210 protein-coding genes and 2 pseudogenes (2 of these 212 only partly in view) are annotated in these 227,133 nt (G+C 70.1%); 84 read left to right on the forward strand and 128 right to left on the reverse strand.

Annotation, left to right across the window (positions count from 1 at the left end):
* The 6 genes in view from HNR40_RS26410 to rph are tightly spaced (at most 47 nt apart) and all read right to left on the reverse strand, a layout consistent with a single transcriptional unit that may run on beyond the window.
* Window positions 1-731: the 5' portion of a toxin glutamine deamidase domain-containing protein gene (locus HNR40_RS26410; RefSeq protein WP_184965827.1), read on the reverse strand. Its footprint begins 34 nt before the window's first position; the window shows 731 of its 765 coding nt (coding positions 1-731); it begins with the start codon at window positions 729-731; its stop codon lies beyond the left edge, outside the window.
* A gap of 33 nt (window positions 732-764) precedes the next feature.
* On the reverse strand, window positions 765-2,183 hold the full coding sequence (locus HNR40_RS26415; RefSeq protein ID WP_184965829.1) for an arylsulfatase: 1,419 nt from the start codon (window positions 2,181-2,183) through the stop codon (window positions 765-767).
* Window positions 2,170-3,147, reverse strand: a complete 978-nt coding sequence (locus tag HNR40_RS57370; RefSeq protein WP_184965831.1) for a LacI family DNA-binding transcriptional regulator — start codon at window positions 3,145-3,147, stop codon at window positions 2,170-2,172. Before HNR40_RS57370 ends, HNR40_RS26415 begins: the two co-directional genes overlap by 14 nt.
* A 47-nt stretch (window positions 3,148-3,194) precedes the next feature.
* On the reverse strand, window positions 3,195-4,835 hold the full coding sequence (locus HNR40_RS26425) for a molybdopterin-dependent oxidoreductase (RefSeq protein ID WP_312896517.1): 1,641 nt from the start codon (window positions 4,833-4,835) through the stop codon (window positions 3,195-3,197).
* Between the two features lie 35 nt (window positions 4,836-4,870).
* Window positions 4,871-5,467 (reverse strand): RdgB/HAM1 family non-canonical purine NTP pyrophosphatase, encoded by a 597-nt coding sequence (gene rdgB, locus HNR40_RS26430; RefSeq protein ID WP_184965834.1) that lies wholly within the window; start codon window positions 5,465-5,467, stop codon window positions 4,871-4,873.
* A complete protein-coding gene (gene rph / locus HNR40_RS26435) occupies window positions 5,464-6,183 on the reverse strand; it encodes a ribonuclease PH (protein WP_184965835.1) in 720 nt (239 codons plus the stop codon). The genes rdgB and rph overlap by 4 nt, the downstream gene beginning before the upstream one ends.
* 110 nt (window positions 6,184-6,293) lie before the next feature.
* Here rph and HNR40_RS26440 point away from each other — a divergent pair, with 110 nt between their 5' ends.
* Window positions 6,294-7,490, forward strand: coding sequence for an MFS transporter (locus tag HNR40_RS26440; protein WP_184965836.1), 1,197 nt, complete (start codon window positions 6,294-6,296; stop codon window positions 7,488-7,490).
* Here HNR40_RS26440 and HNR40_RS26445 read toward each other — a convergent pair.
* The 3 genes from HNR40_RS26445 to HNR40_RS26455 are packed head-to-tail and all read right to left on the reverse strand — an operon-like array spanning window position 7,475 to window position 9,892.
* Window positions 7,475-8,227: an MBL fold metallo-hydrolase gene (locus tag HNR40_RS26445; protein ID WP_184965837.1), complete on the reverse strand. Its 753-nt coding sequence runs from the start codon at window positions 8,225-8,227 to the stop codon at window positions 7,475-7,477. The two genes, HNR40_RS26440 and HNR40_RS26445, sit on opposite strands and share 16 nt — an antisense overlap.
* Window positions 8,224-9,048, reverse strand: coding sequence for a glutamate racemase (gene murI / locus HNR40_RS26450; protein ID WP_184965838.1), 825 nt, complete (start codon window positions 9,046-9,048; stop codon window positions 8,224-8,226). Before murI ends, HNR40_RS26445 begins: the two co-directional genes overlap by 4 nt.
* 55 nt (window positions 9,049-9,103) lie before the next feature.
* Window positions 9,104-9,892: a thioesterase family protein gene (locus HNR40_RS26455; protein ID WP_184965839.1), complete on the reverse strand. Its 789-nt coding sequence runs from the start codon at window positions 9,890-9,892 to the stop codon at window positions 9,104-9,106.
* A gap of 113 nt (window positions 9,893-10,005) precedes the next feature.
* Between HNR40_RS26455 and HNR40_RS26460 the strand changes: the two genes are divergently transcribed.
* Both HNR40_RS26460 and HNR40_RS26465 read left to right on the forward strand, forming a co-directional pair.
* A complete protein-coding gene (locus HNR40_RS26460) occupies window positions 10,006-10,329 on the forward strand; it encodes a hypothetical protein (RefSeq protein ID WP_184965840.1) in 324 nt (107 codons plus the stop codon).
* A gap of 83 nt (window positions 10,330-10,412) precedes the next feature.
* Window positions 10,413-12,254 carry a DUF3352 domain-containing protein gene (locus HNR40_RS26465; RefSeq protein WP_184966357.1) on the forward strand — a complete coding sequence of 614 codons (1,842 nt, stop codon included), beginning with the start codon at window positions 10,413-10,415 and terminating at the stop codon, window positions 12,252-12,254.
* Window positions 12,255-12,757: 503 nt separating this feature from the next.
* On the opposite strand, the gene HNR40_RS26470 is transcribed toward HNR40_RS26465, so the two are convergent.
* The 5 genes from HNR40_RS26470 to clpS all read right to left on the reverse strand — a co-directional run bounded on the left by HNR40_RS26470 (window position 12,758) and on the right by clpS (window position 15,420).
* A complete protein-coding gene (locus tag HNR40_RS26470; RefSeq protein WP_184965842.1) occupies window positions 12,758-13,705 on the reverse strand; it encodes a PLP-dependent cysteine synthase family protein in 948 nt (315 codons plus the stop codon).
* A gap of 54 nt (window positions 13,706-13,759) precedes the next feature.
* Window positions 13,760-14,038 (reverse strand): MoaD/ThiS family protein, encoded by a 279-nt coding sequence (locus HNR40_RS26475; protein ID WP_157249969.1) that lies wholly within the window; start codon window positions 14,036-14,038, stop codon window positions 13,760-13,762.
* Between the two features lie 144 nt (window positions 14,039-14,182).
* Window positions 14,183-14,584 (reverse strand): M67 family metallopeptidase, encoded by a 402-nt coding sequence (locus HNR40_RS26480; protein ID WP_184965844.1) that lies wholly within the window; start codon window positions 14,582-14,584, stop codon window positions 14,183-14,185.
* Window positions 14,585-14,594: 10 nt separating this feature from the next.
* Window positions 14,595-15,116, reverse strand: a complete 522-nt coding sequence (locus HNR40_RS26485; RefSeq protein ID WP_184965846.1) for a DUF2017 domain-containing protein — start codon at window positions 15,114-15,116, stop codon at window positions 14,595-14,597.
* 10 nt (window positions 15,117-15,126) lie between these two features.
* Entirely contained in the window at window positions 15,127-15,420 is a 294-nt protein-coding gene (gene clpS, locus HNR40_RS26490) for an ATP-dependent Clp protease adapter ClpS (RefSeq protein ID WP_184965848.1), read from the reverse strand.
* Window positions 15,421-15,511: 91 nt separating this feature from the next.
* Here clpS and HNR40_RS26495 point away from each other — a divergent pair, with 91 nt between their 5' ends.
* From HNR40_RS26495 to HNR40_RS26505, 3 genes are all read left to right on the forward strand, one after another.
* Window positions 15,512-16,756: a nicotinate phosphoribosyltransferase gene (locus HNR40_RS26495; protein WP_246509488.1), complete on the forward strand. Its 1,245-nt coding sequence runs from the start codon at window positions 15,512-15,514 to the stop codon at window positions 16,754-16,756.
* A gap of 15 nt (window positions 16,757-16,771) precedes the next feature.
* Window positions 16,772-17,344 (forward strand): isochorismatase family protein, encoded by a 573-nt coding sequence (locus HNR40_RS26500; RefSeq protein ID WP_184965852.1) that lies wholly within the window; start codon window positions 16,772-16,774, stop codon window positions 17,342-17,344.
* Between the two features lie 106 nt (window positions 17,345-17,450).
* Window positions 17,451-17,984 carry a hypothetical protein gene (locus HNR40_RS26505; RefSeq protein WP_184965854.1) on the forward strand — a complete coding sequence of 178 codons (534 nt, stop codon included), beginning with the start codon at window positions 17,451-17,453 and terminating at the stop codon, window positions 17,982-17,984.
* 53 nt (window positions 17,985-18,037) lie between these two features.
* On the opposite strand, the gene HNR40_RS26510 is transcribed toward HNR40_RS26505, so the two are convergent.
* The 3 genes from HNR40_RS26510 to HNR40_RS26520 all read right to left on the reverse strand — a co-directional run bounded on the left by HNR40_RS26510 (window position 18,038) and on the right by HNR40_RS26520 (window position 22,207).
* Entirely contained in the window at window positions 18,038-19,786 is a 1,749-nt protein-coding gene (locus HNR40_RS26510) for a DEAD/DEAH box helicase (protein WP_312896518.1), read from the reverse strand.
* Between the two features lie 134 nt (window positions 19,787-19,920).
* Window positions 19,921-20,649 carry a hypothetical protein gene (locus tag HNR40_RS26515; RefSeq protein ID WP_184965856.1) on the reverse strand — a complete coding sequence of 243 codons (729 nt, stop codon included), beginning with the start codon at window positions 20,647-20,649 and terminating at the stop codon, window positions 19,921-19,923.
* Between the two features lie 172 nt (window positions 20,650-20,821).
* Window positions 20,822-22,207: an MFS transporter gene (locus tag HNR40_RS26520; protein WP_184965857.1), complete on the reverse strand. Its 1,386-nt coding sequence runs from the start codon at window positions 22,205-22,207 to the stop codon at window positions 20,822-20,824.
* 79 nt (window positions 22,208-22,286) lie between these two features.
* On the opposite strand from HNR40_RS26520, the gene HNR40_RS26525 reads away from it, so the two are divergent.
* Window positions 22,287-22,583, forward strand: coding sequence for a hypothetical protein (locus HNR40_RS26525; protein WP_184965858.1), 297 nt, complete (start codon window positions 22,287-22,289; stop codon window positions 22,581-22,583).
* Window positions 22,584-22,588: 5 nt separating this feature from the next.
* On the opposite strand, the gene HNR40_RS26530 is transcribed toward HNR40_RS26525, so the two are convergent.
* From HNR40_RS26530 to HNR40_RS26540, 3 genes are all read right to left on the reverse strand, one after another.
* Complete coding sequence (locus HNR40_RS26530) at window positions 22,589-23,488, reverse strand: zinc metalloprotease (protein WP_184965859.1); 900 nt, start codon at window positions 23,486-23,488, stop codon at window positions 22,589-22,591.
* Between the two features lie 79 nt (window positions 23,489-23,567).
* A complete protein-coding gene (locus HNR40_RS56520; RefSeq protein ID WP_184965860.1) occupies window positions 23,568-23,825 on the reverse strand; it encodes a DUF3039 domain-containing protein in 258 nt (85 codons plus the stop codon).
* On the reverse strand, window positions 23,822-24,322 hold the full coding sequence (locus HNR40_RS26540; protein WP_184965861.1) for a hypothetical protein: 501 nt from the start codon (window positions 24,320-24,322) through the stop codon (window positions 23,822-23,824). The genes HNR40_RS56520 and HNR40_RS26540 overlap by 4 nt, the downstream gene beginning before the upstream one ends.
* Before the next feature lie 63 nt (window positions 24,323-24,385).
* Here HNR40_RS26540 and HNR40_RS26545 point away from each other — a divergent pair, with 63 nt between their 5' ends.
* Entirely contained in the window at window positions 24,386-25,813 is a 1,428-nt protein-coding gene (locus HNR40_RS26545; RefSeq protein ID WP_246509489.1) for a cellulase family glycosylhydrolase, read from the forward strand.
* A gap of 85 nt (window positions 25,814-25,898) precedes the next feature.
* Here HNR40_RS26545 and HNR40_RS26550 read toward each other — a convergent pair whose 3' ends face one another.
* Complete coding sequence (locus HNR40_RS26550; RefSeq protein ID WP_184965862.1) at window positions 25,899-27,494, reverse strand: MFS transporter; 1,596 nt, start codon at window positions 27,492-27,494, stop codon at window positions 25,899-25,901.
* Window positions 27,495-27,641: 147 nt separating this feature from the next.
* On the opposite strand from HNR40_RS26550, the gene HNR40_RS26555 reads away from it, so the two are divergent.
* Window positions 27,642-28,256, forward strand: coding sequence for a TetR family transcriptional regulator (locus HNR40_RS26555; protein WP_184965863.1), 615 nt, complete (start codon window positions 27,642-27,644; stop codon window positions 28,254-28,256).
* Here HNR40_RS26555 and HNR40_RS26560 read toward each other — a convergent pair.
* Window positions 28,253-28,831: a YqgE/AlgH family protein gene (locus HNR40_RS26560; RefSeq protein ID WP_184965865.1), complete on the reverse strand. Its 579-nt coding sequence runs from the start codon at window positions 28,829-28,831 to the stop codon at window positions 28,253-28,255. The genes HNR40_RS26555 and HNR40_RS26560 overlap by 4 nt on opposite strands.
* A 112-nt stretch (window positions 28,832-28,943) precedes the next feature.
* On the opposite strand from HNR40_RS26560, the gene HNR40_RS26565 reads away from it, so the two are divergent.
* Window positions 28,944-29,654 (forward strand): hypothetical protein, encoded by a 711-nt coding sequence (locus HNR40_RS26565; RefSeq protein WP_184965866.1) that lies wholly within the window; start codon window positions 28,944-28,946, stop codon window positions 29,652-29,654.
* 51 nt (window positions 29,655-29,705) lie between these two features.
* Here the strand turns inward: HNR40_RS26565 and HNR40_RS26570 are convergent, their stop codons facing one another.
* The gene (locus tag HNR40_RS26570) at window positions 29,706-30,314 is read right to left on the reverse strand and encodes a TetR/AcrR family transcriptional regulator (protein WP_184965868.1); all 609 of its coding nucleotides are present in this window, start codon (window positions 30,312-30,314) and stop codon (window positions 29,706-29,708) included.
* 67 nt (window positions 30,315-30,381) lie between these two features.
* Between HNR40_RS26570 and HNR40_RS26575 the strand changes: the two genes are divergently transcribed.
* Both HNR40_RS26575 and HNR40_RS26580 read left to right on the forward strand, forming a co-directional pair.
* Window positions 30,382-31,755 carry an MFS transporter gene (locus HNR40_RS26575; RefSeq protein ID WP_221340837.1) on the forward strand — a complete coding sequence of 458 codons (1,374 nt, stop codon included), beginning with the start codon at window positions 30,382-30,384 and terminating at the stop codon, window positions 31,753-31,755.
* An 88-nt stretch (window positions 31,756-31,843) separates the two neighbouring features.
* The gene (locus HNR40_RS26580; protein ID WP_184965870.1) at window positions 31,844-32,260 is read left to right on the forward strand and encodes a hypothetical protein; all 417 of its coding nucleotides are present in this window, start codon (window positions 31,844-31,846) and stop codon (window positions 32,258-32,260) included.
* 169 nt (window positions 32,261-32,429) lie between these two features.
* Here HNR40_RS26580 and HNR40_RS26585 read toward each other — a convergent pair whose 3' ends face one another.
* Window positions 32,430-33,839, reverse strand: a complete 1,410-nt coding sequence (locus tag HNR40_RS26585) for an NAD-dependent malic enzyme (protein WP_184965872.1) — start codon at window positions 33,837-33,839, stop codon at window positions 32,430-32,432.
* A gap of 186 nt (window positions 33,840-34,025) precedes the next feature.
* On the opposite strand from HNR40_RS26585, the gene HNR40_RS26590 reads away from it, so the two are divergent.
* Window positions 34,026-35,168 carry a phosphatidylinositol-specific phospholipase C1-like protein gene (locus tag HNR40_RS26590; RefSeq protein WP_246509490.1) on the forward strand — a complete coding sequence of 381 codons (1,143 nt, stop codon included), beginning with the start codon at window positions 34,026-34,028 and terminating at the stop codon, window positions 35,166-35,168.
* On the opposite strand, the gene HNR40_RS26595 is transcribed toward HNR40_RS26590, so the two are convergent.
* Genes HNR40_RS26595 through HNR40_RS26605 form a run of 3 tightly spaced genes read right to left on the reverse strand, consistent with a single transcriptional unit; the run spans window position 35,143 to window position 37,268 of the window.
* Entirely contained in the window at window positions 35,143-35,772 is a 630-nt protein-coding gene (locus HNR40_RS26595; RefSeq protein ID WP_184965874.1) for a cytidylate kinase-like family protein, read from the reverse strand. The genes HNR40_RS26590 and HNR40_RS26595 overlap by 26 nt on opposite strands.
* Window positions 35,773-35,788: 16 nt before the next feature.
* Window positions 35,789-36,733 (reverse strand): tetratricopeptide repeat protein, encoded by a 945-nt coding sequence (locus tag HNR40_RS26600; protein ID WP_184965876.1) that lies wholly within the window; start codon window positions 36,731-36,733, stop codon window positions 35,789-35,791.
* Window positions 36,717-37,268 carry a MarR family winged helix-turn-helix transcriptional regulator gene (locus tag HNR40_RS26605; RefSeq protein WP_184965878.1) on the reverse strand — a complete coding sequence of 184 codons (552 nt, stop codon included), beginning with the start codon at window positions 37,266-37,268 and terminating at the stop codon, window positions 36,717-36,719. Before HNR40_RS26605 ends, HNR40_RS26600 begins: the two co-directional genes overlap by 17 nt.
* A gap of 223 nt (window positions 37,269-37,491) precedes the next feature.
* Here HNR40_RS26605 and HNR40_RS26610 point away from each other — a divergent pair, with 223 nt between their 5' ends.
* The 4 genes from HNR40_RS26610 (at window position 37,492) to HNR40_RS26625 (ending at window position 39,942) form a co-directional block, all read left to right on the forward strand.
* Entirely contained in the window at window positions 37,492-38,802 is a 1,311-nt protein-coding gene (locus HNR40_RS26610; RefSeq protein ID WP_184965880.1) for a hypothetical protein, read from the forward strand.
* A 28-nt stretch (window positions 38,803-38,830) separates the two neighbouring features.
* Window positions 38,831-39,481, forward strand: coding sequence for a DUF4230 domain-containing protein (locus HNR40_RS26615; RefSeq protein ID WP_184965883.1), 651 nt, complete (start codon window positions 38,831-38,833; stop codon window positions 39,479-39,481).
* 145 nt (window positions 39,482-39,626) lie between these two features.
* Window positions 39,627-39,770 (forward strand): hypothetical protein, encoded by a 144-nt coding sequence (locus tag HNR40_RS26620; protein WP_184965885.1) that lies wholly within the window; start codon window positions 39,627-39,629, stop codon window positions 39,768-39,770.
* 34 nt (window positions 39,771-39,804) lie between these two features.
* Complete coding sequence (locus tag HNR40_RS26625) at window positions 39,805-39,942, forward strand: hypothetical protein (RefSeq protein WP_184965887.1); 138 nt, start codon at window positions 39,805-39,807, stop codon at window positions 39,940-39,942.
* Between the two features lie 214 nt (window positions 39,943-40,156).
* Here HNR40_RS26625 and HNR40_RS26630 read toward each other — a convergent pair whose 3' ends face one another.
* On the reverse strand, window positions 40,157-41,338 hold the full coding sequence (locus tag HNR40_RS26630; RefSeq protein WP_184965889.1) for an acetyl-CoA C-acetyltransferase: 1,182 nt from the start codon (window positions 41,336-41,338) through the stop codon (window positions 40,157-40,159).
* A gap of 84 nt (window positions 41,339-41,422) precedes the next feature.
* Here HNR40_RS26630 and mce point away from each other — a divergent pair, with 84 nt between their 5' ends.
* The 3 genes from mce to HNR40_RS26645 all read left to right on the forward strand — a co-directional run bounded on the left by mce (window position 41,423) and on the right by HNR40_RS26645 (window position 44,523).
* Complete coding sequence (mce, locus tag HNR40_RS26635; RefSeq protein WP_184965891.1) at window positions 41,423-41,845, forward strand: methylmalonyl-CoA epimerase; 423 nt, start codon at window positions 41,423-41,425, stop codon at window positions 41,843-41,845.
* A 192-nt stretch (window positions 41,846-42,037) separates the two neighbouring features.
* Entirely contained in the window at window positions 42,038-43,333 is a 1,296-nt protein-coding gene (locus tag HNR40_RS26640) for a DivIVA domain-containing protein (protein ID WP_184965893.1), read from the forward strand.
* Window positions 43,334-43,440: 107 nt separating this feature from the next.
* Window positions 43,441-44,523, forward strand: coding sequence for an AI-2E family transporter (locus HNR40_RS26645; protein WP_246509491.1), 1,083 nt, complete (start codon window positions 43,441-43,443; stop codon window positions 44,521-44,523).
* Here the strand turns inward: HNR40_RS26645 and HNR40_RS26650 are convergent.
* From HNR40_RS26650 to HNR40_RS26670, 5 genes are read right to left on the reverse strand one after another with little or no spacing between them, the layout of a single operon-like run.
* Window positions 44,483-45,277 carry an alpha/beta fold hydrolase gene (locus HNR40_RS26650; protein ID WP_184965895.1) on the reverse strand — a complete coding sequence of 265 codons (795 nt, stop codon included), beginning with the start codon at window positions 45,275-45,277 and terminating at the stop codon, window positions 44,483-44,485. The two genes, HNR40_RS26645 and HNR40_RS26650, sit on opposite strands and share 41 nt — an antisense overlap.
* A gap of 23 nt (window positions 45,278-45,300) precedes the next feature.
* Window positions 45,301-46,059 (reverse strand): SDR family NAD(P)-dependent oxidoreductase, encoded by a 759-nt coding sequence (locus HNR40_RS26655; protein WP_184965897.1) that lies wholly within the window; start codon window positions 46,057-46,059, stop codon window positions 45,301-45,303.
* A gap of 43 nt (window positions 46,060-46,102) precedes the next feature.
* A complete protein-coding gene (locus HNR40_RS26660) occupies window positions 46,103-46,816 on the reverse strand; it encodes an alpha/beta hydrolase (protein WP_184965899.1) in 714 nt (237 codons plus the stop codon).
* 26 nt (window positions 46,817-46,842) lie between these two features.
* Complete coding sequence (locus HNR40_RS26665) at window positions 46,843-47,133, reverse strand: Rv1322 family protein (protein WP_184965901.1); 291 nt, start codon at window positions 47,131-47,133, stop codon at window positions 46,843-46,845.
* Window positions 47,130-48,578, reverse strand: a complete 1,449-nt coding sequence (locus tag HNR40_RS26670; protein ID WP_184965903.1) for a 3-hydroxyacyl-CoA dehydrogenase family protein — start codon at window positions 48,576-48,578, stop codon at window positions 47,130-47,132. The genes HNR40_RS26665 and HNR40_RS26670 overlap by 4 nt, the downstream gene beginning before the upstream one ends.
* Before the next feature lie 37 nt (window positions 48,579-48,615).
* Here HNR40_RS26670 and nucS point away from each other — a divergent pair, with 37 nt between their 5' ends.
* The 12 genes from nucS to HNR40_RS26730 all read left to right on the forward strand — a co-directional run bounded on the left by nucS (window position 48,616) and on the right by HNR40_RS26730 (window position 63,526).
* Window positions 48,616-49,278, forward strand: a complete 663-nt coding sequence (gene nucS / locus HNR40_RS26675) for an endonuclease NucS (RefSeq protein WP_184965905.1) — start codon at window positions 48,616-48,618, stop codon at window positions 49,276-49,278.
* A gap of 388 nt (window positions 49,279-49,666) precedes the next feature.
* Window positions 49,667-51,322: a hypothetical protein gene (locus HNR40_RS26680; RefSeq protein WP_221340838.1), complete on the forward strand. Its 1,656-nt coding sequence runs from the start codon at window positions 49,667-49,669 to the stop codon at window positions 51,320-51,322.
* A gap of 16 nt (window positions 51,323-51,338) precedes the next feature.
* On the forward strand, window positions 51,339-54,788 hold the full coding sequence (locus tag HNR40_RS26685) for a hypothetical protein (protein WP_184965910.1): 3,450 nt from the start codon (window positions 51,339-51,341) through the stop codon (window positions 54,786-54,788).
* Between the two features lie 66 nt (window positions 54,789-54,854).
* Window positions 54,855-56,153: a carotenoid oxygenase family protein gene (locus HNR40_RS26690; RefSeq protein WP_184965912.1), complete on the forward strand. Its 1,299-nt coding sequence runs from the start codon at window positions 54,855-54,857 to the stop codon at window positions 56,151-56,153.
* Between the two features lie 5 nt (window positions 56,154-56,158).
* Entirely contained in the window at window positions 56,159-56,725 is a 567-nt protein-coding gene (locus HNR40_RS26695) for a GNAT family N-acetyltransferase (protein ID WP_184965914.1), read from the forward strand.
* A gap of 66 nt (window positions 56,726-56,791) precedes the next feature.
* A complete protein-coding gene (locus tag HNR40_RS26700) occupies window positions 56,792-57,613 on the forward strand; it encodes an ABC transporter ATP-binding protein (protein ID WP_184965916.1) in 822 nt (273 codons plus the stop codon).
* Window positions 57,610-58,392, forward strand: coding sequence for an ABC transporter permease (locus HNR40_RS26705; protein WP_184965918.1), 783 nt, complete (start codon window positions 57,610-57,612; stop codon window positions 58,390-58,392). The genes HNR40_RS26700 and HNR40_RS26705 overlap by 4 nt, the downstream gene beginning before the upstream one ends.
* Complete coding sequence (locus HNR40_RS57375) at window positions 58,350-59,534, forward strand: sensor histidine kinase (protein ID WP_184965920.1); 1,185 nt, start codon at window positions 58,350-58,352, stop codon at window positions 59,532-59,534. The genes HNR40_RS26705 and HNR40_RS57375 overlap by 43 nt, the downstream gene beginning before the upstream one ends.
* Window positions 59,531-60,148: a response regulator gene (locus HNR40_RS26715; RefSeq protein WP_184965922.1), complete on the forward strand. Its 618-nt coding sequence runs from the start codon at window positions 59,531-59,533 to the stop codon at window positions 60,146-60,148. Before HNR40_RS57375 ends, HNR40_RS26715 begins: the two co-directional genes overlap by 4 nt.
* A gap of 30 nt (window positions 60,149-60,178) precedes the next feature.
* Entirely contained in the window at window positions 60,179-61,651 is a 1,473-nt protein-coding gene (locus HNR40_RS26720; RefSeq protein WP_184965924.1) for an aldehyde dehydrogenase family protein, read from the forward strand.
* Window positions 61,652-61,795: 144 nt separating this feature from the next.
* A complete protein-coding gene (locus tag HNR40_RS26725; RefSeq protein WP_246509492.1) occupies window positions 61,796-62,338 on the forward strand; it encodes a TetR/AcrR family transcriptional regulator in 543 nt (180 codons plus the stop codon).
* Between the two features lie 264 nt (window positions 62,339-62,602).
* Window positions 62,603-63,526: a polysaccharide deacetylase family protein gene (locus HNR40_RS26730; protein WP_184965926.1), complete on the forward strand. Its 924-nt coding sequence runs from the start codon at window positions 62,603-62,605 to the stop codon at window positions 63,524-63,526.
* 6 nt (window positions 63,527-63,532) lie between these two features.
* Here HNR40_RS26730 and HNR40_RS26735 read toward each other — a convergent pair whose 3' ends face one another.
* The 4 genes from HNR40_RS26735 to HNR40_RS26750 all read right to left on the reverse strand — a co-directional run bounded on the left by HNR40_RS26735 (window position 63,533) and on the right by HNR40_RS26750 (window position 67,079).
* Window positions 63,533-63,850 carry an STAS domain-containing protein gene (locus HNR40_RS26735; protein ID WP_184965928.1) on the reverse strand — a complete coding sequence of 106 codons (318 nt, stop codon included), beginning with the start codon at window positions 63,848-63,850 and terminating at the stop codon, window positions 63,533-63,535.
* A gap of 89 nt (window positions 63,851-63,939) precedes the next feature.
* Window positions 63,940-65,097 (reverse strand): sensor histidine kinase, encoded by a 1,158-nt coding sequence (locus HNR40_RS26740; protein WP_184965930.1) that lies wholly within the window; start codon window positions 65,095-65,097, stop codon window positions 63,940-63,942.
* Window positions 65,098-66,207: an ABC transporter permease gene (locus HNR40_RS26745; RefSeq protein WP_184965932.1), complete on the reverse strand. Its 1,110-nt coding sequence runs from the start codon at window positions 66,205-66,207 to the stop codon at window positions 65,098-65,100.
* Window positions 66,204-67,079: an ABC transporter ATP-binding protein gene (locus HNR40_RS26750; RefSeq protein WP_184965934.1), complete on the reverse strand. Its 876-nt coding sequence runs from the start codon at window positions 67,077-67,079 to the stop codon at window positions 66,204-66,206. The genes HNR40_RS26745 and HNR40_RS26750 overlap by 4 nt, the downstream gene beginning before the upstream one ends.
* Window positions 67,080-67,375: 296 nt before the next feature.
* Between HNR40_RS26750 and HNR40_RS26755 the strand changes: the two genes are divergently transcribed.
* Window positions 67,376-69,223, forward strand: a complete 1,848-nt coding sequence (locus HNR40_RS26755) for a hypothetical protein (RefSeq protein ID WP_184965936.1) — start codon at window positions 67,376-67,378, stop codon at window positions 69,221-69,223.
* A gap of 12 nt (window positions 69,224-69,235) precedes the next feature.
* Window positions 69,236-69,826: a cob(I)yrinic acid a,c-diamide adenosyltransferase gene (locus tag HNR40_RS26760; RefSeq protein WP_184965938.1), complete on the forward strand. Its 591-nt coding sequence runs from the start codon at window positions 69,236-69,238 to the stop codon at window positions 69,824-69,826.
* Here HNR40_RS26760 and HNR40_RS26765 read toward each other — a convergent pair.
* The 19 genes from HNR40_RS26765 to rpmE all read right to left on the reverse strand — a co-directional run bounded on the left by HNR40_RS26765 (window position 69,823) and on the right by rpmE (window position 86,036).
* Complete coding sequence (locus HNR40_RS26765) at window positions 69,823-70,167, reverse strand: DUF2550 domain-containing protein (protein ID WP_312896533.1); 345 nt, start codon at window positions 70,165-70,167, stop codon at window positions 69,823-69,825. The two genes, HNR40_RS26760 and HNR40_RS26765, sit on opposite strands and share 4 nt — an antisense overlap.
* A 46-nt stretch (window positions 70,168-70,213) precedes the next feature.
* The gene (locus HNR40_RS26770; RefSeq protein WP_184965942.1) at window positions 70,214-70,615 is read right to left on the reverse strand and encodes a F0F1 ATP synthase subunit epsilon; all 402 of its coding nucleotides are present in this window, start codon (window positions 70,613-70,615) and stop codon (window positions 70,214-70,216) included.
* A 66-nt stretch (window positions 70,616-70,681) separates the two neighbouring features.
* Window positions 70,682-72,127 (reverse strand): F0F1 ATP synthase subunit beta, encoded by a 1,446-nt coding sequence (gene atpD / locus HNR40_RS26775; protein ID WP_184965944.1) that lies wholly within the window; start codon window positions 72,125-72,127, stop codon window positions 70,682-70,684.
* 1 nt (window position 72,128) lies between these two features.
* Window positions 72,129-73,031, reverse strand: a complete 903-nt coding sequence (locus HNR40_RS26780) for a F0F1 ATP synthase subunit gamma (protein ID WP_184965946.1) — start codon at window positions 73,029-73,031, stop codon at window positions 72,129-72,131.
* Between the two features lie 3 nt (window positions 73,032-73,034).
* Complete coding sequence (gene atpA / locus HNR40_RS26785; RefSeq protein ID WP_184965948.1) at window positions 73,035-74,684, reverse strand: F0F1 ATP synthase subunit alpha; 1,650 nt, start codon at window positions 74,682-74,684, stop codon at window positions 73,035-73,037.
* A gap of 24 nt (window positions 74,685-74,708) precedes the next feature.
* Window positions 74,709-75,518 carry a F0F1 ATP synthase subunit delta gene (locus HNR40_RS26790; protein WP_184965950.1) on the reverse strand — a complete coding sequence of 270 codons (810 nt, stop codon included), beginning with the start codon at window positions 75,516-75,518 and terminating at the stop codon, window positions 74,709-74,711.
* Between the two features lie 37 nt (window positions 75,519-75,555).
* The gene (locus HNR40_RS26795; RefSeq protein ID WP_184965952.1) at window positions 75,556-76,101 is read right to left on the reverse strand and encodes a F0F1 ATP synthase subunit B; all 546 of its coding nucleotides are present in this window, start codon (window positions 76,099-76,101) and stop codon (window positions 75,556-75,558) included.
* Window positions 76,102-76,135: 34 nt separating this feature from the next.
* On the reverse strand, window positions 76,136-76,366 hold the full coding sequence (atpE, locus tag HNR40_RS26800) for an ATP synthase F0 subunit C (RefSeq protein WP_132595523.1): 231 nt from the start codon (window positions 76,364-76,366) through the stop codon (window positions 76,136-76,138).
* A gap of 72 nt (window positions 76,367-76,438) precedes the next feature.
* Window positions 76,439-77,239: a F0F1 ATP synthase subunit A gene (atpB, locus tag HNR40_RS26805; protein WP_184965954.1), complete on the reverse strand. Its 801-nt coding sequence runs from the start codon at window positions 77,237-77,239 to the stop codon at window positions 76,439-76,441.
* A gap of 67 nt (window positions 77,240-77,306) precedes the next feature.
* Window positions 77,307-77,525: an AtpZ/AtpI family protein gene (locus HNR40_RS26810; protein WP_184965956.1), complete on the reverse strand. Its 219-nt coding sequence runs from the start codon at window positions 77,523-77,525 to the stop codon at window positions 77,307-77,309.
* Window positions 77,526-77,590: 65 nt separating this feature from the next.
* The gene (locus HNR40_RS26815) at window positions 77,591-78,013 is read right to left on the reverse strand and encodes a Cg1360 family ATP-synthase-associated protein (protein ID WP_184965958.1); all 423 of its coding nucleotides are present in this window, start codon (window positions 78,011-78,013) and stop codon (window positions 77,591-77,593) included.
* Between the two features lie 131 nt (window positions 78,014-78,144).
* On the reverse strand, window positions 78,145-79,407 hold the full coding sequence (locus HNR40_RS26820; RefSeq protein WP_184965960.1) for a glycosyltransferase family 4 protein: 1,263 nt from the start codon (window positions 79,405-79,407) through the stop codon (window positions 78,145-78,147).
* Window positions 79,408-79,465: 58 nt separating this feature from the next.
* Complete coding sequence (gene glyA / locus HNR40_RS26825) at window positions 79,466-80,722, reverse strand: serine hydroxymethyltransferase (RefSeq protein WP_184965962.1); 1,257 nt, start codon at window positions 80,720-80,722, stop codon at window positions 79,466-79,468.
* A gap of 67 nt (window positions 80,723-80,789) precedes the next feature.
* Entirely contained in the window at window positions 80,790-81,164 is a 375-nt protein-coding gene (locus tag HNR40_RS26830) for a hypothetical protein (protein ID WP_184965964.1), read from the reverse strand.
* The gene (locus HNR40_RS56525; RefSeq protein WP_184965966.1) at window positions 81,164-83,047 is read right to left on the reverse strand and encodes a hypothetical protein; all 1,884 of its coding nucleotides are present in this window, start codon (window positions 83,045-83,047) and stop codon (window positions 81,164-81,166) included. Before HNR40_RS56525 ends, HNR40_RS26830 begins: the two co-directional genes overlap by 1 nt.
* An 80-nt stretch (window positions 83,048-83,127) precedes the next feature.
* A complete protein-coding gene (locus HNR40_RS26840; protein WP_184965968.1) occupies window positions 83,128-83,775 on the reverse strand; it encodes an L-threonylcarbamoyladenylate synthase in 648 nt (215 codons plus the stop codon).
* 49 nt (window positions 83,776-83,824) lie between these two features.
* Window positions 83,825-84,679 carry a peptide chain release factor N(5)-glutamine methyltransferase gene (prmC, locus tag HNR40_RS26845; RefSeq protein WP_184965970.1) on the reverse strand — a complete coding sequence of 285 codons (855 nt, stop codon included), beginning with the start codon at window positions 84,677-84,679 and terminating at the stop codon, window positions 83,825-83,827.
* A complete protein-coding gene (gene prfA / locus HNR40_RS26850) occupies window positions 84,676-85,728 on the reverse strand; it encodes a peptide chain release factor 1 (protein WP_184965971.1) in 1,053 nt (350 codons plus the stop codon). Before prfA ends, prmC begins: the two co-directional genes overlap by 4 nt.
* Window positions 85,729-85,817: 89 nt before the next feature.
* Window positions 85,818-86,036, reverse strand: coding sequence for a 50S ribosomal protein L31 (rpmE, locus tag HNR40_RS26855; RefSeq protein WP_184965973.1), 219 nt, complete (start codon window positions 86,034-86,036; stop codon window positions 85,818-85,820).
* 253 nt (window positions 86,037-86,289) lie between these two features.
* Between rpmE and HNR40_RS26860 the strand changes: the two genes are divergently transcribed.
* Window positions 86,290-87,363, forward strand: a complete 1,074-nt coding sequence (locus tag HNR40_RS26860; protein ID WP_184965975.1) for a hypothetical protein — start codon at window positions 86,290-86,292, stop codon at window positions 87,361-87,363.
* A 47-nt stretch (window positions 87,364-87,410) separates the two neighbouring features.
* Here the strand turns inward: HNR40_RS26860 and HNR40_RS26865 are convergent, their stop codons facing one another.
* The 5 genes from HNR40_RS26865 to thrC form a co-directional block, all read right to left on the reverse strand.
* Window positions 87,411-88,046, reverse strand: coding sequence for a response regulator (locus tag HNR40_RS26865; RefSeq protein WP_184965977.1), 636 nt, complete (start codon window positions 88,044-88,046; stop codon window positions 87,411-87,413).
* Window positions 88,047-88,056: 10 nt separating this feature from the next.
* Window positions 88,057-89,325 carry a sensor histidine kinase gene (locus HNR40_RS26870; RefSeq protein ID WP_312896520.1) on the reverse strand — a complete coding sequence of 423 codons (1,269 nt, stop codon included), beginning with the start codon at window positions 89,323-89,325 and terminating at the stop codon, window positions 88,057-88,059.
* 281 nt (window positions 89,326-89,606) lie between these two features.
* Complete coding sequence (rho, locus tag HNR40_RS26875) at window positions 89,607-91,718, reverse strand: transcription termination factor Rho (RefSeq protein WP_184965979.1); 2,112 nt, start codon at window positions 91,716-91,718, stop codon at window positions 89,607-89,609.
* A 457-nt stretch (window positions 91,719-92,175) separates the two neighbouring features.
* The gene (gene thrB, locus HNR40_RS26880) at window positions 92,176-93,096 is read right to left on the reverse strand and encodes a homoserine kinase (protein WP_184965981.1); all 921 of its coding nucleotides are present in this window, start codon (window positions 93,094-93,096) and stop codon (window positions 92,176-92,178) included.
* A gap of 26 nt (window positions 93,097-93,122) precedes the next feature.
* Entirely contained in the window at window positions 93,123-94,181 is a 1,059-nt protein-coding gene (gene thrC, locus HNR40_RS26885; RefSeq protein ID WP_184965983.1) for a threonine synthase, read from the reverse strand.
* Between the two features lie 146 nt (window positions 94,182-94,327).
* Between thrC and HNR40_RS26890 the strand changes: the two genes are divergently transcribed.
* Window positions 94,328-95,848 carry a glycosyltransferase family 2 protein gene (locus HNR40_RS26890; RefSeq protein ID WP_184965985.1) on the forward strand — a complete coding sequence of 507 codons (1,521 nt, stop codon included), beginning with the start codon at window positions 94,328-94,330 and terminating at the stop codon, window positions 95,846-95,848.
* Between the two features lie 106 nt (window positions 95,849-95,954).
* Here the strand turns inward: HNR40_RS26890 and HNR40_RS26895 are convergent, their stop codons facing one another.
* Together HNR40_RS26895 and HNR40_RS26900 are read right to left on the reverse strand one after the other, a co-directional pair.
* Complete coding sequence (locus HNR40_RS26895) at window positions 95,955-97,592, reverse strand: glycosyltransferase family 2 protein (protein ID WP_184965987.1); 1,638 nt, start codon at window positions 97,590-97,592, stop codon at window positions 95,955-95,957.
* Window positions 97,589-98,746, reverse strand: coding sequence for a glycosyltransferase family 2 protein (locus tag HNR40_RS26900; protein ID WP_184965989.1), 1,158 nt, complete (start codon window positions 98,744-98,746; stop codon window positions 97,589-97,591). Before HNR40_RS26900 ends, HNR40_RS26895 begins: the two co-directional genes overlap by 4 nt.
* 228 nt (window positions 98,747-98,974) lie before the next feature.
* On the opposite strand from HNR40_RS26900, the gene HNR40_RS26905 reads away from it, so the two are divergent.
* Genes HNR40_RS26905 through HNR40_RS26920 form a run of 4 tightly spaced genes read left to right on the forward strand, consistent with a single transcriptional unit; the run spans window position 98,975 to window position 104,542 of the window.
* Window positions 98,975-99,397 (forward strand): hypothetical protein, encoded by a 423-nt coding sequence (locus HNR40_RS26905; RefSeq protein WP_184965991.1) that lies wholly within the window; start codon window positions 98,975-98,977, stop codon window positions 99,395-99,397.
* A complete protein-coding gene (locus tag HNR40_RS26910) occupies window positions 99,394-100,893 on the forward strand; it encodes a glycosyltransferase family 2 protein (RefSeq protein WP_184965993.1) in 1,500 nt (499 codons plus the stop codon). The genes HNR40_RS26905 and HNR40_RS26910 overlap by 4 nt, the downstream gene beginning before the upstream one ends.
* Before the next feature lie 32 nt (window positions 100,894-100,925).
* Window positions 100,926-102,845 (forward strand): glycosyltransferase, encoded by a 1,920-nt coding sequence (locus tag HNR40_RS26915; protein ID WP_184965995.1) that lies wholly within the window; start codon window positions 100,926-100,928, stop codon window positions 102,843-102,845.
* Between the two features lie 11 nt (window positions 102,846-102,856).
* Window positions 102,857-104,542, forward strand: a complete 1,686-nt coding sequence (locus tag HNR40_RS26920; protein ID WP_184965996.1) for a glycosyltransferase family 2 protein — start codon at window positions 102,857-102,859, stop codon at window positions 104,540-104,542.
* Window positions 104,543-104,546: 4 nt separating this feature from the next.
* Here HNR40_RS26920 and HNR40_RS26925 read toward each other — a convergent pair whose 3' ends face one another.
* Together HNR40_RS26925 and HNR40_RS26930 are read right to left on the reverse strand one after the other, a co-directional pair.
* Complete coding sequence (locus HNR40_RS26925) at window positions 104,547-105,176, reverse strand: response regulator (protein ID WP_184965998.1); 630 nt, start codon at window positions 105,174-105,176, stop codon at window positions 104,547-104,549.
* Entirely contained in the window at window positions 105,173-106,339 is a 1,167-nt protein-coding gene (locus tag HNR40_RS26930; protein WP_184966000.1) for a sensor histidine kinase, read from the reverse strand. The genes HNR40_RS26925 and HNR40_RS26930 overlap by 4 nt, the downstream gene beginning before the upstream one ends.
* An 87-nt stretch (window positions 106,340-106,426) precedes the next feature.
* Between HNR40_RS26930 and HNR40_RS26935 the strand changes: the two genes are divergently transcribed.
* From HNR40_RS26935 to HNR40_RS26950, 5 genes and pseudogenes are all read left to right on the forward strand, one after another.
* Window positions 106,427-107,398, forward strand: a complete 972-nt coding sequence (locus tag HNR40_RS26935; RefSeq protein ID WP_184966002.1) for a hypothetical protein — start codon at window positions 106,427-106,429, stop codon at window positions 107,396-107,398.
* Between the two features lie 36 nt (window positions 107,399-107,434).
* A pseudogene (locus HNR40_RS57890) lies at window positions 107,435-107,620 on the forward strand (FHA domain-containing protein); the annotation flags it as partial.
* Window positions 107,621-108,136: 516 nt separating this feature from the next.
* On the forward strand, window positions 108,137-110,089 hold the full coding sequence (locus HNR40_RS26940; protein WP_376773513.1) for an ATP-binding cassette domain-containing protein: 1,953 nt from the start codon (window positions 108,137-108,139) through the stop codon (window positions 110,087-110,089).
* A gap of 61 nt (window positions 110,090-110,150) precedes the next feature.
* Window positions 110,151-110,633 (forward strand): cation:proton antiporter regulatory subunit, encoded by a 483-nt coding sequence (locus HNR40_RS26945; protein ID WP_184966006.1) that lies wholly within the window; start codon window positions 110,151-110,153, stop codon window positions 110,631-110,633.
* Between the two features lie 8 nt (window positions 110,634-110,641).
* On the forward strand, window positions 110,642-111,799 hold the full coding sequence (locus HNR40_RS26950) for a cation:proton antiporter (protein WP_184966008.1): 1,158 nt from the start codon (window positions 110,642-110,644) through the stop codon (window positions 111,797-111,799).
* 16 nt (window positions 111,800-111,815) lie between these two features.
* On the opposite strand, the gene HNR40_RS26955 is transcribed toward HNR40_RS26950, so the two are convergent.
* The 4 genes from HNR40_RS26955 to HNR40_RS26970 all read right to left on the reverse strand — a co-directional run bounded on the left by HNR40_RS26955 (window position 111,816) and on the right by HNR40_RS26970 (window position 117,110).
* Window positions 111,816-113,096, reverse strand: coding sequence for a homoserine dehydrogenase (locus HNR40_RS26955; RefSeq protein WP_184966010.1), 1,281 nt, complete (start codon window positions 113,094-113,096; stop codon window positions 111,816-111,818).
* Window positions 113,093-114,475, reverse strand: a complete 1,383-nt coding sequence (gene lysA, locus HNR40_RS26960; RefSeq protein ID WP_184966012.1) for a diaminopimelate decarboxylase — start codon at window positions 114,473-114,475, stop codon at window positions 113,093-113,095. Before lysA ends, HNR40_RS26955 begins: the two co-directional genes overlap by 4 nt.
* 116 nt (window positions 114,476-114,591) lie before the next feature.
* On the reverse strand, window positions 114,592-115,269 hold the full coding sequence (locus HNR40_RS26965) for an anticodon-binding protein (RefSeq protein WP_184966013.1): 678 nt from the start codon (window positions 115,267-115,269) through the stop codon (window positions 114,592-114,594).
* On the reverse strand, window positions 115,269-117,110 hold the full coding sequence (locus HNR40_RS26970) for a hypothetical protein (RefSeq protein ID WP_184966015.1): 1,842 nt from the start codon (window positions 117,108-117,110) through the stop codon (window positions 115,269-115,271). The genes HNR40_RS26965 and HNR40_RS26970 overlap by 1 nt, the downstream gene beginning before the upstream one ends.
* Window positions 117,111-117,229: 119 nt before the next feature.
* On the opposite strand from HNR40_RS26970, the gene HNR40_RS26975 reads away from it, so the two are divergent.
* From HNR40_RS26975 to HNR40_RS26985, 3 genes are all read left to right on the forward strand, one after another.
* Window positions 117,230-118,864 carry an asparagine synthetase B family protein gene (locus tag HNR40_RS26975; protein ID WP_376773511.1) on the forward strand — a complete coding sequence of 545 codons (1,635 nt, stop codon included), beginning with the start codon at window positions 117,230-117,232 and terminating at the stop codon, window positions 118,862-118,864.
* Window positions 118,865-119,124: 260 nt separating this feature from the next.
* Window positions 119,125-120,816: a maltose alpha-D-glucosyltransferase gene (treS, locus tag HNR40_RS26980; RefSeq protein ID WP_184966019.1), complete on the forward strand. Its 1,692-nt coding sequence runs from the start codon at window positions 119,125-119,127 to the stop codon at window positions 120,814-120,816.
* Window positions 120,817-120,846: 30 nt separating this feature from the next.
* A complete protein-coding gene (locus HNR40_RS26985; RefSeq protein WP_184966021.1) occupies window positions 120,847-121,053 on the forward strand; it encodes a hypothetical protein in 207 nt (68 codons plus the stop codon).
* A gap of 3 nt (window positions 121,054-121,056) precedes the next feature.
* On the opposite strand, the gene HNR40_RS26990 is transcribed toward HNR40_RS26985, so the two are convergent.
* The 3 genes from HNR40_RS26990 to HNR40_RS27000 are packed head-to-tail and all read right to left on the reverse strand — an operon-like array spanning window position 121,057 to window position 124,552.
* Window positions 121,057-123,327, reverse strand: coding sequence for an ABC transporter permease (locus HNR40_RS26990; protein WP_184966023.1), 2,271 nt, complete (start codon window positions 123,325-123,327; stop codon window positions 121,057-121,059).
* Window positions 123,324-124,049, reverse strand: coding sequence for an ABC transporter ATP-binding protein (locus HNR40_RS26995; protein ID WP_184966025.1), 726 nt, complete (start codon window positions 124,047-124,049; stop codon window positions 123,324-123,326). The genes HNR40_RS26990 and HNR40_RS26995 overlap by 4 nt, the downstream gene beginning before the upstream one ends.
* Window positions 124,046-124,552 carry a PadR family transcriptional regulator gene (locus HNR40_RS27000; RefSeq protein ID WP_184966027.1) on the reverse strand — a complete coding sequence of 169 codons (507 nt, stop codon included), beginning with the start codon at window positions 124,550-124,552 and terminating at the stop codon, window positions 124,046-124,048. The genes HNR40_RS26995 and HNR40_RS27000 overlap by 4 nt, the downstream gene beginning before the upstream one ends.
* 126 nt (window positions 124,553-124,678) lie before the next feature.
* Here HNR40_RS27000 and HNR40_RS27005 point away from each other — a divergent pair, with 126 nt between their 5' ends.
* From HNR40_RS27005 to HNR40_RS27025, 5 genes are all read left to right on the forward strand, one after another.
* Window positions 124,679-125,917 carry an ABC transporter substrate-binding protein gene (locus tag HNR40_RS27005; protein ID WP_312896521.1) on the forward strand — a complete coding sequence of 413 codons (1,239 nt, stop codon included), beginning with the start codon at window positions 124,679-124,681 and terminating at the stop codon, window positions 125,915-125,917.
* An 8-nt stretch (window positions 125,918-125,925) separates the two neighbouring features.
* Window positions 125,926-127,245, forward strand: a complete 1,320-nt coding sequence (locus HNR40_RS27010; RefSeq protein WP_184966029.1) for an ABC transporter substrate-binding protein — start codon at window positions 125,926-125,928, stop codon at window positions 127,243-127,245.
* A 12-nt stretch (window positions 127,246-127,257) separates the two neighbouring features.
* Window positions 127,258-128,622, forward strand: coding sequence for an ABC transporter permease (locus HNR40_RS27015; RefSeq protein WP_184966031.1), 1,365 nt, complete (start codon window positions 127,258-127,260; stop codon window positions 128,620-128,622).
* Complete coding sequence (locus HNR40_RS27020) at window positions 128,622-129,521, forward strand: carbohydrate ABC transporter permease (protein WP_184966032.1); 900 nt, start codon at window positions 128,622-128,624, stop codon at window positions 129,519-129,521. Before HNR40_RS27015 ends, HNR40_RS27020 begins: the two co-directional genes overlap by 1 nt.
* 559 nt (window positions 129,522-130,080) lie before the next feature.
* On the forward strand, window positions 130,081-130,758 hold the full coding sequence (locus tag HNR40_RS27025; protein ID WP_184966034.1) for a uracil-DNA glycosylase: 678 nt from the start codon (window positions 130,081-130,083) through the stop codon (window positions 130,756-130,758).
* Here the strand turns inward: HNR40_RS27025 and HNR40_RS27030 are convergent.
* Window positions 130,755-131,183 carry a DoxX family protein gene (locus tag HNR40_RS27030; protein ID WP_184966036.1) on the reverse strand — a complete coding sequence of 143 codons (429 nt, stop codon included), beginning with the start codon at window positions 131,181-131,183 and terminating at the stop codon, window positions 130,755-130,757. The two genes, HNR40_RS27025 and HNR40_RS27030, sit on opposite strands and share 4 nt — an antisense overlap.
* A gap of 128 nt (window positions 131,184-131,311) precedes the next feature.
* Here HNR40_RS27030 and HNR40_RS27035 point away from each other — a divergent pair, with 128 nt between their 5' ends.
* The 4 genes from HNR40_RS27035 to HNR40_RS27050 all read left to right on the forward strand — a co-directional run bounded on the left by HNR40_RS27035 (window position 131,312) and on the right by HNR40_RS27050 (window position 134,085).
* Window positions 131,312-132,463, forward strand: coding sequence for a sensor histidine kinase (locus HNR40_RS27035; RefSeq protein ID WP_184966038.1), 1,152 nt, complete (start codon window positions 131,312-131,314; stop codon window positions 132,461-132,463).
* On the forward strand, window positions 132,460-133,080 hold the full coding sequence (locus tag HNR40_RS27040) for a response regulator (protein ID WP_184966040.1): 621 nt from the start codon (window positions 132,460-132,462) through the stop codon (window positions 133,078-133,080). Before HNR40_RS27035 ends, HNR40_RS27040 begins: the two co-directional genes overlap by 4 nt.
* A 17-nt stretch (window positions 133,081-133,097) precedes the next feature.
* Window positions 133,098-133,418: a hypothetical protein gene (locus tag HNR40_RS27045; RefSeq protein ID WP_184966041.1), complete on the forward strand. Its 321-nt coding sequence runs from the start codon at window positions 133,098-133,100 to the stop codon at window positions 133,416-133,418.
* 376 nt (window positions 133,419-133,794) lie between these two features.
* The gene (locus tag HNR40_RS27050) at window positions 133,795-134,085 is read left to right on the forward strand and encodes an MTH1187 family thiamine-binding protein (RefSeq protein WP_184966375.1); all 291 of its coding nucleotides are present in this window, start codon (window positions 133,795-133,797) and stop codon (window positions 134,083-134,085) included.
* Window positions 134,086-134,290: 205 nt separating this feature from the next.
* On the opposite strand, the gene HNR40_RS27055 is transcribed toward HNR40_RS27050, so the two are convergent.
* A complete protein-coding gene (locus tag HNR40_RS27055; protein WP_184966042.1) occupies window positions 134,291-134,452 on the reverse strand; it encodes a hypothetical protein in 162 nt (53 codons plus the stop codon).
* Between the two features lie 603 nt (window positions 134,453-135,055).
* Here HNR40_RS27055 and HNR40_RS27060 point away from each other — a divergent pair.
* Window positions 135,056-136,657 (forward strand): FAD-dependent monooxygenase, encoded by a 1,602-nt coding sequence (locus tag HNR40_RS27060; protein ID WP_184966043.1) that lies wholly within the window; start codon window positions 135,056-135,058, stop codon window positions 136,655-136,657.
* Window positions 136,658-137,022: 365 nt separating this feature from the next.
* On the opposite strand, the gene HNR40_RS27065 is transcribed toward HNR40_RS27060, so the two are convergent.
* From HNR40_RS27065 to glgX, 9 genes are all read right to left on the reverse strand, one after another.
* Window positions 137,023-137,796: an SAM-dependent methyltransferase gene (locus tag HNR40_RS27065; protein ID WP_184966044.1), complete on the reverse strand. Its 774-nt coding sequence runs from the start codon at window positions 137,794-137,796 to the stop codon at window positions 137,023-137,025.
* Between the two features lie 874 nt (window positions 137,797-138,670).
* Window positions 138,671-139,594 carry a hypothetical protein gene (locus tag HNR40_RS27070; RefSeq protein ID WP_184966045.1) on the reverse strand — a complete coding sequence of 308 codons (924 nt, stop codon included), beginning with the start codon at window positions 139,592-139,594 and terminating at the stop codon, window positions 138,671-138,673.
* Window positions 139,595-140,073: 479 nt separating this feature from the next.
* Complete coding sequence (locus HNR40_RS27075; RefSeq protein ID WP_184966046.1) at window positions 140,074-141,780, reverse strand: ABC transporter family substrate-binding protein; 1,707 nt, start codon at window positions 141,778-141,780, stop codon at window positions 140,074-140,076.
* A complete protein-coding gene (locus tag HNR40_RS27080; protein ID WP_184966048.1) occupies window positions 141,777-143,846 on the reverse strand; it encodes an ABC transporter ATP-binding protein in 2,070 nt (689 codons plus the stop codon). The genes HNR40_RS27075 and HNR40_RS27080 overlap by 4 nt, the downstream gene beginning before the upstream one ends.
* Window positions 143,843-144,688, reverse strand: coding sequence for an ABC transporter permease (locus tag HNR40_RS27085; protein WP_184966050.1), 846 nt, complete (start codon window positions 144,686-144,688; stop codon window positions 143,843-143,845). Before HNR40_RS27085 ends, HNR40_RS27080 begins: the two co-directional genes overlap by 4 nt.
* 3 nt (window positions 144,689-144,691) lie before the next feature.
* Window positions 144,692-145,669 carry an ABC transporter permease gene (locus tag HNR40_RS27090; RefSeq protein ID WP_184966052.1) on the reverse strand — a complete coding sequence of 326 codons (978 nt, stop codon included), beginning with the start codon at window positions 145,667-145,669 and terminating at the stop codon, window positions 144,692-144,694.
* Between the two features lie 168 nt (window positions 145,670-145,837).
* A complete protein-coding gene (treZ, locus tag HNR40_RS27095) occupies window positions 145,838-147,550 on the reverse strand; it encodes a malto-oligosyltrehalose trehalohydrolase (protein ID WP_184966054.1) in 1,713 nt (570 codons plus the stop codon).
* An 88-nt stretch (window positions 147,551-147,638) separates the two neighbouring features.
* The gene (gene treY, locus HNR40_RS27100; protein WP_184966055.1) at window positions 147,639-149,825 is read right to left on the reverse strand and encodes a malto-oligosyltrehalose synthase; all 2,187 of its coding nucleotides are present in this window, start codon (window positions 149,823-149,825) and stop codon (window positions 147,639-147,641) included.
* Window positions 149,818-151,911, reverse strand: a complete 2,094-nt coding sequence (glgX, locus tag HNR40_RS27105) for a glycogen debranching protein GlgX (RefSeq protein WP_184966056.1) — start codon at window positions 151,909-151,911, stop codon at window positions 149,818-149,820. The genes treY and glgX overlap by 8 nt, the downstream gene beginning before the upstream one ends.
* A gap of 144 nt (window positions 151,912-152,055) precedes the next feature.
* On the opposite strand from glgX, the gene mscL reads away from it, so the two are divergent.
* A complete protein-coding gene (gene mscL, locus HNR40_RS27110) occupies window positions 152,056-152,472 on the forward strand; it encodes a large conductance mechanosensitive channel protein MscL (RefSeq protein ID WP_184966057.1) in 417 nt (138 codons plus the stop codon).
* A gap of 93 nt (window positions 152,473-152,565) precedes the next feature.
* Window positions 152,566-153,153 (forward strand): hypothetical protein, encoded by a 588-nt coding sequence (locus tag HNR40_RS27115; protein ID WP_312896522.1) that lies wholly within the window; start codon window positions 152,566-152,568, stop codon window positions 153,151-153,153.
* On the opposite strand, the gene HNR40_RS27120 is transcribed toward HNR40_RS27115, so the two are convergent.
* Entirely contained in the window at window positions 153,150-154,064 is a 915-nt protein-coding gene (locus HNR40_RS27120) for a threonine ammonia-lyase (RefSeq protein ID WP_184966380.1), read from the reverse strand. The two genes, HNR40_RS27115 and HNR40_RS27120, sit on opposite strands and share 4 nt — an antisense overlap.
* A gap of 14 nt (window positions 154,065-154,078) precedes the next feature.
* Complete coding sequence (locus HNR40_RS27125; protein WP_184966058.1) at window positions 154,079-157,246, reverse strand: NACHT domain-containing protein; 3,168 nt, start codon at window positions 157,244-157,246, stop codon at window positions 154,079-154,081.
* Between the two features lie 20 nt (window positions 157,247-157,266).
* Here HNR40_RS27125 and pip point away from each other — a divergent pair, with 20 nt between their 5' ends.
* Complete coding sequence (pip, locus tag HNR40_RS27130; protein WP_184966059.1) at window positions 157,267-158,223, forward strand: prolyl aminopeptidase; 957 nt, start codon at window positions 157,267-157,269, stop codon at window positions 158,221-158,223.
* On the opposite strand, the gene HNR40_RS27135 is transcribed toward pip, so the two are convergent.
* Together HNR40_RS27135 and HNR40_RS27140 are read right to left on the reverse strand one after the other, a co-directional pair.
* Window positions 158,220-158,801 (reverse strand): phosphatase PAP2 family protein, encoded by a 582-nt coding sequence (locus tag HNR40_RS27135; RefSeq protein ID WP_184966061.1) that lies wholly within the window; start codon window positions 158,799-158,801, stop codon window positions 158,220-158,222. The two genes, pip and HNR40_RS27135, sit on opposite strands and share 4 nt — an antisense overlap.
* A 76-nt stretch (window positions 158,802-158,877) precedes the next feature.
* The gene (locus tag HNR40_RS27140; RefSeq protein WP_184966063.1) at window positions 158,878-159,186 is read right to left on the reverse strand and encodes a hypothetical protein; all 309 of its coding nucleotides are present in this window, start codon (window positions 159,184-159,186) and stop codon (window positions 158,878-158,880) included.
* A 78-nt stretch (window positions 159,187-159,264) separates the two neighbouring features.
* Between HNR40_RS27140 and HNR40_RS27145 the strand changes: the two genes are divergently transcribed.
* Window positions 159,265-160,059, forward strand: coding sequence for a universal stress protein (locus tag HNR40_RS27145; protein ID WP_312896523.1), 795 nt, complete (start codon window positions 159,265-159,267; stop codon window positions 160,057-160,059).
* On the opposite strand, the gene HNR40_RS27150 is transcribed toward HNR40_RS27145, so the two are convergent.
* The gene (locus HNR40_RS27150) at window positions 160,052-161,167 is read right to left on the reverse strand and encodes a glycosyltransferase (protein WP_312896524.1); all 1,116 of its coding nucleotides are present in this window, start codon (window positions 161,165-161,167) and stop codon (window positions 160,052-160,054) included. The genes HNR40_RS27145 and HNR40_RS27150 overlap by 8 nt on opposite strands.
* The gene (locus tag HNR40_RS27155; protein ID WP_184966065.1) at window positions 161,164-162,102 is read right to left on the reverse strand and encodes a glucosyl-3-phosphoglycerate synthase; all 939 of its coding nucleotides are present in this window, start codon (window positions 162,100-162,102) and stop codon (window positions 161,164-161,166) included. Before HNR40_RS27155 ends, HNR40_RS27150 begins: the two co-directional genes overlap by 4 nt.
* A gap of 105 nt (window positions 162,103-162,207) precedes the next feature.
* Between HNR40_RS27155 and HNR40_RS27160 the strand changes: the two genes are divergently transcribed.
* Window positions 162,208-163,158 (forward strand): Gfo/Idh/MocA family protein, encoded by a 951-nt coding sequence (locus HNR40_RS27160; RefSeq protein ID WP_312896534.1) that lies wholly within the window; start codon window positions 162,208-162,210, stop codon window positions 163,156-163,158.
* A complete protein-coding gene (locus HNR40_RS27165) occupies window positions 163,151-164,251 on the forward strand; it encodes a zinc-binding dehydrogenase (RefSeq protein WP_184966067.1) in 1,101 nt (366 codons plus the stop codon). Before HNR40_RS27160 ends, HNR40_RS27165 begins: the two co-directional genes overlap by 8 nt.
* A gap of 9 nt (window positions 164,252-164,260) precedes the next feature.
* Here the strand turns inward: HNR40_RS27165 and HNR40_RS57895 are convergent.
* The 3 genes and pseudogenes from HNR40_RS57895 to HNR40_RS27180 form a co-directional block, all read right to left on the reverse strand.
* Window positions 164,261-165,436, reverse strand: a pseudogene (locus tag HNR40_RS57895) (MGH1-like glycoside hydrolase domain-containing protein); the annotation flags it as partial.
* Window positions 165,433-166,218, reverse strand: coding sequence for a sugar phosphate isomerase/epimerase family protein (locus tag HNR40_RS27175; protein WP_184966069.1), 786 nt, complete (start codon window positions 166,216-166,218; stop codon window positions 165,433-165,435). The pseudogene HNR40_RS57895 and the gene HNR40_RS27175, both read right to left, overlap by 4 nt.
* Window positions 166,215-167,249, reverse strand: a complete 1,035-nt coding sequence (locus HNR40_RS27180; protein ID WP_184966071.1) for a zinc-dependent alcohol dehydrogenase — start codon at window positions 167,247-167,249, stop codon at window positions 166,215-166,217. Before HNR40_RS27180 ends, HNR40_RS27175 begins: the two co-directional genes overlap by 4 nt.
* Window positions 167,250-167,362: 113 nt before the next feature.
* Between HNR40_RS27180 and HNR40_RS27185 the strand changes: the two genes are divergently transcribed.
* From HNR40_RS27185 to HNR40_RS27205, 5 genes are all read left to right on the forward strand, one after another.
* Window positions 167,363-168,250 (forward strand): sugar phosphate isomerase/epimerase family protein, encoded by an 888-nt coding sequence (locus tag HNR40_RS27185; protein WP_184966073.1) that lies wholly within the window; start codon window positions 167,363-167,365, stop codon window positions 168,248-168,250.
* A gap of 87 nt (window positions 168,251-168,337) precedes the next feature.
* Complete coding sequence (locus tag HNR40_RS27190; RefSeq protein WP_184966075.1) at window positions 168,338-169,711, forward strand: ABC transporter substrate-binding protein; 1,374 nt, start codon at window positions 168,338-168,340, stop codon at window positions 169,709-169,711.
* The gene (locus HNR40_RS27195; protein WP_184966077.1) at window positions 169,708-170,616 is read left to right on the forward strand and encodes a carbohydrate ABC transporter permease; all 909 of its coding nucleotides are present in this window, start codon (window positions 169,708-169,710) and stop codon (window positions 170,614-170,616) included. The genes HNR40_RS27190 and HNR40_RS27195 overlap by 4 nt, the downstream gene beginning before the upstream one ends.
* Window positions 170,603-171,448, forward strand: a complete 846-nt coding sequence (locus HNR40_RS27200) for a carbohydrate ABC transporter permease (protein ID WP_184966079.1) — start codon at window positions 170,603-170,605, stop codon at window positions 171,446-171,448. Before HNR40_RS27195 ends, HNR40_RS27200 begins: the two co-directional genes overlap by 14 nt.
* Window positions 171,449-171,451: 3 nt before the next feature.
* On the forward strand, window positions 171,452-172,612 hold the full coding sequence (locus HNR40_RS27205; RefSeq protein ID WP_184966081.1) for an ROK family transcriptional regulator: 1,161 nt from the start codon (window positions 171,452-171,454) through the stop codon (window positions 172,610-172,612).
* Here the strand turns inward: HNR40_RS27205 and HNR40_RS27210 are convergent.
* Window positions 172,609-173,370 carry a helical backbone metal receptor gene (locus HNR40_RS27210; protein ID WP_184966388.1) on the reverse strand — a complete coding sequence of 254 codons (762 nt, stop codon included), beginning with the start codon at window positions 173,368-173,370 and terminating at the stop codon, window positions 172,609-172,611. The genes HNR40_RS27205 and HNR40_RS27210 overlap by 4 nt on opposite strands.
* Window positions 173,371-173,510: 140 nt before the next feature.
* Here HNR40_RS27210 and HNR40_RS27215 point away from each other — a divergent pair, with 140 nt between their 5' ends.
* The gene (locus tag HNR40_RS27215) at window positions 173,511-174,302 is read left to right on the forward strand and encodes an SAM-dependent methyltransferase (RefSeq protein ID WP_184966083.1); all 792 of its coding nucleotides are present in this window, start codon (window positions 173,511-173,513) and stop codon (window positions 174,300-174,302) included.
* A 3-nt stretch (window positions 174,303-174,305) separates the two neighbouring features.
* On the opposite strand, the gene tpx is transcribed toward HNR40_RS27215, so the two are convergent.
* The 5 genes from tpx to HNR40_RS27240 form a co-directional block, all read right to left on the reverse strand.
* Window positions 174,306-174,806: a thiol peroxidase gene (gene tpx, locus HNR40_RS27220; protein ID WP_184966085.1), complete on the reverse strand. Its 501-nt coding sequence runs from the start codon at window positions 174,804-174,806 to the stop codon at window positions 174,306-174,308.
* A gap of 36 nt (window positions 174,807-174,842) precedes the next feature.
* A complete protein-coding gene (locus HNR40_RS27225; RefSeq protein WP_184966087.1) occupies window positions 174,843-176,576 on the reverse strand; it encodes a pyruvate dehydrogenase in 1,734 nt (577 codons plus the stop codon).
* A gap of 30 nt (window positions 176,577-176,606) precedes the next feature.
* Window positions 176,607-179,786, reverse strand: a complete 3,180-nt coding sequence (icmF, locus tag HNR40_RS27230; protein ID WP_184966089.1) for a fused isobutyryl-CoA mutase/GTPase IcmF — start codon at window positions 179,784-179,786, stop codon at window positions 176,607-176,609.
* 86 nt (window positions 179,787-179,872) lie between these two features.
* Window positions 179,873-180,712: a CHAP domain-containing protein gene (locus HNR40_RS27235; protein ID WP_312896535.1), complete on the reverse strand. Its 840-nt coding sequence runs from the start codon at window positions 180,710-180,712 to the stop codon at window positions 179,873-179,875.
* A gap of 124 nt (window positions 180,713-180,836) precedes the next feature.
* Complete coding sequence (locus HNR40_RS27240; RefSeq protein WP_184966093.1) at window positions 180,837-181,607, reverse strand: PP2C family protein-serine/threonine phosphatase; 771 nt, start codon at window positions 181,605-181,607, stop codon at window positions 180,837-180,839.
* A gap of 76 nt (window positions 181,608-181,683) precedes the next feature.
* Between HNR40_RS27240 and HNR40_RS27245 the strand changes: the two genes are divergently transcribed.
* The 3 genes from HNR40_RS27245 to HNR40_RS27255 all read left to right on the forward strand — a co-directional run bounded on the left by HNR40_RS27245 (window position 181,684) and on the right by HNR40_RS27255 (window position 186,412).
* Window positions 181,684-183,438, forward strand: a complete 1,755-nt coding sequence (locus tag HNR40_RS27245; protein ID WP_184966095.1) for an HsdM family class I SAM-dependent methyltransferase — start codon at window positions 181,684-181,686, stop codon at window positions 183,436-183,438.
* Between the two features lie 45 nt (window positions 183,439-183,483).
* Window positions 183,484-184,380: a serine/threonine-protein kinase gene (locus HNR40_RS27250; RefSeq protein ID WP_184966097.1), complete on the forward strand. Its 897-nt coding sequence runs from the start codon at window positions 183,484-183,486 to the stop codon at window positions 184,378-184,380.
* 724 nt (window positions 184,381-185,104) lie between these two features.
* Complete coding sequence (locus HNR40_RS27255; RefSeq protein ID WP_221340844.1) at window positions 185,105-186,412, forward strand: MFS transporter; 1,308 nt, start codon at window positions 185,105-185,107, stop codon at window positions 186,410-186,412.
* Window positions 186,413-186,893: 481 nt separating this feature from the next.
* Here HNR40_RS27255 and HNR40_RS27260 read toward each other — a convergent pair whose 3' ends face one another.
* Window positions 186,894-187,553, reverse strand: a complete 660-nt coding sequence (locus HNR40_RS27260; protein WP_184966101.1) for a LuxR C-terminal-related transcriptional regulator — start codon at window positions 187,551-187,553, stop codon at window positions 186,894-186,896.
* Between the two features lie 481 nt (window positions 187,554-188,034).
* Between HNR40_RS27260 and HNR40_RS27265 the strand changes: the two genes are divergently transcribed.
* The 8 genes from HNR40_RS27265 (at window position 188,035) to HNR40_RS27300 (ending at window position 197,048) form a co-directional block, all read left to right on the forward strand.
* Entirely contained in the window at window positions 188,035-188,268 is a 234-nt protein-coding gene (locus tag HNR40_RS27265) for a hypothetical protein (RefSeq protein ID WP_184966103.1), read from the forward strand.
* Window positions 188,265-189,014 (forward strand): ABC transporter ATP-binding protein, encoded by a 750-nt coding sequence (locus HNR40_RS27270; protein ID WP_184966105.1) that lies wholly within the window; start codon window positions 188,265-188,267, stop codon window positions 189,012-189,014. The genes HNR40_RS27265 and HNR40_RS27270 overlap by 4 nt, the downstream gene beginning before the upstream one ends.
* Window positions 189,011-191,470 (forward strand): FtsX-like permease family protein, encoded by a 2,460-nt coding sequence (locus HNR40_RS27275; protein ID WP_184966107.1) that lies wholly within the window; start codon window positions 189,011-189,013, stop codon window positions 191,468-191,470. Before HNR40_RS27270 ends, HNR40_RS27275 begins: the two co-directional genes overlap by 4 nt.
* A 184-nt stretch (window positions 191,471-191,654) precedes the next feature.
* Window positions 191,655-192,944, forward strand: coding sequence for an ABC transporter substrate-binding protein (locus tag HNR40_RS27280; protein ID WP_184966109.1), 1,290 nt, complete (start codon window positions 191,655-191,657; stop codon window positions 192,942-192,944).
* Window positions 192,941-193,870: a carbohydrate ABC transporter permease gene (locus HNR40_RS27285; RefSeq protein WP_184966112.1), complete on the forward strand. Its 930-nt coding sequence runs from the start codon at window positions 192,941-192,943 to the stop codon at window positions 193,868-193,870. Before HNR40_RS27280 ends, HNR40_RS27285 begins: the two co-directional genes overlap by 4 nt.
* Window positions 193,870-194,673 carry a carbohydrate ABC transporter permease gene (locus HNR40_RS27290; protein ID WP_184966114.1) on the forward strand — a complete coding sequence of 268 codons (804 nt, stop codon included), beginning with the start codon at window positions 193,870-193,872 and terminating at the stop codon, window positions 194,671-194,673. The genes HNR40_RS27285 and HNR40_RS27290 overlap by 1 nt, the downstream gene beginning before the upstream one ends.
* On the forward strand, window positions 194,670-196,040 hold the full coding sequence (locus HNR40_RS27295; protein WP_184966116.1) for a GH1 family beta-glucosidase: 1,371 nt from the start codon (window positions 194,670-194,672) through the stop codon (window positions 196,038-196,040). Before HNR40_RS27290 ends, HNR40_RS27295 begins: the two co-directional genes overlap by 4 nt.
* A 12-nt stretch (window positions 196,041-196,052) precedes the next feature.
* The gene (locus tag HNR40_RS27300) at window positions 196,053-197,048 is read left to right on the forward strand and encodes a LacI family DNA-binding transcriptional regulator (protein ID WP_184966390.1); all 996 of its coding nucleotides are present in this window, start codon (window positions 196,053-196,055) and stop codon (window positions 197,046-197,048) included.
* On the opposite strand, the gene HNR40_RS27305 is transcribed toward HNR40_RS27300, so the two are convergent.
* From HNR40_RS27305 to HNR40_RS27350, 10 genes are all read right to left on the reverse strand, one after another.
* A complete protein-coding gene (locus tag HNR40_RS27305; RefSeq protein ID WP_184966117.1) occupies window positions 197,045-197,578 on the reverse strand; it encodes a carboxymuconolactone decarboxylase family protein in 534 nt (177 codons plus the stop codon). The two genes, HNR40_RS27300 and HNR40_RS27305, sit on opposite strands and share 4 nt — an antisense overlap.
* 11 nt (window positions 197,579-197,589) lie before the next feature.
* Entirely contained in the window at window positions 197,590-199,095 is a 1,506-nt protein-coding gene (locus tag HNR40_RS27310) for a glycoside hydrolase family 13 protein (protein ID WP_184966119.1), read from the reverse strand.
* Window positions 199,096-199,099: 4 nt separating this feature from the next.
* Complete coding sequence (locus tag HNR40_RS27315; protein WP_184966121.1) at window positions 199,100-199,960, reverse strand: carbohydrate ABC transporter permease; 861 nt, start codon at window positions 199,958-199,960, stop codon at window positions 199,100-199,102.
* Window positions 199,957-200,880, reverse strand: a complete 924-nt coding sequence (locus tag HNR40_RS27320) for a carbohydrate ABC transporter permease (protein WP_184966123.1) — start codon at window positions 200,878-200,880, stop codon at window positions 199,957-199,959. Before HNR40_RS27320 ends, HNR40_RS27315 begins: the two co-directional genes overlap by 4 nt.
* Window positions 200,880-202,232 carry an extracellular solute-binding protein gene (locus tag HNR40_RS27325; RefSeq protein WP_184966125.1) on the reverse strand — a complete coding sequence of 451 codons (1,353 nt, stop codon included), beginning with the start codon at window positions 202,230-202,232 and terminating at the stop codon, window positions 200,880-200,882. The genes HNR40_RS27320 and HNR40_RS27325 overlap by 1 nt, the downstream gene beginning before the upstream one ends.
* A 99-nt stretch (window positions 202,233-202,331) precedes the next feature.
* Entirely contained in the window at window positions 202,332-203,315 is a 984-nt protein-coding gene (locus HNR40_RS27330) for a LacI family DNA-binding transcriptional regulator (RefSeq protein WP_184966127.1), read from the reverse strand.
* 31 nt (window positions 203,316-203,346) lie between these two features.
* A complete protein-coding gene (locus tag HNR40_RS57380; protein ID WP_184966129.1) occupies window positions 203,347-204,216 on the reverse strand; it encodes a GNAT family N-acetyltransferase in 870 nt (289 codons plus the stop codon).
* A 75-nt stretch (window positions 204,217-204,291) separates the two neighbouring features.
* Window positions 204,292-204,522 (reverse strand): DUF6343 family protein, encoded by a 231-nt coding sequence (locus HNR40_RS27340; RefSeq protein WP_184966132.1) that lies wholly within the window; start codon window positions 204,520-204,522, stop codon window positions 204,292-204,294.
* Window positions 204,523-204,535: 13 nt separating this feature from the next.
* Entirely contained in the window at window positions 204,536-205,228 is a 693-nt protein-coding gene (locus tag HNR40_RS27345; protein WP_184966134.1) for a maleylpyruvate isomerase family mycothiol-dependent enzyme, read from the reverse strand.
* A gap of 88 nt (window positions 205,229-205,316) precedes the next feature.
* Window positions 205,317-206,042, reverse strand: coding sequence for a hypothetical protein (locus HNR40_RS27350; protein ID WP_184966136.1), 726 nt, complete (start codon window positions 206,040-206,042; stop codon window positions 205,317-205,319).
* Window positions 206,043-206,217: 175 nt separating this feature from the next.
* On the opposite strand from HNR40_RS27350, the gene HNR40_RS27355 reads away from it, so the two are divergent.
* Window positions 206,218-207,129: a sugar kinase gene (locus HNR40_RS27355; protein WP_184966138.1), complete on the forward strand. Its 912-nt coding sequence runs from the start codon at window positions 206,218-206,220 to the stop codon at window positions 207,127-207,129.
* An 11-nt stretch (window positions 207,130-207,140) separates the two neighbouring features.
* Here HNR40_RS27355 and HNR40_RS27360 read toward each other — a convergent pair whose 3' ends face one another.
* Window positions 207,141-207,401 (reverse strand): type B 50S ribosomal protein L31, encoded by a 261-nt coding sequence (locus tag HNR40_RS27360; RefSeq protein ID WP_184966392.1) that lies wholly within the window; start codon window positions 207,399-207,401, stop codon window positions 207,141-207,143.
* A 28-nt stretch (window positions 207,402-207,429) separates the two neighbouring features.
* Window positions 207,430-208,140: an SDR family NAD(P)-dependent oxidoreductase gene (locus HNR40_RS27365; protein WP_184966140.1), complete on the reverse strand. Its 711-nt coding sequence runs from the start codon at window positions 208,138-208,140 to the stop codon at window positions 207,430-207,432.
* Between the two features lie 97 nt (window positions 208,141-208,237).
* On the opposite strand from HNR40_RS27365, the gene HNR40_RS27370 reads away from it, so the two are divergent.
* Both HNR40_RS27370 and recQ read left to right on the forward strand, forming a co-directional pair.
* On the forward strand, window positions 208,238-209,383 hold the full coding sequence (locus tag HNR40_RS27370; protein ID WP_184966142.1) for an MFS transporter: 1,146 nt from the start codon (window positions 208,238-208,240) through the stop codon (window positions 209,381-209,383).
* Window positions 209,384-209,487: 104 nt separating this feature from the next.
* Window positions 209,488-211,296, forward strand: coding sequence for a DNA helicase RecQ (recQ, locus tag HNR40_RS27375; protein WP_184966144.1), 1,809 nt, complete (start codon window positions 209,488-209,490; stop codon window positions 211,294-211,296).
* Window positions 211,297-211,367: 71 nt separating this feature from the next.
* Here recQ and HNR40_RS27380 read toward each other — a convergent pair whose 3' ends face one another.
* The 17 genes from HNR40_RS27380 to HNR40_RS27460 form a co-directional block, all read right to left on the reverse strand.
* A complete protein-coding gene (locus HNR40_RS27380) occupies window positions 211,368-212,117 on the reverse strand; it encodes an SRPBCC domain-containing protein (RefSeq protein WP_184966146.1) in 750 nt (249 codons plus the stop codon).
* On the reverse strand, window positions 212,110-212,694 hold the full coding sequence (locus tag HNR40_RS27385) for an ArsR/SmtB family transcription factor (protein WP_184966148.1): 585 nt from the start codon (window positions 212,692-212,694) through the stop codon (window positions 212,110-212,112). The genes HNR40_RS27380 and HNR40_RS27385 overlap by 8 nt, the downstream gene beginning before the upstream one ends.
* A 31-nt stretch (window positions 212,695-212,725) precedes the next feature.
* Entirely contained in the window at window positions 212,726-213,268 is a 543-nt protein-coding gene (locus HNR40_RS27390; protein WP_184966150.1) for a TIGR03086 family metal-binding protein, read from the reverse strand.
* Between the two features lie 30 nt (window positions 213,269-213,298).
* Entirely contained in the window at window positions 213,299-213,727 is a 429-nt protein-coding gene (locus HNR40_RS27395) for an NUDIX hydrolase (protein ID WP_184966152.1), read from the reverse strand.
* A gap of 4 nt (window positions 213,728-213,731) precedes the next feature.
* Entirely contained in the window at window positions 213,732-214,538 is an 807-nt protein-coding gene (locus HNR40_RS27400) for an alpha/beta hydrolase (protein WP_184966154.1), read from the reverse strand.
* A gap of 45 nt (window positions 214,539-214,583) precedes the next feature.
* Complete coding sequence (locus HNR40_RS27405; RefSeq protein WP_184966156.1) at window positions 214,584-215,822, reverse strand: condensation domain-containing protein; 1,239 nt, start codon at window positions 215,820-215,822, stop codon at window positions 214,584-214,586.
* Window positions 215,823-215,832: 10 nt separating this feature from the next.
* Window positions 215,833-216,528 (reverse strand): helix-turn-helix domain-containing protein, encoded by a 696-nt coding sequence (locus tag HNR40_RS27410; RefSeq protein ID WP_312896525.1) that lies wholly within the window; start codon window positions 216,526-216,528, stop codon window positions 215,833-215,835.
* Window positions 216,529-216,713: 185 nt separating this feature from the next.
* Window positions 216,714-219,440: a glycoside hydrolase family 2 TIM barrel-domain containing protein gene (locus HNR40_RS27415; protein ID WP_184966157.1), complete on the reverse strand. Its 2,727-nt coding sequence runs from the start codon at window positions 219,438-219,440 to the stop codon at window positions 216,714-216,716.
* Window positions 219,441-219,463: 23 nt separating this feature from the next.
* On the reverse strand, window positions 219,464-219,976 hold the full coding sequence (locus HNR40_RS27420) for an OsmC family protein (protein ID WP_184966159.1): 513 nt from the start codon (window positions 219,974-219,976) through the stop codon (window positions 219,464-219,466).
* The gene (locus tag HNR40_RS27425; protein WP_184966161.1) at window positions 219,973-220,590 is read right to left on the reverse strand and encodes a VOC family protein; all 618 of its coding nucleotides are present in this window, start codon (window positions 220,588-220,590) and stop codon (window positions 219,973-219,975) included. The genes HNR40_RS27420 and HNR40_RS27425 overlap by 4 nt, the downstream gene beginning before the upstream one ends.
* A complete protein-coding gene (locus tag HNR40_RS55010) occupies window positions 220,587-221,138 on the reverse strand; it encodes an alkylhydroperoxidase domain protein (protein WP_184966163.1) in 552 nt (183 codons plus the stop codon). Before HNR40_RS55010 ends, HNR40_RS27425 begins: the two co-directional genes overlap by 4 nt.
* A complete protein-coding gene (locus HNR40_RS55015) occupies window positions 221,135-221,704 on the reverse strand; it encodes a CMD domain protein (RefSeq protein WP_184966165.1) in 570 nt (189 codons plus the stop codon). The genes HNR40_RS55010 and HNR40_RS55015 overlap by 4 nt, the downstream gene beginning before the upstream one ends.
* A complete protein-coding gene (locus HNR40_RS27440; protein ID WP_184966167.1) occupies window positions 221,701-222,675 on the reverse strand; it encodes a putative FMN-dependent luciferase-like monooxygenase in 975 nt (324 codons plus the stop codon). Before HNR40_RS27440 ends, HNR40_RS55015 begins: the two co-directional genes overlap by 4 nt.
* The gene (locus HNR40_RS27445; protein ID WP_184966169.1) at window positions 222,672-224,189 is read right to left on the reverse strand and encodes a dipeptide ABC transporter ATP-binding protein; all 1,518 of its coding nucleotides are present in this window, start codon (window positions 224,187-224,189) and stop codon (window positions 222,672-222,674) included. The genes HNR40_RS27440 and HNR40_RS27445 overlap by 4 nt, the downstream gene beginning before the upstream one ends.
* Window positions 224,186-224,953 carry an ABC transporter permease gene (locus HNR40_RS27450; RefSeq protein WP_184966171.1) on the reverse strand — a complete coding sequence of 256 codons (768 nt, stop codon included), beginning with the start codon at window positions 224,951-224,953 and terminating at the stop codon, window positions 224,186-224,188. Before HNR40_RS27450 ends, HNR40_RS27445 begins: the two co-directional genes overlap by 4 nt.
* A complete protein-coding gene (locus HNR40_RS27455; RefSeq protein ID WP_246509496.1) occupies window positions 224,950-225,837 on the reverse strand; it encodes an ABC transporter permease in 888 nt (295 codons plus the stop codon). The genes HNR40_RS27450 and HNR40_RS27455 overlap by 4 nt, the downstream gene beginning before the upstream one ends.
* 26 nt (window positions 225,838-225,863) lie before the next feature.
* On the reverse strand, window positions 225,864-227,133 hold the 3' portion of the coding sequence (locus tag HNR40_RS27460; RefSeq protein ID WP_184966173.1) for a TIGR04028 family ABC transporter substrate-binding protein. It continues 356 nt past the right edge of the window; the window shows 1,270 of its 1,626 coding nt (coding positions 357-1,626); its start codon lies off the right edge, out of view — the gene reads right to left on this strand; its stop codon occupies window positions 225,864-225,866.

The raw sequence follows: 227,133 nt of genomic DNA on the forward strand, positions 1-227,133 counted from the left end.
CAGAACACGCCCGTCACCGTCGTGTACGGCGGCTCGACCGCCATGTGACCGCGCTGCGCGTCCACCCAGATCACCTCTCCCGACATGTTGACCGCGTTCCACGCGTGGGCGCCGCCGCCCGGCCAGCGCACCACCAGCACCGCCGCCGCCCCGTGCCCGGCCTCCACCAGCCGCCGGGCGATCGGCGGGTAGGCGTGCCGCCCCTGTCCCGCGCACTCGAACCGCTGACCGACCCAGCGCTCCATCCTGGCGATGCCGCCGTCCTCGCCGGTCAGCAGCGGACGGCCGACGCGGTCGTACTCAGGCAGCCGGGGCGCGGCCGCCGCCGGCTCGCCGTGCCAGGTGGACAGCACCGCCAGCGCGCAGTCCACCGCGTTGCCGGCCCGGAACGGGTCGTCCGCCGGCCCCTCCCCGTTGATCAGCCGGATCCAGGTGCCGCGCGGATCGGGGAACCGGCTGCCGGACGGCACCGCCCGGATCAGGTCCTGCTCGACCTGCGGGTCGGGATGCGCCAGCCCACCCGGCAGCCCGTACGGCCGGCACTCCGCCAGCCGGGGCGGCCGGTCGGGCAGGTCGAACCAGTCTTCCCCGGTGAAGTCGTCGACGCCGCCGGGCAGGGCCGAGTCGGCGGCCAGCTCGTAGTCGCGCCAGCGCACGCCGTCGGCGACCAGCGGGTTGTAGTGCCCGCCTGGAAGGCTCCACCGGTTGCCGGGCTTTCGGTCGCGGAACACGACGCCCGATCGTAGAGGCCCGGTCGCGCTGAGTCAGCGAGTTGCCCGATTCTCTCGGACCCAGCTCGCGGGCAGCACCGCGCCGACCGGGCGCCCGGCGACGAGTTCGCCGTCCCGGACGAAGCCCTCGGGACGGCCGCGCAGCCGTTCCACCAGCATGGCCCGCCACGGCCCGCCGACCGGCAGCTCGCGCAGCTCGTCCGGGTCATCGGCCAGGTCGAACAGCTGCTCGCGCCCGTCACCGCTGCGCCAGACGTACTTCCACCGCCCGTCGGTCAGCCAGTGCACGCTCCCGGCCCGCGCGGAGATCACATGCTCCCCGTGCAGGACGGGGCGCGGCGGCCCGGCGACCGCGTCGCGCCCCTCCACTCCGGCCGGAACCGGCAGCCCGGCGGCGGTGAGCAGGGTCGGCATGACGTCGCGCAGCTCCACCACCCGCGTGTCCACTCCCGGCGCGATGCCGGGACCGCCCAGGATGAACGGGATGCGCGCCGAACCCTCGTAGGGCAGCGACTTGCGGTAGAGGTGGTGGTCGCCCATCAGCTCCCCGTGGTCGGAGGTGAACAGCACGATCGTGTTGTCGGCCCCCTCCTCGGCGAGCACTTCGAGGATGCGGTTGACCTGCTGGTCGATGTGCGACATGTGCCCGTAGTAGCCGGCTCTGGCCCGCTGGTGCCGTACGACCGGCAGTTCCAGGTACGGCGAAGCCGGATCATACGGATTGCCGCTGTCGCCCCACATGTCCCGGGCCCACTCCCCCACCGGGACCGGCGGCATCTCGCGCTCCAGATACTGCTCGAACGCCCAGGCCGGCGGATCGTACGGCGGATGCGGCCGATGGAAGCTGGTGAACAGGAAGAACGGCCGCGAACGGTCCCGGGTCCGCAGGAAGTCCACGGTCCGCTGGGTGACCCAGTTCGTCGGGTGCTGCCACTCGGGCTTGTCCCACGGCCTGGCCACGATGCTGTTGCAGTCGACGCCGTGCTCGGCGTAGTCCGCGTCGGCCCGGCCGGTGGCCGCGCGCAGCCAGGGCACGTAGTCGTCGATGTCGGCCAGGTCGGCGGCGTGCCGGCGGGCGTGGTGCAGGTAGCCGTCGTGGAGTTCGACGCTTTCGAAGCCGAGCGTGTGGCGCTCGGGGTGGACGTGCATCTTGCCGATGGCGTGGGTGCGGTAGCCGTGCTCGGTGAAGGCTCCGGCCATGGTGGTCTCGTAGTCCCAGGGCACGCCGTCGGCGTACCCGACGCGGCCGTGGGTGGTGGCGCGCTGGCCGGTCATGAGGGAGGCGCGGGCCGGGACGCAGGTGGGGTTGGCGGAGTAGGCCCTGGTGAAGCGGCGGGCGCCGGAGGCCCAGCGGTCGATGAAGGGCGTCTCGACGACGGGGTGGCCGTCGATCGACAGGCAGTCGCCCCGCCACTGGTCGGTGAAGATCACCAGGATGTCAGGCTGTGCCACGGTGGACGAGACTCCAGTTCTGGAACAGGACCCGGCCGGGGCCGGGATCACTCAGGCGGTCGAAGAGCAGGTCGGCGGCGGGGGTGAAGTCCATGCGGTCGGGTTCGACGAACGTCACCCGGGTGGCCGGTTCGTGCACGCCGCCGACGGCGACGATGGCCACGTCGTCGGGCACGCGCAGGCCGAGGCTGCGCGCCGCCCAGCAGGCGGCGACCCCGGCGGAGTCGCTCAGCGCGAAGACGGCGGTGGGCCGGTCGGGCCGGTCGAGGAGCGCGAGCGCGGCGTCGTGCCCGCGTTCCCAGGAATTGTCCGTGTACGGCATGAGCCACTCCTCGGGCAGCTCCCCCAGCACATTCTGATAGGCCTCGAAACGCACCGCCCGGTAGTCGTCCTGCCCCTCGCCCGGCCAGCGGCGCAGGCAGGCGATGCGCCGGTGCCCGGCCCCGACCAGGTATCTCATGGCCTCCTCGCAGGCCTGCAGCTCGTTGCTGCGGACCACGTCGAAGCCGTCGGGTTCGATCCCGTTGCCGAACACCAGCAGCGCCAGCCCCATCCCGACGAGCGGTTCGAGCCTGGCCTGGTCGAAGCCGCGCCGGTGCCACAGATCGATCGCGGCCCCGTCGGCGACGTGCCGGCGCAGGTAGCCCTCCCAGTCGCCCTGGACGAACATCGCGGTCGCGTACCCGTGGCGCTCGGCCACCGCCGCCAGGTCGCGGGCCAGGGCTGCGGCGAAGGGCGAGCCCGGCCGCCGAGGCACCACGTACACCTGCTCGGTCCGCCCCCGCCGCAGCCCCCGGGCGGCGAAACTGGCCGAGTAGCCGAGCTCCGCAGCGGCGGCGAGCACCCGCTCACGGGTCTCCGGCCGGGCGCGGCCGTCGTCGCGTTTGTTCAGCACATAGGAGACGGTCGCCACCGAGACACCGGCCAGGCGCGCGACGTCACGGACGGTCGGTTTGGGCGGCACACGCCATTGTTAAACGTTTAACGCCATGCCGTCAACGGCACGTCCGCTCAGCCCACCCGCACGGAGATCGTGTGCCACCCGCTCGCGCCGTCCGGCGCCACCGGCGCCTTCTCCTCGGTCTGCGTACGGCCCGCCGCGTCCGTGGCCCGCACCTGGATCGTGTGCTCGCCCGGCGTGGCCTGCCAGTCGAGCGCCCACTGCCGCCAGGTGTCGGCGGTCGGCGCCTGCGCCAGCCGCGCCTGCTGCCACGCGCCGCCGTCCACCCGCACCTCGACGGCGTCCACCCCGGTGTGCTGCGCCCACGCCACCCCCGCGATCGTGGTACGGCCCGCCGCCACCTTGGCCCCGTCCCCCGGCAGGTCGATGCGCGACTGCGTCTTGATGGGCCCCTTGGCCGACCAGCCGCGCGGCGTCCAGTAGGCCTCGTCCCGGTCGAAGCGGGTGACCTTGATGTCGACCACCCACTTGGTGGCCGAGACGTACCCGTACAGTCCGGGCACGACCTGCCGCACCGGGAAGCCGTGGGTGAGCGGGAGCGGCTCGCCGTTCATGCCGACGGCCAGCAGCGCGTTTCTGCCGTCCATGACCACGTCCACCGGAGTTCCGCAGGTCCAGCCGTCGTCGGAGGTGGACAGCAGCATGTCGGCGTCGCGCTGGACGCCCGCCTCGCGCAGGACGGCGGCCAGCGGCACGCCGAGCCAGCGGGCGTTGCCGGCCAGGTCGCCGCCGACCTCGTTGGACACGCAGGTGAGCGTGACGTCGGCCTCGGTGAGGGGACGTTTGAGCAGGTCGGCGTAGGTCAGCTCGATGGGGCGGTCGACCATGCCGTGGATGCGCAGCCGCCACTCCTTGGGGTCGATCCTGGGCAGGATCAGCGCGGTATCGACCCTATAGAAGTCCCGATTTTTCGTGACAAAGGGGGTGAGGCCGTTGAGCCGGAAGTCCACGCCCTGCGGGAGCGGCGCGGCGGGCGTGGCGGCCTTCGGCAAGGTGACACCGCCGCGGGCGGCGTCGATCGCCTCGGACCCGGACCAGGCCCGGCCCAGAAAGGTCGAGGCCCCCGCGACCACCACACCACCGGCCGCCCCGACCAGCAACCGCCGCCGATCAAAGACACTGTCAGCCCCATGAACCGTAGGCCACTCAGACGGCCCATCCCCAGCCGGTCCGTCCCCATCCGACCCGTCCCCGGCCGGTCCGCTACCGGTCGCTCCGGGGCGGGCCGGCTCCTGAGCGACCGCCGGGGCCGTTCCGTACGCCCGCCGTACCAGAAAGCCGAGCACCCAGATCCCCACCCCGAGCCCGGCGACGGTCGGCAGCACGTCGGCCGGACCGGCGTCAGGACGGGTCAGCGCCGCCCACACCCCGATGACGGCGAAGGCGGCCAGCCCCGCCCGGCCGTACCCGATCCGCCGGGTCGCCAGCACGCCGAGACCCGCGGCGGCCGCCGCGAGCAGCACGAGCACCCCCGCGACCAGGACGGTCTTGTCGTTCTCGCCGAACGTCGCGATGGCCCAGTCCTTGACCGGAGCGGGCGACAGGTCCACGACCGCGTCGCCCACGGCCACCACGGGAAAGGCCTCGGGCCGCACGACGGCCGCGACCAGCTGGGCCACGCCCAGCGCCACGGCCCCGGCGACGAGCCCGGCCAACGCTCCCGCCCACGCGGGAACCACACTTTTACGCACACCCCGACGCTACGCCAGTGGAGGGGTGGAGGATCTTACGCCCTGGTTACGAGGAGTTCGCGGACGATCGGGTCGAGGGCGCGGAAGGCGCGGCCCCGGTGGCTGATGGCGTCCTTCTCCTCGGGCGAGAGCTCGGCCGCGGTACGGCTGCCGCCATCAGGCACGAAGATCGGGTCGTAGCCGAACCCGTGGGACCCGCGGCGCTCGCGGATCAGCCGGCCGGGCAGCGTGCCCTCGACCGCCCGCGTCTCCCCGGTGGGCAGCGCGAGCGCGGCGGTGCAGGCGAAGTGCGCGGTCAGCAGCGCGTCGGGCACGTCGCCCACCTGGGCGAGCAGCAGGTCGATGTTGGCCTCGTCGGCGCCGTGGCGGCCCGCCCAGCGGGCGGAGAAGACGCCGGGCATGCCGTTGAGCACGTCGACGCAGAGCCCGGAGTCGTCGGCGACCGCGGGCAGCCCCGAGCCCTGGGCGACCGCGACGGCCTTGAGCAGGGCGTTCTCCTCGAAGGTGACGCCGGTCTCCACGACGTCCTCGATCTCGGGGAACTCCTCCAGCCCGACGATGTCGAAGCCGGCGAGGATGCGCCGCAGCTCGGCGATCTTGCCCTTGTTGCGGGTGGCCAGAATGATCTTCACGCGCGCAGTGCCTCCTGCTGGTGGAGCGTCAGCTCCTCGCAGCCGGTGACGGCCAGGTCGAGGAGCTGGTTGAGCGCGTCACGGTCGAAGGGCGCGCCCTCGGCGGTGCCCTGCACCTCGACGAAGCTGCCCTCACCGGTCATGACGACGTTCATGTCGGTCTCGGCGGCGACGTCCTCGGTGTAGCAGAGGTCGAGCATCGGCACCGTGCCCACCACGCCCACGGAGACCGCGGCGACCGAGCCGACCAGCGGGTCTCCCGGACACATCTTGCGCTTGCGCATCCACGCGACCGCGTCGGCCAGCGCGACGTACGCGCCGGTGATGGCGGCGGTGCGGGTGCCGCCGTCGGCCTGCAGCACGTCGCAGTCGATCAGCACCGAGTTCTCGCCCAGCGCCTTGTAGTCGACACAGGCGCGCAGCGAGCGGCCGATCAGGCGGGAGATCTCATGGGTGCGCCCGCCGATCTTGCCGCGGACCGACTCGCGGTCGTTGCGCGTGTTGGTCGCGCGCGGCAGCATCGCGTACTCGGCGGTGACCCAGCCCTGACCGCTGCCGCGCCGCCAGCGCGGCACGCTGTCCTGGACGGAGGCGGCGCACAGGACCCTGGTGCCGCCGAACTCCACCAGCACGGAGCCCTCCGCGTGGGTGAGCCAATCGCGGGTGATGGTGATCGGGCGGAGCTGGTCGGGAGTGCGGCCATCCTGTCGAGACATGCAGATCACCCTATCTCCGCGGGCGTATACCCTTGACCGCCCCCGGCCTAGACATAGATCCTTACCCAATGACAACGGGGGTGTTACGAAACCCGGACTTCCTCCGATTCATGGGCTCACATCTGGCCAACGAGTTCGGAGCCAACATCGCACGGGTGGCCCTCCCCCTGGTCGCCGTGCTGTCGCTGCACGCGTCACCGCTCGAGGTGGGCGCGCTCGCAGCGCTGCAGTCCACCGCTTTCCTCATCATCGGTCTGCCCGCGGGGGTGTGGGTGGACCGCATGCGCAAGCGCAGGGTGATGATGCTCGCCGACGCGGGCCGCTTCTTGTTACTGAGCAGTATTCCGCTGACCGCCGCGCTGGGCGTGCTGAGCATGCCCGTCCTCTACACCGTCGCCCTGCTCGCCGGTCTGGCCCAGGTCTTCAACGACGTCGCCGACCCGACGTACCTGCCCGCGCTGGTCGGCAAGGAAGAGCTCACCGACGGCAACGCCAAGCTGGAGGTCGTGCGCAACGGGGGCGCGCTGGCCGGTCCGAGCCTGGGGGGCGCGCTGGTGCAGCTGCTGGGGGCTCCGCGCACCATGCTGGCCACCGCGCTGGGCGCCCTGGCCTCGGTCGTCTTCCTGGGCACGATCAAGAAACCGGATTCGGCACCCGTACGATCGGAACGTTCCCGGCTCCTGCCGGACATCGCCGTCGGCATGCGGGCCGTATGGGGTGACCAGGTGCTGCGCGCGTTCCTCGCCGCGACCGCAGCGACCAACATCTGCGTGAGCGCCGTGCTCAGCCTGTCGGTGTTGTTCCTGGCCACGGTGGTGCGACTGCCGCCCGGGTTCATCGGCGTGCTGCTCATGTCGGGCGCGATGGGGGGCCTGCTCGGCGGCGTGCTCGGCTCCTGGCTGTTCAAGAGGTACGGCCAGGCCAGGGTCACCTGGCTGGCCCTCGCCGTCAGCTCGCCCTTCGGCCTGCTGCTGCCCATGACCCAGGCCGACTGGCGCGTCTCCTTCTTCGCGCTGACCTCGATCGCCCTGTCCTTCGGCGGCATCCTCTACAACATCGGCGTGATCACCTACCGGCAGACGGTCATGCCGGAGAACGTGCTCGGCCGCGTCAACGCCACGGTCAGGTTCATCGTCTGGGGCACGATGCCGGTCGGCGCGCTGCTCGGCGGCATCGTGGCCCATGAGATCGGCGTGCGCGAGGCGCTGTGGGTGTTCATGGCGGGGCGGCTGGTCTCGTTCGCGCCCCTGCTGTTCTCCCGGCTGCCGCGCATGCGGGACTTCGTGAAGGTTCAGGCCAGCTCGTAGACCGCCCCGCTGCGGGCCAGCTCGATCGGGCCGTCGAACCCGCCGGCCGTGGCCTCGTCGAGCACTCGCAGCCGGTCGTGCCACGGCACGAGATGGGTCAGCACGAGCCTTCCCACTCCCGCCTTCGCCGCGTGCTCGGCGGCCTGGCGTCCGGTCAGGTGCAGGCCTCTCGGCAGGTCGGGGCCCTCCAGGAAGGAGGCTTCGCACAGGAGCAGGTCGGTGCCGTCGGCCAGCCGTACCAGTTCCTCCGACTCGCCCGTGTCGCCGGAGTAGGCGACGCTGCGCCCGCCGTGGGCGGCGCGGAAGCCGTACGTCTCGACAGGATGGTTGACGCGCCCGGCCGTCACCGTGAACGGCCCGATCTCGAAGCTGCCCGGGGCCAGCGCGACGAAGTCGAAGGCGGTCTCCAGGCCCGGCTCCTCGGGCATCCCGTAGGCGGCGGCCAGCCGCCGCGAAGCGTCTCTCGGCGCGTAGACGGGCACTTTCGGGTACGGCGCGGCCGGCCCATAGGTGCGTGCCACGTGATATCCGCACAGGTCGAGACAGTGGTCGGCGTGCAGATGGGTGAGGCAGATGGCGTCGACGTCATAGAGGTCGATGTGTCGTTGGAGCGCTCCCAGCGCTCCACTGCCGAAGTCGAGCAGCAACCTGAACCCCTCGGCCTCCAGCAGGTAGCAGGAAGCGGGGCTGTCCGGGCCCGGGAAACTGCCCGAGCATCCGACGATGGTCACCTTCATGTGGGCCTCCCATAAGAGGTACTACCCCCCACGGGTGCGAGGTCGACCGCGTCGATCTCCGGCCCCAGGAAGCGCCGCCCGAGCTGGGCGAACAGGGTCGAGTCGCCGGTGGCGAGGAATCGGTGCCGGGGGGTGGCGCCGTTCCCGGCCGCCAGGCCGCGGTCGTGCAGGATCCGGTAGACGTCCTTGGCCGTCTCGTCGGCGCTGGAGACCAGCGTGACGCCGTCACCGGCGACGTAGGAGATCGCGCCGGTCAGGAGCGGATAATGGGTGCAGCCCAGGATCAGCGTGTCGCATCCGTCGTCCTGGACGGGCGCCAGGTAGCCGCGGAGCACCTCGATGAGCTCGTCGCTCATCGTCTCGCCGCGTTCGACGTACTCGACCAGGCGTGGGGCGGCCACTCCGGTCAGGCGCATGTCGGGCGCGGCGGTGAAGGCGTCGTTGTAGGCCATCGACTCGATGGTCGCTCGGGTGGCGATCACGCCGACGCGGCCGTTGCGGGTGGCCCGCACGGCCCGGCGGGTGGCCGGCTGGATCACCTCGACGACCGGGACGTCGTAACGCTCGCGAGCGTCGCGCAGCACGGCGGCACTGGCGCTGTTGCAGGCGATCACGAGCATCTTGACGCCGGTCTCGACGAGGTGGTCCATCACCTCCAGGGCGTACTTGCGCAGCTCCGCGATGCGTTTGGGACCATACGGCTGGTTGGCCGTGTCGGCGACGTAGGTGACGGACTCATGAGGCAGCTGGTCGATGATCGCCCTGGCGACCGTCAGGCCGCCCACCCCGCTGTCGAAGATCCCGATGCTCGCGTCTGGCACGCATTCGAGGGTAGGCGACCTGCCCCGACTTCACCTCGTAAGAATGCTCACATTGTCACCCGCGTCCCACCCTGGCGAGTTGCCTCGACTGGGCCACCAGGCGGCCGGCCGAGTCCCAGACCTCGACCTCCTCGTCGAACCAGCCGTCGGAGATGAGGCGGCCGCTGCCCACCACCGTCAGCCAGCCGGGGGCGGGGACGGCGCGAAGATGCCAGGTCAGGTCCACGGTGGGCGCCCAGCCGCGGTGCCCGGCCGAGAAGACCACGGGCGGCAGCACGTCCACGGCCAGCGCCAGCACGTACGCGTCGGGGTCCTGCTCCTCCGCCATCCGGAAGTAGGCGCGCGACTCGGGGCGGCCGCTCGGCTCGCCGGTCAGCCAGCCGATCGTGGGCGGGTCGAAGCGCAGGTCGAGCTGGGCGTTGAGGGTCATGCCCGACTCGGGCTTGGGGTCGGGCAGCTTCCTGCAGTCCTCGATCGGGGGCAGCGCGGGCGGCTTCTCGCTGAAGCCGGGGTCGGCGCCCGACAGCGTGGCCGTGGTGATCAGGGCCTCGATCTGCGTGACATCGTTCTGGATCAGCCGCGCGCGGGCGAATCCCACGGTACGGCCGGCCTTCAGCGGCTCGACCAGCACCCGGGCCGGCCCCGGCGCCGGAGCCTTGTGGAACTGCGCCGAGGTGCTCACCGGATGTTCGAACGGCGAGGCGTCCACCGCGGCCCGCAGGATCACCGCCATCAGGTAGCCGCCGTTGAGCGGTCCCCCGATCGCGTAGCCGGGGTCGAGGCAGACGTCGTAGGTCTGGTCGTCGACCCTGATCGCCTGGGTCGCCTCGTCGAACTTGGTCATCCCGTTGCCACCTCAAGTCCGGAACTAAATTCTAGTAAACCCATACTCTAGGGCATCCCGCCTATCAGCGCGCCTACCTGCGTAAACGTGATTCCGGTGCGATGGTCGCGCGCATGGCACTCACCGAGCTCATGGGGCAGTCGGTCTGGGATTCCCAGGGCATCTGGGTCGGACACGTCGTGGACGTACGTGTGGTCAGGAACAAGGGCGGCCTCCAGGAGAGCCACACGGTTTACGGGCTGGTGGTCTCGGCCATCCGCGGGCCGGTCTTCTTCGGGCTGACCCGCGATCGCGAGGGGCGGTTCGGGTGGGTGTCCGAGGCGGTGGCCAAGGTCGTCTACACGGGGTGCACGTTCGTGCCGTGGGAGGCCGTCGAGGACTACGGGGACGGTGAGGTGATCCTCAAGACCGTCAAGAAGGAGCTTTCACGGGTGTAACACGATTTAGCCCATTGCAAGCCATCCGCTAGAGACATCCGATAACTTCCGTGTGGTCAAAAATCCACATTGTGAGTTGAGTGATGTCTGCGAATAATCCCCCGAGTGGCCAGGATCCGGATCGGACGACGGCATACCGCTGGAACGAGGAGCAGCAGCCGTACCCGCCGCAGCAGCCCTACCAGCAGCAGCCCCAGTACGGCCAGCAGCAGCCCTACGGTCAGCAGGCCGCTTACGGGCAGCAGCAGCCGTCCCAAGGCCAGCCCAACTACGGTCAGCCTGCCTACGGCCAGCCTTCATATGACCAGCCTGCGTACAACCAGCCTTCGTACGACCAGCAGCAACAGTACGGCCAGCAGCCTTATGGCCAGCAGCCCTACAACCAGCAGCAACAGCAGTACGGCGGCCAGCCCCAGCAGGGCGGCTGGCAGCAGGAGGGCCCCGAAGGATTCGGCCCCACGGAGCCGCCGGTCAAGCAGGGCGGCGGCAACCGCAAGGGCTGGATCATCGCCGGCATCGCGGCACTGGCCGTCATCCTGTTCGGCGGCGGCACGGTCTACGCGCTGAGCGCTCTGGGCGGCGGTGGCACGCAGCCGCACGAGGTGCTGCCGGCCGAGTCCCTCGCGTACATGCGCCTGGACCTCGACCCCGCCGCCAACCAGAAGGTGGCGTTGTTCCAGCTGGCCAGGAAGTTCACCGTCACGAAGGACTCCTTCCAGGGCGAGGACCCGCGCCAGGCGCTGTTCGACGCGGCCAAGAAGGACGACGAGCGACTGTCCAAGCTGGACTTCGCCAAGGACATCGACCCCTGGCTCGGCAGCCGGATCGGCGTCGGCGTCCTGCCGCCCGCCGGCGGTACGAAGGAGCCCGGCTTCGCCGTCGCCGTCCAGGTCAAGGACGAGGCGCAGGCCAAGACCGGCATCGCCAAGCTGATGGGCGAGGAGAAGTACGGCCTGGCCTTCCGCGACGACTACGCCATCCTCACCCAGAAGCAGGCCGACGCCGACAAGTACGCCACCGGCTCGACCAGCCTCGCCGACAACAGCGACTTCAGCGGCGACCTGGACGCCGTGGGCGAGCAGGGCGTTCTGTCCTTCTGGGGTCACGTGGGCAAGATCGCCGAGCTGGCCAAGCCCGACATGTCGCCCGAGGAGACGAAGGCGTTCGAGCAGGTCAAGAACGCCCGCTTCGCCGGCGCCGTCCGCTTCGACGCCGCCTACGCCGAACTCGCCGGCATCGTCAGAGGCGCCGACGGCCTGGTGAGCAGCGACCCCGAGTCGGCCAACCTCGCCACGCTGCCCGCCAGCACCGCGGGCGCGTTCTCCATCTCCGGCCTCGACCAGCTCATCACCAAGAAGTGGGCCGAGATCGAACAGTCCATGTCCTCCACACCCGGCGGCGCCCAGATGAAGCAGTTCGTGGAGCAGGCCAAGACCCAGTACGGCCTGGCCCTGCCCGACGACCTGGCCACCATCCTGGGCAAGAACCTGACGTTCGCGGTGGACGGCGACGGCCTGGACACCCAGCAGTACAAGGCCGGCGTCCGCATCGTGACGGACCCCGCCAAGGCCCAAGCCATCGTGGACAAGGTGGAAAAGGCGATCACCGCCCAGGGCCAGCCCGCCCCCCAGATCGCCAAGGTCCCCGGCGACGGCACCTTCACCCTGGCCACCACGGACGAGTACGCCAAGAAACTCGCCGAAGAAGGCACCCTGGGCGACAGCGAAACCTTCAAAACCGCCATCCCCGACGCCAGCGCCACCAGCTACGCGATCTTCGTAGACCTCGACAAGATCGAAAACCTCTACCTGAAGACCTTGCAAGGCGAAGACAAGAAGAACATGCAGGTCCTGCGAGCAGTGGGCCTGAGCGGCAAACAAACCACCACCGAGGCCACCTTCTCCCTCCGCCTCCTGTTCAACTAACAGCTACACCCCAGAAGGGGCAGCCCCCACCCGGGATGCTGCCCCTTCTTCACACCCACCCCCAGACCCGCGGATCGCCACCCCCCGAAGCACCAGCAGCCCGGACCCGACCCGACCCGCAGAGCCGCACCCCAACGCTTGTCAGCGCCGGTACGGCGAGACGACCCACGGCGCAACCCGGCGCAGCGCGCGCCACCCCACGCTTGTCGGCGCCGGTGCGGCGGGATGGTGTGCGGAGCAGCCCGGCGCAACACGTACGGCGGCAAGGTGGGAAGCACGGCCCCGGTCAAGGGTGGCTTGTGGCGGCGGGGACCACGTGCGACGTGAGAAGCGCCCGACGATCGGCGGCGACCCGCGTCGGCGGGAGGCGCCCACGTGGCCCGCCGTAACTCCTAAAGGCCTTGGACCTTGAGACCTTGAACTTCAAAGACCTTGAACTTCAAAGCCTTCAAGCCTCCCAAAGCCTCAAGAGCGTTCAAAAGCACTCCGAGACGCGGAGCAGATCACGCCCACAGCTGCCCGTCGAGGCGTTCCTCGGCCTCGTCGAGGGTGCCCTCGTACGCGCCGGTGGACAGGTACTTCCACCCGCCATCAGCCACCACGAACACCACGTCAGCCCGCTCCCCCGCCTTGACCGCCTTCCCGGCGACCCCGAGCGCCGCATGCAAAGCCGCCCCGGTAGACACCCCGGCGAAAATGCCCTCCGACGCCAGCAACTCCCGGGTACGCCGCAAGGCATCCCCCGACCCCACGGAAAACCGGGTCGTCAGCACGGACTCGTCATAAAGCTCAGGAATGAACCCCTCGTCCACATTCCGCAGCCCATAAACCAGCTCCCCATAACGAGGCTCAGCGGCGACGATCTGCACCCCGGGCACCCGCTCCCGCAGGAACCGCCCCACCCCCATCAACGTCCCGGTGGTCCCCAGCCCGGCGACGAAGTGCGTCACCGTGGGAAGATCAGCGAGGATCTCCGGCCCCGTCGACTCATAGTGGGAGCGCCAGTTGGCCGGGTTCCCGTACTGGTACAGCATCACCCAGTCGGGATGCTCGGCCGACAGCCCCTTGGCCACCCGGACGGCCTCGTTCGAGCCGCCGGCCGCGGGTGAGGAGATGATCTCCGCGCCCCACATCCGGAGCAGCTGCCGGCGCTCGTCCGAGGTGTTCTCCGGCATGACGCAGATCAGCCGGTACCCCTTCAGCTTCGCCGACATCGCCAGCGAAATGCCGGTGTTGCCGCTGGTCGGCTCCAGGATCGTGCAGCCGGGGGTGAGCAGGCCGTCCTTCTCCGCCTGTTCGATCATCCACAGCGCGGGACGGTCCTTGATGGAGCCGGTGGGGTTGCGGTCCTCGAGTTTGGCCCACACGCGCACCTCGGCGGAGGGCGAGAGCCGGGGCAGCCCGACGAGCGGCGTGCGGCCGACGGAGTCGATCAAAGATTCAAAGCGCATCGTGTACGGCTTCCGCCTCGGGCGCGGCCCCGGGAAGGGCCGGCGCTAAGGGATCTAGCTGGCGCCGCCGGCGACGGCGGGCAGGACGGTCACCGTGTCACCGTCGGACACGGGCGTGCCGAGACCGCCGAGGAAACGTACGTCCTCGTCGTTCAGGTAGACGTTCACGAACCGGCGCAGGGCGCCCTGGTCGACCAGGCGGTCCTTGATGCCGGGGTGCCGGGACTCCAGGTTGGCGATCAGCTCGTCGAGCGTGGCACCCTCGGCGTCGACGGCCTTGGCGCCGTCGGTGTAGTTGCGCAGGATGGTTGGGATGCGTACCTCAATGGCCATCGCTGATCAGGTCTCCTCATGTCGGGATGTGTCGGGGTGAGCGGGGGACCGTTCAGCGACAGTCGTAGACAACGACAGAGGGCGTGTGCGCGAAGAGGAAGTTCTGGACATGACGCACCCGGGCGGCGGTGGGGGCGGCGGTCCTCATGGGATAAACCTTACCTCTTCTTCGCTGATCTCCCCGTCGAGGATGCGGTAGGAGCGGAATTCGGTCTCGTCCTCTTCCCGGGTTGAGACGAGCACGTAATGGGCGTTCGGCTCGGCGGCGTAGCTCACGTCGGTGCGTGAGGGGTAGGCCTCGGTGGCGGTGTGGGAGTGGTAGATCACGACGGGTTCCTCGTCGTTGTCGTCCATCTCCCGCCAGACGCGCAGCTGCTCCAGTGAGTCGAAACGGTAGAAGGTGGGCGAGCGCTCGGCGTTCTCCATGGGGATGAACCGCTCGGGTACCCCATTTCGCCCCGCGATGACCCCACACGCCTCGTCGGGGTGGTCGGCCCGCGCGTGGGCCACGATCCTGTCCACCAGTTCCTGCGAGATCGTCAGCATGGGCCGGAAACTACCAGAGTGCGCGCACGAGGCTGTCCTGCAGGTAGGTCAGCCAGTCGTAGGTGACGTAGGCCGGGTAGCGCGGGTCGTCCTCGGACATCATCGCGATCTCGTCGTGCACCTCTTCGGTGACCTCCAGCCGCGTGCCCAGCGCCAGCCGTACGTCGTTGAGCGAGCGCAACCACGCCTGCGCCTGCTCGGGCGTGAGCTCGCTGCGGCCGGGCTTGGCCGTGTCCAGCATCGTCTGCGCGTCGGCGCGCTTGCCCTCGCGCAGCGTCGCCTCGGTGTAGCGGCGGAAGTCGGCCGAGTCCTCGTCGTCCTCGTAGGCGCTCGGGAACAGCCGCTTCAGCACCGGGTCCGACGGCGCCTGCGCGGCGCCGATGCCGAGCGCGCGCTCCAGCGGGTCGTCGCTGGTGAGCCCCGGCTCGACCAGCCCGAGCACCTGGGAGACCAGCGACTTGAGTATCGAGACCTCGGCGGGCTCGAACTCGGCGATCACGCCGTCCTTGTGCGAGCTGAAGCCAGAGCTCACAGGTTCCGCCTCACTTCGCCGAGTCCGGCTGGAGCGTCGCCCACAGGCCGTAGGAGTGAAGAATCTGCACATCGCGTTCCATTTCTTCACGCGTGCCGCTGGAGACGACGGCCTTGCCCTTGTGGTGGACGTCCTTCATGAGCTTCTCGGCTTTTTCCTTCGAGTAGCCGAAGACGGTCTGGAAGACATAGGTCACGTACGACATCAGGTTGACCGGGTCATTCCAGACGATCGTCACCCATGGCAGATCGGGCCGAACGTCCGTTGACGGACGCTCGACGGCGATTGGAGCGGTGCTACCCACATCCCCGAGTCTGCCCTATCTGGGCCGTAGTCTTCGAGTCGTGACTATGACCATGAGCACTGCGTTGCTCACAGATCACTATGAGCTGACAATGTTGCAGGCCGCGCTACGCAGCGGCGCCGCCCATCGACGGGCCGTGTTCGAGGTCTTCGCCCGTCACCTGCCGGGCGGGCGCCGCTACGGTGTCGTCGCGGGCATCGGACGGGTGCTGGAGGAGCTGGAACGCTTCCGTTTCGGCGAGGAAGAACTGGCCTACCTGCGCGACAAGCGGGTGGTGGACGAGTCGACTCTGGCGTTTCTCGCCGATTACCGATTTTCCGGGAGCGTGTGCGGTTACCGCGAAGGCGACCTGTACTTTCCGGCCTCGCCCATTCTCGTGGTCGAGGGCACGTTCGCGGAAGCCGTACTCCTCGAGACCCTGATCCTTTCGATTCTCAACCACGACTGCGCGATCGCCTCGGCCGCCTCGCGGATGGCCAACGCGGCCGGGGGCCGGCCGCTCATCGAGATGGGCTCGCGCCGCACGCACGAGCGGTCCGCCGTCGCCGCCGCCCGCGCCGCCTATCTCGCCGGGTTCACCGCGACCTCCAACCTCATGGCCGGCCACGCCTACGGCGTCCCCACAGCCGGTACGGCCGCGCACGCGTTCATCCTCCTGCACGACTCGGAGAAGTCCGCCTTCGAGGCCCAGATCGCCTCCTTCGGCGCCTCGACCACGCTGCTGGTGGACACCTACGACGTGCCCGAGGCGGTCAAGACCGCGGTCGAGCTGGCCGGCAGCGACCTGGGCGCGGTCCGGATCGACTCCGGCGACCTGGCCGCCGCCGCGCAGGAGGTACGCGAGCAGCTCGACGCCCTGGGCGCCTTCAAGACCCGCATCCTGGTCACCTCCGACCTCGACGAGTACGCGATCGCCGCCCTGGCCGCGGCCCCCGTGGACGCCTACGGCGTGGGCACCTCGCTGGTGACCGGGTCGGGGGTGCCGACGGCGGCGCTGGTGTACAAGCTCGTGGCCAGGGAGACCGCGACCGGCAAGCTGGAGCCGGTGGCCAAGCGCTCGGTGGGCAAGCCGTCGCGGGGCGGCCGCAAGCACGCGTACCGGCTGCTCGACGAGACCGGCCACTTCGAGACCGAACTGGTGACCACCTCGCCCGGGGGCGTGGTGCCGGAGGGCGGCGTCCCGCTGCTGCACCCGCTGGTCGAGGACGGCACGGTCGTGGGCGGCGAGCCCCTGGAGGCCGCTCGCGCCCGCCATCGCGAAGCCATCGCCCGCCTGCCCCAGGACGCCCTCCACCTCGGGCGGGGCTATGCGGCCATCCCCACGGAATTCGCCTGAAGTATCGTTCTTGGTATGAGCACGGCGCTGATCATCGTCGATGTGCAGAACGACTTCTGCGAGGGCGGCAGCCTTGCCGTGGCAGGCGGCTCGGAGGTCGCGGCGGCCATCACCCGCCACGTGACCGACCACGGCTACGCGCACGTGGTGGCCACCCGCGACTACCACGTCGACCCCGGCGAGCACTTCTCCCTGACGCCCGACTACGTGAGCTCCTGGCCCGCGCACTGCGTGGCCGGCACCCCGGGCGCCGACTTCCACCCCGCCTTCGACGTGGCGGCGGTGGAGGAGGTCTTCAGCAAGGGGGCGCACGAGGCGGCCTACAGCGGCTTCGAGGGCGCCTCCGGCGACGGCGTCTCGCTGGCCGACTGGCTCAACGCCCACGGCGTGCACCAGGTGGACGTGGTCGGCATCGCCACCGACCACTGCGTGCGCGCCACGGCGCTGGACGCGGTCAAGCACGGGCTCGCGGTGACCGTGCTGCTCGACCTGACGGCCGGGGTGGCCCGCCACACCACGGACAAGGCCCTCGCCGACCTCGCCGAAGCGGGCGCCAATCTGCAGGGCGCGCCGACGGTCCGTAGCTAGAGACTACGCAGAGTACTGGTCATGTGATATTCAAGACGGCGACACCCCTCTGTCCGCGAACTAATACGGAGAGTCACATCTCTCCTTCACCGTCTTGGGGTCTTTCATGCTCGCCATCTCCCTGGGCCTGGCATGGCTGGTGCTCGCGCCGCTCAGCCTCTGGGTGCTCTTCCGCGGCCGCAACCTCGCCAAGGTCGGCGCGGTGGTCACGCTCGTGCTTCTGGAGTCGGGTACGGTCGCCCTGGCCGACACCCTCGACCCGGAGCCGGTCGTGGTCTCCCACACCATGCCGCGCCCGGCGGCGTGCGCCGAGAGCGCCCCGGTCCCCTCGACCGCCCGGGTGGTCGGCCGCCGCAGCCTGGAGCTGACCTGGCCGGCCTCGGCGACCGAGTGCGACACGGCGAAGGTGCTGATGCGCCCCAAGGGCCACCGGCTGCGCGTGTGGATCCGCGAGGGCCCGCTGTCCGGCCGCCACCCCGGCGTCACCACCGTCCCGGTGCGCGTCGCCGGCGGCGCGGCCTCCCTCCGGATCCCCCTGCCCAAGCCCGGGGCCTACAAGGCCGTGGACGGCCGCACCGACCACCGCATCCCCGCCCCGGCCACGCACTCAGCACAACCCGCATCCCCAGACCGCCCGTAGACGCGCAGGCCGTATCCCCCGGGCGCGCGCTCACGCGCTGCCCGGAGAGGTGGTCAGCGGCGTTGGGTGGCCCAGGCGCGGATCTTGTCGATGCGTTCCTGGATCTGCTCGGCCGTGGCCTGGGCGATGGGCGGGCCGCCGCAGGCGCGGCGCAGGTCGTTGTGGATGACGCCGTGCGGCTGGCCGGTGCGGTGGTTCCAGGCGCCGACGAGGCCGTTGAGCTCGCGGCGCAGCTCGGCCATCTGCTCGTGCGGCGCCAGCGCGGGCGCGGCCGTCTCGGCCTTCTTGGTCTTGGCTGCCTGCTGGTCGGACTGGCGCTTGCGCAGCAGGGTCGCGACCTGGTCGGGTTCGAGCAGGCCGGGCAGGCCGATGAAGTCTTCCTCCTCGGCCGAGCCGACCTCGGCGCCGGTGCCGAACTCACCGCCGTCGAACAGCACGCGGTCGAAGGTGGCCGACGTCTCCATGGTCTCGAACGGCAGCTCGTCGCCCAGGACGTCGGGGTTGTCCTTCTTGCGGTTGGCGTCCTGCAGGAGGGAGTCGTCGAGACCGTCCTCAGGGGGGCGCTTGTTGAGGATGTGGTCGCGTTCGACCTCCATCTCGTTGGCCAGGCCCATGAGGGTCGGCACCGAAGGCAGGAAGACCGAGGCCATCTCGCCGCGTTTGCGGGCCCGCACGAAGCGGCCCACGGCCTGGGCGAAGAAGAGCGGGGTCGAGGTGGAGGTGGCGTAGACGCCGACGCACAGGCGCGGGATGTCGACGCCTTCCGAGACCATGCGGACGGCGATGAGCCAGCGGTCCTCCGACACGGCGAACTGCTTGATCTTCTTGGAGGCGCCCGGGTCATCGGAGAGCACGACGGTGGCGCCCTCGCCGCTGATGTTGCGCAGGTGGCGGGCGTAGGCGCGGGCGGCCTCGTGGTCGGTGGCGATGACCAGGCCGCCGGCGTCGGGCACGCCGCGGCGTACCTCGGTGAGGCGGCGGTCGGCGGCCTGCATCACCTGGCGGATCCAGTCGCCCTTGGGGTCGAGCGCGGCCCGCCAGGCCTGGGAGAGCTGGTCCTTGGTGAGCGGGGTGCCGAGGGTGGCGGCGATCTCGTCGCCGGCGCGGGTGCGCCACTTCATCTCGCCGGAGTAGGCGAGGAAGATCACCGGGCGGACGACGCCGTCGTCGAGGGCGGGGCCGTAGCCGTAGGAGTAGTCGGAGACGCTGCGCTTGAAGCCCTCGGCGTCCTCGGCGTATTCGACGAAGGGGATGGGGCTGTCGTCGGATCGGAACGGGGTGCCGGTGAGCTGGAGGCGGCGGGTGGCGGGTTCGAACGCCTCGCGGATGCCGTCGCCCCACGACTTGGCGTCGCCGGCGTGGTGCACCTCGTCGAAGATGATCAGCGTCTTGCGCGCCTCGGTGCGGGCGCGGTGGAGCGCCGGGTGCATGGCGACCTGGGCGTAGGTGACCGCGACGCCGATGTAGTCGCGTGAGGTGGCGCCCTGGCTGTTCTTGAACTCGGGGTCGATGTTGATGCCGACCTTGCCCGCGGCGTCGGCCCACTGGCGCTTGAGGTGCTCGGTGGGCGTGACGATGGTGATCGCCCTGATCACGCCGTTGGCCAGGAGCTCGCTGGCGATGCGCAGGGCGTAGGTCGTCTTGCCCGCGCCCGGCGTCGCCACCGTGAGGAAGTCACGGGGTTCGCGCCTGAAGTAGAGGTCGAAAGCCTCCTGCTGCCAGGCCCTCAGCTTGGGGGCGGTGCCCCATGCTGCCCTGTCGGGATAGGAGGGTGACAGATGGGATGCGGCGAACGTGCTCACCGCATCACCCCTGGGGTTCGTGTGCTTCGCTCTCTCACAGTGACCCAAGAGTAATCGGGCCCACCGACAAGACGTGCCGTGGAACCTGGATCCTGGCCAACCTCATCCTTGCGTGCTATTGGGCGTCACGCGGCTTATCGCACGCTCGCCATCACCGTGTCGAGGGCCTCGATTGAGGCGGTATCCGCAGGTTGGAGCAGCCCGACCAGCAGAACGGAGCGCCCGGGCCGGGTGAGAAGAGTCACCCTCAGGTACGCGGGACGGTTGACCACATCTCGATATTCGGCCCGGAGCGCCCGCGTGTATCCCTGAGGCAGGGCCCGGTCGTCGACGATGTCGACCTTGTCGCCTTTGAGGAGCAGCCGCGAGTAGAGCTGCGCTGTGTCGGCGACCATCGTCCGCGCCCCCTGCGAAGAGTGCGGTACGGCCCGCGCCATCACCACCCCCCGCTCCGACCGGGCCACCGAGGTGAACCCGGTCACCGGCGCCACCACCCCCTCCTGCCATCCCTGCGGCAACGTCAACGTCACCTGGGCGACGGCGTCCACGAGCCGCCCCTGGACCGGCGGCGGGGTCGCCATCCTGAACACGACCACGACCAGCGCGCCGACCAGCCCCGCGGCCACGAGGAGCGCCAGCACGGCCCCGGCGCGCCTGCGCCAGCGCCAGCGGCGGACCGGGCTGGGCGTGGCGGGCCTGCCGTAGTAGCGGGCGGAAGGGGGCAGCGACTCCCACGGCGGCGGCTCGACGTCGCGGCCCGCCGTACGCCTGAGTGGGGGGTTCCACGGCTCGTCGGGGTCGTCGGGCAGCGGAGGGGTGCCGCGCGGTGAACCGGGCGGCCAGACGCGGTGATCGTCCTCCATCGCACCTCCTCGTCCCGCTGTCCTATCACTCCTCCCGCCGACGATTCCGGCGATCCGCGATCGCTGGGACGAGAGGGGAAAGTTAGACGATTGAGGGGTACGGCGGGGCGCGAGTCGCCGGCGGGGGCACGATCAGTGCCTACCCGGCAACGCGCCCGCTCACTCCGCGCGATCAGGTCGCGGTACGGGCCGAAAGGAGTGTCGCGGCCAGTGCGATGGCGGCCATGAGGCAGGAGATGACGATGAAGCCGGTCGCGATCTGTGAAGGCGCGTGGCCGATCATGTTCACCAGGGCGCCGCCCACGCCGATGGTCAGGGCGGAGCCGAGCATGTCGGTGACCGAGAGGGCGGCGGAGTTGGCGCCCTGCTCGTTGAGCGGCGACTGCTTGAGCGCGGTGACGCTGACCGTGGTCATGCCGAGGCCCATGCCGAAGCCGGCGATGATCCAGGCGGGCACCGCGACCCACCCGGTGATGCCGGGCAGGACGGACAGCATGGTGAGGAGCACGCCGATCATCACGCAGAAGGCGCCCAGCCGGATGCGCTTGTGGGGCAGGGCTTCGCGGCGGCTCTGCAGGTAGGAGCCGGTCGACCAGCCGAGGGCGCCGGTGGTGAGCGCGATGCCGGCGGTGGTGGCGTCGAAGTCCTTGACCTCCTGCAGCGCGAGCGGGATGTAGGCGTTGACGCCGAAGAAGGCGGCCGAGAAGAACCCGCGCATCATGACCGTGGTGGGCAGTCCCCGGCCGAAGCGCAGCGCGTGCGGCGGCAGCAGCCGGTACAGGCCGTAGCCGAGCGCGGCCAGCCCGACCACGCCGATCAGGCCGGTGACGACCGTGTGCGTCTGGATGCCGTAGAGCAGCGCGCCGGCGCCCACGGCGGCGCAGGTGGCAGCCAGCGCCATCAGGCCCGGCCGGGAGCGCGGGCCGGTCGAGGGGACGGCCTCCTCGGTGGGCTTCTTGTTCAGGGCGGGCACGAGCATGACCAGCGCGGGCACCACGAGCGGGATGATGCCGTAGAAGACCCACTCCCAGCCGAACCGGTCGCCGACGAAGCCCGCGATGGCCGGTCCGACCATGGCGGGCACGACCCAGGCCGCGGACAGCCCGGCGAAGACCCTGGGACGCACCTCGGCGGGATACACCCGGGCGATCATCACGAACAGCGCCACGATCGTGGTCCCCGCCCCGAGCCCCTGTACGGCCCGCGCCACGATGAACATCTCCTTGCTGAACGCCGCCCCGGCCAGCCCCATCCCGGCGACGAACAGCACCACGCCCACCAGGAACGGCATGGTGTAGCCGCGCCGGTCCGACCAGAGCCCCGACACCACGTTGGCGAACAGGCTGGCGATGAGGAAGGCGGAGAAGCTGATGCCGTACAGCGCCTCGGCGTGCAGGTCCTTGGAGACCTGGGGCATGACGACGCCGACGGACATGCCTTCGAAGGCGATGAGGGTGGCGACGAGGAGGATGCCGAAGGTGGCCGTGCGGTAGGCGGGCCCGAAGATACGGGGTGGGTCGACTGGAGCGTCCAGAGTCTTCGGTGCTGTCACCCCCATATCCTAGATGTCGCCATTTTTCACTTCAAAGTAACCCCGGCGTTGCGGCCACAACCCGGTAGCCAGGGAGGATGGCGTCATGCGATCTTCCACCAAGCCCGAGCGGGCCGAGCCCGGCACTCTGCTGGGCGGCGGCTCGCTGCTCGCCGGTCTCGCCGGCCTGGCCAGCGGCCCCGTCTGGGCCCTCGCCCCCGGCGGCTGGATGGCCGCCGGCTACGCGCCCAACCCGTTCAGCCTGATCGCCGGCCTGGTCGGCCTTCTGTTCGGCCTCGGCGGGCTGCTCACGGGGCTGGCGACCTGGCGCACCGGCGGCAGCCGCGCGGGCGCGCTGCTGGCCACCGCCGGCCTGGCCGTGTCCCTGCTGTCGTTCGTGTAGACCGGTCAGGTCTCCGTGCCGCGGTAGGCCGCCCACATCTCGTGCATCCTGACCGCCTGACCCTGCGTGAACTCCTTCATGCACCGGTCGTAGGAGTAGTCCATGAAGTTGCGGATCGGGTCGGTCCCGCCCAGCGGGCAGGTGTCCTTGACGCCCGGGCAGCCCTCGGTCGGCAGCGCCTCGGGCGGCGTGTCGTCCACGCCGTCGCCGGGCTCCTCGCAGCCGTTCTCGAAGGTGTGGAAGAGCCCGAGCCAGTGGCCGATCTCGTGCACGCCGGTGAAGCCCAGGTCGAAGTTGCGCAGGGCGCCGCCGGGCAGGCTGCGCCAGTCGACGACGACGCCGTCCAGGCGCGGGCCCGAGGCGTACCAGAAGGGGTAGGTCGAGAAGCCGAGCACGAGTTCGCTGAGCTGGCCGATGTAGAGGTTGAGCGTCTGCACGCCGCCCTTGCGCAGGTGGCCCTTCATCGCCGCCTCGTGGCCCAGCGGGTCGCCGAACCAGGAGGTGTTGCGGGTGAGCGTGATCCCGTCCAGGCGGAAGCGGACGCCGGTGTCGACGCCGCCGAATTGCCCGCCGTACGCGGAGTTGAGCGCGGTGATCTGCGAGCGCACGGCCTCGTCGGGCGCCCGCCGGCGGCCGTCGGTGAGCACGTGCACCCAGGTCGAGATCGTGATCGAGGTCGGCGGCTTGGTGTCGCCGAGCCGCTCGCCGAGTTCGGCGAGCACCTCGCGCACCTGCCGCGGATCGGGCTCGCGCACGTGCGGAGCGCGCACGTCGGGCGGGCGCTCCGCGCTCAGCCTGGGTACGGCGGGCCGTTCGCAGGACGCGGCGGCAGCAGCAGAGTGGTCGATCGGTGGCACGGCCGCGAGCAGGCACACCAACAGAACGGCGGTCGCACGCCGGGCCATGCAGTCCCCCGATACGGCATGAGCAGGTCAGGACATCCCGACCGTAGCCCTACCGGGGGCGATCACCCGTGATCAACACTCACTGCTTGTCGTCGCCGTCACCGCCGCCGGCCGGCAGCCCCTCGTAGATCTCCTTGCACTCCGGGCAGACCGGATACTTCTTCGGGTCCCGGCTGGGCACCCACACCTTGCCGCACAGGGCACGGATCGGCGTGCCCGTCACCATGGCTTCGGTGATCTTGCGCTTGTCGGCATAGTGCGCGAACCGCTCGTGGTCCCCGTCGCCGTGCGAGGTCTGCGGCGTGGTTTTCTGCTCAGGGAGGATCTTCGTGCTCACCCCATCGAGTTTATGCCCGCGGGCGAGTGCCCATCCGGTTGGAGTGCCCGTTCGGCACGCCGCCGCGGCAGCGCGGCCAGCCCGGCGATCCACCCCAGCGCGATCCCCCAGAGCAGCCCGGCCACCAGCCCGCCCCCCAGATACCCCGCGTACGCGCCCAGCCCGGCCTCGGCCGAGATCGCGGACACCGCGGCCCGCAGCAGCCCCGCCAGCGCCACGCCCAGCACGAACACACCCCAGGTGGCCCAGAATCCGCGCCGCGTGCTGGCCACCACGGCGACCAGGACGAGCGCCGCGCCGACGTCGGTGAGGAGGAAGAGCCAGGGCGTCTCGCCGACCGGCGTCACTCGCAGCCCCGGCAGCCCGTACGGCAGGCCCACGGCGGACGGCACGGCCAGATACCCCACCCGCGTCACCAGCCAGGTCCCGAACAGGCCGAAGAACAACGCGAGCAACGCGGTGACGATCGCCGGAAGGCTATTGCGACCAAAGCTCATGTTCGGCAGGCTAGCCGCCACCAAGATTGTGGCGGAAGACCCCAGACGCGGGGAACCTCTCAGATGCCGGAGTTCGATCAGATGAAGCGTGCGCGGTGGATCGCGGGTGCCGTGGTGGCCTTGGTCGTGGCCGGAGGCGGCGTCGCCGCAGCGGCCAGAGAGGCGCCACAGCCCGCGCGGAGGTATGTGACCGACGACGCGGGACGGGCGCTGATCCTGCACGGGTTCAACACCGCCAGCAGCGCCAAGAGCACGCCGGACGGCCTGCCGGAGCTGACCGAGGCGGACGTGGAGCGCGAGTATCAGGACATGGGGACGAACTTCGTCCGCTTCCTGTTGCAGTGGCGTGCCGTGGAGCCCTCCCCCGGCACCTATGACACGAAATATCTGGACAAGGTGGCTGAGCGCATCGGCTGGTACCGCAAGCGCGGCTACCACGTCATGCTCGACATGCACCAGGACCTGTGGGGCAACGGCATCACCCCCTCCAAGGTCGCCGGGAACGGCGCGCCCCAGTGGGCCACGTTCATGGACGGCCTGCCGGTCGCCACCAAGCTGCCCACCTGGGAGATGTACTACCTGGAGCCCGGCGTCATCCGCGCCTTCGACCACTTCTGGAACACCACGGGCGAGCACCCCGAGCTCATGGACCGCTACGCCAAGGCCTGGAAGGCCGTCGCCGACCGCTTCAAGGACGACCCCGCCGTCATCGGCTACGACCTCATGAACGAGCCGTGGGGCGGATCGGTGCAGGCCGCGGCGTTCGAGACCGGCCCGCTCGCCACCCTCTACCGCAGGTCCATCGCCGAGATCCGCAGCGTCGACCCCGACAGCTGGATCTTCCTCGAACCCCAGGCGGTCGGGGTCAACTGGGGCCTGCCGTCGGCGCTGCCCGCCTTCGACGACCCCCGCTCGGGGCCGGCGCGCATCGCGTTCGCGCCGCACCTCTACCCGCTCCCGCTGGACCTGGGCGACGATTACACCGCCGGGTCCAAGGAGTGGGTCGACCGCACGCTCGGCTGGTGGCGCGACAACATCCTGCGCACGGCCGAGCGGATGAAGGCGCCGATCGTGCTGGGCGAGTTCGGACTGGACATGACCAGGCCCGGCGCCACCGACCTGGTCGAGCGCATCCTCGACGTGACCGACGAGACCGCCATGGGCCGCGCCTACTGGTCGCGCGACGACGGCCCGTGGGGGCCCTACGACAAGGGCAAGGCGGGTCCGCTGGTGGAGGCGTACGCGCGGCCGTACCCGAGGGCGGTGGGCGGCGTGCCGCTGCGGGTCGTCTACGACGAGAAGGCGGTGAAGCTGACCATCACCTTCGACGCCAACGAGACCGGCGCCACCGAGGTCTACCTGCCGGGCAAGAGCTTCCCGAACGGCGGCAAGGCCTCCATGGGCGAGGCCACCTGGGATGCCGCCAAGCGCGTGCTGACCGTCAAGACCAAGACCTCCGGCCGCCTCGACCTGGTCATCACCCCCAGATAGCGGTACGGCTCCCGCCGGGGCGGGAGCCGTACGCCATCAAAAGGGGTTGGTCAGCCGATGGGTATCGACATCACCGAGGGAGTGGTCAGCCGATGTGGACCGGCTCGCCCTCGATCTTGCGGCCGGAGCGTACGAACAGCGCGAGACCGGCGGTGATCACCGCGACGATCGTGCTGACCGTGAACGCGGTGTGCATGCCGTCCATGAAGGCCAGGTGCACGGCGTTGGTCAGCGCGTCGATGACCTGCTGCTCGAAGCCCTGGGTGGCCTGCGGCGGGACGGTGCCGAACGCGGCGGCCTTCTCCAGGCCCTCCAGTTCCGCCGGCTTGAGCGCGGCGGCCGCTGGGCCGAGGTAGCCGGGCAGCTTGTCGGAGATGGTGCCGGCCATGACCGCGCCGAGGATCGCCGTGCCCAGCGCGCCGCCGACCTGCATGGCCGACTGCTGGATGCCGCCGGCCGCGCCGGACAGCTCCAGCGGGGCGTTGCCCACGATGATCTCGGTGGCGCCGACGAAGACCGGCGACAGGCCGAAGGCCAGCAGCAGGAACGGCAGGCCGCTCTCGACGAACGAGGCGTCCATGCTCAGCTGCGACATCAGGAACATCGCCGAGGCGGTGATCAGCAGGCCGACGGCCATGGTGATCTTCGGGCCGAGCTTGCCGATCGCCATGGCCGCCAGCGGCGAGGCGACGATCATGCCGGCGCTCATCGGCAGCATGCGCAGACCCGCCTCAAGCGGCGTCAGGCCGTGCACGCCCTGGAAGAAGAAGCCCAGGAAGAACATGGCGCCGAACATCGCGAAGGCCACCATCATCATCAGCACGGTGCCGATGGAGATGGACGGGTTCTTGAACAGCGACAGCGGGACCAGCGGCTGCTTGGCCCGGCTCTGCCAGAAGATGAACCCGGCGGCGAACACGACGAAGACCGCGGCGAAGATGAGCGTCTTCGCGTCGGTCCAGCCCCACTCGGGAGCCTTGATGATCGCCCAGACGAGCGAGAACATCATGCCGGACAGCAGCACCACACCCGGCCAGTCGATCCTGGACAGGCTCGCGGCGCGGCTCTCCTTGATGATCACGAAGCCCATGATCAGCGCGACGATGCCGACCGGCACGTTGATGTAGAAGACCGACTGCCAGCTGACGTTCTCCACCAGCAGGCCACCCAGGATCGGGCCGGCCGCGCTGGACAGACCGATGATCGCGCCCCACGCGCCCATGGCCTGGTTCAGCCGCTCCTTGGGGAAGGCCGAGCGCAGCAGCGCGAGCGCGGCCGGCTGCAGCAGCGCGCCGAACAGACCCTGGAGCACCCGGAAAATGATCAGCGCGGTGACCGAGCCGCTCAGCGCGATGGCCGCCGAGGTGATCGCGAATCCCGCGACACCGAGCAGGAACACCCGCTTGTGACCGTAGATGTCACCCAGCTTGCCCGCGGTGATCAGGAAGACCGCCAGCGCGAGCAGATAGCCGTTGGTCACCCACTGCATGTCCGAGAGCGTCGCGCCGAGCTCGGCGCCCATGACCGGAGCCGCGATACCCATGACGGTGCCGTCGAGCATCACCATGATGACGCCCAGACACACCGCGAGCAGCGTCAGCCACGGATTCCCCCCGATAGCCGATTGAGCCCCGCCCGGGGGCGACGGTGCCTCCACCGTCGCCTTCGCGTGAGCCGCCATTCGAGTCCCCCTACGCTAGCCACCCCACATCGGGGCATAAGTAACCTAAGACTCAGGTAACTTATGTCATACGATGACAGATGACAAACGGGTTTTAATCGGCAGACGATGACTTATGTCATAGTGTGACAGGAAGGTTTCGAGGGAGTGACGGCTGTGGGACTGCGCGAACGCAAGAAGGAGAAGACGCGCCTCGCGCTTCTCGACGCGGCGCTCGATCTGTTCCTCGAACAAGGGTACGACGCCACCACCGTCGAGCAGATAGCGGGGGTCGTCGACGTCTCCCCCCGGACGTTCTTCCGCTACTTCTCCAGCAAGGAATCCATCCCGCTGTGGTTCCACGAGCAGGGGGAGGAGACGATGACGGAGACCCTCGACAGCCGGCCGGCCGACGAACCGGCGTTCACCTCGATGACGCACGCCTTGCGTGCGGTGATTCACGACATGCAGGGGTCAACGCCCGAAGACACCGAGCGGTTCCTCAAACTACGCAAACTCTTCGAGACCAACCCAGCCCTCGTCGGCAAGTCCGTCGCCCGCGGCACCGCGGCCGAACTGCGCCTCACCGAGATCATCGCCCGCCGCCGCGGCGCCGACCCGGCCGACCAGCTCTCCCACCTCATCGTCGCCTGGGCCATGGCCACCATGCGGGTCGGCTTCGAGTGCCCCTACGAGCCCACGAACATCCGGGCCATCGTCGAGCGCATGGAGCAGACCCTGGCGATCGCCGAGAACTCCCTGAAGCCCGGCTGGGACACCTAGTTCAGCGACGGGTCGTCCGGGCAGGTCGCCACGAACGCCAGCTCGCCCGGCTGCCGCCTGAGCACCCGCCGCCACAACGTGCCGGGATCGTCATGGAAGGTGTCGCCGGCCTCGGAGTCGACGACGTACCAGTGACCCTCGGCGATCTCCGTCTCCAGCTGGCCCGCGCTCCAGCCCGCGTAGCCGGCGAAGATCCGCATCTGCGCGATCTCGCCCTGCAGGATCTCCGGCGGCGCGTCCAGATCCACCGTGCCGAGGCGGGAAACCGCCGGCGTGCCCGCGTGCAGGCGCCGCCAGCCCAGAGGCTCCTCCCCGCTCGGCACCGCCGCCAGCGCCAGCGCGCTGTCCGTCTGCACCGGACCGCCCTCGAACAACACCGAAGGCCCGGTCACGAGCGGGTCCCAGACGGGTAGCACCTGCGTCACCGAGACGTCGCTCGGCCGGTTCAGCACCACGCCGAGTGTGCCGCCGTCGAGGTCGTGTTCCAGGATCAGCACGACGCTACGCCGGAAGTTCGGGTCGTCGAGCAGCGGAGTCGCCACCAACAACCCGCCCACGTAGATCGCCTCCGCCATACCTCCATCATGAGGGAGGAGTAGGCCATCCCGCTGCCCCGGGTTACTGATGTTACGCAGTGCTATCAAACGGGCACTGTAGGTAGCAAAGATCACCATGCTGGGGGAAGCTATGACCATTGGCACCCGCCTCACTCTGGCAGCACTGGCGGCCCCTCTGGGCGCATTGCTCCTCAACTCCGCGGCCTTCGCGGCCGAACGCCCGTCGCCCGACGCGCCCTTCACCGTGGACGTCAGCAGGCCGAACTGCGAGAACAGGACCGTCGAGGTACGGCTACGCAGCGTCACCGACTACCAGACCGACTTCCAGATCACCCGCGACGACGACACCGTCGACACCGGCACCCTCGAAGCCCGCCGCACCTACTCCAAGCGCATCAAGCTCGGCCAGCAGCGCCGCGTCGAGATCGAGACCTTTTACACCACCCAGGACTCGCGCGACAAGCTCGTCTCCCGCGACCAGATCAGCAACGACTGCGGCGGCAACCACCGCCGCGCCTGGGACCGGGGCCGCGAGTGGGACGACGACGACTGCGACCGGGGCGACGACTGCTGGGACGGGGGCGACGACGAGTGCGACCGGGGCGAGGACTGCTGGGACGACGACGACTGCGATCGCGGTGAGCCCTGCTGGGACGACGACGAGGACGACTGCCGCCGGGGCGACTGCGACGACGACGAGCTCCCCTTCACCGGGCCGCCCGCCGACCTGATGGGCAAGCTCGCCACCGCCGGCGGACTCGTCCTGACGGGCGGCATCGTCTGGTGGTACGGCTCGCTCTGGCCCCGGCAGAACTACCGGCGCCCAGGCTCAACCCTTTAACCCAGGCTCAACCCTCCAGCCCGGAGTCAGCTCTCCAGCGGAGCCGAACGCTCACGTGAACGCCCCCGCCCGCGCGCCCGCCAGCGCGCGGGCGGCGGCGTGCTCGGCGACCTTCTCGTCGACCGGCTCCCTGGTGACCAGCAGGCGGTAGTACAGCGGCGCGGAGACCGCCCTGATCACCTCCATCCCGTCGGTGCCCTCGGGCAGTTCGCCGCGGGCCACGGCGCGGTCCACCACCGGGGCCCAGGCGCGGATGCGGCGCAGGTAGAAGTCGTTCAGGGCCGCGGCCGCCGCCTCGTTGCCGGTCGCGGCGGCGATGACGGCCTGGAAGGTCGCGCCCAGGCGGGGGTCGGTGACCGCGCCCAGGACGTTCAGCGCGTTGGCCAGCAGGTCGCCCTCGATCCCGCCGGTGTCGGCGTGCGGGGCCGAGGACTCGGCCAGCTCGGCCATCAGGTCGGTGACCAGGCCCGCGGGATCGCCCCAGCGACGGTAGACCGTGGTCTTGCCCACGCCCGCCTTGGCCGCCACCCGGTCCATGTTCAGGCCGTGGAAACCACACTCCACCAGCTCGTCCTGGGTCGCCTCCAGGACGGCGGCGCGGGTGCGCGCGGTGCGCCCGCCGGGGCGTACCGTTCCGGCCAAACGGGACTGCTGTTCCATTAATGCTCCTCTGTGTGTTACCTTCGTGTCCATCTTAACGGAACGAAGGACCCATTAAGGGGCTGAGATGACCGTACTCGCGGAGCGGACGCACACGTCCGCCCGGATGACCGCCCGGCAGAAGCTGATCCTCGTGCTGCTGCTCGGCTCCCAGTTCATGCTGGCCGTCGACTTCTCCATCCTGAACGTGGCGCTGCCCGTGATCGGCTCGGGACTCGGGTTCGCGCTGGCGGACCTGCAGTGGGTGGCGACCACGTTCGCGCTGGCGGCGGCCGGATTCACTCTGTTGTTCGGGCGCATCGCCGACCTGTTCGGCCGGCGGCGGCTCTTCCTGGCCGGGATGGCGCTGCTCGGCTTGTCCTCGCTGGCCGGCGGGCTGGCCACCTCGCCGGGCATGTTGCTGGCCGCCCGGGTGGCGCAGGGACTGGCCACCGCGATCGTCACGCCCGCCGGGCTCTCGCTGCTGACCACCTCCTTCCGCGAGGGGCCGCTGCGCGAGCGGGCGCTCGGGCTGAACGGCGCGCTGATGTCGGCCGGGTTCACCTCGGGCGCGATCCTCGGCGGGCTGCTGACCGACCTGCTCAGCTGGCGATGGGCGTTCTTCATCAACGTGCCCGTGGCGCTGGCCGTCCTCCTCGCCGCCCCCGCCGTCCTGGCGGAGAGCCGTCAGGAGGAGCGGCCCAAGATGGACCTCCCCGGCGCGATCACCGTGACCGGCGGCCTCCTGGCCCTGGTGTACGGGCTGACCAGGGCCGGCGAGCACGGCTTCGCCGACCCGCTCGGGCTGGGCTCGCTGGCCGCCGGGCTGGTGCTGCTGGTGGTGTTCTGGTTCGTCGAGCGGCGCGCGGCGTACCCGCTGGTGCCGGTGTCGATCCTCGCCCGGCCCACCGTCACCTGGGGCAACCTGGCCGGGCTGCTCGCCTTCGCCACCGAGACCTCGCTGGTGTTCCTGCTCACGCTCTACCTGCAGAAGGTGCTCGGCTACTCGGCGCTGGCGACCGGGCTGGCGTTCGGGGTGCTCGGCATCGGCACCGTCATCGGCGGCGTGATCGCGCCCAGGGTGCTGTCCAGGGTCGGCAACCGGGGCGCGCTGCTGGCCGGGTTCGCGGTGCAGGGCGTGGCCACCGCCTCGCTCGGGCTGCTCGGCGCCTCGCAGGGCTGGATCTGGCTGCTGCTCGTCGCCACCTTCATCGGCGGCATCGGCAACATGGTGGCCATCGTCGGCTTCATGGTGACCGCCACCTCCGGCCTGCCCGACTCCGAGCAGGGCCTGGCCACCGGCCTGGCCACGATGACCCAGCAGGTCGGCATCACGATGGGCATCCCGGTGATGAGCGCCGTCGCCACCGCCGCGATGGGCACGGTCCTGCAGGGGGTGACGGTCGCGGTGCTGGTCCACGCCGCCCTGGCCCTGGCCGCCACCCTCATCCGCCGAGTCTGACGGAACGCGGCGGAACACCGGGTCACGAGCCGGAACGCCCTAGAAGCGACGGCGGGCACCGGAGCCCGCCCAGCCTATGGAGCACAACATGCGCACTGGACGCCGACTGGCCGCCTTCTTCGCGGCCGGCGCCCTTTCCCTGGCCGCCCTCTCGGGGGCGGCCAACGCCGCGCCCGACAGCGCGCTGCTGGTCATCAGCAAGGTCACCAACGTCAAGTGCCTGGTCACCGTCAAGGGCCACGCCCATGTCGGCGCGACCGAGCGGGACAACCTGGCCATCCGCCTGTTCGGCGAGGACCTGTTCGGCGATGACGAGCTGGTCAGGGAGGGCCCCTTCTCGACCGCGCTCAACGGCGACTACTCGGCCGTGTTCACCGTCGCCTGCAAGGACCTCGACGAGGACCCGGTGGAGCCGGACGAGATCTTCGCCGTCGCCCAGGTCTTCGACCCGTCGACGGGGGTCACGAAGAAGATCCGGTCGAACACGGTGACGGGCATCTTCTAGACGGCGCGTCGTCACGGCGGCCCGCCACGCACGCTGGACGACCGTCTCCCTGGACGGGGGCCGGCCCCGTGCGGCGGGTGGGGCCGGGACGGCTTGCCGTAACGGATGGAACCGCCAGAGCCGGGCCCGCACGGGATGGAGAGCTCCCGTGCGGGCCCCACCAAATGGATCAGGCCTCGGTGAAGCCGCGGGCGCGGCCGCCGGCGGACTCGCGGACTGCCGCCGCGACGGCGGTGGCAACGTCGGGGTGGAACACGCTCGGGACGATGTAGTTGGGCCCCAGCTCCTCCGGCGTCACCACCGCGGCCAGCGCGCCCGCGGCGGCCAGCAGCATCTCCTGCGTCACCCCGCCCGCCTGCGCGTCGAGCAGGCCGCGGAAGACGCCGGGGAAGGCGAGCACGTTGTTGATCTGGTTGGGGTAGTCGGAGCGGCCGGTGGCCACGACCGCCGCGTGCTCGCGGGCGTCGTCGGGCTGGACCTCGGGCTCCGGGTTGGCCAGCGCGAAGACCACCGCGTCGTCGGCCATGGTGGCGATGTCGTCGCCGTTGAGGATGCCGGGCGCCGAGACGCCGACGAAGACGTCCGCGCCCTTCACCGCGCCGCGCAGGTCGCCGGAGTAGCCCTCGGCGTTGGTGTGCTCGGCGATCCAGCGCAGCGACTCGTCGAGGTCGTCGCGGCCCTTGTGGACCGCGCCGAGGTAGTCGCAGACGATGACGTTGCGGGCGCCCGCGGCGAGCAGCAGCCGCAGTACGGCGTTGCCGGCCGCACCGGCCCCCGCCATGGTGATCCTGACCTGGCCGATCTCCTTGCGGACCACGCGCAGGGCGTTGGTGAGCGCGGCGAGCACGCAGATGGCGGTGCCGTGCTGGTCGTCGTGGAAGACGGGGATGTCGAGCAGCTCGCGCAGGCGGCGCTCGATCTCGAAGCAGCGGGGCGCGGAGATGTCCTCCAGGTTGATGCCGCCGAAGCCGGGAGCGATGACCTGCACAGTGCGGACGATCTCGTCGACGTCCTGCGTGTCCAGGCAGATGGGCCAGGCGTCGATGCCGGCGAAGCGTTTGAACAGCGCCGCCTTGCCCTCCATGACCGGCAGCGCGGCCTCGGGACCGATGTTGCCCAGGCCGAGCACGGCCGAGCCGTCGGTGACCACCGCGACGGTGTTGCGCTTGATGGTCAGGCGGCGCGCGTCCTCCTTGTTGCGCGCGATGGCCATCGAGACGCGGGCCACACCGGGGGTGTAGGCCATCGACAGCTCGTCGCGGTTGCGCAGCGGCACCTTCGACTTCATCTCGATCTTGCCGCCGAGGTGCATGAGGAAGGTCCGGTCGGAGACCTTGTGGATGACCACGTCCTCGATGGCCTCGAGCTGGTCGACGATGGCCTGCGCGTGGTCGGTGTCGCGCGCGGCGCAGGTCACGTCGATGCGGAGCTTGTCGTGGCCCGCGGTGTTGACGTCGAGGGCGGTGACCACCCCGCCCGCGGTCTCTACGGCGTGGGTGAGCGCGCTGACGGCCTTGCCGCCGGCGGGCACCTCCAGCCGCACGGTGATGGAGTACGACACACTCGGAACGGTCGCCACGTCATCGCTCCTTCAGGGCCTGACCAAGAGTGCCTTCCATGGTGCCACTTCTCGCGAGTGGACGATCCCACGGCGGATGTTTTCCGATATTTCCTCTAAAGATCAGGAAATATCGGAAAACACAGCAACGGAGTGTTCATCCACTCCCCCAAGGGTCGTCTCGTAACCCCTGCACGAGGAGCACCATTGCGCACCCCCGCCCTGCTGGCCGCCACCGCGCTGGCCCTGCTGACCACAGCGGCGCCCGCGACGGCGGCCGGGAACGAACTCCGCATCAACCACGTCCAGACCATGGCGACGCACAACAGCTACCACCTGGAGCTGACCGACGAGGAGAAGGACGTCCAGCGCAGGACCGACCGCAACTGGTGGAATCTGCAGTACTCGCACACCGCGATCCCCAACCAGTTCGCCGCCCAGCACGTACGCGGCATCGAGCTGGACGTCTTCCCCGACCCCAAGGGCGGCCTCTACGGCAGCCCGCTGGTGCGCCGCGACGCCGGCCTGCCCCCGCTGACCGACCCCGACCTGGCCAAGCCCGGCTTCAAGGTCCTGCACTGGGGCGACCACGACTACGCCTCCAACTGCACGTCGCTGGTCAAGTGCCTGCGCCAGGTCAAGCAGTGGTCCGACGCCAACCCGGGCCACGTGCCGATCACCATCCTGACCGAGCTCAAGCGCACCGACCCCGCCAAGGAGGCGATGGGCGGCGCCAAGAGCCCGCCGTGGGACACGGCCCTGCTGGACGCCCTCGACGCGGAGATCCGCTCGGTCTTCCCCGGCGAACGGCTCATCACGCCCGACAGCGTCCGCAGGGCCGGCCGCACGCTCGAGGAGTCCGTCCTGAAGTACGGCTGGCCGCGCCTGGACCGCTCGCGCGGCAAGGTCATGTTCTTCATGGACAACCAGGACCCCGCCCTGCAGGCCCACTACCTGTCAGGACGGCCGAGCCTGGAGGGCCGGGTGCTGTTCACCAACTCCCGCCCCGGCCGCCCCGACGCCGCCTTCATCGGCTGGAACGACCCGCTCGGCGCCAACGTCGCCCAGATCCAGGAGTTCGTGAAGAAGGGCTACTACGTGCGCACCCGCTCGGACGTGCCCTTCACCGAAGCCCGCTCCGGCGACACCACGCGGCTGAGGTCCGCCCTGGAAAGCGGCGCCCAGATGGTCAGCACCGACTTCCCCGTCATCGGCCTGTCGGCGCGCAACGGCTCCGAGTACGTGGGCGAACTGCCCGGCGGCGCCACGGCCCGATGCAACCCGGTCAGCGCCCCGAGGGGCTGCCGCGACCACCGGCTGGACGTCAGTCCAGGGCCTCGGCAGCAGTGACGATCACCTCTACGCAGACCGGCACCGGGATCAGCGTGCTGTCCACGGCCAGCTGGTATTGGCAGGGCTCGGCCGGATCCACCCGGTAGAAGTGCCGCACGTAAGCGGTGCGGGCCCGGTCGTTGTCCTCGATCGTGTGACGCGCCTCCTTCTCGGAGACCTCCGAGAGGGTGGCCGTCTGCGCGATCCGGCGTTTCAGCGGGGCGTCCAGCCGTACGTGCAGGGCGCCGGGGTAGTCGGCCAGCACCACGGCTCCGGCCCGGCCCAGGAAGACGCCGCCGGTCTGGTTGGCCGTCTGCTTCATCGTCCGCTCGGTCCTGCGCACGAACTCCTCAGGAGCCAGGGGCAGGACGCCGGGCACGTACATGTCCACGCCGCCGAACGTGACCGTCGGCAGCCGCATCGCACCGGACAACAGCCGGCCGAGGCCGTGCTCCGCCCGGTCGTCGTGAGCCAGCGCCTCCTCCAGCGAGCAGCCCAGCTCCTGGGCCACGGCGCTGGGGATGGCGCGGTCGACGAAGGGCACACCAAGCCGTTCGGCCACGGCCGGACCGATCAGGTGCCCGGCCGTGCCGTACGTCGCCGAAATCGTGACGACCCGCATATCTCCAGGTTAGACGTCAGAAGAGGGCATTAGCCAGGGCCCGGCGCGCCTTGGCCAGCGACGGGTCCTCAGCGGGCAGCGCGTCGAACAATCCGAGCAGGTGCCGGCGCGCCTTCTCCCGGTCGTCACCCGAGGTGCGCTTGACCACGGCCACCAGCCGCGCGAACGCCTCGTCCACCGATCCGGCCAGCATCTCCAGGTCGGCCGAGAGCAGCTGAGCGTCGACGTCGGCCGGGTCCTGGGCGCGGCGCCGCACCTCGTCGGGGTCGGCCGTCATCGTGCGCTTGATCAGCCCCACCCCGGCCAGGCCCATCCTGGCGTCCTCGTCGCCCGGCACCCGGGCCAGCAACCGCTGGTAGGCCGCCTCGGCCTCGTCGAGGTCGCCCTTGTCGATCGCCTGCTCGGCGGCGAGCAGGTCGGGGTCGGCGGGCGGCTCGGCCTGAGCCTGCGGCTCCTGCTCGTCGCCCTCCTGGAGCTGCGGGCGGGCGTCGGGGTTGGCCTCGTAGAACTGCTCGACCGCGCCCATCAGCTCATCCAGCCAGCGCTGGATCTCCGCCTCGGGCAGCACCTGCTGGAAGCCGGTCACCGCCTGGCCCTGGAAGATCGCCAGCACCGTCGGCACCGCCTGCACGCGCAGCGCCTGCGCGATCTGCGGGCTGGCGTCGACGTTCACCTTCGCGAGTACGGCCCGGCCGCCCATCCCGGCGACCACCTTTTCCAGCGCGGGGCTGAGCTGGGCGCTGCCCGGCGCCCGGGGCGACCACAGGTCGAGGATGACCGGCACCGTCATCGAACGGTCGATGACCTCGGTCGTGAACGTCGCCTCGGTGACGTCGGCCACCGACGCCGACGCGGCCTGGGGACCCGCGGCCTCCCGCCTGGCCTGCGCCTCCAGTGCCTGCTTACGCGCGCCCAAGTCCACCGCTCCGTAGAGCGACCCGGGCCTAGAGAAGTCCGCCATGCTCCTCATCTTGCCGCATGGAGGACGCGCGGAAGTCACCAGCCGCCACCCTGAGAGTGCGCAGCTGGTCGAACATCTGCTTCAGCTCGGCCTCGCCGTACATCTCCATGCCGAACTCGGCGGTCATGAGGTCGGCGGTCGCGCGGCGGACGGCCTCGCGGCCGGCGTCGGTGATCTCGGCGAGCACCCCCCGGCCGTCACGCGGGTTGGGCAGGCGGGTGACCAGGCCGGACCGCTCCAGCCTGTCGACCGTGTTGGTGACGCTCGTGGGGTGGACCATGAGGCGTTCGCCGATTTTCGACAGCGGGAGCGCGCCGGTTCTGCTGAAGGTCAACAACACCAATGCCTCGTACCTCGCGAAGGTCAAGTCGTAAGGCTTAAGGAGCGAGTCAAGTTGCGACAGCAGGATCTGATGCGCTCTCATGATCGAAGTAACGGCGGCCATGGCGGAAGAGGGCCCGAAGTGAACACGCCAGGTCTCGGCGGCGCGTTCGATGGGATCGAACGGCAGGTTGAGCGACTTCGGCTGTGGCACAGCGCTACGTTAGCGCTGGTTCGTCTGATTACGTAGCGCAGCCGGACGCACAAGCTTGACCAAGAACGCCGCCTTCAATCATCACGCTCAGTTATGGTTCTCGCACGGAAGGTGACGCGGAGCGCAAAGTTCGGAAGAAGCCGTGGGGACGGCCCGGACACCTCAGCTTCGCGGCGCCAAGGGGCACGGGGGGTGCTTTTGATGTACGTCAACGGGGTTTTCTGTGCGTGAGCACGCGGGTGTCACTCGCGAGGAGCTGAAGCACAGCGCGGCGGTCACCGTCGCGGTCCTGCTCGCTCTGGGCCTGATGGCGGCATGGAGCGTGCTCATCCCCGGCGTCGACGCCTGGGAGAACATCGTGGCCGCCGTGATCGGCTCGCTCCGGCTCACCGGCCCGGTGGCTGCGGCTTTCGCCGCCTGGGTGGCGCTGCGCAAGCGGCGCGCGCTGCGGGGCCGCTCTCTGTCGACCTGGCGTGCGCTGAAGGCGCCGCTGGCCATCCTGGTGGTCGTAACGGGCTCGTTCGCCGCCACCGTGCTCGTGCTCGCGATCAAGACGGTGCTGACCGAGCAGGCGGGCCGGCTGAGCCTGTCCGGGCTCGGCATGGGCATGGCCGGGCTGGCGCTCTACTCCGTCGTCGGGTGGGTCGCCGGGTGGCTGCTGCCCTACCCCTTCATGCCGCCGGTGGCCGGGATCGCCTGCTACGGGGTGTTCACCTGGCTGGCCGAGGGGCGTCCGTGGGCCGACCGGCTGGCGCCGGGCACGGGCGAGCCGTACGACCTGTTCCAGGGGCTCAGCGGGGCCGCCTTCCTCGACCAGACGTTGTGGCTGATCGGGATCACCGCCGCGCTGCTGCTCGGCTGGGCGGCCGTGGTGACGCGGCAGGCCCTGGTGCTGGCGTGCGCGCTGCTGGCCGTGATGGCGGCCGGTACGGGCGTGGCGCGGCTGCTGACCGACCCCAAGCCCGCCGCCGCCCAGGCGATCGCCTACAGCTGCCAGGACTGGCCGATCACCGTCTGTGTCCACCCGGGCATGCGCGGCGGGCTGACCGAGCTCGGCGCCACCTTCACCAAGATCGCCTCCCGCCTGTCCGGCACGCCCGCCGCCTTCACCCGGGTGGAGCAGCGCCCGCTCGGCGAGCCGCTGAAGTCCGCCTCGGGGCTGGCCGCCATCCACGTGCCCGACCTGTCGGCCGGGTTCGCCGACGAGGCCGCCTACGCCTACATCGAGTCACTGGCGGCCAAGTGCACCGACTCCCCCTCCGACGGCTACCGCGACATCGTCATGGCGTGGCTGCGCGGCGAGCCGCTGCCGGGCGGGCCGCTGCCCGAGCACCAGTACGCGGCGGCGTGGTTCTCCGGGCTGAGCGAGCCGCAGCGCCGCGAGTGGCTGCGCATGTTCTACAACGAGTTCCAGTCGTGCAGGCTGTCGGGCACCCACTTCGGCGGTGGACCCATGGCCAGTGCCGTACCGGCCTCGCCAACGCCGATATATCCGGTGTATCCGACAGGAATGTCACCCCAGAGCTGGCAATGATGATCGTCGTGCGGGTAGTACTGCCCGCATGACGACATCTCCCCTGACGCGACGTCGCAGGTGGCGCCATATCGCCGGGCTCCTCGTACTCGCCGCCCTGCTCATCGTCGGCGGGCGCCTGGCCTGGGCCTGGTGGAACCCCCTTGGCGAGCAGACCATAGACCGCAGCCAGCCCGTCCTCCTGCAGTCCATCCACGACCTGAGCCGCTTCGAGGCGGCCACCGGCACCTTCCAGGTCGTCGTCGACCTGGAGAAGGACGCCAACTTCCTGCCCGACGCCATCAAGGGCAGCCGCACCCTGTTCGTCGGCTCCGGCGGCGTCGACGCCTACGTGGACTTCTCCGGCCTCGCCAAGGACGCCGTCACCGTCTCCGAGGACCGCACCCAGGTCACCCTGCGCCTGCCCCGGGCCCAGCTCGAGAAGCCCAACATCGACAACAACCGCTCCTACGTCTTCGCCCAGCAGCGCGGCCTGCTCGACCGGGTCGAGGACTTCCTGTCGGCCAGCCCCACCGACCAGCGCGAGCTGTACGTCCTGGCCGAGAAGAAGATCGCCGAGGCGGCCACCGCCAGCGACCTGCGCGCCCGCGCCGACACCAACACCAAGGTCATGCTCCAGGGACTGCTGAAGTCACTGGGCTTCTCCAAGGTCACCGTCAAGTTCTCGGACGAGCCCTAGGGACGCCCAGGACCCCGTCTAGGTACCCCCGGACCCGCCTAAGGCACACAGATAAGGCATCCGCCCGATGTGGCGGGGTGGGCCTTAGGAGGAGTCTTAAGAGTGCAAGGAAACAACAGCACCAAGACACCGGGAGTCACCCGAAATGAACGCCGAGCTTGAGTACGCGCTCATGAAGAACCACGCCGAGGAGCTGCGCCGCGTAGCCGCCGAGCACCGCAGGGCCGTGGAGGCGAGCAAGGGCCGCAAGGGCCGTCGCTCGGTCTTCGCCAGGCTTCTCTCCCACTAAGACCTTCCCCCCTTACGACTCCAGGAGGCTTCCGATGAACGCTGAACTCGAGTACACCGTGATGAAGAACCACGCCGAGGAGCTTCGCAAGGCCGCCGCCGAGCACCGGCGGGCCCGCGAGGCGCGTAAGACCGGGCGTCGCTCGGTGTTCGCCAAGTTCCTGTCCTCATGACCACCGCACGATGGCCCGGCCGCCACCTCCCTCGCGGCCGGGCCAAACTGCCTCCCTAGCCGCACCCACCGCCCCGGCCGCATGGCGAGATACCCGCCAAGCGGCCTTTTTGCGCGCCCACCGACCCTTCCGTGCCCCGAGGGTGCTTCATACATCTTCAGGGCTTTTCGGGGTCTCTGGAAGTTTTGTGCGCCTAGAGGGCTTTCGGGTGGGTCTAGGGGACGCGGATGATCAGGGCGTCGCCCTGGCCGCCGCCGCCGCACAGCCCGGCCGCGCCCAACCCGCCACCGCGCCGCTTCAGCTCGTGGGCCAGCGCCAGCACGATGCGCGCCCCCGAGGCCCCGATCGGGTGGCCGACCGCGATGCCGCCGCCGTTGACGTTCACCTTGTCCATCGGGATGCCGAGCTCCTTCACCGACTGCAGCACCACGCTGGCGAACGCCTCGTTGATCTCCACCAGGTCCAGGTCGGCGGCGCTCAGCCCCTGCTTCGACAGCGCGTGCTTGATCGCGTTGGCCGGCTGCGACTGCAGCGAGGCGTCCGGGCCGGCCACGTTGCCGTGCCTGCCGATCTCGGCCAGCCAGGGCAGCCCCAGTTCCTCGGCCTTGGCCTTCGACATCACCACGACCGCGCACGCGCCGTCGGAGATCTGAGAGGCCGAGCCCGCGGTGATCGTGCCGTCGGCCGCGAAGGCCGGCCGGAGCTTGGCCAGCGCCTCCGGCGTGGTGTCACCGCGTACGCCCTCGTCGTCCTTGACCACGACCGGCTCGCCGCGCCGCTGGGGGATCTCCACCGGGACGATCTCGTCGTCGAACAGGCCGTTCTTGATGCCGGCCGCGGCGAGCTGGTGGGACCTGGCCGAGAAGGCGTCCTGCTCCTCGCGGCCGATGCCGAGGCGGGTGTTGTGCCGCTCGGTCGACTCGCCCATGGCCACCTGGTCGAAGGCGCAGAACAGGCCGTCGTGGGCCATCGAGTCGACGATGCCGGCGGGGCCGTACTTGACGCCCTTGCGCAGGCCGGGCAGCAGGTGCGGCGCGTTGGACATCGACTCCATGCCGCCGGCCACCACGATGTCGAACTCGCCGGCCCTGATGAGCTGGTCGGCCAGGGCGATGGCGTCCAGGCCCGACAGGCAGACCTTGTTGACGGTCAGCGAGGGCACGGTCATGGGGATGCCCGCCTTGACCGCGGCCTGGCGCGACGGAATCTGGCCGGCGCCCGCTTGGAGCACCTGGCCCATGATCACATACTGGACCTGGTCGGGGCTCACCCCGGAACGCTCCAGGGCAGCCTTGATGACGACGCCGCCAAGCTCAACGGCGGACAAACCGGACAATGAGCCGAGCAGCTTGCCGATCGGCGTGCGCGCTCCGGCGACGATGACGGAACCAGACATGTCAGGGGCCTCCTGTGCACACGAGGGGTCGTTTGACACCATACCCACGGGTACCTGGATGACCGCCATGGAGGTAGGCCACACATGTTCATGCGTATCGACCACATCGGGATCGCCTGCAACGACCTGGAGGAGAAGATCGCGCTCTTCTCCGGCCTGTTCGAACTGACCGTCGTCGCCAGGGAGGTCAACGAGGAGCAGGGCGTCAAGGAGGCGATGCTGCACATAGCGGACGGCGAGGGCGGCGGCTCCTACATCCAGCTCCTGGAGCCGCTCGACGCGGACTCCCCCGTGGGCAAATTCCTGGCCAGACGCGGCGAGGGCGTCCACCACGTCGCTTTCGGCGTGCCCGACGTGGCCGGAGCGATGGAGCAGATCGGGGCCAAGGGCGTCAGGCTGCTCGACAAACACCCCCGTCACGGCTCGATGGGATCTTCGATCGCGTTTCTGCACCCCAAGGACGTGGGAGGAATGTTGACGGAGCTTGTCCAAGCGGCCAGGCCCTAGGAAATGCAAAAAACGTTCATATGTAACTAGTCACGCAGATAGTTGGACGGGGCCTCCAAGGCGGCACCAGCGGAGTACGCTGGCTTTCCACCGGACATGGAGCCTGCCGTGAGGCACAGGCTCCTGGCTCGGATGCCCCGAACCCCCCGTCCGGCCGATGTAGCCGTCTCGACAACCCAGGATCGAGCCTCCATGCAGTCCGACATCGACGCCCAGCTCAACAATTTCTTCGAGGACGCCCCAGCTCGCGAATTCGACGTGGTGCTGCGTGGCTATGACCGCCACCAGGTCCACGACCACCTGAAGCAGCTCGACGGTGAGTTGCGTCAGTCCCGCGAGCAGCTCGCCAACATTCAGCGCGACCTCTCCGACTCCCAGCGCCAGCTGCAGGAGCAGGAGCGCCCCACCTATTCCGGTCTCGGCGCCCGCATCGAGCAGTTGCTGCGCCTGGCCGAGGAGCAGGCCACCGAGCTCGTGCAGGCCGCGCGCTCCGAGGCCAACGAGGTCAAGGCCGCGGCCAAGGTGGAGGCAGCGGACGTACGCGCCGCCGCCGAGGCCGAAGCCGCCGAGAAGCGCGCGCAGGCCACGCGTGAGACCGACGACATGCGCACCAGCGCCGAGCGGGACGCCGAGGAGATCCGCGGCACCGCCCGTCGGGAGTCCGACGAACTGACCGCCACGACCGAGCGTGAGGCCGCCAAGCTGCGCGCCACCGCCGATCACGAGGTGGCGGAGAAGCGCGCCGACGCCGAGCGCGAGATCGCCAAGCTCCGCACGACCACCGAGCGCGAGGTGGCCCAGCTCCGCGCATCGACCAAGCGCGAGCGTGACGAGGTCCTGACCACCGCCAAGCGCCAGGCCGACGAGATGCGCGCCCAGGCTCAGCGGGTGCTGGAGGAGTCCGAGGCCAAGCGGGCCCAGGACGAGGCGGAGTTCGAGATCCAGCTCGCCTCCCGCCGCGAGGAGGCCGAGCGCCAGGAGGCCGAGCGCCACTCCACCGCGCAGGCCAACACGCAGAAGCTGGTCGCCGAGGCCGAGCAGCGCGCGGCCACGGCGGAGTCGCGCGCGACCAAGGCCACCCAGCAGGCCGAGCAGACCCGCCGCGAGGCTGACATCCACGCCAAGCAGCTGGTCGCCAACGCCCGCAAGAGCTCCGAGCAGATCGTCTCCGACAGCAAGTCCAGCGCCGAGACGATCGTCTCGGAGGCCAAGTCGGAGGCCGAGCGCATCCGCTCCTCGATGCAGCGCCAGGTCGACGAGCTGACGCGCCAGCGCGACAGCATCACCAGCCACCTCGCCCAGCTGCGCCAGCTGCTCGGCGGCGCGGCGCTGCCCGGCATGGAGCCGGAGCCCGCGGTGGCCGCGGCACCGGCCAAGCCGGCGATCGCAGCGTCCGCCAATGACAAGCCGGCGCCCACGCCGGCCGCTGCCGCACCCGCCAAGACGGAGGCCAAGGCGGACGACGACAGCGAGTGGTGGCAGGAGTAAGGCCCGCCCTCGGGGGGTTTGACTGACGGCTGAAAGGGGCCTGGCGACCACATGGTCGCTAGGCTCTCTTTTTGTTGCCTCCGCCCCATTTGTCCCAGGAGCCCCCATTGTCAGCTGAGGTCGAGACTCCGGCCGAAGAGAACCCCCAGTACGGCATGCCGGGCAAGCCACTGGCCAGAGGGCCGTTCTTGTTCGGACTGATCGGCGGGCTCGGCGTGCTGACCGCGATCGCGATCGGCCAGATGGTCGTGCGCTCGCTGAGCGTCATCATCCTCATCACGGTCGCGATGTTCCTGGCGGTGGGACTCAACCCGGCCGTGGAGGCGCTCCAGCGGCGCCGCCTGTCCAGGCGGGCGGCGATCGGGATCGTCTTCGCCGGCGTCATCGTGGCGTTCGCGCTGTTCGGCGTGGCGATCGTACCGCCGGTCAGCCAGCAGCTGGCCGACTTCGTCAGCGCGGTGCCCGGCTACTTCACCGAGCTCGGCAACAACCCCACGCTGCGCGCACTGGAGCAGGACTACCAGATCCTGTCGCAGCTGCGCTCATTCTTCACCGGCTCGATGGCGACCACGCTGGCCAGCGGCATCATGGGCGCGGGGCTCGTGGTGGTGGACGGCCTGTTCACCACCGTGACGCTGCTCGTGCTGATGCTCTACTTCCTCGGCTCCCTGCACACGATCAAGGTCTACCTGCTCACGCTCGTGCCGTCCTCACGGCGCGAGCGCACCGGCGCGATCACCGAGGAGATCCTGAGCGGCATCGGCGGCTACGTCGCAGGGAACGTGCTCATCTCGGTCATCGCGGGCGTGCTGAGCTGGATCTTCCTGACCATCGCCGGCGTGCCGTACGCGCTGGCGCTCGCTCTCATCGTCGCGCTCACCGACCTCATCCCGCTCGTCGGCGCGACGATCGGCGCGGTGCTCGTGACCGGCGTGGCCCTGCTCGGCTCGGTCCCGGCGGGCATCGCCTGCGCCATCTTCTTCGTGATCTACCAGCAGGTCGAGAACTACTTCATCTACCCCCGCGTGATGAAACGCTCGGTCGACGTGACCCCCGCGGTCACGGTGATCGCCGCGCTGTTCGGCGGCGCGCTGCTCGGGATCGTCGGCGCGCTGCTGGCCATCCCCGTCGCCGCCGCCATCTCGCTGATCATCCGGGAGATCGTCCTGCCCCACCAGGCCCGGAGCTGACGAAGTCGGCCACCGCGGCGTTGAAGGCCTCGGGCTGCTCGACCGCGCTCAGGTGCCCGGCCTTCTTGATGATCTCCAACCGCCCATCAGGTACGGCCCGCGTCATCGCCTCGGCGTCGGCCACCGGCGAGAGCTCGTCCTCCTCGCCCACGATCGCCAGCAGCGGCACCTTCAGCCCGCTCAGCGTGTCGAAGGAATCGGGCCTGGCGGCCATCGCCCGCTGCGCCCAGGCCACGGCCGCCGGCGGCGCCGCCTGCACCAGCCCGCGTACGCGCCCGAACACCATGGCCCGGCGCTCGCGCGTGGTCCGCCCGATGAGCGCGGGCAGCACCTCCTCGACCAGCACGCCGGGGCCCTCGTCGAGCACCCGCAGGGCGATCCGCTCGCGGTTGTCGCGGGCCTGCTCGGGGTCGGGCGAGGCCTTGGTGTCGGCCAGGATGACGCCGAGCAGCCGGTCGGGGTGCCGCCGGCAGAAGGCCATCGTGACGTAGCCGCCCATGGACAGGCCGCCCACGACGGCGCGTTCGATGCCTTCGACGTCGAGCATCGCGGCGACGTCGTCGGCCATGGCGTCGACCGACGGCTCGTCGTCACCGAGCCGCGATCCGCCGAATCCCCGCAGATCTGGCGTGATCACCCTGCACGAGGAGGCCAGCCCTTCGCGTTGGGCCAGCCACATCGCCGAGGAGAGGGGGAAGGCGTGGAGCAGGACGACCGGGACACCGTTCCCGGCTGATCTCGTGTAGAGCTGCACGGACTCACGGTAGTCCGCTTCGTTCAGGTTGTCGTCAGACCGCCGTCGATGGACAGGACTTGGCCTGTCATATAGGCAGAAGCCGGACTGGCCAGAAATACGGCGGGGTGTGCCATCTCCTCGGCGGTGCCCCAGCGGCCCATCGGCACCGACGCGATGGTCGAACGACTGGCCGCCTCGTCCTGCCAGAGGTTGCGGTTGAGGTCGGTGGCCGTCCAGCCGGGGCACAGCGCGTTGACCCGGACGCCCGCGCGGGCCCATTCGATGGCCAGGGACTTGGTGAGGGCGATCAGCCCGGCCTTGGCGGCGGCGTAGGGCGCGAGGAAGGGCGCGCCCCTGGCGGCCGCGGAGCCGACGTTGACGACCGAGCCGGAGCCGCGCTCCAGCAGGTGCGGCGCGATCGTGTGGCAGACGGCCACGGCCGAGTCGAGGTTGAGCCGCATGAGCTTGTCCCAGCCGGACAGACGCAGGTCCTTGAACTCCACCAGGAAGTTGGAGCCTCCGGCGTTGTTGACCACGATGTCGACGTGCCCGAGTGCCTCGATCGAGGCGTGCACGGCAGCGGCGGCGGCCTCCCTGGCGGTCAGGTCCGCGGGGACGACGAACGCGCTCCTGCCGAGCTCGGAGATCTCCTTGGCCACCTCGCCCAGCGATTCGGCCGAGCGGGAGACCAGGGCCACGTCCGCGCCCGCCCGCGCGTAGGCGAGCGCGATGGCCCTGCCGATGCCCCGGGATGCTCCGGTGACCAGTGCCTTCTTGCCGGTCAGATCGAACGCGTCCACGCCCGCCTCCTCGCTCCACAGAACATCGTTCTACAGGGCGAGCTTAGCCTTCCGGCACCTCGGTGGGCAGCGGGTGGCGTTCCGGATTCACCCGCTTGACGATCTCGTTCAGGGCGATGCGCACGTACGGCTCGCCCACCCACAGATGCTTGGCCCCCTCGACCGCCACCACATCGGCCTGGGGCACGCGGGCGAAGCGCCTGCGCGCCTCCTCCGGCCGCAGGTAGTCGTCGAACTCCGGCACCAGCACCGTCATCGGCCGGCCGAACTCCGCCCACGCGTCGAGGTCGGCGTCCACGGCCCTGTGCAGCGGCGGCGACATGAGGATCGCGCCCTCCACCAGCGGGTCGCGCGCCCACTTCAGCGCCAGCTCGGTGCCGAAGGACCAGCCGACCACCCACACACGCGGCAGGTCGTGGTACTCGGCGTACTCCAGCGCCGCCGCAACGTCGTAGCGCTCGCCCTCGCCGCCGTCGAAGGCGCCCTCGGAGGTGCCGCGCTCGGAGGAGGTGCCGCGGGTGTTGAAGCGCAGCACCGCCAGGTCGGCCAGCGCGGGCAGGCGGTTGGCCGCCTTCTTGTAGACGTGGCTGTCCATGAAGCCGCCGTGGGTGGGCAGCGGGTGCAGGGTGACGAGCGTCGCGACCGGGTCGCGGCCCTCGGGCTGGGCCAGCTCGCCGACCAGGGTCAGTCCGTCACCGGTGTGCAACTCGATCGGCTCACGCCGGGCGGGCAGCACGCTCGCCGCGCGGATCTCCACATCGTTCCTTTCACTAATCGTCCCTTTCAGTAACGGCTACGGCCGGGACCGCGGTCCAGTCTCTTGCGCCAGCAGGCCGTGTGCCAGTGCCGCCGCTCCTCGTCGCCGCCGGTCCAGTTGGGCCAGCTCACCAGGTGCGGCTGGCCCGCCTTGATCTCCTGGTCGCAGCCCGGACAGCGGTAGTCCTTGGCGGCTCCGGCGCCGCTGAGCATGCGTACCTTCCACTCCCCGTCCGGCCACTCCTCCACCCGGTCGGTGGTCGAGGGGAAGGCGTTGGGGCGTGTCGACTCCTTGCGGCGGGCGCGGCGGGGGCTCATGGGCGCGGGAACGTCTGCAGGCCCGCGGTGACGAGCTGGTCGAGCAGGGGCGCGGGCGCGTAGGACGGCTCGCGGTACTCGGCGTAGAGGGCGCGCAGTCCGTCGCGCACCTGCCGCGGTCCGATGCTCTCGATCATCTCGAACGGCCCGGCCGGATAACCGCAGCCCAGCCGCATGGCGTCGTCGATGTCGCCGATCGAGGCGTAGCCGGACTCGTGCATCCTGACCGCGTCGTTGAGGTAGGGGAAGAGCAGCGCCTCGACCACGAACCCCGCCCGGTCCTTGCAGGGCACCGGGGCCAGGCCGAGCACGGTCATCAGGCCGCAGGCCGCGGTGGCCGCCGCCGGGGAGGTGAGCACGGTGGAGACGACTTCCGCGACGCTCTGGCCCACGAGGTGGACGCCCACCACGCGGGAGGGGTCGGCATGCCGTACGGCGTGCTCGATCACGGGACGCTCACCGAGCCGCAGCACGACGTCGGGCGTGTCGGACTCGCCGAAGCCCGCGGCGGCCAGCCGCGCGGCGAGCTCTTCCGCGCCCTCGCCGCGGACCAGGACCTTGGTCGCGGATGCCTTGTCCGGCTCGTCGGGAGCCGGCTCCTCGCCGTGGAAGCCGCGACCGCTTTTGCGGCCGAGGAGCCCGGCGGTGACCAGTTCGCGCAGGACGGGCGCGGGCGCGTGGCGCGGGGAGCGCGTCTCGTCGAAGAGCACCCCCATGACCTCGTAGGAGGTGTCGAGCCCGATGAGGTCGAGCAGCGCGAACGGGCCCATCGGCAGCCCGACGCCCTTCCGCATCGCCGTGTCGACGTCGTCGCGCGCCGCGACGCCGCGCTCCAGCAGCATCGCGGCCTGGTTGAGGTACGGCAGGAGCAGCCTGTTGACCACGAACCCGGCCCGGTCGCCGACCACCACCGGCGTCTTGCCGAGAGCCCGGGACAGCTCCGCGATCCGCTCCGGCAGCCCTTCGTCCGTCATGACCGTGCCGACGACTTCGACCAGCTTCATGACCGGCGCCGGGTTGAAGAAGTGCATGCCGATCACCCGGCCCGGCCGCCCGGTGGCGGCGGCGACGGCGGTCACCGACAGCGACGAGGTGTTGGTGGCCAGCACCGTGTCCGGCTTGCAGATCCGGTCGAGGTCGGCGAACAACGCGATCTTGTACTCGAGGATCTCGGGGATCGCCTCCACCACCAGGTCGGCGTCGGCGAGATCCTCGCGCGCGGTGGTGAGCGTGATCCGTCCGAGGATCGCCGCCCGCTCCTCGGCGCTCAGCCGCCCCTTGTCCAGGGCACGGCCGGTGGACCTCTCCAGGTGCCCACGCCCGCGCGCGAGCGCCTCGGGATCGGCCTCGACGCCGATCACCCGTATCCCCGCACGCGCGAACACCTCGGCGATCCCCGCACCCATCGTGCCGAGACCGACCACTCCCACCTTTTCAAACGCCATGCCCCCCAGTTTTCCAGAGCCGGTAGGGTGGGCCGTCATGCGGCTGGTCATCGCGCGATGCAGCGTGGATTACATAGGACGGCTCACGGCTCACCTGCCGATGGCGCCGAGGCTGATCATGATCAAGGCGGACAACAGCGTGAGCATCCACGCCGACGACCGCGCCTTCAAGCCGCTCAACTGGATGAATCCGCCCTGCAAGCTCAAAGAGGACGGCGACACCTGGACCGTCACCCACGGCAAGACGGGCGAGAAGCTGGTCCTGACGATGGAGGAGATCCTCCACGACTTCTCCCACGAACTGGGCGTGGACCCCGGCCTGATCAAGGACGGGGTGGAGGCGCACCTGCAGGAGCTCCTGGCCGAGCACATCACGACGCTGGGCGACGGGTATTCGCTGATCCGCCGGGAGTACATGACGGCGATCGGGCCGGTGGACATCCTGTGCCGTGACTCCTCCGGCGCGACGGTCGCCGTGGAGATCAAGCGGCGCGGCGAGATCGACGGGGTGGAGCAGCTGACCCGCTACCTCGAACTCCTGAACCGCGACCCGCTGCTGTCGCCGGTGCGCGGCGTGTTCGCCGCCCAGGAGATCAAGCCCCAGGCCCGGGTGCTGGCGACGGACCGCGGCATCAACTGCGTCACCCTGGACTACGACGCCCTGCGCGGCATCGAACCCGAGAACCCCACCCTCTTCTAGCCCCGTAAGCGGCGTCGGCGCACTCGGGTCCCCTGGTTGGAGCGCCAGGATCCGGCCCGAGTGTTGCCGGGCGCGACGAAATACCCGATCCGGTCAATGCGAACGCCATCAACCAGGATCATTTCTTTTGCCAGCTCCCCGGCGACCGAGAAACGGCGTGTCGCCGTTTGGCTGAGCGCGGGCCAGGATATATGGCCGCGAAACTTTCCAAGAGACGAAGCCGCACCGCACGTGTACTGATCTGAGCAGAGGGTATCCGACCTACTACGCGGAGTTCGCGCAACCGGATGCCAACAGAAATCAGCGCGTGCAGATCAAGGGCGACTACGCCCCCCGCGCACGAAAGAATTTGCGGCGGCATCTCTTTTCAGATGCAAGGAAATGTTTCATGAGCGCTCAGGATTCCAATCTCTCGTCGACCGGATTCGACTATGTCGTCGCGGTGACACAGGACAGCATCAACAGCACCCTGGCCGAATACCTCTACGCCGGACTGCCGGAGGCCATCCTGTGTTACGTATATCAGGGCGACCAGCCGGTGCCGATCGACTTCGCCACCTTCGTGGCCGGGGCGGAAAACACGGATCCTTTCACCGTGCCCGACGGCACGCCGTCGTCCGACGCGAGAGTGCAGAATCTCGACAACGCCAATTTCGCGTTCGCCGTAAAGGCGAAGCTCGGCCTTCCGCCCGGCATCGATCCTTCGTCGCTGCCGCCGATCGTCGTGCTGAAGCCGGGGCAGTCGAACGTGACGTACACGCTGATGTTCGCGGAGTTCGTCGCGACCGAGCTTCTCTACGGCCCGCACGATTCGATGACCTGGTTCAACCAGGCGCAGCCGTCCGGCACGAGCTGGACCTTCTCCGGCGCCGTCGACCTGGACTTCCGGGACACCTCCTTCACGAGCCTGCCCCCGGACGCGCAGAGCCGGCTCAAGGGCATCGGCGACCCCGACATGTTCGGCGTTCAGCAGCTCTACTACGACCTGAACAGCTCCGACCTGGAGCAGGGCTTCCAGTTCGACAACCAGCCGTCGAACAGCGTGCTCAACGCGTTCATGACGAGCGACTTCATCGACACCTACTGGAAGGCGCTCGGTGGCGGCGAGGTGCTCGGCTACACCGCGAAGCAGGTGACGGACACCTCGCCGTCCTCGATCGCGGTGACGGACGTGAACTTCTTCACCCCGGACGCCGTCGGCACGGAGAACGCGCCGCTCACGCTGAACTACCTGTGCGCCACCAACTACGACCAGCTGCCGGACACCACGCACGCCGGGTTCGGCTGGAACTGGATCGAGCCCGGCGAGGTGTCCCAGTACGACGGCGTGGCGGCCCTGAACAGGAACACGTTCGCCAACTATCTCATCAACTTCTACAACGGTAATCAAACGCTGTCCGAATACATCTCATGCAACTGCTTGACCGGGGACGTGACCCTCGTCTGCGATTCTCCCAACGTCACCTACAATTTCAATCTCTTCTACAGCAATCCGACGATAACTTTTCCGGCGTCCGGGTCGACCATCATCTCCGTCGCATTCGGCAGCACCGCTTCCGACGAGTGCGGAGGTCCGGTGCTCGGCGGGAAGATGGAACTCAACAGCACCTACGACTTCTCGGTGAGCGTCCAGGAAAACTTGATGATCATCAGCCAGCACCTCGTCATCTACACCTACATAAGACACGCGGGGAGCGGCGCCGGCGGCAATATCGTCGACAAAGCCATCACGGACGTCTATTCGATGGGCGTGGACGACACCGGCAGCATCGTGGTCTCTCCGCCGGATTCGAACGTGGTCGACAACTCGCAGACGCCAGGGCAGAACGGCTTCCTGAACTGGTTCACGGGAGTCAACCAGCTGCTCGATTACACGAAGCAATACACGCAGGGTTGCTACGCGACCGCCATGACGGATATTCCGGCGTCATTCGTGGAGAACTTCGTCTTTCCCGGCGGATCAACGTTCTCATTCAGCGACGCCGCGTTCTCCGACAACCAGGACCTCGTCTCGCACATCACCTACGCCGACCCGTCGCAGTGAAAGCACCGGAAACACCATGAAGATCTCTTTCGACTCCGAGCTGATGGAGAACCACAAGGCCGCCGTGGTCATGGCCCCCGACCAGGCCTTCGAGGTGCTCCAGTCGCAGGACGGCGACGCGCTCTTCTTCTCGATCGGAACCGACGACGTCTGCTACCTCACCCGCGAGGTGACCGAGACCCCGACCGGCTGGAACAGGATCGACCTCAGCAGCGGCCTGTCGGCGCGGAACGGCGGCGCGCCGGTGACGGCCAAGGCGTTCGCCGTCACCCAGAACGCCCAGACGCTCGCCATCGACCTCGCGCTCGCGGTGACCGTCAGCGGCGCGGACGTCCTGTATCTCTCGCTCGGCAACGCGAACACGGACGCGGCCTGGGCGGACGGTGTCACCTGGACGGCCGTCCCGTTCGACGCGGGAACCGCGCCCGACCCGCTCACCATCGCCGACGTGAGCATCATGAACCTCCCCGCGACCGAGGGTCCGGGCACCGTCGAGGACATCTTCGTCGACGTCCTGCGCCGGCCGGGCGACTCACTGGAGCTGCTCGACCGCTACTACATCACGCCCGGCGACTCGCCCCAGTGGAACCCGCACGAGCTCGCCGCCGACTTCGCCGCGAACAGCGTCGTGAACTGCCTCGGGCAGCGGGAGAACGACCCGATTCCCGGCATCTACACCTTCGGCATGATCAGCAGTGAGCCCCAACTGCTCTTCACACCGCAGTACAACTACTTCGCCCCCGAGAACGCGCCCGACCCCGCCCGGCTGACGCCACCGGCGGGGACCAGCACGATCGCGGCGGCGCTCAACGGCTCCGGCGTGACCAACCTGTTCGTGTCCGCCGCGGACGGCCTGTACGTGTTCACGCCGGACAACCAGCACGACAAGGCCACACCGGTCCAGATCGTGACCGGGAGCCTCCTGGCCGGCGCCGACACCCTCGCCGCGGCGACCGACGCCGAAGGCACAGCGGTCTGGGCTCTCGGCCCGCAGGGCGCCCTGTGCTACGTGCGCTGCGCCGCGGGCAGCGAGGCGGACCCGGCCGCGTGGTCGGCGCCGGTGCCGCTGCTGCCTTCGGCGGAGCGGTTCGCGTTCTTCCTGAACCTCGGCGCCGGCAACAACGTCCTGTTCGCCGACCTGGACGGCCAGGACCTCGTCCAGCTCACCCAGGATCCCGTCACCACCGACTGGCTCCAGCGCTCCATCCTGCTGCCCGCCACCGATCCGGACGACGTGATCACGTACAACACCTTCACCACGCACGTCACCGTCACCGACGACGACGGTCTCGCGGCGCCGTACACCAATGTGGCGGTGACCGCGACCAGCCCGGTGAGCGTCTACCTGGACGACGTCTACCACCTGCTCTCACCGACGGTGCCGGTGAACACGGCCACCGACGCGACCGGGGTGCTGACCGTCGTCCAGGAGACCCAGTCGCTGGCCGCCGTCTGCTTCCGCGTCGTCCTGACCGGCACGCCGGCCGTCGTGGCCGACGTCAACCCCATGAGCAACGCCATCGCGACGCTGAACGGCGTGCAGACAGGTGACGACCTGCGGGCCGTCGTGGTCACGAACGCGGACGGGTCACAGGCGCCGCTCGTGCCCTCCGGCGTCTCCACGGCGGACAGCGACAGCGCCGCCAAGGCCCTCGCGCAGTTCATGACCATCAACTCCGGGCTGCCGCAGGACGGCTCCCGGCAACAGCCCGACGACTCGGCCACCCGCGAGGGCGCCGCGCCGAGGGTGTGGGGCTTGTCGTTCACCGGCGGCGGCCTCACCTACCACGAGGGATACGAAGCCCGGGTGGGCGGGGCCATCGCGGCGGCCATGGGTGACTTCTTCTCCTGGCTCGAGGACTGCTTCGACGACGTCACGAGCTTCGTCGTGCAGGAGGCCGAGGGCATCTACCACCTCTTCGCGACCATCGCCGGCGAGGTCTACGACGTGTTGCTCGACTGCGTCGCCGCGGTGGCGCACGCCGTGGAGTTCGTCCTCAAGAAGATCGAGGTGTTCTTCGAGGACCTGATCAAGTGGCTGGGCTTCCTGTTCGTCTGGTCGGACATCGTCCGCACGCACAACGTGCTGAAGAACATCTTCACGCAGTACGTTGCGAAGAGCATCGACGGGCTCAGCGACGCCAGAACCCAGTTGCAGCACGCGTTCACCGATGTGCAGAGGTACGTCGACGCGTGGGCCGATCTGCCCGGCAACGTTCCACCGAGCCTGAGCGGCACCACCCGCGGCAGTGTCGTGGCGTCCAGCCCGCCGGTGCCCGGCCAGAACAGCCCGCAGAGCAACTGGGGGCTGCACCAGCTGAAGAGCAACGCGTCCAACGGCACCACGACCGCCCAGCCCAACCAGGGGGTCACGGGTGACGTGCCGGCCACGCTCCAGCCGCTGGTGGACGCCCTGAGCCGGGAGGAGGAGATCTTCCAGCAGGCACTCGCCAGCTTCAAGAGCAACATCATCGACAAGATCGACCAGATCTCGTACTCCCAGATCGTCACGGAAGTGATCGCGATCATCACCGACGCGTTCTTGGAGAGCGTCGAGAACGTCCTGCTCGCGGCGGTCGACGTGCTGGCCGACCTCGTCGACGGCGTCATGGACATCCTCGAAGCGACCATCGAGATCCCCGTCCTGTCGTGGCTCTACAAGGAGGTCTCCGGCAACGACCTGAGCCTGCTGGACGCGGCCTGCCTGGTGGCCGCCATCCCGGTCACGATCGGCTACAAGCTCATCGCCGACGAGGCGCCGTTCCCTGACGACGCCACCACGACCGCGCTGATCGACGCGCCGGACTTCGCGACCATCCAGCGGATCTGCACCCCCGCGGACGTCCGCGCCGCCAGGGGAGCCGCGAAGGACTCGACCAGCGACATCCTGGCGCTCACCGGGGGCGTCTGCGCCATGGCCGGAGCGGTGGCGGTGAGCGTGCTCCAGCCGCTGGCCACGAAGGCCCGGCAGTTCAAGGTGGTCACGCAGGCCTTCCCGGTCCTCAACAGCCTGGCGTGCGTGTCGTACTGGGTCTACGTGGCCCCCGACGTCATGGGCCAGATCCAGGACCTGAAGGACCAGAAGTGGTGGGCCATCACCAACCAGGCCCTCACCGATCTCATGATCGTGAAGTCGCTCGTGGATCTGGGCGTCGGGCTGACCGCGCAGGACTCGGGCGCGAGCAAGGTATGGAGCCCGGCGTCTCCCTGGGTGGACTTCGCCGAGAACATCATGTGGGAGGTGCCGACCATCGGCGCGAGCGTCGATGCGGAGAACCAGAACACGATCGGCGTTCTGAACGGCTGGGCCGGGACCTGTTTCGACGGCAGCGGCGTCCTGTCGCCGTTGCTGGCGGACGACGAGGAACCCGTCACCTGGGGCGCCGCGGTCGCCGCCGCGACCCTGTTCAACCTCGCCTACGGCTCGATGTCCTGCGCGGCCGGATCCCTGGCGGCCAAATCCTGATATTCCATCATTGACAGGTCATACATGAAGCTTCTATGTTCGACCTATCACGATAGGAGTATCGGCATGGAAAAGGCCTACCTGACCGGCAATCTGGCTCCCGTTCCCGACGAGATCGACGCCTACGATCTTCCGGTGGAGGGCGCGCTGCCTCCCGAGCTCACCGGACGCTACTTCCGCAACGGCCCCAACCCCCGCCCGGGCGAGGACCCCGGGCACTGGTTCGGCGGGCACGGGATGCTCCACGGCATCCGCCTGCGCGACGGCCGGGCCGAGTGGTACCGGAACCGGTGGGTGAAGACCAAGGCGTTCACCGACGGGGCCGATCTGGTCGGCGAGAAGGGCGTCGATCTGGCCGCCACCCAGGCCAACACCAGCGTGATCAGGCACGACGGCCGCATCTTCGCGCTGATCGAGGTCGGCCTGCCGTACGAGATGACGCCTGAGCTCGACACGGTCGGGCCGGTCGACTTCCAGGGGAAGCTGGCGACGGCGATGACCGCGCACCCCAAGCAGGACCCGATCACCGGCGAGCTGCACTTCTTCGGCTACGGGTTCTTCCCGCCCTTCCTGACCTACCACCGGCTGTCGGCGGGGGGTGAGCTGGTGGAGACGAAGGAGATCGAGGTTCCGGGCGCGACGATGATGCACGACTTCGCGATCACCGAGAACTACCTGGTCTGGCTGGACCTTCCGGTCACCTTCGACCTGGAGCGCGGCGCGGGGATGCCCTACGCCTTCGACGAGGGATACGGCGCGCGGATCGGGCTGACGCCGCGGGCCGGCGGGGTGACCCGGTGGTTCGACGTGGACCCGTGCTACGCCTTCCACGTCGGCAACGCCTGGGAGGACGCCGAGGGCCGCGTGGTGCTCACCGCAGCCCGCTACACCCCCAAGGTCTTCGCCGACCTGTGGGAGCACATCAGCGGCCGGGCCGACGCCGCCCGCCACGCCGCGGGCACGGTCAGCGCCTCCCTCTACAGCTGGACGCTCGACCCGGCCACGGGCAAGGTGTCCGAGGAGCCGCTGGACGACCGCGACGTCGAGTTCCCGACGCTGAACGAGCAGCGGCTCGGCCTCGGCAGCCGCTACCTCTACACGGTCGGCGACCGCCAGATCGTCAAGTACGACCACCAGAGCGGCGCCGCCTCCGCCCTCGCGACCGGCGGCGCGACCGGCGAGGCGGTGTTCGTCCCGGCCGAGGGCGCGCGGGCCGAGGACAAGGGCTGGCTGCTGTCGATCGTCACCTCGGGCGAGGCCTCGCGCCTGCTCGTGGCCGACGCGCGCGACCTTTCGGAGGTAGCGTCGGTACGGCTGCCGCGACGGGTCCCCGCCGGCTTCCACGGATCCTGGCTGGAGGACTGAACCGCATGGAGATCGTGACCGCCGACAAGGCGAACGACCTGGAGGAGATCGGCGAGGTGCTCGGACGGGCGTTCGCCGACGACCCGGTGATGGAGTGGATGATGCCGGTGGTCGCGAGCCGGCCGAGGATGTTCGCCGCGCTGGGCCGCTACATGCACGACGTGGTGGAGGTGGCCCGCGACGGGAGCGGCGCGGTGGCCGGGGCGGCGCTCTGGGACCCGCCCGGCTTCGAACCCGACATGGAGACCGGCGGGCCCGCGCTGCTGGAGGTGATGGGCGACCGGGTCACGTACGGCATGCGGTTGGAGGAGGTGTTCGCCGAACACCGCCCGAAGGAGCCGCACTGGTACCTCGCCCAGATCGGCACCGACCCGGCGCTCCAGGGCACCGGCGTGGGCGGGGCGCTGCTGCGCTCCGGGCTGGCCAGGTGCGCGGGACTGCCGGTCTACCTGGAGAGCAGCAAGGAGACGAACATCCCGATCTACGAGCGGTTCGGCTTCGCCGTGACCAGCGAGATCAAGCTGCCCGACGGCCCGGCGGTATGGGGAATGCTGCGCCCGGCCGTCCTCTGAACGGAGGACAACGGGGTCGGTCGGCCGGAGGTGGTGGAGGCCCGCCGAAATCCGGACCCTGAAGGCATGGACACCGCAGTGCACGTCCGCGGACTCGCCAAGCGCTACGGCGCGTTAGAGGCGGTCCGCGGCATCGATCTGGACATCCACCGGGGCGAGACCTTCGCCCTTCTCGGCCCGAACGGCGCGGGCAAGTCGACCACCATAGAAATCCTCGAAGGGCTCAGGAAGCGCGACGGCGGCGAGGTCAGCGTGCTGGGCGCCGACCCGCACCGGCCGACCCGCGCCTGGCGGGCCCGCGTGGGCATCGTCCCCCAGACGGCCGGTGACGTGGCCGAGGTCTCGGTACGCGAGATCGTCACCCACTTCGCCCGCTTCTACCCGGCCCCGGCCGACCCCGACGAGGTCATCGACCGGGTGGGGCTGGCCGAGAAGGCGAAGGCCCGCGTGGCCAAGCTCTCCGGCGGCCAGCGCCGCCGCCTGGACGTGGCACTGGGCCTGATCGGCAACCCCGAGCTGCTCTTCCTGGACGAGCCGACCACCGGCTTCGACCCGGAGGCCCGCCGCCGCTTCTGGGAGCTGATCAGGAGCCTGGAGGCCACCACGATCCTGCTCACCACGCACTACCTCGACGAGGCCGAGGAACTGGCCGACCGGGTGGCGGTGATCGCGGGCGGGCGGATCGTGGCCGAGGGCACCCCGCGTACCCTCGGCGGGCGGGCGAGCGACGAGGCCACGGTCACGTGGGCGGACGGCCAGGAGCGTACGGACACGCCGACCAAGACGATCGCCGAGCTCATGACCCGCTACGACGGCGAGATCCCCGAGTTGCGCGTCACCCGGCCCACGCTGGAGGACGTCTACCTGCGTCTGGTGGAGGAGTCATGATCACGCTGTCCAGGGCCGCCTTCGAGCTCAAGATCTTCTTCCGTGCCCGCGACCAGGTCGTCTTCACCTTCTCCTTCCCGATCGTGTTGCTGGTGCTGTTCAGCGCGATCTTCGCCGGGACCCTGGAGGGGACGGCCGTCACGGTCTCGCAGCTCTACGCGGCGGCGCTGATCAGCGCGGGCATCCTCAGCGTGAGCTTCCAGAACCTCGCCATCAGCATCGCGGTCGAGCGCGAGGAGGGCGGGCTCAAGCGGCTGGCGGGCACGCCGATGCCCAAGAGCGCGTACTTCGCCGGCAAGGTCCTGAGCGTCCTGGTGATCGCGGCCATCGAGGTGGCGCTGCTGCTGGCCGTGGCGGTGTTCCTGTACGACCTGGAGCTGCCCGCCGACCTGGCCGGCTGGTTGACCTTCTCCTGGGTGCTGGTCCTGGGACTGGCGTCCGGCAGCCTGCTGGGCATCGCGGCCAGCAGCCTGCCCAGCTCGGCCAAGTCCGCGGCGGCGGTGATCACGCTGCCGTTCGTGGTGCTGCAGTTCATCTCCGGGATCTACATCCCCTTCACCGAGCTGCCGCCGTGGCTCATCAACGTCGCCTCGGTCTTCCCGCTGCGGTGGGTGGCCCAGGGGTTCCGTTCGGTGTTCATCGGCGACGGCGGGGTGGCGCTGGAGATGGCCAGGTCGTATGAATTGGGCAAGGTCGCCCTGGTGCTGGGCGCGTGGACGGTCGGAGGCCTGGCGCTGTGCCTGATGACGTTCCGGTGGAAGAGCCGCCGCGACGGCTGAGCTCCGCGGGCCCCAACGTCTGGGAGAGCCTGCGCGGCTGGGAGTTGCTGCTCGTCGTCACCACGCTGATCCCGGTGGTGTTCGCGCTGGTGGGCGACTTCACGGCCAGGGAGAAGGCGATCGTGGCCGGATGCCTGCTGGCCACGATCCCGGTCTACGTGTTCGTCGGCCGGCCGGGCATCATCGCGGAGGACCGGCGCAGGAGCCTGCTCTACGTGGTGCTGCTGGTCGTGCTGTTCACCCCGGCCGCGCTGACGATCCCGGCGATCTCGTTCTCGCTGTTCGGGCTCTGCTCCATGTGCTACCTGGCGCTGCCCGCCAAGCAGGCGACCATCGCCAGCATCGTGTTGTGGACGGGGCCGGCGATCACGGTGGCCGACCGGGAAGATCCGCTGGGGTCGGCCTTCAACCTGATCGTGGTCATGACGGTGGTGGTGTTCTTCTCCGGGACCATGGGCCTGTGGATCGAGCGGATCACCAAGCAGAGCAAGGAGCGGGCGGCGCTGATCGAGGAACTTGAGGCGAGCCGGGCCGAGGTGGCCAGGCTCTCGGCCGAGCGCGGGGCGCAGGCCGAACGCGAGCGCCTGGCCGGGGAGATCCACGACACGCTGGCCCAGGGGTTCACCAGCATCATCATGCTCGTGCGGGCGGCGCAGCGGCAGCCGGATCCGGCCCGGCACCTGGCGCTGGCCGTACGGACGGCGCAGGAGAACCTGGCCGAGGCGCGCGCGTTCCTCTCGGTGCTCGCGCCCGCGCCGCTCGACGACGCCTCGCTCGTCGAGGCGCTGCGGCGGATCACCGAGCGGATGGGCGACGAGACCGGAGTCGGCGTGCGCTTCGAGGCGTGCGGCGCGGCGCGTCCGCTGGCCACCCGCACCGACGTGGTGCTCATCCGTGCGCTGCAGGAAGGGCTGGCCAACGTGCGCAAGCACGCCGCCGCGCGGGCCGTGCGCGTGGGTCTGGAGTACGGCGAGCGGCAGGTGCGCCTGAGCGTGGCCGACGACGGAAGGGGATTCGGGGTGGAGAGCGGCGGCTTCGGCCTGCGCACCATGCGCGGCAGGGTCGAGCAGGCGGGCGGCACGCTGACGCTCACCAGCACGCCGGGCGCGGGGACGACGCTGACCGTGGAGGTGCCGGCGTGATCAAGCTGCTCATCGTGGACGACCATCCGGTGGTCAGGGAGGGCCTGCGCGGCATGCTGGACGGAGACCCCGGCCTCGACGTGGTCGGCGCGGCGTCATCGGGCGACGAAGCGGTCGTGCGGGCCCGCGAACTGGCCCCTGACGTGGTGCTCATGGACCTGCGCATGCCCGGCGGCGACGGCGTGAGCGCGACCGGCCGCATCCTGGCGGACTGCCCGGGGATCCGGGTGATCGTGCTGACGACGTACGAGAGTGACCAGGACATCGTGCGCGCGGTCGAGGCCGGCGCGGCGGGCTACCTGCTGAAGGACACCAGCGCCGAGGACCTGCTCGCGGCCGTGTACGCGGCGGCAAGGGGCGAGACGGTGCTGTCGCCGTCGGTGGCGACCAAGCTGGTGACGCGGATGCGCGCCCCGGCGGCGCAGGCGCTGACGCCGCGTGAGGCGGAGGTGCTGGCGCTGGTGGCGCGCGGGCTGACCAACGCCGAGGTGGGCCGCCGGTTGTTCATCAGCGAGACCACGGTGAAGACGCACCTGCTGCGGATCTTCGGCAAGCTCGGCGTCTCCGACCGCACCGCGGCGGTCACGACGGCCATGGAGCGCGGTCTGTTGTAAGCGTTGATTTACCGGCTTATCGTGGCGGCCATGACGACGCTGACGTTCGACTCCCTGAACCCCGCGACCGGCACGGTCGTGGGCAGCCATCCCAAGCAGGGCCCGGAGGCGGTGCACGCCGCCGTGGGCCGCGCGGAGGAGGCGGCCGCCTGGTGGGCGGGCCTGGGCGCGGCCGAGCGGCGCCGCCGGCTGCTCGACTACAAGGCCGTCATCACGCAGAACCTCAGGCAGCTTGCCACGCTCGTGCACGAGGAGACCGGCAAGCCGGTGGGCGACGCCACGCTGGAGATCGTGCTGGCGATCACCCACATCGACTGGGCGGCGCGCAACGCGGCCAAGGTGCTCGGCCGCCGCCGGGTCTCCCCCGGCATGGTCGGCCTGAACCTGGCCGCCACGCTGGAGTACCTGCCGCTGGGCGTCGTCGGCGTGATCGGCCCCTGGAACTACCCGGTCTTCACGCCGATGGGCTCGATCGCGTACGCGCTCGCGGCCGGCAACGCGGTCGTCTTCAAGCCCAGCGAGCTCACCCCCGGCGTCGGGGTACGGCTGGCCGAGCTCTTCGCCGAGTCGGTGCCCGAGCATCCGGTCCTCCAGACGGTGACCGGCCTGGGCGAGACCGGCGCGGCCCTGGCGGGCGACCCGAGGGTTAAGAAGATCGCGTTCACCGGCTCGACCGCGACCGCCAAGCGGGTCATGGCGGCCTGCGCGCAGAACCTCACGCCGATGGTGGCCGAGTGCGGCGGCAAGGACGCGTTCATCGTGGACGCCGACGCCGACCTGAAGGCGGCGGCCGACGCGTGCCTGTGGGGCGCGCTGTCCAACGCCGGCCAGACCTGCGTGGGCGTGGAGCGGGTCTACGTGGTGGACGCGGTGTACGCGCCGTTCATGCGGGAGCTGGCCGAGCGGGCGAAGACGGTCAAGGCGGGCCAGGACTATGGCCCGATCACGATGCCGGGGCAGCTGGACATCATCCGCCGCCACATCGACGAAGCCACCAAGTCCGGAAAAGTCGTGACTGGTGGGCCGGAGTCGGTCCGCGCGCCGTTCGTGGACCCGGTCATCGTCGAGGACGTGCCCGAGGACTCCCCCGCCGTGCGCGAGGAGACCTTCGGGCCGACCATCACCGTGCGGCGCACCCGTGACGCGCGGGAGGCGCTGGAACTGGCCAACGCCTCGGCGTACGGGCTGGCGGGAACGATCTTCTCCGGGAACACCCGCCGGGCCATGGAACTGGCCAGGCTGATGCGCAGCGGAATGACCGCGATCAACTCAGTCATCTCCTTCGCGGGCGTTCCCGCGCTACCCTTCGGTGGGGTCGGTGACTCGGGGTTCGGCCGTATCCACGGCGCCGACGGGCTGCGCGAGTTCGCCAGGCCCAAGGCCATCTCCCGGCAACGCTTTGCGATGCCCGGGATGAACCTTACGTCCTTCTCCCGGGGCGCCGATGAGCTTGAGCGGCTGATCAGGCTTGTCACGTTCTTGCACGGACGACGTAAGAGGTGATCTGCGCGCTCTTTCCGAATACAGATCATCCGTCCATAATTATGTGCTCTGGGGGCCACGATCATGTTGGACGGGTGGAATGTGAACCGGTCTTACCGGGGAATGTCGGCTGAGCAAAGGCTGGCAGACAGACGCGAGCGGCTCATGACAGCTGCGTACACGCTCTACGCTAAGCCGGGCTTCTCGGCTACCACGATCGAAAGGCTGTGTTCTGAGGCGCGGATCTCCAACCGGGCGTTCTACGAATGTTTCGGCGGGCGCGAGGAACTCCTTCAGGCCCTGCACGAACGATGTGTCGAGGAAAGCCTCGCCGTCGTCGCCAAAGCGTTGCAGGATGCGCCTCAGACTCTCGACGGGAGAATCGGCGCGGGAGTGCGCGCCTATATGGAATTCGCCACGGCCGACTGGCGCCGTGCCCGCATCATGCACCTGGAGGTGCGCAGGTCGGGGGATGTGCTGGCGGCGTCCCGGCAGCGCGCCGTGTCCTCCTTCGCCAGGCTCGTGGAGGAGGCCTCCGCCGAATTCCCGCAGGCGGCGAAGATCGATCGGCATCTGCTGGCGCTCGGCGTGATTGGAGCGCTGCAAGAACTTCTCATCGAATGGATCCTCGCCGAGGAGCCGACGGAACTCGAGGAGCTGATCCAGGTCGCTGTTCACATCTGTGGACGGGCACTCGGTGCGTCGTGAGCATTTGATGACAGACCGTGATTCTATGGCGGAGTGCGCCGGGGGATAATCATGCCGCTAATCGGCATCTGGGTAGCTTTGGGAACGACGGCGTGCGGCAACGTCACGGCACAACCATTGCCCGAGAGGCTTGGTTTGTCCGCACCCGTCAGCCCTCCGCCCGGCGAAACACCTAGACGAAAGTCGCCCTCCCCCGGCGACCGGAGTTCCTGGTGCGCGGAGAAGAGCTGCCGTCTGCGCGAAGGAGAACGCCCGCCCCAGTTCGTGGTGATCTCCTTCGACGGGGCCGGGGTGGACGGCCAGGACTGGTTCCCGGTCTTCCGCAGGACCGCCGAGCGCACTCAGGCCAGGCTGACGTTCTTCCTGTCGGGCGTCTACCTGCTGCCCGCCGACCGGCGCGAGCAGTACCGGCCGCCCGGCCGCCCGCGCGGCAGCTCCGACATCGGCTTCCAGCGCCCCGCCAGGATCGCCGACCAGGCGGCCGAGCTCACCGCCGCCTGGAACGCCGGCCACGAGATCGGCACCCACTTCAACGGCCACTTCTGCGGGCCGAGCGGCGTCTCGTCGTGGTCGGCCGCCGACTGGCGCAGCGAGATCGAGCAGTTCTACGGCTTCGTCGAGCACTGGCGGCGCAACTCCGGCCGCACCGACCTGCCCGACCTGCCCTTCCGCATCCGCGAGGCGGTCTCCGGCGGCCGTACGCCCTGCCTGCAGGGCGATCGCGACGCGATGTTCACCGCCTTCAAGAAGTACGGCTGGCGCTACGACGCCTCCGGCACCGGCGAGGTCCGCTGGCCGCGCAAGCGCTCGGGGCTGTGGCAGTTCCCGCTGCCCAGCATCCCGCTGCCCGGCAGCGGGACGCGCGTGCTCGGCATGGACTACAACTTCTTCACCGTGCACAGCGGCGCCAGGACCGGCGAACGCCACAACTGGCGGCGCTGGCAGCGCCAGACCACCGAGGCCTACACCGGCGCGGTACGGCGTTCGCTGCGCGGCGACCGCGCCCCGGTCTTCATCGGCAACCACTTCGAGACGTGGAACGGCGGCATCTACATGCGGGCGCTGATCACGCTCATGAAGGAGGTCTGCACACGGAACGCCGTCAGGTGCGTCTCCTTCGAGCAACTGGCCGACTGGCTGGACGCCCAGACCCCCGCGACGCTGGCCCGGCTCCGAGCCGAGGTGTAGAGAGCGTCAGGCGACGGCGGCGGCGGGCACTTCCACGCGCAGGACCCGGTTCAGCCGGGTCACCGCCAGCACCCGCATGATCCGGGGCGGCACCCGGCGCAGGACCAGGCGGCGTTCCGCGGCCAGCGCGCGCCGATGCGTGCCCACGAGCACGCCGAGGCCGGTGGCGTCGATCATCTCCAGCTTGGAGAGATCCAGGATGAGATCGCCCGTGCCCGAGTCCACCGCGTCGTGCAACCGCTGGCGCAGTCCCGCCGAGGTCCCGGCGTCCAGCCGGGAGCCGATCCGCACCACCTGAGCCCCAGGCTTCCCCTGGACGCGCATGCCACCTCCTCAACTCACGCTCCGCGATGATCGTCACGCAACGTCGCCACACCCCGACAAACGGGCACTAGTAAGAAGGAACTACCCGCTTAGCGAGGCACTACCGCTTTCAGCGTGAATTCCCCATCACCATTCGGCAACGCCGTCAGCTTCCCGCCCACGGCGGCCAGCCGCTCGTTCAGGCCGCTCAGCCCGCTGCCGAGGTCGACCGCGCGCCTGCGGGCCACGCCGTCGTTGCGCACCTCCAGCGACGCGTCGTCGCCGGTGAAACGCAGGGTGATGACGCAGAACGCGGCCGTGGAGTGCTTGAGCACGTTGGTCACCGCCTCACGCACCACGTACGCGAAGACCTGGGCCACGTCGGCGGGCACCTCCCGGTAGGGCAGGTTCAGCTCGCACCGCACGCCGGCCGCCTCCAGCACGCTCCTGACGCTCAGCAGTTCCGCGGGCAGATCCAGCTCCCGGTAGCCGCGCACCGCCTCACGCAGCTCGCGCAGCGCCTTCCTGGTCAGGTCGCGGACCTCGGCCATCTCCGCCTTGGCCGCGCCCACGTCGGCGTCGGCCAGCCGTACGGCCAGCTCCGACTTGACCGCGAGCGCGGAGAGCTGATGCCCGACGAGGTCGTGCAGGTCGCGGGCGAAGCGCAGCCGCTCCTCCGCGACCGCGAGCCGCGACTGGGCCTCCTTGGCCTCGTGCGCCTTGGCGGCCAGCAGCCAGATCCACACCCACATCCGGTTGGCCAGCGGGGTCAGCAGGCAGATGAGCAGGTAGGTGAAGGCGGCCACGGTGATCCCCACCAGCACCGGCGTGTCCTCGGGGACGAAGACCGCCCGCCCGGCCACCGTCCAGAAGGCCGCCAGCGCGGTGACGACCACCCAGCTGCCGAAGATCTGCAGGAACATGGTCCGCCGCCGGACCCCCACCACCGCCACCGACAACCACGCCATCGGGACGAAACCCCAGCCGACCACGTCGGCGCCGCTGAGCGCGCACGCGGCGAAGGCCAGGACGCCGGAGACCACGACGTCCCTGACCGGATAGCGGCGCTCGAAGACGGCCTTGCTGATGCGCAGGTAGAACCAGCTGAACGCGACCGCCATGAGCAGCGCGGGCCCGATCTGCCACGGCTCCGTCCGGCCGGTCCCCATCGTGGCGGCGGAGTTGAGCAGAATGACCAGCCACATGGCGCCCAGTGTCGAGTTCAACACCAGGCGCGTCATGCGGCGGGCCCGCGTCAGCTCATCCATCTACTTCGCGCGCAGCACGTCGCCGAGCTTGACCTTCGCCCCGGTACGCAGCACCGCCCGCTCGTAGACCTTGGCGCCGACGGAGAGCATGCCGAGCACCGCGGCGACCATCAGCACGGCCGCCAGGGAGACCTCCCACAGGGGCACGTCGGCGGCGGCCAGGCGCACCGGCATGACGATCGAGGAGAAGGGCGGGATGATCGAGATGATCTGCGCCAGCGTGCCGGTCGGCTGGTTGGCCGCGAAGAAGCCGACGAGGTAGGTGACCATGATGAGCATGGTCATCGGGGTCAGTGTGTTGCCGACCTCCTCCTGCCGGGAGACCAGGGAGGCCAGGGAGGCGGCCAGCGTGGCGTAGAAGGCGTACCCCAGGATGAACCACACCAGCACCCACGTCACGATCATCGGCATCCCGGGCGGGAAGTCCATGGCCAGACCGGAGGCGAACGCGGCGATGAGACCCGCGGCCAGTGTCACGACCAGGTTAATGACGCCGATCACGCCCAGTCCGACGATCTTGCCGCCGAGCAGCTGCCAGGGCCGCAGCGAGGCGAACAGGATCTCCACGATCCTGCTGCCCTTCTCCTCGACCACGCCCATGGCCACCATCATGGCCTGTCCGATGACCAGCATGAACAGCAGGATGACCAGCACGGTCGCGATGCCCGCGCGGGCTTCCTGGTAGCGGGTGTCGGCGCCCACCGACTCCATGGCCAGCGGCGGGATGTTCACCCCGGCCGCGCCGAGCCGCGCCTCGCGGTTGACGCTCTGCAGCAGGACGCCGAGCTCGGTCTCGATCTCACCGTCGGTCTGCACCTTGGTGCCGTCCACGAGCACCGCGTCGAGGTCGCCGTCGAGCAGCGCCTTCTTGGCCGCCGCCGCGTCGGGGAAGGAGCGCCACTCGAACTCGATGTCGGGGGCCGCCGCCTTGAGCGGAAGCTGCTGGGAGTTGACCGTGCCCAGCGTGTAGGAGTCGGGGCCGCCCATGAGCTTGGGCGCGAAGGCGAGCCCGGCCATGATGACCACGGTGACGATGAGGCCGATGACGAAGGCCTTGGTGCGCAGCTGTGTCGAGATCTCCCGACGCGCCACCAGGAGCAGGGAGTTCATGCCACGGCCTCCTTGAAGATCTCGGTGAGGGTGGGGTGCTCGACCCCGAAGTGCTCGACGTGTCCCGCCTTGATGGCGCGGTGGAGGATCTCCTGGTCCTCGCCGGCCTCGACGAGCAGCACGTGCCGGTCACCGTTGACGGTGAGCCGCCCCGGCAGGCCGTCGGCCCAGCCGGGCTGGGCGTCGCGCACGACGACGCGCAGCGTGCTGCTCTCGGCCGCGCGCAGCTCCTCGACGGTGCCGCTGGCCACCATGCGCCCGGCCGAGACGATGCCGACCGCGTCGCACAGCCGCTCGACCAGTTCGAGCTGGTGGCTGGAGAAGATCACCGGCACGCCGCCCCTGCACCGCTCCTGCAGCACCCCGGCCAGCGCGTCGACCGCGATCGGGTCGAGGCCGGAGAACGGCTCGTCGAGCACGAGCACCTCGGGGTCGTGCACCAGGGCCACGGCCAGCTGCACGCGCTGCTGGTTGCCCAGGGAGAGCGCCTCGACCGCGTCCGCGCGCCGCTCGGTGAGCGAGAGCCGCTCCAGCAGCTCGTCGGTGGCCCGGCGGGCCTTGGGCTGGCTCAGCCCGTGCAGACGGCCGAAGTACTCGACCTGCTCGCCGACCCGCATCTTCTGGTAGAGCCCGCGCTCCTCGGGCATGTACCCGAAGCGCCGCCGGTCGGCGGCGCCGAGCGGGCGGCCCTGCCAGGCGACCTCGCCGGCGTCGGGCCTGAGCACCCCCATGACGATCCGCATGGTGGTGGTCTTTCCGGCGCCGTTGGCGCCGACGAACCCGAACATCTCGCCGGGCCGTACGGCGAAGGCCACCCCGTCCAGGGCTACCTTGTCCGCGTACCGCTTGCGCAGCTCCCTTATCTCCAGCATGCGTCCATGGTGCTGCCTGCGCGGTTCATCCAGGTAGTCGTGGAAATCACTGGCTGGAAATGCGGGGTGAGTGCGCATCAGATGACATTTGTCATCCCGCGGAGCGTGTGGCGGGTCCCGCTCCGGCGGCGTCCTGCTCGAACCACTGCGCCGCCATTTGGACCCCCTTTGTCTGGAGCTCCCGGCTGTGGCAGTCTCCGCTGTTGGCGACCAGGCGGTGGTCGGGGGCGCGGTACGCCCTCGACCACGCCGGCGCGCCTGTACGACATCGACCAACCCCTGCCGAGGCCAGCCACATGACCGCCAGTTTCCACCCGGACGGCTTCCCGCTCCGTTTCACCCACCCCGACCTGCCCGGCCACCCGTTCCTCCTTCAGGAGGAGAGCGACCGCTGGCACACGCCCGCCCACCGCTGGGGCAGCGGCTTCGCGATCACCTCACGGGGCTCGGGCCGCTGGAACGCCGCCTCCGGCGCCCACGAGCCCGTCCCCGGCCTCACGCTGACGATCGCCAGAACCACCGGCGGGAACGCCCTCACCGAGACCTACACCTGGCTCAACACCGGCGACTCCGCGCTCACCCTCGGCTCGCTGGCCGTCTCCCTGCCGATCAGGGACGTCTACGACGACGCCGAGGACGCGCTCACCCGCGCCTGCCACGCCCACGTCTGGACCGGCGGCGCCTGGTCCTGGCTGCTCGCCCAGCCGATGAGCGGCGAGGGCCCGGTCCTGGGCACGATCGTGCGCGAGGGCGCGCTGTGGGCCTACTCGGTCGAGTCCAGGAACATCGGCTCCGGCTCGAACGTCCGCGGCCACATCCTGCTCCACGTCACCGACCACGCCAGGAACCCGGCCGCGTTCGGCGGGCAGCCGGAGATCGTGCTGGAGCCCGGCCGGGCCTATGTGCTGCGGCTGGAGACGGGCTTCCACGACAGCGTCGAGGCGTTCCTGACCGCGACCCGGCCGCCGGTGGCCATCGACCGGCTGGTCGCCGAGACCGGGCAGACGTTGCGCGTGGGCGATCGGGAGATCACCTCGCACGAGCACGGGGAGCTGCACGTCGAACTGCCGGGCGGCAGCCGTACCTCTGTGTTGTTCCACACACCGCGGCGCGAGCTGGTCGAGCGGCGGGTCGCCCGCGTCCTGGCCGACCACCGGCCCCTGCACCTCGACGTGCCGGAACGCCACGCCTTCGTCCCCTACGACAACGCCACCGGCCTCACCCAGCCCGCCAACGGCTGGGGCGACTGGACCGACGGCGCCGAGCGGCTGGCCATGCCCACGCTGCTCCAGCAGGCCAGGCTGCGCGGCTGGGGCGACGCGAGCGCGATCGACGAGGCGCTGCACGGCTGGTCCGCCTTCGCCCGCAAATGGCTGGTGGAGGAGGACGGCACCGTCCGCCGCGGCAGCCACTTCCCCGAGCGTCAGCCGCGCCTGTACAACTTCCCCTGGCTGGCCCACTTCTTCGCCGACCAGTTCAAGCTGTACGGCGAGGCCGCCGACCTCGACCTGGCAGCCCGCGTCATCGAACGCGCCTACACCCTGGGCGCCATCGACCACCTGCTGCTCGGCTTCCCCGAGGTGATCCTCCAGGTGGCCGGTCAGCTCGACGAGAACGACCAGCCGGGCCGCGCCGCCGGACTGCGCGACTCACTGACCAAGCACGCCGCCCACTTCGCCCGGCTCGGCCACGCCCTGCCCAGCCACGAGGTCAACTACGAGCAGTCGATGGTGGCGCCGCTGGTGTCCCTGCTGGCCGCCGACGGCGGCCATCCCGAAGCGCTGGAGCGGGCGCTGCGCTGGCTGCGCGCCTTCGGCGGCCCCCAGCCCCACGTACGGCTGCGCGACATCGGCATCCGGCACTGGGACGGCTTCTGGTTCGGCCGCGACCGGCTCTACGGCGACGTCTTCCCGCACTACTGGAGCGTGCTGACCGCGGTCGCCCTGTCCCAGGTGGGCGAGAGGGAGAGCGCCCAGGCCATCTTCCGCGCCAACCTGGTCAACTACACCGCCGACGCGTCGGCCACCTGCGCCTTCGTGATGCCGAGCTGTGTGGAGGGGCTGCCCGCGCACCGGCCGGACCCGCTCGCCAACGACCAGGACTGGGCGCTCACGCTGTGGCTCCGCAGTACACATGAAGAGTGAGATCCTGGGTCCATGACCCGAGCAGACAAGGACAAACCCGTCGTCCTCTCCAAGATCTACACCCGCACCGGGGACGACGGGACGACCGCGCTCGCCGACATGAGCCGCGCCCCCAAGACCGACCCGCGCCTGGCCGCCTACGCCGACGCGGAGGAGGCCAACGCGGCGATCGGCCTGGCCCTGGCGTTCGGCACGCTGGCGCCGGAGATCGCGCGGGTGCTGGGCCGTGTCCAGAACGAGCTCTTCGACCTGGGCGCCGACCTGGCGACGCCGGTGGTGGCCGAGCCGGAGTTCCCGCCGCTGCGGGTCGAGGCGTCCTACGTCGAGTGGCTGGAAGCCCAGTGCGACGCCTTCAACGCCCAGCTGAAGCCGCTGCGCAGCTTCATCCTGCCCGGCGGCGACCCGGCCACCGCCCAGCTCCACGTGGCCCGCGTGACGGTCCGCAGGGCCGAACGCACGACCTGGGCCGCCCTTGAGACGCACGACGACATCAACCCGCTGACCGCCACGTATCTGAACCGCCTGTCGGACCTGTTGTTCATCCTGTGCAGGATCGCCCACGACGGCTCCGAGATCCTCTGGAAGCCGGGCGGCACCCGCTAGGCGACGTCGAGGTAGGCGCTGGGCGGAGCCGACTCCAGCCACGCCAGGAAGCCCGTCAGCGCGTCCGCGCTCATCGCCAGCGACACCGGGCCGCAGTCGATGGCATAGAGGTCGTCGTCGAGCGGGCGACGGTCGGAAACGACGAGGCCGCGCCTCGCGATCGCGTGGCGCGGCCTCAGTCGCACTCCGATGAGCGGGATCCAGTGGAGCTCCCCGTCGGCGTAGCGGGCTACCCCGCTGCGCCAGGAGCCGGACCCCTGTCGCAGCCGACAGGGCACACTCCCGCGCGTGCGCGCGAGCACCAGCCCGCGCAACACGATCAGGGCGGCGAACAGCAGCACACCGATCAATACCGTCAGCGCTGCCGCCATCGCCGCCCCCAAATGATCAGACGTCCTCGCCGGCCGCCTTCAGCCGAGCCCGCGCACGCTTGGCCTCGACTGCCGCGTCGGCATCCTCCTGGTTGCTCTCGATCGAGGCCTGAGCCCGCTCAAGAGCGTCGCGCGCAGCCGCGACGTCGACCTCGGAACCGAGCTCGGCCACCTCGGCGAGCACGGAGACCTCGTCGTCGGCCACGGAGATGAAACCCCCGTGGACCGCGGCGACCAGATCGCCCTCGCCCTCCCGCTTCACGCGCAGCACGCCGCCCTCGACGAGGACGCCGAGAACGGGTGCGTGTTGCGGCATAATACCGATCTCGCCGTCCACGGTCTTGGCAATCACCATGTCGGCCTCGCCCGACCAGATCTCACGCTCTGGCGAGACAACCCCTACGCGTAGCTTGGCCACGTTAGGTTCCCTTCCGGTCTCAAGATGCCGGTATCAGCGCTTGCTGACACCGGCATCGTCGGGCGATCAGCGCTCGAGTTCCTTGGCCTTCGCCACGGCCTGCTCGATGCCACCGACCATGAAGAACGCCTGCTCGGGCAGGTGGTCATACTCGCCGGCGCACAGCCCCTTGAAGGAGGCGATGGTCTCGTCCAGCGGCACGTTCTCACCCGGCTGACCGGTGAACGCCTCGGCGGCGTACATCGGGTGCGACAGGAAGCGCTCGATGCGGCGGGCCCGGTTGACGGTGACCTTGTCCTCTTCGGACAGCTCGTCGATACCGAGGATCGCGATGATGTCCTGCAGTTCCTTGTACTTCTGCAGGATGCGCTTCGTCTCCTGGGCCACCGCGTAGTGCTCGGCGCCCACGATCTGCGGGTCGAGGATGCGGGAGCTGGAGTCGAGGGGGTCCACCGCGGGGTAGATGCCCTTCTCCGAGATCGGCCGCGACAGAACGGTCTGCGCGTCCAGGTGCGCGAACGCGTTGTGCGGAGCCGGGTCGGTGATGTCGTCAGCGGGCACGTAGATCGCCTGCATGGAGGTGATCGAGTGACCGCGCGTCGAGGTGATGCGCTCCTGGAGCACACCCATCTCGTCGGCCAGCGTGGGCTGGTAGCCCACCGCGGACGGCATGCGGCCGAGCAGCGTGGAGACCTCGGAACCGGCCTGCGTGAAGCGGAAGATGTTGTCGATGAACAGAAGCACGTCCTGCTTCTGCACGTCGCGGAAGTACTCCGCCATCGTCAGCGCCGACAGGGCCACGCGCAGACGGGTGCCCGGGGGCTCGTCCATCTGGCCGAAGACGAGCGCGGTGTCCTTGAGGACGTCCGCCTCCTCCATCTCCAGCCAGAGGTCGTTGCCCTCACGGGTACGCTCGCCGACGCCCGCGAAGCAGGAGGTGCCACCGAAGTTACGCGCGACCCGGCGGATCATCTCCTGGATCAGAACGGTCTTGCCGACACCGGCGCCGCCGAACAGGCCGATCTTGCCGCCCTGCACGTACGGGGTCAGCAGGTCGATGACCTTGATGCCGGTGACCAGCATCTCGGTGCGCGACTCCAGCTGGTCGAACGCCGGGCTGGGGCGGTGGATGCCCCACTTCTCGGTGATCTTCAGGGAGGAGGTCGGCACGTCGAGGGACTCGCCGAGCGCGTTCCACACGTGACCCTTGACGACGTCGCCGACGGGCACCGAGATCGGCTCGCCGGAGTCGGTGACGGCGGAGCCGCGCACCAGGCCGTCGGTGGGCTGCATGGAGATCGCGCGGACCAGGTTGTCACCCAGGTGCTGGGCGACCTCCAGGGTCAGCGTCTTGGTCTCGCCACCCAGCGTGACCTCGACGTTCAGCGCGTTGTAGATCTCGGGCATCGCCTCGACGGGGAACTCCACGTCGACGACGGGACCGTTGACACGAGCCACACGGCCGATTCCATTGGCCGTGGTCTCCACAGAATCCACAGTCTCTGCAGTCATTTCACTCTTTCCCCGCTGCGGCGTCGGCCAGCGCGTTGGCGCCACCGACGATCTCGCTGATTTCCTGGGTGATCTCGGCCTGGCGAGCCTGGTTCATTCGCTGGGTCAGAACCCGCATCAGCTCGTTGGCGTTGTCCGTCGCGGACTTCATCGCGCGCCTGCGCGCGGCCTCCTCGGAGGCCGCCGACTGCAGCAGCGCGGTGAAGATGCGGGACTCGACGTAGCGCGGCAGCAACGACTCCAGCACGTCGCCCGCCGTGGGCTCGAACTCGAAGTACGGCGGGATCGTGTCCGTCGCCGAGGCCTCGGTCTCCTCGATCTCAAGCGGCAGGATGCGCTTGACCACCACGTTCTGGGTGAGCATCGAGACGAACTCGGTCGAGACGATGTGGATCTCGTCGATCCCGTTGTCGTCCTTGAACGAGTCGATCAGCTCGCCCGCGATGGTCTTGGCGTCGGCGTAGGAGGGCTTCCTGGAGAAGCCGACCCACTGGCCGCCCATCGAACGTGCGCGGAAGGAGTGCCAGGTGACACCCTTGCGGCCGGTCACGAACGGGATGACCTCAAGCCCGCGGCCGGCCAGCAGCCCGCGCAGGGCCTCGGCTTCGCGCAGGACGTTGGCGTTGAAGCCGCCGCAGAACCCGCTGTCGCTGGTGACGATGAGGACGCCCGCCTTGGCGGGGTTCTCCTTCGCCACCGTCAGGGGATGGTCGACGCTCGACGCGTTGCTGACGACGCCGGTGACGGCGCGAGTGATCTCACGCTCGTACGGCAGCGCCGCGTGCATCCGCTGCTGAGCCCGCACGATCCGGGAGGAAGCGATGAGCTCCTGGGCGCGCGTGATCTTGGCGGTCGAGGTGACCGACTTGATCCGCCGCCGCAGCAGCCTTAGCTGGGCACCCATGGCCTACTTCGTCTCCGCCGGCCGGACGACCTTCTTGATCTTCTCCTGGCCGACCTCGTCCGCGTCCAGTGGCGCGACGGGCTCGTCCTTGATCAGAAGCTCACCCGAGGAGGTGGTGAAGCCCTTCTTGAACTCCGTCACGCTGTCCTTGAGGGCGGTGACGGTGTCGTCCGACAGCTCGCGGGTCTCCCGGATGCTGTCGAAGATGCCCTTGTGCGCGCTCTGGATGTAGTCGAGGAACTCCGTCTCGAAGCGGCGGATGTCCTCGACCGGCACCTCGTCGAGCTCACCGGTGGTGCCGGCCCACACCGACACGACCTCGCGCTCCAGCGAGAACGGGCTGTACTGGGGCTGCTTGAGCAGCTCGACCAGGCGCAGACCACGCTCGAGCTGAGCCTTGGAGGCGGCGTCGAGGTCGGAGGCGAACGCGGCGAACGCCTCCAGGTCGCGGTACTGCGACAGGGCCAGACGGAGCGTGCCGGCGACCTTGCGCATCGCCTTGGCCTGCGCGGAACCACCGACTCGGGAGACGGAGATACCGACGTTGATGGCCGGGCGGACACCGGCGTTGAACAGGTCCGTCTCAAGGAAGACCTGGCCGTCGGTGATGGAGATGACGTTGGTCGGGATGAACGCCGAGACGTCGTTGCCCTTGGTCTCGATGATCGGCAGACCGGTCATCGAGCCGCCGCCCATGTCGTCGGAGAGCTTGGCGCAGCGCTCCAGCAGGCGGGAGTGGAGGTAGAAGACGTCGCCGGGGAAGGCCTCACGGCCCGGCGGGCGACGCAGCAGGAGGGAGACCGCGCGGTAGGCGTCGGCCTGCTTGGTCAGGTCGTCGAAGACGATCAGGACGTGCTTGCCCTGGTACATCCAGTGCTGCCCGATGGCAGAGCCGGTGTAGGGGGCGAGGTACTTGTAGCCGGCGGCGTCGGACGCGGGAGCGGCCACGATGGTCGTGTACTCCAGCGCGCCCGCCTCCTCCAGGCGAGCCCTGACCTGCGCGATCGTCGAGCCCTTCTGGCCGATCGCGACGTAGACGCAGCGCACCTGCTTCTTCGGGTCGCCCGAGAGCCAGTTGTCGCGCTGGTTGAGGATGGTGTCCACGGCGATCGCGGTCTTGCCCGTGCCACGGTCGCCGATGATCAGCTGACGCTGGCCACGGCCGATCGCGGTCATGGCGTCGATCGCCTTGATGCCGGTGGCGAGGGACTCCTTCACCGGCTGGCGCTGGACGACACTGGGCGCCTGGAGCTCAAGGGCGCGAAGGCCCTCGGACTCGATGTGGCCCTTGCCGTCGAGCGGGTTGCCCAGGGGGTCGACCACGCGGCCGAGGAAGTTGTCGCCGACGGGCACGGACAGGACCTCGCCCGTCCGGCGGACCGTCTGACCTTCTTCGATCTTGCTGAAGTCGCCCAGGATAACGACACCGATCTCGCGGGTGTCGAGGTTCAGTGCCAGACCGCGCGTGCCGTCCTCGAACTCGAGCAGTTCGTTCGCCATCGCCGAGGGAAGGCCGGAGACGTGGGCGATGCCGTCGCCACAGTCGACGACGGTCCCGATCTCCTCGCGCGCGGCGCCTTCCGGTTCGTACGCCTGGACGAAGCGCTCAAGCGCGTCCCGGATCTCGTCCGGCCGGATCGTAAGCTCCGCCATCTCTACTCTGTCTCCCTATTCGCCTTAGCCGGCCAGCCGGCGGCGGACTTCTTCGATTCGTCCCACAATGGTGGTGTCGATGATCTCGTCGCCGATGCGGACCGAGAATCCACCGAGCACACGCGGATCCACCTCGACGTTCAGGTGCACGTCGCGGCCGTAGGAGCCGCGCAGCCACGCCGTCAGGCGCTGCTTCTGCTCCTCACTGAGCGCGACGGCGCTGCGCACCACCGCGACGAGGCGCTGACGCTGCTGAGCGACCAGCTGCCCGAACTCCTCGAGGCCACCCTCCAGATTACGTCCTCGCGGGTGCAAGGCCAGCTGCGTGAACAGACGCAGCGTGGACGGTGCGACCTTGCCGCCGAGCAGGTCCCGCAGCAGTTGCTGCTTGCCTTCGGCGGGCGCGGACGGATCGGTGAGCGCGCGGCGCAGTTCGGGGTTGGCTGCGACGATGCGGCCGAAGCGGAAGAGCTCGTCCTCCACGTCGTCCAGCTTGCCCTGGCCCTCGGCCTCGGCGGCAGCGGCGACCACGCCGAGCCGTTCCAGCACGTCGGTCAGGTCCCCGGCCCGCGACCACCTGGCCGCGACAGCGGCCTCGACGGTGCCGAGGGTCGCGTCGCCGACCTTGCCCTGGAGCAGGCTGCGAAGGGTCTCCGCCTTCTGCCCCGCGGGCCTGGCCGGGTCGGACAGGGCGCGGCGCAGGCCGTGCTCGCGGTCGAGCAGGTCGGCCACCGCGAACAGTTCGTCGGAGAGCGCGCCGAGGTCGGCGCTGCCGGCCGCGGCGTTGAAGCGCTCCTCGACCTCAGCCAGCGAGGTCCTGCTCAGACCTCTCATGTCTCGCTCCGCTCAGTGCGTCGGATTCGCTCCGGCATCAGCGCACCGCCGCGGTGTTCTCGAGCTCGTCGAGGAACCGGTCGACGGTACGGCGCTGCCGGACCTCGTCCTCAAGGGACTCGCCGACAATGCGGCTGGCCAGGTCGGTCGACAGGCGGCCGATCTCGTTGCGGAGCGAGGCGAACGCCGCCTGGCGGTCGGCCTCGATCTGCGCGTGCGCCGCCTCGATGAGACGACGGGCCTCGGCCTGCGCCTCCTCGCGGAGCTCAGCCTTGATCTGCGCGGCCTGCTCACGAGCTTCCTCGCGCAGACGAGCCGCCTCATGCCGGGCCTCGGCCAGCCGGTCGCGGTACTGCTGCTGCAGTGCCTGCGCCTCGGCCTGAGCCTCCTCCGCCCTCTTGATGCCGCCTTCGATGGCGTCGGTCCGCTCGGCCAGAGTCTTCTGGATGCGCGGGACGAGCACCTTGATGAGGAAGAAGGCGACAACGGCGAACGCGAAGATACCGACGACGAGCTCGTACGTGTGCGGCAGGAGGGGGTTGTACCCCTCCTCCGCAGCGAGGAGCGTAGCTGCCTTAGTCATGGGTGCAGCCTTTCGTCAGAGGGTCTTCTGCTAACTAGATGGCCTGGAAGATGAACGGCGCGACCAGACCGATCAGGGCCAGGGCCTCGGTGAGGACGAAGCCGAGGAGCATGTTCTGGCGGATCAGGCCGTACGCCTCCGGCTGGCGGGCAATGGCCTGCACACCCTGACCGAAGATGATGCCGACGCCGATGCCGGGGCCGATGGCGGCGAGACCGTAACCGATGGCGGTGACGTTGCCGGAGACCTCAGCGAGAACGCTCATTGCTGTTTTCCTTTACTGGACGGCCGGTGAAGCGGAGTCTCACCGGTCACGGACTGTTCCGGTATGTGGTTCTCAGTGCTCCGCGTGCAGCGCGCCGCCGATGTACATCGCGGCCAGCATCGCGAAGAGGAATGCCTGCAGGAACTGGATGAACATCTCGAAGCCGGTGAAGACGATGGTCATCACCACACCGAGCACGCCGATCGGGGCGCCCAGCGGGGTCAGCTTCTCGAACAGGAACCAGAAGCCCACCATGCTGAAGAAGGCCAGCAGCATGTGACCGGCGAACATGTTGGCGAACAGTCGCACCGCGTGCGTAAAGGGCGCGATGATCATGTTCGAGAGAAACTCGATCGGGGCCAGCAGGAAGTAGATCGGCTTGGGAAGTCCCGGGGGGAACATCATGTTCTTGAAGTAGCCGATGGCGCCCTGGTGCTTGACGCCGAGGTACACCTTGAGGATGTAGATCGTGACCGCGAGCACGACAGGGAAGGCGATGTGCGAGGCGACGGGGAACTGGATGAAGGGCACGACGCCCATCAGGTTCCAGACCAGCACCAGGAAGAACATGGTCAGGAGCAGGCCCATCCAGCGGTCGGCGTCCTTGCCCAGGAAGGGCCGGGCGACCTGGTCGCGCACGAACATGTAGCCGTACTCGGCGACGTTCTGGACACCCCGGGGCACGATCTTCGGCTTCGCGAAGGCCGCCCAGCAGAAGCCGAGCACGATGACCGAGCTGAGGATCGCGAGGAGGACCGGCTTGGTGAACCAGGCGACCCCGGGGATGATCGGCTCAAAGACGAACAGTGACTCGGGCGTCGGCGCCCCGAACTCGCCAGGAGTGTCGGCGGCCAGGACCGTCAGCGCATTCACGCGGCGTCCCCTTCAACGTCGTAGTGGATCACAAGGGTTTCCTCAGCGAAGCGATCGCCAGGTGGGGTCAGCGACCGTACTTCCGGTAGACCAGGTAGACGGCGAGAGCGACCCCCACGACAACGCCTATGGGGAAGAGCGCGGACGTGCCGAGCCACCGGTCCAGCAACCAGCCCGCACCGCCGTAGATCGCCATCCCGGAGAGAAGGTAGCTGGGAATCGACCACGCGGCGTTGGCGAAGTCCTGGCCGTCGTCTTCGGGCCGGCGCTTCTTCTCTTCGCTCATCGCGCGCCCGACGATAGCAGGCAAGCGGAGGACTAGTCATATCGGACCCCGCCCCTTTACCTTGCTCATGAGTCGCCCTGGCCCGGGACTTTGGCGTCGGGGTCCACGTAAAGCATCTTCGTCTTCACGAAGGCCCTGACTTCCGCCGCGGTCCACACGATGGTGCAGATCACGACGCTCCAGGCGAAGGCCCGCGGGTTCCACACGGTGGTGTCACCGAACGTGGAGAGCATGACCATGATGACGACGACTTTGACGAGGTAGCTGACCATGGCGGCGGCGGCCATCATCTGCGGGGAGATTCTGGCGGCGTAGGAGACGACCACCACGCTGATGCTGAAGAAGACACCGACCAGCGCGAGCCCCACCAGGGCTCCGATGACTCCCTTACCCCCCGCGAGGAAGAAGGCCACGATGGCGGCAACGGCGCCCACGACCAGCGTGGGCAGCGCGGCGCTTTTGAGTACGCGCACGTCGTTGGCCTGCATCGGTGCTCCCGTAGCGAGTTATCAAGCGAGCGTTTGCTACCCCCAGAGCCGGTGCGTCTGGGGGGCCTTGCTCGTGAAAGATATCACAAGCTCATGGAAGACCGCTTTTACCTGCCGTTTCTAGTTCGCGATCATGAACCGCCGGGGAACGCCTGGACCGTGTTGCGCTCCTGGTTGGGCGCCGGGCGGCGTACCTGCTGGGTGACCTCGTCGAACGGCTGGATGACGGGCATCGGGCCGGTCGGCGGGCCGTCGTCGTCATCGTCGGAGCCGCCGCGCGGGGCGGCGTGCGCGCCGCCGCGGCCGCGGAACCGGGGCAGCGCCATCATGACCAGCACGCCGAGTGCGAGCAGAATCACAATCGGGAAGAGCAGGATCGGCACTCCGAAGACCGACATCGTGACCAGGCCGAAGGCGAACAGGATCGTCCACGCGTACATGATCAGGACCGTCCGGCGCTGCGAGTGGCCGATGTCGAGCAGCCGGTGGTGCAGGTGACCGCGGTCGGGCGCGAACGGGGACAAGCCCAGTGACGTGCGTCTGACCACGGCGGTTATCAGGTCGGTCAGCGGCAGGACCAGCACGGCCACCGGCAGCAGCAGCGGCACCAGCGTGCCGAACTTGTTGATGCCGTCGAAGGAGAACGGGTCGAGCGGGGTCACCGTGATCAGCGAGCCGGCCAGCACCAGGCCCAGCAGCATCGCGCCGGTGTCGCCCATGAAGATTTTGGCCGGGTGGAAGTTGTGCGGCAGGAAGCCGAGGCACATGCCGATGAGGATCGCGGTGATCGCGGCCGTGGTGTTGATGCGGTTCTGCTCGATGGCCTGGTCGAGGAAGATCGAGTACATCCAGGTGGCCGCCGCGGCGATGCCGACGATGCCGGCCGCCAGGCCGTCGAGCCCGTCGACGAAGTTCACCGCGTTGATGGCGACGACCACGATCAGGATCGTCAGCACCGTGCTCAGGTTGTAGTCGAGAACGTACGCGCCGCCCCAGCTGTCGGGCAGCGGGATCGAGGTCAGCCGCATCTCGAAGAAGACCATGACGCCCGCCGCCGCGATCTGGCCGCCCAGCTTGATGAAGGGGTCCATGCCCCACCAGTCGTCCAGGAAGCCGGTCAGCGTGATCAGGCCGCCCGCGACGATCAGCGCCAGCGTGGTCTGGTCCTGCGACAGGACGTAGCCGGTGCGGTTGAGGTTGCCCGCCACCAGCAGGCCGGCGACCATGCCGAAGTACATGGCGAGACCCCCCAGGCGCGGGGTCGGCGTGGTGTGCACGTCGCGCTCGCGAACCTCGGGCATCGCTCCGATGCGTATGGCGAAGCGACGGACCAGCGGCACGAGTAGAAACGTCACCGCCGCCGCGACCAACGCCATGAAGAGGTATTCGCGCACGGGCATCAGTTTCCCTGATCCTCCGGCCTACTGTGACCGGAAAACGACACAGAACAGCTTATAATTCGCTGAGATAAGGCTGATGTATGACCAGCAGCTCCGAAACCCGTCTCCGCACTTCAGCGACAGTGTCCGGATATCTCACCGCCTGCGCCACGAGTGTTGCCACCTCTTTCAGCTCCTCGGGTCCCATGCCCTGCGTGGTGACGCACGGCGTGCCGACCCTGACTCCAGACGTGACGGCAGGTGGTTCGGGATCATACGGGATCACGTTGCGGTTCAGGGTGATCGCGGCCGCCGCGCACCGGCGTTCCGCCTCCGCCCCGGTGACGCCCAGCGCCCGCAGGTCGATCAGCGCCAGGTGACTGTCCGTTCCGCCGGACACCGGGCGCATGCCCTCCTCGGCGAGCGTGTCGCACAGCGCCCGCGCGTTGGCGACCACCTGCCTGGCGTAGTCGGCGAACTCCGGCCGCAGCGCCTCGCCGAACGCCACCGCCTTCGCCGCGACGGCGTGCATCAGCGGCCCGCCCTGCACGAACGGGAAGACCGCCCGGTCCACCCGCGCGGCGACCTCGCGCGTGCAGAGGATCCCGCCGCCGCGCGGGCCGCGCAGCGCCTTGTGCGTGGTGAAGGTGACCACGTCCGCGTACGGCACCGCGCTCGGGATCACACCCCCCGCCATCAGCCCGATCGTGTGCGCCACGTCGGCCAGCAGCCAGGCCCCGACCTCGTCGGCGATGTCGCGGAAAATCGAGAAGTTGACCAGGCGCGGATAGGCGGTGGCGCCGCAGACGATCACCTTTGGCCGGTGGCGCAGGGCCAGCGCCCTGACTTCGTCGTAGTCGATGAGTTCGGTGTCGCGACGCACGCCGTACGCGATCACGTCGAACCATTTTCCGGAGAAGTTCACCTTCGAGCCATGCGTGAGGTGGCCGCCGTGCGGCAGCGCCATGGCCAGCATCGTGTCGCCCGGCTGGAGCAGCGCGGCGTAGGCGGCCAGGTTCGCCGAGGCGCCCGAGTGCGGCTGGACGTTGGCGTGCTCCGCCCCGAACAACTCCTTGGCCCGCGAGATCGCCAGCCGCTCCGCCCGGTCCACGACTTCGCAGCCGCCGTAGTAGCGGCGTCCCGGGTAGCCCTCCGCGTACTTGTTCGTGAGGGTCGAACCCAGGGCGGCGAGCACCGCGGGCGAGGTGAAGTTCTCGCTCGCGATCAGCTGGATCCCGCCGCGCACCCGGTCGAGCTCGTCGAGCAACACCTGGGCGATCTCGGGATCCCGCTGCTGCAGCAGGCCGAAGTCTGGCCCGTAGTAGGGCATTTTCTCAATGTACGCCCGTTTTCCTCACCCGACGCAGGTCCCCCTGGCACCACGCCCCGGATCGCCGTCAGGAGAAGGCATGCGGCGCCCCGGCCGAGCTGGGCACCCAGCGCGGCGTGTCGGCGGCCTCGTCGCTGATCGCGGTCAGCACCGCCTGCCGATAGAGGCCCAGCCGGGTCCGCCACTCGGCAAGATCCTCCACGTAACGGCTCCCCACCGGGGCGTCCCACGTCTGCGGGCTCCTGGCGAGCTGGTAGGCCTTGTCCAGAGAGGTCGTCAGCGACTCCAGCAGCGGCATGACGGCCTGCCAGGCGGTTACCAGGCGCTGGTACTCAGGATTGAACTCCCAGGCCCTCGGCTGGCCGTCCAGGGCGCCGGAGGCGGTGGCGGGCGGGGTCTCGCCGGGCTGGCGGGGCTGGGGGGCGGGCGGGTCAACGTACATCAGCGACTCCTCTCGCCCGGCTCCACCGCACCCGGCGGGCCGTCAGGCCGAATGTCCTCAGGCACCCACTCCCCCTTGCCCCATTCCCCCTTGGGCACCTCCACACTCGGCATGTCCATCGGCTGGACGTCGCGCACGTTGTCCATCAGCGTCTTGAGCGCCGCCGGGTCGAGCGGGTCGGCGTCCACGGACACCACGTCACTGCCGTCATCAGCCCACTGCTGCGGGCCCGCACTGCCTCCCGCCGCCGGACTGCTGTATTCAGTTCCGGTACGGTCGCCCGCCGGGGTGCTGTACCCGGTCCCGGTACGGTCGCCCGCCGGCGCCGTCTGACCACGGTCACCGGAGGTCTCCGGGGTGCCTGTGCCGGTGCCTGTGTCGCCTCGCCCGTTGGAAGTGGCCGGGTTGGCGGGGTCGGCCTTGTTGCCCGGTGCGGTGTCGTTCGCGTCGGTCTTCGCGCAGTTCCCCTGATCCCCGGAGACGTCCGAGGGCTGGTTGCCGACGGGCTGGGCAGGGTTGCCGGAAGTGTCGGAGGGCTGGTTGCCGACGGGCTGGGACGGCGTGGTCTGGTTGCCGTAGGCGTCCCCGGTCGTGGGATTGCCGTCCGGCTGGGACGGCGTGGATTGGTTGCCGTAGGCGTCGGACGTCACGGGCGGGTTGGCCGCGGGAGTGTCGGGGGTCGTGGGCGGGTAGCTGACCGGTTGGGCAGGAGTGCCGGAGGTGGCGGTCGGGCTGCCCGAGGTGTCCTGGGTCGTGGTGGGGTTGCCGGGGTCGAGGGAGCCCGGTGGGCCGTCGGGTTTGATGTCCTGCGGCGCCCACTGGCCGTTGCCCATCTCCCCCTTGGGCACCTCCACACCGGGCATGTCCATCGGCTGGACGTCCCTGATGTTCTCGATCAGCGCCTTCAGGGCGGCTGGGTCGATCGGCTTGGCGTCCGCGGAGACCACGTCGCTGCCGTCGTTCGCCCAGGTGCTGAGGCCACCGGCGTCGACCGTCTTCCCGCCGGGCTGGATCTGGCCGGGAGTGGTGTCGCCGGAGAGCGTGGGAGTGTCCTGGGGCTGGATGTCCTCGATGTTCCTGATCAGCTCCTCCAACTCCTCGGCCGTGGGCGGATCGAGCGGAACCTGGAGGACCTTCACCCCGTCCACCTCGACGACCTGCGGCTTGGTCGGGTCGAGGGGAGGTTCGGCGCCCCGATCGCGCCTGCTGTCACGTTCGTCATCCTTGGGCTCGTCGCCCTTGACCGGGTCGTCCTTCTTGTCGTTCTTGTTCTCGTCGGAGGCGGTGACGTCGTCGCTCTTGGGATCCGGCTTGTCGTCACCCTTCGGATCCGGCTTGTCCTCAGTCTTGACGTCGGGCTTGTCGTCGGTCTTCACATCGGGCTTGTCGTCGGTCTTCACGTCCGGCTTGTCGTCGGTCTTCACGTCCGGCTTGTCGTCGGTCTTCACGTCCGGCTTGTCGTCCGTCTTCACGTCCGGCTTGGGATCGTCCGCCCTGGGGTTGTCGTAGCGCGAGCGGTCGTCACCGCGCTCTTCCTTCGGCTCGTCCTCGGAACCGGTGGCAGGCTTGGGGTCGTGCTTGGGCTCGGTCTTGCCCTCGTCGTTCCCGCCCAGCACACGTACCGGGTCCTTGCCCGCGTCCGCCCCCCGAGGCGCGTCCTCACGCTTCTCCAGCACGGTCAGCCGGGTGTTGACGTCCTTGGACATCGTGTCGATGGCGTCGGCGACCTGCCCCGGCCGGTGCATGGCCCGGGTGGCCAGCCCGGCCCCGCTCATCACCTGGGCGACCCGGCCCTCGATCGTGCGCAGCTCCCCCGCCGCCTGCTTCACCTCAGCCAGCAGGTCACGCACCAGCTTCGGGTCCATGCCGTCGAACTTGCCCATGGGCGAGCCACCTCCGGGCACCACGGTAGGCCGCCCGTGCCCCCTGTGACTCGCGTGATAAACAGCGGGTATCGCTGGGATCAGCCTTCGGTGGCGACATACCCGACAATTCCCCGCAACTTCTCCACCGGGATCGCCCCGGCCCGCAGCAGCCGCGGCACCGCGGTGGTCAGGTCGAGGATGGTCGATGGCGTGTTGTCGTTGGTCGGTCCGGCGTCCAGGTAGACGGCCACGGACTCGCCGAGCTGGTCCTCCGCCTCCTCCGCGGTGGTGGCGGCGGGCGAGCCCGAGCGGTTGGCGCTGGAGACGGCCATCGGGCCGGTCTCCTTCAGCAGGTCGAGGGCGATCGGGTGCAGCGGCATGCGCAGCGCCACCGTGCCCTTCGTGTCGCCGAGGTCCCACGACAGCGCCCGGTTGGCCTTGCAGACGATCGTCAGCGGACCGGGCCAGAAGGCGTCGATGAGGTCCTGGCCGTAGGGGCCGAGGTCCTCGACCAGGGCGTTGGCCGCGCGTACGGTGCCGACCAGCACGGGCGGCGGCATCTCGCGGCCACGGCCTTTGGCCTCCAGCAGCGCGGTGACGGCGCTCTGGGTGAAGGCGTCGGCGCCGATGCCGTAGACGGTGTCGGTGGGCAGCACCACGAGTTCGCCCCTGCGCACCGCGTTGGCGGCCTCGGTCAGGCCTTCGGCCTTCTGGTCGGCGTCCGAGCAGTCAAATCGTCGTCCCACGGCGCTGTCGGCCTCTCTGCGTTCTGAATGGGCGGGGCTCGCCCGCATCCTAGTCCTGGGCCAGCCTGGCGGTGACGTACCTGTCTCGCCGGGTGAGATCCTGGCGCAGGCGTACGTCCCGCCAGCCATTGTCCTCGGGGAAGGTCAGGTAGACCGACCGGCCCTGCTGGTCGGCGTGCTCGACGGCGACCCAGCCGCCGGGCCGCAGCAGCCGGAACGCGGTCCGCTCCACCGCCCTGACCTCGTCAAGCCCGTCGTCGCCCGTGCCGTAGAGCGCCCGGGAGGGGTCGTAGTCGCGCACCTCGGGGTCGCGCGGGATCGCGCCGGGCGGAATGTAGGGCGGGTTGGAGATCACCATGTCGACGGTGCCGTTGAGCTCGGGCAGCGCCTCGGCGAGGTCGTCGGGGTGCAGGTGGACGCGGCCCTGGCCGTGCTCGGCGATGTTGCGCTTGGCCCACGTGTACGCACCGGGGTCGACCTCGACCGCGTGGACCTCGGCCAGCGAGACCTCCTGGGCGATGGACAGGGCGATCGCGCCCGATCCGGTGCCGAGGTCGACGACGAGCGGCTGGGTGACGTCCATGGCGCGCAGGGTCTCGATGGCCCATCCGGCCATGACCTCGGTCTCCGGCCGCGGGACGAAGACGCCGGGGCCGACCTCAAGCTCCAGGTAGCGGAAGTAGGCGTGGCCGGTGATGTGCTGAAGGGGCTCGCGCGCCTCGCGCCTGGCGATGCCCTCCCAGAACAGGGCGTCGAAGTCGCCGTCCTTGACCGTGTGCAGCTCGCTTCTGCGCACGCCGTGGACGAACGCCGCGATCTCCTCCGCGTCGGTGCGCGGCGACGGCACACCGGCCTCGGCCAGCCGGGCCGTTGCGTGTGCGATCTCGTCCAGCAGAAATGTCATGAGTGTTGTGCGAGCTTCTCCGCCGTTTCGGCGTCGATCAGGGCCTGGGTGACGGCGTTGAGCTCGCCGTCGAGGACCTGGTCGAGGTTATACGCCTTGAAGCCGACGCGGTGGTCGGAGATGCGGTTCTCCGGGTAGTTGTAGGTGCGGATGCGCTCGGAGCGGTCGACGGTGCGGACCTGCGACTTGCGCTCGGCCTGCGCGGCGGCGTCGGCCTCCTCCTGGGCGATGGCCAGCAGGCGGGCGCGCAGGATGCGCAGCGCCGACTCCTTGTTCTGCAGCTGGCTCTTCTCGTTCTGGCAGGAGACGACCACGCCCGTGGGCACGTGGGTGATGCGCACCGCGGAGTCGGTGGTGTTGACGCTCTGGCCGCCGGGCCCGCTGGAGCGGTAGACGTCGATGCGCAGGTCGTTGGGGTCGATCTGGACGTCGACCTCCTCCGCCTCCGGGTAGATGAGCACGCCGGCGGCGCTGGTGTGGATCCGGCCCTGCGACTCGGTGGCGGGCACCCGCTGGACTCGGTGGACGCCGCCCTCGTACTTGAGCCTGGACCACACGCCCTCGTCGCCCTTGGCCCGGATGCCGACGGTGACGTCCTTGTAGCCGCCGAGGTCGGAGTGCTGGGCCTCGATGACCTCGGTCTTCCAGCCCAGGCGCTCGGCGTAGCGCAGGTACATCCGCAGCAGGTCGCCGGCGAACAGCGCCGACTCCTCCCCGCCCTCGCCCGCCTTGATCTCCATGATGATGTCCTTGTCATCATTGGGATCGCGCGGGATGAGCAGGTGGCGGAGCTTCTCCTCCAGCTGCGGGATGCGGGCCGCGAGCTCCTCGGCCTCGGTCGCGAACGCCTCGTCCTCGCCGGCGAGCTCCTTGGCGGCGCTGAGGTCGTCGCGCACGCCCTCCAGCTCGCGGTAGGTGCCGACGATCGGGGTCAGGTGGCGGTAACGCTTGCCGAGCGTGCGGGCCTTGGACTGGTCAGCGTGCACGGCGGGATCGGCGAGCTGCGTCTCCAGCTCCGCGTACTCCTTGAGCAACTCGTCCAGATTCACCGTGGGTCCTTATGTCGTCCGTGCCGGCCGTACCACCAAGAACGCCGACCCGGCGCACCTGTGAGTGCGTCGGGCCGGCGTCAGGGGAGCTACTTGCTCTGGGCCTTCTTGCCGAAGCGCTGCTCGAAGCGCGCCACCCGGCCACCGGTGTCCAGGATCTTCTGCTTGCCCGTGTAGAACGGGTGGCAGGCCGAGCACACGTCGGCGTGGATGACGCCGTTCTTCGCGGTGCTGCGGGTCGTGAAGGAGTTGCCGCACGTGCAGGTCACCTGCGTCACGTGGTACTCCGGGTGGATGTCGCTCTTCATGTGAGTCCTTTCGGGGTGCGGTCGCCGGGTCGCCTCAGCTGCTCTGCGCGCGGTCGCACACTGGATGTGGTGCGCGCGGCGGGAACCGGTACCGCTTCGGTTCAGCTACCAGTGTGCCAGACGTTGCAACCAACCCAGGCCACCAGGCATTCCCCGGATCTTGATGCCGAACTCACTCCTGTCACACTAGGCTCCCGCGCATCAATCATTAGTTTTCCTCCCATAAAGGACATCAAAAGAGATGATGAGAAAGGTGCGGTTGCTCCTCGCGACCGCCACGGGGGCCGCCGTTCTCCTCGGAGGCGCCGGAATCACGGCCACGGCTGCCGGAGCCTCCACCTCCCTGACCGCCCGCACCGCGGCAGGGGACATCACGGGCGTCTCCGCCGGCAACACCTACGTGCCGAGCGACGGAACCGTCCAGGCCGGCATCAACTTCACGGTCAAGGACCCGCTGGGCACCGACCCGAGCACGACGGTCCCGGCCAGCGTGACCGCCGAGATCTCGCCGCCCGGCAAGGCCGCCCGTTCGGTGAACGTCTCCTACAGCCAGCCGTCCAAGGGGAGCGACGGCAAGCTGCCCACCTCGGCGGCCGGCACGGGATCGTTCAACATCTCCAGCGACGACCCGGCCGGCGACTGGTCGCTGACGTTCAAGGTCAGCCGCGGCGGATCGGTCAGCACCGACTCCTTCACCGTCAACGTGACGGGCAAGAAGGCGAGCATCAGCGCCTCGGTGTCGCCCGACCCCGTCAACCTCAAGAAGGGCCGCGAGGTCCAGGTCGACGTCAGCGCCAGGGTCAAGGACGCCGGCTCGGTCAGCGCCCGCCTCGTCAGCGACGACACCAGCGAGTACTACGACCTCGGCACCCTCAGCCAGGACGGCTACGGCGTCTACACCGGCAGCACGTACTTCAGCGACGACACCGAGCCCGGCGCGTGGACCCTGGAGGTGACCGCCACCCGGGGCAACGAGACGTTCAAGGGCCAGGTGGCCTTCACCGTCAACGAGCCCGAGGGCGGCGTCTCCAAGAAGGCCAAGTCCAAGGTCACCCTCTCCGTGCAGAAGAAGGGCACGAAGATCAAGGTGTACGGCAAGGCCACCCGCGCCGGCAAGGCGTACAAGGGCAAGATGCTGGCCGTCTACTACAAGGCCAAGGGCGCCAAGGGCAAGTACAAGCGCATCGCGTGGGTGAAGACGGACTCCGCCGGCAAGTACAGCACCAAGGTCACGATCAAGAAGGACGGCTACGTCAAGGTGCGGCTCTCGGGCACCAGCAAGACCAGGAGCGCCTGGTCCCCGCAGAAGTTCGTGAACATCAAGTAGTAGCCCGCGTCTGACCCCGGCCCGCGCCCTCTAAGGCGCGGGCCGTTTCAGCGCCCGAGGTAGGCCAGCACCGCCAGCACCCGGCGATGGTCGTCGGGCGCCTGGCCGAGCGAGAGCTTGCCGAAGATGCCGGAGATGTGCTTCTCCACGGCCCCTTCCTTGACCGAGAGCCGGGCCGCGATGGCGGTGTTGGAGCGTCCCTCCGCCATGAGCGCCAGGACCTCGCGCTCGCGCGGCGACAGCGTGTCCATCGCGGTGCCCCTGCGCTGCCTGCCCAGCAGTTGCAGCACCACCTCGGGGTCGATGACCGTGCCGCCCTCCGCGACCTGCCGCACCACCGCCAGGAACTCGGCCACGTCGGAGATCCGCTCCTTCAGCAGGTAGCCCACGCCGGGGCCGATGAGCTCGGCCGCGTAGCGCTCCTCGACGTACTGCGACAGCACCAGGATCGGGAAGTCCGGCCGCCGCGCCCGCACGTCGAGGGCGGCGCGCAGTCCCTCGTCGGTGTTGCTCGGCGGCATGCGCACGTCCACGATCGCCAGGTCGGGCAGGTGGCGTTCGACCGCGCCGATCAGCGAAGGCCCGTCGCCCACCGCTTCGGCCGTCTCGATGCCGCCGTCGGCCAGCAGGCGGGCCAGGCCCTCACGCAGCAGCACCGAGTCCTCGGCGATCACCACTCGCATGCGCCCATGACTACCACTCACACGGCAGTTCCGCGCGCACCAGCGTGGGACCGCCCACCGGACTGCTCAGCACGAGCACGCCGTCGATGGTCGCCGCCCGGTCGGCCAGCCCCGCCAGGCCGCCGCCGTGGCGCATGGTCGCGCCGCCGACGCCGTTGTCCCAGACCTCGACGGTGACCATCTGGCCGGCGCGTACCACCCGCACCGACGCCTCCGTGGCCACCGCGTGCTTGGACATGTTGGCCAGCGACTCGGCCACGATGTAGTAGGCGATGCTCTCCACCGCCGCAGGAGGCCGCTCGCCGACGTCCACGACCGCGTCGACCCCGATCGGCGCCCGCGCGGCAAGAGCCGACAGGGCGGCGTCCAGCCCCCGGTCGGTGAGGATCGCCGGATGGATGCCGCGCGCCAGGTCGCGCAGCTCGGCGATCGCGGCCCTGGTGCCCGTGTGGGCCTGCGCGATCAGCTCCTTGGCCTGCTCCGGGTCGTCGTCCAGCTTGGTGCGCGCCCGTCCCAGGTCCATGGCGACCGACAGCAGCAGCAGTTGCGCCCCGTCGTGCAGGTCGCGCTCGATCCGGCGCCGCTCCGCCTCGGCCGCGTCGATGCCCCTGGCCCGGCTGGCCCGCAGCCGCTCCTCCTCGCCGCCGCCCAGCAGCGCCGCCGCGAGCGTCCCGTGCAGCAGACTCAGCCCGCGCACCGCGTACGCCAGCACGACCACCATCACGAACCCCGCCAGAACGGCCAGCGCCCGCTCCAATGGCGTGTTCACCACAAAGGCGGCACCGATCATCAGCGCTTCCCGGAAAGGCGCGAGAATCAACGCGACGGACATGCTCCCGAGCACCATCAGGACGACGAACTCCAGCAGGCTCAGCGGCGCGAGCAGGATCAGATACCCCAGATCCCGCCAGGTGGCCGGATCCCGGAACAGCCACTTGAGATGGTTCATGACGCCCCGCTCGGGCCGCCGCCGATAGGGATCCCGGATCCGCACCCCGAACGCCAGCCACAGCAGCCGCCGCTCCAGCATCGCCGCCCCACGCCAGGCGACCACCGTCACCAGCAACAACGGGAACCCGACCCAGACCACCATCATGACCAGAGAGATCGTGCTCCCGAACGCCACGACCAAGAACCAGGTCAACCCGAAGAACAGACTCACCAGCAGATACGGCACCGCCCGCCAGGTACGCGGATCGACCACGACCCCGACCGGCCCCATGGGCCCCCACGGCACCCGCTCACGCAACGGCACCCGCTCACGCAACCCCACATCCACGGTTCCAGCGTGCCCGCGACGACGACATCCGTGAATGCCGTTGGCGCCCGCTTCAAGGTGGGGTTAACCCCCCTATCGACCGAAACCCCGGGGCCGGGACCATGGCGCTGGCCAACGTGCCTTGTGGCGGCGGGGGTGGGAGTGCGGCGTCGGCCGCACGGTTGCGGCGGCGCGCCGACGACGGCGGGCGGTGGTCTTGGCGGCTGCGCCGTCACGACAAAAGCACCGAAAGCAAAAGGGCGGCGGGAAAGATCCCCGCCGCCCTCAAACAAGACCGCGAGCTAGTCGCGGTCGTTGCTCACGGTGGTCTTCTGGACCTGGAGGAGGAACTCCGCGTTGGACTTCGTCTCCTTCATCTTCTCCAGAAGCAGCTCCAGCGCCTGCTGCATGTCGAGCGCGTGGAGCACCCGGCGCAGCTTCCAGACGATCTGCAGTTCGTCCTTGGCCATCAGGATCTCTTCCTTACGGGTGCTGGACGCGTCGACGTCCACCGCGGGGAAGATGCGCTTGTCGGCCAGGGAGCGGCTGAGCTTGAGCTCCATGTTGCCGGTGCCCTTGAACTCCTCGAAGATGACCTCGTCCATCTTGGACCCGGTCTCGACCAGGGCCGTGGCGAGGATCGTCAGCGAGCCGCCGTTCTCGATGTTGCGGGCGGCGCCGAAGAAGCGCTTGGGCGGGTAGAGCGCGGTGGAGTCGACACCACCGGACAGGATGCGGCCCGACGCGGGGGCGGCCAGGTTGTAGGCACGGCCGAGACGGGTGATCGAGTCCAGCAGCACGACCACGTCGTGGCCCAGCTCCACCAGGCGCTTGGCGCGCTCGATGGCGAGCTCGGCGACGGTGGTGTGGTCCTCGGCGGGACGGTCGAAGGTGGAGTGGATGACCTCACCCTTGACCGAGCGCTGCATGTCGGTGACTTCTTCGGGACGCTCGTCCACGAGCACGACCATGAGGTGGCACTCGGGGTTGTTGCGGGTGATCGAGTTGGCGATCGCCTGCAGCACCATCGTCTTACCGGCCTTCGGCGGCGAGACGATGAGGCCGCGCTGGCCCTTGCCGATCGGCGAGACCAGGTCGATGATCCTGGTCGTCATGATGTTCGGCTCGGTCTCCAGGCGCAGGCGGTCCTGCGGGTAGAGCGGCGTCAGCTTGTTGAAGTCCGGACGGCTGCGCGCCTGCTCCGGGTCCATGCCGTTGACGGTGTCGAGGCGGACCAGGGCGTTGAACTTCTCGCGCCGCTCGCCGTCGCGCGGCTGCCGGACGGCGCCGGTGACGACGTCGCCCTTGCGCAGGCCGTTGCGGCGGATCTGGGCCAGCGACACGTAGACGTCGTTGGAGCCCGGCAGATAGCCGCTCGTCCGCACGAAGGCGTAGTTGTCGAGGATGTCCAGGATGCCGGCGATCGGGATGAGCACGTCGTCGTCGCCGATGACCGGCTCGTTGCTGTCGAAGCGGTCGCGGCCACGGCCACGGTTGCGCTCACGGAAGCGGCCACGCCGTCCGCGCCCGCGCTCGTCGTCGTCCGCTCCGCCGCGCGGGTCGCCACCGCGGGGGTCGCCGCCACGCTGGTCTCCGCCACGGGGGTCGCCGCCGCGGGGGTCATTGCCGCGGGGCTCGTTGCCGCGCTGGTCGTTGCCGCGCTGGTCACCGCGGTTGCCCGCGTCCACCGCGCGCTGGTCGGCACGGCCGCCTTCGCCACGGTCGTTCCCCGCACGCTCGCCACGGTCGCCGCCGCGCTCGCCACGGTCACCGCGGTCGGAGCTGCGGTCCCCACGGTCGCCACGGTCGCCCACGCGGTCGCCGCGGTCACGGCGCTCGCCGCGGGTGCGGCGCTCACGGCGGCTCTCCCGGTCGCCGCGGTCACCGCGGTCGCCACGGGAGTCCACCTGGGAGTCGCTCTGTACGGCCTCGGCGGCCGGCTGCTGCTGCTCCACCACGGCGGGAGCAGCGGCCACGACCGGCTCGACGGGTGCGGCGGCGGCCACCGGCTCGGGGGCCGTGACCACCGGCTCTGCTACGGGTGCGCTGGTCTCCTCGGTGCTCTTGGCCCGGGAACGTTCCCTCCTCGCGCGGGTGGGCCGCTCGGCGGCGGGCGCCTCGGCCACGGCCGCCGGAGCCTCCGCGACGGGCGGAGCCGCCGGGGCGCTGTCACCGGAACCGCCACCCTGCTTCTCCTGGATGGCCGCGATCAGCTGGCTCTTCCGCATGCGTCCGGTCCCGCTGATGCCGAGCTCGGCAGCGATCTTCTGCAGCTCGGGCAGCACCTTGGCGGACAGGCCGGTGCCGGAGCGACGCGCACGCGGCTTGGCCGCGGCACGAGTGGGGGTGTCGCCGGACGCGGGCTGCGCAGACGCGCCCGATGCGTCGGAGAGGAGTTCGGTGGTGTCGCTCAACTAAAAGGTCCTTCCCAGGGGTCGGGCGCCGGCTTTGCTGTACCGGGCGTCCCGGAGGTGCTGTCGATCCGGCGGGACAGACCGGGTCGGGATGCACGCTGCGATCTTCGGCCGCCGCGCAGGTCGGCCGCCACGATTGGGGAGGGGTTCGTCCAGGCCGCCACAGGACGGTGGCGCATGGAGGACACCCCCCAGATTGCTGTCGCCAGCCAGATGTCGAGGTGATTCGAACGCGCAGATCCCCATAGTCGTCGTCTCGTGGTGAACCAACCGGGTGTAGGTCCATGGGAGACGCCGGGTTCCGGGGAGACAGCCGCGCTGCCCACGCCTCGCGACGTGCAGCATGAAGCAGCGATGTGTGGCTGACAAGCACGCACCCACCAAGGGGGCATCTGGTGCGGCTATCAGCCTAACATCACCAGCGCACACGGCTATTCCCTGAAGGTCTAAAGAGGCATCAGCGTGTCTCGGGGAACTGAACGTTCGCACCATCCGGGTCGACGTCCATTAGCTGGATGTGCCAGTCATTACCCACTTCTGGCGCGATCAAATCCTGCGTATCCGGTGTGGAAAACGCAAGAACCGTGGGGCCCGCTCCCGAAACGACCGCGGGCACGCCCACCGCACGCAGACGTTCTACCAGATCCGCGCTGTCGCGCATCGCAGGCGCGCGGTATTTCTGGTGGAGACGATCTTCCGTGGCGGCGAGCAGCAGCTCACTCTCCGGACGCAGGGTGAGCGCGGCGATCAGCAGCGCGGCCCGGCCGGCGTTGAAGGAAGCGTCCTTGTGGGGCACGTCCTTCGGGAGCAGCCCTCGAGCGGTCTCCGTGGACACCCGTGCCGATGGGACGAGCACGACCGGACGGATTCTCGCATCGGGGGTGACTTTCACCATATGCGGTGACCCCCCATGGTCGGTCCACGAAATCGTGAGATTTCCGGCCAAACATGGGGCGACGTTGTCCGGGTGCCCCTCCATCTCCGTGGCCAGGGCGAACACCTCGTCGTCCGACAGCGTCCGCGCGCCCTCAGGCGATGTTCGCTGAGAGCCGAGAGCGCGCGCGGCGAGGATGCCCGCGCAGATGGCCGCCGACGACGATCCCAGCCCCCGCGCGTGCGGGATGCGGTTACGGCAGAGCAGCCGGATGCCGGAGGGCTGCTCCATACCCATCCGGTCGAACGTCTTGCGCATCGCCTTGACGACCAGATGGCCCTCGCCGAGGTCGAGCTCGCCCTCCCCCTGGCCTTCCACGGTGACCTGGACCTGGTCTCCGGTGAGTTCTGCCTCGACCTCGTCGTACATGCCGAGCGCGAGGCCGAGCGTGTCGAAGCCGGGACCGAGGTTCGCGGAGGTCGCGGGCACGCGAACAGTGATCAATGTGTTGTTTCCCTCAGATCGCGTGGTCAGGCGAGGTTGAGCGCGCCCGCAGCGGCGTGGACGTCGATCGGGATCGTCACCGGGGCCGGAGCGCCGGAGATGGCCCAGTCGGGGTCCTTCAGTCCGTTGCCGGTGACCGTGCAGACGATGCGCTGGCCGGGCTCGACCAGGCCGTTGGCGTGGGCCTGCAGGAGCCCCGCCACGCTCGCCGCCGAGGCCAGCTCGACGAAGACGCCCTCTTCCTGGGCCAGCAGCTTGTACGCGGCCGCGATCTGGCGGTCGGTCACCGACTGGATGACGCCGCCGGAGTCGTCCCTGGCCGCCTCGGCGAGCTGCCAGGAGGCCGGGTTGCCGATGCGGATGGCCGTGGCGATCGTGTGGGGACGGGCCACCGGCGCGCCGTTGACGATCGGGGCCGCGCCGCTGGCCTGGAAACCGAACATGCGCGGGCGCCGCGTGGAGACGCCGTCCTTCGCGTATTCCTGGTAGCCCATCCAGTACGCCGAGATGTTGCCCGCGTTGCCCACCGGGATGCAGTGGATGTCGGGCGCGTCGCCGAGCGTGTCGACGATCTCGAAGGCGGCGGTCTTCTGGCCCTGGAGGCGGAAGGGGTTGACGGAGTTGACCAGCGCGATGGGGTACTCGGACGACAGCTTGCGGGTCATCTCCAGGCAGTCGTCGAAGGAGCCCTCGACCTGCAGCAGCGTCGCCCCGTGGACGAGCGCCTGGGCCAGCTTGCCCATCGCGATCTTGCCGCGCGGCACGAGCACGGCGCAGGTGAGCCCGGCGCGCACCGCGTAGGCGGCGGCCGAGGCGGAGGTGTTGCCGGTGGAGGCGCAGATGACCGCCTTCGCGCCCTCTTCGACGGCCTTGCTGATGGCCATCGTCATGCCGCGGTCCTTGAAGCTGCCCGTCGGGTTGGCGCCCTCGACCTTGAGGTAGACGTCGCAGCCGGTCAGCGCGGAAACCCGGTGCGCGGGCACCAGCGGCGTGCCGCCCTCCAGCAGCGTGACGACGGGCGTCGTCGTGGTGACCGGAAGACGCTCTCGGTACTCCTCGATGAGGCCACGCCACGACCTAGCCATGATGACTCCCTACCTGCGGTGTTGGGCACCGAGTGTACGGGCTTCCGGCTCGGGACGAGGAGCCGAGTCCACAGCGTGGACACCACGCCTTTTCAGGAAATATTCAGCAACCCCGGCTAAGGTTTCCGGCCAGGGGGTCATCGACTATGAACGCGCGTCCTGCTGTGCGGCAGAACGACTTTTCACCGCTCACACCGCCGGAGCTGGGCGCCTGGTCGCCGTCGCTGTCGGTGAGCGTCGTGATTCCGGCCCATGGCGGGCCGTACCTGGAGTTCGCGCTGGCGGCGCTGGCCGCGCAGACCTATCCGGACCACCTCATGGAGGTCCTGGTCGTCGACGACGGCAGCCGTCCGGCGATCGAGCTGCCGGAGATCCGGCCGTTCAACACCCGGATCGTGCGGGTCACGGATGGATGGGGCATCTCCAACGCGGTCAACACCGGCGCGCTGGCCGCCGACGGCGAGATCATCCAGCGCCTCGACGCCGACATGGTGCCCTGCCGCGAGCACATCGAGGCGCTCGCCCGCTGGCACCACGTCACCGACTATCTGGTCACGATCGGCATGAAGCGGTTCGTCGAGCCGCTGCCGCTCAAGGCCGAGCAGATCTACCGGGCGGGACACCTGGAAGAGCTGTTCGACCTGGACGCCGCCGTGGCCAGTTCCACCGAGGCGACGATCGCCAAGACCGACGGGCTGCGCAAGAGCCGCAATCCCTACCACGTGTGCACAGGGCCGACACTCGCCCTTCCCAGGGAGATCTTCCACGCCGTTGGCGGTCTCGACCCGAACGTGCACCGTGGCGGCGACACCGAGTTCGCCTACCGGCTGGCGATGCACGGCGTCGTGTTCATCCCGGACGAGGCGGCCAAGGCCGTGCATCTCGGGCTTCCGGCGCAGCGGGTGGACAAGGACCGCGTCGTGCGGGCCGTCGAACCGGCCTTCTCGCACCGGATCCCGCTCCGCCGCGACCTGCGCAAGGATCGGGGCCGGCGGTGGCTGGTGCCGTACGTGGAGATCGTCTTCGAGGTGGCTGACACCCCCGTCGGCGTCGTACGGCAGGCCGTGGCCGCCGCCCTCGACGGCAAGCTGCAGGACGTCGTCGTGACGCTGGTGGCGCCCTGGTCGACGCTGCGCGACGAGCGCCGGTCGGTGCTGAACGACCCGAGCTTCGACCTGCGCATGATGCGCGACCTGTTCGCCTACGACGACCGCATCCGCCTCATCGACGAGGCCGCGCCGACGCCCGCGCCCATCCCGTTCCGCTACCGGGGGCCGGTGGACGTGCCGCTGCACCGGGCGACGCTGGAGCGGATGATCGAGACGGTGCAGAAGGACCTCGACGGGGTGCTCGTGGTCGACGTGGGCGCCGGGCGCAGTGCGCGGCTCGAACGCACGTCGGCGCTGGCTCGGGCGGTGTTGCTGGCGGGCGTCTCGGACGACCTGGACGCCGTGATCGAGCAGACCCATGGTGTACGGCACGCCGACCCGGCCCGCTACTGGCCCCCGCCACCCCTGCCAGAAGCCCCACCCACCGCCGCCGCCACCCCAAAGCCCACAAGTGCGCCCAAGCCCGTCCAGATCCCGGCGGTTCCGGCGGTTCCGGCGGTTCCGGCCGAGGAGAAGACCCTCCTGAACCGCCTCAAGTCCGCCCTCCGCCCCAACTAACCAACCCGCCAGACCTTCCTTTCCGGCTCCGGCTTTACCGCTTGGGGTCCGCAACACCCCCTCTGCGGTTTCGCCCCAAGGCTCTTGGGTTCCCCGGATGCCCTGGTCAGGGCGGGTCAGGGTTGGGGGTGTCGGGCTTTTTGGTCCAGGCGCGTTTCAGGGTGGCGGCGAGGAGCACGCGGAGGCTGCGCTGTCTGCGGTTGGCTGCCGTGAGCTGGCGGCGCAACCCGCCCACCTCGCGCCGGAGCTCCACCGCGCTCTTACGCCACGTGCCCGCCTCCTCACGCCACTTGACCGTCTGGGCCCGGAGGCGTTCGACCTCCTTGGCCAGCCGGGCGGCCTCCGACTGGGCTTCGACGCGGGTGCGCAATGCACTGCGGCGGCCCAGGGGTTCGGCGGGGGTCTGGGTGAAGCCGTAGCTCTCGCCTTCCACCCAGGTCACGCCGGACACGTCGTCCACGGCGTCGTCGAGGTCCTCTCCCGGCCCGGCCACGAGGGCGGCCCTGGCGAAGGCGGAGGCGCGTTCCAGCCGAGCGCCGACCAGGCCGGCGGGCGACTCGCTGAGCAGCACGTTGACCAGGCCCAGGCCCTCCCCCGCGGCCAAATCCAGCATGCGGGCCAGGCCGTCCTCGGCGGGCGCCCATCCGGCGGGCAGGCGCAGGATCCAGGGCACCGCGGGGTCGCAGGCGTCCGTGACGGCCAGCCGTACCCTCGGCTCGTGCAGGTAGTGGCCGTGGACCAGCACCAGGTCGAGGGCGGGGTCGCGCAGCGGCGCGCGGCGGTCGCGGTCGAGGGTGTCCCAGGGACCGACGAGGACCACGCGGATGTCGGGGACGGTTCCGGCGAGCACCGCGTCCACGGTCGTGCGGACGGTCTCGTATCCGGCGGTGCCGTCCACGACTACGGCGACGTACGGGACCTTCCACGCCCGGCCGGGGTGGGCGCGCAGCCAGCGGTAGGTGGGGATGCGGTCGGCGACGAAGGCGTGGCTGACCCGGTCGATGGGCGCCTTGTCGCGCATGCGCATGGTGGGGCCGAGGTGGTACGCGCGGGCCAGGGGTTCGGGGACGAACACGGCGCCTGCCTGTGCCAGCCGGTAGCCCATCTCGGTGTCCTGGCCGAGTACCAGGTCCTCGTCCATGGGCCCGGCGGCGGCGACGAGGCGGGCGTTGACCGAGGTGGCGCCGCCGACGTGCAGGCTGAAGGGGCGCTGGGGGTTGTCGGTGAGCCCGCGGGTGCGCTCGACGAGGTCGACGATCCAGGCGTGCGGGCGGGCGGGTTCGAAGGCCTTCTCGAGGTCGTCGGGCAGGTCGGCGGGGACCTTGGCCTCGGTGAACCTGATGTAGCCGGTGACCGCCAGGTAGGGGGCGCGGTGGTGCCAGCGCATGTGCGCCTCGATGGCGCCGGGGGTGAGCAGCACGTCGGAGTCGAGCCAGTGGATGACGTCGCCGGTGGCCAGGGCCAGCCCGGTGTTGCGGGCGGCGGCGCGGCCGGGTCGCGGGCAGAGCGCGAGCGTGGTGTCGTCCGGGCGTTCTGGTGGCAGGCGCAGCGGCGGGTCGCTGCCGTTGTCGACGACGATGACCTCGGTGAGCCTGGCCGGGTAGGTCTGCCTGGCCAGGGCCTGCAGGACGAGGTCGAGTTCGTGCTGCCCGCCGTACGCGGGGATGACCACGCTGACCTTGAGTGAAGGCGTCCACTGCGCGGGCGGCGCGAGCACCCGGTAGTCGTTGCCCCGAACCCTCATGCCGCTTCCATGAGCCTGCTCGGGCGGAAGCCGCGCCACTGGTTGGCGGCCACCTTGAGGAAGTGCGACAGGGGCAGCTGCCAGGTGTGCTCGTCGCTGAGGGTACGGCGCAGCACGTACCCGAGCCCGTGGGTGCGGTAGATGCGTGCGCCCTGGGCCTGGGCGGCCTTGAGGAAGGCCTTGTCCACCGCCCGAGGCAAGGCAGGAAATCCCCCTAAAGACCGAAATTTCGCCGCAGCGAGGAGAATCGTGCCCCCCGCGACGTGATCCGCCCACACCTCGCTCGGGTACGCCGCCCCGCTGGCGAACGTGGTGCGCCGGATCGTGGTGTTGAGCGGTTCGAGGTAGAAGAACTCGCCGGTGGCGCCCACGATGTCGGCGCCCGTGGCCCGCATGGCCAGCAGCAGGTCCGACAGGTGCTCGGGACCGTACCAATCGTCGTCGTCCCACTTGACGAGGTAGTCGCCACTGGCACGGGCCGCGGCCAGGTTCAGCACCTCGCCGAACGGCGCCTGCGACACCACGCACGACACCGGCAGCGGGGCGGACTCGACGGCCGCGCGCACCGCCTCGTACGGCACGCCGTGCAGCCCGATCACCGCCTCGACCTCGACGTGCCGCTGCCGTGCCATCTGCGCGAGCGCCTCGGCCACCAGGTGCGGCCGCTTGGTGGACATGACCACGCTGACCTTGGGCCGCGCCGCGGAGGCGACCTCACCGGCGAAACTCGACGGAAACTCCCCCGGAGTCGCGGCCAGCCGGGCCGCCACGCGGCGCAGCCGTACGCTGTGCTCCTCGCGGCGCAGGTCGGCCACGCAGCGCAGGCCCCCGGCGGGCTCGCCGCCCAGCCACTCGCGGTCGGCGAGCAGCTCGGCCAGCGGCGCCGGCACCCAGGCGGGCGCCTCGGCGGCGGTCAGCGGCACCCCGGCGGCGGCCAGCCGGACGATCTCCCCGAGCGGCACGGGCCCGCCGGGCCAGTCGACCTCCAGGCCGCGTAACGGCCGCAGGGCGGGCAGGTCGAGGCGGCCTGGCAGGGCGGCGGGCAGCCCTTCTCCTTCCGCGGTCCAGCCGTGTCCGGCCCAGCGCAGGCGGGCCATTCCCTTCTCCGGCGTGCGCCGGAAGCCACAGGGGGTGCCACAAGGGGTGACGGTCATGAACGTGGCGCTCCTCGACGGCGGGGTTCGGAGACGGCGCCTACCTTACGCCGCTTTTACCGCCCGGCAGGAGGGAGGTCCCCCATTCGTTACGGCACCTGCCGCAGGTCACGCGGCGACGGCTCCCAGATTCTGTTCAGGAACTTATGGCACGTTAACTCGTACCTGTTTATTAGGGTGTCAATATCCCCTGGTGCCTCTCAAGTCGTGACAAGGATAGATATGCGGATGCTCTCGACTCGCCGGACAGCGGCGACGGCCGCGATTCTGGGAGTTCTCGCCCTTGCCGCGCTCCTGGTCACCGGCGTCTTCACGCTCGCGGCGGCGGCCGTGGCCGCGGCGCTTCTCGTCTCGCTGGCCGCCCTCGCCTTCCTGGTGCTGACCGTGCGCCGCCTCGACGGCAAGGCCCAGCGCATCGACCAGCGGGTGAAGAAGAACGAGAGTTCGCACGCCGCCAACGCCGCCGCGCTCAAGCGCATCGAGAAGCGGCTGGAGGAGCTGTCGGCGGCGATGGAGGACAGCGCGGCCCGGCGTACCGAGGACCTCAGCGCGATCCTCGTCTCCCTCGGCGAGGACCGCGTCAACACCATGACCCACGCCCGCGAGGTGGAGCGGCTACGCGAAGAGGTGCGGGCGCTGGGCTCGGCATGAGGCGGATCAGGCACAACGACTACGGGGCCCTGGAGCCGCCGGCCATCGGGAGCTGGCGGCCGGACAAGCGCGTCACCGTCGTCATCCCCGCCTACAACGACCAGGACGGGCTCGACCGCACGCTGACCGCGCTGGCCAAGCAGAGCTACCCGGCCGAGCTGACCGAGGTGGTCGTCGCCGACGACGGCAGCACGCCGCCCCTGTCGGCGCCGGGCGCGCGGGTGGTGCGGGTGAGCGAGGGCTGGGGCCGCGGCGCCGCCCGCCAGGCCGGCGCCGCCGCCGCGACCGGTGACGTGGTGCACTGGCTCGACGCGGACATGATCCTGGACGAGGAGCACCTGGAAGCGCACATGCGCTGGCACCACCTGCTCGACCACGCGGTCGTGATCGGCGACACCAGGTTCGTGAACGAGCTCGGCGAAGAGGGCACCCGCACCGAGTACACCACCAAGACCCTCGAATCCACCCGCATGCTGCGCGACGCGGGCACCAGCGCCTACCTGCTGCACACCGGCGCCTCCAGCTCCGTCTCCGCAGACCTGCTGCGCGCGGTGGGCGGTGTGGACGTGACGCTCAACATGGCCGAGGACACCGAGCTCGGCTACCGGCTGGCCCAGGCCGGCGCCGTCTTCATCCCCGACCCCGCGGCCAAGGGCTGGCACGTCGGGCCGTCCACCGTGATGTTGCGGGCCAAGGAGGTGCACCGGCACAACTGGTCCTTCCTGGGCGACCTCATCCCCGATCTGCGCTGGCTGCGCGGCCATCCCCGCAGGCGGTGGCGGGTGCCGTACGTGCACGTCGTGACCGAGGCCGACGGCTACGAGCGCACCCGCGCCACCGTGGACGCCGCACTGGCCGGGACGCTCGCCGACACCGCCGTCACCATCACCGGCCCCTGGGACGTGCTCACCGCCGACCGGCACGCCGCCCTCGACGACCCGCACCTCGACCTGCGCCTCCTGCGCAACCTCTACGCCTCGGAGCCGCGCGTCGCGTTCGCGCCGGCCGCGCCCGCCTCCGTGGCGCCCGCGCCGTTCCTGCTGCGCGTCCCCGCCGGATGGGCGCCGGGCGCCGACACCATCGCCCAGCTCGTACGGCAGGCCGAACAGGAATCCCTGGGCCTGGTCTGCGCCGCCCTCACCGAGACCGGGGCCGGGGTCGTCGCCGCCCGGCTGGAGCGCACCGCCGCCTTCGCCCGCGCCGCCCGCCACCAGGGCCCGGCCGACGACCTGGTCGACGAGATGTTCGGCACGCTGTGGGTGAGCGGCACCGAGTTCGGCTTCGTCACCGGCGACGACGTCGAGCCGCCCGCCGGTGACCCGGCCAAGTGGCGGGCGCTGGCGACCAAGCGCGCCACCGAGGTCAAGGAGCTGGAGGCGGAGGTGGCCAGGCTGCGGGCCGAGGTGGACAACCTCTCGCAGCCGCCTCCCGAGCAGCCAGAACCCGCCGCCGGCCCGCTCGCCGCCCTGCTCAAGCACCTGAGGAAGACCGGATGACCACGCCTGCGGGTCGCCTCATGGAGGTTGCCATGATCTCTTCTCTCATCGCGGACATGCCGCAGGCGTGGGTCTTCGCCGTCGGCATCGACGAGGACGTCAAGGGCGTCGACCTCGACCGCGACATCCTGGAGCCGCCCAGCGGCAAGGAGCGCGCGCCCGAGGTGCTGGTGCTCGCCCGCACCCCCGCCGACCTGCGCCGGGTCGCCACCCTGCACAAGCTCCTTCCCGACACGCGCCGCGTGGTCGTGGCCGTGCTGGACGCGCCGCCCTCGCATCCGGCGCCGGTCCCGACCCCCACTCCGGCCAATCGGTGGCGCTCGCTCAGCGATCTGCGGGTCTACCAGCCCAAGGAGCGCGTCTGGGTGGTGGACGCGAAGTTCTCGGCGCCCACGCCGGCCGGCCGTACCGTTGCGGCGACCGCGCGGGCCTTCGCCGGGCACCGCCTCGACGTGATCGCGGCCCCCGCGGCGGCGATCGCCGGGGTCGGCGCGGCGGCGTGGCGGCCCGGCGACCCGAACGCCACCCCCACCGAGGTCGGCGGCCCGGTCCCGGAACGTGTCGGCGCGCCCGGCAGCGACCTGGTCCTGCGCACGCTCGACGACCCCGACGTGAACCCCGGCTCCGCCGACTCGCCCTGGGAGGCCGACTCCCCGTGGGAGGGCGACCAGACGCCGGTCGAGCGGCCCACGCTGCGCGCGGCCAGCTGGGAGCACCTGGGCCGGCCGGGCGGCGCCGAACTGCCGCTGGCCGACCCCGACGTGCTCGCCGAGCCGTCGATGATCCCGCCCGTCGACGAGCGGATGGTGAACCCGCAGGGCTTCGTGACCACCCCCTCGCGCGGCATGGCGGCGCTGACCGAGCGCGAGGGCCGCTGGTCGATCGTCCTGGACGACAGGGTGGTCACCTCCTTCGCCGAGTCCGGCGGCGTCACCGACTCCGACGTGGCCAGGCTCCGGCAGATCAGAGGCGTCGAGGTCGACTGGCAGCACGCCCACAGCGGGCCGCTCACCGCGGTCCGCGTGCTGGCCGGGCTGGCCACGGCAGGGGTGCCGCTGGTGTCGCCGTCCGTGCCTCGCTGGGCCGGGGCGCTGGGCGAGCCGCTGGTGCGGCTGATCGAGTCGGGCCCCGACCTCACCGACCAGCTTCGCCGGGAGGAGCACAGCATCCGGCTGCGCCGTACCGCGCTGCGCACCCACGGCGTGGCCGCCCGCTGGGAACAGCTCGGCGCGCCCGCGCCGGTGCCGCCGCTGACCTCCGTGCTGCTGGCCACGCGCCGGGCGGACATGGTCGGGTTCGCGCTCGACCAGATCGCCAGGCAGCGCGACGCGCAGCTTGAGGTGATCCTGGCCCTGCACGGCGTGCCCGCGGGCCACCCCGACGTGGCCGCCGCGATCGCCGCCTTCGACGGCCAGGTCACCGTGTACGAGGCGGCCGCCGACCAGATCTTCGGCGAAGTGCTGAACGAGGCGGCGGCCAGGGCCTCCGGCTCGTTCCTGCTGAAGATGGACGACGACGACTGGTACGGCCCGGACTTCCTGTCGGACCTGCTGCTGGCCCACTCCTACTCGGGGGCGCAGGTGGTCGGCACCGTGCCCGAGTTCGTCTACCTGTCCTCGATCGACGTCACCGTGCACCGCAAGCAGATCACCGAGCAGATCACCAGCTTCGTGGCGGGCGGCACGATCCTGGTCGAGCGCTCCGCCTTCCAGGCCGTCGGCGGGTTCCGTCCGCTGCGCCGTTCCGTGGACACGCAGTTCCAGGAGGCGCTGCAGGCGGCCGGCGGGCAGATCTACCGCACCCACGGGCTCGGCTACATCCTCCACCGCGGCCTGGCCGCCAACCACACCTGGCAGGAGCCGATCGGCACCTTCCTGCAACGCAATCGCCACCAGTGGCGCGGCTTCCGGCCGTGCGCGCTGATGGAACTGGAAGGGAGCGCCCGGATATGAGCAGGCCGGGGATGAGCGTAGCGCGTATCCGGCGCAACGACTACGGGGTCCTGACCCCGCCCGCGCTGGGCGCCTGGACGCCCGAGCTGACCGTCACCGTCGTCATCCCCGCCCACGACCGGCAGGAGACGCTCGACCTCACGCTCGCCGCGCTGGCCGCCCAGAGCTACCCGGCCGACCTGCTCGACGTGATCGTCGTGGACGACGGCAGCGCGCCGCCGCTGCGCCTGCCCGACCTGTGCCCCGCCGCCACGCGGCTCCTGCCCAGCGCCCCCGGCGGCTGGGGGCGCGCCTGGGCCCTGCAGACCGGCATCGACGCCGCCTCCGGTGAGGTCGTGCTCGTCCTGGACGCCGACATGGTGCCGCACCGCGGGCACGTCGAGGCGCAGCTGCGCTGGCACCACCTCGCGCCCTACCTCGTCGTGCTCGGCTGGATCGACTTCACCGCCGACGCCGTCCTGCCCGCCCCCGCCGAGGTACGCGAGGCGCTCGAAGCGGGCAACGAGGAAAAGTTGTTCCACCTGTCGCCGCTCCGCCACGACTGGGCCGAGAAGATCATCGAGGAGCACGACGGCCTGCGCACCGCGCCCAACGCGCTCGCCGCCCGCGTCCACGTCGGCGCCACCGCCTCCTACCCGGCCGCGCTCCTGCGCCGGATCGGCGGGCTCGACACCTCGCTGGTGCTCGCCGAGGACACCGAGCTGGGCTACCGGCTGGCGCAGGCGGGCGCCGTGTTCGTGCCCGACCCCGACGCGCGGGCCTGGCATCTCGGGCTGCCCACCGCCATGCGGGACTGGGCGGCGCTCAAGCGCTACAACGACCCGTTCGTGGCCGACCGGGTGCCGAACCGCCGCTATCTGCGGGTGAACCAGGGCCGCCGGTGGCTCGTCCCCTATGTGGACTGCGTGGTGGAAGGCGAGCACGCCTACGAGGACGTCCGCGCCACCGTGGACGGCCTGCTCGCCGCCTCCCTGCCCGACGTGCGCGTCACCGTCACCGGTCCGTGGCGGGACCTGGGCAGCGGCCGCCGCCACCCCCTGCGCGACCCCGACCTGGACCTCCGCCTGATCCACGCCACGTTCGAGCACGATCCCCGGGTACGGCTGACGCCCCCTTCAGCCCCACCGCCCGGAGCCGTGGCTCCCTATCGGCTGAGGGTTCCGCCCGGGTGGATGCCCGGTCACGACACCCTGCAGCGGCTGACCGAGCACCTCGACGAGCATGACCTGGGCGCGCTCTGCGTCGCGCTGGCCGAGGAGGGTGACGGCGTCGTCGTCGCCCGCCTCGAACGCACCGCCGCCCTGGCCAGAGCCGCCCTGCTGACCAGGCCGGACGAGCACCTGGACGACGTGATCCACGAGGTGTTCGGCGTGGAGTGGGTGGACGGCGAGTCGTGGGGGTTCGTCCGCCGTCCCAAGGTCTACCCGCCGCGCCGCCGTCCCCTGACCGAACTGGAGCAGCAGGCGCTCCAGCACGAGAAGGAGATCACCCGGCTGCGCCGCAGGGCCGCCGCGCTGCAGGCGGAGATGTCGCAACTTCGCAGGGAGGCCGGCAAGGCGGAGCGCGACGCCGTCCGGTGGCGCGACAAGGCCGAGGCGTGGCGCCAGGAGGCCGTCCGCCTGACCAGGGCCAAGGAACGTACCGTGCTGAAGCGCGCGGTGCGCCGGGTCCGCGACCTGACCTTTCCCGACCAGTAGCCGCTCAGGCGTGGCCGTTCTCCCAGGCCCACGCGGCGATCCCGACCCGGTTGCGCACGCCGAGCTTGCGCTGGACGTTGGCCACGTGCGTCTTGGCCGTGCCCGCCGAGATGAACAGCTCGGCTCCGATCTCCGGGTTCGAGCGGCCCTGCGCCACCAGCCGGACGATCTCGAGTTCGCGGTCGCTCAGCGTCTCGCCCGCCACCCCGGTACGGCCCTGCGCGGGCGTCAGGTGGCGCAGCAGCCGTACGGTCACAGACGGGCTGATCAGCGCGTCGCCCGCCGCCGCCGCCCGGATCCCTTCGGCCAGCAGCCCCGCCCCGGCGTGCTTGAGCAGGAAGCCGCAGGCGCCGGAGCGCAGCGCCGTGTGCACGTACTCGTCGAGGTCGTAGGTGGTCACGACGATCACGCGGATCGTGTCGGACAGCCGCCTGGTCAGCTCAAGGCCGTCCATGCGCGGCATCCGGATGTCGGCCACCACCACGTCGGGAGCCAGCTCGGCGGCCAGCTCCAGCGCGGCGACGCCGTCCGGCGCCTCGCCCACCACCTCCAGGTCGGGCTGGGCGTCGATGATGGTGCGAAAGCTCCGCCGCACCGCCGGCTGATCGTCGGCGACCAGCACCCGGATCGTCATGACCGTCCTCCCGGAAAAGCGACCGAAGATCCTCCCGGGAAGGCGACCTTCACCAGCCACCCGCCCTCTCCCGAACGGCCCGCGCCGAACGTCCCGCCCAGCGCCTCCACCCGCTCGGCCAGCCCGGCCAGCCCCACCCCAGGCCGTACGGACCCGGGCAGGCGCGGCTGGGCGGGCGCGCTGGCGTGGTCGGCGACCGTGAGCACGGTCGCGCCCGCCTCGTCCACCACCCGGATCGCCACGCTCGACCCGGCGGGCGCGTGCTTGCGCACGTTGGTGAGGGCCTCGGCGACGATGCGGTAGACCGTGGTGGCCACCTCGCGCGAGACCGACCTGGGTGGTGCGAGCTCCAGCTCCGTCTCCGGGTATCCGGCCTCGGCGAAGCGGCGTACCAGGCCGGGCAGGTCGTCCAGGCCGGGCAGCGGCTCGGCGGAGACCGGCTCGCCCTCCAGCTCACGCAGCATCCGGACGGTCCGGTCCATGGAGGCCAGCGCCCGGGTCCCGTCCTCCTCGATCGCCCGCAGCGTCACTGCCGCCTCCTGCGGCGAGCTCTCCAGCAGGATCTGTGCCGCCTGCGCCTGCAGGACCATGGCGCTGACGTCGTGGGCCACGAAGTCGTGCAGGTCGCGGGCGAGCTGCATCCGCTGGGAGCGCCTGGCCTCGCGCACCGCGCGCTCGCGGCGGCCGTCCAGCACCCGCAGGTACGCGCCCAGGCCGACCGCGCCGGCCGTACCGAATGACCAGAACAGCCCGAACGCGACCGACTCCACCACCGACTTCACCGGCACGACCTGCAGCGCCAGCAGCGCCTCCGCCACCGCGGCCACCGCCACGGCGGGAACCCCGCGCGGCAGGGGCGACCAGCGGACGGTCATCGTGATAAGCGTGAGGACGGCCAGCGTGTGGAAGTAGGTGGCCGGTCCGGCCGCGCCGACCGGGTCCGTCAGCCACACCAGCGTGCACGCCGCGCCGACGGCGCCCACGAGCGCGGTGAGCGGCGCGAGCAGCGGCCGCGTCCCGGGCGACCACGCGACGGCCGCGCTCGCCGCGGCGACCGCGAGCAGCGCGGGGACCGAGATCAACGGCTCCGGGAACGGCGACTTGAGCGAGACCAGCCAGACGGCGCACCAGAGCACGACCGCGCAGGCCAGCACCCGTTTCATGACCGCCACTTTATCCAGGAGGGAACGTGGGCGAATCTGCCGATCGGCAGATGTCCGCGCGCCGGTCCCGGCCCAGGCTGGGGAACCATGAAACGACGACTGATCCTCTCCGGCGCGCTGATCTGGAGCGCGATCTACGGCGCGCTCGGCTACTTCTGGTGGTCGGGCGGCGGCGGCTTCCCCTTCGGCGACCCCAACGCCTTCGTCGGGATGAGCCTCTTCGAGGGCGTGACGGCGGGCGCGATGGCACCGGTCATCGCCCTCGCCTGTACAGCCGGCGTCGTGCTCGCGGCGTCGGCCCTCTGGTGGCCGAGGAATCCCGCCCCGGCGGTCGCGGCGTATGGCTGGGTGGCCGGGGCGATCCTGCTGTTCGTGCTGCCCGACGTCCGGCTGCTGCAGAACATGGCCTACTCCCTGCGCGGCTACTTCGGCCTGGTCGACTGGCCCGTGCTCAACCAGCTCGTGTGCGTCGCGGGCGGAGCGCTGTGGATCGGCGTCGCGCTGGGCTCCGCGCGGGGCGGCGCCGCGTCGTGGCCGTGGCGGCGGATCGGGCTCTGGGCGACGATCGTGGCGGTGCTGTCGCCGCTGCCGTACGGCGTGCAGCGGGCGGCCTGGGCGGCGGGCATCCCGCTGTGGGTCGACCAGCGCTTCGTCGACGACCTCGCGGCAGACGCCGTCGCCAAGGGCGTGAGCGGGCTGGGGAGCTACTCGCTTCCGCTGCTCTGCCTGGGCGGGGCGCTGCTCACGCTCGGGCTGGCGCAGCGGTGGGGGCGCGTCTTCCCGCACTGGGTGCCGGTGCTCGGCGGGCGCGCGGTGCCCGAGGCGATGGCGGTGGCGCCCGCGTCGCTGGTGTCCGTGGCTCTCACCGTGACCGGGGTGAGCTCGTGGCGCGGCCTGCTGTCCGGCGACATGGACTGGTCGGTCGGCGGCGTGGGCCTGTTCTTCCTGCCGTGGGGGCTGTCGCTGGGCGTGGCCACCGTGGCGTACCACTACACGCGAGGTCACGTCACTGCAACGCCGTTCACCCTGGCCCGCCCCCAGCCTGATATGCGGCCATAATTACGGGACAGCCGGGGGTTTGCGGGGTGCGGAGAGATGACGGCGTTACTCGTGCGAGGTCCGGCGGGCTTCATCCGGCTTGTGCCGGGGCAGCGGCTGCTCGTGGGGCGCGAGGGCGACATCGCGATCGCCGACGCCCGCGTCTCCCGCCACCACGCCGAGGTCGTCTACGAGTCGGGCCGCTGGATCCTGCGCGACCTCGGCAGCCGCAACGGCACGTTCATCGGGCAGAACCGCATCTCGACCGTCCACGTGGCCGTCCCCTGCACGGTACGGCTCGGCGGCGCAGAACACGGCCCCCGCCTCGACCTAGAACCCGAACCCACACCCCCAGGCACTCACCCAACAGCCCCGCAACCCCAGCGCCCAGGCACCCACCACACCGGCCACCAGGTAACCGGGCACCCAGCCCCTCCAACCCCGGGACACCCCAACACGGGGCAGCCAAGCCCAGGCCACCCTGGCGCGGGGCATCCCAGGCCGTGGCACCCCAACCCGTGGCACCCCAACCCGGGGCAGCCCGATGCGGGGCACCCGAACCCCGGGCACCCAAGCCCAGGGCACGCGAACCCCGGACATCCCAACCCGGGGCACCCCAACCCCGGGCACCCGAGCCCAGGGCAGCCAAGCGCGGGGCGTTCCGGTGCGGGGGATTCCGGGGGTGGGCAGGGGTGGGGCGGGGTTTCGGAAGGGGTGACGCAGCTTGGGCGGCCGGCCGTGCGGGCGCGGCCGAGTGAGGTGCCCGAGCGGGTCCTCCCCCTGACCGACGTCCTGCGGATCGGCCGGGCCGCCGACAACGACCTGGCGCTGCCCGACGACCTGCTGATCTCCCGCCACCACGCCGAGATCCACCGCTCCCCCAACGGCCCGTACGTCAGGGACCTGCGCAGCCGCAACGGCACCCACGTCAACGGCCACCGCGTCACCGACGCCTACGTCCAGCCGGGCGACCTGGTCTCGGTGGGCCACTACCAGCTGGTCGTGCACCGCGACCACGTGGCGGTCCACGCCGACACCGGCGCCGTGTCCCTGCGGGCCGAGGAGCTGACGGTCAAGGCGGGCTCCGCCGTACTGCTGGACAGGGTGAGTCTGCAACTGGACGCGTGCAGTCTGCTCGCGGTCGTGGGCCCGTCGGGCGCGGGCAAGTCGACGCTGCTGGGCGCGCTCACCGGCGCGCGGCCCGCCACGCACGGCCGGATGTTGTACGAGAACCGCGACCTGTATGCCCACTACGACGACCTGCGTCACCGCATCGGCCTGGTCCCGCAGGACGACATCCTGCACAAGGAGCTGACGGTCGAGCGGGCGCTGGGGTACGCGGCGGCGCTGCGCTTCCCCCAGGACGTGACACGGGCCGAGCGCCGGGCCCGCATCGACGAGGTGATCGACCAGCTCGACCTGGCCGAACGCCGCAAGCTGCGCATCGACCGGCTCTCCGGTGGCCAGCGCAAGCGCACCAGCGTGGCGCTGGAGCTGCTGACGAAGCCGTCGCTGCTGTTCCTGGACGAGCCGACCTCCGGGCTGGATCCGAGCCTGGACAAGGAGGTCATGAACACGTTGCGGGAGCTGGCCGACGACGGCAGGACCGTGGTGGTGGTCACGCACAGCGTGCTGCACCTGAACGTCTGCGACCGGGTGCTCGTGCTCTGCCGAGGCGGCAAGGTCGGATATTTCGGCCCGCCGGGTGAGTTGCTGGGATTTTTCGGGGCGACGGAGTATTCGGAGGTCTTCAAGAAGGTCAGCGACGAGGCCGACCTGTGGGCCGACCGCTTCCGCCGTTCCGCCTACTACACGCGCTACTGCGGCGGCGGCTCCGGCCAGGGCCTCGACGGCCATACCGTCACCCCGCCACCGGCGCCGCCCAAGCAGAGCATGGGACGGCAGTTCGCGATCCTGTCGCGGCGGATGTTCTCGGTGATCCGCTCCGACAAGCTGGCCGCGCTGTCGATGATCGGCCTGCCGATCATCCTGGCGCTGATGACCCGGGTCGTGGAGGGCTCCGCGGGCCTGGCGCCGCCCGGCGGCAAGATCGGGCGCAGCGAGGAGGCCGGAACCCTCCTGATCATCCTGGTGTTCGGGGCCGCGCTGATGGGCCTGATCGGCGCGATCCGGGAGATCGTCAAGGAAGGCCCCATCTACCGCCGCGAACGTTCGGTCGGCCTGTCACCGGTGGCGTACCTGCTGTCGAAGGCCGCCGTCCTCGGCGCGATCAACGTGGTGCAGGCGACGTTGTTCGTCACGCTGGCCATGATCGGCCGCAAGCCTCCGGCCGATCCGCTGATCTTCGGCTCCGGCAGCGTGGAGATCATCGTCGTGGTCTCCGCGGTGGCGTTCACCTGCAGCCTGCTGGCCTTGCTGGTCAGCGCCCTGGTCAGCACCAACGAGCAGGCCATGCTGATCATGGTGGTGCTGGTGATGGCCCAGTTCGTCTTCATCGGCAAGCTGATCGAGGTCGTGGGTCGTACCGGCCTGGAGCAGCTCACCTGGCTCATCCCCACCCGCTGGGGCTACGCGGCCGCCGCGGCCACCACCAACCTGCAGAAGATCGACATCGCCAAGCCCAAGGACGCCCTCTGGGACCACGACCCGGCGGGCTGGCTGCGCTCGATGGCCGTGCTGCTCCTCATGTCGGCGGTCCTGGCCCTGGCCACCCGCCTCGCCCTGCGCCGCTACGAGGCCAAGTCCCGCTGAACCCCAAGGTCATCCCCGGCCAATAGTATGAAGTTCAACAAAAGCAATGAAAGGGCACGCAATGGACGTCGAGCAGACGGCCCTGCCGGGGATCGGACTGCGGCACGAGTTCACCACCCAGTCCGGAAGGCGGATCGGCATCGTCTCGCACCGCAGCGGCCGCCGGGACCTGGTGATCTACGACAAGAGCGACCCGGACCAGGCGTGCGAGGCGGTCAAGCTCAACGACGAAGAGGCCGACGCCCTGTGCGAGCTGCTCGGCGCGCCGCGCATCGTGCAGCGGCTCAACGAGCTGCACCGGCAGGTCGAGGGCCTGGTCAGCGTGCAGTTGCCGATCAGCGAAGGCGGGCCGTACGCGGGCCGTCCCATGGGCGACACCCAGATGCGGAGCCGTACCGGATCGTCCATCGTGGCCGTCGCGCGCGACGGCGGGGTGGTGGCGAGTCCCGGTCCGGACTTCGTGTTCGCCGCCGGTGACGTGGTCGTGGTGGTGGGCACGCCCGAGGGCACCTCGGCCGCCGCCGACATCCTGGCCGCGGGGTAGGCCCGCGGGTGCACGCAGGGATCCTTCTTCTCGAACTCGGTGCTGTCATCCTCGGTCTCGGCGTGCTCGGCGCGCTGGCCCTGCGCGGCGGCATCTCCCCCATCCCCCTCTACCTGATCGCGGGCCTGGCCTTCGGCACCGGCGGCATCCTGCCGCTGGCCACCAGCGAGGAGTTCATCCAGGTCGGCGCCGAGCTCGGCGTCATCATGCTGCTGCTCACGCTGGGCCTGGAGTACAACGCCGACGAACTGGTCACCAGCCTGCGCGGCAACCTGCGCGGCGGCCTCGTGGACCTGGTGCTCAACGCCGCGCCCGGCGCGATCGCCGCTCTGCTGCTCGGCTGGGGCCCGGTCGCCGCCGTCGCGATGGCCGGCGTCACCTATGCCACCTCCTCCGGCATCACCGCGAAGGTCCTGTCCGACCTGGGCTGGATCGGCAACCGGGAGACACCCGTCGTCCTGTCGCTCCTGGTCTTCGAGGACCTCACGATGGCCCTCTACCTGCCCATCCTCACCGCGCTGCTGGCCGGCGCGAGCCTGCTGAGCGGGGCGGTGACGGTCGCGATCGCGCTGGCGACCGTGAGCGTCGTGCTCGTCTTCGCCCTCCGGTACGGCAAGCTCATCGAACGCTTCGTGGCCAGCCCCAACTCCGAGGTCCTTCTCCTGAAGGTCGTCGGCCTGGCCCTCCTGGTCGCCGGGATCGCCCAGCAGCTCCAGGTGTCGGCGGCGGTCGGCGCGTTCCTGGTGGGCATCGCGCTGTCGGGAGAGCTGGCCGAGGGCGCGCGGGCGCTGCTGGAGCCGCTGCGCGACCTGTTCGCCGCGGTGTTCTTCGTCTTCTTCGGCCTGCAGACCGACCCGGCGGCGATCCTCCCGGTGGCCGGGCTGGCCGCGGTGCTCGCCCTGGTCAGCATGGTCACCAAGCTCATGACGGGCGCCTACGCCGCCCGCCGCGCGGGCATCGCCAAGGCCGGTCAGGCGCGGGCGGGCATCGCGCTGATCCCGAGGGGCGAGTTCAACATCGTCATCGCCGGGCTCGCGGTGGCCGCCGGGGTCCATCCGGACCTCGGGCCGCTGGCCGCCGCGTACGTGCTCATCCTGGCGGCCTTCGGCCCGCTGGCGGCCAAGGCGGTGCAGCCGCTGATCACCGCGATCGCCCGGCGCACCTGATCATGTGGGGAGGGGGCTACTCGTCGCCCTCCACGCGCATCACGCTGGCCACCGCGCGGACGATGTCGAGCTTGCGCAGCCCCTCCATCGTGGCGGTGAGCGCGGCGTCGGTGGCGCGGTGGCTGACGATCACCAGCTGGGCGTCGTCGCCGTGCCCCTCCTGCCGGACCGTCTGGATGGAGACGTCGTGGCGGGCGAACTCCTCCGCCACCCTGGCCAGCACGCCCGGCTTGTCCGCGACGTCCAGCGCCACGTGGCAGCGGGTCACGGTCTCGCCCATCGGGTGCACGCTCAGCGAGGCGTACGTGGACTCCTCCGGCCCGCGCGCCCCGGCCAGCCGGTTTCTGGCCACGGCCACCAGGTCGCCCAGGACCGCGGACGCGGTGGGCGCGCCACCGGCGCCGGCGCCGTAGAACATGAGCTGCCCGGCCGACTCCGCCTCCACGAACACCGCGTTGTACGCCTCGCGCACGCCGGCCAGCGGGTGGGTGCGGGGGATCATCGCCGGGTGGACGCGTACGCCGACGCTCTGGCCGTCGTCGGAACGGGCGCAGATGGCCAGGAGCTTGATGACGTACCCCATGGCCTTGGCCGAGGCGACGTCGGTCGCGGTGATCTCGGTGATGCCCTCGCGGTGCACCTGCTCGGCGGTCACCCGGCTGTGGAAGGCCAGCCCGGCGAGGATCGCGGCCTTGGCCGCGGCGTCGAAGCCCTCGACGTCGGCGGTGGGGTCGGCCTCCGCGTAGCCGAGCGCCTGCGCCTCCTCCAGCGCGTCGTTGAACGAGGCGCCCGAGGAGTCCATCTTGTCGAGGATGTAGTTGGTGGTGCCGTTGACGATGCCGAGCACCCGGTTGACGTGGTCGCCGGCCAGCGACTCGCGCAGCGGCCGCAGCAGCGGGATGGCCCCGGCCACGCTCGCCTCGAAGTAGAGGTCCCCGCCGCCGGCGCGGGCCGCCTCGTGGAGGGTCGAACCGTCCTCGGCCAGCAGCGCCTTGTTCGCCGTCACGACCGACTTGCCCTTGGACAGGGCCGCGACGATCAGCGAGCGCGCGGGCTCGATGCCGCCGATGACCTCGACCACGATGTCGACGTCTTCGCGGGTGACGAGGGCCTCGGCGTCGGTGGTGAGCAGCGCGGGGTCGACGTCCACCTCGCGTTTACGCCCCAGCCTGCGTACGGCGACGCCCGCCAGCTCCAGCGGCGCCCCGATCCTGGCCGCCAGGTCGTCGGCCTGCTCGGCCATGAGCCTGATGACCTGCGAGCCGACGACGCCGCATCCCAGCAGCGCGACCTTCACAGTTGCCCCCTCAGCAGATCGTCCTCGGTCTCGCCCCGCACGATCACCCGGGAGGCGCCGTCGGCGACGGCGACCACGGCGGGTCTGGGCAGATAGTTGTAGTTGCTGGCCAGCGACCGGCAGTAGGCGCCGGTGGCGGCCACCGCGATGAGGTCGCCCGGCGCGAGGTCGGCCGGGAGGTAGAAGTCCCTGATGACGATGTCGCCGCTCTCGCAGTGCTTGCCGACCAGGCGGCTGAGCATGGGCGCCGCGGTGCTCTCGCGGTTGGCCAGCACCGCGGTGTACTCGGCGCCGTAGAGCGCGGTGCGCACGTTGTCGCTCATGCCGCCGTCGATGCTGACGTAGGTGCGGATGCCCTCGACGTCCTTGACGGTGCCGACCTCGTAGAGGGTGATGCCGCCGGGGCCGACGACGGTGCGTCCCGGCTCGACGGTGAGCTTGGGCACGGGCAGCCCGGCGCCGGCGCAGACCTTGGCGACGATCTCACGCAGGCCGTCGGCCAGCTCCTTGATGTCGGGGGCCTCGTCGCCTTCGACGTAGGCGATGCCGTAGCCGCCGCCGAGGTCGAGCTCGGGCAGCACGACGTCGTGCTCGTCCTTGATCCGCACGAGCAGGTCGGCCAGGCGGCGGGCGGCCACCTCGAAGCCGGCGGTGTCGACGATCTGCGAGCCGATGTGGGAGTGCAGGCCCACGAGTTCGAGCTGGGGCAGCGCGAGGATGCGGCGGACCGCCTCGGCGGCGGCGCCGGTATTGAGCGACAGGCCGAACTTCTGGTCGTCGTGGGCGGTCGCGATGAACTCGTGCGTGTGCGCCTCGACGCCGGTCGTCACCCGGATCATGACCTTGGGCCGCTTGCCGAGCTCGTCGGCGAGGTAGCCGACCCTGGCGATCTCCTCGTAGGAGTCGACGACGATGTGCCCGACGCCGACCTCCAGGGCCCTGGTCAGCTCGGCGACCGACTTGTTGTTGCCGTGGAGCGTGATGCGCTCGGGCGGGAAGCCGACGCTGAGCGCGACGGCCAGCTCACCGCCGCTGGCCACGTCGAGGCCGAGCCCCTCGTCCTGCAGCCACCGGACGATCTCCCTGCACAGGAACGCCTTCCCGGCGTAGTGCACGTCGGAGCCGGCGAAGGCGGTGGCGTAGTCGCGCATGCGCGAGCGCACGTCGGCCTCGTCGAAGACGTAGAGCGGAGTGCCGTGCTCGGCGGCGAGGTCCCGCACGTCCATGCCGCCGACCGTGAGGGCGCCCTCGGTCCTGCTCGACGTTCGCGGCCAGATCGCGGGATTGATCCGGTTGAGGTCGGCGGGCGCCAGCGGCGGGCGCTCGTGGGGCAGCATCTCGGCGTGCCGGTCCCCTGCGGGATGGGCGAATCGACTCACCCAAAAGAGGCTATCGGAATGCGGGATCGCGCCGGACACCGTGCCCACCTATCGAGACACGATGTGCAGGAAATTGTAGAGTTTTTACACGTTTTCACGCCTTATGGCGTGAAATTTCAGATTCTGTCAGGTCCGGGAAGGACTTCCTGTACGGCCAGCGCCAGCCGCACCCGAGCGGTGTGCACCTCGGAGGCCGGTTCGTCCCCGACGGGCAGCGGCGCCGCCTGCTCGTAGGCGTCGTGGTAGGCCAGCGCCAGCCGTACCAGAAAGGCCGCCCACCCCGGCTCCGCACTGACCTGGCGGCCGGGCAACTCGGCCAGCACCCGCAACACCGCACGATCCCGCACCCCCGACAACCCCGACAACCCCGCAGCCTCGAACCCACCGGCCACCCTGAGACCGCCGGGCACCCCGAGCGCGCCGGACACCCCCAAACCGCCGGTCCCCTCACCAGCGCCGGGCACCCCGAGGGCGGGGGCCTCTCGCGTCACGGACACCGCCCTTGCCCGCGCATATCTCACCACAAATCCGGGGTTGTCCCAGGTCAGCGGCGCCTCCGGCCAGCCCTGGTCCGGCACGGCGAACACGTCGGCCAGCACGTCGGCGGGCTCGGGCAGGACGATCCGCAGCAGCCCGTTCGGCAAAGCAACCGCCCCGGGCACGGACGCGGCCAGCTCGCCCGGATCCACCCGGCGGCGCAGCGCGGCGGCCGACAGGTAGACCGCCTCCCGCGTCCAGTCGCCCTCGGGCGTGGGCGGCTCGCCGAGAAGCTCCGCGAGCTGCCCCGGTGTCATCAGATGAGCGCGTGGGGCTCGGCGGAGCCGTACTCGATGAGCTGGGCGGCGCCCAGCAGCCAGCGGTCCTCGTCGCGCACGCGCACGTAGCCGAACCGGTCGGCGGAGAAGACCTTCACCCCGTCGGTACGGCACTGCCGCATGAGCACCTCGTCCCAGCCCTCGGTCAGGTCGGGGAAGCCCAGCTCGCGCAGCGCGTTGCGGCGGGCCAGCAGCGTCGCCCCGGCGATCTCCGGCGTGTAGGTGTATTCGGCGTCCGGCTGCTTCAGCAGCGTGGCCTGGGCGTTGCGCAGATGGGCGTAGAAGGCGGCCTTGCCCACGATGTCCGCGGTGCCGAACAGGAAGGCGCGGCTCAGGTCGGACAGATAGTGCATGCCGTAGACGTCGCGCGGGTCCATGACCGCGACCAGGTCGGCCTCGCACAGGTCGAGCCCGTGGTTGAGCATGCCGCCCGTGGACAGCGCCGGGTCGAGGTCGCGGAAGACGACCTCGGCGTCCTTGATCACGTCGCGGGCGCGCTCCCCCGCGCCGGGCGGGCCGAACAGGATGAGCTGCGTGACCCCGCTCTGCCGGGCGACCTGGGCGAGCGCGTGCTCCAGCAGCGCCGCGTCGGGCACCGGCAGGATCACCGAGACGTTCAGCGTCGCGCGGGCGCTGGGGAGGCCGATGCGCTCCAGCAGTTCGTCGACCCGCTCGGTCATCGTGCCGCCCGAATAGGCGCGGCGCAGCGCGGCGTGCGCGCGGCGGGAATCGGGCTCCGGGCCGATCGAGGTGCCGCAGGCGGCGATCTCCGACAGCCGCCACGGCGGCGTTCCCGGCGGTACGTCCACCGCGGCCGGCCAGCGGTAGGACGTCAGCACGTCCGGATACGACAGGTGCGGCGGCAGCAGCTGCTCCAGCGTGAGCACCCGGTCGACCCGACCGCCCGACAGCGGCAGCGGGTTGTGCACCCTCGGCTGCACGCCGAACTGCAGCCTCGGCCAGCCGCCGGCCGCCTCGACGCTGAAGCGGTGCTCGAACAGGGCCGCGGCAGCGGCGTAGTCGGCGGGGTCGCCCTGGGTGTGCCAGAAGACCGTGCGGATGCCCCGCTCGGCACACCAGGCCAGCAGCGCGCGCAGGCCGTCGCCCGGCTCGCCGGTGATCTCCTCGGCCCAGGGGCCGCCGGTGACCGACTCGACCACGAGCAGGTGGGGCACCTCCAGCGGCAGCACCCGGGCGAAGTCGCGCGGGGTGAAGCCGGTCGTCTGCCGCCACTCGTAGCGCAGCAGCGCCTCGGCGTGCGGGTCGGCGATGACGGCGGCGGTCAGGTGGGGGCGTGTGTTGGGTCCGGTCGGGATCCTGAACGGCTTCAGCCGGAACGAGGCGCCCTCTATCGTCCTGGTCGCCGCGGTGGCCTGGAAGGCGGCGCCGGGCCGCTCGGCCTTCTGCTCGGCGGCGGCGACCGGCTTGCGCTTGGGCGCGACCGGGCGCGGGGCGGCCTTGGCGGCGCCCTTGATGCCCTTGGCCAGCCGCACCGGGTTGGACTTGCCGGACTTCAGCGCGTCACCGAGCCGGTTCCAGCGGGCGACCTTGATGGAGGACAACTTCCACTGCGCCACCTCGGCCTGATAGCGCTGCTCGGCCAGCTCCTTGCGCAGCCGTTCCGCGTCGGAGCGCTCGTCGTCGAGCCGGTCTTCCAGCTCCGACACCTGCGCGGCCAGCGCCTTGGCCTCCTGCGCGCTCTGCTCGGCGGCGGCGAGCTTCGCCTGGGCCGTGTCCAGCAGGCGCGCCAGCTCCGCCGCGTGCTCGGCCTGGGCGACCGCGTCCCTCAGCGCCTTGCGCGTGCTTTCCAGCTCCGTCATCGGCCTTCCTCCAGCAGGCCAACGACAAAGTGGCCGTATCCATTGGCTCGCTCGCTGCGCTCGCTCACGAGGCCAAAGGATACCCTTCAACCGGTAAGCGGCAGGAAGGGATGGATCCGGTGCAGTTCAATGTGCGGCCCTACGTCTGCGGAGCCCTCGGCCGGATCGACCCCGCCGTCGCGGCGAAGCTGGCCGCCGCCGGCCCACGCTGCCGCCCCGCGCTCCAGACCGCCAGCGCGGCGCTGTTCAGCACCGCTCCGCTGCCGCCCTACCACCGCTCAGAGGGCGAGTTCGCCTTCTCCTGGGGCGAGCGCAAGCCGCCCGCCGCGGCCTCGTGGATGTCGGTCGCCGAGACCTACGAGACGCCCGGTCTCATCGGCGCGGGCGAGCGGGTCACGCTGCACGCGGGCGCGCTCGGGCTGGTCGACGTCTATTACGTACGGCTCGGCGACGCCGTCTACTTCTCCTCCCTGATCGCCCCCCTGCTCTCGCTGGTCCCGGTCGAGATCGACTGGGACGCGTGGGCCTCGATCCTGCAGGTGACCTTCCCGCTCGGCGAGGCGACGCCGTACCAGCAGATCAGGCGGCTGCCCGGCTCCAGCGCGCTGGTGTTCACCGGCGAGCGGCTGGCCACCGAGCGGCGGCTGCCGCGCTGGCTGCGGCGCGAGCCGTACGAGGCCTGGGTGGGCGCGGACGAGATCCTGGAGATCCTGCACGAGGTCTACAAGGACTACGAGGGCCGGCGGCTGCTGGTCCCGGTCAGCGGCGGCTACGACTCGCGGCTGCTGGCCAGCGTGGCCGTGGCGCGCGGCTTCGACGTGGAGTCCTGGACGACCAGCCCGGACGACGGCACCGACACCGACATCTCCTTCGCCCGGTCGATCACCCGCGAGCTGGGCATCCCGCACCGCGTGGTCACCCAGGATCCCGGCGCCTATCCGGCCGACGCGCTGGAGGTCGCGCGCAGGCTCGAATATCTGACGCCGCACCACGCCTGGTACGCGCCGTTCGCCAAGGAGGTGCACGGCGCCGGCCGCATCCTGGTCGACGGCCTGGCCGGCGGGCCGCTGCTGAAGAACTTCATGGTCAGCGGGGCGGCGCTGGAGGCCACCTCGCAGGCCGAGCGCTCGGCGGCGGTGCTGAGCTCGCTGTCCTTGGGCGCGCCTTCGCGGCCGTTCCTGTCGGAGGCCGCTGCCGCCTGGATGGCGCAGACCGTGGGCGAGCAGTTCGCCGAGTCCACCTCGATGCTCCACGGGCACCGGGCGGAGCTGCCGCTGTCGGTGCTGCACACGAGGACGGTGCGGGGCATCGCGCGTTCGGCGGTGAACCTGGTGGGGCCGGAGGCCTCGTTCGCGGCGCCGTTCATCCACCCGGAGTTCTTCGACGCGGCGCTGTCGGTGGGCGTGGCCCGCAAGGACAAGGGGCGCTTCTACCGCGAACTGCTCCACGCGGCCAGCCCTCGGGTGGCCGCGCTGCCGTCCACGAACGTGGTCAAGCAGCCGCTTCAGCGGGTGCCGCTGCGCTCGACGGCGGCGCCGGCCCGCGAATACTCGCACCGGATGCTGGCCACGGTGGCCGACCGAGTGCCCGGCCTGCTGTCGGACGACCTGCACGAGGTGATCGGCGGCGGGCCCGACGCGCTGACGCGCTTCAACGGCTGGAACGACCGGTTCTGGGTGCGCGGACTGGTGCTGTTCGGCGCCTGGCTGCGCGATTACGGGCATGACCTGGGTGAACTGGAAGCTCCGTTCTAGCGAACGCTAAGTAACGTCGCGATTACACCGCGATCTCGTGGGTATTACATGCGGCACAGCACAAGCGGGTTCCGGAAGGCCGACGGGCTGGTAGTGTTCGGCCCGTAAGCGCCGCGAACAAGCGGGCACCGGGTCACAAATCCGGGCTCGCTCAGGGCATGGGGTTCGCAGGGATGACGACTCCAGGCGGCGCGGTCACCACAAAACGCCGGGGTAACCGGTGACTTCGTCCTGCCCACATCTCCTTCTGTGAGCGACACATGATCAACGCATCCCCAACACCTGAGCAGGTGTCCGAGACGTTCGTCTCGGAGGACCCGCACTGGTATAAGCGGGCTGTTTTCTATGAGGTCCTCGTCCGGGGTTTCAAGGACTCCAACGGCGACGGCACCGGAGACCTGCGCGGTCTGGTCGAGAAGCTCGACTACGTGCAGTGGCTCGGGGTCGACTGCCTTTGGCTGCTGCCCTTGTACGAGTCGCCGTTGCGCGATGGCGGGTACGACATCTCCGACTATATGAAGATCCTTCCGGACTTCGGGGACCTCGGGGACTTCGTCCAGCTCATCGAGTCGGCGCACGCCCGTGGGCTACGCATCATCACCGACCTGGTGATGAACCACACCAGTGACCGGCATCCATGGTTCCAGGCCTCCCGGCACGATCCCGAGGGGCCCTTCGGCGACTTCTACGTCTGGTCCGACGAACCCACCGGCTACCCCGACGCGCCGATCATCTTCATCGGCGCCGAGGAGTCCAACTGGACCTACGACCCGGTGCGCAAGCAGTACTACTGGCACCGCTTCTTCCACCACCAGCCGGACCTGAACTACGACAACCCGGCCGTGCAGGAGGCGATGCTGGAGGTCCTGCGCTTCTGGCTGGACCTGGGCATCGACGGCTTCCGCCTGGACGCGGTGCCGTACCTGTTCGAGCGCGAGGGCACCGGATGCTCCGGCCTGCCCGAGACGCACGCCTACCTCAAGAAGGTGCGCGCCGAGGTCGACCGCCTCTACCCCGACCGCGTCCTGCTGGCCGAGGCCAACGGCTGGCCCGAGGACGTGGTGGAGTACTTCGGCGACCCCACCACCGGGGGTGACGAATGCCACATGGCCTTCCACTTCCCGCTGATGCCGCGCATCTACATGGCGGTCAAGAAGGAGGCCCGCGAACCGATCTCCGAGATCATGTCGCGGACCCCCAAGCTGCCCGACAGCGCCCAATGGGGCATCTTCCTCCGCAACCACGACGAGCTCACGCTCGAGACGGTGACCGAGGAAGAGCGCGACTACATGCACAACGAGTACGCCAAGGACCCGCGCATGCGCGCCTACCTCGGCATCAGGCGGCGCCTGGCACCGCTGCTCGACAACGACCGCGACATGATCGAGCTCTTCCACGCCCTGCTGCTGTCGCTGCCCGGCTCGCCCGTCATGTACTACGGCGACGAGATCGGCATGGGCGACAACATCTGGCTGGAGGACCGCGACTCGGTCCGCACCCCGATGCAGTGGAGCCCCGACCGCAACGCCGGCTTCTCCAGCGCCGACCCCGGGCGGCTCTACCTGCCCGCGGTGATGGACCCGATCTACGGCTTCCAGGCGGTCAACGTCGAGGCGCAGCAGAAGCACGAGGGCTCACTGCTGCACTTCACCCGCCGCATGCTGCAGATCCGGCGTAACCACCCGGTCTTCGGCACCGGCGCGTACACCGAGATGTGGTCGTCCAACTCCAGCGTGCTGACGTTCGTCCGCGAGGAGGGCGACGACCTCATGCTGTGCGTGAACAACCTGTCGAAGTTCCCGCAGCCGGTCGAGCTCGACCTGCGCCGCTTCAAGGGCATGACCCCCGTGGAGGCACGCGGCGGCGTGCCGTTCCCGCAGATCGGCGAGCTGCCGTACCTGCTGACACTGCCGGGCCACGGCTTCTACTGGTTCGCCCTGAAGCACATGTGAGCCTGTCGCCGTTCGGATACTCTCTGTGGCGTGGCGACAGACACCGCATCGCGTGTCGATGCTCTCGAGGTTCGTGTGAACGTGCTTGAGGAGGCGCGTGACACGCACGAAGAAGCGATTTACAAGGTGCACCGCTCCACCGTCAAGCTGGAGCTCGGCGTTGACCGCCTCCTCGACATCGTCGGTGGTAGGCACGTGACTGAGGCCGAGGTGGACGAGGAGCTTGACGGAAGGTGACGCCTAGCGGGCGGTGACGGGTACTTGGGCCCGTGCCGCCCGTCTGGCGGGGATCAGTGCCACCGCCAGTGCGGCGCCCACGGCCACCAGCACGGCGAGCACGAGTGTGGTGGCCGAGGGTGGGCGGCCGATGCCGGCGCCCACACCGCTGGTGTGTCCCTGCAGGTCGATCAGGCCCGTCACCACCGAGGCGCCCACGGCGGTGCCCGCGAGCACGCCCAGGATCACCAGCAGGCCGGTCCCGGTCACCAGCGTGGCCATGAGCTGGCGCGGGGTCAGTCCCATCGCCTTCAGCACCGCCAGGTCGAGCGCGTGGTCGCGCAGGCCGAGCGCGCTGGCGGTCAGCAGGTTCGCCAGGCCGATCAGCGACAGCACGAAGATGAGCGCCACGATCAGCACCCGGATGACGGTCAGCCGCTCGGCCGGGTTCACCACGCGCTGCACGTCGAGCCCCTCGCCGGAGACGGCCAGCAGCCGCGTGCGCACCTCGCCCGCGTCCGCGCCGTCCTTCAGGACCAGCGCGTAGAACTCCGGCGGCACCGTGTCCTTGGCCGCGAGGCTGTCCAGGCCGACCGAGAGCACCTCGCCGTCCAGGTCGGGCTCCACGGTCCTGCCGACGATGCGCACGATGAGCGGCGAGTCGCCGACCGTCAGCCGCACCCGGTCGCCGATCTTCGCCCGCAGCAGGTCGAGCAGGCCCTGCCCGGCCACGGCCTCGCCGGGCTGGGCGTACATGCGGCCCTCCACCACCGGGAAGGGGTACGGCTCCGCCGAGTTGCCGATCGCCCGCACCCGCACCGACCTGGCCTGGCCGGGGGCCAGGGCGTTGACGTCGGCGCCCTGGTAGACGGTGGCCACCCCACGGTCGGCCTTGGCCATGCGCTCGGCCGAGGCCGACTCCAGCTTGCCGGGACGGACGTGCAGGGCGGCGTGCTGGCCCACCTGGGCGGGGTTGCGCTGGAAGTTGTCGAGGGTGGACCACACGCCCAAGCCAATGGTGATCATCATCATGGGCACGGCCAGGCCGAACACGGTCATGAAAGCGGGCACGCGTCGGGTGAACGCGTCGCGGGCGCCCAGGACGAGGGCGGGCGGGAGCCGTACCAGAAGGGCCAGGCGCGCCAGACGCGACAGGTGGCCCCGGGGCGGCGCGGAGGGGGCGGCGGGGATCGGCGGGGTGCGGCCGCCACGCCAGGCGGGCAGGCCGACGGCGGCGAGCACGACCAGGGCGGTGCCGGCGACGATGAGCAACACCGGCGCGGGGGCGATGGCCGAGGGGCCGAGCACGACGGCGATCACCGCCAGGCCGGCGACGCCGCCGAGCGCGACGCCGACCAGGCCGAGCGCCCCGTGTTCGACCACGAGAAGGCCGGCGACCTGCGCCCGGGTGAACCCCATGGACTTCAGCGTGGCCAGGTCGCGCAGCTGGCCGAGCACCCGGCCACCGGCGGCGTTGGCCAGCGCCAGCGCGGCGGCGACCAGCCCCACCACGCCGAACAAAGCCAGCAGCGTGCCCAGGAGCCGGTTGTCGAGCTCCATGGCGGCCCTGACCTGCCGCCAGGTGTAGACGCGCTGGAGTTTGTCCTCCAGCATGACCACGACCCGCTGGGAGACGACCTGGGTGGCCTCGGGGTCGGTCAGGCGCAGGCCGGTCACGTACTCGCTGCGGCCCAGCGCGGGCTCGATGCGGTCGAGCAGGTCGGGCAGCACCCAGGCCAGGCCGGGCGTCCACTCGGGGTAGAAGCCCTGCTCGGCGGTGTCGGCGATGCCGCGGACGTAAAGCGTGTGGCGGGCGCCGCTGAGCGCGGTCACGGTGACCGGCGCGCCGAGCCGCAGCCCGAGCTCACGCGCGAACGAGCGCTCGACCACGACGCCGTCGAGCTGGCCCTGGTCGAGCCAGCGGCCCTCGGCCACGACCGGGTGCGCCACCTCGGGCGCGGCGGCGGGCAGCGCGCGCAGCGCCGCGGGCTCCTTCTTTCCGTCCTGCACGACGCTCACGGGCGCCGAGCGGTACGGCCCGGCCACCTGCGTGACCCCGTCGATCTCGCGCAGCCTGACCGCCTGGGGAACCTCCTGGGTGTGGATCCACACGTGGGCGCCGTCGGTCTGGGAGAACAGGCTGCGCCAGGGGTTGGTGCCCTCCTCCAGCAGGGTCGCGGCGGTGATCAGCGCGGCGACGATCCCGGCGACGGCCAGGACGGTCAGCACGGCCTGCCCGCGCCTGGCCCGCAGGTCGGCCCTCACCCATCGGCTGCCGGCGTGTCTGATCGTCACCTGAGCTCGATGACCTCTCCGGCGTTGCCCTTGCGGCGTCTGGCGATCCGGCCGTCGTCGACGATCTCGCCGTCGAGCAGGGACACCACGCGGTCGGCGAGGCTGGCGACGCGGGCGTCGTGGGTGACCATGACGATGGTCTGGCCGTCCTTGTGCACCTGCCCGAGCAGGCGGAGCACGTCGCGGGTGTTGCGGCTGTCGAGGTTGCCCGTGGGCTCGTCGGCCAGCAGCACCGTGGGCTGGTTGGCCAGGGCCCTGGCCAGCGCGACCCGCTGCTGCTCGCCGCCGGACAGCTGGGCGGGCGCGGCGTCGGCGCGCTCGGCGAGGTTGAGCGCGCCGAGCAGCACCTCCCTGCGCTCGCGGGCCTCGCCGGGCGTGGCCCCGGCCAGCAGGGCGGGCAGCTCGACGTTGTCGGCGACGGTCATGCTGGCGACCAGGTTGAAGAACTGGAAGACGAAGCCGATCTGCCGGCGCCGCAGCACCGCCCACGCCGACTCCGACAGCGTGTCCACGCGCTTGCCGCCGAGCCAGATCTCGCCGCTGGTGCGGGTGTCGAGCCCGCCCAGCATGTGCACGAGCGTCGACTTCCCCGACCCGGACGGGCCCATGATGACGACGAACTCGCCCTCGTCCACCTGCAGGTCCACACCGCGTACGGCGGGCACGGGCACGCCGCCGTCCGAGTAGATCTTGACCAGGTTGACGGTTTTCAAAAGGGTCATATCAGGTCCTCCTGGCAGCGCTGCAGCCAGTCGAGGTCGGCCTGCAGGTGCAGCATGGCTCCCTCGATCAGCAGCGTAGCGACCCGGTTGGCCGGGTCCGTACGCTCCAGGAGGTCGTTGAGGTCGCGCATCAGCGCGAGATAGTGCCGGCGCTGGCGGCTGATCAGCGCCATCTGGTCGGAGATCCCGGTGAGCGGCGCGAGCACGAGCTTCATGAAGAACTCGTCGCGCACGCGCGGGCCCTCGGTCGGCTCGTCCACCCACTGCGTCAGGGCCTCGCGGCCTTCCGCGGTCAGATAGTAGACCTTCTTGTTGGGCCGGTTGGACTGCTCGACGTCGACCGCCCTGACCAGCCCGTCCTTCTCCAGCCGGCCGAGTGTCACATAGATCTGGCCGATGTTGGGAGAGGGGTAAGCGCTGCCGAAGGTCAGCTCCAGGGCCTGTTTGAGCTCATACCCATGGGCAGGCTCCTTGGCCAGGAGCGCCAGCAGGTGCAGCCGCACCGCTCCACCTCCCGTACGTTACGCATGCGTTACGGAGATAACCGTTGACCATCAGATTACAGGTGTGCATAACATGAATGCATCTACCTAACACGTATGTAATCCTAGAAACGTGGAGGTAACAACGTGCGTCGTTTGATGCCGGTGCTGCTTGCCGCTCTGCTGACGGCAGGCTGCGCCGCTTCCGGCGACGACGGCGGCGGCGAGCCGGAGACGGGCGGGATCGGCCCGATCACCTTCGCCGTCGGGCGCGAGGGCACGACCTACTTGCAGCCACTGCTGGATCGCTGGAACCAGGCCCACCCGGCTGAGAAGGTGACGCTGATCGAGCTGCCAGAAGCGGCGGACGAACAGCGTGCCCAGATGGTCTCCAACCTTCAGGCACGAAGCGACAGGTATGACGTGCTCGTCCTGGACGTCGTGTGGACCGCGGAGTTCGCGGACAACGGCTGGATCATCCCCTTGGAGCGCGGGGCCTTCCCGCTCGACAAGTTCCTGCCGCCGGTCGTGGACACAGCGGTGTACAACGGCAAGCTCTGGGCAGTGCCGTACACGAGCAATGCGGGTTTGTTGTTTTACCGCTCTGACCTGGTGAAAAAGCCGCCCAAGACCTGGGCGGACCTCCGGCGGCGAGCGATTGAGGTTACGAAAGAACACAATATTGGTGGCTATGCCGGGCAGTTCCTTGCGTACGAGGGGCTGACCGTGAACTTCTCCGAGGCCGTGGGCGGGCAGATCCTCAGCACCGACGGCCAGGAGGTGACGCTCGACAGCGCCAAGGCCAAGGCCGCTCTCGGCTTCCTCGCCCAGGGACTTCGCGAGGGCTGGATCCCGGACGACGCGCTGTCGTACAAGGAAGAGGAGTCGCGGCTCGCCTTCCAGAACGGCGACCTGGCCTTCGCCCGCAACTGGCCGCACGCCTACGGCTCCGCCAAGGCCCAGCTCGGCGACCGGTTCGCGGTCACCAGGCTGCCGGGCCAGAACGGGCCCGGCACCAGCGCCCTGGGCGGCCAGAACCTGGCCGTCGGCGCCTACTCCAAGCATCCGAAGACCGCCCGCGACTTCATCCACTACTTCACCAGCATGGAGACCCAGCGCCGGGTCCTGTCCGAAGGCTCCTTCCCGCCGGTGTGGACCGAGCTTTACGACGACCCCGAGCTGATCGAGCAGTTCCCCTATCTCCCGGTGCTCAAAGAGAGCATCCTGGCCGCCAAGCCGCGGCCGGTCAGCGCCAACTACAACCAGCTGAGCCTGGTGATCGCCAGTTCGGTCGCCAAGGCGCTCAGCCCGCCGTTCCCCGAGCCGAGCGACGCGGTCGTGAACTCGCTGAAGGCGGATCTGACGGAGTCATTGTCGACTCAGTGAGGCAAGAAATGAGAAAGACAGCCATCGTCCTAGCGGGGCTCGCGGTAGCGGCCTCGGCTTGTGGCAACGCGCCGACGACCACCCCCACGCAGCCCGCCGGCACGGCCGCCGCCACCTCCGGCGGCGCGAAGCCCCTCCAGGGCCAGAAGATCGAAGTCGCCGCCAAGTGGACCAGCGACGAGGAGAAGTCCTTCCGCCAGGTGCTGAAGGCCTTCTCCGACAAGACCGGCGCCGAGGTGACCTACGCCTCCACCGGTGAGGACACCGGCGCGTACCTCGGCCCGCGCATCAAGGGCGGCAGCCCGCCCGACATCGCGATCCTGCCCCAGCCGGGCCTGGTCCAGCAGTACGCCGACGAGAAGGCGCTCAAGCCCCTCACCCCCGAGGTCATCAGCCAGATCGACACGAACTACACCCCGTACTGGAAGGAGCTCGGCTCCGCGGACGGCCAGGTGTACGGCGTGATGGTGAAGGCCGCGCACAAGTCGCTGGTCTGGTACCGCACGGCCACCTTCGAGGAGGCCGGCGTCCAGCCGCCCACCAACTGGGACGAGCTGGTCAAGGCCGCGCAGACCATCGCCGACTCCGGCACCGCGCCCTTCTCCTTCTGCGGCGCCTCCGGCTGGACCCTGACCGACCTGTTCGAGAACGTCTACCTCAGCAGCGCCGGCCCGGAGAACTACGACAAGCTCTCCAAGCACGAGATCCCGTGGACCGACCCCTCCGTCGCCACGGCGCTGGAGAAGATGGCACAGATCATGACCAAGAAGGAGTTCGTCCTCGACGGCAACTCCGGCGCGCTGCAGACGCAGTTCCCCGACTGCGTCACCAAGGTCTACGACCAGAAGAAGGCCGCGATGATCATCGAGGCGGACTTCGTGGCCACTCCGGTCGCCCAGTCCGGCGAGAAGGTCGGCGAGGGCGCCAAGACCTTCCCCTTCCCCAAGGTCGGCGAGACCAGCCCGGTCGTGCTCGGCGGCGACATCGCCGTGGCGCTGAAGGACACCCCCGGCGCGATGGCGCTGCTGGAGTTCCTGGGCTCCAAGGAAGGCGGCGAGATCTGGGCCAAGCTCCCCGGCTACCTGTCGCCCAACAAGAACGTCTCCCCGGACAACTACCCGGACGAGCTGACCAAGCAGCTCGGCCAGACGATCGTCTCGGCCGGTGACGCCGTCCGCTACGACATGTCCGACCTCGCCCCCAGCGCCTTCGGCGCCACCGACGGCAAGGGCGAATGGAAGGTCCTGCAGGACTTCCTGCGCGACCCCACCGACGTCAAGGGCGCCCAGACGAAGCTCGAAGAAGAAGCCAAGAAGGCCTGGAAGTAGAGAGGTTAGGCCGTGACCGAACGGTTGGACGGCCCGCAGGCCCCGTCGCAGGACGGGGCCCCCTCCCCCCGGGCTGACACCCCCAAGAAATTCCGCCTCGGTCCCTCCCCCGCGATCGCCATCGTCTTCTTGCTGCCGGCGGCGATCCTGCTGGGAATCTGGGTGGTCTACCCGATCGTCTACTCGATCTTCCGCAGCCTCTTCGACGCCTCGGGCAGCGTGTTCGTGGGCGTGGAGAACTTCACCACGATCTTCACCGACCGCGGCACGCTGGTCACCATCAGGAACAACCTGATCTGGGTGATCGTCGCGCCGATCCTGGTCACCGTGCTCGGCCTGCTCTTCGCGGTGCTGACCGAGCGCATCAAGTGGTCCACGGCGTTCAAGCTGATCGTCTTCATGCCCATGGCCGTCTCGCTGATGGCCGCCGGCGTCATCTTCCGCCTGGTCTACGAGCAGGACCCCGACAAGGGCCTGGCCAACGCGGTGCTCACCACCGTGAACGACACGTTCTCCTCCAGCCAGGGCTACCCGGACGCCCGCCCCCGCGAGGGCGACGCCTCCCCGGTCGCGGCCAAGGACGGCGGGGTCGCCACCAAGCAGCCCGCGCAGGCGGGCCAGCCGGTGCTCATCCCGCTGGTCGGCATCAAGGCCAACACGATGCCCACCAACGCCGCGCCCGCCCTCGCCAACCCGCCACCGGGCGGGCTGTCCGGAACCGTCTGGTTCGACTTCACCCCGGGCGGCCAGGGCACGAGCGGCGCGGTCGACCCCCAGGAGAAGGGCCTGCCCGGCATGACCGTCGAGGCGGTCAAGGACGGCCAGGTCGCCGCCACGACCACCACCGCCGCCAACGGAACCTTCCGTTTCGACGGGCTGGCCGCCGGCTCCTATGAGGTACGGCTCCCGCAAACCAACTTCACCGCCCCCTACCGGGGCCTGAACTGGCTCGGCGAAGCCCTCATCACCCCCGCCATCATCGGCGCGTTCATCTGGGTCTGGGCCGGATTCGCGATGGTCCTCATCTCCGCCGGTCTCGCGGCCATCCCGCGCGACTCCCTGGAGGCCGCACGCATCGACGGAGCCACGGAGTGGCAGGTGTTCCGCAAGATCACCATCCCGCTCCTGTCCCCGGTGCTGCTGGTCGTCTTCGTGACGATGATCATCAATACCTTGAAGGTGTTCGACCTGGTCTTCATCATCGCGCCGGCCTCGGTGCAGCCGCAGTCGAACGTGATCGCGCTGGAGATGTGGCGCGTGTCGTTCGGCGGCGGCAACAACCAGGGCCTGGGCAGCGCACTGGCGGTCTTCCTGCTGATCCTGGTCCTGCCCTTCATGATCATGAATGTCCGCAGGTTCAGAAGGGAGGAGCGCTGATGGCCACGGCGACCGCCACCGTTGAGCGGGGTGTCCACGCGGGCGCCCCCAAGCGCGGGCTGCTCAGCCGGGGCGTGGACAAGCTGGGCGGCGGCGCCGTCCAGGTGGTGATGATCCTGATCGGCCTGTTCTGGCTGGTCCCGACGCTCGGCCTGCTGGTCGTGTCGATGCGCTCGGTCGCGGTCAACAACGCCGAGGGCTGGTGGACGATCTTCACCAAGCCCGCCGAGCTCACCCTGGCCAACTACTCCAACCTGCTGGCCACCGGGTTCACCGCGTCGTTCTGGAACACCATCGCCATCACGGTGCCGACCACGATCCTGGTCATCGGCATCGCGGCGATGGCCGCCTACGCGTTCGCGTGGATGGACTTCCCCGGCCGCGACCTGCTGTTCCTCATCGTCGTCGGCCTGCTCATCGTCCCCATCCAGGTCGCGCTCATCCCCATGGCCTCGTTCTACGGCGGCACCGGGATGTTCGGGTCGATCCCCAGCGTGGTGCTGTTCCACGTGGCCTTCGGCCTGCCGTTCGCGATCTTCCTGCTGCGCAACTTCTTCGTCGGCATCCCGGCGTCGTTGCTGGAGGCGGCGCGGATGGACGGGGCGCCGGAATGGAAGATCTTCGCCAGCATCGTCTTCCCCCTCGGCAAGCCGGCGATCGCGTCGCTGGGCATCTTCCAGTTCCTCTGGGTCTGGAACGACATGCTCATCGCCCTGGTCTTCGCCAACCCCGACTCCCAGCCGATGACCAAGGCACTGCAGTCCCAGATGCGACAGTTCGGCAACAACATCGACATCCTGTCGTCAGGTGCCTTCCTGTCGCTGATCATCCCGCTGATCCTCTTCTTCGCCTTCCAGCGTTACTTCGTGCAAGGCATGATGGCCGGCTCAGTGAAGTAACCACCTGGGGATCCGGGCCCACCAACCCCGGATCCCCGGACCCACCGCCAATCGGTCCAACCCTTACAACCCAGGACCGTCCTTACAGGTCCACGACCGGGAGAGCCCTCGACCCGGGCCCTCTTGCGGCTCCGAGCCCAGGTCTGAACCGAGGCCCGGCGAAGCCGGGGCCTGAGACCCGGGGCCTGAGATCCGGGGCCTGAGACCCGGGGCCTGAGACCCGGGGCCTGAGACCCGGGGCCTGAGACCCGGGGCCTGAGACCCGGGGCCTGAGACCCGGGGCCTGAGACCCGGGGCCCTGGGATCTGGAGCCTGAGGTCCAGGGCCTGGATCGAGGCCCGTAGGGTCCGGGCCTGGGGTCCGGGTAGTTGGGCCGGGTCGTTGGGGTTTTGGTCTTAGTTGGACGGATCCGCAGCGAAGCGAGGAATCCGTCGTCCTTGTGGTGGACCCCGCAGCGAAGCGAGGAGTCCACCACAAGGACATGCCGAGCGAAGCTCGGCCAATTAGACACAGCCATTAGCGGCGCAAGCCGCCTAAAAGCTAGATAGGCTCGACCGCCATGGCAGGTCGTCCCCTCAATGAAGTCGTCGAGGCCGGTTGGGCCGCGGCGCTAGAGCCCGTTTCCGAGCGAATCTCCACCATGGGTGAGTTCCTCCGCAAGGAGATCGCCGAAGGCCGGCAATACCTCCCCGCCGGCGCGCACGTGCTACGTGCGTTCAGTCAGCCCTTCGACGAGGTCAAAGTGCTGATCGTGGGCCAGGATCCCTATCCCACGCCGGGCCACCCCATCGGCCTGTCCTTCTCGGTGGCGGCCGACGTACGCCCGCTGCCGGGCAGTCTGCTCAACATCTACAAGGAGATGGAGAGCGACCTCGGCCTGCCCAGGCCCGCCAACGGCGATCTGACGCCGTGGGCCGAGCAGGGTGTGCTCCTGCTCAACAGGGTCCTGACCGTGATGCCGGGCAAGCCCGCCTCCCACCGCGGCAAGGGCTGGGAGGAGGTCACCGAGCAGGCCATTCGCGCTCTGGTCGCGCGTAGTAAGCCGATGGTGGCCATTCTGTGGGGCCGCGACGCCCGTAACCTCGCCCCGATGCTGGGTGACGTGCCGCGGATCGAGTCCGCGCACCCGTCGCCCCTCTCGGCGCGCAGCGGCTTCTTCGGCTCGCGGCCGTTCAGCCGGGCCAACGAGCTGCTCGTCCAGCAGGGCGCGGCGCCCGTGGAGTGGAAGCTGCCCTAACGCACCACGGCGAGGGCGCGCTTGCGCCGCCAGATGTTGTCGACGGCCAGTGCGCCGCCCTCGCTGAACGCGATCACCAGGCTGGCCGCGGCCAGCGTGAGGACGAACTCGTAGCCGCCCTCGCTGACGGAGAAGCCGTTCTCGAAGTGGACGAGGACGATGGCGCCGAGCATGTCGACGGCGAGCAGCGTGCCAACGATGGGCAGGGCGGCGCCGAGGATGAGGGCGATGCCGCCGCCCACCTCCAGGATCGCGACCACCGGCGCGGCCACACCGGGAAGCGGGACGCCCAGCGATGTGAAGAACCCGGTCACGCCCGCGATCCCGCCGTCGCCGGTGAACTTCTGCAGGCCGTGCACGAGGAACACGGCCCCGAGCACCACACGTCCGATCAGCAGGGAGAACGGCCGAATTTTGTCGATCATGTGAAGTCTCCTTTCCGGTCATGGTCAAGCCTTCCGGCCCTGGCCGGAGGGCGGGTCGGGCGCATGGGTGGTCTCCGATCATCCAAAAGGATGATCCGGGCACCGCACGCTCCTGGTACCAAGAAGGGATGAGCGTGCTTTCCCTGCGGCAGCCGATGACGTTCGAGGACGGATTCCCTCGAGTCGTCCACCTGGGCTTTTACCTGACCATGGCGGCTTGTACCGTACGGATGCTCTCCTACGGCGGCGGCGTGTCGCAGCTCGACGTGATCAGGCTCGTCGCGGTGGCGGCTTTCTGTTCCCTTTATGCCGGCGGGGTCGCGTGGGCCAAGCCGGGACGGCAGCAGGTCGCCTGGCTGGGCACCATGATCGCCGCCTGGACGCCGCTCACGCTGACCACGCCGTGCTTCAGCTGGTCGGCGATCCCGCTGTTCTTCCTGGTGCTGATCGTGCTGCCGATGCGGCTGGCCGTACCCCTGGTGGGATATCTCGCGGCGGTCGCGGCCGTCGTCGGCGAGTTCCACGCGCGCACCAACTGGGACCCCGCCCCGCTCGTCGCGCCGATCGCGATCGCCACGATGAGCATGTTCAACTACCGTCGTCTCCACCACGAGAACGTCCGCCGCCAGGAGCTCATCGACGACCTCATGCGGGCGCGGGACGCGCTCGCGGAGTCCGAGCGCGCCGCCGGCGTCCTCCAGGAGCGGGTACGGCTCTCGCGCGAGATCCACGACACGCTCGCCCAGGGCCTGTCCAGCATGCACATGCTGCTCAACGCCGCCGACCAGGAGTGGGACGCCGACAACGGCAAGGCCCGCGCCCACGTGCGCCAGGCCGCGGTGGCCGCCCGCGAGAACCTCGCCGAAGCCCGGCGCTTCGTCCACGACCTCGCCCCGCCCGCCCTCGACGAACGCTCACTCCCCGAGGCCCTGCGCAAGGTCGCCGACGCCGTCCAGGTACGCGTCGAAGGCACACCACGCAAACTCGACCCAGGCGTAGAAGGCGAACTCCTGCGCATAGCCCAGGGCGCCCTCGCCAACGCCGCCCAGCACGCCCGCGCCGGCACCGTCGTGGTCACGCTCACCTACCTGCCCGACTCCGTCACCCTCGACGTCATGGACGACGGCGTCGGCTTCGACCCCACCAGCCCCAACGCCGGCCGAGGCCGCGGCTACGGCCTGAAAGCCATCCGCCAGCGCGCCGAATCGCTGGGCGGCACGGCCACCGTGGACAGCGTGCCCGGCGAGGGCACCGTCGTGGCGGTGAAGGTGTACGCATGAGGATCCTGCTGGTCGACGACCACCCCGTGGTGCGGGCGGGCCTGTCCGCGATGCTCGCCGCACAGAAGGACTTCACCGTCGTCGGTGAAGCCGCCGACGGCGAGGAGGCGGTACGGCAGAGCGCTTACCTGGCCCCCGACCTCGTCCTCATGGACCTCCAGATGGGCGAGGGCATCGACGGCCTGGAGGCCACCCGGCAGATCGCCGCCCTGCCCGGTGCTCCCAAGGTGGTCGTGCTCACCACGTACGACTCCGACGCCGACATCCTGCGCGCCCTGGAAGCCGGAGCCGTCGGCTATCTCCTCAAGGAATCGCCCCCGGAAGAGCTGTTCGCCGCCCTGCGCACCGCCGCCGGCGGCGAGACCGCCCTGTCGCCACCCGTCGCCTCCCGCCTGGCCCAGCGCTTCCGCAGCCCCCAGCTCGCGCTCAGCCAGCGGGAGATCGAGATCCTCGAGCTCCTGGCCGCCGGCCGTTCCAACCGCGAGATCAGCAAGGCCATGTTCATCAGCGAGGCCACCGTCAAGACGCATCTCGCCCACGTCTACGACAAGCTGGGCGTCGACAGCAGAACCGCGGCCGTCCGGTGCGCCGTGGAGCGCCGCCTGATCCGGCTGTAACCCGTAGAGTCTGCTGCATGAGTGATGAAGGTAAGTTCCTGCGTCTCACGGTCGAGCTGACCGTGGAGGTGCTCGACGTTGACGCGCTGCAGGCAGCGGCGCTGGGCGAGATCCGCCATGAGGACGCCGACCTCACCGACGAGGAGCGCAAGGAGCAGGCCGAACTGGTCAACGCCGACGAGACCGGGGCCACGGCACTGCAATGGCTGATCGAGCCCGACCACGTGCTGTCGCTGGTCAACCACATCGACGAGGTTGAGCCGCGGGAAGCCGTACTGGGCGTGGAGCCGTCGGACGGGCTGAGTGAGGACGAGGAAGAGCACGACCACGAGCACTAAGCACAACCGGGGAGCCGCCACCCATACCCACCCAGCGGCTCCCCACCACCACCTCCTCACCCCCCGGCTCTCCCCCACCCCCACCGGCTCGCTGCCACCCAACCTCGCCCGCCCCGGCCTCCGCGCCTCCGGCTCGCTCCACCCCCGCCTCACCCCAGCGCCGCTTCACCTGCCACGCTCCGTGCTTTGCCGCACCAGGACCCTGCCCGTGCGTCGCCGCCACACCGCGTTTTCCCGGCGCACAGGTCTCCCGGCTTTCCGGGCACCACGCGGCTGAGGCACCACACCGGGCTGCTACCCGGTGCCGTTGAGCGGGGGCGGCGGTTTGTAGGATCGGGAGCCTTCGGGCATGGCCGAGTTCGTGGGAGGTTGGTTCGTGATCGTCGCATTCTCCATCACGCCGCTGGGAGTGGGCGAAGGCGTCGCTGAGCCGGTGGCCCGTGCGGTCAAGGTGGTACGGGAGAGCGGGCTGCCCAACCGGACAGACGCGATGTTCACCACGATCGAGGGCGAGTGGGACGAGGTGATGGCGGTCGTCAAGCAGGCCGTCGACGCGGTGAAGGAAGTCGCACCCCGGGTCAGCATCGTCCTGAAGGCCGACATCCGCGAAGGCGTCACCGACGGGATGACCAGCAAACTGGACTCCCTCGAACGCCACCTGGATTGAACCACCCCCGGCGCCCCGGCCCCTGGGACGGCCTAACCCACCTCATCGGCCCGCATCGCCTGGTCTGACACCGTCATCTGGTGGGGCCTTCGACCGGCTTAAGGTCATCCACCGGCTTGAGTCCGTTCGCTAGTGGGGCGTTGGCTGGGCACAGAGATATCCGGTTTTCCGGTGTATACGGGGTTTTCTCCCTGCGCTGAGCATGCTAGAAATCGCGAATGCGGACTCCCCTGGCGGTTCCGATCGTCATCGGAGCACTCGCGCTGGCGCTCACGGCAAGCGCGGTGCTGGCGCTTGTCCAGGTGTTCACAGCCACCACCAGCATCAGCACGACCATCCCGGCGGACACGCTCTCCACGTCGCCCATCGACCTCTCCCCCACGTCGGCCCCGCCTTCCGGTGACACGTTCACCAACGGACCGATGCCGGACAACACCGGATTCCCGCAGACCGGCGCCACCCAACCAGGCGCACCCCAGACCGGAGCACCCCAAACGGGCGTCCCGCAGCAAGGGGTCCCGCAGACCGGGGTTCCACAGGCCGGGGTTCCACAGGCCGGGGTTCCACAGGCCGGGAATCCACAGGCCGGGAATCCACAGGCCGGGAATCCGCAGAATGGGAATCCGCAGAATGGGGTTCCCCAGGCGGGCCTTCCGCAGACCGGTGCGCCTCAGGGCGGGTTTCCGGAGTCTGGGCTTGGTGGGCCCGAATCGGTGCCCGGCTTCTGAACCACTTGGCGGGCAGGCGGATCTCGTGACGGCGGCCCGCCCCGTGCGCGCCTCGTCAGCGTCTCCCTGGACGGGGCCCGGCCCCGTGCGGTGGGTGGCGGTGGGGGCGGCTGTGCCGTAAAGGATGGTGATCTTTAACGACCACCCACAAACGCGATATGTCTTGACCGACCGCAACACGCGACATATCGTGTCCTTCGGACGCGCTAACGCGATATTACGCGAAGCCGAGCATCTCGGAGGTGGAAAGGGTGGAGATGGAAGAGCGGGTGCCCGTTCTGGTGGTCGGTGCCGGGTATGCGGGGCTCAGTGCGGCGATGATGCTGGCGTGGCACGAGGTGCCGGTCATTCTGGTCGAACGGCATGCGAGCACGTCGATCCAGCCCAAAGCGTTCGGCGTGGGGCCGAGGGTGATGGAGCTGGTGCGGTCGGTGCCGGGGATGGAGTCGCAGCTCACCAGCATCTGGGAGGGCATCGGCGACGACCTGCGCATCGCGATCGCCGACAGCCTCACCGACCCCAACCCGAAGATCATCGTGGACACCTCCGAGGGCGACCTCGACTCCATGATCGACATCACGCCGGTGCCGCAGGTCGGGGCGCCGCAGTCGGAGGTGGAGCGGGTGCTGCGGGGCAAGGCCGAGGAGTTTGGCGCCGACCTGCGCTTCTCCACCGAACTCATCTCCCTGGAACAGGACGCCGACGGCGTCACCGCCGTGATCATGTCCGGCGACGCGGTCAGCACCATCCGCGCCGACTACGTCGTCGCCGCCGACGGCTCCCGCAGCCCGTTGCGCACCTCCCTCGGCGTGCCGACCAGCGGCAAGGGCCAGCTGAACGAGCTGTACTCGATCATGTTCGACGCCGACCTCACCGGCATCGTCCGCGACCGCGAGGTCACCCTCTGGTACCTGCAGTCAGCCGACTTCACCGGCGTCATCGTCACCGGCACCGGCGTCGGCAGCCACGTGTTCGGCGTCTACTACGACCCCGAGACCGACCCCGGCTTCACCCAAGAGCGTTGCCAGCAGCTGGTACGGCAGGCGGTAGGCATCCCCGATCTGGACGTCACCATCAAAGACACCACCAGCTTCGCCTTCGCCCACATCCTCGCGGACACCTACCGGGCCGGCCGCGTCTTCTTCGCCGGGGACGCCGCACACACCATGCCGCCCACCGGCGGCCAGGGCGGCAGCACCGCACTCCAGGACGGCATCGACCTCGCCTGGCGCCTGTGGCTCGTCCACACCGGCCAGGCCGGACCGGACTTCCTGGACACCTACGACGCCGAACGCCGCCCCATCGGCGCCCTGACGGCCGACGGCCAGCTGGCCAACATGGCCGCCCGCATGCCGTCCGAGCAGACGCAGGGCTTTCCCCCGCCGATCGCGGACCCGTTCTCAGTCATGATCGGCTACCGCTACCACTCAACCGCGATCCTGACCGAACCCGGCGACGACGGCTCCATCCTGGAGGACCCCCGCACCGCCACCGCCCGCCCCGGCAGCCGCGCCCCCCACATGGTCCTCGACTGGGACGGCCACCCGATCTCCACGATCGACCTGTTCGGAACCGGCTTCGTCCTGCTGGTCGGGCCGGGCGGACGGGCATGGGAGGAGGCGGCGCGCAAGCTGAGCGACCGCCTGTCCCTCCACCTCACACCGCTGACCATCGGCGGCGAACTCAAGGACATGGACGGATGCTGGCAGGAGCGCTACGGCGTCGACGACACCGGCGCGGTCCTGGTCCGTCCGGACGGGTACGTCGCCTGGCGCGCCCCCTCCCTGCCCCCGTCCCCCGAGGCAACCCTCCACGAAGCCCTCACCAAAATCCTCAGCCTCTAGCCCCACTGCCCCCTGAACCGCACTGGCCTGACTTTGGGGAGGTCTCCAGGTCGTCCACCCGCGACTCCCGGACAGCCATCAGGGACAGCGGGTAGTGCGTCCGCACACCTCGGACCTGCGTGAACGTGCCGGAGCCTGGGATGGTGCGCAACGCACGGCGGTGGCCACGCGAGCCAAGGACCCGCTACCCGGAGGAACTGCGCAACGCCGAGCGCGCGCATTCGCGAGCCGAGACCGCAGTCCCGAGACCGCAGTCCCGGAGGCGCGGCCGGGGGGACGCGGGTCGGGCAGCGCAGGCATGTGAGGACGCGGGCAGGAGAGGGCCCGGGAGGTGTGCGGTGGTCGGGTGAGGGGGGCGGAGGAGGTTAGGCGGGGCGCTTGGCCACGGCGGCCCAGCCGAGGGGGGCGAAGCGGCTCAGGATGTGCGGGGAGATGAAGTGGTCGGGGGTCAGTACGTCGTAGGGGCCGAAGAAGCGGCGGATGTCCGACACCGTGCGGGGGTAGACGCCTGAGCTGGCGCGGGAGTAAACCTCGCGGACCGAGTCCGTGTCCGAGCTGCGCTTCTCCTGCATGGACATGTGTGTGATCACCATGTGGCTGCCCGGCGGGAGCTTGTCGCGGAGCCGGGCGACGTCGTCGTACGGATCTTCGAGGAAGTGCAGGACGGCCACCATCAGCAACGCCACCGGCTCCTCGAAGTCGATCAGCGTGGTGTCGGCCACCTTGGCCCAGAGCGTATCGGGATCGCGCAGGTCGGCCTCGACCATGGCCACGGTGGGGGTGTTGGCGAGCAGGGCGCGGCCGTGGACGCAGACGATCGGGTCGTTGTCGACGTAGACCGTGCGGGCCGTCTTGTCGACAGAGTGGGCCACCTCGTGAACGTTCCGCTGAGTCGGCAGGCCCGCCCCGACGTCGATGAACTGCCGGATCCCCGCCTCATCGGCCAGATACCGAACGGCGTTGCCGAGGAACTCGCGGTTGAGCTGCACGCCTTCCCGGGACTCGGGGAACGATTTGAGTATCTGCTCAGCGGCCTCACGGTCGGCGGCGAAGTTGTCCTTGCCACCGAGCATGTAGTCATAAATCCGGGCAACATTCGGCGTGTGAACGTCTATGCCCGCGGGAGCCCGCTCGCTCATCGTTCTCCTCCCGTGCCGGCCAAGGGCACCGGCAACCACATTGGCGCAGAGACTATCGCACGCCACCCCGTCCACACCCCCTCCACCCAGGTACAGCCCACCCCCGCCCCACCCCCCAACCCGCCGACCCGCCGACCCGCCGACCGGCCCAACGCAACGGACCTACTGCTCCGCCGCTCCACGCCCCCGCCGCCGCGCCCTCACCTCCTCACGGCGTCGCGGCACCGCTGTCTCACCCCTCACGGCGTCGCGGCCTCGCTGCGTCGCGGTATCGCGACCTCACCCGCTCACGACGTCGCGGCATAGCGGCATCGCCGCCTCACGACCTCACGACCTCACGACCTCACGACCTCACGACCTCACGACCTCACGACCTCACGACCTCACGGTGTCGCGGTGTCGCGGCCTCACGGCGTCGCGGCGCCGCCGCCTCACGGCATCGCAGCATCGCCGCCTCACGGCATCGCAGCATCGCCGCCTCACGGCATCGCAGCATCGCCGCCTCACGGCATCGCAGCATCGCCGCCTCACGGCATTGCAGCATCGCCGCCTCACGGCATCGCGGTGTCGCGGTGTCGCGGTGTCGCGGTGTCGCGGTGTGGCGGTGTGGCGGACCTAACCCAGCCGTGACGGCGTCACGGCGTCTCGGCACTGGTAGAGGTCGCATCAGCCGGGACACGGCCCATGGCTCTTTCGCCAGCAAGGCAGCGCCGTCCGGGGGCCGGTGATCCACAAGCGAGCGACGAAGACGATCGCCGGGAGGCAAGGTGCACGAGCCGATCTGTCCGCCGAAGACCCTCACGGCACCGTGCCGCTGCGCCCGAAGAGGTCGTGGCCGACGTAGGCGCGCGAGCCGTACCGGATGGGCGGGGGTTCAGGCGGCGGTCAGGTAGGTGATCGGGGTGGCGCCCTGGGTGGAGCAGAGCCAGTCGTTCAGGGTTCCGGTGAAGTCGGAGGGCGGGCCTACCTTCAGGCAGGTGATCTGGCCGGAACCCGGAGCTGGGCCGACTTTCAGGCGGCGGATTGAGCCGGGGGTCTCGCAGGGGGTCAGGCGGACGCCGAACGACTGGCGGTCGGAGAAGAGGGCGTGGTCGTGGATGCGCAGGTGGTCGTCGATGGTGCGTTCGCGGGCCTCGGGGTTGGCCGACAGGAAGGCCAGGTGGTCGGTCAGGAGGCGCTGGGCCACGGCGCGCAGCAGGTTGATGGCGCACAGATTGTGGGCGCAGGCGGCGCCGTCGAGGGTGATCTCGGGGAGGGCGAAGCGGCGCAGGCCCCGTGAGGTCACGCGCAGGCAGTCGCAGGCTCGGGTGTCGGCGGGGTTCCAGGGTGGGCAGGTTGCCGTGTCGTGGACGTCTACGCTCCAGCCCAGCCAGTCGTCGGTCAGACGGAACGAGGACGGCTCGCCGGCACATCGGGCGCAGGACGGCAGGGCATAGCCGACCAGCGGGTCCACCACCATGCCCGTGCACTCCTCGGCTATGGCTCGTGCGGCGGCCCTTGCCACCTGGAGGCTCGCCGGTAGTGCCTGTGGTGGTGCGGTGCTGGAGACCACGACGTGCTGGCGGGTACGGCGCAGCAGCCGGCGTTCATCCACGGTGAGGTCTACTCCGCCGGGTCGCCACTGGGCGGTGCTGTGGGTCAACGTCAGCAGCGGGGTGCCCAGCGCCGCCATCGCGGCTCGTCTGTGGGGTCTGCCGATGCGCCACGGCAGCATGCCCTCGATGTCGAAGCGCAGACGTTCGATGGCCACCACGAACAGGGCCGTCAGGGACGCGGGCACGGGGAAGGTGATCTGCACGGTGGGCCTCCGGAAGAACGGTGAGGCCATCAGGGTGCCGAGGGGCGGGGGCGGGAGGAGGGGGCGAACGGGGTTCTGTGGAAAGGGCAGCCCCGATGGCGGCCACGCTGTGGAAAAGGCAGCCTCACCGTGAAAGGCAACCTCGCTGTGGAATTGGCAGCCTCGCCGTAGAGGGAGCCTCACCGTAGAAGCAGCCTCGCCATAGAGGGAGCCTCTCCGCAGAGGCAGCCTCGCCATAGAGGGAGCCTCGCCGCAGAGGCAGCCTCGCCGTGGAAAGGCCTCTGACAGCACAGCTCCGCTGCAGAAGGAGCGGCGCAGAAGCCCGGCCGTGGCAGAACTACCGGCAGGACTACCGGCAGGCCAGAACGCGGGCGCGGGCGGCGCCGACGTCGTAGAGGAAGGTCCCACCGTAATAGAGGCACAGCAAAGGGCCCCGGCCGGACAACCCGGCCAGGGCCCCAAGCAGACCAGTCAGGCAGCTACTTCTTCAGCCCGACAGCAGTCCAGTCACGGTCCGAGAACCCGAACGCGCCATAGTTGGCCAGCCCAGCCTTGGCAGCCACGATGTTCGGCCGCTGGAACAACGGCAGCACACCAGCCTGGTCCCAAATCAGCTGGTCCACCTTGTTACCAAGCTCAACTGCCTTGGCCGGGTCAATCTCCGAGGCAGCCGCGTCCATGGCAGCGTCCAGCTCAGCCGACCCCACCCGGGTGAAGTTGTTGTTGAACAGCTTCGAGTCCGGCGGGTTGCCGTACAGCTGGAACAGGTTGCCCAGCGGGAACGGCGTGCCCTCCCACACGAACGGCGTCACGTCGAAGTCACCCTCGTTGATCCGGTCGAAGAACTTGTCCGGAACAGCCGCGTCCAGGGTCACCTTGACCCCGATCTCCTTGAGCATGGCCTGGGTGAGCTCACCCTCCTGCTTCGCCACGGCCAGGTCGGCCGAGTACATGAAGCGGATGTTCAGCTCCTTGCCGTCCTTCTTGCGGACGTCGCCCTCAAGCTTCCAGCCAGCAGCGTCGAGAAGCTGCTTGGCCTTGTCGGGGTTGTAGGTGTTCAGCCCGCCCGAGTTGTCCTGGTAGCCCTTCTGGGTGTTCACGTAGACGTGGTTGTCCTGGGGCTGCATCGGCCAGTCCAGACCCTGGAGGTCCGACTGGAGGATGGGCGTGCGGTTGATGCCCATGAAGATGGCGTGGCGGACGTTCTTGTCCTTAAGCGCCTCGGATGCGCCGTTGAAGGTGAAGTGACGCCAGATCGGACCGGCGGCCTTGCGCAGGTCGGCGCCGGCGACGTCCTTGGCCTGCTGGTACTTGGCGCCGTCGGCGCCGATGACCACGGCGTCGATCTCGCCGTTGGCGAAGGCCGGGACGTGACCGGACAGGTCGATGGCGCGGAAGACGACCGACTCGAGCTTCGCCTTGCGGCCCCACCACTTGTCGTCGCGGACCGCGGTGACGGTCTTCGCGGTCTGGTCGATCTTGCCGAGCTTGAACGGCCCCGCGGTGACCGGGATCTTGTTCAGGTAGCCCTTGTTGAAGCCCTCGGCGGTCTTGTTGATCGACGCCGGGAACAGCGGGCTGAACAGGCCCTGCCAGGCCGGCCAGACCTTGGAGAACTTGACGATGACGTCCTTGTCGGTGGCGCCCTTCTCCACCGACTGGATGCGGTCGTAGCCGTCGGGCGAGGAGATCAGGTAGTCCTTGTTCTTGCCGTTCAGGGCCTTCCACTGGGCCTCGAAGTCCGCGAAGCCGATCGGCTCGCCGTCGGACCAGGCGGCCTTTTCGTTGATCTTGTACGTGACGGTCTGCTTGCCGTCGACGACCTCGGACTTCCACTCGGAGATGTAGTCCGGGTTGTTGGTGACCTGACCCTTTTCATCGCTGATGCTGATGAACGGCATCATCGGGTAGATGGCGTCACGCACATCGCCCTTGGTGCCCTGCGTCTGGTTGTAGTTCCACTGCGTCTGCCAGGACTGCAGCGCCAGCTTCACCGTGCCGCCGTCCGGGACCTGCTCGTACGGCGTCTCGTTGATCGACACCTCCGGCAGCGCGGCGGCCTGCTGCTGGGCCTGCTGCGACTGCTCGGCACTGGGCTTCTTGGCGTCGCCGCCACCACCGCCACAGGCCGCGACGGCCATGGCGAGGACCGCGAGTCCAGCCGCTGCCCGGTAACGAACCTTCACTTTTCCTCCTGATCGTCCGAGGCCGTGATGACCTCGATCTCCTCCGCGTAGTGGCAGGCGGCACCGTGGTCGACGGCGTTCGCGAGCCGAACAACTGAGGGCTCTTCATCGACGCACCGCCGCCGCTCGGCCTCGCTGAGGCGGGCGAACTTGGGGCAGCGGGTGCGGAACCGGCAACCCGATGGCGGGTCGGCCGGGCTGGGCAGGTCGCCTTCGAGCAGGATGCGCTTGCGTGTGCGCTCCATCTCGGGGTCGGGCAGCGGGATCGCTGACAGCAGCGCCTGCGTGTAGGGGTGGGCCGGGCGGTCGTAGACGTTCTCGACGGTGCCGATCTCGGCGATCCGGCCGAGGTACATGACGGCGACGCGGTCGGCGAGGTGCCGTACCACGGCCAGGTCGTGCGCCACGAACAGGTAGGACAGCCCGAGCGTGTTCTTCAGCTCCTCCAGCAGGTTGATGACACCGGCCTGGATGGAGACGTCGAGGGCGGAGACCGGCTCGTCGAGGACGAGCATCTTCGGCTCCAGGGCGAGCGCGCGGGCGATGCCGATGCGCTGGCGCTGGCCGCCGGAGAAGTGCTGCGGGTAGCGCTCGGCGTAGCTCGGGTCGAGGCCGACCAGCGTGAGCAGTTCGGCCACGCGCTGGTCGACGTTCTTGCGGCCGTGGGCGCGCAGCGGCTCGGCGACGATGTCGCCGACCGGCATGCGCGGGTCGAGCGCGGCCATCGGGTCCTGGAAGACGATCTGCAGGTCGCCGCGGAGCGCCTTGCGGTCCTCCTTGCCGAGCTTGCCGCTGTCCTTGCCGAGCACGACGATGCGGCCGCTCTGCGGCGGCTCCAGCTGCATGATCTGCTGGAGCGTGGTCGTCTTGCCGCAGCCCGACTCGCCGACCAGCGCCAGCGTCTCGCCTTCGGCGATGTCGAAGCTGATGCCGTCCACGGCGTGCACGGTGCCGACGCGGCGCTTGAAGACCGCGCCCTTCATCAGCGGGTAGTGCCGGATGAGGTCGTTGAGCTCCAGCACCGTGGGACGCTGCTCGCGCGGGATGCGCACCACGTCGTTCGGCGGGATCACCGGGACGGGGAAGACGTCGGCGCCGGTCAGGCCCTTGTGCTCGATCTCGCGCGAGCGGATGCAGGCCACGTGCCGCCCGCCGCCGATCTCGGTGAGCGGCGGCTCCTCGTCGTCGCAGGCGTCGATCTTCATCGGGCAGCGCGGCGCGAACGGGCAGCCGGGCGGCAGCGCCGCCGGGGAGGGCGGGTTGCCCTCGATGGGGACCAGCGGTCCTTCCTCGCCGTCGATCCGCGGGATCGAAGCGAGAAGTCCCATCGTGTACGGCATGCGCGGCCGGTAGTAGAGCTCGTCCACCGGCCCCTGCTCGACCGGCTTGCCCGCGTACATGACGAGCACCCGGTCGGCCATGCCGGCGATGACGCCCAGGTCGTGGGTGATCATCACGATGCCGGCGCCGGTCTCCCGCTGCGCGGTCTTGAGCACCTCCAGCACCTGGGCCTGGATCGTGACGTCCAGGGCGGTGGTGGGCTCGTCGCAGATCAGCAGGTCGGGGTCGTTGGCGATGGCCATGGCGATCATGGCGCGCTGGCGCATGCCGCCGGAGAACTCGTGCGGGAACGCCTTGGCCCGCACGCCGGGGTGCGGGATGCCGACCAGGTCGAGCAGTTCGACGGCCCTGCGCGCGGCCTTGTCCTTACCCACCTTCTGGTGGATGCGGACGGCTTCGGCGATCTGGTCGCCGATGGTGTAGACGGGGGTGAAGGCCGACAGCGGATCCTGGAAGATCATGCTGATCGTCTTGCCGCGTACCTTGATCTGGTCGTCTTCCGGCATGCCGAGCAGTTCGCGGCCGTGCAGCTTCACCGAGCCGCTGACGACGGCGTTGCGCGGCAGCAGGCCCATGACGGCCAGGGAGGTCACGGACTTGCCCGAGCCGGATTCACCGACGATGCCGAGCACTTCGCCGCGTGAGACGGAGTAGTTGACGCCGCGGACGGCCTCGATGCCGCCGGGGAAGGTGACGGTGAGGTCCTTCACCTCGAGGATGCTCATGAGGTGCTCCCGGGGTCGAGCGCGTCGCGCAGGCCGTCGCCGATCAGGTTGACGCTGAGCACCAGCGCCACCAGGAGGCCCGCGGGGAAGAGGAAGAGCCACGGATAGGAGATGACCGTGCTGGGGCCGGAGCCGTCGGCGATCAGGGTGCCGAGGGAGACGTCGGGCGCCTGGACGCCGAAGCCGAAGAACGACAGCGAGGTCTCGCCGATGATGGCGCCGCTGACGTTCAGCGTGGCGTCGATGATCAGGAGCGACGACAGGTTCGGCAGCACGTGCCGCAGGATGATCCGCCAGCCGGGGATGCCCATGTACCTGGCGGCCAGCACGTATTCACGCTCGCGCAACGACAGCGTCATGCTGCGGACCACCCGGGAGGTGATCATCCATCCGAACAGCGCGAGCAGCAGGACGAACAGCAGCCAGGTGCCGCCCTTGAGCCGCGGCGAGAGGATGGCGATGATCAGGAAGCTGGGCAGGACCAGCAGCAGGTCGACGCCCCACATGAGGATGCGGTCGACCCAGCCGCCGAAGTAGCCGGCGGCGGCGCCGACGAGGGCGGCGAGGCCGGTGGAGATCAGCGCCACGAGGAAGCCGATGACGAGCGACTTCTGCAGGCCGCGCAGCGTGTTGGCGAAGACGTCGCCGCCGGTCTGCGTGGTGCCCCACCAGTGGTCGGGCCCCGGGGGCTGCATGAAGGCCATGAAGTCCTTGTCGGACCAGTCGTAGGGGGCCACGAACGGACCCACGTAGGCCAGGATCAGCAGCAGGAGCACGCCGATGAGGCCGTAACGCGTCTGCTTGTTCTTGACCAGCCGTCGGAGAACGACCTTGCTACGCATCTGTTAGCTCACCCGGACTCGGGGGTCGAGGGCGGCGACCGCCAGGTCGGACAGGAAACCGGCCACGAGGACGCAGGCCGCCGCGAAGGTGCTGACCGCCGCCACGGCGTTCACGTCGTGCTGGTTGATCGAGTCGACCAGCCAGGCGCCCATGCCGTGCCAGCCGAAGATCTTCTCGGTGAACGTGGCGCCGGTGAGCAGCGTGCCGAAGGCGAAGGCGAAGTAGGTCGCGGCGGGGATCAGCGCGGTGCGCAGCGCGTGCCTGAACAACGCGGTACGGCGCCGCAGCCCCTTGGCCATGGCCGTGCGGACGAAGTCCTGGCCGAGCACGTCGAGCATCATGTTCCGCTGGATCCGGCTGTAGAAGGCGATCTGGCCGAGGCACAGCGAGATCGTCGGCAGGATCAGGTGGACGAGCCGGTTGGCGAACTGGTCCCAGCCGGTCAGTCCTGGCGAGTATTCGCCCACGAACTCGATCAGCTTCGACCCGGCGGCGTTGTTGAGCCCGGTCGCGGCGAGGATCAGCATCGTGGCCATGACGAAGACCGGCACCGCCATGATCACGAACGACGAGACGCCGATCACCCGATCGCTGAGTTTGTACTGGCGCACCGCGGCGAAGGCGCCGATGAGCACGCCGAGCCCGGAGCCCAGGATCGTTCCTATCAGCAGCAACCGCAGGCTGACGCCCACCCTGCGGCCCATCTCCTCGTTGACCGAGTCGCCTTCCCACGTCTGGCCGAAGTCGCCCTTGACCACCCCGGACACCCACGTGCCGTAGCGCTCGAGCAGCGGCTTCTTGGGGTTGAGGTTGTACTGGTCGAGCGTCTTGTCGATGGTCGCCTCGGGGACGGGAGGGTTACGTCCCTTGAAGTTGACCTGGGGGTTGAGACTCGACGCGGCGAGGAGGTAAGCCAGACTGGCCGCGATGGCGACCAGGAGCACGTTGATCGCCAACCTGCGCAGCAGGTACTTGCCCATTACCCTCCGTTCGCGCTGAACGGGGGCCAGAAGGTCCTGGGGTGGAGAGATCGCCCCCGCAACGAAAAGGCCGTTCCGCGTTGTGAGAAACCACTTGACGCATCAGTCACGGCCGAAGCGCAGAATATCTGGCGAAACGTAACAGTCCGCAACGGGGCAGAGTAACGGTCAGATTACTGAACGGTAGATCACCACTGACTGTCCAGGGATCAGTAAACCCTTCGGACCTGCGGAAACAGGGTCATCCGCCGCCAAAATAACGGTGCCTCCACGGAGGGGCAGTGTCACAGAATCCGGACAAAAATTTACGATTACGCAAAGTGATCCCCGCCACAGGATCAGCCAGCGGTCAAGAGGCCCCACCTCCACCCGGACCCGGTCCAGACGGGGATCCGCGAGCTCGGGAAACGCCTTCCGCAGCGCGATGAGATCCCGGTACCAGCTCAGCAGCGTCCAGTGCTCCTCGTCCTTCAGCTCGCTCCAGTCGAGCTTGGAACGCAGGAACGCCTCCTCCGACGACGGGTCCGGCGCGTCCCAGTCGTACCCGAAACCCTCGAACTCCCGCGCCCGGCGCGCCGACTCGCCCTCGCGCAGCGAGGGCTCCACGTGGTCGGAGAAGAACAGGAACGGCGAGCGCGCCCCCCACTCCTCCCCCATGAACAACATCGGCGTGTACGGCGAGGCCAGCAGCAACCCGGCCCCCAGCTTCAGCGCGGTCATCGGCAGCCGGTCGCCGATGGGCCGGTTGCCGATCTGGTCGTGGTTCTGCAGGCAGCAGACGAAGCGGTGTCCCGGCACCCCGCGCGCCGAGGCGCCGTGCGAGCGGCCGCGGAACGTGGAGTAGCCTCCGTCGTGCACGAATCCCGAGGTCAGCGCCTTGGCCAGCGACTGCAGGCCGGCGAAGTCGCCGTAGTAGCCGTGGTTCTCGCCGCTGACCGCGCAGTGCAGGGCGTGGTGGACGTCGTCGTTCCACTGCGCCGTCATGCCGAGGCCGCCGGCCTCCAGCGGCGTGACCATGCGCGGGTCGTTGAGGTCGGACTCGGCGATCAGCGTCAGCGGGCGGCCGAGCGCGCACGACAACGCGTCCACCTCGGCCGACAGCTCCGCCAGCAGGTGCGTGGCGCGGCGGTCGTGCAGCGCGTGGACCGCGTCGAGCCGCAGCCCGTCCACGTGGTAGTCGCGCAGCCACTGCAGCGCGTTCTCGATGAAGTAGCGGCGCACCTCGTCCGACTGCGGGCCGTCCAGATTGACCGCCTCGCCCCAGTAGCTGCCCTGGGTGCCGGTCAGGTACGGGCCGAACGGGTGCAGGAAGTTGCCCGACGGGCCGAGGTGGTTGTAGACGACGTCCAGGATGACGCCCAGGCCCTTGCCGTGGCAGGCGTCCACGAACGACTTGAACCCGTCGGGCCCGCCGTAGGTCTCGTTGACCGCGTAGAGGTCCACGCCGTCGTAGCCCCAGTTGCGCCCGCCGGGCACCGGGACGATCGGCATGACCTCGACGAGGTCGATGCCCAGCTCGACCAGGTGGTCCAGCCGCTCGATCGCCGAGGCGAAGGTGCCCTCGGGGGTGAACGCGCCGATGTGCAGCTCGTAGATCACCGATCCGCGCAGGTCGCGGCCGGTCCAGTCGTGGTCGCTCCAGGTGTAGTGGGCGTGGTCGTAGACCATGCTGGGGCCGAAGATCCCCTCGGGCTGGCGTCGCGAGCGTGGGTCGGGGTAGGGGCCGTCGCCGTCCAGCACGAAGGAGTACGGCGTGCCGTGCCCCGCCTCCGCGACCTCGGCTCCCCACCAGCCGTCCTTGCCCGCCCGCAACGGCCGCCGCCCCTCCGGCAGCTCGATCTCGACGGTCGTGGCACGAGGCGCCCAAACGTCAAATCGCATCAGGTTCTCTCCCTGCTCGTCATCGCTCACCTTCCTCATTCGCTCCGCGGAGTCCCTCCTTCGTCGGGCCTCCACTCCGCTCACTGCGTCAGGTTCGCTCCAGCAGCGCGACGGGGTTGCGGCACATGAGGTGAGCCAGGGGGATGCGGCCGGTGTAGCGGCTGCCGGTCAGCAGGTCGTGCCAGGAGCCCGGCGGCAGCATGAGCGTGGTGGCCGCCCAGCCACCGCGGCGCGCCAGCCGTACGGGAAGGCGGGTGGCGACCGCGACCGCTGCGTTTGATGGTCGCGCCCGCTTCGGAGCTCGTTGGCTCGTGCCTCGCTCTCTCCCTCCGAGCTCCTGCGCTCCGATGCAGCCACGGGCGAAGGCGATCGCGTGCTCCTCCGCCTCGCCGGTCGCGAACAGCGGCAGGTACGGCGCGGCCGGCGGCAGCCGGCGCCGCAGCCGCAACGCCTGGCTGGTGAGCAGCAGCTTGGTGGCGTCCCAGACGTTGGCCGGGCGGCGGCCGAAGTCGACGGGCCGCCGGTTGTCCGGATCGACGAGGGAGAAGTCGGTCATCTCATTGCCCTGGTAGACGTCGGGGACGCCCGGCATCATGAGCTGCACGAGCTTTGCCCCGAGCGAGTTCGCCATCGCGTAGGGCTCGATCTCCGCCGCGAACTCCCCCACCGGCAGCTGCGTCGCCTGGACGGCGAACTCGCGCAGCCCCTTCTCATACGCCGCATCCGGCTTGACCCAGGACGTCCGGGTCTTGGCCTCCCGGGCGGCCTTCAGCAGGTAGTCGGCGAAGCGCTCGGGCGTGATCGGCCAGGCGCCGAGCAGGTTCTGCCAGGCCAGGTAGTCGAGGTGCGGGTCGAAGCTCAGCGCCGCCGACCAGCCCTCCACCGCCCGCGCCCACTCCTGGGGCATTTCCGACAGCACCGACAGCCGGGCCCGGACGTCCTCCGAGCGCTTGGTGTCGTGCGTGGACAGCGTCGTCATCGTGTGCGGCCGCATCCCGGCGCAGAACTCGTGGAACTCCTTGACCTCGATCCCGAACACGTCCGGCTCGCCGCCGACCTCGTTGAGCGCGGCCAGCGGATACCAGCGGTAGAGGGCCGTGTCCTCCACGCCCTTGGCCATGACCGGGCCGGTGGTCTGCTGGAACCTGGTGACCGCCTCGGCGGGGCCGTACAGGATCGTCTGGGCGAGTTCCCGCGTCTTCGGCGTCGCGATCTCCTCGATGAGCTCGACCGACGCGGGCGGCGGCGGCTCGCCGGGCGTCACGTAGGCGCGGTAGACCGGCATGGCGGCCAGCAGCTCGGCGACCTCGGCAGGATCGGCGCCGGCGGCCCGCGCCAGCCGCTCGACCTCGCCGGTGAAGAACAGCTCGATGACCTCCCGCTTGGAGCGCGCGACCACCGCCCGGTAGTCGGCGCTCTGCCCGGTACGCCGGACGAACTGGCCGATGAGCGGATCCGCCCCGGCAGGATCGACGAAGAGGCGGGTGATCCGGTTCAGCACCTCGTATCCGGTCGTGCCGTCGCAGGCCCAGTCGTCCGGCAGCCGCTCCTCGCCGATGAGGATCTTCTCCACGACCGTCCACACTCCGCCGGAGCGCTGACGCAGCGACTCCAGGTAGCCGCGCGGGTCGGCCAGCCCGTCCGGGTGATCCACCCGCAGCCCTTCGACCAGCCCCTCGTCGAGCAGCCAGAAGATCACCTCGTGGGTGGCGAACAGCACCGCGGGGTCCTCCACCCGCAGCCCGATCAGCGACGACACGTCGAAGAAGCGCCGGTAGCCGGGCCCGTCGGTGAAGGGAACCAGCCGGTAGTGGCCCGGATGGGGATATTCATGCTCGTAGTAGCGCAGCACGTCGCCGTCGACTTTGGGCCCGGCGCCGTCGCCCAGCACCGGCAGCGCGACCTTCCCGCCCACCCACTCGATGTCGAACCAGCTCGCGTACGGCGAGGCCGTCCCGTCCTTCAGGACCGACCGGAACTGCGCGTTCTCGGTGTTCATGTGGTTGGGCACGATGTCCATGACGATGGCCAGATCGTGCGCCGCCAGCTGCTCGGCCAGCTCGCGCAGGCCCGCGGCGCCGCCGAACTCCGCCCTGATGCTGGAGTGGTCGATGACGTCGTAGCCGTGCAGCGAGCCCGGCGCCGCCTGGAGGATCGGCGACAGGTAGACGTGGCTGACGCCCAGCTCCCGCAGGTAGGGGGCGATCTCGGCCACCTGCGCGAAGCCGAAGCCCGGCGTGAGCTGGACGCGGTAGGTCGAGGTCGGCTTAGACACGGCGCAGCACCCGCACGCTGCGGCCGGCCACGGCCACGCTCTCCCCGGCGCGGCACGTCGCCACGCCCACGCTGATCGGCATCGCGGTATCGATCTCGGTCTGCCACATGTCGCCGTAATCCTTGGGGACGGTGAATCGGATGGTGTCGTGGTGCGCGTTGAACAGCAGCAGGAACGAGTCGTCGGTGATCCTGCGGCCGCGGCGGTCGGGCTCGGTGATGGCCTCGCCGTTCAGGAAGACCGCCAGGGACTTGGCGAAACCGGCCTCCCAGTCGCCGTTGGTCATCTCCTCGCCCGCCGGGGTCAGCCAGGCGATGTCGGCCAGGCCGCGCACGGGCCGGCCGTAGAAGAAGCGCCTGCGGCGGAAGACCGGGTGCCGCCGGCGCAGCGCGGCCAGCCGCTGGGTGAATTCCAGCAGCAGCCAGTTCTCCCGCACGTCCGACCAGTCGACCCAGCTCAGCTCGTTGTCCTGGCAGTAGCCGTTGTTGTTGCCCTGCTGCGTGCGGCCCAGCTCGTCGCCGTGGGAGATCATCGGCACGCCCTGCGACAGGAAGAGCGTGGTCAGGAAGTTGCGTTTCTGCTGCTCGCGCAGCGCGTCGATCTCTGGTCCCGCCTGGCCCTCGGCGCCGCAGTTCCAGGAGCGGTTGTCGTCGGTGCCGTCGCGGTTGGACTCCTGGTTGGCCTCGTTGTGCTTGGCGTTGTAGGAGACCAGGTCCTGCAACGTGAACCCGTCGTGGCAGGTGACGAAGTTGATCGAGGCGGCGGGGCGGCGGCTGTCGTCCTGGTAGAGGTCGCTGGAGCCGGTGAAGCGCGAACCGAACTCGGGCAGCGTCGCCGGCTGCCCGCGCCACAGGTCGCGGATGGTGTCGCGGTAGCGGCCGTTCCACTCGGTCCAGCGGGAGGGGAAGTTGCCCACCTGATAGCCGCCGGGTCCGAGGTCCCAGGGCTCGGCGATCAGCTTGACCTGCGACAACACCGGGTCCTGCTGCACCAGGTCGAAGAAGGCGCTCAGCCGGTCCACCTCGTGCAGCTCCCTGGCCAGCGTCGAGGCCAGGTCGAAGCGGAAGCCGTCCACGTGCATCTCGGTCACCCAGTAGCGCAGCGAGTCCATGATCATCTGCAGGACGTGCGGGCTTCGCATGAACAGGCTGTTGCCCGTGCCGGTCGTGTCCAGGTAGTGGCGCGGGTCGCCGTCGGCCAGCCGGTAGTAGTGGGTGTTGTCGATGCCCTTGAAGCTCAGCGTGGGGCCCAGGTGGTTGCCCTCGGCCGTGTGGTTGTAGACGACGTCGAGGATGACCTCGATGTCCGCCTCGTGCAGCGCCCTGACCATCGCCTTGAACTCCAGCACCTGCCCGCCGCGCTGGCCCTGGCTGGAGTAGCGGTTGTGCGGGGCGAAGAACCCGATCGAGTTGTAGCCCCAGTAGTTGCTCAGCCCGCGCTGGCTCAGGAAGTCGTCGGTGACGAACTGGTGCACCGGCATCAGCTCCAGGGCCGTCACCCCGAGCTTCGTCAGGTGGTCGAGGGTCTCCGGGTGGCCCAGGGCGGCGTAGGTGCCGCGGATCCGCTCGGGGATCTTCGGGTTGGTGATCGTCAGTCCCCGGACGTGCGCCTCGTAGATGACCGTGTCATGGTACGGCGTCGCCGGCGGCCGGTCGTGACCCCAGCCGAAGAACGGATTGACCACCACCGACCTGGGCACGAACGGGGCCGAGTCCGCCTCGTTCATCGTCTCCGGGCGGCCGAACATGTAGCCGTAGACCGCCTCGTCCCAGGTCACCTCGCCCTCGATCGCCTTGGCGTACGGGTCCAGGAGGAGCTTCGCCGGGTTGCAGCGCAGGCCCCTGGACGGGTCGTGGGGGCCGTGGACGCGGTAGCCGTAGCGGTGGCCGGGTCCGATGCCGGGCAGGTATCCGTGCCAGACGAACCCGTCGCACTCGCTCAGCCGGACCGAGCTCTCCTTGCCGTCCTCGTCGAACAGGCACAGCTCGACCCGCTCGGCCACCTCGCTGAAGAGCGCGAAGTTCGTGCCCGCCCCGTCGTAGGTCGCACCCAGCGGGTAAGGGTCTCCCGGCCAAAGCTCGATCATCGACGGCTCCCTCGCGATCCATCCCATGTTCCGTGTCCCCGCCTCCGGCGACAAGGGCGGGAGCACCGACCTACCCGCAAACCTCCGCGACCACGCCCCCGGCTCCAGGTTTCATGACCGTTCTGGGGGCAATGTGCCGATCCCATGGGCGGATTCAAGAAATTCCTGCTGCGCGGCAACATCGTCGAACTGGCCGTCGCGGTCATCGTCGGCGCCACCTTCAGCGGGCTCGTGCAGGCCCTGGTCACCGACCTGATCACACCGTTGATCGGGGCGCTGACCGGCGGCCGCCAACCGGACTTCGCGAAGTACTCCTTCACCGTCAACGGCAGCGAGTTCAAGTACGGTGACTTCCTCAACCACCTGCTCGCCTTCCTGATCATCGCGGCCGTCGTGTACTGGCTGGTCATCACGCCGATGACCCGGCTGGTCAGCCTCTTCGAACGGGACCAGGCGGCGACCACCAAGCAGTGTCCCGACTGCCTGAGCGAGGTCCCGGTCGAGGCCAGGCGGTGCGCGCACTGCACGGTCGAGCTGGTCCCCCAGTCCGAGCAGCCGTGACGCCACGCGGAGAAGCCACGGCCAGCAAGCGGATCTTGCGCCCTATGCTCGCGTAATGCCCAGACTGAGGCGATCGTCCGCTTAGATGGGCGAGTGAGTGTTGAGCTAATGGTCTGGCGGGAACCAGAGCCGATCACCCGAGATCTCGCCCGTAAGGCGTATTTGGCGGCCAAGAAGGACGCGCCGGGCGGCACGCTGCCGCCGTACGCCGGCGAGCTGCCTGGGAAGCTCACCGCCTACGCAGGCGAGCACGTGCTGGTCACCATGGACCTGGAGTCCATGGACGAGCTGTCCGGCCGCGTCTTCGCCGTCGCCGGCGCGCACGACCTGGTCTGCTACGACCCGCAGCGCGACCTCGTCCACAACCCGGGGCCACGCGGCGCCTACGCGGGCATGCAGCTCCACACCGGCGACGGCATGATCGTCACCGACCCGGACCTGGGCCTCGTCCACGACGCCCTGGCCACGCTCTCCGCCCAGAACCCCTTCGTCGCCCTCGTCAACTTCGGCCGCCACTTCATGCAGGTCTCCCCCGAATCGGGGGGTTACGAGCTGGAGTACAAGGAAGGCGGCACCCTCCACCGCACGCTGGTACCCGACCTCGCGGAGATCCAGCGCTCCTTCGGCGAGTACGCCCGCGACGAGCGCGGATTCCTGAACCGCCTCATCTGGTCGTCCTAGATCACCGAGCGGAACAGCTCAGGATCCACGTTTCCCCCGGACAGCACGATCACGGTCCGCCCCGCCGGCGCCCGCCCCGCCAGGTAGGCCGCCGCCGCCGTGGCCCCGCTGGGCTCGGCCACCAGCCGCGCCGACCTGGCCAGATGCCCCATCGCGGCGCGGATCTCGTCCTCGGAGACGGTCACGACGTCGTCCAGCCGTTCCCGCAGATGCGCGAAGGTCAGCTCGGACAGGTCCGCCCGCAGCCCGTCGGCGATCGTCCTGAACGTCCTGGCCGGCTCCCACGCCACCACCCGCCCCGCACGCAGACTCTCCCGCGCGTCGGCCGCCAACTCGGGCTCCACCCCGACGACCTTGGCGTCCGGCCTGAGCGCCTTGACCGCCGAAGCGATCCCCGAGGCCAGCCCGCCCCCGCTCACCGGGACCAGCACCACCTCGACGTCCGGCAGATCAGCGACGATCTCCAGCCCGATCGTCCCCTGCCCCGCGATGACCGCCGGATGGTCGTACGGCGGCACCATCATCATCCCCCGCTCGGCCGCCAGCTTCTCCGCGGCCTGCACGCGCTGCTCACGCGGCACCACCACCAGCTCGGCCCCGTGCCCGACGATCGCCTCCGCCTTGACCCGAGGCGTCCCCTCCGGCACCACCACGACACACGGCACCCCGAGCAGCTTCGCCGCGTACGCCAGCGCCTGCCCATGGTTGCCCGAGGAGTGCGTGACCACCCCGTCCGCCCGCGCCAGCGAAACGGCCGCGTTGTAGGCGCCCCGGATCTTGAAGGAGCCGACCCGCTGAAGACTTTCCGGCTTGACCCACACCTCGCCCATGGGCACGAGCGGAGTCCTGACCACCACCGGGGCGATCCGCTCGGCAGCGGCCCTCATGTCATCAAGCCCAACTAGGTTCACGTTCATGCCTCCCATCATGGTTCGCGAACCAGCCGATCTCCCAGAAAATCCCCGTTGAGCACATGCTGGTCACGGTTCACCCTCACCCTGGTCAGGGGGAGTCGGGCCAGCGGCGCAAGGTCGATCCCGGGTTGCACGCCACTGATATCCAGGATTTTCAGCAGGGTCAGCTCCGTGAGCTGACTGAGGTCGTGCACACCCTCGCAACCGTTGAGGGACAGATATGTGAGAGTCGGGCAGCCGGCCAACTCCCTCAGATCCTCTAGCTCCGGGATCTCCTCGAGTTCAAGCCGCTTCAGCGGCAACCGGCCCAACGCCGCGAGATCCGCGGGCAACGGCATTCTGGCCAGGCGAAGGTGCTGGAGCCCAGGAGCGCGCTCGACGAGGTCGCGTGCGCTTCCCACCAACCTGGTCTCTCGGAGATAAAGATCCACCAGGTGATCGAGCGGGGGAAGTTGCTCCCAGCGCGTCAGCTCCTTGGCCTCAGTGAGCCGCAATATGCGCAGACCGCGCAGCGCGAGCAGCGGCGAGTAGTCAGTGATGTTGGACAACCCGAAGAGCACCACCTCAGTCAGCTGAGGCAGACTTTCGAGAAAGGCGAGATTCTCGAAGCAGGTGTGGCCAAGGGCCAGACGGTCGAGGGCCGTGAAGGAACAGAGTGGCGAAAGATCGACGACTTGCTCGAAGCCGATGGCGGTGAGACTCGTCAGCGAGTCCCGGTGCGGGAGAAGCGGGCTGAGATTCCGCCCGCCGCCGAAGCTGATGATCCATCGTTGAGGTGGCAGGAGGCCGAGTGCGTTGAACTGTCCTGCCGTGGCAAGCCACAAGGGATCGGGTATGAACGACATCCTGGCCAGAACCCGATCGGCGTAAACGTCGGGATCGAAGTACCGCCACCCCGTCGCCAGCTCGTCCAGCACCACAGCTCGGGTGTCCCCCGCATACCCGGCCAGCGTCTCCAAGGCCCGCGGTCCGTTCACCATCCAGGCCGTCCGCACCGTGGCCCGCGCCGCCGCCGTGCTCAGCCCCGACAGGTCCGCAGGCAGCCAGTGCAGCACTGCCTCGCCTGCCGCCGCCAGGGAACGGGCGGCCTTGGAGCTCCTCGGCGGCACCAGGTCCCGGACGCACGCCTCGATCTGTTCCCGGAGTTCCCCGGGCACCGCGGGCATCGTCTCCAGGCAGGCCGTCACCAGGAGCTTCAGCCGCCGCGCCTGGCGGGGTTCGGTTTCGACGCGGCGCAGCAGACCGCGCAGCAACTCCGTCCGGACCGGGCCGTTGGCGTGGCCGGCGGCCAGGACCACGACGTCTCGCCACTGGTCCCGGTGTGCCCAGGTGACGAGCGGCTCGATGTCGCCGTCCTCCGCCGCCGCGCGTGCCGTGAGGTACTCCTGCAGCGTCCGGTGCACGAAGTCGATCCGGCCCTCCGTCGCCTCCCTGATCACGCCGCAGCGGTCGAGCAGGTACTCCAGCACCGCCTCGCCGGAGGCGCGCACCCGGGGCATGCCCGCCACCACCCTGCCGACGCGGGACACGGCGGCGGGCTTGGCCAGCTCCACCCGGTTGCTGACCGACAGCTGCCACGCCAGCTCCTGCAGGATCTGCGTCTTCTGGGCGCGGTCGAGGTGCATGGCGCCGTAGCTGGGGATGGAGCGTTCGGCGTCGCGCCGTTCCAGGAGCATCTCCAGGGCGGCGCCGTACAGGCCCATGCGGTCGGGCGGGAGCTGGGCCTCGCGGTCCAGGTTGAGCGCGCACAGCATGGACGCCAGCAGCGGGGTGGCGGCCAGTGAGCGCAGGTGGGCGGCGTTCTCCAGGCGGGTGAGCAGGCGCTCCTCGTAGGCGGGGAGCTTCTCGGGCGCGCAGGGCAGGTCGCGGCCGGTACGGATGGCGGCGTGCCAGTGCCGGATGAGCGCCGTGGTGTCACCCGGCGTCATGCGTTCCAGGAAGGCGGAGGCGAAGCCGTCGTCCTCCAGCCAGCTCGACTCGGCCGCCGCCGGGCGGGAGGTGACCACGACGCGGATGCCCGGGAACTCGGCGAGCAGGCCGCGCAGCCACGGGCGGATCGCCTTGCGCTGGGATCCGGTCAGCTCGTCCACGCCGTCCACCAGCAACAACGCCCGCCCGGACGACAGGCGGCGGTGAACCCAGCCGGTCGGCATCAGGCCGGCCAGGGGTGCGGCGGCGCCGTCCAGGAAGTGTTCGGGGCGGGGCAGCTCGCGGTCGGCGTAGCTGCGCAGCTTGACCAGGAAGGGCGTGGCGCCGTTGCAGTCGGACAGGTCGGACTCGTAGGCGCTGCGCGCGGCGGTGATGGCCAGCCAGCGCAGCAGCGTGCTCTTGCCGCCGCCCGCCTCGCCGCGCAGCAGCATGCGGCGGCCGCGGCCGAGCGCGCTCTCCACCCGCATCGTGGCCGGCTCGCCGCCGCGGCCGCGCCAGGCGTCGAACGGGATCTCGCGCGAGGGCGGCAGCGCGGCGGAGACGGACAGGCTGATGTAGGCGACGCTGAGCGAGGTGCGCGGGGTGAAGCGTTCGACACGGACGCCGATGAGGTCGAGCGTGTCGAGGGTGCGGCTGACGTGTTCCAGGTAGCGGCGGGCGAAGGCGGCGTCCCGGTCGGTGCCGTCGGGGGCTTCGAGGGTACGCGCGGGCAGCCGGTCGAGGATGAGCGCCACCTGCTCCCCCAGGCCGGACAGGCGGGTCAGCGTCTCGGTCGCGGCCCGGGGCTGGAACTCGGGCAGGTGCCTGATGATCCGGACCAGGCAGTCCAGGACCTCGTCGAGGACGGTCTCGTACAGGCGGGAGGCGGCCTCGCCCAGGTCCTTGGGGCGGGGTAAGGAGCGGGCCAGCCGTACCGGATCGGTGTCGGCGGCCAGGAGGGCGGCGTCGGACAGGTCCGCGCGGGACAGGGTGGCGACGATCTCGGCCAGGACGCTCTCGCGGGCGTTGTCCTCCAGGCCGGGGTACTCGTGGGCGGCCAGCTTCAGGACGCGGGCGGTGACCGAGTCGGCGATGTCGGCGAGCTGCCGGTCGGCCTTGCGGCGCACGAGCTGGTCGGGGAAGCACGAGCGCATCAGGTCGAGCAGCGGGAGCCTGCGGCTCTCCGCCGTGGACCTGGCCGCCAGCCAGGTACGCGCCGCGCGGTCACCGACCGCCTTGCCCACCGCGAGAGCCGCCGCATCCAAGGCCACGCGTGGAATTATGCCGAACTATGAGACAGCTCTACCCGGCCATCGAACCCTACGATTCCGGCCTGCTAGAGGTCGGAGACGGCAACCAGGTCTACTGGGAGGTGTGCGGCAACCCGGACGGAAAGCCGGCGGTCATGCTCCACGGCGGGCCGGGCGGCGGGTGCACCGTCAAGCACCGCCGCCAGTGGAACCCGGAGCTGTACCGCGTCGTCCTGTTCGACCAGCGCAACTGCGGGCGCAGCCGGCCGCACGCGAGCGACGCGGCGGTCTCGCTGGAGCACAACACCACCTGGAACCTGGTGGCGGACATGGAGAAGCTGCGTGAGCACCTCGGCGTCGAGCGCTGGCAGGTGTTCGGCGGGTCGTGGGGCAGCGCGCTGGCGCTCGCCTACGCGCAGACGCATCCCGAGCGGGCGACGGAGCTGGTCCTGCGCGGCATCTTCATGCTGCGCCCCCGGGAGCTGCACTGGTTCTACCAGGAGGGCGCCTCCCACCTGTTCCCCGACCTGTGGGAGCGGTTCCTGGCGCCGATCCCGGCCGCGGAGCGCGGCGACCTGATGACCGCCTACCGCCAACGGCTGGAGAGCTCCGATCCGGCGGTGCGGGTCCCCGCCGCCCAGGCGTGGTCGCGGTGGGAGGACTCGACGGTCACGTTGCTGCCCGATCCCGAGCTGGACGGGCATGGCGGGGACGAGCGCAAGGCGCTGGCGTTCGCGCGCATCGAGAACCACTACTTCACGCACGGAGGGTGGTTCGAGCCGGAGCAGCTCATCCGGGACGTCGGGAAGATCCGGCACATCCCCGCCGTGATCGTGCAGGGCCGCTACGACGCCTGTACGCCCATGGCGACCGCCTGGGACCTGCACAAGGCCTGGCCGGAGGCGGCCTTCCACGTGGTGAACGACGCCGGGCACGCCGCGACCGAGCCGGGCATCGTGGACCGGCTGGTGGAGGCCACCGACCGGTTCGCCCGTTAGGCGGCCAGGGCCAGCCGGTCGCGTACCAGGCGGACGACGGGTGTGACGGCGCCGACGCACAACAGCGCGACCAGCGGCGCGATCACCAGCCCGAGCGCGAACCCGGCGGCCACGTCGTGCGGGTAGTGGGCGCCGACGAACACGCGGGAGAACGCCATGATCGCCGCCAGCGGCAGCACGATCCAGGCGAGGGCGCGCCACGCCAGGATGAGGGCGCCCGCGGCGCCGGCGGCGATCACGGTGTGGTTGCTCGGGAACGACCAGTCCCCGGCCGGCGGGCAGGCGGCCACCGTGGTGACGCCGCGGCACGGGCGTTCCTCGCGGACGATCAGCTTCACGATCTCGCTCACGACATAGGCGACGACCACCGCCGCGGGTCCGACCAGGGCGATGGCCAGTTCGCGGGCGGGTGCGCGGCGGGCACGCCACCAGCACAGGACGAACAGGGCGGCGAACACGAAAAGCCCGGCGTCGGTGCCCACCTCCGCGAAGGTGTGCACCCAGCCGGGCGTGCCGAGGGCGAAGTCGACGATGTCGCGGTACAACACATGTCCAATCGATGAAGAAACGATGGACATGACCTTAATGATCTTACCGAGTGGTTTCGTCGGCAGTTCGGCCAGGACTCATCGGCCATATGGCCGATAGGGGGGATCAGGCGGTGCCGGTGAGGATGCGGGCGAGGTCGAGCTGCCGCTGTCTGAGCTCGCCTTCCGTGATCAGCCCGGTGTCGAAGGCGTCCTTGGCCGCGTCGTTCTCGGCGACGTAGTAGGCGGCCATGATCTCGCTGCGCAGCGGGGTGAAACCGCGCCGTACGCATTCGGCGAAGACGCTGACCTTGCCTTCGAGGGTTTCGCGGGAGATGGTGCAGTCAAGTTCGTGGGCCTTGAGCTGCTTCACGGCTTCCCTGAGGGTGACCTGACCACCGGAGCCGTTGAATTCCGTGTCTGGTGTGATCTTCACTTCGCGTGCGCCTCCAAGAGTTCACAACGTCTGACATGGCCCGCGTATTCCCTGCTCAGAGCGGGTAGAGAGGGATGCGTGATCGGTGCGCACGTGATCGTCGGCTATACCGGCGACGCTGGAGGACGGGACGCGCTCGCACTGGGGACCGCGATCACGCAGGTCACCGGCGGTGAGCTCACGGTGGCGACCATCTACCCGCCGGGCAGCCCCGGCCAGGCGGTCGAGGCGCAGGCGAACCTGGCCCACGCGGCGGGCGAGCTCGGCGAGCGTCCCGCCGAGTACATGGCGTTCGAGAGCCGCGGCGCCGGCCGCGGCCTGGCGGTGCTGGCCAGCCGGATCAAGGCGGACCTCATCGTGGTCGGCTCGGCCGACGGCGGGCAGCACGGCCGCATCGCGATCGGCAGCACCTCCGACCATCTGCTGCACCTGTCGCCCGAGGCGGTGATGCTGGCCCCGGCCGGCTACCGGCCGCCTGCTGAGCCGACCCGGCTGACGCTGGCGTACGTGCACCGGCCGCAGTGCGACGAGGCCGTGGAGCTGGTGGCGCAGGCGGCGCTGCGGCTCGGGGTGCCGCTGCGGCTCATCACACTGGACCTGCGCACCGACGACGCCGGCCGGCTGCGCGACGACCTCGCCCTCGCCGTACGGCTGGCGTGGGAGGGCACCGGCATCGAGGCCGAGGCGGAGATCGCCGAGGGCTACGACGTGGCGGCCGCGATCGGGGCGGTCGAGTGGCCGCCCGGCGACCTGCTGGTCTGCGCGAGCAGCGAGGACGCGCAGGCGCACCGGGTCTTCCTGGGCGAGCTGGCGATGAAGGTGCTGCGCGCCTCGGTGTGCCCGGTGGCGGTGCTGCCGCGGGGCTTCAACTGAGCCGGACGCGGGCGTAGAGCTCCAGGTAGCGCTCGGCCATGACGGACGGGGTGAAGCGGGCGCGGGCCTCGCGGCGGCACTCCTCGGGGTCGAGGTCGTCGACGCGCCCCAGCCATTCGGCGAGTTCTTCCTCGGTGTCGGCGAGGAAGCCCGTGCGGCCGTGCTCGATGAGTTCGGGCAGGCAGCCGCGGCGCAGGCCGATCACCGGGACGCCCAGGGCGAGGGCCTCGACCACGGCGGTGCCGCCCGGCTCGTCCCACTGCAGCGGGAACAGGGCGGCCCTGGCGGTGCCGTAGAGCTCGTCGCGCCGGTCCCCGGCGACGCCGCCGGCCCAGCGGATCAGCTCGCCGTCCAGGTGGGGGGCGATGTGGTCACGGTGGTAGCGGACGTCCGGGTGCCCGTGGAGCGGATGTTCCTGGTCGCGCAGGACGCGTTCCAGCTCGGCGGGGCCGCCGAGGCCGCTGACGGGTCCGGCCAGTACCAGCGGCAGGCCGAGCTTCTGGCACACGCGGACGGCGACGTGCTGGCCCTTGAGCGCGCAGATCCGGCCCATGACCGCGAGGTGCTCGCCGCGCGGAAAGCGCAGGTCGCGCTCGGCCAGCGGGGTGGCCAGGTGGGCCGCGCCCACGGCGGCGGCGCGCAGCGCGGCGGGAGCGCGGGTGAGCTGGTCGTGGGAGACGCCGTTGACGGCGATCTCCCGAGGCCAGGCGCCGTAGAAGTCGGGGTGTTTGCGCAGGTCCCAGTGGAGGGTGTGGAGCACCGGCGGCCCGCCGAGCGCCGACAGCACCGCGGGGCCGACCACCTCCAGGTGATCGTGGACGAGGTCGATGTCGTCGCGTCCGCGTAATTCCCGCGCCACTCGCGCCTGGTGGGCGTGGGCCAGACCCATCACCTGGTTGTACGGCTTCTGCAGGTGGGCGAACTGCCCCTCGGGGAAGGCGGAGACCAGTTCGTCGGCCTCGACGGTGCTGGCCCCCACCGAGGCCAGCACCACGCGCACCCCCCGCTCGCGCAGCGCGGGCACCAGCGTGGCCACCACGTTCTCGATCCCGCCGTAGCCGGGCGGCGGCACCTCCAGCCAGGGTCCGGCGTTCATCAGGATGTTCACGCGACGTCCTCCTCGATGGCCAGCGAGGCCAGCGGCGGGCGCTCGGCCACGGCCACGTCGGCGCGGGCGGCCCGCCGTTCGGTGTCGAACTGGAGCAGGCTGTGCGCGGGCGGCGCCGCCGACACCACCCGGCCCTGGCGTTCGAGCCGGGTCCACGCGGTGAGCATGATCTGGGCGGCCATGCGGCCGAGCGCCGCCGTGGACTGGTGCGCGTGGGTGCGGCAGCCCAGGTCCACCTGGGCCATGGCGTCCAGGCCGACGAGTTCGAGCAGGTCAACCAGCAGGCCGAGTTCCACCCCGTACTCGGTCGCGAACGGCACGCGTTCCAGGACCGTGCGCCGGGCCGCGTACTCGCCGCCGAGCGGCTGGACGAACCCGGACAGCTCCGGCCACCACAGGTTGAGCAGGGGCCGGGCGACGAGTTCGGTGACCCGGCCGCCCTCGCCGCGCCGGCCGTTCAGCGGCCGCTCGTAGGTGCCCTTGACGAAGAGCACCCCGGTGTCGAGCAGCAGCGGCCCGAGCAGGCCGGTGACGAAGGAGGAGGGGAAGTCGCATAAGTCGGCGTCGACGAAGACGACGATGTCGCCCGAGGTGGCGGCCAGTCCCTTCCACAGGGCCTCGCCCTTGCCCGACAGCGGCGGCAGGTGCGCCAGGACCTCGTCCTGGTGCACGACCGTGGCGCCCGCCGCGGCGGCCACGGCGGCGGTGGCGTCGGTGGAGCGGGAGTCCACGACGACGATCTCGTCCACGAGGTCGGCGAGGTCGCGGCGGATCACCGAGACGATCCGCCCGACCGTGCGTTCCTCGTCGCGGGCCGGGAGGACCACGCTCACCGTGGTCGATCCCTTGGCGTCCGCCAGTGCGTCCGGCGACCAGTCGGCGGCGCTGCTGGTGCGCCGCCGGTACCAGTCCCGGACCCGCGCATCTGTCTCCATGCGCTCACCCCCATCGTCTCAGGTCACGGATGGCGACCTATGCCCTGCCGATAGGAGTTCGAACATTTTCGTTTGTTCATCAGCGGATGTGGGATATGCCATCCTGTGTCGCCAATAACTCGAATCGGCATCATAGGTGCTGGAAATGTCGCCGCCCGTCACGCAGACGTGCTCTCAGCATTCCCCGACGTGACGATTGCCGGAATCGCCGACGCGGTTCCCCACAAGGCCGAGGCACTGGCCTCTCGGCATGGCTCCCTGGCCTACGGGAGTCACACCGACCTGCTGGACGCCGGCGGACTGGATGCCGTCTACGTGTGCGTGCCGCCTTTCGCGCACGGTAACCCGGAGACAGATGCTTTGTCGTGCAATCTCCCGCTTTTTGTAGAAAAGCCGTTAGCACTTGATCTAGAAACAGCGGAAAAGATCGCCGCCGAGATAACCCGCCGCGACCTTCCCTCCGCCGTCGGTCACCACTGGCGCTACCTCGACATCCTGCGGAAAGCCCGCGAACTGCTCGCCGGCCGCCCCGTACGGCTGGCCCTCGGCCACTGGCTCGACAAAGTGCCGCCGGTGGGCTGGTGGCTGCGTACCGAGACCTCCGGCGGCCAGATCGTCGAGCAGGCCGTCCATGTGCTGGATCTGGCCAGGGTCCTGGTGGGCGAGGTCGCGATGGTGCACGCCGTACCGGCGGAGGGGGCGGCGGACGGTGAGATCGACCGGGCCACGGCGGCGGTGCTGCGGTTCGCGGACGGCGCGGCCGGCACGCTGGCCGCCACCAGCCTGTGCTCGGGCAAGCAGCGCGCCGGGCTGGAGGTGCACGCCGAGGGCGTCACGCTCGACCTGGGCGAGGAGCGCCTGGTCGTCGACGGGCGCACGGTGATCGAGGACGACGGCGCCGCCAAGATCCGCGTGGACCGGGAGTTCGTCAACGCGGTGCGGGGGGAACCGGCCGACGTGCGCGTGCCGTACCACGAGGCGCTGAAGACGCACCGTCTGGCGCAGGCGGTGGCGCGGTCGGCGGCCACGCGGGAGCCGGTGGTGCTGGATGGCTGAGGTGCTCAGCATCGACGGTCCCGAGCGGGTCAGCCTGATCTCCGAGCCTATGCCGATGGCGGCGCCGGGCGGCTTCCTGGTGGAGACCGTCTACAGCGGCGTCTCCGCCGGGACCGAGCTGACCTACGTCAAGGGCACCAACCCCTACCTGAACACCTCGTGGGACCCGGAGCTCGGGTTGTTCGGCACGGGCGGGCCGATGATGGCCTACCCGGTGCGCGGCATCGGCTACATGCAGGTCGGGATGGTCGTCGACAGCCGCACCGACGCGGTCGCCGTGGGCCGGATCGTCGCGATGGCCTACGGGCACCGCACCGCCTACGCCGCCGACCCGAAGCGCGACCGCTTCGTCGAACTGCCTCCCGACCTCGACCCGCTGCTCGGGATCTACGCCGCGCACATGGGGCCGATCTGCGCCAACGGCCTGCTGCACGCGGCGCACGACCTGCTCGGGACCGGCGTGCGCGACCTGCGCGACGGGGTGCGCGGGCGGCGGGTGGTGGTCGTCGGGGCGGGCGTGGTCGGGCTGCTGGTGGCGGCGTTCGCGGCGGGCGCCGGAGCCGGGACCGAGGTCGTGGTGGTCGACGAGACCCCCGCGCGGCTGTGCGTGGCCGCCGCGCTCGGCGTGGAGACGCTGCTGGCCGAGGACGCGTTCCAGCTGAAGCGCCGCTGGCGGCACGGCCCCAACGACCACGGCGCCGACGTGGTCTTCCAGTGCCGCGGCCAGGAACGGGCGCTGGTCCTGGCGCTGAAGCTGCTGCGCCCCCAGGGCAGCGCGATCGACCTGGCCTTCTACACCGGCGGCGCCGGCCTGGTACGGCTCGGCGAGGAGTTCCACCACAACGGCCTGAGCCTGCGCTGCGCCCAGATCGGCCGGGTGCCGCGCGGCCTGGCCCACGCCTGGGACCGCGACCGGCTCTCGCGCGAGACGGTCGAGCTCCTGCACCGCATCGGCCCGTGGCTACGTGAGCACGTGATCACCGACGTCGTCCGCTTCGGCAAGGCGCCCGAGCTCCTTCGCGATCTCGCCGCCCGCCGCAGGCAGGCCCTCCAGGCCGTGCTCTGCCGCGACGTCCAGGACGAGCGCGGCTGACCAGCTGAAGTCGCGGCAGCCGTGCCCGGCGCGGGTGAACGGGTCGAAGTACTCGCGGAAGCCCGACCGGGCCACCGCGCCGACCATGCCGTCGGCCAGCGTCTCGGCCAGGTCGGCCCGGCGGTGCCGCAGCCCCTGCCAGACGAGCCAGGTCAGGTTGAGCCAGCTCGGCCCGCGCCAGTAGCGGGCCGGGTCGAACTCGGGGGTGCCGGGGGCGTAGCTGGGCAGCAGCCCGTTCTTGATCTCGAAGCGGTCGAGTGCGGTGCCGATGAGCGCGTGGGCGATCTCGCGCGGCAGGTCGGGCAGCATGAGCGGGACGAGCCCGGCGGCGCTCTGGGAGCGGAGCGGGGAGCCGGTGTTGGCGTCGCGGGCGTGGAACAGGCCGTCGTCGTAGAGGTGGGCGACCATGGCGGCGGTGATCTCGGCGGCCTCGCGGTGGTGCGGGTCGGGGTCGAGGCCGATCACCTTGGCGATGCGGGCCAGGGACGTCTCGGCGACGCCGTACGCGGCGTTGAACAGCGGATCCTCGACCGCGAACGCGCCCGCCCTGCGGTAGCCGGTGTCGCGGTAGGCGCGGGCCAGGGCGGTGTAGCGCTCGTAGTCGCGGTCGGTGGGCCGCTCGTCGGCGCTGACGTGGGCGAGGTCCCTGCGCCGCGCGCCCATGGGCCCGGCCTGGACGGCGGCCAGCGGCACGTCCCAGGCGGGACTGTTGTCCATGCCGGACTCCCACGGGTGCACGATCGAGATCAGGCCGTCAGCCGAGCGGCGCGCGGTGCGCAGGAAGCGCTGCTGGGCCACGAGCCGGGGGTAGATGCGGCGGAGGAAGGCCGGATCGGGATCGGCCAGATGGACCCGCCAGGCGGCCAGCGCGTGCACCGGTGGCTGCACGATGCCCGAGGTGGCCGAGCCGGAAGGCGCGCGGACCTCCCAGACGTCGGGGCCGGGGAAGTAGGCGCCATCGGGCACCTCCGGGTTGAAGACGATGTGCGGCACCCGCCCGTCGCGCCACTGCGCGCCGAACAGCGACAGCAGCTCGGACCTGGCCCGCCGCGGCGACCAGCGGGCGTTGCCGATCGCGACGAACGCCGAGTCCCAGCTCCACTGGTGGGGATAGAGCCGCCGCGAGGGCACGGTGTAGCTGCCGTCCCAGTTGGCGACCAGGACGCGCACCGCCTCGCGGATCACAGGAACTTCCTGACGAACGCCGCCGTCTGCGGCAGCACGATCTCCGGCTCACCCCGAAGCCGGCACTCCAGCGCCAGATAGCCCTCGTACCCGGTGGCGTCCAGCGCGGCCAGCTGCGACCCCCAGTCGAGGTGCCCGGTGCCGGGCTGGTTGCGGTTGGACTCGCTGATCTGCATGTGCGCGAGGTACGGCGCCGCCTCCACCAGCGACCGGCAGGGATCGTCCTCCTCGATGTTCATGTGGTACGTGTCGCCGACGACCTTGATCGCGTCCATGGAGCAGTAGGACACCGCCTCGGCCAGCGTGTTGACCATGTGGTTCTCGTAGCGGTTGAGCGGCTCCAGCATGATCAGCACGCCGTTGCGCTGCGCGTGCTCGCCGAGCACCCCGAGCGCCTCGGCCAGCACCTCGCGGTCCTCCCCCGGGCTGCGCGGCGGCTCGAACGGCGGCAGCCGCCGCGAGAACTGCCCCCACGAGGCGGGCGTCATGACCCCGATCCCGCCCAGCTCGGCGATGACCGTGAGCTGGGAGCGCAACTGCTGGATGGCGTCGGTGCGCCTGGCGGCGTCGAAGTCGCCGATGAAGTGCGGCATGTCCACGCAGACGGTCGGCATGACCACGCCGTCGGCGAGGGCCCGCTTCAGCTCGGTCAGCCGCCCGGCGAAGTGGAAGTCGCCCTTCCCACGCAGCTCGATCGCGTCGAATCCGGCATCGACCGCGAAGGCGAACTTCTCCTGCAGGGTGCGCCCCGGCAGGAGCTGCTCCTGTACGGCAAGCTTCACGCTGGCTCCTTGAACTTGAAGACGAGTTGGAGCACCTCCGACGGGCGGCGGTCGATCAGCTCGAAGGCCTCGGCCGCCTGGGCGGCGTCCATGACGTGGCTGACCAGGTCGCCCGCGCTGATCTCGCTGCGGTGGACGAGCTCCATGAACGTGCGCTGGAGCCGTTCCACGTCCCATCGGTGCGCCAGCCACGCGGCCACGCCGCCGATCTGCGAGGAGACGAGCTGCACCTGGTTGTGGTGGAACTCCTCGCCGAGCCGCAGCCCGAGCCCGTCGCCCTGGTAGAACCCGGCCGCGACGACCCGGCCGCCCCTGCGGACGGTCCTGATGGCCTCGTGCAGGCCGGTGTGGCTGCCGCTGAGCTCGATGGCGACGTCGGCGCCGACGACGCGCTTGCGGATGAACTCGGCCACCGAGCCCTCGCGCACGTCGTAGGTCTCGGCGGCGCCGAAGCGCCGGGCGAGTTCGAGCCGCTCGGGGATGGCGTCGGCGGCGACCACGCGGGCGCCGCTGAGGACGGCGAGGCGGGTGGCGAGCAGGCCGATGACGCCCTGGCCGAAGATCGCGACCTGGTCGCCCAGGTGCAGGTCGGCCGCGTGGACGGCGTTGAGCGCGATGGCGCCGACGCGGGCGAAGACGCCGGTCAGCGGGTCCGCGCCGGGCGGCATGAGATGCCCGGCGAGCCGCTCGGCGGGCACGACGGCCTCCTCGCGGTGGCCCCAGATGCCCCAGACGACGCCGCCCACGACCGGTTCGCGCACGTCGGGCGCGGCTTCGACGACCTCGCCGACCTCCTGGTAGCCCCAGCCGGTGAGCGGGTAGGCGTGCGTGCGGCCCTCGACGAAGAGCCGCTGTTCGGTATCCCACTTTTTCGTGAGATACGGGTTGGTGCCGCGGTAGGCGGTGAGTTCCGTCCCCGCCGAGACACCTGAGTAGATCGTGCGGACCCGCACACAGCCCGGCTCCAGCTCACCGGATGGCTCCAGACCGACGCGGACGGCACCTGGCCCTTGAATGGTGATGACGTGCATTCCCCACACTTACGCTTTTTGATCAAACAAAAGTCACAGGTTTAGTGCTTGTTTGCACGCGATAGTTGTGTAATCAGCACTCGTAAGTCTACGACTTTTGTTGGAGGTAGCCGATGAAATTGGGGTTCCTAACAGCGTGTCTTCCGGAAAGCACCCTTTCCGACATCGCACGCTGGGCCGTCGACCAGGGATTCGAAGCCCTGGAAGTAGCCGGATGGCCGGCAACGGACGTCCGAAATCACATCAGAGTAGAGCGTTTCGATGAGATCGAATACGAGCGGGTCAGGCGAATCTTCGCGGACACCGGACTCGCCCTTTCCTCGATCGCCTACTACGAGAACAACCTGCACCCAACCGAAGGGCCGCAGGTGAACGCGCACGTACGGCGCTGCGTCGAGGCGGCCGCCGCGCTCGGCTGCCCCACCGTGGGCACCTTCGTCGGCCGCGACGCCGGCATGACGGTGCACGACAACCTCAAGAAGGCCGAGGACGTCTTCGGCCCGCTGGTCGAGCATGCCAAGGGCCACGGGGTCGAGATCGTCATCGAGAACTGCGTCATGAAGAGCTGGCACCCCGACGGGTACCCGGGCAACCTGGCCTACTCCCCCGAGCTGTGGGAGTGGATGTTCGGGATCGGGCTCAAGCTCAACTACGACCCCTCGCACCTGGTGGCGCTGGGCATCGATCCGGTGGCGGCGGCGCGGCCGTACGTCTCGGAGATCGCGCACGTCCAGGCCAAGGACACCGAGATCCTCGGCGGCCGGATCGACCACACCGGCTTCCACGGCCCGATCGGCGGCGAGAAGGGCTGGTACCGCTTCCGGGTTCCCGGCCGCGGGCAGGTCGACTGGACCCGGGTCATTGACGCACTTCAGGAAGGCGGGTACGACGGGGTGGTGTCGGTAGAGCACGAGGATCCGGTGTGGAGTGGGGACCCGGCGAGGGTCCGGACCGGTCTCGGTATCGCCTATCACACGTTGCGGCCGCTCATCGCGGGGTAAAGGCGGCTCAACCCCTTTCGCGGGGGCCTTGCCGGAGACCTGGCGTCGGGCTGCTCGGAGCGCCGGGTGCAGACCGAGGAGCGTGCCATGCCAGGAAAGGCAACCGCCGTTCTCAGCGCCGCCGCGCTGGTCGCGGCCATGACCGCCTGCGGGGACGGCGGCGGGGGCAGCCGGCCCGCCGCCGCCACGGAGATCACCGTCTGGACCGAGGAGAACCTCCCGGACCGGATGGACGTCCAGACCAAGATCGTCAACGAGTTCACGCAGAAGACCAAGATCAAGGTCAAGCTGGTGCCGGTGGCCGAGGACCAGTTCAGCCAGACGCTGACCGCGGCCGCCGCCGCGGGCGACCTGCCCGACGTGATCGGCGCGCTCCCCCTCGCCGCGGTACGCGAGATGGAGGCCAACGACCTTCTCGACACCGACACCCCGGGCAAGGTCGTCGACCAGCTCGGCCGCGCCACCTTCTCCAAGCGCGCCCTCGACCTCAACACCGCCGACGGCAAGCTGCTCGCCGTGCCCAGCGACGGCTGGGCCCAGCTGATCCTCTACCGCAAGGACCTGTTCGAGAAGGCCGGGCTGGAGCCGCCGGACACCTACGAGCGGCTGCAGGCCGCCGCCGCCAAGCTGCACGGCCCGGACGTGGCCGGCATCACGCTGGCGGTCGCGCCCAAGGACTCCTTCACCGCCCAGAGCTTCGAGCACGTGGCCCTGGCCAACGGCTGCGAGCTGGTGGACGGCTCCGGCAACGTGGCGCTGGCCTCACCCAACTGCGTGCGGGCCTTCACGTTCTACTCCACGCTGGCCAAGCAGTACTCGGTCAAGGGCAAGCAGGACGTCGACTCGACCCGGGCCACGTACTTCTCCGGCAAGGCGGCCATGATGATCTGGTCGTCGTTCATCCTCGACGAGATGGCCGGGCTGCGGAACGACGCGCTGCCCTCGTGCGCGGCCTGCCGTACCGACAAGGAATGGCTGGCGGCGAACACCGGCGTGGTGACCGCGCTGAAGGGCCCGGACGGGACCGCGCCCGCGCAGTACGGCGAGATCGTCTCCTGGGCCGTCACCCGCGACGCCGCCAAGGACTCGGCGGCCAAGTTCGTCGCCTACATGATGAACGAGGGCTACGAGCGCTGGATGGGGATGGCGCCCGAGGGCAAGTTCCCGACCCGCCCGGAGTTCGCCGACGCGTGGGCCAAGCTGCCCGCCGGGGTGGACACCAAGAAGCCGCTCGCCGAGCTCTACCCGGCCGCGACGCTGGAGGCGCTGCGCAAGAGCCCCGACACCTTCGGCCGCTGGGGCATCCCGCAGGGGCAGGGCAAGCTGGTCGGCGTCACCATGGGCGAGCTGCCGGTGCCCAAGGCGCTGAGCGGCATTGTCGAGGGCTCGCTGACGCCCGAGGCCGCGGCGGCGCAGGCCAAGACGGACGTCGAGAGCATCAAACGCGGGATCCGTCAGTGAGGGGGACGCTCCGGCAGCAGGAGGGCAGGGCCGGGCTCGCGCTGATCTCACCCACGCTGGTGGTCACCCTGGTCGTGGTCGTGGTGCCGCTGCTGTGGGCGATCATGCTGGCGTTCCAGGACGTCCGGCTGATCAACATCAGGCGGGTCGGGATCTTCGGCCACTACACGCTGGAGAACTTCACCTACGTGATCTCCGAGCCGGGCTTCTGGTCGGCGCTGGTCAACACGCTCGTCTACACCGTCGCGGGCACCGCGCTGTCGATCGCCGTCGGGCTGGTGGCCGCGCTCGCGCTCCGGGACAGGTTCCCCGGGCGGACGCTGGTCAGGGCCTCGATCCTGGTGCCGTACGTGGCGCCCGTGGTGGCCGTGGCCTTCCTCTGGGAGGTGATGCTGAACCCGCAGTACGGCATCGTCAACACCTGGCTGAGCGAGCCGATCGCCTTCCTGTCGCAGGCCCGCGGCACCTTCCTGGGCGTCGAGGTCCCGGTCGCGCTGCTGACGGTGATCGCCTTCGAGGCCTGGCGCTACTTCCCCTTCGCCTTCCTGTTCATCCTGGCCCGGCTGCAGGCGCTGCCCAAGGAACTGGACGAGGCGGCCGTGGTCGACGGGGCCACGCCCACGCAGCGCTTCAGATATGTGATCATGCCGCAGCTCTGGCGGATCATCGCCCTGCTGTCGGTGCTGCGCTTCGTCTTCACCTTCACCAAGTTCGACGACGTCTACCTGCTGACCGGCGGCGGCGCGGGCACCGAGGTGGTCTCGGTGCGCGTCTACAACTTCCTGACCGCCCGCGACGACATCGGCGCCTCGGCCGCGCAGGCCATCGTGCTCGCCGTGGTGCTCGTCGTCTTCCTGGTGATCTACCTGCGCTTCTTCTCGGGAGGTGCGCGTGAGCAGGGATAGGTTCGAGCGCGCCCTACTGCGCGCGCTGCGGCCGCTGGTGATCGCCTTCCTGTTCGTGATCACCGCGTTCCCGTTCTTCTACATGGTGATGCTGTCGGTACGCGACATCCAGGAACTGATACTCGAACCCGGATCGCTCTGGCCGAATGCCTTCACCCTGAGCACCTACGCCGACGTCCTGACCCGGCAGGGCTTCCTCACCTTCATGGGCAACAGCGCGATCATCGCCGTCTCCTCGGTGGCGGTCACGCTGCTGATCTCCATCCCGGGCGCGTACGCCGTCGCCAGGCTGCGCTTCTTCGGCCGCCGGCAAGTGCACTTCCTGTTCCTGGCCGTCTACCTCTTCCCCGCCATCGTGCTGGCCATCCCGCTGTTCGTGCTGTTCACGATGATGGGGCTGCGCGGCTCGCTGGCCGGCCTGATCCTCGTCTACATCGCCCAGACCGTCCCGGTCACCGTCTACATGCTGCGCAACTACTTCGAGACCGTCCCGCAGAGCGTCGAGGAGGCGGCGGCCATCGACGGCTGCTCCCGGGTGGAGACCATCTGGCGGGTGGTGCTGCCGCTGTCCAAGCCGGCGCTCATGGCGACGGGACTGTACGCCTTCATGATCGCCTGGAACGAGTTTCTGTTCGCCCTGCTCTTCCTAGTCGAGCGGCGGGAGAGATGGACGGTCTCCCTCGGTCTCTCCCAGCTGGCGGGCAGTATCGAGATCCCGACCACGGTTCTCATGGCAGGATCGGTGGTTCTGACGCTGCCCATAGTGATCATCTTCTTCGCCGGCGAGCGACTGCTGACCGAAGGACTCACCGCCGGGGCGGAGAAGGGATAGGCCATGCTGACGGCAGGGCAGGTGCTCCAGCTCATCAGGAACGGCTCCTGCCGTACACGCAAGGAACTCATCGAGCTCACCGGCCTGTCCCGCTCGACGATCACCGAGCGGGTCGACCGGCTGATCGAGGCCGGATACATCCACGAGTCGGGCGTCGCCATCTCCGGCGGCGGGCGGCCGCCGTCGGTGCTCGACATCGACTCCACCAACCGGTTCGCGCTCGTGGCCGACCTCGGCGCCGGCCACGCCCGCGTGGCGCTGACCGACCTCGCCGCCCGCCCGCTGGCCGAGGAGCACACCGAGATCCGCATCGAGCTCGGTCCGGAACCCGTCCTGACCTGGGTGCGCCAGGCCTTCCAGCGCCTGCTCGACCGGACCGGGCACGCCCGCGACCGGGTCTGCGGCATCGGCGTCGACCTGCCCGGCTCCGTCGACCACGCCTCCGGCCGGGCCGTCAGGTCGTTCCTGATGCCCGGCTGGGACGAATACCCGATCGCCCAGGCCATCGGGGCCGGCTTCGACGTGCCGATCCTGGTCGAGAACGACGCCAAGGCGATGGCGCTCGGCGAGTGGTGGATGCACTGGCGTGAGACGCCCTCGCTGCTGCTCATCAAGGTCTCCACCGGGATCGGGGCGGGCATCGTCATCGACGGCCAGATCTACCGGGGCGTGGAGGCGGCCGCGGGCAACCTCGGCCACGTACGGCTGCGCGAGAGCGACGACCGGGTCTGCACCTGCGGCTCACGCGGCTGCGTCGCCTCGCTGGCCAGCGGCCACGCGCTCGCCGTGGACCTCGGGCAGTCCTCCAGCCGCGACGTCGTCCGGCTGGTGCAGGCCGGCGACCCGGCGGCCATCGCGCGCACCCAGGAGGCCGGCCGGACGCTGGGGATCGTGCTGGCCACCGCGGTGAGCCTGCTCAACCCTGGGGTGCTGGTGCTGGCCGGTGACATGGCCCAGACCCGGGAGCACTACCTGACGGGGATCAGGGAGAGCGTCTACCGGCGGAGCCTGCCGTACACGACCCGCAATCTCGACATCGTGACCAGCACGCTCGGCGAGCGCGCCGGCATCGTGGGCACGGCGGTCATCGTGATGGAGCACGTCCTGTCGCCCGACGCGGTGGACGGGGCGCTGGAGACGCCCCCGCTGGCCGACCGCGCCTAGGCTGCGGTACGGCCCAGCGCCTCGCCGAGCAGGGCGGGGGCGACGGCCAGCGACGGCCCGTACCACGTGAGCAGGCGCCCGCTCACCAGCGCGCACGGCAGCCCGGGGAAGGCCTCGGGCCCGTCGGCGGCGGAGAAGGCGTAGGGCTCGTCGGGCAGCACGACCAGGTCGGGCGCGGCGGCCACCAGATCGGGCAGCGGGATCTTGGGATAGCGCTCGGCGTGCCCCTCGTAGAGGTTGTCGACGCCGAGCCGCCGCAGCACGTCACCGGTGAAGGTGCCGCTGCCCACGACCATCCACGGCCGCCGCCAGATCGGCACGACGGCGCTCGCGCGCACGGCGGGCTCGGGCAGGTCCCAGGCCGCCCGCGCCGCGTCCAGCCACGGCGGCGCGGAAGTACGGCAGGCCAGCTCGAACACCCTGGCCAGCGAGGCGAACGCCTCATCCACCGTCCTGATCACCGTCACCCAGACCGGGATCCCGGCCTCCCGCAGCGCCTGGATGTCCGGCTCGCGGTTCTCCTCGAAGTTGGCCAGCACCACGTCGGGCCGCAGCCGCGCGATGGCGTCGAGGTCGGGGTTCTTGGTGCCGCGCACGCGGGTCACGTCCAGGTCAGCGGGGTGCGAGCACCAGTCGGTCGCGCCGACCAGCGACCCGGGCACGGTGGCGGCGACCGACTCGGTCAGCGAGGGGACCAGCGAGACGATCCGCTTCACCTGGTCCGGCACTTCCGAGGGGGCGCCGGTGTCGTCGCTCAGCACACGGCCAAGTATCCCGCACACCGTCCCATAGCACGGTGACCCCCTCCCGGACGTTATGGCCGATCTCGCGCCACGTCACGGGTCGAATACGTAGGATCGCAACAAAGGCCGACTACTTGTGATCGGGGGATCACCGGTTGGACCAGAGGAGTTCGAGGGGCTTCGATCCGAACAAGCCCAACGCCGCCCGGCTGTATGACTATTACCTGGGCGGCAAGGACAACTTCCCGGCCGATCGGGCGGCGGCGGAGAAGATCTTACGGGTGGCGCCCGAACTCAGGGCCGCCGCCAGGGCCAACCGTGCCTTCCTGGGACGTGCGGTGAGACACCTGTCGGGGCAGGGGATCACGCAGTTCCTGGACATCGGCACCGGCCTGCCCACCCAGGGCAACGTGCACGAGGTCGCGCCCCCCGGCGCGCGCGTGGCGTACGTGGACAACGACCCGGTCGTGCTCGTGCACGCCAGGGCCCTGCTGGCCCTCGACAGCGACACCTCCGTGGTCCAGGGCGACCTGCGCCGTCCTGAGGAGATCCTCAAGAACGGCGAGCTCGGCATCGACTTCGACCGCCCGGTCGGCATTCTGCTCGTGGCGGTGCTGCACTTCGTCGCCCGCTCGGAAGACCCGGGCCGGATCGTCGCCACGCTCAGGGACGCGATGGCGCCGGGCAGCTTCCTGGTCCTGTCGCACGGCACCAGCGACGCCCGCGCGGCCGCGGTGACCAAGGGCACCGAGGTCTACCAGAACTCCGCCAGCCCGCTGACGCTGCGCAGCAGGGACGAGATCGCGGGCCTGTTCGACGGCTTCGCCATGGAGGAGCCGGGTGTCGTCTGGCTGCCGCAATGGCGGCCCGACGACACCGACATGATCGACTTCCCCGGGCAGCCGGAGAAGTCGCTCATCCTCTGCGGAATCGGCCGGAAGACCTGACCCTTACTTCAGTGCCTTGAGCGCGCCCTCGTAGTCGGGCTCCTGCGTGATCTCCGGCACCAGCTCGGAGTAGACGACCTTGTTCTCGCCGTCGAGCACGACGACCGCGCGGGCGGCGAGCCCGGCCAGCGGACCGGTCTCCTGCGCCACGCCGTAGTCGGTCAGGAACTCCCTGCCCCGCATCAGCGAGAGCGTCACCACCTTGTCCAGCCCCTCGGCGCCGCAGAAGCGGCCTTGCGCGAACGGCAGGTCGGCCGAGACGCACAGGACGACGGCGTCGGGGTGGTCGGCGGCCACCTCGTTGAAGCGCCGCACCGACGCCGCGCAGACCCCGGTGTCGACGCTCGGGAAGATGTTGAGGACCTTGTACTTGTCGCCGTAGCCGGCCAGCGAGACGTCGGACAGGTCCTTGGCCACCAGCGTGAAGCCGGGCGCGCTGTCACCGGGCTGCGGGAACGTGCCGCCGACCGTGATCGGGTTGCCCTTGAACGTGATCTCGGACATGAAAACCTCCAGTTAGCTGTGCTCCCCAGCAGGCGATCATATGCCCTTCACATTTCGGAGGTTCGACCTGGCCATGTCCACCATCCTGCCGACCCCGCCGGACAGGACGATCTTCCCGGCGGCCAGCGCGAACCCCTTCATCTGCTCGGCCGAGACCTTCGGCGGCAGCGACAGCGCGTCCGGGTCGGTGATCAGGTCCACGAGGTAGGGGCCGTCGGCGTCGAACGCCTTCGTCAGCGCCTCGCGGATCTCCCCCGGCCTGGTCACGGTGATCGACGGGATGCCGACGGCCGCGGCCACCGCCGCGTAGGACACCTGCTCGTGGTCGGTGCCGAAGTCGGGCAGGCCGTCCACGAGCATCTCCAGCTTCACCATGCCGAGCGAGGAGTTGTTGAACACCACCGTCTTGACCGGCAGGTCGTGCAGCTTGACCGTGATCAGCTCGCCGAGCAGCATGGCCAGCCCGCCGTCACCGGACATGGAGACGACCTGGCGGCTCCGGTCGGCGAAGGCGGCGCCGATCGCGTGCGGCAGCGCGTTGGCCATCGAGCCGTGCTTGAAGGAGCCGATCACCCGGCGGCGGCCGTTCGGGGTGAGGTAGCGGGCCGCCCAGACGTTGCACATGCCGGTGTCCACGGTGAAGACCGCGTCGTCGGCGGCCACCTCGTCCAGGATGCTCGCCGCGTACTCGGGGTGGATGGGCGCCCTGTCCTTGATGTCGCGGGTGTAGGCCTCGACCACGTGCTCCAGCTTCTTGCAGTGCTCGCGCAGCATCTTGCCGAGGAAGCGCCGGTCGCCCTTCTGCTCCACCTTCGGCAGTACGGCCCGCAGCGTCGTGGCCACGTCGCCGTGCACGGCCAGGTCCAGCGGCGTGCGCCGGCCGAACACCGCCGGGTCGGCGTCGATCTGCACGGTCTTCGTGCCCGGCAGGAAGTCGGTGTAGGGGAAGTCGGTGCCGACGAGCACCACCAGGTCGGCCTCGTTCATCGCCTCGTAGCAGGCGCCGTACCCGAGCAGGCCGCTCATGCCGACGTCGAAGGGGTTGTCGTACTGGATCCACTCCTTGCCGCGCAGGGCGTGGCCGACGGGCGCGTTCAGGCGGGCGGCCAGCGACATGACCTCGTCGTGGGCGCCGCGCACGCCCGCGCCGCAGAACAGCGTGACCTTCTCGGCCGCGTTGAGCGCGCCGGCCAGCTGGGCGACCTGGTCGGCCGGCGGGTGCACGACGCCCCGCCTGACCAGCATGTCGTGCCGCCCGACCGGGGCCGCGGCCTTCTGGTGTGCCACGTCGCCGGGCAGCACGACGACGCCGACGCCGCCGAGCCCGATCGCGTGCTGGATCGCGCTGCGCAGCACCTTCGGCATCTGGGCCGGCCAGTTGATCGCCTCGCAGTAGACGCTGCACTCGGTGAACAGCCGCTCCGGGTGCGTCTCCTGGAAGTAGCCGGTGCCGATGTGCGTGCTCGGGATGTGCGAGGCCAGCGCGAGCACGGGCGCGCCGCTGCGCTGGGCGTCGTACAGGCCCTGGATCAGGTGGGTGTTGCCGGGGCCGCAGCTGCCGGCGCACACCGCCAGCCGCCCGGTCACCTGGGCCTCGGCGGCGGCGGCGAACGCCCCGGCCTCCTCGTTGCGCACGTGTGCCCACTCGATGGAGCCGGAGCGCCTGATCGCGTCCACGATGGGGTTGAGGCTGTCGCCCACGACCCCGTAGACCCGTTCCACGCCGGACTGAATCAAGACCTGTACAAACTGCTCAGCAAGGGTCGTCATGTCACGAACCATGACCTCGTTAGGGACGACCTAAACGTTGCGCCGGTACTGCCCGCCCGCCTCGAACAGCGCGTCGGTGATCTGGCCCAGCGAGCACACCCGGGCCGCCTCCATCAGCGCCGCGAAGGCGTTGCCGTCCGACATCGCCGCCTCCCGCAGCCTCGCCAGGGCCGCCGGGGCCTCGGCGCGGTTGCGCTCGTGGAAGGCGTGCAGCCGGTCGAGCTGCGACTGCTTCTCCTCCTCGGTGCCGCGGGCCAGCTCCAGCTTCTTGTGCGGCTCGCCGCCGGCGTCGCCGTTGCGGAAGGTGTTCACGCCGATGATCGGCAGCGAGCCGTCGTGCTTGCGGGTCTCGTAGAGCATCGACTCGTCCTGGATCTTGCCGCGCTGGTAGCCGGTCTCCATCGCGCCCAGCACGCCGCCGCGGTCCGACAGCCGCTCGAACTCCCGCAGCACCGCCTCCTCGACCAGGTCGGTGAGCTCGTCGATGATGAACGCGCCCTGCAGCGGGTTCTCGTTGCGCGCCAGGCCCCACTCGCGGTTGATGATCATCTGGATGGCCATCGCGCGGCGCACCGACTCCGCCGACGGCGTGGTCACCGCCTCGTCGTAGGCGTTGGTGTGCAGGCTGTTGCAGTTGTCGTAGATGGCGATCAGGGCCTGCAGCGTGGTGCGGATGTCGTTGAAGTTCATCTCCTGGGCGTGCAGGGACCGGCCCGAGGTCTGGACGTGGTACTTGAGCTTCTGGGAGCGCTCGCCCGCGCCGTACCTCTCCCTCATCGCCACCGCCCAGATGCGGCGGGCCACGCGCCCGAGCACCGAGTACTCGGGGTCCATCCCGTTGGAGAAGAAGAACGACAGGTTCGGCGCGAAGTCGTCCACGCTCATTCCGCGCGCCAGGTACGCCTCGACGTAGGTGAAGCCGTTGGCCAGCGTGAAGGCGAGCTGGCTGATCGGGTTCGCCCCGGCCTCGGCGATGTGGTAGCCGGAGATGGAGACGGAGTAGAAGTTCCGCACCCGGTTCTGGATGAACCACTCCTGGATGTCGGCCATCATCCGCAGCGAGAACTCCGTGGAGAAGATGCAGGTGTTCTGCCCCTGGTCCTCCTTGAGGATGTCCGCCTGTACGGTCCCCCGCACCGTGGCCAGCGTGACGGCCCTGACCGCGTCCGGATCGGCGTCCGGGTCGCGCTCCAGGGCCTGGTCCATGGCGGCGTTGAGGAAGAAGGCCAGGATCGTCGGGGCCGGGCCGTTGATGGTCATGGAGACCGAGGTGTTCGGGGCGGCCAGGTCGAAGCCGTCGTAGAGCACCTTCATGTCGTCCAGGGTCGCGATGGACACGCCGCTGGTGCCGACCTTGCCGTAGATGTCCGGGCGCAGGTCGGGGTCGTGCCCGTACAGGGTCACCGAGTCGAACGCCGTGGACAGGCGGGTGGCCGGCTGGCCCTCCGACAGCAGCTTGAAGCGCCGGTTGGTGCGGAACGGGTCGCCCTCTCCGGCGAACATCCGGGTGGGGTCCTCGTCGTCGCGCTTGAACGGGAAGACGCCGGCGGTGAACGGGAAGCGGCCGGGCAGGTTCTCGCTCCTGAGGAAGCGCAGCAGCTCGGCGTGGTCCTCGAAGCGCGGCAGGGCCACGCGGGGGATCCGGTTGCCGGACAGCGTCTCGCGCCACAGCGGCGTGTGCAGTTCCTTGTCGCGGACCTTCACCACGAGCTCGTCGGCCTGGTAGGCCGCCTTGGTGGCGGGCCAGTCGCCGAGCAGGGCGCGGGACTCGGCCGACAGGCCGGACTCGGCCCGGCCGAGCAGCTCGTCCAGGCGCGCGGCGTCGTCTCCGAGCATGTCGCGGACGGCGGTGAGCTGCTGGCGGCGGCGGGCCACGTCCATCTGGGCCAGGGTCTCGGCGTGGTAGGCGCGCACGCCCTCGGCGATCTCGGCCAGGTAGCGCACCCGCGCGGGCGGCACGATCGCCGCCGCCACCTGCGAGGTGCGGCCCTGGACCCTGGCCAGCAGCCCGGGTCCCGCCTGCAGGCCCTTCTCCGCCAGCAGCTCCTTGACGTGCTGGTAGAGGGCGGTGACGCCGGCGTCGTTGTAGCGGGCGGCGATGGTGCCGAAGACCGGCATGTCCTCGGGCTTGGCGCCGAAGGCCTCGCGGTTGCGCACGATCTGGCGGCGTACGTCGCGCAGGGCGTCCTCGGCCCCGCGCCGCTCGTACTTGTTGATGGCCACGGCCTCGGCGAAGTCGAGCATGTCGATCTTCTCCAGCTGGGAGGCCGCGCCGAACTCGGGCGTCATCACGTAGATGGGCACGTCGACGTGGGGGACGATGCCGGCGTCGCCCTGGCCGATGCCCGGCGTCTCCACGATCACCAGGTCGTAGCCGGCCGCCCGGCAGGCGGCGATCACGTCGTCCAGGTGCTCGGGGACCTCCGTGACCGCGCCGCGGGTGGCCAGGGAGCGGAAGAAGGTCTGGGCGCCCAGGCTGTTCATCCTGATGCGGTCGCCGAGCAGGGCGCCGCCGCCGCGCCTGCGGGTCGGGTCGATCGCGATGACGGCGATGCGCAGCTTGTCGTCGTTGTCCACGCGCAGGCGGCGGACCAGCTCGTCGGTCAGCGAGGACTTGCCCGAGCCGCCGGTGCCGGTGATGCCGAGCACCGGGGCGTGCCGCTGGGCGCCGCGGATGCCGGCGAGGAGCTCCTCGGTGGCGCGGCCGGACTCGATCAGCGTGATCGCCCTGGCGAGGGCGGCCTGGTCGCCGGAGAGCACGGCCTCGGCCGAGGGGGCGCCGCCGAGCTCGACGTCGCACTCCTCGATCAGCTTGTTGATCATGCCGGGCAGGCCGAGCCGCTGGCCGTCCTCGGGCGAGAAGATGCGGGTGACGCCCCGGGAGTGGAGCAGGTCGATCTCGTCCTGGACGATGACGCCGCCGCCTCCGCCGTACACCTTGACGTGTCCTGCGCCGCGCTCACGCAGCAACTCGACGAGATACGAGAAGTACTCGACGTGACCGCCCTGGTAGGAGCTGATGGCGACGCCCTGGACGTCCTCCTGGATGGCGGCGGTGACGACCTCGTCCACCGAGCGGTTGTGGCCGAGGTGGATCACTTCCGCGCCCTGGGTCTGCAGAATGCGGCGCATGATGTTGATCGCGGCGTCGTGGCCGTCGAACAATGCCGCCGCGGTCACGAATCGAACAGGGTGGGCCGGAACGTGCACGCCAGATCACTCCTTCGTGAGGGGCCTCACCTACAAACTACTAGGACGTCCTACTAAATGCCCAGCATCGCAGGTGGCCGCCCCTCTCAGAGGCGTTCGTACGGCCTGCGGCCCCGCGTTCTGACGTGGGTGTGGTGGATCGGCGGCCCTTCGTGGAAGCGGTTGGGCGCCCGTTCGCGCACCGGAGGTTCCGCTGGTTCCGGTGGGGGCTCCGGGGTTGGCGCGTTCCATGGGACGAGCTCGCGAAGGACCCTGCGGTGCGTGCCACGGCCGCGGCCGGCCAGGCGGAAGCTCACCACGATGGTGGTCAGCACGATGAAGGCGAGCAGAGCCTGCGGGGTGCCGAGGAGGTCCAGCGGGGAATCGTTCGCCGGGGTCTCGGTATAGGTCTTGAGCTCGGGGGCGTAGGCGGTGGGCTGCTCGGTGGGCTGGAGGGTGCCGGCCAGCATCTTCTCCTTGACCACGCGGGGCAGGCCGTAGCCGACGACTTTCTCCTGGTCACGAAATTTCCGCTTTAACCAGACTTTGTCGACGTTCGCCTCGATGGTGCGGATCTTGGTGCCGTCGACCTTCTCCACGATGCCCACGTGGTCGACGCCCTTGTAGCTCTTGCCGCCGTTCCAGTCGTAGAAGACCAGGGCGCCGGGCTCGGGGGTACGCGACCAGGCGCCCTGCTTGATGAACCAGGCGGCGTGCGAGGGCGTCCAGGCGAACTGGCCGACGTACTCCCCGACGCCCGCCTTCTCCGCGGCCCACGCGATGAACATGTCGCACCACGGCGCGTTCTTGTACTGGGGATCCTGGAGGCGATCCGCGTACCACTCGCCGAACTTGGTGTGCTGTCCGCCCTTTTCCCGGTATCCGAGCTCTGGGCGGACCTTTGCCAGAAGATCTTCAGCGATCGGGTCCAGGACGACTCCTCCCAGATAACCGGCAGATCACGATGGACTGTAGTAGCGCCTTCGTGATCGCGTGCCGTACATCCGGAAGATAGTCACTGGGGTGGCAAAATATGGCTTTTGTGACGTGGGTGACTAGCTACTACGCGGCCTAGGAACCAGCCCCGACGCGGAAGACCTTCGCGTCGCCCTCCCCCGGCGACACGACGTCCGCCACGATGACGGTCACGTTGTCCGGCGAGCCGCCCTGGTTGGCCAGATCGATCAACCTCTGGACGGCGAGGGCCGGGTCGGCCACAGTGGTCAGGATCTCGTGCAGGATCTCGGGCCCCAGGACCCCGGTCAGCCCGTCGGAGCAGAGGAGGTAACGATCTCCGGCATCGGCCTCGCGCAGCGACATGTCCGGCTCCGCCCTGCCCTCGCTGCCCAGCACGCGCAGCACCATCGACCGGCGCGGATGCACCGCCGCCTGGTCCTCGGTAATCCGTCCTTCGTCCACCATGGACTGCACAAGTGTGTGATCCTTGGTGATCTGGTAGAGAGCACCGTCGCGAAGCAGGTACCCACGGGAGTCACCCAGATGAGCCAGCGCGAAGCGGTAGCCGTCCCACAGCGTGGCGGTGACCGTGGTGCCCATCCCCCGGCGCGCGGGGTCGATGTCGGCCAGCTCGACCAGCCGGCGCGCCGCCTCGTGCACGGCGCCCTCCAGCGCGGCCTCCAAATCGGCGCCCGTCTCGGGAAGCGACGCATCCAGCTCGCGCATGACGGCGATCGCGGCCGAGCTCGCCAGCTCTCCCGCCGCGTGCCCGCCCATGCCGTCCGCCACGACGAGCAGGCGGGCGCTCGCGAAGCCCGCGTCCTCGTTCTGCTCTCTGCGGCGGCCCACGTCTGATCCCGCGGCATAGCGGATGTTGTGCTTCATACCCTGCAGTAAATCATTGGTTGAAAGACTTCACAAGCAGATGCGCTGAAGACTCTTGTGAACTACTGTGGCTGTCATGAGCCACGACCCCACCGTCAACGCCGGGGACATCGCCCGGCTCGCCGGTGTCGGGCGTGCCGCGGTCAGCAACTGGCGCCGCCGCCACGACGACTTCCCCCAGCCGGTCGGCGGAACCGCCAACCAGCCGCTGTTCCTCCTGCGCCAGGTCGAGACCTGGCTGCTGCGCTATGGGAAGTCCTACCAGGTATCACTGGCCGACCGGGTGTGGCAACGCCTGAAAGCCGCCGGAGATTTGCGGCTCGGCGAGCTCGTCGCCGAGGCCGGCGCGCTGCTGACCGGCGGCGAGAGCGCGCTGGACGCCGAGCTCGCCGTGATGATCACCGAGCTGGCCCGCGAGGAGGGCGCCGCCGCGGCCTACGACTTCCTCTGCGAGCGCTACCTCGAAGCCCACTCCCGCCAGCTGTCCGTCACCCGCGACGAGGTGGCCGCGCTGATGGTACGGCTGGCCGTACCCGAAGGCGGGACCGTTCTCGACCCGGCCTGCGGCGTCGGCACCCTGCTCCTGGCCACCGCCGGCGCCGTCCCCGGGCTGCGCTACCTCGGCCAGGACCTCAGCGTCTCCTCCGCCCGCATCGCCTCCGCCCGGCTGCGGCTCGGCGGCCACGAGGCCGAGATCGTCCACGGCGACTCCATGCGCCGCGACGGCTTCGCCGGCGCCAAGGCCGACGCCGTCGTCTGCGACCCGCCCTTCAACGAGCGCGCCTGGGGCTACGAGGAGCTCACCGGCGACCCCCGCTGGGAGCACGGCCTGCCGCCGCGCGGCGAATCCGAACTTGCCTGGGTCCAGCACTGCCTCACCCACGTCCGCCCCGGCGGCACGGTCGCGATCCTGATGCCCCCCGCCGCCGCCAGCCGCAAGCCGGGCCGCCGCATCCGGGCCAACCTCCTGCGCGCCGGCGCCCTGCGCGCGGTGATCGCGCTGCCGGGCTCCGACCTGTGGCTGCTGCGGCGTCCCGCGCCGGGCGAGCGCCCGCCGTCCGATGTGCTGATCGTGGACGCCACCGACGACCTGTCCGCCGTCGAGCCCGCCTGGCGCGCTCATCTGGAGGACCGTTCCGAGCAGACGGTACGCATCATCGACCTGCTGGCCGACGAAGTGGACATGACCCCGGCCCGGCATCGCCGCCAGGAGGATCTGGGCAGGGCCTTCACCGAGGCTCGCGACAGGTTCCTGGCGGCCTCCGCCGTACCGCCGGATCTGAAGGTTCTCGACCAGCCGCTGGAACGGCCAGTCACCACGGTCGGCGACCTCATCAAGGAAGGGCTGGTCGCGGTGCTGCAGGCGCCGCCGCGGATGACCGCCGACGGCGGCGAGCTGCCCGTGCTGACCGCCGACGACGTGGCCCAGGGCACGCCGCCGTCCGGCCGCACCACGCCCTCCGCGGGCCTGGTCCCGGTCCTGCCCGGCGACGTCGTCGCCTCCTACTCCAGCGTCCGCGTCATCGGCGAGCCCGGCGGCGTGCTCGGCCCGCACCTCACGCTCTACCGCGTCGACCCGCGCCGCCTCGACGCCCACTTCCTCGCCGGCTTCCTGCGCGGCGCGGGCGGCCGCGCCACGACCGGTTCCAGCCGCTTCGACGCCCGCCGCACGCGCCTGCCCCGGGTGTCCATGGAGGAGCAGCGCGAGTACGGCACCGCCTTCCGCCAGCTGGCCGATCTCGAAGACGCGTTGCGCGAGGCCAGCGCGCTGGGCCAGTCCTTGATCCGTCTCGGCCTCGACGGCTTGATCGACGGGCATCTGCACCCGTAGTCCTGACGGTGTAGTTTTTTCCCGAAAGGCTGCGGGGAGGGGCGAATGGTCATCGGCGACCGCTATGAGCTCGACGACCTCCCGCTCGGGCAGGGCGGCATGGGCGCGGTCTACTCCGGGCACGACCGCCACCTCGACCGCAGGGTCGCCGTGAAGCTCCTGCACATGCGCGGCTTCAGCGCCGACGACGAAGAACTGGAGCGGCGCTTCATCCGCGAGGCCCGCATCCTCGCCCGCCTGGAACACCCCGGCGCCCCTGTCCTGTACGACTTCGGCGCGCACGAACAACGGCTGTTCCAGGTCATGCAGTTCATCGAAGGCGTCACCGTCGCCGACGTCGTCAGCGAGCACGGGCCGCTGCCGGTGCCGTGGGCCTGCGCCATCGCCGCCCAGGCCGCCGCCGTTCTGTCCGCCGCACACGCGCTGACGATCTGCCACCGCGACCTCAAGCCCACCAACCTCATGCTCTGCCCGGACGGCAGCGTCAAAGTACTCGACTTCGGGCTCGCCATGCTCCGCGAAACCGACCTCGGCCAGTTCACCCGCATCGGCCAGATCCTCGGCACGCCCGCGTACATGGCGCCCGAGCAGATCCAGCACGGCCTCGCCGACCCGCGCAGCGACCTCTACTCGCTGGGCTGCGTCCTGCACGAGATGCTGACCGGCCACCAGCTCTTCACCGGCCCCACCGACTACGTGGTCTTCGAAAAGCAGGTAAAAGAGGCACCCCCCGCAATCCCCGGCCTCCCCCCTGAACTGGCCGCGATCCTCGCCGCCCTCCTGGAAAAGAAACCCGAATCCCGCCCCACCGACGCCGCCACCCTTTACCACCGCCTAGACCCCCTGGCCCAGGGCCTGCCGATGCTCCCCGGCTTCCTCGCCCCCGACCCCAGCCCCGGCCGCATGTACGCCCGAATCGTAGGCCGAGCCCTAACCCCCTAACCACACCCCAGCACCCCTCCTCCCAACCACTCCCCCGCAACCCCCGCCCTCCCGCCCTCCCGCCCTTCCGAGCCCCCGCCCTCCCGCCTTCCTCCCTCTTGGCCCCGCCCTCCCGCCTCCCGCCCTCTTGGTCCCGCTCACTGCCTCCTGAGCCCCCGCCCTCCCTCTTGACCCCGTGGCGCTCCTGAGCCCCTCACTCTCCCTCTTGACCCCGTGGCGCTCCTGAGCCCCTCACTCTCCCTCTTGGCCCCGTGGCCCTCCTGAGCCCCTCGCTCTCTTGGCCGCCCAGCCCTCCTGGCCGCCTTGCCCTCGGGGCCCCTCCTCGGTCGCCCTCCCCCTCGGGACCCTCCTCCCTGACCGCTCCCCTCCCTCGCGCGCCCTGCCCCCGCCCTTCGGCCCCCTTTCCCTGTCCTCTCGCCCTTCTGCCCCCTTGCCCCTCCTGGCCGCTCGGCGTTTCTGGCCGCTTGGCCCTCGGGACCCTCCTCCCTGACCGCCCTCCCCTCCCCCGCCGCCCTGCTCTGTTCTGTTCTGGGCGGCGTCCCCGGCCTCTTCCCTCTGCCCTTGGGACCTCCCCCCTGGCTGCCCTCCCTCCCCCCGAACCGCGCTGCCGGGAGCCAGGGCCGATGAGTTTTTGTCGGTCCCGAGGTCAATAGTGGTGCCCATCACATCCCCCGAGGAGACTTCCACCATGACCGAGCCCGTAGCCGGACAGGGTGCGCGTTGGTTGCGCGGACCGCTTCGCCCGTTCCAGCACGGCCAGTACCGGCTGCTGACTGGCTCTCTCACCGCATCGATGCTGGGTGAGGGCCTGTGGCTGATGGCCATGGTCTGGCAGGTGATCGCCCTCGACGGCAAGGCGGGCGAGCTCTCCATCGTCTCCACGGGCGCCGCGGTCGGCATGGTGGCCACGGTGCTGCTCGGCGGTGTGATCGCCGACCGGGTGCCGCAGCGCCGCGTACTCCTGACCACCGAGATCATCCTCGCCGTCGCCGCCATGGTGATCGCCGCCCTGGCCCTGACCGGCGTGATCGAGATCTGGCACTTGGCCGTAGTCGCCTTCGTACGCGGCATTGGCAGCGGCTTCTACTACCCGGCCTACTCGGCGATGCTCCCCTCCATCGTCCCCGCCGACCACCTCCTGGCCGCCAACGGCGTGGAGGGCGTCCTGCGCCCGGTCGTCATGCAGGCCGCGGGTCCGGCGATCGCGAGCTTCCTCGTGGCCGCCCAGTCCCCGGCCACCGCCCTGGCGGTAGGCGCCGGCACACAAGTCGTGGCCACGATCTTCCTGGTCTTCATGCGCTCTGTACCCCTACGCAGAGACCAGAGCGAGGGAGACACCAGCCACCCGGTCAAATCCATGGCCAAAGACCTGCGCGACGGCTTCATCTACATGCTGAAGACCCCATGGCTCCTGGCCACGCTGTTGTTCGCGTCCCTGATGATCTTGGTGACGATGGGCCCCATGGAGGTGCTCATCCCGTTCGCGGTGAAGGACGGCGCGGGCGGCGGCCCCAAGGAACACGCCATCGTCATGGCCGCCTTCGGCATCAGCGGCGCCCTAGCCTCATTGGTGATGGCCAGCCGCAAACTCCCCAAGCGCTACCTGACCACCATGAACCTCATGTGGGGCCTCGCCTGCCTCCCCTTCATCCTCATCGGCGTCGCCTCCAACATCTGGCTGATCGTGCTGGCCGCCTTCATCCTGGGCGCCCTGTTCAGCGCGCCGATGGTCATCTGGGGTACGTTGCTGCAGCGCCGCGTACCCCCCGAGCTCCTGGGCCGGGTCTCCAGCCTCGACTTCTTCGTCTCCCTGGTCTTCATGCCCGTCTCCATGGCCCTGGCCGGCCCGGTGAGCGTGGCCATCGGCCTGACCCCGACGTTCATCCTCGCGGGCATCCTGCCGCTCCCGATCGCCATCATCGCCATCCTGCTGGCCCGCATGCCCGCCGACGAACTCGCCCACCCCCTGGACCACGAACCAACCCCCAACCCCAGCCTCCAACCCACCACCCCTAACACCACCCGCCCTTGACCTCGGGGCTCGGGGCTCGGGGCTCGGGGCTCGGGGCTCGGGGCTCGGGGCTCGGGGCTCGGGGCTCGGGGCTCGGCGGAGTCTCGCGCCCGTGTCAGGGCGTCGCGTGGGCCGGACTTCGGCTGCGCGCGATGGGTGCGGTGGACATGCGGAGGCAGCAGCCCGCAGGTGTGAGCCTCCGGGCGTGAGCGTTCGGGTGTTTCGGGCGTGAGCGTTCGGGTGTTCCGGGGTGTGGAGCCTGGGGGCAGGCCAGCGAGCTCGCATGCGCGTGGCTGCGGCGCGCAGGTAGGCGGGTGGGCCGTCGGGAATGCGGGCGTTGCGGTGTAGGTGCCGGTGGACCGTTGGAGAGCGGGCGTTGGGGGATTCGGGTGGGCCGTTGGGAGAGCGGGCGTGAGGGTGTGGGGGGCCGTTACCCGGGCGGGCGTGAGGTGTGGGGGCCGGTGGGGCGTTGGGCGGGCGGGCGTTGGGGGGTGGGTGAGGGTTAGGTGGGGCGGTCGGGGGGTGTGTTGTCTAGGTAGGCGAGTACTGCTGCTACCCGCCGGTCTACTCGGTCGGTCTGGGCCAGGTCGAGTTTGGCGAAGATGTTGCGGATGTGCTTGTGTACCGCGCCTTCCGAGATCACCAGCTTCTCGGCGATCGCCATGTTGCCCAGGCCTTGGGCCATGTGGGAGAGGACTTCGCGTTCGCGGGCGGTGAGCTGGTCGAGGGGGTCGCGGCGGCGGGCGAAGAGCTGGGCGACCACGTCGGGGTCGATCGCGGTGCCGCCGTCGGCGACCCTGGTCAGCGCGTCCAGGAACTCCTCGACCTTGCCGACCCGCTCCTTGAGCAGGTACCCGATGCCGCGGGTGCCTACGGCCAGCAGGTCGGTGGCGAACGCCTGCTCCACGTACGCGGACAACACCAGGACGCCCAGTTCCGGATGCAGGCGCTTGGCCGCCACCGCCGCCTTGATGCCCTCGTCGGTGTGGGTGGGTGGCATGCGTACGTCCACGACGGCCACGTCGGGGCGGTGTTCCTCGACTGCGGCCAGGAAGCCTTCCGGCTCCCCCGCGGCGGCTGCCACCTCGATGCCTTCGCCGGTCAGCAGCAGGACCAGGCCCTCACGCAGCAGGGCGTCGTCCTCGGCGATCACGACTCGCACGGCTGTTTCACCTCGATCATGCTTGGCCCCCGTCGGGGCTGGTCAGGGTCATCATTCCGTCGTGCGCCTCGGCTCGGCGGCAGGTCCCGGCCTCACCCATTCCGGCCTCGCGGGTTCCGGCCTTCCGGGCCACGACCTCGCCCGCTTCCGGCCTTCCGGGTCACGACCTCGCCCGCTTCCGGCCTCGCGGGCTCCGGCCTTGCCCGCTCTGGCTCGCGGGTCCGGCGGTGCGGGTTCCGGGCTTGTCGCGGGTGGTGGGGGTGGGATGGCGCGTACCGCACCTCGGAGTGCTGAGGCTGGAGCATCGGCGCGTGAGTGCGGTGGGGGCGTGGTCGGGAGGTGGCTGAGGTTGACCGGCGTCCCGTACGGCATGCGACCAGGCTACTCGGAAACCGGACACAGTTCCTTACCGCCAGCACTACCGAGACGTGGGTAGCTTGTGGGATTCCCGCAGCTCAGGGCAATTTCTAGGGTTCTTCACATGAACGATCCCTACCGCATCAGCCCGAAGAGCGCCCCCGGCAAGAGGAGCCCGGCGGGCAGAACCGCCACCCGTGCCGTCCTCTGGCTCGTCCTGACGGTGAGCGTGGTGGTGAACGTGATCGCCAACAACATCCTCACCGGCACCACGGCGATCGGCATCGTCGCCGGGGTGGTCGCCGTCGGATGCATCACCGGCCTCATCGTCAGCCACGTCTCGGGGCGCAAGGCATGAGCCACGTCGTCACCCTCGAAGCGGTCACGAAGAAGTACGGCGAGCTGGTCGCGCTCGACAACGTGTCGCTCGGCTTTCCGCAGGGGCGGTTCGTGGCCGTGATGGGGCCTTCGGGCTCCGGGAAGAGCACGCTGATCCAGTGCGCCGCCGCCCTCGATCAGCCCACCTCGGGCTCGGTCACGATCGGCGGCGTCGACGTCGGCTCGCTGAACGAGACCAAGCGCACCATCCTGCGCCGCGAGCACGTCGGCTTCGTCTTCCAGTCCTACAACCTGCTGCCCGCGATCACCGTCGAGGAGAACCTGACGTTGTCGCTGCGGCTGGCGGGCAAGCGGCCCGACCGGGCCTGGATCGGTGAGCTGGTGGAGCGGGTGGGGCTGCAGGACCGGTTGCGGCACCGGCCGGCGGAGTTGTCGGGTGGGCAGCAGCAGCGGGCGGCGATCGTTCGGGCGCTGGCCGGGCGGCCTGATGTGGTGTTCGCCGACGAGCCGACGGGCGCGCTCGACCTGCGTAGCGCCGCCCAGGTGCTGGATCTGCTGCGCGGCTTGGTGGACGACCTGGGGCAGACCGTCGTCATGGTCACCCACGATCCGGCCGCCGCCGCCAGGGCGCACGACGCGCTGGTGATGGCGGACGGGAAGGTGGTCGACGTGCTGGCCGAGCCGTCGGCGGAGGACCTGGCCGCGCGGCTCACCCAGCTGGCCCGGGGCGGGCTCGCCGTGCACGCTGTGGGGGGTGTGCGGTGATCAGGACGGCGCTCGCGATGTCGGGGCTCGGCGGGCTGGTCGTGGCCTTCTTCGCGGTGTTCGGCGGCATGGCGCTGATCACCGGGACCGGCGTGATCATCGAGTCCGGGCTGCGCTCGAACATCTCCGGCCAGCGGCTCGTCCACGCCGACGTGCTGGTCTCGGCGCCGCAGAGTCTCGCGCAGGAGGGCGATCTGCCCGTCGCCCTGCCCGAGCGTGCCGTGGTGCCGTCCGAGCTGGCCGGTGAGCTGGCCCGCCTCGACGGCGTCGCCTCGGCCACGGGCGACGTGACCTTCCCCGCCACACCGCTGGGCGACCAAAAAGGCGACGCGGCGGGCGCTGGGCACGGCTGGGCCTCTGCGGCTCTGGCCGGGGGGAAGCTGGTCAGTGGCCGGGCGCCGCGGGCGGCTGACGAGGTCGTGGTGCCGAAGGGGCTGGCCGTACGGCAGGGCACGAGCGTCGAGATCGTCGCAGGCGGAAGGCGGGGCGAATACCAGGTCACCGGGGTTGTCAACGCGCCCGACCTGTACTTCGCCGACAGCACCGCCGCCGAGCTGGCCGGGCGGACGGGCGGCCCCCGCGCGGACACCGTGGACCTGATCGCGCTGCGCGCCGCACCGGGCACCGACCCCGCGACCCTGGCCGAGGCGGTACAACGCGAGGTAGGCGAACGCTACGAGGTCCGCACGGGTCCGGCCAAGGGCGACGCCGAGTCCCCCGGTACGGCCGCCGCCCGAGGCATGCTGATAGCCCTGCCCAGTTCGATCAGCGGCATCAGCATGCTCATCGTCGGCTTCGTCGTGGGCGGCGGCATCTCGTTGTCGATCACCCGCCAGCGCCGCGACCTGGCCCTGCTGCGCGCGGCCGGCGCGACCCCGCGCCAGGTCCGCAAGCTCGTGGGGGTCCAGGGCATGACAGCGGCCGTGGCGGCCCTGCTACCGGGCGCCGCAGCCGGCTACTACCTGGCCGCCCACTTCGGCGACCTGCTGATCCACCTGGGCCTGCTCCCCCAAGAGCTCCCGCTGACCTACAGCCCGATCCCGGCCGCCGCCGCGGCGCTGGTCCTGCTGGGCGTGGTACGGCTGTCAGCCTGGGCGGCATCGATCTCGGCATCCAAAATGCCCGCCGTGGCAGCGGTAAGAGACGCTCAAAGCGAGCCGCGTCAGCCAAGCGCCGTACGCTTCAACAGCGGCCTGCTGATCATCCTGGCCGCCATGGGCCTGTCGACGATGCCGTTGTTCCTGCGCGGCGAGGTGGCGATCCTCGGCCCCAGCCTGGGCGGCCTGCTGTCGGTGATCGGCCTGGCACTGGCGGGCCCCAAACTGGTGCAGAAGGCCACCGGCCTGCTGGTGAGGATGCTGCCCGCCCGCGTCTCCCCGCCCCTCTGGCTGGCGGTGTCCAACACCCACGGCTACGCCCTCAGGACGGCCGGCGCGGTCGCCGCCCTCGGCATGGTCATCACGCTGGGCACCAGCAACGCGCTGACCCACACCACGGTCATGCGGGCGACGGCCGACGAGACCGCCCGTACGCTCAGGGCCGACGCCGTCATCACCGCGCCCGCCTATGGCGGCATTCCGCGCGACCTGCTCGGCGAGGTACGGGCGCTGCCCGGCGTGACCTCGGCCGTCACCGCCTCGACCACGACCGTCATCGGACGCGGCCTCGCCCTGGGCGACGGCGCCGAGTCGGCGATGGCGCGCTCCGCGATGGTCCTCGGCCCCGAGGCGCGCGGCCTGGTCGACCTGGGCGTCACCAAGGGCAGCCTGGCCGATCTCAAGGGCCCGTCGATCGCGATCGACGAGCGCTCCGGCGCGGTCGGCGAGCACCGCGACCTCGTGCTGGGCGACGGCGCCAAGGTCAGGGCGCGCGTCGTGGCCACCTACAGCCGGGCCCTCGGCCTCGGCCCGGTCGTTCTCGCCCGCGACCTGGTCGCCGGGCACACCACCACGGACCTCGACTCGACCGTGTTCGTGCGCACGGCCGACCCGTCAGCGCTGAACAAGCTGGACAAGCGCTGGCCCGCCCTCAGCGTCGCCTCCGCCGCGACCTCGCCGCAGGCGGGCGAGACCTCAGCGCAGCTGTGGATCAACATCGCGGTGCTGGCCGTCCTGCTGGGGTACGTGCTGGTCTCGGTCGCCAACCGGCTGGTCGCGACCACCGCCGCCCGTGGCACGGAGCTGACCGCGATCCGGCGGCTCGGCGCGACGCCCGGCCAGATCCGCTCGATGATCCGCTGGGAGGCGCTGCTGATCGCGCTCACCGCGTCGGTGGCCGGTCTGCTGATGAGCGCGGTACCGCTGATGTTCCTGAGCATCGGCTTTCTGGGCCGCCCGTGGCCGGCCGGCCCGCTCTGGCTGGCGCCCGCCGCCGTGGCGGTGGTGTGCGCGGTGGTCGGTCTGGCGTACGACCTGCCCGCCCGCCGGCTGGTACGGCGGAGCGAACGGGTGGCGTGAAAGCGCTCCCAACACGTAAAACGACCGGCGCGACCTGGGCAAACACCCCGATGACGGCGAGAGAGCGTTCTCTTATGTCGCTCGGATCGTTATCTAACCTCCGTTGACGAGCTGCGGTGAAGGACGAGATAACTCTGAGAGAGCGCTCTCTCATCGTTCCCAGGAAAGCCTTTGGAGGGTTTCCATGACCCCTCGTCTGCGACTGCTCGCCGTACCCCTGATGCTCGCACTCGCCGTCACCGCCTGCGGAGGCGGCGGCGGCGAGACCGCGGGCACGGCCTCCTCAGCGAAGCCCGCCGAGAAGGTCAAGCTCACCGTCGGCCTCTTCGGCGACTTCGGCTTCAAGCCGCTCTATGAGGAGTACAAGAAGACGCACCCGAACGTCGAGATCGTCGAGCAGGTCACGCAGTTCAACGACCACCACAACAACCTGGTCAAGCGACTGGCGACCAACGCGGGGGCGGCCGACATCGAGGCGGTCGAGGTGGGCTACATCAGCACGTTCACCGCGCTGACCGGCAAGTTCCACGACCTCAAGCAGTTCGGGCTGGACAAGCGGCAGGCCGACTACCTCGACTGGAAGTGGCAGCAGGGCATCAGCAAGGACGGGCAGCAGGTGCTCGGGCTCGGCACCGACGTCGGCGGGCTGGCCATGTGCTACCGCAAGGACCTGTTCAAGAAGGCGGGGCTGGCCACCGACCGCGCCGAGGTCGCGGGGCTCTGGCCCACCTGGGAGTCCTACATCGAGACCGGCAAGAGGTTCGCGGCCGCGAACGTGGCGGGGGCCAAGTTCGTGGACTCGCCCGGTGAGATCTTCCGCGCGATGGTCAACCAGGCGCCCGTCGGGTTGTACGACACCTCTGACAAGATCATCGTGGACTCCAACCCCGACGTGAAGAAGGCCTGGGACCTGTCCAACCAGATCTCCCAGAACAACCTGTCGGCCAAGCTGGCCGCCTTCTCGCCGCCGTGGAACACCGGCTTCGCCAAGGGTTCGTTCGCCACGATCATCTGCCCGGCCTGGATGACCGGCTACATCCAGGAGCAGGCCACGAACGCCTCCGGCAAGTGGGACATCGCGGCCGTGCCCGGCGGCTCCGGCAACAGCGGCGGCTCCCACCTGATGCTGCCCAAGCAGGGCAAGCACGCCAAGGAGGCGGCCGAGCTGATCGACTTCCTCACCTCCAAGGAGAACCAGGCGCGGGTCTTCAAGGAGGAGGGCACCTTCCCCTCGATCCCGGCGCTCTACGACGATCCGTCGATCCAGACGTTCACCAAGCCGTTCTTCGGCGACGCCCCGATCGGCAAGATCTACTCCGACGCCGCCAAGGCGCTCAAGCCCCAGCACCTCGGCCCGAAGGAGGCCGACGTGCGCACCGCGATCGGCAACGGCCTCGGCCGGGTCGAGCAGGGCAAGCAGTCGCCGGACGAGGCGTGGGCGCAGGTCCTCCAGGACGTCGCGAAGATCAAATGAGCGCCATCTCGCTGAGGGCGCTCTCCAGGAGGCGCAGACGGCACGTCGTTGACATGAAGGTGTCGCCGTATGCGTACGTCGCCCCCTTCTTCCTGCTGTTCTGCGCCTTCGGGCTGTTCCCGCTCATCTACACCGCATGGGTGTCCCTGCACGAGTGGACGCTGCTGTCCGACGTGCATACGTTCGTCGGGCTCGGGAACTTCGGCACGCTGCTCGGTGACGCCTACTTCTGGAACGCCACCTTCAACACGCTGTCCATCGGGGTCATCTCGACGGTGCCGCAGCTGCTGCTGGCCATCTGGCTGGCGCATCTGCTCAACCGGCCGCTGCGGATGCAGACGTTCTTCCGCATCAGCCTGCTGCTGCCGAACGTGACCAGCGTGGTCGCGGTCGTGGTGATCTTCAGCCAGCTGTTCGGCCGGGACTTCGGGCTGATCAACTGGGTGCTCGGCTGGTTCGGGGTGGGCACCATCGACTGGGCCGCGGGCACCGGCACCTCGCACGTCGCCATCTCGGTCATGATCATGTGGCGGTGGACGGGGTACAACGCGCTGATCTTCCTCGCGGCGATGCAGGCCGTACCCAGGGAGCTGTATGAGGCGGCCACCATCGACGGCGCGTCGAACTTCACGCAGTTGCGCAGGATCACGGTGCCGATGATCCGGCCGACGATCGTCTTCGTGGTGATCGTCTCGACCATCGGCGCGATGCAGATCCTGGCCGAGCCGCTGCTGTTCGGGGGTTCCAGCGTGACGGGCGGTCCCGACCGGCAGTTCCAGACGCTCTCACTGTTCGTGTACGAGCACGGCTTCACCAAGTTCGACTTCGGGTACGCCTCGGCGGCCTCCTGGATCATGTTCCTCTTCGTGGTCCTGGCGGCCGGGGTCAACTACCTGCTCACGCGCCGGATGAAGGGCGGTCTGTGATGCGGCTCAGATACCTGACGCTGATCGCCGTCGCCTTCTTCTCCGCCTTCCCGCTCTACTACAGCGTGGTCGTGGCCTCGCGGCACAACTCGGCGCTGGCCGAGGTGCCGCCGCCGCTGCTGCCCGGCGGCAACTTCTTCGCCAACGTCGCGCGTGTCTTCGACACCGTGCCGTTCGCGCTGGCGCTGATCAACTCGGTGCTGGTGGCGGGGGCGATCTCGGTGGCGGTGATGTTCCTGTCGACGCTGGCCGGCTTCGCCTTCGCCAAGCTGCGCTTCCGCGGCAGGAACGCGATGCTGCTGATCACGGTCGGCACCATGATGGTCCCGGCCCAGCTCGGCATCATCCCGCTCTACATGCTCATGGTGAAGGTCGAGTGGACCGGCACGATGTACGCGCTGATCGTGCCCGCCCTGGTCAACGCGTTCGGGGTGTTCTTCATGACGCAGTTCCTGGAGCGCGCGCTGCCCAACGAACTGCTGGAGGCGGGGCGGGTCGACGGCGCCACCACGTGGGGGCTGTTCTGGCACGTGGTGCTGCCCGTGGCCAGGCCCGCGATGGCGGTGCTGGGGATGCTGACGTTCATGTCGGCCTGGAACGACTACTTCTGGCCGCTGGTGGTGCTGACCCCCGACAACCCCACGGTGCAGGTCGCGCTCTCGACGCTGGCCAGCGGTTACGTCAACGACTACGTGCTCGGCCTGGCGGGGACGGCGATCGGCACGCTGCCGCTCGTCCTGGTCTTCGCCGTGTTCGGCAAGCAGATCATCGGTGGAATCATGCAAGGAGCTGTTAAGGGATGATTTTCCCGGAAAACTTCGTCTGGGGTGCCGCCACGGCCTCTTACCAGATCGAGGGGGCGGCCAAGGAGGACGGGCGCGGCCAGTCGATCTGGGACACCTTCTCGAGAACGGCCGGCAAGGTCGTCGGCGGTGACACCGGCGACGTCGCGTGCGACCACTACCATCGCTACGCCGACGACGTGAAGCTGATGCGCGAGCTCAACCTGGCCGCCTACCGCTTCTCCATCGCCTGGCCCCGCGTCCAGCCCACCGGCTCGGGCGCGATCAACCCGGCAGGGCTCGACTTTTACGACAGACTCCTGGATGAGCTACTTAAGGCCGAAATTTCGCCTTACGTGACGCTTTATCACTGGGATCTCCCCCAACCCCTCGAAGACCAGGGCGGCTGGGCCACCCGGGACACCGCCTACCGCTTCGCCGAGTACGCGGCAGCCGTACACGCGAGGCTGGGTGATCGTGTCGAGCACTGGGCCACGCTCAACGAGCCCTGGGTCTCGGCGTTCCTCGGCTACGGCAACGGCGTGCACGCCCCCGGCCGCACCGACCCCGCCGCCGCCATGCGCGCCGCCCACCACCTGCTGCTCGGCCACGGCCTGGCCGCCAGGCAACTGCGCGCCGCCGGGGCCCGCAGCCTCATGCTGGTGGTCAACGCCGCCCCCGTCCTCACCACGGCCCAGGTGAACGACCCGCAGGCGGAGCCGTCCGAGGCGGACGCGGCAGCCGTACGCAGGATCGACGCGCTCCTCAACCGCCAGTTCCTCGACCCGGCGCTGCGCGGCGCCTACCCCACGGAGGTGCTCGCGGCCGCCGAGCGCAACGGCGGCACCGCCCACATCCTCGACGGCGATCTCACCCTCATCAACGCCCCGGTGGACCTCATCGGCGTGAACTACTACAACCCCTGTCTGGTGGAATCCGCCCCCGGCACCCCGGCCGACCCGGCCTGGCCGGGCTCGGACGACGTCGCCTTCACCTCCGTGGACGCCCCCAGGACCGCGATGGGCTGGCCCGTCGTCCCGACCGGCCTGTCCAGGCTTCTGGTACGGCTCTCGCGCGACTACCCCCAGGTCGGCCTCATGGTCACGGAGAACGGCGCCGCCTACGAGGACGTCGTGGAAGCGGGCCGGGTCCACGACGCCGACCGCCTCGCCTACCTCGACGGCCACCTCCGAGCCGCCCACGACGCCGTGCAACAGGGCGCCGACCTGCGTGGATACCTGGTGTGGTCGCTGCTGGACAACTTCGAGTGGGCCGAGGGCTACCGCCGCCGCTTCGGCATCGTGCACGTCGACTACGACACCCAGGCGCGTACCCCCAAGGACAGCGCCCTGTGGTACCGCGACGTCATAGCCAGGAACGGACTGTAGATTCCTAGCGTGATGAAACGTCCGACGTTGGAGGCGGTCGCGGCGCGGGCCGGGGTTTCGCGCGCGACCGCCTCGCGGGTCGTCAACGGCCAGACGACCGTGGCGCCGGGGATCCGCGATGCCGTGCTGCGGGCGATCGACGAGCTCGGGTATGTGCCCAACAGCGCCGCCCGCAGCCTCGTGACCCAGCGCACCGACTCGATCGCGCTGGTCGTCTCGGAGCCGCCGACACGGGTCTTCTCCGAGGATCCGTTGTTCTCCACGGTGATCAGGACGGCCAGCGTCGAGCTGGAGTCGGCCGACAAGCAGGTCGTGCTGATGCTGGCCTCCTCGGCCAAGAGCCACGCCCGCGTGGAGCGCTACATCGCGGGCGGGCACGTCGACGGGGTCATGCTCATCTCCATGCACGGCGCCGACCCCCTGCCGGCCGCCGTCTCGCGGCTGCGCGTGCCGGTCGTCTCGTACGGCAGGCCGGCCGTACCGGTGGACATCCCGTTCGTCGACAACGACAACGTGGGCGGCGCCGAGTCGGCGGTGCGCTACCTGCTGGAGTCGGGCAGGCGGCGCATCGCGACCATCGCCGGCCCGCTGGACATGATCGCCGGGCAGGACCGCCTGACCGGCTACCGCAACGTGCTGCGCGACTCCGACCGCCGCTCGATCGTGGCGGTGGGCGACTTCACCCGCGAGTCGGGCGCGACCGCGATGCGGCAGCTGCTGCACGACGATCCGGCGCTGGACGCGGTGTTCGTGGCCAACGACCTGATGGCGGTCGGCGCGCTGCAGTCGCTGCGGCAGGCGGGCCGGCGGGTGCCCGGCGACGTGGCGGTGGTGGGGTTCGACGACATCGAGGCGGCCAAGTACACCGAGCCGCCGCTGACCACGGTGAAGCATCCGGTCTTCGAGCAGGCGGCGGCGATGGTCCGGCTGCTGCTGGCGCTGTTCGAGAACGGCCCGGCGGATCCGGTCATCCTGCCGACCGAGCTGATCATCCGCGACTCGGCCTAGGGCTGGACGCGGAAGACGCGCATCTGCAGCGCGAGCGTGCGGTAGTAGCCGACCAGCGTGGTCAGCTCGAACAGCACCGGCGGCGCCAGCAGCGAGTATTCCTCCTCGTCCAGGTCGCCCCTGGTGACCAGGGCGCGGGCGATCCGGTGGACGGTCGCCTCCTCCTCGTCGTCGAGCGACGGCTGCGCGCCGGCACGCAGCGACGCCAGCTGCTCCTCGGTGAAGCCGAGGTCGCGGGCCAGCCGCTCGTGCGCCTGGCGTTCGAAGGCGCTGTCGCAGTGGTTGGCGACGACCAGCGTGGCCAGTTCGCGGCAGCGTCCGGTGAGGCGGGAGCCGTAGCGGATGGCCGCGCCGAGCTCCTGCAGCGCGTCGCCGACCGGCGGGCTGAGCAGCATGGCGTTGAACGGGCCGATGAGGGCGCCGTCCGCGCCGGTCACGGAGGCTCCGCGCGGTCCAGAGGTGATCTTGTCGTAGACCGCGCGGGCGTCCGGGTCTAGCCGGTCGGGGCGCGAAGGGGTGAGTCTGGTCACGCGTCCCGATGCTAGATCAGCCAGGCGGTGGTGTCCTGGGGGATGCGGTCGCCGGTCAGCGGGCCGCTGGCCAGCAGGATCTCGCCCGGTGGGAGGGGGATGGGGTCGGGGCCGAGGTTGGTCACGCAGGTCAGGCCGGAGTCGCGAGTGAACGCCAGCACCTGCGGGCCCATGGACAGCCAGGTCAGGGTGCCGTCGCCGAGCAGTTCGTGACGCAGGCGCAGGGCCGTCCGGTAGAGGGACAGCATCGAGCCCGGGTCGCCGGTCTGGGCCCCGGCCGTCAGGGGCGCCCAGTCCGCCGGCTGGGGCAGCCACGTCGGGTGGCCGCCGAAGCCGAACGGGGCCGACTCGCCCGACCACGGCAGCGGTACCCGGCAGCCGTCGCGGCCCCGGTTGGCGCCGCCGGAGCGGGCGTACATGGGGTCCTGGCGGGCGGCGTCGGGAAGGTCCTCGACCTCCGGAAGGCCCAGTTCCTCGCCCTGGTAGACGTAGACGCAGCCGGGCAGGGCCATGGCCAGCAGCGCCGCCGCCCGTGCCCGGCGCATCCCCAGCTCCGGGTCCGAGGGTGTGCCGTGCAGGGCGCCGCCGTGGGCGAAGGTGGTGTCGGCTCTGCCGTACCTGGTGACGGGGCGGGTGACGTCGTGGTTGGACAGCACCCACGTCGGCGGCGCGCCGATGGGGGTGTGCGTGGCGAGGGTCAGCTCGATGACGCGGCGCAGCTCCTCCGGCTCCCACGGGCAGGACAGGAAGTCGAAGTTGAAGGCGGTGTGCAGCTCGTCCGGACGCAGGTAGCGGGCGAAGCGCTCCTGGTCGGGCAGCCACACCTCGCCGATGAGGATGCGGTCGCCGTACTCGTCGGCGATCTCCCGCCAGCGCCGGTAGACGTCGTGAACGGGGTCGAGGTCCTCCCAGCGCTCGGCGTCCTTGAACAGCAGGGCGGCCGAGTCGATGCGGAAGCCGTCCACCCCGCGCTCGAACCAGAAGCGCAGCACCCTCTCGAAGTCGGCGTGCACCTCGGGCGAGTCCCAGTTGAAGTCCGGCTGTTCCGGAGCGAACAGGTGCAGATACCACTGCCCGTCGGCCACCTGCGTCCACGCCGGGCCGCCGAAGATCGACTGCCAGTCGTTCGGCTCGTCGCGGAACCAGAACCGCTCGCGCGTCTCCGGCGAGGTCAGCGCCTCCTTGAACCAGGCGCTCTCGGTGGAGCTGTGGTTGGGCACCACGTCGATGATGACCTTGATGCCCAGCTCGTGGGCGTCGACGATGAACTTCTCCGCCTCCTCCAGCGTGCCGAAGACCGGCTCGATCCCTCGGTAGTCGGCCACGTCGTAGCCGCCGTCGGCCATGGGCGACGGGTACCAGGGGTTGAGCCAGATCGCGTCCACACCGAGGTCCTTGAGGTACGGCAGCCGCCCCCGCAACCCGGCGAGGTCGCCCACGCCGTCCCCGTTGCCGTCGGCGAAACTACGCAGGTAGACCTGGTAGATCGCGGCCCCCCGCCACCACGCTTGCGACATGTGGTTACCCCTTGATGCTTCCGGCGGTGAGGCCCGCCATGATGTGTCGCTGGAAAAGGAAGAACACGATGACGGTCGGGATACTGGCGATCACCAGGCCGCCCATGATCGCGTTCTGGGTCACCTGGCCGGCCGTCTGGGACAGGCCCACGGAGACCGTCATCTTGTCGCTGTCGGACAGGACGAGGAACGGGTAGACGAAGTCCCTGAAGACGTTGACCACGGTGAAGATGGAGACGACGCCGAGGATGGGCCGCGAGACGGGCAGCACCACCGACCAGAGCACGCGTGCCGCGCCGGCCCCGTCGATCTCGGCCGCCTCCAGCAGCTCGCGCGGGATCGAGTCGAAGAACCGCTTGAGCAGGAAGATGTTGAACCCGTTGACCGCCGCCGGGAACCAGATGGCCCACGGCGTGTTGAGCAGGCCCAGGTCGACGACGGTGACGTACAGCGGGATGAGCACCACCATCGGCGGGATCATCAGCGTGGCCAGCATCGCGCCGAGGATCAAGCCGCCGAACATCGGCCGCAGCTTCGACAGCGCGAACGCGGCGGTGACGTCGATGACCATGGTGAAGGCCCAGGCGCCGAGCGCGTAGACGCCGGTGTTGCGCAGGAGCGTGCCGATGTCGAACAGCTCCCACGCCTCCAGGAAGGCGTCCAGGCTCGGGTTGGCCGGGAAGAACGTGGGCGGCATCTGGGCGATCTCCTCGCCCGTCTTCATCGCCCCGGTGATCATCCAGTAGAGCGGGAAGACGAAGGCGAGGGTGAAGGTGACCAGGACGGTCACCAGCACGATCCAGTAGACGCGCTTGCCCCAGCGGGAGCCGAGCTGCAGCGGAGAGATGATCGTCCGGGTCGTCATGGGCGGTCCTGGCGGTTCAGCCGCAGCTGCACGGCGGCGAAGGCCAGCAGCACGATCATGAGCATGAGGCCCAGCGCGCCGCCCGCGCCGTAGTTGCCGCCGTAGACGAAGGCGTACTGGTACATGAGGTAGGCGACGGTGAGCGTGGCGTTCTCCGGTCCGCCGAGCGTGAGCATGAACGGCTCGATGAACACCTGCATGGTGGCGACGATCTGCAGCATCAGCATGAGCAGCAGGATCAGCTTGGTCTGCGGGATCGTGACGTGGCGGATGCGCCGCCAGACCCCGGCGCCGTCGAGCTCGGCCGCCTCGTACAGCTCGCCGGGGATGTTCTGCAGCGCGGCCAGGTAGATGAGCGTGCCGCTGCCCAGGTTCATCCAGGTCGAGACGATCACCAGCGAGATCAGCGCGGTGCTGGTGGAGTCGAGCCAGGCCAGCGGAGGAATGCCCACCACACCCAGGATCTGGTTGAACAGGCCGGGCCCCGGGTCGAAGAACCACCGGAACATCAGCACCGACACGATCGGCGGCAACATCACCGGCAGATAGACCACGAAGCGCAGGTACGCCCGCGCGTGCCGCAGTTCGTTGAGCACGATCGCGATCCCGAACGGCACCACGTATCCGCACAGCAGCGCCAGGACGGTGAACTCCAGCGTGTTGAGCCACGCCTCGCCGAAGGCGGGGTCGTCGACCACGGTGCGGAAGTTGTCCAGCCCGACCCAGGTCGGCGGGTCGATGAGGTTGGTCTGCTGGAAGCTCAGGATGAACGTGCGCACCATCGGGTACCACGCGAACACCGCGAAGCACGCCAGCGCGGCGCACAGGAACCCGTAGGCGGTCAGGTTCCGCCGGATGGAACGGCCGAGCCGCGACGGCACATGTGCCCGCCGCCGCGTCCCGGCATCCGCGATCAGCATCAGCTCTTGGCCAGTACGGCGTTGGCCTTGCTCTCCGCGTCGGTGAGCAGCTTGTCCACGTCGGCGTCCTTACGGCTGAGCACCGCGGACATGGCCACGTCCAGGATGGCGTAGAGCTCCTGCGCCTTCGGCGGCTCCAGCTTCGGCGGCACCGCCGCGGAACCCTCGACGAACGGCGAGAAGTTCTCCACCGGCAGCGTGGCGTGCTGCTTCTGCAGTTCGGCGATCTTCTTGCCGGACGGCGAGTCGCCGAACAGCGAGTTGTTGGGCAGCCCGACCGGGTTGCCGATCGTCTTGGCCCGCTCGTAGTTGAAGGCGCCCTGACCAGGCGTGGTCCAGTAGAAGTCGACCCACTGCAGGCCGGCCTTCGCCTCTTCCGGCGTGGCCTTCGGGTTGATCATGAAGCCTTCGCCGCCGCTCAGCGAGGCCTTGGCCTCGGGGAAGGGGGCGATGCCGTAGTCGGCGATCTGCCCGCCGAACTTGTTGACCAGGTCGGGCACGACGTCGGGTGCGCCGAGCATCATGCCGGTCTTGCCGCTGCCCATGGCCTGCATCAGCGACTCCCAGCCGACCAGCAGCTTGGTGCCCGTGCTGTTGTCGCTCCAGCGCAGGTCCTTGAGGAACTGCAGGACGGCCTTGCCTTCGGGGCTGTTGAAGGCCGCCTGCTTGCCGTCGGGCGTCACCATTTCGCCGCCGCGGCCGTAGATGGCCTGGTTGAAGTGCCAGCCGCCGGTGTTGCCGCCGCTGTACTCGCCGTAACCGACGAACCCGGCGCCGATCCCGGCGATCTTCTTGGCCGCTTCGCGAACCTCGGCCCAGGTCTTGGGCGGCATGTTCGGGTCGAGTCCCGCCTGGGTGAACAGCTTGCGGTTGTAAACGAGGCCGACGCTGTAGGTGCTGGTCGGGATGCCGTAGACCTTCCCGCCCGCGCTGTAGGGGGCCATAACGGCGGGGGAGAAGTCGGCGAAGTTCTTGACCTCACCGGTGAGGCCGGAGATGTCCAGCGCCTGACCCTTGGAGATCACGTCCTGGGTGTTGGTCACCGGCACCCGGAAGACGGTCTCCATCTGGCCGCCGGCCAGCTTGGGGCCGAACGTCTTGGGGTCGAAGCACGGCTGCTGGTCCGTGCTCTCGACCGTCACGTTCGGGTGCAGCTTCTGGAAGGCGGCGACGTCGTCGTCCCAGACCTTACGGTTGCGCGGGTCACTCTTGGCCGGCTGGCACGACACCTTGATCGTCACCTTGCCGGCCTCGGTGGTCTTCGCTGCCGGCGTGGAGGACGTGCCACATGCCGTTGGTCCCGCAAGCCCCGCGATGAGGAGCAGTGCCAGGGCTCTGCGATTGCTCTGCATGGATCTGACCCTTCTGGTGCGATCCCTGTGGTGTGGCCCACACGATAGGTTCGCGGACAGAAGGCTGCAATAACTCGACAGATATACGCAAGATAACGATTAGGCGCGAGCAGTCGATGACCTCACCACGAGCTCGGGCTCGAACAGCAATTCGTCGGCCGGCACGGCGGCCTTGCCGATCTGCGCGACCAGCAGGTCGACCGCCGCCCTGCCCATAGCGTCGATCGGCTGGCGGACCGTGGTCAAGGGCGGATCGGTGCAGTTCATGAGCGCGGAGTCGTCGTAGCCGATGACCGAGACGTGCTCGGGCACCGACAGCCCGGCCCGCCTGGCCGCGCGCACCGCGCCCAGCGCCAGCAGGTCGCTGGCGCAGACGATGCCGGTTACGTCCCGCCTGACCAGCCTGGCCGCGGCCGCATGCCCGCCCTCCAGCGAGAACATCGTCTGCTCGACCAGCTCGGGATCGCCTCCGCTCGACAGGAACACGGCCAGCTTGCGCCGCGAGGGCATGTGGTCGGCGGGGCCGAGCACCATGCCGATCCGCTCGTGGCCCAGCGCGCGCAGGTGGGCCAGCGACATCTCGGCGGCCACCGTGTCGTCACAGGAGACCTGCGGGAACCCGAGGTGCTCGACGGCGGCGTTGACCAGCACCGTGGGCAGCTTGCGCTCCAGGATCAGCTCGTAGTGCCCGTGCGCGGCGTCGGCCTGCGCATAGAGGCCACCGGCGAAGACCACGCCGCTGACCTGCTGTTGCAGCAGCAAGTCAACGTACTCGGCCTCGGTCACCCCGCCGACCGTCCTGGTGCACAACACCGGCGTGAACCCCTGCTGCGCCAGCGCCCCGCCGACCACCTCGGCGAAGGCGGGGAAGATCGGGTTCTGCAGCTCGGGCAGGACCAGGCCGACGAGCCTGGCCCGGTCGCCGCGCAACTGGCTCGGCCGTTCGTAGCCGAGCACGTCGAGGGCGGTCAGCACCGCCTCCCGCGTGGCCTCCGACACCCCGGGCTTGCCGTTGAGCACGCGACTGACCGTCGCCTCGCTCACTCCGACCTTCTTGGCCACCTCTGCCAGTCGTCGCGTCATGCGCAAATCATACGACCATTCACGCAAGAAATTACATCAGTTTGCGCCCGCTTACATACGTGCGGCTGCGGATGCCGTCGTGGTGACGGAATCCGATCGACTCGTAGGTGGCACGGGCCGAGGGATAGGCGTCGTCGCCGCGCGCGTTCACCCGCGCCGAGCGCGCGCCGAGCCCGCGAGCCGCGTGCAGCGCCGCCAGAGTAGCCGCCCCGGCCAGCCCGCGCCGGCGATGCGCCGGATCGGTGCCGACGGGCTCCAGCACGGCCTCCCCGCCGTCCAGCCACGCCAGGCAGAACGCCGCGGGCTCGCCGCCGTCCGTCTCCACGAGCCAGTCGAGCTCACTCCGGTACGGCCACGCCCCCATGACCTGCAGATAACTCTGGGCGCTGACCCGCGAAGGATGCTCCGGTGTGGAGAAGGCCGCCCGGTGCACCCGGGCCCGCTGCGGCGCGTCCTCCGGCCCGCTCACCGCGCGCAACCGGTATCCGGCGGGCAGCACGGGCTCGGGCAGATCGGCCAGGTCGCGGCGGAGCCGGACGAAGAACGGGGCGTCCTCGCTCTCGCGGTAGCCGTACCGGTCCAGGCGGAGGCCGCCGTCCAGCACCGTGACCGCGCGCTCGCCGGGGACCAGCCCGGCGAACCAGCCGAGCATCTCACCGGCCAGCCCGCGGTGCTCGGGGTCGAGGTCCAGGTCGAGCGAGCCCGGCAACTGGGCCCACGCCCACCCGACCGTCCGCCCGTCGTGCTCCCACAGGGCGGTCGGCCACTCCGGCTCGCGCCCGATGTGCTCGAAGCGCGACCAGGCCAGCTCGCCCGGATGCCAGTGGCCGGCGCGCGCCGACATGGCCTGCATCGCGCGCAGGTCGTCAGGTCCCCGATAGTCGTATCGCCGGTATCCCACCCCGGCACCCTAGCGGCGGTGACGCAGCACTCTGGCGGCGGTAGCGCAGCACTCTGGCGGCAGTAGCGCAGCACGCTATCGGCGGTGGCGTAGCACCAGGAGGTCGGCCGCCGCCACCACGGCCACGAACCCGGCGATCGCCGCCTCCCAGCGCCAGACGTCCGCGCCGGTGCTCATCGCGCGCTGGACGAAGAAGACCGCCAGCGCCACGCCCACGACCAGCGCGATCACCGACAGGATCCGGCGGGCGCGCACCGGGCTGCGCGCGCTCAGCGGCTCCGTGCCCTCACGGTTGCGCAACCACATGATCGGCCTCCTCTCAGGCCAGGCACCTCAGCGCCTCGGCGATCCGCGGGTCGGTCCCCGCGTCGGGACGGCCCACGGTCGCGTTGACGAACTCGGGGTAGGACAGGGTGGCGTCGTGGCCGTCGGCGTGCACCCGGATGTGCCCGGCCGTCTGCTCGACCCGGACCTTCGCGTCGTGCTCACCCAGGGCGAAGCGGCCCACCGCGACCCGCCAGAGCGTCCTGCCCTCCGCCTCGTCAGCGGTGACGGGGGCGCCGACGTCGTCGGCGTGGGTGGCGTACTCGGAGTCGTAGTGGAAGGTCTGGTCGCCGACGGGGTAGGGGCCGGCGAGGGTGTCGAGCGTCGCGTCCCGGCCCAGGGCGCGCATGCGGGCGCGGGTCTCGCCGTTCTTCTCCCGCCATTCGGCCAGAACGCCGGCCAGGGGTACGGCGCGGCGCTGCCGTACACACCACTCGTTGAAGTCGTTGAAGCCGGTGACGCCCTCGCCCGCCAGGCGGGTCATGAGCTGCTGCACGGTGCCGTCGAGGGCGGCGTGGTTGTACATCTCCTCGCCGGCGAGGTGGCCGAGCACGTCGCGCACCGACCATCCTGCACAGCGCGACGGCCGTTCCCACCCGGCGGCGTCGACGCCGGAGAAGAACGTGTCCAGGCGTGCGGCCTCGGCGTCGAAGATGTCGAACGGGTCGAAGTCTTTCAGCAGCTCCATACCCTTCTAGCTACCTCGCTGAGGCCGTCGTGAACATGCGAGAGCCCGGCCCCCTTGCGGGACCGGGCTCTCAGGTGGTGCTCAGTGCTTAGTGGTGCCAGCGAACGACACGCACGTAGTCACGACGGCTCTCGGAGCCGTTGAGCTCGTCGCTGCCGTTGTAGACCGCCTTGAACGTGCCGGACTTCCAGGCACGCGACTTGGCGTAGAACTTGCCGCCCCACCCGGTCTTGCCGGAGGCGACCCACTTCCAGGTGCTGTAGCCGTTGGCGCGGTAGTAGATGTTCACCTTCTCGCCGCGAGCACCCTCCCAGCCGTCGTCGTCGGCCTGGAGGCGACCGGTGTAGTGGATGTACTTGCCCTTGCGGACCTTGGACGGGTCGGCGCTGAAGCGGGTGATCCGGCTGTCGGCCTTGGTGCCCTCTTCGATGTCGACGGAGAAGTACGCCTTGTCCTCGGCGACCTTCTTGCCGTCCTTCCACGCCTCCGCGACGGCGCTCCACTTGCCCTCGGGGTCGTTACTGTCGAACGACACGGCGAAACGCCAGCTGTGCTGGGTGACGGTCTTCTCGCTGAGAGTGCGGAAGCTGTCGCCCTCGGGCTGGACCTTCACCGTGACCTTGTCCACGTCCGACGACGCGTTGACCCTGATGAACGCGTCCTCCTCGCCGCCCTTGGGGACGACGACCGGGTTCGGCGAGATGCTCTGGATGTCTACGGATGACGTCTTCTGCTGAGCGGAAGCGGCGCCACCGGTGAGCAGCATCGCGCCGCCGACCATGGCTGAGATGACGCCGACTGCAATCTTCTTCATGAGGGTGCTAATCCTCTCCCCGTTCTCTGGAGCCGGCTCGGGATAGCCAGCTCCTCTACTACTTTGAGGCACCGGAAGTGGAAAAGGTTGTCTAAAGTTACGAGAAATATTTGATCACGGTCCCGACCAGGGGTGAAGCGCAAAAATCCGTTATGTGCGGCTACAGTCAGGCCCCATGACCGATGTCTACACCCTGGGCGCCGTCATGGGTGTCGTCTCCAGCGGCCGGGTCCGCCACGACAACGAGGCCAGGCTCGACGTGTGCGGGCCGGAGTTCTCCCTGGCCATAGGCCTGTCGCGGCTCGGGCACCAGGTGGCCTTCCTCGGCAAGGTGGGCGCCGACGAGCTCGGCGCGCGGGCGCTTTCCGTGCTGCGCGGCGAGGGCGTGGACATCGCCGACACCCGGGTGGACGACAGCGCCACCACCGGGCTGCTGCTGAAGGAGTCGCGGGTCGGATACCCCGGCCTGACGTCCTACTACCACGGCGGTTCCGCGGGCACGCGCCTGTCGCCGGGCAACGTCCCGATCGACAGGATCGGGGCCGCGCGGCTGCTCCACATCACCGGGACCACCGCGGCGCTCGGCCGCGACTGCCTGGAGGCGGTACGCATCGCGGTCACCGCCGCGCGCAACGCCGACGCCCTGATCTCCTTCGCCGTCACCTACCGGCCCTCGCTGTGGCCGTCGGTACGCGAGGCGGAGGAAGTCCTGAGCGAGCTGGCCCGCGCCTCCCACCTGCTCTTCGTCGACCAGGACGAGCTCGACCTGGTCAAGCCCGCCCTCACGCCCGAGCGCGAGGTGGTGGTGAGCCGGGGCGCGAAGGGTTTCAGCGTGCGCGCCGACCGGATGCGCTTCGACGTGCCGCGTACGCAGGTTCCGGTCGTGGACGTGGCGGGGTCGGAGGAGGCGTTCGCGGCCGGTTACATCTCGGCAGCCCTGGACGGGCTCACCCCGCCCGAGCGGCTGGCGCGCGGCAGCATGCTCAGCGCCGCGGCCACGACCGGTGCCAGCGAGTGGCAGACGCTACCGGCCCGCGCCGACCTCTCACGGTTCGGCGCGGGTACGGCGCAGGCGGGCGGGGCCTGAGCGGGCCATCCTTACTTGGTGCCGTAGCGCTGCTTGAAGCGCTCGACGCGGCCCGCGGTGTCCATGACCCGGCCGCGGCCGGTGTAGAAGGGGTGGCTGGCGGAAGAGACGTCCACGTCCACCACCGGGTAGACGCGGCCGTCCGTCCACTCGATCGTCTGGGCGCTGGCCCTGGTCGATCGGGTGAGGAAGGCGTAGTCCCCACTCTTGTCGCGAAGGCTCTTGTCGCGGAAGACGACCGGGCGGTATTCGGGGTGCAGGTTCTTCTTCATGGCCGCCTCAACCATGTGGCAATGGTTTTCATTCCCTGGCTTCGGGGTCGAGTCCGAGCACTGTCCTGCCGCCGTCCACCGGGACCGTCGCGCCGTTGACGAACGACGACTCGTCCGACAGGAGGAACGCCACTACCGTCGCGATCTCCTCCGCTCTGGCCACCCTGCCCAGCGGGTGGAGGCGGGCCATCTCGCGCTCGATCTCCGGGGTGGTCATCTGGTCGTGGCGGCCTGTGGCCACCGAGCCCGGGGCCACGGCGTTGGCCCGGATGCCGTGCTTGCCGTACTCGACTGCCAGGGATCTGGTCAGGCCCTCGATCGCCGCCTTGGCCGTGGCGTAGGGGAGGGCGCCTGGGACGGCTCTGGTTGCCTGGTGGGAGGTGAGGTTGACGATGGCGCCGGCCGTACCGGATCGGAGGAAGGTCTGGACGGCGACGGCGCAGCCGACGACGGCGAGGTCGAGGTTGGCGGCGATCAGGTGGCGCACGTGCTCGACGGGCGCGTCGTGGAGTGAGGCGTCGCCGAAGACGGCCGCGTTGTTGACCCAGCCGGTCAGCGGGGCCGCCTGGCGGGCCGCCTCGCGCGCCACCTGTTCGTCGGCGGCGTCGCCGAGCACCTGGATCACGCGGTCGTCGTGCTGGTCGAGGGGTTCCCGGTCGATGACGACGACGGTGCCGGGCAGGCGTTCGACGATGGCGCGCCCGATCCCTTTGCTGCCTCCTGTTACGACATAGCCCATAGGTGATGCATATCACCACATAGCGTGATTGTTCGGGGGAAGGGTTTGGGGCGTGATCGTGGAGGGTCGGCGTGGGTCGCCTCCGCAGGGGATGCGGATGGTCGCCGCTCTGGCGATCACCCAAACCGCTGGCTTCGGCGTGCTTTATTACGCTTTTTCGGTTTTTATCATGCCGATGTCGCGGGAGCTTCGGGCGGGCGTGCCGCAGCTCACCGGGGCGCTCACGCTGTCCATCCTGCTGTCCGGGCTCGTGGCGCCGCTGATCGGCGGCTGGCTCGACCGGCGAGGCGGGCGCGGGCTGATGACGCTCGGCTCCGCCCTGGGCGCGGGCGCGCTGCTCGCGTGGTCGCAGGTCCAGAACCTCCTTCAGCTCTATCTCGTCTGCGCGGTGCTCGGGGTCGCGTCGGCGATGGTGCTGTACGAGGCGGCCTTCGCGGTGATCGTCGCCTGGTTCGACGCGGCGCGGCGGCCGCGGGCGCTGCTGGCCGTCACGATCGTCGCGGGGTTCGCGTCCAGCATCTTCCTGCCGGTCACCGGCCTGCTCGTCGAGCGGTACGGCTGGCGCGCCGCCCTGGTCGTCCTGGCCGTGGGATACGGGCTGCTGGCCGTACCCCTGCATTGGCTGACCGTGCGGAGACGCGCGACGGAACGCCCGCCACCCTCGCGCGCGGCGGTCGGCGCGGCCCTGCGCGAACGGCCGTTCTGGCTGCTGGCGCTGGCCTTCCTGGCGCAGACCGGCGCGGTGTCGGTCATGGGCATCCTGCTGGTCACGTACCTGATCACGCTCGGCCACTCCCCCGTCTTCGCCGCCGCCGTCGCGGGCCTGCTCGGCGTGCTCTCGGTGACCGGCCGCGTGGTCACGACCGGCCTGCAGGGCCGCTTCCGCGTCGCGCCCGTGGCCGCCGCCGTCTTCGCGCTGCAGGGCTGCGCGGCCCTGCTGCTGCCGGTCGTCGGCCGCAGCGTGGCCGGGGCGATCGGCGCCGTGGTCCTGTTCGGGCTGGGCTTCGGCGTCGCCACCATCGCCCGTCCCGCCCTCTTGGCCGAGAGGTACGGCACCGCCGCCTACGCCTCCATCAGCGGCGCCCTGGCTCTGCCGATCACGGTGGCCAAGGCGGTGGCGCCCCCGATCGCGGCGCTGATGGGCTTCCCCGTGGCCATGATCGCGGTCGCCGCCTGCTGTCTCATCGGCACTGTCGGCCTGATCGCCTACGATCGCCTTGCCTTACCGGGACTGTCGGCCTGATCGCCTACGATCGCCTTGTCTCACCGGGATCGTCGGCCTGATCGCCGACGATCGCCGTGGGCGAACGCCCTGACCCGTCCCCCCTCGCCACGTAAGGTAGCCGCATGGATACGCCCCTGGAGGTCCTGCACCGCGTCTTCGGCTACGACTCCTTCCGGCCAGGCCAGCAGGAGATCATCGAGCACGTGGTCGCCGGCGGCGACGCGCTCGTCCTGATGCCGACCGGCGGCGGCAAGTCGCTGTGCTACCAGATCCCCGCCCTGGTCCGGCCGGGCGTGGGTGTGGTGATCTCCCCGCTGATCGCGCTGATGCAGGACCAGGTCGACGCGCTGACCGCGCTGGGCGTCCGCGCGGGCTTCCTCAACTCCACCCAGGACTTCGACGAGCGCCAGCGGGTGGAGTCCGCCTTCGTCGCGGGCGAGCTCGACCTCCTCTACCTGGCCCCGGAGCGCCTGCGCGTCGACTCGACGCTGCGCCTGCTGGAGAAGGGCGAGGTCGCCCTGTTCGCGATCGACGAGGCCCACTGCGTATCCCAGTGGGGGCACGACTTCCGCCCCGACTACCTCATGCTCTCCGGCCTCCACGAGCGCTGGCCGAACATCCCCCGCATCGCCCTGACCGCGACCGCCACCCCGGAGACCCACGCCGAGATCTCCGCCCGCCTCGGCCTGGAGCAGGCCCGGCACTTCGTGGCCAGCTTCGACCGGCCCAACATCCAGTACCGCATCACCGCCAAGAGCGAGCCGAAGCGGCAGCTGCTCGACTTCATCCGCACCGAGCACCCCGACGAGGCCGGAATCGTCTACTGCCTCTCGCGCTCCTCGGCCGAGAAGATCGCCGAGCACCTCTCCGACCACGGCATAGCCGCCATCCCTTACCACGCGGGCCTCGACACCCGCACTCGCGCCCTGCACCAGTCGCGCTTCCTGCGCGAGGAGGGCCTGACCGTGGTGGCCACGATCGCGTTCGGCATGGGCATCGACAAACCCGACGTCCGCTTCGTAGCCCACCTGGACCTCCCGAAGTCTTTGGAGGGCTACTACCAGGAGACCGGCCGAGCGGGCCGCGACGGCCAGCCGGCGACCGCGTGGATGGCCTACGGCCTTCAGGACGTGGTCCAGCACCGCCGCCTGGCGTTGGAGGGCGATGAGGCCCACCGCCGCCGCCAGGCGCTTCACCTGGACGCCATGCTCGCCCTCTGCGAGACCGTCACCTGCCGCCGCGTCATGCTCCTCGACTACTTCGGCGAAAAGGGCACCAGCCCGTGCGGCAACTGCGACACCTGCCAGACCCCGCCCGAGACCTGGGACGCCACCGTGCCCGCCCAGAAGGTGCTGTCCACGGTGCTGCGGCTGGCCAGGGAGCGCGGGCAGAAGTTCGGCGTGGGACAGGCGGTGGACATCCTGCTGGGCAAGAAGACGACGAAGGTCGAGCAGTTCGGCCACGACAGCCTGACCGTCTTCGGCATCGGCGCCGAACTGACCGCACCGGAGTGGCACGGAGTCGTCCGCCAGCTCCTCGCCCAGGGCATCCTGGCCGTCGAACCCGCCTACGGAGCCCTGGTCCTGACCGACGCCAGCGCTGAGGTGCTGCGCGGCCAGCAGAAGGTCAACCTCCGCCGCGACCTCAAGCCGCGAACCCCGTCCCGCTCGGGCGGCGGCTCCTCGAAGTCGCGCGAGGTGGTGGACCTCACGCCGGAGGCGGCACCCCGCTTCGAGCGGCTGCGGGCGTGGCGTGCGGCCACGGCGAAGGAGACGGGGGTTCCGGCCTACGTCATCTTCCACGACGCGACCCTCCGCGAGATCGCCACCCGCAACCCTGCGACGCTGCCGGAGCTGGGGACGGTCAGCGGGGTGGGCGAAAACAAACTCGCCAAGTTCGGCCCCCAGGTCCTCGAAACCCTCCACGCCTGACGGCACGGTCCTCGCGTGGGGGGTACTCCTGTTCGTCCCGTCTGTGACGAACAGGAGTAACAGACTCGGGTTCAGCTGTAGGTGTCGGCGAGGAAGGTCTTCCAGGTTTGTTCGGTTTCCTTGGTGTCGTCGGTGCCGAACAGGTGGGCGGCCATGTCGACGCCGCCGCCCATGCCCTCGCCCAGGCCGTGGAAGCGGTAGAAGGCGTCGGCGGTGCGTACGCCGAGCATGAAGCCCTTGTCGCCCGAGATGACCAGGTAGTCCACGACGCCTTCGGCTCCGTCGGGCGTCAGCCGTACCCGGTCGCCCACTGCGGGGGCGGTGGGGAGGTTGAGGGCGGCGCTGAACCTGGGCCAGAGGTCCTTCTGGCCCTTGGGGCCCTCGGCCAGCGCGTAGACGGCGGTGCGGCCGGGGAAGTGGAGGAGGTACTGGGCGAGGGTGTAGAAGTACTGGTCCCAGCCGGTGTTGAGGCTGGAGAGGTACTCGTCGCCCCAGCCTTCGCCGAGGTGGCCGGTGTGGATGAAGCGCAGGACCGTGGTGTCGCCGTCGCGTCCTTCGATCAGGTACTCGTAGGCCTGGAAGCTGCCGTCTTCGGCCTCGGCGCTCTTCACGGTCAGGCGGTTGGGCGGGTCCCAGCCGGTGATCGTGGATTCTTCGGTGACGCCGGGCACGTCGAGGCGCATGACGCCGCCCACTCCGGGTTCGATGGCGAAGGGGAACAGCCACGAGCTGAGCCCGGGTCCGGTGGCTATGGCGTCCCAGACCTGCTCGGGGGTCGCCCGCAGCTCGGTGTCCTTCTGGATGGAGAAGTCCTTACCCACGCTCTTGCTCCTTGACGACGGGGTGGACGGCGATCAGCAGCCGGTGATCGCGTCCTTCTTCGGTGTGATATTTGCTGATGAGGATGGCTACCGAGGCGGCCAGTTCCTCGGCGAACGCCGCGCGCTCGGCGGCGGAGGCGAAGCGGATCTCGCCGTCTACCGCGAACGTGGCGAGGCGCTTCTTGGCCTTGGCCGCGCCGGTGATCAGCTCGCCGAGTTCGCGGACGAGCCGGGCGCCGAGCGCGAGGAGCCAGCGGGCCGACAGCTGGTCGGGCGCGCGGGCGGGATCGGGTTGTACGGCGCCGAGCGCGCTGGGCGAGATCACGTACGACGCGGCGGAGGCCCGCATGACGCGTTCGGTGAAGTTGCCCTTCTTGCGCTCCTCGACGAGTTCGACGAGGCCGTGCTTCTCGAGTGTCTTGAGGTGGTAGTTGACTTTCTGCCGGGCGAGGCCGACCTTCGCGGCCAGCGTGGTGGCCGATCCGGGTTCGGCGAGCGCGGCCAGCAGCCGGGTGCGCATCGGGTCGAGTGACGCCTCGGCCGCGGCCGGATCTTCGATCACCGCGATGTCGTGCATGCCTCCAGGCTGCCCTTGAAAAATAAAACTGTCAAGCCGACCTGCCGAGGAACGCCACCAGCCGATCGGAAGAACACGCAGGTGAGGCGGGCCGTACCGGAGCATGGAAGCGGTGCGGCCGGTCGTCGTCGTCCACGAACGCCAGCGCCAGATCGAGCAGTGCGGCGGCCAGCGGCTCCGGCACGGGACGGGCGTGACCGCAGGCGGCGGCGACGTCCCAGCCGTGGACGGCCACCTCAAGTGCGCCGACCCCCGCCACCACCTCGCGCGCCAGCCACGCGTCCCCGACCGCGACCTGCGAACAGCGGGACACGGTCGGCCAGGCGCCGAGCAGACGGCACGCCCGGCGGCGCAGCATCGCGACCGGATCGCCCTCGCAGCCGGTGGGCCGGAGCGCGACGTGGCCGAGGTCGGCCGCCTCAGCGAGCGCGAGCAGGGAGTCGTTCATGTGGTCGAGCAGCGCGCGCAGATCCCACCGCGCGCAGGGCGTCCGGTTGCCCAGCAGCTCAGGTCTGACCAGGACCAGGCTGCCGAGGGTGTAGCTGACGGCTCGTTCGAGCAGGACGGCGCTCACACAGGGATAGACCCGGCCCCGCCGGGGAAATCATCGCCACCCGAACACGGCGAACGGCTCCGCGCGCCCGATCGCGGCCAGCGCGGCGGCCGGATAGTCCACGGTGTCGGCGGGCAGATCGGCCAGCGGATGCCAGCCGATGGCCGAGCACTTGTGCGGCTCCGCGTTGTACGGCACGCCGGCCCACTCCCCGGCGGCGAAGAACAACCCGATCCGGTCGGGCGAGCGGTGCATCACGTGGACGAACCGCAGCCCGGCGGCCGCGATCGTCACGCCGACCTCCTCGCGCGCCTCCCTGATCGCGCCCTCCACGACCGTTTCGCCCGGTTCCAGGTGACCGCTGGGCAGGTGCCACTGGCCGTCGCGGTAGCCGGTGTTGGCCCGCCGGATCAGCAGCACCTCCCCCGGCGGGCGCAGGAGCAGGACGTGCACGTCCACGATGGCGCGGAATCGGTCCACGACGTCAGGGGAGGATCCGGTCCACGAAGGCGGTGACCTCTTCCAGGACCTCGTCCTTGTTGGTCTCGTTGAACACCTCGTGCCGGGCGCCCGGGAAGACGCGCTCGCTGAAGTCGGCGCCCTTGATCGCCTCGACGCCGCCCCGGCTGCCGCTGAGCGGGACGAGCTGGTCGTCCTCGCCGTGGATCCACAGCGTGGGCAGGTTGCCCAGCGAGCCGCCACCGGCGATCTGGCCGAGCGTGCGGGCGAACGCCTGGAGCGTGGGGCGTTTGAAGGGGCCGTGCCAGACGAGCGGATCCGAGGCGTACGCGGCGCCGACCGCCGGGTCGCGGGAGAGCGTGGCGGGGTCGATCGGGATGTCGGGCAGGTCGTCCATGGCGAGCAGGACGCCGATGACGTCCCAGGAGCCGATCACCGGGCCCGACAGCACGAGCCCGGCCAGGTCGGCGCCGTAGCGCTGGGCGTAGCGGGCGGCGATCATGCCGCCCATCGAGTGGCCGATGACGACGACGGGCAGCCACGGGTGGTCGGCCCTGGCGCGTTCTTCCAGCTGGTGTACGTCGGTGACGACCTCTTCGAAGTCGTGGATCAGGACGGGCTCGCCCGACGAGCGGCCGTGTCCCATGTGGTCGACGGCATAGCACGCGGCGCCGTGCCGTACCAGGTGGGCGGCCACGTGTTCGTAGCGGCCGGAGTGCTCGCCGTACCCGTGGATGAGCAGGGCGACGTAGCGCGGCGAGGGGTGCGGCCAGTGGCGGGCGGTGAGGGGCCCGCGGGTGCCGGTGAAGGTGATTTCCTGCGCCTCTGACATGCGACCTCCACCGTAGTTGCGGTGATCGTATTCCTTCCCGGGGACTCAGACCAGGGACTCCTCCACGAACAGCCGCTCCAGGTCCAGCAGGTACGCCTCGATGGCCAGCGGCGACAGCAACCCCGTGTCGGCGTAGAGCGAGACCTCCATGCGCTCCGGCTCACCGGCGATCCGCAGGTGGAAGTCGCAGATGTTGCGGTCCATGGCATCGGTCCAGGCCAGGTCGGTCTTGTCCATGGCCAGCCGGATCTGCCGCGCGTCCAGTTCGGGGGCCTGGTCGCGGCGGCCCCGCCGCCGGTCGTCGAAGCGGCCGAACGTCCTGACCCGTCCGGCGAGCGCCTCTTCCATCGCGTGAGGGTTGTACTCGGCCCGGCGATCGGCCCGCGCGGCCGCCTGCCCGCCCCGCGCCAGCAGTTCGCCGAAGTCGGGGGTGTCGAGGTCCAGGACGACCAGCCCTTCCTGGGCGATCGCGGACACCACGTCCCGGCGGCCGCCGCCGGAGCGGTTGTCGACGTTGAGCCGCATGCCGCAGGTGCGCTGCCCGGTCAGCCGCCCCGCCAGGCTCACGGCCCCGGTCAGCAGCGCGGTCGATGAGCTGATCCGGCGTCGTGCCGCCACCGTCCGCACCGCCGCGGCCAGCGCGGGCGAGGACATGGACGCCTCCATGTGCCGGGGCCGCTTGGGGGCCGCGGTCAGCTCGAACGGGTCGATGCGCGTGTATTGCTCCAGCCACCACGCGACCGCCTCGTCCGAGTGCCCGCGCCCGTCGGCCGAGGCCTGCCAGGCGGCCAGGTCCCGCGGCCGGTCGGCCTGGTGCGGCGGCGGTTCCCCGCGCCCGAGCAGCGCGCGGAAGTCGCGCACCACCAGGTCGGCGGCGGGCCCGTCCACGGCCAGCGGGCAGAGCACCAGCACGACCTGGCGCACATAACCTTCGGCGACCAGGAAGGCCACCCGCAGCGGCCACTCGTTCCAGTAGTCGAACGGCGCCGCCGACAGCCGCTCCGACACGCGGTGCGGCCGCTCCCCCTCCACCACCTCGACCATCGGCTCGGCGGACTCCGCGAGCGCCTGCCCGGGGGCGGCGCGCGGGCCGGTGAGCCGGGTGCGCAGCGCCTCGTGCCGGGTGATCAGCCGATCGAGTGCGCTGTGCGCGTGCTCCAAGGTGACCGGGCGCTGGGGCACGGAGAAGAGGCGAGCGAGGTTCAGGTATTGCTCCTGCGGCTCGGCGGCGACGATCGCCCGCCAGACGTCCTGCTGTCCCCAGGTGAGCGCCGCCTCCATCATGAACCGCTACCTAAGCATCGTCTTCCGCGTCGATCTCGACGTAGCCGAAGTCGTCGCCGACCGCGCGGCGGAGCTGGCGGTGGACCTTGTTCTGGTCGTCCTGCGGGCTCGGGACGTAGAAGGGCCGCCCGTCCCGGCCGAACGTGATCGCCGACGGCCCCTCCAGGTCGCCCAGATGCCCCTTGACCTGCTCGAAGTCCTCGAACGACGAGAAGCCCAGGCCGCTGGCGTATTCCTCGGAGCCGTAGACGAGCTGCCTGGCCAGCTCGATCGGGGCTTCCTGGTAGCCGGAGTAGTCGCTGAAGAAGAAGTCACGGAACTGGCGCATGCCGCGCTCGTCCATGATCTCGGGGCCGTGGGTGACCTTGACCCCCAGGCAGTACACATCGGCCAGATACCCGCAGATCGACACCCGGTTGTAGCCGTGGCGGCGCGCCACCAGCACGCTGACCAGGCCGCCGGTGCCGGGCTCGCCAGCCGCCGCGTCCGTCCAGCCACGGTCGGGAGCGACCGACAGCCCGGTGCTCCACCCCGCACTCACCCAGGAGCCGACCAACTCAGGCGCGCTGGTGACGGTCTCGGCGGCGATCTCCCGCACGAGGGGGGCGACGATGGACGGCTTGACGCCCAGCGCCCTGGCGATCTCCTTGGGCGACTGCCCGGTCGCCCGCAGCTCCCGAACCCGCTCTTTCAACTCTCCAGTCACGGTTTTTACCCTATCCATAAGCTTGCTTTTCTTTTACGGCCCAGCCGCCCCCACCCCACCCGCCGCACCCCGGCTGGTCCCCGTCCAGGAAACGGTCGTCCAGCTCACACCACCCCGCCGTTACGCCCGTCTCCTTAGCCAGACACCACGGCACCCCGCACCGCCCCGGCGCCACGAACCCAAGGTCAGGGGTGGGTGAAGTGGAGAGTCAGGGTGGATTCCCGGGCTTGGAGTTCGTACTGGGGCAGGACGCCCGGGCCGCAGGACGCGGAGCCGATGCCGTGGTGGGCCAGGTCCAGGTTGAGGTGGATGCGGTCTCCTGGGACCAGGTCTGGCAGGTGGCGGGCTTCTTCCAGGGCTGCCGTGGTCCAGCGGCGGGCCGTCAGCCCGTAGTTGCCCGAGATGCGGATTCCCCTGCCCGTGGCGTCGGTCAGGGTGGCCCAGCGGACCTCCGCGCGATGGCCGTTCTCCTGGGGGAACACGTACGGGGTCTGGAACTCGTCCACGGTCGCCGACCAGCGGCCCACTCTGGCGGCCAGGCCGGTGTCCGGGTAGGCCTCGCCCGGGCCCCGGCCGTACCAGGTGACCTGGTCGTACTCGGCGGGGATCGACATCGCCACGCCCAGGCGGGGAATCGGGTGCTTCCACTCGCCCTCCGGCACCACGTGGACCTCCAGCAGGACGCCGTCGGCCACGCCTGTCCAGGTGTAGGTGGTGCGCAGGCCGAGGTCGGAGGCGGCCGGGGCTACTCGGGTGACGACCGTCAGACGGTCTTCGTCCCGGTTCACCGCGTCCACGCGGTGCGTCAGGCGGTGCAGGCCCATCGTGCGCCAGTGCCAGTCGAGGCCGCCGAAGCGCTCGTTGTCGATGGGCGCCCGCCACAGCTCCAGTCTTGGGCCTTCTACCTCAATGCCGAACAACCGGATCAGTCGCCCGGTGCCTTCTGAGAAGTCCGCCCCGGTCAGGCTGCCGCCCGATCTGGGAGCGGGAGTCGGGGTGGTGAGGCGTACCTGGCCCCAGGCGATCTCGTGGCCTGCCGGTGCCCATGGTTCGTCGGCTGTCAGTACGGCTCGGACCGTCAACCAGGTCTCGTCCTTGGTGGGCGTCGTCGCAGGGAGTTTGACCACGCCGCCTTCCGCCGGGACTTCCAGGATCGTGGTCACGTCCTCGACGGTCGCCTCGAAGCGCAGGTGGGTGAGGTCGCGGAAGCCGTACCTGTTCTCGATGGAGACCTCGCCCGTGGACGGGAAGGTGATGCGGACGGGTGCGAAGACCACCTTCAGGTCCAGCAGGCCGGGCGAGGGCGTGCGGTCGGGGAAGACCAGGCCGTCGATGACGAAGTTGGAGTCGTGGACCGGCTCGCCGTAGTCGCCGCCGTAGGCGTAGCCGAGCTTCTCGTGGCGCAGGCCGTGGTCGATCCACTCCCAGATGAAGCCACCGGCCAGGCGAGGGTGGGCGTCGTAGAGGTCCTGGTAGTCGAGCAGGCCGCCGGGGCCGTTGCCCATCGCGTGGGCGTACTCGCAGTGCACGAACGGCATGCGCCGCCGCCGGGCGTCCAGGGTGGGGTCGTCGAGGGGGGTTTCCTCGCCCTTTCCTATGGCCTCCACTTCGGCGACGGATGCGTACATCCGGCTGTAGACGTCGGTGTCCGCGCACGTCAGGTCGCCCTCGTAGTGGATCGGGCGGGACGGGTCGCGCTCGCGAACCCAGTCGGCCATGAGGCCGAGGTTGCGGCCGGTGCCGGACTCGTTGCCGAGCGACCACATGATGATGGACGGGTGGTTCTTGTCGCGTTCGACCATGCGCCGCATGCGCTCGACGTAGGCGTCGGCCCAGGCGGGGTCGTCGCTGGGGTTGCGCCGCCAGCCGGCCTGGCCGAAGCCGTGCGTCTCCAGGTCGCACTCGTCGATCACCCACAGGCCGTACTCGTCGCAGAGGTCGAGGAAGGCGGGGTGGGGCGGGTAGTGGCTGGTCCTGACCGCGTTGACGTTGTGGCGCTTCATGAGGAGCACGTCCTCACGCATGGTCTCGTACGGCACCGCCCGCCCGTGGTCGGGATGGAACTCGTGCCGGTTGACCCCGCGTAGCTTCAGCGGCACGCCGTTGGCCAGGAGCACGCCGTTCTCGATGGACACGGTCCTGAACCCGATCCGCAGCCGCACGGTCTCGGTGGCGCCCACGTGGACCGCGTCGTACAGGACGGGGTTCTCGGCGCTCCACGGCGTGACGTCGAGCCGCGCCTCCACGCCGGGTTCGAGGCCGGTCAGGCCGAGCGCCGGGACGCTGAGCAGCCCGTCGCCCTCGAAGGACAACCGCCCGTCGTGCGTGGCGCGCACGAACAGGTCGGCGGTGGAGCGGGTGAGGGTCACGTCGCGGAAGATGCCGGGCAGCCACCACATGTCCTGGTCTTCCAGGTAGCTGGCGGCCGACCACTGGTGGACGCGGACGGCCAGCACGTTGCGCCCGGTCACCAGCCACGGCCCGGCGGTGAACTCGGCGGCCAGCCGGCTGCCGGTGGTGAAGCCGAGTTCGTGCCCGTTCAGCCAGACCCTGGCGTGGGAGTCGACGCCGTCGAAGCGCAGCACCGCGTCGTCCCAGCCTTCCGGCACCTCGAAGACGCGCCGGTAGTCGCCGGTCGGGTTGTCGTCCGGGACGTTCGGCGGGTCGATCGGGAAGGGGTAGGAGACGTTGGTGTACGCGGGCGAGCCGTACCCGTGCAGCGGCCAGTGCGAGGGCACGGGCAGCCGATCCCACGCGGAGTCGTCGTAGTGGGGATTGACGAAGTCCAGGCTCGCGTGGGCGTCCGGGCTGAGCCGGAAGCTCCACGGGCCGTTGAGGTCGATGGCCGGGGCGTCGCCGGCGAGGGCCGCGCGAGGAGCGCGCAGCCCTGCGCTAGGTGCATGATCGAACACTCGGACATTCTTCCCAAAAAGCTCTAGGCCCGCACTACCTCCCCCTTGATGTCCTGCGGGTTGCGGATGAGGTTGAGGATCGGGCAGACACGCTCGACCTCGGCGTGGAGCCTGGCCAGGTCCTCGTCGGAGGCGGGCGAGTCGATCTTCACGACGTAGCGGAAGTCCTGCGGATAGACCGGGATGTCGGTGTTGCCCGGGGCCTGGGCGCGCGGGTCGTAGGTGGCGCTCACGTCCACCGACAGGGAGTCCAGCGGCACCTCCAGCTCGGCCGCCTTGATGAGGAAGATGTGCGTGACGCAACTGCCCAGCACCCCGGCCTGCAGCTCGGGCGAGCCTGGTCCGAGGTCGTATCCGGCGAAGTCGGCGGCGCTGTCGCTGAGGATCTGGTGCTCGCGGATGCGGATGCGGCGCACGCCGCTGCGTCCCTCGGCGGTGACGCTGGCGCGCAGCGGCACCGGCCCGTCCGACGGCTTGTCGCGGCGGGCCAGCAGCGCGGCGCGCTTCTGCTTCAGGTAGTCGCGCAGCGTGCTCATGCCAGCGTCACCGGGCCCTCGGGCGTGCCCAGCACGGCGCGCAGCGCCACCGACTCGCCCACGACGACCTCGGCCGTGGCGCCCACGGCCTTCAGGTCGGCCACCAGGGCGTCCGGCTCGGGGTGCGCGATCGTGAACGAGACCAGCTCAAGCTGCGGCAGCCCCGACGCCGACGGATGCGCCGTCGCGCCCCAGTCGATGAGGAACGGCACCGGCCGCACGCCCGCCGGGTCGTCGCGCCTGGTCAGCCGCCATTCCAGCAGCGTGCCGTCGGGCTTGCGGCGCGACAGCGGCTGCACGTCACCGGGGTCGTAGCCGGCCTGGCGGGCCTGCCGTACCGTGGCGTCGATGTCGACCGGGCGCACCGCCCAGGCGGCGAGCGCCGGCGCGGTCAGCGACTCCAGCCCGAACGCACGCGGCCGCGCGCCCTCGGCCGACGGGTCAGGCCCGATGATCTCCAGGTACGCCCCCTCGCCCAGGCCGACGAGGAAGTTGGCGGTGCCGCCGGGATGCGCGCCACCCTCCACGGGCGTCACGCCGGTCCGCTGGGCGAACTCGGCCACCCCCTCCAGCAGGTCGGGCACGGCGTAGACAAGATGGTCGAGAGTGCTCATTCAGGTTCTCCAAGGGACAGCATGAGCCGGTTGGCCCAGTTGAAAAATGCGGCGGAATGGATGACGTCGCTGATGGCCAGGTCGTCGAGCCCGGCCGCGCGCAGCGCCGCGAGGTGCCCGGCGTTCAGCGCGCCGGGCGTTTCGGCGAGCGCGGCCGAGGCGTCGATGACCGCCCGCCAGCGCTCGTCCTGCTCCGCCTCGACGCCCTCGTCCAGCAGCCGCTGCACGTCGGCTGGACGCTTGGCGTAGTGGCTGGCGAAGCGGGCGTGCACCGAGGCGCAGAAGACACAGCCGTTGCGGCGCGAGGTCGCGGTCGCGGCCAGCTCGCGCTCGGCGCGCGGCAGCCCGCCGTCGGCGTTGTAGAAGATGTCGTTGTCGGTCTTGGTGCGCGCGTGCAGCACGTGCGGATCGCGCGCCAGCAGCAGGAAGTACGGCGAAGCCGCCCGCGCCTTGTCGACCAGCGCCTCCCAGTGCTCGTCGGTGAGCTCCTCCTCGGCCAGCGGCGCGAGCCACGGCCGCCAGCCGATCCGGTCCTGGGTGAACTTCACGCGGCGGCTCCCAGCAGGCGCAGTCCCGCGATCACGCGGACCTGATAGGTGAGGAAGGCGACGAGCTGCGAGAGCGTGACGATGCCCGTCGTGCTCCAGCCGGCGTCGAGGAGGATCTGCAGGTGCTCGGCCGCGGCCTCGCGCGGCCGGAAGACCAGCAGGTGGGCGTGGTCGAAGGCGGCGGCCAGCCGGCCGTCGAGCTTGGAGCGATGCACGGGTCCGACGGTGCTCTCCGCGGCCAGCTCCGGCTCGCCGTAGGCGCCGTACGGGCCGGTGGTCCGGCCGGTGTCGATCTCCTGTTTGACCCGGGTTAGCAGGTCGGGGGCGAGCTCGCCCAGCCGTTCGGCGTAGAAGCCCGCGACGGCGTCGTCGCGGTGCAGGCCGGCGACGAACGCGGCCACGGCGTCGCGCTCGATGAGCGTGACGTGCTCCTCGGTCTCCGGGCAGAACAGCGCCTCGTAGCTGTGCTGGGCGTGCTCGCGGGCGTCGGGGCGGCGCTCGCGCAGCTGGTCCAGGCGCGAGCCCGGCTGGATGCCGGCCAGCCGGTCGATCACGTCGGCGGTCATACCGTGCTCCCTTCCAGGGCGGGTGCGACTTCGGTGGCGATCAGTTCGATGGAGCGCAGGACCTGCTCGTGCGGCGGGTCGATGGAGTGCACCTGGAAGACCAGGTCGGTGACCCGCTTGAGCGTCGGGTCGGCCTTGAGGCTGGCCACGACGTCCTCCGGGGTGCCGACGTGGGCGTCCCAGGCGGCGATGAGCTCGTCCACGCCGCCGCCGTCGGGCTGCGGCAGGCCCGGCCTCGCCAGCCCTTGGGCGGCCCAGTGCAACGCCTCCTCACGGGTGTCGGCGACGAACGCGGTGCGCGACGCCATGATCCGCGGCGTCACCCCGGCGGGCAGGGCGGCGTAGTAGGCGTCCACGATCGGCTTCTGGATCTCCGCCAGCGACAGGTCCGGCCGTCCTTCCGGCCGAGGCTGCGTACGCGAGAGCATCAGCCCGTGCTCGGCCAGCCCGGCCCGTTCCCCGCCGCCGACCGAGAACGTCGCCTCCCAGATCGCGTCCAGCAGTCTCGGCGCCGGTGGGTAGAGCCGCTTCCCGCCGCCCAGATCGCCCCCGGACCAGGCGTTGACCAGGACGTCCAGGTGCTCGGCGTAGATCTCGTTGCGCCGCGCCGGGTCCTTGCCGAACGCCTCGAACGCCGAGGGCGTGCCGCCGCCCGCGACGCCGACCTCCAGCCGCCCGCCCGACAGCAGGTCGAGCACGGCGGCGTCCTCGGCCACCCGGACCGGGTGCTCCAGCGGCAGCGTGATGATCCCGGTGCCGATCCTGATCCGTTCGGTCCTGGCCGCCACGTGCGAGAGGAACACCAGCGGCGCGGGCAGCCCGCCCTCCTCGCCGTCGAAGTGGTGCTGCGCGACCCAGGCGGTCTCGAAGCCGAGCCGCTCGGCGTGCACGATCTGCTCCAGCGCGAGCCGGTAGCGCTCGGCGGGCGGGACGTCGTCCAGGAGCCGGGTGAAGAAGCCGAGCCGGGTCATCGCACCGGCTCCGGCACGGCGGCGAGCAGCTCGCGGGTGTAGTCGTCCTGCGGACTGTCGAAGATCTGTTGCGTCGTCCCTGATTCCACGATGCGTCCCTTGTTCATGACGGAAACGGTGTGAGAGATCTGGCGCACCACCGCGAGGTCGTGCGAGATGAACAGGTAGGTGAGGCCGAGGTCGCGCTGGAGCTGCTCCAGCAGGTCCAGGATCTGCGCCTGGACGGTCACGTCCAGCGCGGAGACCGCCTCGTCCAGCACCACCACCTGGGGTTCCACGGCGAGCGCGCGGGCGATGGCCACCCGCTGCCGCTGTCCTCCGGACAGCTCCCGTGGTTTGCGCTCCAGCAGCGCCTCGGGCAGCGCGACCCGGTCGAGCAGCTCCTTGACCCGGGTACGGCGGGCCGCCCGGTCACCGAGCCGGAAGTTGCGCAGCGGCTCCTCCACGATCCTGGCCACGCTGTGCCGGGGATCGAGCGAGCCGTAGGGGTTCTGGTAGACGAGCTGCACCCCGCGCCGGAACTCGGTGACGCCGGGGATCTCCACGCTCCCCGAATCGGCCTTCTCGAAGCGGGTGACGATGCGCGCGGTGGTGGTCTTGCCGGAGCCCGACTCCCCCACCAGCGCGTGCGTGCTGCCCCTGGCCACCTCGAAGGAGACCCCGTCCACCGCGCGGAAACCCCCGAACTCCTTCACCAGGTCCCGCACCACGATCGCGGGCCCGGCCTGCGGCGGCGGCTCCTTGAAGGCGCGGGCGCTCAGCGCGGGCGCGTCGGCCAGCAGCCGCCTGGTGTAGGCGGCGGCCGGGGCGGCCAGCACCTCGCGGGTGCCGCCGCTCTCCTCCACCAGGCCCTCGCGCATCACGACGAGCCGGTCGGAACGGGCCGCCGCGATGCCCAGGTCGTGGGTGACCAGCAGGACGGCGGTGCCGTACTCCTGCCTGAGGTCGTCGATGAGGTCGAGGATGCGGCGCTGCACGGTCACATCCAGCGCGCTGGTCGGCTCGTCGGCGATGATCAGGCTGGGCCGCAGCGCGATGGCGGCGGCGATGAGCACGCGCTGGCGCATGCCGCCCGACAGCTCGTGCGGGTACTGGCCTGCCCTTCTCGCCGGGTCGTCGAGGCCGACGCGTTCCAGGAGCTCCAGGACCCGGCGCCGCCGCGAGGTTTTGTCCCCATGCCGGTGGATGAGCAGGGTCTCGGCGATCTGGGCGCCGACCTTCTTGACCGGGTTGAGGGAGTTCGACGGATCCTGCGGGACCAGTCCGATCTGGGCGCCGCGGATCACCCGCAGGCGGCGCTGCGACCAGCGGGCGATGTCGGTGCCGTTGAGCAGGATCTCGCCGCTGTCGCCCGGGTGCAGGCCGATGATCGCGTTCGCCGTGGTGGTCTTGCCCGAGCCGGACTCGCCCACCACCGCGACGAACTCGCCTTCCCCGACGCTCAGCGAGACGCCCTTGACCGCCTCGTGCCCGCCATAGGAGACGCGCAGGTCCCTGACATCGAGCAGGCTCATCGGATCTCCTTCGAGATACGGCCGGCGGCCAGCACCACCGCGACCACGACGGCGCCGGGCAGCGTGGTCAGCCACCACGAGGTGGCCAGGTAGTTGCGGCCTTCGGAGATCAGCAGGCCCCATTCGGGCGTGGGCGGCTCGGCGCCGTAGCCGAGGAAGCCCAGGGTGGAGATGGCCAGGATGGCCACGCCGAACTGCAGGGCGGCCAGCGCGACGACCGGACCGAGCGAGTTGGGCAGCACGTGCCGCCACAGGACCGCGACGAAGGTGCCGCCGCTGCCGAAGGCGGCCTCCACGTAGTCGCTGCGCCGTACCCGCACCACCTCGGCACGGGCGAGGCGGGCGAAGGCGGCGACCGACCCGACACCCACGGCGATCGCCACGTTCACCGTGCCGGGGCCGAGCAGGATGATCACGGTCAGCGCGAGCAGCAGGCCGGGCACCGAGAGCAGCACGTCCATGAGGCGCATGATGATCTCGTCGGCGGGCCCGCCCGCCGACCCCGCCAGCAGCCCGAGCAGCGTGCCGAGCACGAGCCCCACCCCGACCGCGACGAACGCGCCCGACAGCGAGTGCACGGAGCCGTGCACCACGCGGGCGAACACGTCACGGCCCACGGCGTCGGTGCCGAACCAGTGGGCGGCGCTGGGCCCCTGCAGCTTCTCGGCGGGCACACCGTTCAGCGGGTCGTAGCCGGTGAACAACCAGGGCACGACCGCCCAGAGCACCACCAGGGCCACCACGAGCCAGGACAGCCACCTCATCGCGCCAGCCTCGGGTCGAGCACCGGGAAAACCAGGTCCACGAGCAAGTTGACCAGGACGAACACGGTCGCGGCCAGCACCACCACGGCCAGCAGCACCGGCGTGTCCTGGGCGTTGACGGCCTGCTCGGTGAGGCGGCCGACGCCGTTGCGGCCGAAGACGGTCTCGGTCACGACCGAGCCGGCGATCAGCTCGCCGAACGTCAGACCGGCCACGGTCAGCGTGGGCGGCAGCGCGTTGCGCGCCACGTGCCGCCACAGGATCCACGAGCGCGAGGCGCCCTTGGCCGCCACCACCGGCACGAACGGCTGGGTGAAGACCTGGTCGAGGCTGCGGGCCAGGACCTGCGCGATGGGCGCCGAGATCGGCACCGCCAGCGTCAGCACCGGCAGGATGAGCTGCTGGATCTCGCTGCCGCCGATGACCGGCACCAGCCCGAGCCGGAAGGAGAACACCTGGATCAGCAGGATCCCCAGCCAGAAGGCCGGCACCGAGATGAACAGCGAGGGCACCGCCAGCAGCACGCCGCGCAGCCGCGAGCTGTGGCTGGCGGCGAACGCGATCAGCACGGCCAGCAGCACCGCCAGCACGAACGCGGCCGTGGCCAGCTTGGCCGTCTCCGGCAGCCCTTCGGCCAGCCGTTCGAGCACCGGGGTGCCGGTGTCGACCGAGTAGCCGAAGTCGCCGCGCAGGAAGCCGAGAACGGTGTGCAGGTAGCCGCCGGCGTCGTAGTAGGCACGGATCTCGGCGATCTGCTGCGGCGACAGCCCCAGCTCGGGGTTCTGGAACTTGATCAGGATGGAGTCGCCGGGCATCGCCTGGAGCAGGATGTACGCGGCGGTGAAGGCGGCCCAGAGCACCAGAAGGGCCTGCCCCACCCTCATAGCCAGATATTTCGTCAGATGTTGAGTCATTTATTGAGCCAGACCGAGTAGAAGCTGGGCCGGGCCACCGCCTCGAAGGCCACCCCCTGGACGTACGGCGCCACGCCGTACACCTGGGGCTCCTCGAACAGCGGGATGGCGTAGCCCTGCTCGATCAGGTACCTCTGGATCTCGCCCACCTTGGCGTTGCGGCGGCCGACGTCGGCCAGCGCCGACTGCTCCTCCAGCAGCGTGTCGAGCTTCTTGTCCGTGGACAGGATCACGTCGCGGTTCTTGCTGTGGAACTGGCTCTTGATCACGTCCTGGTCGGCGCGGCCGACCATGCTGTGCGAGACGGCGGTCTTCTCCGCGTCCTTGATGTCCACGGCCATCGTGCCGGCGTCGGCGGGGCGGATCTCCAGCTTGATCCCGAGCTTGCCCCACTGCTGGGCGACCAGTTCCAGCGTCTGCTTCGACAGCGGCTGCGGCCCCGCGACGAAGACGCCGAGCTGAAGCTTGACGCCGCCCTTCTCCCTGGTGCCGTCGGCGCCGCGCGTCCAGCCCGCCTCGTCGAGCAGCTTGTTGGCCCCGTCGAGGTCGTAGACCAGCTCCTTCGACAGGTCCACGTAGCCCTGGGCCAGGTGGCTGAGCACTGAGGTGGCCTGCGGGTAGTTCTCGGTGAAGAGCGTGTCCACGACCTCCTTGGCGTTCGTGCCCTTCTGCAGGGCCTTGCGGACCTTGACGTCCTTCAGGATGCTGTTGCCCGGGCGCAGGTAGAGGCCGTTGTTGACGCCGCGGGTCGGCTCGGCCTTGACGGTGAAGCCGGCCCCCTTGACCGTCTGCTCGTCGTAGGCCTGCACGTAACGCACGTAGTCGGCCTGCCCCGAGGTCAGCGCGCCGACGCGCACGTTGTCCTCAGGAGTCACGATGATCTTGATCAGGTCGAGGTACGCGCGGCCCTGGTGCTTGGAGGACGGCGGCGCCCAGTTGTAGTCCTTGCGGGCCTGGAGGTCGATCTCCTTGTCCACGATCTGCTTGGCCAGCGTGAACGGCCCCGAGCCGATCACGTTCTTGAGCTGGCACTGCTCCTCGTACGGCAGGCCGATCGTCTTCTTCGACACCAGCCCGGCGCCGATCACCGAGGTGCCCTGCAGGAAGCCGGGCGAGGGCTTGTCGAAGAAGAACTTCACCGTCTTCTGGTCGACGACCTCGGAACGCTCGTAGTTGTTGACGAACTCGGCCGGAGGCAGCTTCAGCTTCTCGTCGCCCTTGCCGTACACGTCGAAGTTGGCCGCGACCGCGGCGGCGTCGAGCGGG

This window comes from Nonomuraea endophytica (assembly GCF_014203235.1).
GTDB classification, from domain to species: domain Bacteria; phylum Actinomycetota; class Actinomycetes; order Streptosporangiales; family Streptosporangiaceae; genus Nonomuraea; species Nonomuraea endophytica.

Bases quoted from the DNA above. Each gene is read 5' to 3' on its own strand.
- rph (WP_184965835.1), bottom strand. From the start codon at position 6,183: ATGTCTCGACAGGATGGCCGCACTCCCGACCAGCTCCGCCCGATCACC.
- HNR40_RS26440 (WP_184965836.1), top strand. From the start codon at position 6,294: ATGGGCTCACATCTGGCCAACGAGTTCGGAGCCAACATCGCACGGGTG.
- HNR40_RS26445 (WP_184965837.1), bottom strand. From the start codon at position 8,227: ATGAAGGTGACCATCGTCGGATGCTCGGGCAGTTTCCCGGGCCCGGAC.
- HNR40_RS26455 (WP_184965839.1), bottom strand. From the start codon at position 9,892: ATGACCAAGTTCGACGAGGCGACCCAGGCGATCAGGGTCGACGACCAG.
- HNR40_RS26460 (WP_184965840.1), top strand. From the start codon at position 10,006: ATGGCACTCACCGAGCTCATGGGGCAGTCGGTCTGGGATTCCCAGGGC.
- HNR40_RS26465 (WP_184966357.1), top strand. From the start codon at position 10,413: ATGTCTGCGAATAATCCCCCGAGTGGCCAGGATCCGGATCGGACGACG.
- HNR40_RS26470 (WP_184965842.1), bottom strand. From the start codon at position 13,705: ATGCGCTTTGAATCTTTGATCGACTCCGTCGGCCGCACGCCGCTCGTC.
- HNR40_RS26475 (WP_157249969.1), bottom strand. From the start codon at position 14,038: ATGGCCATTGAGGTACGCATCCCAACCATCCTGCGCAACTACACCGAC.
- HNR40_RS26480 (WP_184965844.1), bottom strand. From the start codon at position 14,584: ATGCTGACGATCTCGCAGGAACTGGTGGACAGGATCGTGGCCCACGCG.
- HNR40_RS26495 (WP_246509488.1), top strand. From the start codon at position 15,512: ATGTTGCAGGCCGCGCTACGCAGCGGCGCCGCCCATCGACGGGCCGTG.
- HNR40_RS26500 (WP_184965852.1), top strand. From the start codon at position 16,772: ATGAGCACGGCGCTGATCATCGTCGATGTGCAGAACGACTTCTGCGAG.
- HNR40_RS26505 (WP_184965854.1), top strand. From the start codon at position 17,451: ATGCTCGCCATCTCCCTGGGCCTGGCATGGCTGGTGCTCGCGCCGCTC.
- HNR40_RS26515 (WP_184965856.1), bottom strand. From the start codon at position 20,649: ATGGAGGACGATCACCGCGTCTGGCCGCCCGGTTCACCGCGCGGCACC.
- HNR40_RS26520 (WP_184965857.1), bottom strand. From the start codon at position 22,207: ATGGGGGTGACAGCACCGAAGACTCTGGACGCTCCAGTCGACCCACCC.
- HNR40_RS26525 (WP_184965858.1), top strand. From the start codon at position 22,287: ATGCGATCTTCCACCAAGCCCGAGCGGGCCGAGCCCGGCACTCTGCTG.
- HNR40_RS26530 (WP_184965859.1), bottom strand. From the start codon at position 23,488: ATGGCCCGGCGTGCGACCGCCGTTCTGTTGGTGTGCCTGCTCGCGGCC.
- HNR40_RS26540 (WP_184965861.1), bottom strand. From the start codon at position 24,322: ATGAGCTTTGGTCGCAATAGCCTTCCGGCGATCGTCACCGCGTTGCTC.
- HNR40_RS26545 (WP_246509489.1), top strand. From the start codon at position 24,386: ATGCCGGAGTTCGATCAGATGAAGCGTGCGCGGTGGATCGCGGGTGCC.
- HNR40_RS26550 (WP_184965862.1), bottom strand. From the start codon at position 27,494: ATGGCGGCTCACGCGAAGGCGACGGTGGAGGCACCGTCGCCCCCGGGC.
- HNR40_RS26560 (WP_184965865.1), bottom strand. From the start codon at position 28,831: ATGGCGGAGGCGATCTACGTGGGCGGGTTGTTGGTGGCGACTCCGCTG.
- HNR40_RS26565 (WP_184965866.1), top strand. From the start codon at position 28,944: ATGACCATTGGCACCCGCCTCACTCTGGCAGCACTGGCGGCCCCTCTG.
- HNR40_RS26570 (WP_184965868.1), bottom strand. From the start codon at position 30,314: ATGGAACAGCAGTCCCGTTTGGCCGGAACGGTACGCCCCGGCGGGCGC.
- HNR40_RS26575 (WP_221340837.1), top strand. From the start codon at position 30,382: ATGACCGTACTCGCGGAGCGGACGCACACGTCCGCCCGGATGACCGCC.
- HNR40_RS26580 (WP_184965870.1), top strand. From the start codon at position 31,844: ATGCGCACTGGACGCCGACTGGCCGCCTTCTTCGCGGCCGGCGCCCTT.
- HNR40_RS26595 (WP_184965874.1), bottom strand. From the start codon at position 35,772: ATGCGGGTCGTCACGATTTCGGCGACGTACGGCACGGCCGGGCACCTG.
- HNR40_RS26600 (WP_184965876.1), bottom strand. From the start codon at position 36,733: ATGGCGGACTTCTCTAGGCCCGGGTCGCTCTACGGAGCGGTGGACTTG.
- HNR40_RS26615 (WP_184965883.1), top strand. From the start codon at position 38,831: ATGACGACATCTCCCCTGACGCGACGTCGCAGGTGGCGCCATATCGCC.
- HNR40_RS26620 (WP_184965885.1), top strand. From the start codon at position 39,627: ATGAACGCCGAGCTTGAGTACGCGCTCATGAAGAACCACGCCGAGGAG.
- HNR40_RS26625 (WP_184965887.1), top strand. From the start codon at position 39,805: ATGAACGCTGAACTCGAGTACACCGTGATGAAGAACCACGCCGAGGAG.
- HNR40_RS26630 (WP_184965889.1), bottom strand. From the start codon at position 41,338: ATGTCTGGTTCCGTCATCGTCGCCGGAGCGCGCACGCCGATCGGCAAG.
- mce (WP_184965891.1), top strand. From the start codon at position 41,423: ATGTTCATGCGTATCGACCACATCGGGATCGCCTGCAACGACCTGGAG.
- HNR40_RS26640 (WP_184965893.1), top strand. From the start codon at position 42,038: ATGCAGTCCGACATCGACGCCCAGCTCAACAATTTCTTCGAGGACGCC.
- HNR40_RS26665 (WP_184965901.1), bottom strand. From the start codon at position 47,133: ATGAGCCCCCGCCGCGCCCGCCGCAAGGAGTCGACACGCCCCAACGCC.
- HNR40_RS26670 (WP_184965903.1), bottom strand. From the start codon at position 48,578: ATGGCGTTTGAAAAGGTGGGAGTGGTCGGTCTCGGCACGATGGGTGCG.
- nucS (WP_184965905.1), top strand. From the start codon at position 48,616: ATGCGGCTGGTCATCGCGCGATGCAGCGTGGATTACATAGGACGGCTC.
- HNR40_RS26680 (WP_221340838.1), top strand. From the start codon at position 49,667: ATGAGCGCTCAGGATTCCAATCTCTCGTCGACCGGATTCGACTATGTC.
- HNR40_RS26685 (WP_184965910.1), top strand. From the start codon at position 51,339: ATGAAGATCTCTTTCGACTCCGAGCTGATGGAGAACCACAAGGCCGCC.
- HNR40_RS26690 (WP_184965912.1), top strand. From the start codon at position 54,855: ATGGAAAAGGCCTACCTGACCGGCAATCTGGCTCCCGTTCCCGACGAG.
- HNR40_RS26695 (WP_184965914.1), top strand. From the start codon at position 56,159: ATGGAGATCGTGACCGCCGACAAGGCGAACGACCTGGAGGAGATCGGC.
- HNR40_RS26700 (WP_184965916.1), top strand. From the start codon at position 56,792: ATGGACACCGCAGTGCACGTCCGCGGACTCGCCAAGCGCTACGGCGCG.
- HNR40_RS26705 (WP_184965918.1), top strand. From the start codon at position 57,610: ATGATCACGCTGTCCAGGGCCGCCTTCGAGCTCAAGATCTTCTTCCGT.
- HNR40_RS26720 (WP_184965924.1), top strand. From the start codon at position 60,179: ATGACGACGCTGACGTTCGACTCCCTGAACCCCGCGACCGGCACGGTC.
- HNR40_RS26725 (WP_246509492.1), top strand. From the start codon at position 61,796: ATGACAGCTGCGTACACGCTCTACGCTAAGCCGGGCTTCTCGGCTACC.
- HNR40_RS26735 (WP_184965928.1), bottom strand. From the start codon at position 63,850: ATGCGCGTCCAGGGGAAGCCTGGGGCTCAGGTGGTGCGGATCGGCTCC.
- HNR40_RS26740 (WP_184965930.1), bottom strand. From the start codon at position 65,097: ATGGATGAGCTGACGCGGGCCCGCCGCATGACGCGCCTGGTGTTGAAC.
- HNR40_RS26745 (WP_184965932.1), bottom strand. From the start codon at position 66,207: ATGAACTCCCTGCTCCTGGTGGCGCGTCGGGAGATCTCGACACAGCTG.
- HNR40_RS26750 (WP_184965934.1), bottom strand. From the start codon at position 67,079: ATGCTGGAGATAAGGGAGCTGCGCAAGCGGTACGCGGACAAGGTAGCC.
- HNR40_RS26755 (WP_184965936.1), top strand. From the start codon at position 67,376: ATGACCGCCAGTTTCCACCCGGACGGCTTCCCGCTCCGTTTCACCCAC.
- HNR40_RS26760 (WP_184965938.1), top strand. From the start codon at position 69,236: ATGACCCGAGCAGACAAGGACAAACCCGTCGTCCTCTCCAAGATCTAC.
- atpD (WP_184965944.1), bottom strand. From the start codon at position 72,127: ATGACTGCAGAGACTGTGGATTCTGTGGAGACCACGGCCAATGGAATC.
- HNR40_RS26780 (WP_184965946.1), bottom strand. From the start codon at position 73,031: ATGGGTGCCCAGCTAAGGCTGCTGCGGCGGCGGATCAAGTCGGTCACC.
- atpA (WP_184965948.1), bottom strand. From the start codon at position 74,684: ATGGCGGAGCTTACGATCCGGCCGGACGAGATCCGGGACGCGCTTGAG.
- HNR40_RS26790 (WP_184965950.1), bottom strand. From the start codon at position 75,518: ATGAGAGGTCTGAGCAGGACCTCGCTGGCTGAGGTCGAGGAGCGCTTC.
- HNR40_RS26795 (WP_184965952.1), bottom strand. From the start codon at position 76,101: ATGACTAAGGCAGCTACGCTCCTCGCTGCGGAGGAGGGGTACAACCCC.
- atpE (WP_132595523.1), bottom strand. From the start codon at position 76,366: ATGAGCGTTCTCGCTGAGGTCTCCGGCAACGTCACCGCCATCGGTTAC.
- HNR40_RS26810 (WP_184965956.1), bottom strand. From the start codon at position 77,525: ATGAGCGAAGAGAAGAAGCGCCGGCCCGAAGACGACGGCCAGGACTTC.
- HNR40_RS26815 (WP_184965958.1), bottom strand. From the start codon at position 78,013: ATGCAGGCCAACGACGTGCGCGTACTCAAAAGCGCCGCGCTGCCCACG.
- glyA (WP_184965962.1), bottom strand. From the start codon at position 80,722: ATGCCCTACTACGGGCCAGACTTCGGCCTGCTGCAGCAGCGGGATCCC.
- HNR40_RS26830 (WP_184965964.1), bottom strand. From the start codon at position 81,164: ATGTACGTTGACCCGCCCGCCCCCCAGCCCCGCCAGCCCGGCGAGACC.
- HNR40_RS56525 (WP_184965966.1), bottom strand. From the start codon at position 83,047: ATGGGCAAGTTCGACGGCATGGACCCGAAGCTGGTGCGTGACCTGCTG.
- prmC (WP_184965970.1), bottom strand. From the start codon at position 84,679: ATGACATTTCTGCTGGACGAGATCGCACACGCAACGGCCCGGCTGGCC.
- rpmE (WP_184965973.1), bottom strand. From the start codon at position 86,036: ATGAAGAGCGACATCCACCCGGAGTACCACGTGACGCAGGTGACCTGC.
- HNR40_RS26865 (WP_184965977.1), bottom strand. From the start codon at position 88,046: ATGCGAGTGGTGATCGCCGAGGACTCGGTGCTGCTGCGTGAGGGCCTG.
- thrC (WP_184965983.1), bottom strand. From the start codon at position 94,181: ATGGCTAGGTCGTGGCGTGGCCTCATCGAGGAGTACCGAGAGCGTCTT.
- HNR40_RS26890 (WP_184965985.1), top strand. From the start codon at position 94,328: ATGAACGCGCGTCCTGCTGTGCGGCAGAACGACTTTTCACCGCTCACA.
- HNR40_RS26895 (WP_184965987.1), bottom strand. From the start codon at position 97,592: ATGAGGGTTCGGGGCAACGACTACCGGGTGCTCGCGCCGCCCGCGCAG.
- HNR40_RS26900 (WP_184965989.1), bottom strand. From the start codon at position 98,746: ATGACCGTCACCCCTTGTGGCACCCCCTGTGGCTTCCGGCGCACGCCG.
- HNR40_RS26905 (WP_184965991.1), top strand. From the start codon at position 98,975: ATGCTCTCGACTCGCCGGACAGCGGCGACGGCCGCGATTCTGGGAGTT.
- HNR40_RS26910 (WP_184965993.1), top strand. From the start codon at position 99,394: ATGAGGCGGATCAGGCACAACGACTACGGGGCCCTGGAGCCGCCGGCC.
- HNR40_RS26915 (WP_184965995.1), top strand. From the start codon at position 100,926: ATGATCTCTTCTCTCATCGCGGACATGCCGCAGGCGTGGGTCTTCGCC.
- HNR40_RS26920 (WP_184965996.1), top strand. From the start codon at position 102,857: ATGAGCGTAGCGCGTATCCGGCGCAACGACTACGGGGTCCTGACCCCG.
- HNR40_RS26925 (WP_184965998.1), bottom strand. From the start codon at position 105,176: ATGACGATCCGGGTGCTGGTCGCCGACGATCAGCCGGCGGTGCGGCGG.
- HNR40_RS26930 (WP_184966000.1), bottom strand. From the start codon at position 106,339: ATGAAACGGGTGCTGGCCTGCGCGGTCGTGCTCTGGTGCGCCGTCTGG.
- HNR40_RS26935 (WP_184966002.1), top strand. From the start codon at position 106,427: ATGAAACGACGACTGATCCTCTCCGGCGCGCTGATCTGGAGCGCGATC.
- HNR40_RS26945 (WP_184966006.1), top strand. From the start codon at position 110,151: ATGGACGTCGAGCAGACGGCCCTGCCGGGGATCGGACTGCGGCACGAG.
- HNR40_RS26965 (WP_184966013.1), bottom strand. From the start codon at position 115,269: ATGACACCGGGGCAGCTCGCGGAGCTTCTCGGCGAGCCGCCCACGCCC.
- HNR40_RS26970 (WP_184966015.1), bottom strand. From the start codon at position 117,110: ATGACGGAGCTGGAAAGCACGCGCAAGGCGCTGAGGGACGCGGTCGCC.
- treS (WP_184966019.1), top strand. From the start codon at position 119,125: ATGATCAACGCATCCCCAACACCTGAGCAGGTGTCCGAGACGTTCGTC.
- HNR40_RS26995 (WP_184966025.1), bottom strand. From the start codon at position 124,049: ATGACCCTTTTGAAAACCGTCAACCTGGTCAAGATCTACTCGGACGGC.
- HNR40_RS27010 (WP_184966029.1), top strand. From the start codon at position 125,926: ATGAGAAAGACAGCCATCGTCCTAGCGGGGCTCGCGGTAGCGGCCTCG.
- HNR40_RS27020 (WP_184966032.1), top strand. From the start codon at position 128,622: ATGGCCACGGCGACCGCCACCGTTGAGCGGGGTGTCCACGCGGGCGCC.
- HNR40_RS27025 (WP_184966034.1), top strand. From the start codon at position 130,081: ATGGCAGGTCGTCCCCTCAATGAAGTCGTCGAGGCCGGTTGGGCCGCG.
- HNR40_RS27030 (WP_184966036.1), bottom strand. From the start codon at position 131,183: ATGATCGACAAAATTCGGCCGTTCTCCCTGCTGATCGGACGTGTGGTG.
- HNR40_RS27035 (WP_184966038.1), top strand. From the start codon at position 131,312: ATGAGCGTGCTTTCCCTGCGGCAGCCGATGACGTTCGAGGACGGATTC.
- HNR40_RS27040 (WP_184966040.1), top strand. From the start codon at position 132,460: ATGAGGATCCTGCTGGTCGACGACCACCCCGTGGTGCGGGCGGGCCTG.
- HNR40_RS27045 (WP_184966041.1), top strand. From the start codon at position 133,098: ATGAGTGATGAAGGTAAGTTCCTGCGTCTCACGGTCGAGCTGACCGTG.
- HNR40_RS27055 (WP_184966042.1), bottom strand. From the start codon at position 134,452: ATGGGCGACGTGGAGAGCGTGTCCGCCGGGATGGTCGTGCTGATGCTG.
- HNR40_RS27065 (WP_184966044.1), bottom strand. From the start codon at position 137,796: ATGAGCGAGCGGGCTCCCGCGGGCATAGACGTTCACACGCCGAATGTT.
- HNR40_RS27080 (WP_184966048.1), bottom strand. From the start codon at position 143,846: ATGAGCATCCTCGAGGTGAAGGACCTCACCGTCACCTTCCCCGGCGGC.
- HNR40_RS27085 (WP_184966050.1), bottom strand. From the start codon at position 144,688: ATGCGTAGCAAGGTCGTTCTCCGACGGCTGGTCAAGAACAAGCAGACG.
- HNR40_RS27090 (WP_184966052.1), bottom strand. From the start codon at position 145,669: ATGGGCAAGTACCTGCTGCGCAGGTTGGCGATCAACGTGCTCCTGGTC.
- treZ (WP_184966054.1), bottom strand. From the start codon at position 147,550: ATGCGATTTGACGTTTGGGCGCCTCGTGCCACGACCGTCGAGATCGAG.
- glgX (WP_184966056.1), bottom strand. From the start codon at position 151,911: ATGATCGAGCTTTGGCCGGGAGACCCTTACCCGCTGGGTGCGACCTAC.
- mscL (WP_184966057.1), top strand. From the start codon at position 152,056: ATGGGCGGATTCAAGAAATTCCTGCTGCGCGGCAACATCGTCGAACTG.
- pip (WP_184966059.1), top strand. From the start codon at position 157,267: ATGAGACAGCTCTACCCGGCCATCGAACCCTACGATTCCGGCCTGCTA.
- HNR40_RS27135 (WP_184966061.1), bottom strand. From the start codon at position 158,801: ATGTCCATCGTTTCTTCATCGATTGGACATGTGTTGTACCGCGACATC.
- HNR40_RS27155 (WP_184966065.1), bottom strand. From the start codon at position 162,102: ATGGAGACAGATGCGCGGGTCCGGGACTGGTACCGGCGGCGCACCAGC.
- HNR40_RS27165 (WP_184966067.1), top strand. From the start codon at position 163,151: ATGGCTGAGGTGCTCAGCATCGACGGTCCCGAGCGGGTCAGCCTGATC.
- HNR40_RS27180 (WP_184966071.1), bottom strand. From the start codon at position 167,249: ATGCACGTCATCACCATTCAAGGGCCAGGTGCCGTCCGCGTCGGTCTG.
- HNR40_RS27185 (WP_184966073.1), top strand. From the start codon at position 167,363: ATGAAATTGGGGTTCCTAACAGCGTGTCTTCCGGAAAGCACCCTTTCC.
- HNR40_RS27190 (WP_184966075.1), top strand. From the start codon at position 168,338: ATGCCAGGAAAGGCAACCGCCGTTCTCAGCGCCGCCGCGCTGGTCGCG.
- HNR40_RS27205 (WP_184966081.1), top strand. From the start codon at position 171,452: ATGCTGACGGCAGGGCAGGTGCTCCAGCTCATCAGGAACGGCTCCTGC.
- tpx (WP_184966085.1), bottom strand. From the start codon at position 174,806: ATGTCCGAGATCACGTTCAAGGGCAACCCGATCACGGTCGGCGGCACG.
- HNR40_RS27225 (WP_184966087.1), bottom strand. From the start codon at position 176,576: ATGACGACCCTTGCTGAGCAGTTTGTACAGGTCTTGATTCAGTCCGGC.
- HNR40_RS27240 (WP_184966093.1), bottom strand. From the start codon at position 181,607: ATGAAGCACAACATCCGCTATGCCGCGGGATCAGACGTGGGCCGCCGC.
- HNR40_RS27245 (WP_184966095.1), top strand. From the start codon at position 181,684: ATGAGCCACGACCCCACCGTCAACGCCGGGGACATCGCCCGGCTCGCC.
- HNR40_RS27250 (WP_184966097.1), top strand. From the start codon at position 183,484: ATGGTCATCGGCGACCGCTATGAGCTCGACGACCTCCCGCTCGGGCAG.
- HNR40_RS27265 (WP_184966103.1), top strand. From the start codon at position 188,035: ATGAACGATCCCTACCGCATCAGCCCGAAGAGCGCCCCCGGCAAGAGG.
- HNR40_RS27270 (WP_184966105.1), top strand. From the start codon at position 188,265: ATGAGCCACGTCGTCACCCTCGAAGCGGTCACGAAGAAGTACGGCGAG.
- HNR40_RS27280 (WP_184966109.1), top strand. From the start codon at position 191,655: ATGACCCCTCGTCTGCGACTGCTCGCCGTACCCCTGATGCTCGCACTC.
- HNR40_RS27285 (WP_184966112.1), top strand. From the start codon at position 192,941: ATGAGCGCCATCTCGCTGAGGGCGCTCTCCAGGAGGCGCAGACGGCAC.
- HNR40_RS27290 (WP_184966114.1), top strand. From the start codon at position 193,870: ATGCGGCTCAGATACCTGACGCTGATCGCCGTCGCCTTCTTCTCCGCC.
- HNR40_RS27295 (WP_184966116.1), top strand. From the start codon at position 194,670: ATGATTTTCCCGGAAAACTTCGTCTGGGGTGCCGCCACGGCCTCTTAC.
- HNR40_RS27300 (WP_184966390.1), top strand. From the start codon at position 196,053: ATGAAACGTCCGACGTTGGAGGCGGTCGCGGCGCGGGCCGGGGTTTCG.
- HNR40_RS27310 (WP_184966119.1), bottom strand. From the start codon at position 199,095: ATGTCGCAAGCGTGGTGGCGGGGGGCCGCGATCTACCAGGTCTACCTG.
- HNR40_RS27315 (WP_184966121.1), bottom strand. From the start codon at position 199,960: ATGACGACCCGGACGATCATCTCTCCGCTGCAGCTCGGCTCCCGCTGG.
- HNR40_RS27320 (WP_184966123.1), bottom strand. From the start codon at position 200,880: ATGCTGATCGCGGATGCCGGGACGCGGCGGCGGGCACATGTGCCGTCG.
- HNR40_RS27325 (WP_184966125.1), bottom strand. From the start codon at position 202,232: ATGCAGAGCAATCGCAGAGCCCTGGCACTGCTCCTCATCGCGGGGCTT.
- HNR40_RS27330 (WP_184966127.1), bottom strand. From the start codon at position 203,315: ATGACGCGACGACTGGCAGAGGTGGCCAAGAAGGTCGGAGTGAGCGAG.
- HNR40_RS27340 (WP_184966132.1), bottom strand. From the start codon at position 204,522: ATGTGGTTGCGCAACCGTGAGGGCACGGAGCCGCTGAGCGCGCGCAGC.
- HNR40_RS27345 (WP_184966134.1), bottom strand. From the start codon at position 205,228: ATGGAGCTGCTGAAAGACTTCGACCCGTTCGACATCTTCGACGCCGAG.
- HNR40_RS27350 (WP_184966136.1), bottom strand. From the start codon at position 206,042: ATGAAGAAGATTGCAGTCGGCGTCATCTCAGCCATGGTCGGCGGCGCG.
- HNR40_RS27355 (WP_184966138.1), top strand. From the start codon at position 206,218: ATGACCGATGTCTACACCCTGGGCGCCGTCATGGGTGTCGTCTCCAGC.
- HNR40_RS27360 (WP_184966392.1), bottom strand. From the start codon at position 207,401: ATGAAGAAGAACCTGCACCCCGAATACCGCCCGGTCGTCTTCCGCGAC.
- HNR40_RS27365 (WP_184966140.1), bottom strand. From the start codon at position 208,140: ATGGGCTATGTCGTAACAGGAGGCAGCAAAGGGATCGGGCGCGCCATC.
- HNR40_RS27370 (WP_184966142.1), top strand. From the start codon at position 208,238: ATGGTCGCCGCTCTGGCGATCACCCAAACCGCTGGCTTCGGCGTGCTT.
- recQ (WP_184966144.1), top strand. From the start codon at position 209,488: ATGGATACGCCCCTGGAGGTCCTGCACCGCGTCTTCGGCTACGACTCC.
- HNR40_RS27385 (WP_184966148.1), bottom strand. From the start codon at position 212,694: ATGCACGACATCGCGGTGATCGAAGATCCGGCCGCGGCCGAGGCGTCA.
- HNR40_RS27400 (WP_184966154.1), bottom strand. From the start codon at position 214,538: ATGTCAGAGGCGCAGGAAATCACCTTCACCGGCACCCGCGGGCCCCTC.
- HNR40_RS27405 (WP_184966156.1), bottom strand. From the start codon at position 215,822: ATGATGGAGGCGGCGCTCACCTGGGGACAGCAGGACGTCTGGCGGGCG.
- HNR40_RS27420 (WP_184966159.1), bottom strand. From the start codon at position 219,976: ATGAGCACGCTGCGCGACTACCTGAAGCAGAAGCGCGCCGCGCTGCTG.
- HNR40_RS27425 (WP_184966161.1), bottom strand. From the start codon at position 220,590: ATGAGCACTCTCGACCATCTTGTCTACGCCGTGCCCGACCTGCTGGAG.
- HNR40_RS55015 (WP_184966165.1), bottom strand. From the start codon at position 221,704: ATGACCGCCGACGTGATCGACCGGCTGGCCGGCATCCAGCCGGGCTCG.
- HNR40_RS27440 (WP_184966167.1), bottom strand. From the start codon at position 222,675: ATGACCCGGCTCGGCTTCTTCACCCGGCTCCTGGACGACGTCCCGCCC.
- HNR40_RS27445 (WP_184966169.1), bottom strand. From the start codon at position 224,189: ATGAGCCTGCTCGATGTCAGGGACCTGCGCGTCTCCTATGGCGGGCAC.
- HNR40_RS27450 (WP_184966171.1), bottom strand. From the start codon at position 224,953: ATGAGGTGGCTGTCCTGGCTCGTGGTGGCCCTGGTGGTGCTCTGGGCG.
- HNR40_RS27455 (WP_246509496.1), bottom strand. From the start codon at position 225,837: ATGAGGGTGGGGCAGGCCCTTCTGGTGCTCTGGGCCGCCTTCACCGCC.